Source organism: Paraperlucidibaca wandonensis (assembly GCF_042677145.1).
Taxonomy (GTDB): Bacteria; Pseudomonadota; Gammaproteobacteria; order Pseudomonadales; family Moraxellaceae; genus Perlucidibaca; species Perlucidibaca wandonensis.
Genome location: NZ_JBHTIT010000001.1, coordinates 115,343 through 346,028, shown reverse-complemented (window position 1 = coordinate 346,028; position 230,686 = coordinate 115,343). Strand labels below are relative to the sequence as shown.

Here is a 230,686-nt window from a genome sequence, read left to right as displayed (position 1 = left end):
GAAGGCGCGGCCACACTGCAACAAGCCGCCCTAGCACCCACTGCGCTTTTGCTACTGTTTGTCTTAGCCACCTTCACCATCAACCTATTCATTGGTTCCGCCTCAGCAAAGTGGGCCCTAATGGCACCTGTCTTTGTGCCCATGCTGCTGCTCGCCGGCATCCCCGCCGAATCCACGCTCGCGGCTTACCGCGTGGGCGATAGCGTCGGCAATATCATCACGCCATTGATGCCCTACTTCGCCATGGTCGTCGCCTTCGCGCAGCGCTATCAGCCTGCCGCCGGCGTTGGCACCTTGGTCGCTCTCATGCTGCCCTACTCACTGATTTTACTCGTGCTGTGGGGTGGATTTCTCGGACTATGGCTCAGCCTCGGCTGGCCACTGGGTCCTGTTTCATAACCACAACTGTGGTGTCTGAGCTTCGCTTGGGCGCTGTTATGGCCTACGAGGTGTTTCGTGATTTGGAGTTTCCTGCTGTTTCTTACCGGCTTTGCGCTGGTCGGCGTTAGTGCCGCGCGCAAAAGTCGTGGTACTGCCGACGATTACTACTTAGCCAGTCGTGATATATCGCCGGCACTCGCCGGTCTCTCGGCAGTCGCCACCAATAACAGCGGTTATATGTTCATTGGTGTCATCGGCTACACCTACGCCACCGGCTTTGCCGCCATCTGGCTGATGATAGGCTGGATCAGCGGCGACTACGTGGCCTCACGCTATGTCCACGCCCGCCTGCGCCGCCTCACCGAAGCCACAGGCGCCGTCAGCTTTGCCGACATCCTCAGCCATTGGAACGGCCAGCGCGATGTCTTGCTACAGCGCCTGCTCGCACTCATCTCACTGGTATTTTTATTGGCCTATGCCAGTGCGCAACTCGTTGCCGGCAGTAAGGCACTGCATGTTCTGTTTGATTGGCCAATGGCCACTGGTGCTTTCCTCGGTGCCGGCCTTGTGCTGCTTTACTGCTTGGCCGGCGGAATTCGCGCCTCCATGTGGACTGACGCCGCACAATCATTCGTGATGATCGGTGCCATGAGCCTGATGCTGATTGTTGCCACGCTTAACCTTGGCGGCCTAGAGGCTGTCTGGCAACAACTCCACAGCATCCCCGGCTATATGAATGCCTACCCGAAAGACCTCGCACTACCAGGTTTAGCCGGCGGCGTACTGTTTGCCGTGAGCTGGTTTTTTGCCGGCCTCTCGGTGATCGGCCAGCCGCATGTCATGGTGCGCTTTATGGCGCTAAATAACGGCGCGCATATGAATCGCGCACGACTGTGGTACTACCTCTGGTTTATCGCCTTCTACGCGATGGCTACCGGCGTTGGCTTGCTCTCGCGACTGTATCTGCCCGATACGGCCAACTTCGATGCCGAATTAGCCCTACCCACTATGGCGCTGGAGTTGCTGCATCCGGTCTTGGTCGGCCTAGTATTAGCAGGCGTTTTCGCCGCCACGCTCTCCACCGCCGACTCACTTATTTTAAGCTGCTCGGCCGCACTCACGCATGACCTTGTACCGGGCTCAAACAAGTTATCGCGGCTGAAGTGGGGCACCGTGATCATCACCGCCTTGGCGCTAATCTGGGCGCTGAGCAACACCCAAAGCGTGTTTAATTTGGTCATCATGGCGTGGTCTGGCTTGGCCAGCGCCTTAGCACCGCTGCTGATTTGCCGCGTGATGGGCGCGCAGCCGCCGCGCTGGGCACGCTTCGCCGCCGTCATTGTTGGCTTAAGTGTCGCCATTGCCTGGCGCTATTTGGGCTGGCAATCGGCGTTATACGAAGGCATGGCGGGCATGACTGCTGGTGGTGCATTATTGGCCTTCTCGCTAATCGTCACACGTCACAAGCGAGTAACGCCTAGCGAGCAGTGACATTGCCCTAGGCATTTTTCCACTCATTTAGTGAGTAATAACCGCTTATGTCTTCAAAAGCCGCGCCCTCACCAGTACTACCAGCTTCTATGCGCTTCGTTGATTGCACCGCCGTCGGCGACCCCGAGATCATGATCATCCGCCATGGCGCACTACCAACACTCGCTGCCGGCGAAGTCCTGATTAATGTGCATGCAGCCGGCGTTAATCGGCCCGATATTTTGCAGCGCCGCGGACTCTACCCTATGCCCGCTGGCGTCAATCCGGTGCTTGGCTTGGAAGTCGCTGGCGAGATTGTCGCCATCGCTCCCGATGTCAGCGGCTGGCAGCTCGGCGATCGCGTTTGTGCGCTGACTAATGGCGGCGGCTATGCCGACTACTGCGCCGTGCCATCGGGCCAATGCTTGCCGGTGCCCACCGGCTTATCCATGCAGCAGGCAGCAGCCATTCCAGAGACATTTTTCACGGTCTGGGCCAACCTTGTACAGCTCGGCCACGCCCGCGCCGGTGAGCGCGTGCTGATCCATGGCGGCAGCAGCGGTATTGGCACTACGGCGCTGCTACTCGGGCGCGAGCTAGGGCTGCGCTGCTTTGCCACCGCTGGCAGCAAGGAAAAATGTCAGCTAATTGAAGACTTAGGCGGAGTTGCAGTGAACTATCGCGAGCACGATTTTGCTGAAGCCATTGTACAGCTCAGCGATGGCGAAGGCGTCGATGTCATCCTCGATATTGTTGGCGCCAACTACCTAGAACAAAACCTGCGTCTGCTTGCCAACGACGGCCGCTTAGTGATTATCGGCATGATGGGCGGCATCAGCGCCACGCTAAATTTAATGCCGATTATGCTCAAGCGCTTGCAGATTACTGGCTCGACCTTGCGCGCCCGCAGCAGTGCGCAGAAAGCGGCCATTGCCGAACAACTACACGCGCGAGTCTGGCCGGCATTAGCCGCAGGGCGCTGCTTACCGGTGATCGATCAAGTCTTTGCCCTAGAGCACGTAGCCGCCGCCCATCGTCATTTAGAATCAGGCGATGGCATGGGCAAAGTTGTTCTAAGCTTAGTTTGATCGCGGCGCGTTACTTAAACATGAGCAAAACTTAATATAGCCGCAAGCTTGGGTTCAGGCGCTGCTGGCTATTGTGTGGGCTGGCACTGCTTTAGTGCTGAAAAAGGCACATAGCTCATGCAAGAAAATATGTCCGATACCTTGGTCAAGGTTCCGCAAGTCACACTGCTGTTTTGGATAATCAAAATCGCAGCCACAACGCTTGGCGAAACAGCTGGCGATGCCGCCTCGATGTCGCTAAATCTTGGTTATCTGCTCAGCACCGTGCTCTTCACTGGCTTGTTTTTGCTTGCGCTTAGGGCACAAATCAAAGCCATCGCTTTTCGCCCAATGCTGTACTGGACGACGATTATTGCCACCACGATTGTTGGCACCACACTTGCCGACTTTGCCGATAGATCATTAGGCATTGGCTATGCTGGTGGCACCTTGCTACTGCTAAGCCTTTTATTCGGCACCTTATTCAGCTGGCATCGCAGCCTAGGCTCAATATCCATCCATTCACTAAGCACGCCACGCGCTGAGTACTTTTACTGGGTCACGATATTATTTTCGCAAACCCTGGGCACGGCATTGGGCGATTGGACGGCAGACTCAGCGGGGCTTGGCTATCGCGGCGCGGCAGTGATATTTGGTCTTATGTTGCTGGTGGTTTTGGCCGCGTATTTATGGACTCATATTTCGCGCACCGCCCTGTTTTGGGCAGCATTTATTTTGACTCGGCCCTTAGGCGCAGTGGTTGGCGACTTTTTGGATAAACCATTGGCCGCCGGTGGCTTGGATCTGAGCCGATTCACCGCCTCGGCAGTGCTTATGGCTTTTATCGTGATGTGCTTGCTGCTCTTTCGGCAAAGGCCGGCAGAGCGAGCAAGTCATTAAACCTAAGCCTAGCAACCGCTTAGGCTTAGGTAAAAAATCAACGAGCAATTAAGCGCTGCGCTTCACCTTAAACCACGCCGCATAGAGCGCTGGCACAAACAGTAGCGTAAGGCCGGTGGCGACGACCAAGCCGCCCATGATAGAGATCGACATCGGCCCCCAAAACACACTACCCGACAGCGGCACCATGGCTAAAATAGCCGCTGCCGCCGTCAACACCACCGGCCGCGAACGGCGCACCGTAGCATCAACAATAGCTTGCCAAGGCTCATGACCTTGCTTGATATCCTGCTCAATTTGGTCGACCAGAATCACCGAGTTGCGCATGATCATACCTGCCAATGCGATGACGCCAAGCAGCGCAACAAAGCCAAATGGCACATTGAATATCAGCAGCGCGGGCACCACACCAATCAGCCCTAATGGCGCGGTCATAAACACCATAAACATCAGTGAAAAGCTCTGCAGCTGGAACATTAAAAACGCCAGCATGGCGATTAGCATGATCGGAAATACTGCCGATAACGCCTTGTTCGCCTTCAAACTTTCCTCAATCGCACCACCTTGCTGAATTTCATAACCCGGTGGCAAGCGATCAATGATCGGCTGCAAGGTCGGCATGATTTGCTGCGTGGCATATGGCGCTTGCACACCATCGGCTAAGTCACTGCGCACGGTGAGCTGCAAATGGCGATTTCGCCGCCACAGTACTGGCTCCTCAAACACCGGCTCAAGGCTGGCCACTTGGCTCAATGGCACTACGCCACCAGTGCGCGAAAACAGCGACAAATCACCGATGCTATCAATACGCGAGCGCTCCTCTGGCGTGCCACGAACCACAATATCGATAAGCTCTTCGCCACGACGAATTTGGCTCACCGGCGCACCGGATAGCGCGGTTTGCACGAGATCGGCAATATCGGCACTACTGACACCCAAAAGGCGTGCTTTATCTTGATCAATACGCAGCTTCATCGAGCGGACTTGATCGTTCCAATCTAGCTGTGTGTCGCGCACTAACTTACTTTCGCGCACGGCATCACGCACATCATAAGCAATCCGGCGCACTTCCATGGGGTCAGGCCCAACGATGCGAAATTGCACAGGGAAGCCCACTGGCGGACCAAACTCTAGACGCAGCACACGGCCGCGCAAATTTGGGAATACTTGGTCTTTATCAAACAAGGTCATTAAGCGAGTACGCACTGCTTCGCGCGCCTCCAAGCCATCGGTTTGAATAACAAACTGGGCATAGCCTGGGTTGGGTAGTTCTGGCGCCAGAGAGATATAGAAGCGCGGTGAGCCTTGACCAACATAGGCAGTGAAATACTCGATGTCTTTGTCTTTCGCCAAGATTTTTTCCAAACGCTCAACTTCATGCTGCGTGGCCTTAATTGAGGAGCCCTCTTTTAGGCGAAGCTCTACCAAAAGCTCTGGACGCGATGCGGTTGGGAAAAATTGCTGCTGTACTAGTTTCATGCCAAAAATAGACAACACAAAGAGGCTGGCTGTGGCGATCAGTACCACTTTCCGATGCTGCACACAGTAATCAACCCAGCGCCTTAGGTGCTTATAAACCGGTTTGTCATAGGGGTCGTGATGGGCTTTTTCGGCTAAATCTTTGGGCAGCATTAGTACGCCCAAATACGGCGTAAAAATCACTGCGACAAACCATGAAACGATCAGCGCTATGCCGACAATCCAGAAAATACCACCAGCGTATTCGCCCGATGTCGAGCGCGCAAAACCTACTGGCATAAAGCCTGCAATGGTCACCAAGGTACCGGTGAGCATGGGAAATGCTGTCGACGTATAAGCAAACGTGGCCGCGCGAACACGGTCCCAGCCCTGCTCCATTTTCACCACCATCATTTCCACTGCGATGATGGCGTCATCGACCAATAGACCGAGCGCAATAATTAGTGCGCCTAAGGTGATGCGATCTAAATGCCAACCAAAGGCATACATGATGACGGCGACAATGCCCAGAACTAGTGGCACCGAGGCGGCCACGACAATGCCAGTGCGCCAGCCGAGGAATAGAAACGACACTGCTAGCACGATGACCAGTGCTTCTAAAAAGGCCTTCTCAAATTCCCATACCGATTGCTCAGCGACTTGTGATTGGTCGGCGTACTGCTCGATCTCGATGCCCACGGGCAGATCGGCGCGAACTTTCTCCATCTCGGCAGCTAAGTCGCGGCCCAAGGTGAGGATATTGCCATCGGCCACCATGGTGACACCGATCGCTAAAACGGGATGGCCATTGTGGCGAATACGAAAATCTGAAGGATCCTCATAGCCGCTGTAGACCTTGGCAATATCGCCTAAGCGCAGCAAGTTACCACCGGCCTCAACACTGACGCCGGCCACATCGGCAGCTGAGTGCAAGCTGCCATCGATGCGAGCAAAAACACGGTCACTTTTGGTGTCGATAGAGCCTGCGGGGCGCACTTGGTTTTGCTGTGCAATGGCGGCAAAAACGGCCTGCGGCGCTAGCCCAAGTGAGGCTAAACGGCGCGTGGAAAGCTCAACATAGACTTTTTCATCTTGCTTGCCGAGGATATTAACTTTGTTGGTATTTGGCACCGTTTGCAGGCGGCGTTTGACCAGCTCAGCGAACTCCTGCAGCTCGGCCTGAGTAATGCCATCGCCGCGTAGTGCATACAGTGATGTGTAGACATCGGTGTATTCGTCGTTATAAAACGGCCCACGTACGCCGGCAGGAAACTCAGCGCTTATATCGCCAATTTTTTTGCGCGCCTGATACCACAGCTCTTTCAGCTCATCGCCTGAGTGTCGGCCATTGATGCTCAAGGTCATGCCGCCATAGCCTTGGCGCGAAAAGCTATGCACGAAGTTCAAATGAGGCAGCTCTTGCACGGCACGTTCCATGCGATTGAGCACTTCGTTTTGCAATTCTTCAGCACTGGCACCGGGCCAGGCAACCACGGCTGTCATCGCCGGTACGTTGAAGTTTGGATCTTCCAAACGACCTAGCTTAGTAAATGAAAAAATGCCCGCCAGCAGCGAGGAGATCATTAAAAATAAGACGATGGTGCGATGATTTACCGCCCATTCGGAAAGGTTGAAACCTTTCATGGACGCGCCCCAGCGGCTGCTGGCTGATTCAAGCCGGCGCCACTGCGCTCAACAGCACGAACCTGCATCTTGGCATCGAGCTTTTGCACGCCCGCAATGACCACTTTCGCACCATTCGGCACGCCTTTCACCGACACGGTGTCGTTGTTAAAACTCAACACATGCACCGCCTGCTTTTGCAAAGTCGGCGCTTTATCGCTAACTAGCCAAACTGAGACTTTATCGCGCGCTTTCACTAAAGCCGTCGCGGGCAAGATAACCGCCGTAGATGGCGCCTCAGCAGACTTCATCACGACCTGTGCGGTCATGCCCAAATGCAATGCTGCAAGCTGCTCTGGCGTGGCATTGTGTAACGAGAAACGCGCACGATAAGTGCGTAATGGTTGCGAGGCAGCTGGCGAAATTTCACGTAAACGCAGAGTGATACGCGGCGCATCCGAGCCCCAAATATCGGCCTCAGCTTCTTGCTTGGAGACAGTGGCCATCAAGCCTTCAGGGATGTCAGCGGCAATTTCCATTTCGCCCGGTTTAGCTATTGAGACCACCGGCGCGCCCTCGCCAATAACCTGCCCTGCCTCGGCACGAACGGCCGTCACCACGCCATCGTATGGAGCGACTAGACTGGAATAACGCAGGCGATTTCGCGATAAATCGGCTTGGCGTTGAGCTTGCTGATACTGCGCTTTAGCTGCTTCAGCGCGGGCAGTTTGACGCTCACTCTCTGCCACGCTAATAGCACCGGCCTTGACCAAGGTCACCATGCGTTTGGCATCGGCATTGGCTTGGTCATACTGTGTTTTAGCCACAAGTACCTGATCTTGCGCAGCAGCAGATGCGAGCTGATAGTCACTGCCATCGAGCTGCATCAGCACTTGGCCCTTGCGCACTGTTTGCCCAAGCTCAACTGAGCGTTTAGCAATACGTCCCGCGACTTGAAAGCCGAGATCGCTGGCATAACGCGCACTCACTACACCTGGCACACTACGTTCAGTGCTCATGGCATTGCCACTAGCCCCAACTGTCATCACCAATACTGGCCGTAGCTCAGCATCGACCTCTGCATCACTTGACGAGCAAGCACTCAACGTAAGCAGCGCGGATGCAAAAAAAATGGCGCTAGCGACATAGCATTGGCTAGAGGAATAACGTAGAAAACGTGCGTTCATGATGACAAGCTCAACAAAAGTGGCGGATGTTCTTTTAGTATTTATGCTGCAAACAGGACAGACTTTGACCATTAACTAGACCATGCCGTATAGTAATAAAACCTATTAAATAGACTGTCAAGTAAACTCATGAGCAAAGATCAGCCAGCGATTGCTAAGCGCGGTCGCCCACGCGACCCAAAACGCTTGCAAAAAATCTTCGAGGCTGCCTCACAGCAGTTCCTCGAGCATGGTTATGATCGCGTCAGTATGGATGCGGTGGCGAGCGCTGCCGGCGTCTCGAAAATGACGCTGTATAACAACTTTGCTAGTAAAGATGCGCTGTTTGAGGCCTGCGTGGCCTATCGCACTACAGGTATATTTGCCGGCTTTAGCGATGACATGCTCGATCCGAAGCGTCCAACCGAAGCACTTACCCTCATTGCCCAGCAGTTCATCTCACTCATGCGCGCCGATGATGTCATCCGCATCCACCGTGTCATGTTTGGTCTAGCGACAACGCATCCCGATATTTGCGCGCGCTTCTACAGCGCCGGCCCCGAACATGTGAACCTGTATGTACAGGACTATTTGAAGGCCGCCGTGGCTGCCGGAAGTTTGGCCATTAGCCATATATCGCAAGCAGCCGATCAGTTTTTAGCGCTGAATTTGGGCCGCTCGCACCTAAAGGCCACCATGGGCTTAGGCAAGCCTAGCGCCGAGGCCGATGCGCTATTAGTTCACGAAAATGTAGCGATGTTTATCGCGCGCTATGGCAAGCAAAATCTTTCGTAGGTGTTGGCTAAACAGCTACCCTTTTTGACTCACGATATTCGCTTGGCGAGCAGCTCAGCCAACGACGAAAAGCACGCACGAACCCACCCGAGTCCATAAAGCCCAAATGCGCTGCCAACTCATCCATTTTCATCGATGAGTTCTCCAGCAGCTGCATGGCAATCTGCTTACGCTCTTCATCAACAATATCTCGAAAGCTTGCGCCCTCTTGCTCTAGCTTGCGCCTTAGTGTTCGTGGCGACATGGCGAGCGCTACCGCCATGTCATCCAGCGAGCTACTCAAACCTAAGTCACCTAATAATTTTTGTCGCACTCGCCCCGACACGCCAGAAACGCTTATTCGCTGCATACGCAAACGGCATTGCTCTTCTAGCAATAGCACTAAGCCGGCATCGTAATTAGCAAATGGCAAATCTGCCTCTGCTCGACTCACCGTAATGCTATTTTTCTGTGCAAAAAAAACAGGCTTGATGCCACAGAGCTTCTCGATGAGCGTGGCATCAATGCTGGGCTGCCCAGCAAATTGCAGCTTTTTTATGCCAAAGCCCGATAGCGACAGTTCTTTAATTAAGTTGATGGCGGTAGCCATGTCGCGCTCTAGCAAAAACTGCCGAAGGTGTGGCGATATAACACTCGGATCAAGGCTGACACCACATTCATCGTCGTCATCGATCAAGGCGATTTTGCAATAGACCGTGCTTAACGGCAGATATCGCATGCCGATTAGCACCGCATCGCGCAAGGTTTTGCTCGTGCGCAAGGCAAAGCCCCAAGCCCCAAAAGTAGCCAAGCTATATTGCAAACCAAGCTCAAAACCCATGGCAAGACCATCGGGCATAGCTAGCATCATATTTTCAATAAGCCGCATTTCTTGCGCGCGGCTAACCATGCCTTCAGCGCTAGATAGCGCCTCTTCGGATATACCGGTGCCGAGTAAACAGCTAGCCCTATCCATGCCCCGATGCAGGGCAAAGTTGATCATGACCTGGCTCACAGCAGCGGGGTGCAGCTGTTCTTCATGCGTGGACATAGATGGTGGAGCCCTTTTTCCGTTACTGAATGTGGCCGCAGATTCACTACAGATGGCCACACCGGCCGTAGTGATGCTTGCTATGAAGCCCTATGGTTCTAAGTTAGCACTAAGAGGAATACTAACGATGGAAATTGACCGCGCCGTATTGAACAAGCAAGCCATTGCCAGCGCCAAGCACTATATGGGCAAAATGGCCTGGCCGACAATCGCGCTCACCGTCAGTGTCGTGACTGCTTTTATTTTATGTTTGGCATTATTTGCTAGCGGCGCGCTTTCGCCATGGCTGGCGTTTATCGCCTGTGCGGCACTGACATATATGTCATATACCCCGCTGCATGAGGCGGCTCACGGCAATATCCATGGTCAAAACGATAAGTACAAATGGGTTAATGATCTCTGCGGCTACTTAGTCGCGCCCATCATTGCCATTCCTTATGCCTCTCACCGTATTGAGCACTTTACTCATCACCGCTATACCAACCAAGCCGACAAAGACCCCGACTTCATTGTCAGCGGCATGGGTAAGGGCGCCGTGTCTTTCATCACCACGATTTTTAAGTTTCTGTGGACGCAAAATAGCTTTTTCGTCAAACACGGCTGGGCTGCTGCATCGCTAAAAGAGCGGAGCATTTACTGCCTAGAAGTCGCTGCATCATTAGGCTGGCGAATTGCTTTTCTCACCTTTGTCGATCAGCCAGGCACCTTCGCTGTAATACTTTTAGGCTATATTTCTGGTGGAATTTTTACTGCGTATTGGTTCGCCTATCGGCCACATTTTCCCTACGACCAAACACAGCGTTATCGCACCACGAGCAGCTTAATCATGCCGGCATGGATGAAGCCTGTTGAGTGGTTTTGGTTTGGGCAAAACCTACACTCCATCCATCACCTTTTCCCACGCGTGCCGTTTTACCAATATCACGCCTTGCATCGTGATATTGAGCCGATATTGCGGGCTCACGACACACCAATTATTGGCATTTTTAGCCGCTTACCGGTGTCGCCAAGCACGCCGCAATAAGCTGCTTGGCAACAGGCACATGGCTTAGCCGTATTTTTGCTCATGGCGCAGCAATACTTTCTCTACTTTCGCCAAGGCAGTTTGAATTCTCGAAGGGATGGATCGCCCTTGCAGAGCGTCGGGTAGTAGTACGGCCGAATGCGCGGCGCACAGCTGCTCGGCATCCTGCCATTGCGCCGCCAGTTGCACAGCCCACGCCCTAAACTCCTGCGCCGCTAAAGGCCGCTTTTGCAAAGCACTTGCCAAGGTCAAATGGAAAGTCACTTCAGGCTTTTTAAGCTTTCCTAACAAGCCCGGCAGCTGCAAATACATTAGCGTGTCATCGGCATGAATAATGCGCGATGGCTTGTGATAGGCCAACACAGATGAAAAGTGAATGTGCTCATTGTGCGAAATAAAGTCGACACCAGCGGGCACGGAAAACTCAAACTCATCGGCAAATAAGCCTGCAAATGCGTCGGAATCAGTCAGTTCAGGCTGCCATGGCAACTCAGGAAATTTTTCTAAATGACGCTGAGTGCCATAGAGCTTTGCCTTTGGATATTGTTGGTGAGCATTGCGCACGTGAACGGTATGAAAAGGATGCAGGTTGATGATGGCCTCAATATCTTGGCCGTCACGGGTCAACGCATCGACTGTAGATTTCAGCTCACCTTGCAAAGTGTAAGCATCGAGCAAGATGAACTTGCCAGTCTTTTGCTTAACCAAGGATGCATGGGTGCCGATATTTAAAATGCCCGCGACTTTAAATACGCCACGAATACTCCAAAAGTGCTCTGACAGCGCGATGATTTCTTCTTTCATGGTTTAAATGCTCGTGAAAAATAGAGGGCAATTAAAGCACTTTATTCTTTAGGCTTGATAGCGATCGAATGCGGTGTCACCGACCAAGTGCGTATTGGCGTATGGCCTTCGCGCTCCCAATCTGGCGGCATAATTAAATGCTTCACGCGCTGCGCCACTGGTCCCGGCGCCATGACATCACGCATCATGTCGACAGCTTCGTGCAGGTTAAGCACCACGGGGTTATACGAATTGATTTGCTGCGTAATACCGAACTCAGCCTTCGCTACCTCGGGCTCAAAAGTGCCAAATAAGCGATCGAAAATAATCAGTGTGCCGCCGTAGTTTTTATCGATGTACTCAGGGTTGCGGCCATGGTGAACGCGGTGATGCGATGGCGTATTGAAGATGGCCTCAAACCATGCCGGCAACTTGCCAATAGTCTCGGTGTGAATGAAGTATTGGTAGGCCAAGTTCACCGCCAAGCAGAACATGACAACGACTGGTGGCACACCTAACAGGCAGAGCGGAATGTAGAAAATCCAAATGCCGACAAAGGCATTAAGCAGGCTTTGGCGCATGGCCGTGGTGAAGTTCATCACCTGCCCGCTGTGATGCGGCACATGTGCAGTCCAGAACCAACGCACGCGATGCGAACTGCGGTGATAGATATAAAAGCACAGTTCCACGGCGACATAGATTGGCACAACAGTCCAAGCATTCACTGGAATATCCATCAAGCGATAACCATAGGCCCAGGAAAACACAGCGGCGGTAAACAACACCCACACAAGGGCTTCAAACAGCTGATACGACGCCCCTAAAGACAGGTTGGCGAAGATCTCTTTGAGCTTAAAGCTAGCAGTGTTTTTACGGCGCTTTTGCACGGCAAACTCAATAACAAAGGCCAGTAGAAACAATGGCGTCATGCCAATCAAAAACACTTGCTTCCAATCAATGTTGTCGCCAAAAAACGTTTGCAGCCAAGGCATAAAAAATGATGTTACGGCGTCCATGGTCTTTCCTCTTTTTAGTTTTTCTACACGACACATGGTAGAGATGAGCTGACCAGCGCTCTTGACCAATATCACCAATTTTATGCATTATCTGCCAGATGAAAAACTCATCGTCAGCGGCATCAATAGACCCTAGCGCCTTAGATTTGCTCAGCAGCTTTCTTGATCAGGAAGACCTGCAAGCGGTTGATCTGCGCACACAGTTACGCGAATTACGTACTAGTTCGCGAGTGGCTATTGAGACCTGGTGGCAGCTGCTGGAGGCGATACATGCACTCTGCCCTCGCGATGATTTAGGCTTGAAAATTGGCCAATGTCTGCAGCCACATCACGCCGGCGTGCTCGGGTACTTGGGCATTTACAGCACCACGCTAGGCCAAGCTCTGATGCGCTTCCATCGGTTTCAGCCTCTACTACACAACCTCGTACCCACAGTATTTCGCGCCGAAGCTGGCGTTGTGATCGTAGGTTGGAGCATAGAACGGCGCTCCACACAGCTCTCGGATGATGTTTTTTTCTCTGGCTTAATGCGCTTTATTTCGCTGCTCACTGGCCGCAATGACATCAAACCTATCTTGATGAAATCGCCAAATAGCCCGCCAGCTCATCGCGCCTTATACGAGCGATTTTATGGCTGCCCGGTAGAGTTTCTCGCCAGCGTCAGTGAGCTGCATTTCCCCGCGCACTTCATGACATTGGCGGTGAACACACAGGATCCTTACCTTTCAGGCCTGCTAGAACGGCAAGCCGAAGCCATGCTGCAAGCATTACCTAAGCTCGACCCTCTGCTGTCTGATGTGCAGCAAGCGATATTGGGCATTATGCAAGATGGCGCGCCAACGATGGCGCAAGTCGCGATGCGCATTGGCCTCGCTGAGCGCAGCCTCTACCGTGCCTTGGAAACACGAGGTATGGGCTTTAAAACGCTGGTTAATTCACTACGCTTTGAGCTAGCAAAAGACTATTTATGCGATAGCGATTTGTCGCTGCCGGAAATTAGCCTGCTCTTGGGCTTTGCCGATCAAAGTGTGTTTACGCGAGCCTTTCGCCAGTGGAGCGGCACAACACCGCTGAAATGGCGAAAAGCTAACTAGGCAGGACAGCTTCAGCTGTTTCTCGCCGCACGAGCAGCATGCAGCTTCTTATAGCTTTCGATCAGGCGCAGATGCTTATCCAAACCCTCGAGCTGCATATTGGTAGGCGTCAAACCATAGAAGCGCGTCGTGCCTTCCACTGAGCCGACCACAGCCTCCATAACTTGCTCGCCAAACATGCGTTTGAAATTAAACAAGTAGTCGTCTAGCTCGTAAGTATCATCAAGAAGGACTTCGAGCACCGCTCTCACGGCCTGATAAAACAGCCCGCGCTCAACGGTGTTGTCATTGAACTGTAGAAAGGATTCGACCCGCTCTAGGGCTTGCTCATGCTCTTGTAAGGCTAGGTTTATCAGTAGTTTAAGCTCAAGCATGGTGAGCTGACCCCACACCGTATTTTCATCAAACTCAATGCCAATTAGGGTGATGATGTCGGTCTGCTCATCGACCTGGCTATCTTCCAAGCGCTCGCCCAAACTCGCTAATTGCTCATCGTTTAGCGTATGCAAATTGAGAATATCTTCGCGGAAATCTAAGGCCTTATTGGTGTTATCCCAAATCAAATCTTCGACTGGATACACCTCGGAATAACCCGGCACCAAAATGCGGCAAGCCGGCGCGCCCAAGTCATTGCGCACGGCAACGTAAACTTCTTTGCCCATAGCGCTAAGGATGCCAAACAGACGCGCGGCCTCCTCCTCGGTGGTGCCGGAGAAGTCCCATTCGCAGAAATCGTAATCGGCACTGCTACTAAAGAAGCGCCACGACACCACGCCAGTCGAGTCAACAAAGTGCTCAACTGAATTGTTCGGCTCAGTCACGGCCATGCTGTTAAACGTCGGCAGCGGCACATCGTTTAGGCCTTCAAAGCTGCGGCCCTGCAATAGCTCGGTGAGGCTGCGCTCCAGTGCTACTTCGAAACTAGGGTGAGCGCCAAAAGAAGCAAAGACACCGCCAGTTCTGGGGTTCATCAGCGTCACGCACATCACTGGAAATTCACCGCCCATCGAGGCATCTTTGACCAACACAGGGAAGCCCTGCGCCTCAAGCGCATCAATGCCTTGGAGAATATTCGGATACTTTTCTAGCACCTGCCGTGGTACATCTGGCAGCGTGATTTCGCTATTGATAATCTCTTTCTTGACCGCTCGCTCGAAGATTTCCGATAGGCACTGCACTTGCGCCTCGACCAGGGTGTTGCCCGCGCTCATGCCATTGCTGAGAAAAAGGTTTTCGATCAAATTGGACGGGAAATACACGACCTCCGCATCGGACTGACGCACAAATGGCAGCGCCACAATGCCGCGCTCGCGATTGCCCGAATTGGTGTCGATAAGATGAGAACCGCGAAGCTCATCATCGGGGTTATACAGCGCTAAGCAATGCGCATCGAGAATGCCCTCAGGCAACTTATCGCTGGGGCCTGGCTTAAACCACTTCTCATTCGGGTAATGCACAAATTCGCTATTGGCGATGTCTTCGCCAAAAAACTGGTCGTTGTAGAAGAAATTGCTATTGAGGCGCTCGATAAACTCGCCTAACGCTGAGCACAATGCACTCTCTTTGGTGGAGCCTTTGCCATTGGTGAAACACAAGGGTGAAGCCGCATCGCGCAGATGCAAAGACCACACATGCGGCACGATATTTCGCCATGAGGCGATCTCGATTTTCATGCCTAAGTCTTGCAAGATAGCCGTCATATTGGCGATGGTCTGCTCCAATGGCAGATCTTTACCTTCGATGAATGTTTGGCTACCGTCCGCCGGCAGCGTCATCAAAAGCGCCTGAGCATCTGCACCAAGGCTCTCTACCGCCTCAATCTCAAAAGTTGGCCCAGTCTGCACAACTTTCTTCACTGTGCAGCGATCTATCGAGCGTAAAATGCCCTCTCGATCTTTGTCAGAAATGCTTTCTGGTAGCTCAACCTGAATTTTGAAGATCTGCTTATAGCGGTTTTCAGGATCAACAATATTGTTCTGGGATAAACGAATATTTTCAGTGGGGATGTCGCGCGCCAAGCAATAGACCCGAACAAAATACGCCGCGCACAGTGCCGATGACGCTAGGAAATAATCGAATGGGCCGGGGGCCGAGCCATCGCCTTTGTAGCGAATGGGTTGGTCAGCAATGACCGAGAAATCGTCAAACTTAGCTTCAACTCTAAGATTGTCGAGAAAATTGACATTAATTTCCATTACAAAGGCACCTGCATTACGGGGTCTGGCGCGCGACGGCCACTAGTCGCGGCCATTATCCCGATTTTGCAGGCGCCCGTCCTGATTGCGGGCTCGCGTTATAAGCGAAAGAGCACCGATCCCCAGGTCATGCCGCCGCCGACGCCTTCGATGAGCACCAATTGGCCAGGCTTAATACGCTGATCGCGCACCGCAGCATCGAGCGCTAGCGGCACAGACGCCGCCGAGGTATTGCCATGATTCGCCACCGTGGTGATGACGCGCTCGCGTGGCAAGCCAAGTTTGTCGGTCGTGCTATTGATGATGCGCATATTGGCCTGATGCGGGACTAGCCAATCAAGATCATCCACGCCAAAGCCGTTGTGCTCTAAGGCCTCCATCGCGCACTCATGCAGCACACGCGTGGCTAGGCGAAACACCGCGGCACCATCCATTTGCAAATACGGGTTGTCGGCTATTTTGCCAGCTGACACACCACCATCGACTTGCAGGATATGCCCCATGCTGCCATCGGAATGCAGATGGCTAGACAAAATGCCCGGCGTTTCTGATGCCTTTAACACCACTGCACCCGCGCCATCGCCAAATAGCACGCAGGTGCGGCGATCGCTCCAGTCTAATAGCCGTGAAAAAATCTCAGCGCCCACAACTAATGCGCAGCGATGCTGCCCAGAGGCGATGAATTTATCAGCAACGGCTAGCGCATAAACAAAGCCGGTGCACACCGCCTGCACATCAAATGCAGCGCCCTGCTTCACGCCTAAACGCGCTTGTAGCAGACACGCCGTGCTAGGAAAGACTTTATCTGGCGTGGTGGTGGCAACAATGATGAGGTCAATGTCTTCAATTGAAACACCGGCGGAATCCATAGCGGCTCGAGCCGCATGTTCAGCAAGATCAGTGGTTTGCTCGCCTTCAGCGGCAATATGACGCGCCTCAATGCCCGTGCGCGAAACTATCCATTCATCACTAGTTTCAATGCGTGTTTGCAACTCACTATTGGTGACAATACGTTCAGGCAAGTAACTACCAGTTCCGACAATTTTGGAATAAACCATGGTCAATGCTCAGCAACAAAAAATCGTTGGCGGCAGTATACGTGACCAATCAGTCACATGCGCTATTTAGGTCGAAAGTCTATGCTAGACAGGCTAGAGAAATTGCAAAAATACCTGCTTCCAGAAACGCCGAGTTAAGTTGTCAGCATCGGGTAGAACAGCTCACCCTTACCCATCTTAATGACATTACCACCAATGCGGCAGCGCACTTCCCTGCCTGAGCGCTTGTCAAACTCAGCATGCAAAATGCTTTTGCGCGTCGTCATGCTGCCACGATCAATCGAAAATATATGGGTGCCCGGCGCAGTCGCAGTTTGCTCAGCGAGGTAGGCAATAAACTCGGGCATGATGCTACCAATCGGGGGCAAATCATCTCGAGGCTGATCCATATTCAGTAGGCGGCCATGAAATTGAGTTTGGCCTGTAATGCTACCAGGCGAAAATAAGAAGATTTGCGGGGTATAAACTTGGCCTGCTAATTCAGACCAGCGCTCAATATTAGGGCTGGCTGCAATAACATGCTCAGGGCGCGTGAATGGAACGACAAATACTGGTCGATCTACACTTACTACCATCGGCGAATATTTGCTAAATGAAATATGGCGCTCTTCAGTGTTGAGTAAAGCCGCAAGCTGTGCAATTTCAGGCGTATAGCGGTCAATGGTCGGCGCCAGAGTACGTGAGTACTGAATGGCGCCAGGGCCATTTTCTTGTTTATCAATAAAGCTTTCAACAACCTGCTTCTGCTGCGTAAAAGTCAGTGTGCTGTACTTGCCCTTGTCAATTACTAAGCCTTGCTCATAAGCGACGTATGATGCGGCAAGAATCGTGTGTGCACCAAATAAACAGCGGCCTTTGCTATTAAATACACTGACTGGCTCAGCCTCAGAACTAGCGTCAATAAACACCGTTTCGCTCTGTAAAAACTCACTCGCTAAGGCTTGCTTATGCTCATCAGAAAGCGCCTGACCATTGAGCGAAACTACAGGAACCTGCACCCCTTGAAACGGCGAGTCAGCAAATACATCAAGCAGGGAATAAGTAAGAGTCATGACCAACATCCTTTATTATTTTCTAAATTGACACGTTAACTTTCCGCCTCAGCAATAGTTTATACCTAACTATTGCTGCCCTCTAAAACGCCGCCTCTGCCATTAGCCAGATTTTTTGCGTATCTCTCGCGAGTGTATCGGCGCGATAATTTGCGTACTTTGCGGTCAGTGTGTAGCGCTTTAACAAAGTTTTACTGGCCTGCAAGTTCCACTCTTGTCCGTAATTTGCTGAGCCCGTATCGGCTGTGTAGTCATGCCATACCGCCTTCAAAGCCACACCAGAGACCTTGGTGCCAAGATCGATATACCGATCTTTCACACCCGTGGCTGGGGTGTTGAGAAACTTGTCGGTCCAACCTTGAAATGCATGCATTGTGGCAAGCGGTGTTTGTAGCGCAACACCAGCGCCGGCATCGGCACCGAGCAGTTCTTCGCCGACACCAACACGCACACCAGCGGCTCGTAAGCCCAGCACAAGGTGGTGATAATCGGCGCTAAAGGCTACTGGATTATTGTCATAGTCCTGCTGGCGCGCGGCCTCGACACGATAGTCTAGTGCTAAATCACTGTGCTTAAGCTCGCCAGTCAGCGCTACGCCAAGCGTACGCGAAGACAGGGCAGCGGCATCGGCAAAGCTCAGCCAATAGCCATAGGTCGATGCGGTCAGCTCAGGCCGTAGTGCCCAGGTCACCATCGCGACATAATGATCACTGTCTAGCTTGGCCGCTGGCTTACCTTTTTCTGGGCCAAAAATACGCTGGGTATTGTCGATGTAGCTGTAGTCGACCAGCACATTTTTAGAGGGCGTGAATTGGCCACGAATAGCATCAAAGGTTTGCTCATTTTGCCGCCAACCGACGCCACCCACAAAACGCTGGTTGCCCATATTGATGCGCTGGCGCCCCACTGTGACGCTATTGCCACTTTGCTCATAGCGCAAAAAGGCTTGGTTTAAATCAGCGCCATCAGGGTCTGCCACCACGGGAAATGCGGCGTTGCCATTGCGCGTGTCATTGAAGCGATCTGAGCCCAAAGCGGCAACATAGTCGAACTCTAGACCAGCACTCAGCTTATGCCACGCCGCGCTGGTGTAGCTCAAACACGTGCGCAACGTGGTGGCATTAGCATCTTGTGACTGCGCCTGATCATCGACTAGCTCATGACGCAGACGTAGATTTACAGTGGTCTTACCATTGGTAATAGCCTGTACAAAGGCATCGGAATCAGCAGCATAGGTCGGTGCAGCCAATACGCTAGCGCACGCTAAAATGGCATGACATGGGATGTTTTTCATAGCATTACCTCTGGGTTGGGAGACACAACAAACATCTGCTCGGCGAGCAGTTTTTTTAATTCAGGAATACAGGAGCCGCAGTTGGTGCCAGCACGCGTACAAGCGCCCAAAGCCTCAACACTACGATGGCCATCGGTAATTGCATCGAGCAAGCGCTGGCTTCTGACTTGATGGCAGCTACACACCAGCGCACTGGTATCGCTGCCAGTGCTAGGCACGCCGCGCGATAGTTCACGGGCACTGAGTTGGTTCTGGCTGAGGGCATCGAGCAGCCATACTTCATCGATGCGCGGGCGTTCGGGTTGCGCGAGAAACCAAAGCACCGGCTGCTCATTGTCATAGCCAATGATGTGGTGACGCAGGCCGAGCGCATCGTCGAGGCTGGCCCATTTTCTACTGGCAGGATGAGCTTCGGTGCCTTGCCATAACGCCATCAGCTCAGCGGATACAGGCAAGCGAGCGCCCATCAGCGTGTATATCTGCCAAACGCCAATGTCGTGTCGACACCAGTACTGATTTTCAGGCAGTTGCAATGCCACGCGGCTAATCAAAATGCCCTGCCATTGGCTGCGCAGCGGCGTAATCGCTACCGGTGATTGTTTAAAGGCTGGCTGACCCGAGACAGGATCACACAGCGGTGCAACCAAGCTGCCGACACGTGCTTGCGAGGCATTGCTCGCGCTCCAATGAATCGGCATGAATGCATGACCACGGGCTATGCCGGAGTCCGCCATGGCAGGCACGACACACTCGCCAAAACTGTTATGCACGCTGAGTAACTGCTCATGCTCAGCGCCAATTTGCGCGAGATCATCTGGGTGTAGAGCGATAAATGGTTCGGCAATATGGCTGAGCAGGCGCGCACTGCGACCGGTGCGCGTCATGGTGTGCCATTGGTCACGAATACGGCCGCTATTGAGCAGAAATGGCAAATTTGGCGAGCTAGTTTTTGCCGCTTGCGGGTGCGCATCAATAAACTGAGCTCGCCCCGATGCTGTAAAGAAATGGCCATCGCTAAATAAGCGCGCAGTGCCTTCGGGCTTTGCTATCGGCATAGGCCATTGCACGGGCATCAGGGCGTCGTAATCGGCATCTGAGCAGGTCGCCAACGCACCAATATTGAAGTCACGACTGCCGTTATTTTCAAAAGCCGACAGCGCCGCATGCTCACGAAAAATTGCCGCTGAATTGCTGTAGTCAAACGCCTGAGCATGGCCCAAATGCTTCGCCACCTGACTCAACGCCCACCAGTCAGGCTTGGCCTCGCCAGGCAAAGGCAAGAATGCACGCTGACGCGAAATACAACGCTCAGAATTAGTTACCGTGCCATCTTTTTCACCCCAGCCAGCGGCAGGCAAGCGAATATCAGCTAGCCGTAAGGTATCGGTGTCATCCACGCAATCCGATACCACGACGCAATCGCAGGCGATCAAGGCGTCACGCACGCGATTGGCATCTGGCAATGACACCAAGGGATTAGTCGCAATGATCCAGACAAAACGAATTTTGCCGGAGGCCATCGCCTCAAACATATCCACGGCTTTTAAACCCGGGCGCGGTGCGAGGTCGGCGGTCTGCCAAAAGCGTGACACCAGATCTCGGTGCTCAGGCTTTAAAATATCCATATGCGCGGCGAGCTGATTCGCCAAACCGCCAACCTCACGACCGCCCATGGCATTGGGCTGGCCGGTCATGGAAAACGCTCCTGCACCGCTTTTTCCAATCTGCCCAAGCGCTAAGTGGCACTGCAAAATGGCGCTGGCGTTATCGACTCCGGCAGCGGCTTGATTAATGCCTTGTGAAAACACCGTGACGGTTTTCGGCGTGGCACAGACCTGCGCATAAAACGCGTCTAAAGCGACCTCAGATAGACCTGTTGCTGTAGCAGTGACCGCCAGCGATGCGTTGCGCGCTGAACATGCGGCGGCCATCGCGGCGAACCCATCGGTATGAGCAGCAATAAACTCATGGTCAAGATGATCATTGGCAATGGCATAGGCGAGCAGGCCATCGAACAGATAACCATCACTGCCGGGAGTCAGCTGCAAATGACTATCGGCGCTGTCTGCCGTGGCCGTTCGGCGCGGATCAATCACGACAATTTGTAGGCTGGGGCGGGCTTTTTTTGCCGCGATAATGCGCTGATAGACGACCGGATGCGTCCACGCCATATTGGAGCCGACCAAGATGACTAAATCGGCCAGCTCCAAATCTTCATAACAACCAGGCACGCTATCGCTGCCGAAAATTTGCTTATGTGCCGCCACCGCAGTGGACATACAGAGGCGGCTATTGGTGTCGATATTAGCGCTGCCAATAAAGCCTTTCATGAGCTTATTGGCGACGTAATAATCTTCTGTGAGGAGCTGGCCGGAGACATAAAACGCGACCGCATCGGGGCCATAACGCTTTATGGTGTCTTGCATACGGCGAGCAATCTGCTGCGCTGCATGATCCCAGCTGGCACGCAGGCCATCTACTTGCGGATAAAGCAGGCGGCGCTCAAGCCCTACAGTGTCACCTAGCGCACTACCCTTTACACAGAGTCGGCCATTATTGGCGGGATGCGACTCATCGCCGCGCACTGAAACGCCGGCTTCAGAAGTCGTCGCGGTGACACCGCAGCCAACGCCGCAGTAAGGGCAAGTGGTCTTGATATCGGCCATCAGGCGGCACTGCCCGTGAGCATTAGCGCCACTGGATCGGCTACTGGCAGGCCTTGCTCGATGACATCAAAGAAGGCCCCGCCATCATCGACATCGCCAAAAAGTACGGCGGCGATAAGCTGATGGTGTCGAAACCATAGCCGCCGATAATGGCCGCGCTGAGTATCTCGCCACGCAATGCTTTTGCAGTCGGCAAGATCGTGCAGCTCACCAGCCGAAAATAAATCGATACCAGTAACCTTCAGGCGCGTTGGCGAGGCGATACGGCGATAACCGAGGTTACACACGCCGATTAAGGTATCGGCCAAAATTTTCGCTTGCTGATAAATCGGCGCCACCAAGCCAAAGGATTCGCCATCGATCTCGCAGCACTCACCCAAGGCAAAAACATTTTCTGCCGAACTACGCAGCCAAGCATCAACGCAAATAGCACGCGCACAGCGCAGGCCGGCACTAATCGCTAGGCTCATCTCGGGCGTGATGCCCAAAGACATAATCGCCAGCTCACAGGGCAGAATCTGCTCCTGCCCTGCACTCAGCCTCAAACGTAAGCCAGCTAGCTCGCCATCGCCGACAAAAGCCTCGCTGCGCGCGCCAAAATGCAAGGCTATGCCACGCGCATTCAAAGCTTGCGCCAGCAACGCGCCTGCCTCGGCATCGAGCTGGCGATTCATCAGCCACTCGCCGTTATGCACCACGCTCACCTCAAGGCCGCGCTGACGCAATCCCCACGCAGCCTCCAGACCAAGCAAGCCGCCGCCAATAACGACTGCGCGCTGCCCTGCCACCGCCGTCGCAGCAATCGCTTCGGCATCGGCCAAGCTGCGAAAGACATTCACGCCAGCAAGGTCATGGCCTGGAATGCTCAGGCGTGTGGCGCGCGAGCCAGTGGCAAACACCAGCTGCTGCCAAGCTAATACCCGACCTGATGCCAAGCAAACTTCACGCTTCGCGATAGCCACACTCACCACTGGATCGGCAAGATAGAGGGCAATATCGTGTGCGGCGTACCATTCGGCATCATGGGTAATGAGCTGCTCTAAGCTTTTTTCACCAGCTAGCCAAGGCGATAGCGCAATGCGGTTGTAACCGTGCGCATCTTCCTCACCGACAACGGCAATATCTGAACCTGACATGCCGCGCGCCAGCAGCTCATCGAGCAGGCGCGTAGCAGCCATGCCATTACCAATGATGAGTAGCCGGCGCGCAGTCATGATTAGCGCTCGCCTTCGCTGACGAAAACTCGGCCATCACGCACGTTCACGCGCCACACGGGCACGGTTACGCTCATGTCTTCCAAGCAAATGCCGGTGCGTAAACAGAAGTGTTGTTTGTACACCGGCGAAGCCACCACTAGCTTGCCGCCAATGTCGCCAATGATGCCGCGCGCTAGCACATTAGCGCCGCTAAATGGATCGCAGTTACCGAGGGCAAAGTAGCCTTCATCGGTGCTGAAAATGGCGAGCTGTCGACCGAGCACACGCGCCGGCATACCCGTGCCTGTGATGATTTCATCGCTGCCGCAGATTTCGTGCCAATCATCAAAGATGGCGTGGGTTGGCGTTGCCAAGCTCATGACTGTGTCTCCAAAACAGGGATTCTCGCTGCCATCGCATCAGTGGCTTTTTCGCTAAGGCGCGCTGGGCGCTTTTGACCACGCTCACGCACATAGACCAAGGCTTCGTCAGCGCTGTCATCATTTAGGAATGGACGGAAGCGACCCATGGCCACTGGATCTTCAATGGTGCGTTTCCACTCGCAGGCATAGGTGTCGACCACGGCTTGCATATGTGACTCCAGCTCATCAGCCAGACCTAAGGAGTCGTCGATGACCACGGCTTGCAGATAGCTCAGGCCGCCTTCGAGGTTGTCGCGCCAGACCGAGGTACGTTGCAGACGGTCGGCGGTGCGGATGTAGAACATCAAGAAGCGATCGATATAGCGCACCAAGGTGGCGTCATCGAGATCGCTGGCAAACAACTCCGCATGACGAGGACGCATGCCACCATTGCCGCAAAGGTATAAGTTCCAGCCTTTTTCAGTGGCAATGACACCAACGTCTTTGCTTTGCGCTTCGGCGCACTCACGTGTGCAGCCCGACACCGCCATTTTCAATTTGTGCGGTGAACGCAGGCCGCGATAGCGCTCTTCGAGGAAGATCGCCATGGCCACTGAATCCTGCACGCCATAGCGACACCAAGTAGAGCCGACACAGGATTTCACCGTGCGCAGCGACTTACCGTAGGCATGGCCAGATTCGAATCCCTCGTCAACGAGGTCACGCCAAATCAGCGGCAGCTGCTCCACGCGAGCACCAAATAAATCGATGCGTTGGCCGCCAGTAATCTTGGTGTAGAGGTCGTATTTTTTCGCCACCTCACCGATAACAATGAGTTTCTCTGGCGTAATTTCACCACCGGGGATGCGCGGCACCACCGAGTAGCTGCCGTCTTTTTGCAAGTTGGCGAGGAAGTTATCGTTGGTGTCTTGCAAGCCCACATGCGGCTTGTCGAGCACAAAGTCATTCCAGCACGAGGCGAAAATCGAGGCCGCCGCTGGCTTGCAAATCTCACAGCCATGACCACGGCCGTGATCTTTAATCAGGGCATCAAACTGGCGAATGCCATTGATGCGTACCAGGTGATAAAGCTCCTGGCGGCTATAGGCAAAATGCTCGCAAAGATGGTTGTTAACGGCCACGCCTTGGCGTTTCAGTTCGGCATCCAAAACTTGTTTGACCAGTGCTGTGCAGCCACCGCAGGTCGCCGAGGCGCGCGTCTCTGACTTGAGACCCGCCATGGTGCAGCAGCCTTGGCTAATAGCAGAGCAGAGGTCACCTTTACTGACGTTATTGCAGGAGCAGATTTGTGCACTATCCGGCAAGGCATCAACGCCGAGCGCCGGCTTACCATCGCCTGCCGGCAAAATCATCGACAGTGGCGAGCTAGGCAAGGCCATGTCATTGAGATGATATTGCAGCAGTGTGCCGTAATCGCTGGTGTCGCCAACCAATACGGCCCCCAAAAGGCGGTCACCTGCGGCATTCAATACCAGCTTTTTATAGGTGCCAGCGACGCTATCGTCGATTTGACAGATACGCGCGCCGACGGTGCGCGCTTGCGCATCGCCAATAGAGCCAACTTCAACGCCAAGCAATTTAAGCTTGGTGCTCATGTCTGCACCTTGAAACTTGGCCTTCTCATCCTTGGCCAAATGCGCTGCGAGTTGACGCGCCATGTCATAGCCAGGAGCAACTAAGCCGTAAATGCGGCCTGACCAAAGTGCCACTTCACCAATGGCAAAAATCGCAGGATCAGATGTCGCGCAATAATCATCAATAATGACTCCACCACGCTCACCAACCAGTATCCCAGCGTCACGTGCGAGCTGATCGCGAGGACGAATGCCGGCCGAAAATAGCACCAAGTCGGTTTCTAGCTCGCCATCAGCAAACACCAAGCGGTGGCGCTGCGAATCTCCTGCTTCAATGCGCTGAGTCGCTTTACCGGTATGCACACTGACATCTAGAGCGGCAATTTTTTCACGCAGCAATGTGCCACCTTGAACATCGAGCTGAACCGCCATCAGCTGTGGGGCAAACTCCACCACATGCGTCTCTAAGCCTAAATCCTTAAGCGCTTTGGCGGCTTCTAGGCCAAGCAAGCCACCGCCGATGACAACACCGCTACGACTGCTTTTAGCGGTTGCTGCAATAGCATCGAGATCGTCGATGGTGCGATAGACATGGCAGCCTTCCCGATCATTACCTTCGATCGGTGGCACAAAAGGATATGAGCCAGTTGCCAGCACCAGCGTGTCATAAGGCACTTCGCTACCGGCAGAGCCAACCACAACACAACGCTCGCGATCGATACGCTGCACCGACTCGCCGAGCATGAGACGAATGCCGTGCTCAGCGAAGAAGCCTGGAGTCACTAAACTTAAGTCTTCTGCGCTGGCGCCAGAGAAATAACTGCTGAGCTGGACACGGTCATAGGCCACTCGCGCTTCTTCCGAAAACACCGTGATCTCTAGCGCTAGCTCACGCGCCATGATCTCTTCTAAGAAGCGCTGTCCAACCATGCCATTACCAATGACGACTAAACGTGTGGGTTTCATGTCTTAATCTCCTGCCACAACGTGTGATTGTTTTTCATATAAAAATTGCAGCACGCTATGACGCAAATGCGTGTAGTGCGGGTCGTCAGCAAGTGCCAAACGATGACGTGGGCGCGGCAAGTCGATCTCTAAGATTTCGCCAACAGTGGCCGACGGGCCATTGGTCATCATGACGATACGGTCGGAGAGCAAAACCGCCTCATCGACATCGTGAGTAATCATGATCACGGTGTTGTTTAGGTCGCGCTGAATCTCCATCAAGGTGTCTTGCAAATGTGCACGCGTCAGGGCATCCAAGGCACCGAAAGGCTCGTCCATGAGCAATACACGAGGCTGCATAGCCAAGGCTCGGGCAATGCCGACACGCTGCTTCATGCCACCGGAAATCTCCGAGGGGCGTTTATGCAAAGCGTGACTCATGTGCACCAAGTTCAGGTTATGCGCTATCCACTCATTCATTTCAGCGCGCGTTTTTTGCCCACGAAACACTGTACGCACCGCTAATTCGACGTTTTCCCAAACCGTCAGCCATGGCAGCAAGGAGTGATTTTGAAAGACAATGGCGCGCTCTGGACCTGGCTCGCAAACCTCTTTGCCATCCAAAATAATGCCGCCACTAGTCGCTTGCAGCAGGCCGCCAACAAGATTGAGCACGGTTGATTTGCCGCAGCCGGAGTGGCCAATGAGCGAGACAAACTCACCTTCAGCAATTTTTAAATTGACCTCTTTCAAGGCGTTATAGCTACCGCTGGCCGTGTTAAACGACATGCCCACATTGGAAATTTCTAATAATGTCTTCATGTCATTCTCCGGACTGCCAATCGACTTTTCGTTGCAGCAACAGCATCACTCGATCAAGCGCAAAACCAATCAGACCAATAACAATGACCGCGGTCATGATGCGACTGAGCGACTGCGAACTACCATTTTGAAACTCATCCCAAACGAACTTACCGAGACCGGGGTTCTGCGCCAGCATTTCGGCAGCAATCAACACCATCCATGCAATGCCCAAGGACACGCGCAGACCGGCGAACATCATAGGAACTGCTGATGGCAGGACGATTTTGATGACATGAGTGAACCAGTTCAGGCGCAAAACACGACTGACGTTATTGAGGTCACTGCTCACCGCCTGTACACCAACAGCTGTGTTAAGCAGCGTCGGCCATATGCAGCAGAGCGTGACGGTGATCATCGACACCACAAACGAGCGCGACATCATGGAGTCTGCGCTGGTGTAGACCGAAGCCACCACCAGAGTCACCAAAGGCAACCAAGCCAATGGCGACACCGGTCGAAACAGCTGCACGATAGGGTTTATGGCCTGATGCGCAAAATGACTCAGGCCCATCACGATGCCGAGCGGAATCGCCAACACAGAAGCCACCACGAAACCTGCCAGCACGGTCACCAAGCTGGTGATGATCTGATCAAAGAACGTCGGCGCGCCGGTGTACTGGCGACGCACTGGCTGCCAATCAGGCTCAACAGCCAAACGTTCGGCAATGCGAAGCTCTTGGCGCTCAGAAAACGCATCACCCTTTGCGCGCTGAGCACGATGCTCCGCTACTAGGTTTTGCGCCTGCTCCACAACCTGCATAGGGCCTGGAAACTTACCCAACATGGTATCGATACGGCTCGATGCCACTTGCCAGATCATGAGGAACACCAGCAGCCCTAATAACGGAGCTATGGCTTGGCGCAAACAAGAGCGCGTGACGTTCATTAATGAATTCATATGAGCAATCTCTTACACAACTTAAGGAACTTGCTTGCCTTTCAGGCCAATGCGGAAGCTATCGATATAGGCATTTGGCTTGCGGCCATCGAAACGAATGCCGTCGATAAACGTCGTTGCGCTGACTGGACGAAACCCACTTTCAGTGGCGAAGTCTGGAAAATCACTGGCCTTCAACTTGCCTTCGCTAATCAGCTCCTGAGCCGCTTCACGGTAGATGTCAGGGCGAAACACGCGCTTGGCCATTTCCAGATACCAGCCATCAGGCTTGGCCTCAGGGATTTGCCCCCAGCGACGCATTTGCGTGAGATACCAGACCGCATCGGAATAGAACGGGTAGGTAGCGTGGTAACGGAAGAACACATTGAAGTCTGGCAGTGAGCGTTGATCACCTTTCTCGAACTCAAACTTGCCGGTCATGCTGTTAGCAATGATGGGATAGTCGGCGCCGACATAGATGGACTTACTAATAAGCTTGGCTGCTGCCGGACGATTGGCGTTGTTGTTTGCATCTAGCCATTGGCCTGCGCGAATCAGCGCTTTCACGAGGCGAATATGCGTGTTCGGATGCGCCTCGGCCCATTGCCGGCTAACCCCGAAAACCTTCTCCGCGACATTGTTACGAATGGCCTGATCAGCGATCACCGGCACGCCAATGCCACGAAAGACTGCCTGCTGATTCCACGGCTCACCGACGCAATAACCATTGATGGTGCCAGCCTCTAGTGTCGAAGGCATTTGTGGCGGCGGAGTCACAGAAATCTGCACGTCTGCCTTCAAATTACCGGCGGTATTGCCGCGCTGCGGCGCGTAGAATCCGGGGTTAATGCCACCAGCGGCCAACCAATAACGTAGTTCATAGTTGTGGGTCGACACTGGGAACACCATGCCAAACTTCAGTGGCTTGCCTTGCTTTAAGGCTTGATCCACCACCGGCTTCAACGTGCTAGCAGAGATCGGATGAACTGGCTTGCCGCCCTTCATCGGCACCTGCTTCTTCATTTTCGCCCACAAGTCATTAGACATAGTGCAGGCGTTGCCGTTGAGGTCCATGGTGAATGCCGTGATGATCTCGGCCTTCGTGCCATAGCCCAAGGTGGCTCCCAACGGTTGCCCTGCCAACATATGGGCACCATCGAGCTCACCGGAAATCACACGATCTAGCAGCACTTTCCAGTTCGCCTGCGCTTCTAACGAGACAAACAAGCCTTCATCTTCGAAATAGCCACGATCATAAGCAACCGCTAACGGCGCCATATCAGTCAGCTTAATAAAGCCCAGCTTAAGTTCATCTTTTTCCGGAAAGCCTACTTTGGCCTGTGCCATAACCGGCAGTGCGGCGGCTAAGCCGGCCACTACAAGCCAAGATTTCAGTCTGCGATATGCCATCGATGCATCTCCTTGGACAAAAAAAACGCCCACTGCCTGACCCCAGACATCTAGGGTTTTGCAGTGAGCGCCATTGCTCAACGTAAATTGTGTGCTGTGAAGACCGTCATTGGTCTTGCATATAAGAGTTATTGCAACCGCCGTGCCAACCAAGCTAAAACGCTACTTTCAATCACTTAGGCACATTTTGTAGGACAATATGTGGATATTTACGCGTAGCGCTGCACCACGAATGCACTAGCTATGGGTCTAATGCACCATCATGGGCTGAGCACGCTGGGGTAGCAGGCAGCATCAATAAAAGCATCGGGCAGAATGGCTAGGCGGTCACGCACACCAGCCATAGAGGCCGACTGATCATGTTCGCCTTCAACCTTTGCGTCGGCACATGGAGCATCGGTTAAGTCGTGCAAAAACTCTCGATAACAGTCTGGCCGCCAGCAACTAGCAATAAGTTCAGATGGCAAACGCTCAGGCAGTTGCTGCCAACAATGCATTTGTAGCAATAACCAACGCGCCTGCGACTGCCATGGAAAGTTGGCGTCGGCTCCACCAAATTGATGAAAGTGGCTCGCGGCCACCGGCTGCTGCGCCAAGCCTATCGGCAGCCGCCCCTGGAACGGCAAAGCTAAACAGTCTTGCGGCACAGCCATTGTGTACTGCTCTGCAAGTATGCCTAAGGCCGCCTCAGGCTCTCGCGCAACTCGCTCGCCGGCGCGAAATAATGCACGCACTAGCGCAGCATGCTGCTGCGGATGCTGCTCCGCCCAGCGCACACTGACGCCGAGCACCTTTTCTGGCGCGTTTTGCCAAATCTGATGTCCAGTGAGCAAGACCTGGCCAGCACCACTCATCAGCGCCCAGCTATTCCACGGCTCGCCCGAGCAAAAACCATCGATGTGACCCAAGCGCAAATGGTCAGCCATCTGCGACGGCGGCAACACCACCATCTTGATGTCTTGATCAGGATCAATACCCGCCGAGGCCAGCCAATAGCGCAGCAAATAGGCGTGGCTAGAAAAAGGGAAAACCACAGCCCAGACCAGTTGCTTTTGATGGCGCTGGCGCCGCTGGCGTATGCAGTCGGCTAGCGCATGGGCGCACGCTAGCGGCGAGTCAGCGACAGCAACATCGCTGAGTTCACTAAACAGCGCCTTTGATACCGTGATGGCATTGCCGTTGCGGCCAAGGCCGTAGGCAGTCATTAAAGGCACTTGCAGACCCGCCAGCCCCAGCGTTGTCGATAACACCATGGGGGCTAATAAAGGTGCTGCATCAATTTGTCCGACCGTTAAGCGGTCGCGCAAAGTTGCCCAGGAGGTTTCGCACTGTAGCGCCACCTGCACACCTTCATCGGCAAAATAGCCCCACGCTTCGGCTGCCAGTAGCGGCAGACTGTCGGTCAACGGCATATATCCGATACGCACCACTGCAGACTTAGACACCCTATTTCCCCTCTAATAGCTGCAATACCGCCAGCACATTGGTCGCTACTTCACCGAGTCGCTGACCACGATCCATGGCCAATTTGCGCAGTGCTTTGTAGGCCTCTTCCTCGCTTAAACCACGGCTTTTCATCAGCATAAGTTTGGCTTGATCAATGCGTTTGCGATCGGCTAATTGATGGCGCGTGGCCTCTAACTCCGAGCGCAACGCGTGATACTCACGAAAGCGCGCAATAGCGACATCCACAATTGGGCGCACGCGATCGGCCTTCACACCACCAGCGACATAAGCACTCACGCCAGCCTGCACCGCTCGCTCAATGGTGCTGCTGTCACCATCGGCAGTAAACATAACCACCGGACGCGGCGCATCGCGATGCAAGCTCGCCATGGCGTCTAAGGTGTCGCGGTCGGGCGAATCGATATCAATGATAATGACGTCGGGCTCATGGGCACGCACAGCGGCAATCAGGCCAGCGGCACTAATCAATTTGGCGACCACGTGAAAGCCCTGATCGCTGAGCGCTTGCTCGAGCAAGGCCATGCGCGGCGCTTGGTCATCAACCAACATGACACTGAGCGCAGGAGAAGGTGGGGTCACGGCGGTAAATACTCAAAAATCGATAATTAGTTGCTGCAAGGCATATGCCAAAAATTGAGTTGGGCACGGTCATTGCATAAATTCAGCATGAATACTGACTTGACCCTACTGCCACCTTGCTCCGTTCTGCTGCTTTGCGGCGGACGCGGCTTGCGCATGGGTGGGCGTGATAAAGGCCTACTGCCTTGGCATGGCCGCCCTTTAATAGCGTGGCTAGCCGACATGGCACATGAAGTCAGCAATGACGTGCTGATTTCATGTAATCGCCACGAGGATGAGTACGCCCGTTATAGCCGGCACTGTCTAAGCGATGACAATGATGATTTCTCTGGACCACTAGCAGGCATTCGCACCGGCCTAGCGCACTGCCGGCATACGCAGTTACTGGTATTGCCTTGTGATGCACCAAAAGTGACCACTGAAATCTTAAATGCGCTACGAGTGCACAGTTCAGCACACCAAAATCAAGCAGTCATGCTGCAACAAGCACAGCAATGGCAACCACTCTTTAGCCTCTGGCCTAGCCACTTAGGCCCTGCCTTAGATCAGGCATGGCTGGCTGGTGAGCGAAGCCCGTTGCGGTTTCTGCTGGCACAACAGGCACAAGCCTTGCAGTACCCCGTAGGCGATAGCCGCTTGGTCAATATTAATAATCCGGAGCAACTTCATGCCATCTGTCCCTAAGTTCACCCACCTCGATGCACAAGGCCATGCGCAGATGGTGGATGTTAGCGACAAGGCTGTGACTGTGCGTGAAGCTCGGGCGGAGGCCATTGTGCGCATGCTGCCAAGTACGCTTGAGCGGCTCATTGCCGGCGATATGCCTAAAGGCGATGTCTTTGCCGTCGCACGCATAGCTGGTATCTGCGCAGCAAAACGCACACACGATCTCATTCCGCTCTGCCACGCCCTCGCGCTCAGCGCCGTTGAAGTCGAACTAGCAGCCTGCGCAAATGATGCTGTGCGCATCCGCACCCGCTGCAAACTTAACGGCCGCACCGGCGTGGAAATGGAGGCGTTGACCGCTGCTAGCGTGGCTGCACTCACGCTCTATGACATGTGCAAGGCAGTAGATCGCGGCATGTGCATTGAGCACATTCGCTTAATAGAAAAGTCTGGTGGTGCCAGTGGTCACTTTTTGGCAGATGACACAGACGTAGCGGCCACTTTGAGACCGACAACATGATCATCGAGCTCTGTTTATTTGCTCGCTATCGAGAAGCTCTGGGCATTGAGCGAGAACGCATCGAAGTCGATGTGACAAGCATTGCCGATCTCCGCGATGCGCTGCTGGGTCGCGGCGATAACTGGGCTGTATTGGCCGACCCAAAGCTCTGCTGCGCGCGTAATCAAACATTGTGTAGCCTTAAAAGCGCTATCGCCGATGGCGATGAAATCGCATTTTTCCCGCAGATGACGGGGGGCTAAACATGGCCACATCAATCACAACAGATGTCATCCGGCCAGGTCACCGACTCGACGCCTTCGAGCCCAGCCATAGCGCTGGTGCAGTCGTCAGCTTTACCGGCCTGGTGCGCGATGCCAGCCATGGCCAAGCCGTCAGCTCACTGTATTTAGAGCACTACCCCGGCATGACCGAGCGCATGCTCGACGAGCTAGAGATCAGCGCCTGTGCGCAATGGCCTCTGCACGCCGTCGACATCGTGCATCGCGTCGGTGACTTGGCTTGCGGTGAAGTTATCGTCTTTGTTGCCGTCGCCAGCGCGCATCGGCAAGCCGCCTTTGAAGCGGCAAGCTACCTCATGGATCAACTGAAAAGCCAAGTGCCGCTATGGAAGCGCGAAACCCAGCTGGACAGCGCGCAGCGCGTTTGGCTAATCCCCACGTAACGGCCTAACCCCTTAATTGTATTGGAAAACATCATGTCATCGCCTATTGCCGCACACAGCACAGAAGCAAGCAGCGCGCCCGAGTCGCTACAAATCGCTGTGCTCACCATCAGCGATACACGCACACATGCCACCGATAGTTCAGGGCAAACGCTCGTGGACTTGCTCGAAGCCGATGGCCATCACCTCGCCGCGCGCGCCATCGTGCACGATGATATCTGGCAAATTCGCGAGCGCCTCTGCACCTGGATTAACGATCCCAGCATCCAAGTCGTGTTGATGACCGGTGGCACAGGCTTCACGCCGCGCGACATCACACCGCAAGCGGTGGCGCCTCTGCTAGAGCGCGTCGTGGATGGGTTTGGTGAACGCTTTCGCCAAGTCTCACTTGCCGATATAGGCAATAGCACCATGCAGTCGCGCGCCCTAGCTGGCATCAGTAATGGCACCTTGATTTGCTGCTTGCCGGGCTCGACCAATGCCTGCCGCACGGCATGGCAGGAGTTGCTCAGTGGGCAGCTTGATAGCCGCACGCGCCCCTGTAATTTCGTCCCGCATTTGCGAGATACCCGCACCGCCGCTTGCGAGTCACGAGGATGACTACTTCTGCCTGCGACAGCCCCGGACTGCTCACCGTCGATGCCGTCATTGCGCAATTATTAGCCCAAGCGATCGCGCCCACTGCCCGTATCCGATTGCCGCTGAGTGCAGCATCTGGCCGAGTTTTAGCTGAAGATATTGTCGCTCCACACGATGTACCAGCGTGGGCCAATAGCGCCATGGATGGCTACGCCGTGGCCGCTGCCGACCTGCAAACCCCAATGACATCACTAGCTATCGATGGCCGCCTAGCCGCTGGCGATGGCAGTGGATCTGCACTAACACCTAGCCATGCGCGCCGAATATTCACCGGCGCGCCACTACCCGCTGGTGCCGACACCGTAGTAGCGCAAGAGCATTGCCTACGCGAAGGCGACCGCATCAGCATCCCCATCACCACACTCGCCGCCAATGTCCGTGCCCAAGGCGAAGAGCTCGCTCGCGGCAGTCTCGTACTCAGCGCCGGCAAGCGTTTAAGCGCCAATGAAATCGCTCTGCTCGCCAGCCTAGGCCAAGCCAAAGTCAGCGTCTTTCAGCCCTTGCGCATAGGCCTTTTATCCACTGGCAATGAGCTGCGCGAAGCAGGATCAGCACTGGCTGCCGGACAAATAGCCAATGCCAACGGCCCTGGCTTGGCCGCGCTTTTTCGCGGCTGGGGCTTCGATGTTATCAATAGCGGCATCGTGCCCGACCAACCCGCCGCACTACGCTCCGCCTTCCGTGCTTTAAGCAGCCAATGCGACGTGTTAATCAGCTCCGGCGGCGTCTCGGTTGGCGAGGAAGACCATCTGAAAGCGGTGGTCAGCGAACTTGGTGAACTCGCACTATGGCGCGTCGCCATTCAGCCCGGCAAACCGCTGGCCTTTGGTCGCGTCGGTCAGCGCCCGTGGCTTGGGCTGCCGGGCAACCCCACATCGGCATTGATCACGGCGATGATTATTGCCAAGCCGTATCTGCGTCGACTTCAGGGCCAGCAGCATGTGCAAGAAGCCGCCTACACACTGAGTGCCGAGTTTTCATGGCCGAAGGCAAAACCGCGGCGGCAATATCTTCGCGCTTCGCTCACCAACAGTGGCGGCGTGACGCTACATGCACAGCAAGGTTCAGCCATGCTCAGCCCCGCCTGCGCCAGCGATGGCCTGGCGATGATTGAAGCTGGACGCAGCTTAGTCGCTGGCGAGCCGGTGCCATTTTTACCTTATGCCAGCCTGCTGTCATGACTAGCGCTGCGCACGGCCTCACTAGCAGCGGCGCCGCTCCGCGTACCGGCCTTATCGATGGCCTTGGCCGGCAAATCAACTACCTGCGCCTGTCTGTCACCGATCGTTGTGATCTTCGCTGCCGCTATTGCATGGCCGATGACATGCAGTTTTTGCCGCGCGAACAGACGCTCACGCGCGCTGAAATCCATCGCCTCGCCAGTCTGTTTGTCGCCGAGGGCGTGCGCAAAATTCGCCTCACCGGTGGCGAGCCTCTGACTCGCCCCGACATCATTGCCATTTGCGAAGACCTAGCCGCACTACCCGGCCTCGACGAGCTAGTACTCAGCACCAATGGCCGCCAGCTCGCCAACCATGCCATCGCACTCAAACAAGCTGGCGTCAGTCGCCTCAATATCAGTCTAGATAGCCTAGAAGCCGAGCGCTTCCGCTACATCACACGCCATGGCGTACTCGCCGATGTGATTGCTGGCATAGACGCCGCTGTCGCACAGGGCTTTAAACGCATACGCCTTAACAGCGTGATTTTGCGCGGCAGCAATGACGATGAAATTCTCAATTTAGTCGCCTTTGCATTAGCACGTGAGATAGATATTTGTTTCATCGAAGAAATGCCCTTGGGCGATGTTGGGCGCAATCGCGCTGCATCCTTTATCAGCAGCGCCGACATTGCCGAGCGCCTAGCCGAGCACTACGCGTTAACGCCGCTTATCAACACCGATGCTCACGCTGGGCCTGCGCGCTATATGCAAGCGCAAGGCTATCCGAACAGCCGCATTGGTTTTATTTCGCCACACTCCAACACCTTTTGCGCTAGCTGTAATCGCCTACGCCTTACCGCCGAGGGCAGGCTTTTGCTGTGCTTAGGACAAGAAGAGTCTTTGTCCTTGCGCGATCTCATTCGCCAATATCCCGCTGATGATCATGAAGTACGGCGCGCGCTGCACAATGCGCTGACTCATAAGCCCGCTAGCCATGATTTTCAGCACGATGGCGAGCAATTGGTGCGCTTTATGAGCGCGAGTGGTGGCTAAGGTGAACTCTCGTCTCGCCTTCCTTTGCGTCAGTCTATTGCTCTGGGCACAGCCCGCACTCACGCGAGCCGAAACCATTACTGTGGCTGTGGCGGCAAACTTTGCGCCAACCTTGCGCCTGCTCGCCGAACGCTTTCAACACGAGCAAGCGCATCAAATACGCGTAGTAACAGGCTCCTCAGGACTGCTCGCCGCGCAAATTCTTCATGGCGCGCCTTACGATTTATTTTATTCCGCCGATACGAGTAAGCCGCAAGCACTCATCGAGGCCGGCCTTGCGCCAGTGCAAAATCGCTACACCTATGCCATTGGCCGCTTGGTGCTGTGGTCGTCGCAAGCAAAACTCATCGATGCTCAAGGCCGGGTTCTACACACAGACTTTCAGCGCTTAGCTCTGGCCAATCCAAAGCTCGCACCTTATGGACTAGCGGCGCTCGACGTACTCACTGCACTCAAGCTCAGCGATGCCATGCGCACGCGCTGGGTCATGGGCGAAAACATCGCGCAGACCTATCAGTTTGTCGCCACCGGCAATGCCGACCTAGGCTTCATTGCGCTCGCGCAATGGCAGGCTGAGCCAAACACGGGCAGCCATTGGCTGGTGCCCAGCACCTTGCACCGAGCCATCAGGCAAGATGCGCTACTGCTGCACGACACGCCCGCCAATCGTGCTTTTTGGCAATTCATGCGCAGCGCAGCGGCACAAGAGCAGATTCGCCGTGCTGGCTACGATACCCCCGAGATCAGGCCATGAGCTTCTCTGCCGATGACCTCGTCGCCCTGTGGCTCACAGTGAAACTCGCCACCACCGTCACCGTTGTACTGCTAGTTATTTGTACGCCATTAGCATGGTGGTTAGCGACTACGGCCTCGCGCTGGCGTGGGCCCATCAGTGCCATAGTCGCACTGCCTTTGGTGCTACCACCGACCGTTCTGGGCTTTTACTTTTTACTGGGCATGGGCCCGAACGGTGCCATTGGCCAACTCACGCACGCGCTGGGCTTGGGCTATTTGCCGTTTCATTTTTCCGGCCTCGTGCTGGCCTCGGTGTGCTACTCGCTGCCTTTTGTCGTGCAGCCCATCCAAAATGCCATGGAGGCGATACCCAAAAGCCAACTTGAAGCCGCAGCCACCTTAGGCGCCGGCCCGATCGATCGTTTTTTTAGCGTGATATTGCCGCTGGCCAAACCCGGATTCATCAGCGCCGCCCTGCTTGGCTTTGCTCATACCGTGGGCGAATTTGGCGTGGTGTTAATGATAGGCGGCAACATTCCCGATGAGACGCGCGTGGTCTCGGTGGCACTTTATGATCATGTTGAAGCGATGAATTATGGCCAAGCCCATGGACTGGCAGCGGTACTACTAACGTTCTCGTTCATCACCTTGCTCGTGCTCTATAGCCGATCTCCGCGCGCGCTTATGCTAGTGAGATCGCGGCCATGAATACGCCACCCCAAAAGAGCATGCACGGCCTCAGCGTAGGCACCATAAGCTCGTCTAGCGTAGAAAATAGCAACAACGACATTAGCGATACACTCGCGCTGGAAATCGACCTTAGCCATGGCCCACAAGCCTTTCATTTACAGATAAGCACCCACTTTTCACTGACTGGTGTCACCGCAATTTATGGCCCATCAGGTGCTGGGAAAACGACGCTTTTGCGCTGTATTGCCGGCTTGCAGGCCATGACCTGCGGCAGCATTCGTTTTCGCCAAACGCTCTGGCAAGATGCATCAATGCAGGTCCCGACGCATCAGCGCGGCCTAGCCTATGTCTGCCAAAGCGCAGACCTATTTGCGCACCTAAACGTGCAGGGCAATCTCAACTATGCTCAACGCCGTGCGCAAAAACGCACTTTGCGCGTCTCCGCCGAAGAAGTCATTGAGCTATTAGCCCTAGCCCCCTTGCTACAGCACCGCATAGAGAAGCTCTCTGGTGGCGAGCGCCAACGCGTCGCCCTCGCACGCGCCCTGCTAAGCCAGCCGTCATTACTGCTTTTAGATGAGCCTCTGGCCAGTGTCGACCAACACCAGCGCGCAACTGTACTACCCTATATTCAGCGCCTCTGCGCCGCACAACTACTGCCCATCATCTATGTTAGCCACGATCTCGATGAGGTCGCCGCATTGGCGCATGACATTATTCATTTGGTCGATGGCAAGGTTTTACAACAAGGCCCTGCACCTGAGCTATTGGTTAGCTTGCGCGAAATCTATGATGCAGCGCGTACAGAAATGGCCATATTGAAAGCAGAAAACCAGCACCTTAAAGCCCGCTGTGAAGCGTTAGAAAAAGCGCTGGCACGTTAACTTTCAGACTCAGCAAGAGATGATGCGGGGATGAAATAGATGTCGTTTATATGTACTCATCGACGAATTATCACGAGCAGTGAGTTAATTTGATAACACCTATATTACATACTAGATACTATCAAGCCACTTGATCGGCTTTTTATTATCGCGCTAATTGGACACTCAACTGAGTGTGAGCGAAGCTCTAACTACTTAAGCGCTTATTTAGACCATGGTTTGCCTGCGCTTCTACTCAATATCACAATAATTAAGCTAGTAGTCGAGGCAATAGCCCTATGGCAGATGAGCGCTTCCTTTATGAGAACATCAGTCAGCGGTTACGCAACCAAATACTGGGTGGCAGCTACCATGTAGGAGAAAAGCTCCCGTCCATGCGTCGACTCAGTCAAGTTTTCGGAGTCAGCATCAACACCATCATGCTGTGCTTTCGTCAGCTTGAGTCCGATGAGCTTATCGACATTCGTCCGCGTTCAGGCGTGTTTGTCACAAATCATAGCTTGCCTAAAATCTGTCCAAGTAACGTAGCTCACTTCCCGCTACTACCGGTAGAGGTATCTTTAAGTGAAGATATTTTTCACTATATGGAGCCTCATATTGAGGAGCATCTAGTCCGCTTAGGCATCGCCTTACCTGCTCGCGAAATCATGCCAATCGAACATGTATTACGTACTATGCGTGGAGTAACTCGCCGGCAGCCTCTAGACGCTTGGGATTACATGCACCCGCATGGCTACACTAAGTTCACCAGTCAGTTAGCTAAGCGCAGCCTGAATTATCCAGTACCAATTGCTCAAGAAGATTTGATAGTCACCAATGGCTGCATGGAGGCTATTGAACTAGCACTCAGAACAGTTACTCAACGTGGTGACACCGTCGCAGTAGAAACTCCAAGCTACTATGGCACCCTCCTAGCACTGGAAGTTATGCAGCGCAAAGCGCTTGAAATCCCTACTGATTATCGTAATGGAATATGCCTCGATGCCTTAGAGCAAGTATTCAAACGTCAGCAAGTAAGTGCCTGTCTAGTCTCATGTAATGCACAAAATCCGCTAGGATTTACCATGTCAGAAGATCGCAAGCAGAAGCTAGTGAAACTAGCCACTCGCTACAACATACCGCTGATTGAAAACGATATATGGGGCGATACTGTTTATGCTGGAGACTGCCTACCAGCCAAGGCATACGATGAGGCTGGGATGGTTATTTACTGCAACTCATTCTCTAAATCATTAATGCCAGGCATCAGACTCGGCTGGGTTGCTCCCGGACGCTTTCACCATCGCTTGCGAGAACTCAAACAGATCAGCAGCATTACCACGGCATCAACTCCACAGCTACTGATGGCGAGGCTCATGGAAAGTGGCTTCTATGCGCAGCATGTACAGCAGTTGCGACAAAAGCTTGCTGTGCAAACACAAGAGACTGTCGCTACCGTACTTAAGGCTTTCCCAGAAGGAACTCGTATTGAGCCTCCTACCGGCGGCTGCGTACTCTGGGTCGGCCTGCCTGACCAAATAGACTCCAGATTGCTATTTGACCAAGCTCTGGCAAAAGGTATTCATATCTTTCCCGGCTCAGTATTTTCCGCAGGCCCGAGACACTTCGACTACCTACGCTTAAACGCAGGCGCACCACTGGATGACAAACTGCGATCGGCTATTACCCAACTGGGCGACATGGCGAAACGCATCTAGTGCTCCACTCCATCTGTATCACTGCTTTAAACGAATCTGTACCTGTTATATCCCCTTCCCATCCTCGTAGCATGACCAAGCTCAATAACTACAACAACAAGGTCATACGAGGAATACACTATGTCCAGCTTACCGCGGTACGCAGCACCCTTCGCAATTAGCTTGCTCTCTCTCGCACTATTTGGCTGTCTAGGTGGTAATGACAATAAGTCAAATGCGCTACCTGATATCAAACTCAAATCATTATCCAGCGCCCCTGAACAAGTCAGTGGTGGTGACGTATTACTCTCATTCGAGGGAGATATGGCGCTTATTAATAATGAAAAGGATCAACTAGAAATTTTGCTGAATGATGAGAAGGTTGAGGCATCACGCTCAACTCTCCGCAACGGGCGCTATGAAGTTCTAATTACAGGCCTTAAGGAAGGTGAGAACAAACTGCAGCTACGCCATGCCAAACATGGAAAACTGCAAGAGATGCTATTAACTAACCACCCAATTACTGGACCTATATTCTCTGGGCCACAGCAGTACCCCTTTGTCTGCACCGTCACCGAACTAGGCAAGCAGCCCTTAGTTGATACCGACGCTAGCATGGGCTTTCCTGTAAAGGATGCTAGTGGCAATCAGATAGGTCTGAGTAAAGACTGCTCAATTGAGACGTATGTTGAGTTCTATTACCGTACAACCGGCAACCAATATAAGCTTTTACCCGCCAACCGCGTAAGACCAGCAGATATGGCCACCACAACGCTGACCGACGGCCGAGTTGTCGACTTTATCGTTCGGCGCGAAGTCGGCACTATTAACCGCTTCATTTACAGCTTCGCCACATTAGCTAGCCTAGACGATACCGCTGATACGGCCTCCACCGAATATTGGAATGGCCGTGCACTATTCCAATTCCTAGGTGGTGTTGCCATTGGGCATACCCAAGGACGCATGGACAATCGCACGAATCAATCCATGGTGCCGGAAGTACTTGGCAAAGGTTACGCCGTTATGTTTTCCACCGGCACGGTCACCGACTCGCATTACAACCTACAGGTCGGTGGCGAAACTGCATTAATGGTCAAAGAGCACTTCATCAAACGCTTCGGCACACCTGAATATACTGTTGCTATCGGCGGCTCTGGTGGCGGCATTCAGCAATATGTTTACTCTCAAAATCACCCAGGCCTTCTGGACGGCGGCGTGCCACAGTACTCCTATCCCGACATGGTGACTCAAACTATTCATATTGGCGATTGTGAGTTGCTAGAGCATTACATGGACGCCACTGACAAAGACAACTCCAAGTGGATCATGACAAAAAACCGTAGCTGGCTAGTTGGTTTGAACGCTACGGATGCTTACCCAGATCCTCTAGCACCCTATAAACCTATGCTTGGCTACAGCACGGCACCAGGCATGACCGAGTGTGTACCTGCTTGGCGCGGCTTAACACCGCTAGTGATGAATCCACACTTCGGTGGAGTACGTAATCAGGAGCAAATGCAAGGTGGCGCCATGGATAATGTGGACTGGACCCACTATGACGATTTACGCAATATTTATGGCACCGATGAGGATGGCAACCCTAGAACACTATTCGACAACGTTGGTGTTCAATACGGTTTACAAGCGCTTAATGATCATAAAATCACCCCTGCAGAATTCCTCAAACTCAACTCACAAATTGGCGGCTGGAAGCGGCCTAAAGATATGGCTCAAGAAGGCTTCCCGTTCCTAGGCAGTGAAGCAGATGTTATGAGTGGCAAAGTCGCATTCGACCCATGGAGCAAAAACAATATGCTTTTAAGTGCCGATGGAATTGCGCCTGCTCCACGCACAAAGGGAGACTTGAAAGCAATGAATGCTGCCTACAGCTCCGGCATGGTATTTGATGGTGAGCTCAACATACCCGTGATCGATTGGCGGCACTATCTCGAAGATGTTCTGGATATGCACAATAGCCACCAATCCTTTTCTGGGCGTCAGCGGATTCGCAACAAAATGGGACACTCCGATAACCAGCTGATCTGGTTTACAGATGCTCGCCCTCATAGCTATAGACCCAATGACACTCGCCCACGCCCAAATAAAGACTTTGATCAAACTTGGCAGGCCCTAGAAGTACTCCATGACTGGATAACCAATATCCGTAAAAACCCTAAAAAGAGCATTGCTGAAAACAAACCAGCGACTGCTGTAGACAGCTGTTTTACAACCGAAGGCGACAAAATTGCTTCCGGTGACGACGTTTGGGATGGCATTCTGAACGACAAAGCAGCCGGAGCTTGCGCTCAAGAGTTTCCCACTCATACAACCTCAAGAATGGTCGCAGGTGGACCTATCGAAGGCGGTGTATTCAAGTGCGCACTGAAACCTGTTGCTAAGGCGCTCACTGATGGAACTTATGGAACTTGGGCTCCTAACTTAGAGCAAACTCAAAAGCTAGAGGCTATTTTCCCAGAAGGCGTATGTGACTACAGTAAAGCAGATCAAGGTAGACCCAAAGGCTAATTTATTAAGCCTGCAATAGGCAATTGAAATGGTACAAAAATAAAACGCTCAAAATGAGCGTTTTATTTTGCCAGCGATTTGTGCACCAGCAGTCAGCTGCAAGCTCCTATTGTGGCTATATTGATCTGTATTTATACGGGCTTCAGGGCATCAAATTAGCATTAGTGTGCACTACAACTCATCTGTTTCATCACCTGGGCTTGGTAACCTTGCCAAGAAATGTCCCCACAAAAAAGCCGCGCCCGAGGTATTCAAGGCGCGGCTTTTAGATGATGAACAACCAACCAATTAGGGCAATGGCAAACCTTTAAGCGTACGCTCAAGAAGCTGCGTTGCTGACGATGCAGCATCCGTCACACCGCCCGTGATTACAGCCAATAAGTCGGTTAGATCTTTCAGCGAGACCAAACCACCTGTAGCCGCCTGGAGATCGCTCAGTCCATCGGTTACTTCCACTGGCAGAATTTCAGTAAGCAATAGTGGTATCTCGCTATCACTACAGTTATTTTCGTTTTGAATCTCATTTTCGTTTTCTGCATCAACTTGAGCTAGGCCAGTCTGAATCCATTGATTAATCAATGCTGAGCCTTCGCCATGCACTACCGAGCGTGCGATTGGAGGCATCCGCACACCTGCTTCTGCGGAGCCAACGCGGTGAGCCATAATCGATGTGCCCGGACTACCCATCACAATATCGAACTTATGACCGCCTGAGCCACGACCAGCAGCAACAGGCTTCTTACAGATGCCATAGCGCACGTTCACTGGACGGAAGCTATCCAAAAACAGACCAGAGTTCGAGGCGTTACCGCTACCGTTATGGCAGTACGCACAGTTCACTTCTAAGTACGCACGAACACGTTCATGAAGGTCACGTCCTGAATCTGCTACCGGCTTAGTAGGCCCACTGCTTGGAATGTTATAGATCGCCATCGCTTTGTCGCGCTTTGACACATCGGCATTAAAGCCTGTCAACCAACCTTTGCTCACCATCAGCGCCAGTTGATTCTGGCCAGTGAAGTCTGGGTTCACCCCACGATCCATATTCCGAGCTTTAGGACCAATAGGTGCTGCGCCTACACGGTCATCGCCACCATGGCAGCCGATACAGTTTAGGGCTGCAGGGATCGCATACGCTGGAGCTTTGCCCGTGTAGCGAGCACGCGTACCATTCTTCTTAACATTAGGATTAGGGTCAAAATAATCCCACTCTGAAGGAACGGTATCGCCAGCCAACTTCAACACAGCCTTTGTTGGCTTACCATCCGTACCTTGCACCCACGCGTATGGCAGGCCTACCCAAGTATCGCCAACTGAGGTTGAGCGGAGAATCAACAGACGTGTTTCAACAATATGCTCCTTAACGAGTGCACCAAGCGCATCCTCAGTACGGAATGTGAAAGTTTTCGAAATAACCGTGCCCGGGGGGAAGTCTAGAGACTCGTTAAAGCTTTTAGACGACTTATAGTCCGCATATTTCGCTGGCTGAGTACCACCCGAACCATTAGGTGGCAAGAAAATCACACGGTACTTGCTCGCATAGTCGGAGAATAGCGTGCTGTTAAGCTCATAGGGGAATGCCGCGCCATGACCACCAGATAATGGGTCATTCGCTGTTTTGAATAGTCCATATTGCGATAACTCTGGGCAGTCAAACTTAGCGAGCGCAGTCCAGTTAATCTCACCTGGCTTAACTGCTTCACAGGCCGCCTTAACTTCAGCAGCTGTAGGGGCCTTGTCTTCTGCAACTGGCACATATGGCAGATTTAAAACCGGCTCTGGGTAAGGCGTAGCACTATGGCTACAGTCATGTGGAGACGCATCATTGGATCCAGGAGTGACCAACTGCTGCAATGTTTCTGGGCCTAAATCAGAGCGGTCCAAGCCAGCATTCAAGAATGGTTTAACTAACGGGCTGCGGCCACTCAACTTATGCGTGTTGTTTTGAATACACAAGCGGTTAGGCTCTTTTGCCTTCTCTTCAAATTTCCACGCATTGTATTTGCACTTAGGCTCTTGGTCAGCGCGATCGTAGTTTGGACGGCCACGCTCATCAATTCGCGACTCATAACGCCCTACTTCATTAGCGTTTGGCTTATTCAATGCAATGCCTTGGAAATCCTTCGGATAGTCAGTGCAATCATTGGCCGAATCCACGCCACCATCCCACACAATGTCAGCACCAAAACCAAAGTTTTTCACTCGAAGCAGCAGAGGCAACGCAGAGGCCACACCACGATCAGCCATCGGAATTTGTGGGTTACCGCCATTACCATGGAACGTGTTGTTATGAATCCATGCGCCTTCTGGATAAAAGTCATAACGCAGGTCAGGGTAGTTACGATCCACCAGACCAAAGTTAATCATTGCGATGCCCAAACTTTCGTTGTTATAGATCTCGTTGTCGTGCACTTGCAATTGATCAGAAGCCAAGATCAACATGCCGGTACCGCGTGGCACTAAGCCGACAATGTTGCCGACAGGCGCAAAGTTAGGGGTGTTATTTTCATACGACTTATTGAAACGAACGATGTTCTTTTCACCGTACTGCCTTAAGTCGGGCAAGTCGAAAACCAAGAAACCACCGGTATTCTTGGTGGCAATATTGTGCTCAAACACCGCACGATATGTGTTTTCGAACTCAAAGCCGGCAACGTTGTAGGTAGCTAGGCAGTTGCGCACCAATACATCACTTGATTGGCCAACATAAATGCCCGCATCGGATGCACCATGTGACTCGCAGTCTTCCATAAGCACCTGACGAGTCTCAACGGGATAGAGTCCATAGGCGCCCACATCTGACCGTGGCGTATAGCCAGCATCGGTTTCATCACGACCTGCAGCATCGTGCCAGCGCACACGCACATCTTTCACATGGACTTGGCTTGAGCGGAAAATACGAATGCCGTTACCTGGTGTGTCTTCAATTGTGAAGCCTTGCAGAACAACACCATCGGCGTTACTAGCGTTGATCCCTTCTCCGCTATCACTTTTGGCAAAGTTGAGGAAGGTTTTATCCTTGCCCGCGCCTTTCAGAGTCACTCCTTTCTTGCTGTTAATCAGCAAGCCAGTAGACATCTCGAAGTCGCCTGCACAGAAAGATACAACAGTGCCTGGAGAGGCTGTCGAAAGTTGCGTTAGTACTTGTTCGCGGGCACCTGCACCGGGAGCAATACAGGCGGCTTGGACATTTGGCTGTGTTGGATCAGGATTATCTGGGTCTGTGGGCGATCCAGAAGTTAAACTTGATGAGTCACTGCATGCGGTAAGAAAAATCACAGTGGACGCTAGCAGCACCCGCACCAATTTTTGATTTAGTAGAAGCATAAAAACCTCGTTTTCATTTAGGTTGCTAACCATTAGTACGCTAGCGTTTTTGACTTTGCGTTAGCCGATTCAATCTCGACTTTCCAACTTATCGCAGCAAGTTGATAACTAACATCGCCGCGGGAACCACTATTGTGGCACCCATAACAAGGACACTTTAGCAGCTTGTTGTGGGGGCCGCAACAAGCTATTATCACATTCATGAAAACATTAGAAAGTAAGCGACTCTCCCCAGAACTACGGAAAGCTGCGATCCTGCGCGCCGCAAAAAATCTTTTATTTCGAGATGGCCTAGAAGGATTCTCGCTAGAAGGTGTAGCGCGCGAAGCCAAAGTGGCCGCTAGCCTGCCTCGACACTACTTTGGTAGCCATGCAGATCTGCTGTTAGCGGCAACCTCTGATACGTTGCTTGAAGCACAAATGGCACTCACAAATCCCGACCTCAGTATTTCGTTACCAGAGCGACTAAATAAATTCTTAGATGTTGTGACCATGTATCCATTGGCATTTGCTATTTATATGCGAGCGAATGAAATACACCCAAGCCTGGGCGCAGCCGCCCGTAAAGCCAGAGAAAAAATTGCTGAAATAAGTTTATTGCGCTCGTGGGACACCATGACAGTGCAAGAGCAACTTCATGCGCGTGGCTGGATAGGATATGTAGAAGGAGTTATTGGTGATTGGCTTGAGCGAGGCATGACAGATCGTGATGTGCTGCTAAAAACCATGATCGAGGCAGCAAAAGGCTTAAAAATTAAAGGGCTTACTCTAGTTTTTTAGTTAAACCGTAGGGTACTGACAGGTTAACTTGTCAGTACCCAATCAAAAGCCCGCATAAAGCGGGCTTTTTACGAACAACATCGACTAAAGCGATGTGCTTAGCGAGGCCATTAAGCGCTGCGCTAGCTGCGCACCAATTTGCTTAACATACTCAGGGTCAGCAGCAGCAGCCGTTGGCCGTTCATAGCCATTAGGGCCCGCCACAAAACGACCTTTGGCCGGCTCAATATCATTAGCATTGATCATCGCCAGCACTTGCGCAGACTTCACTGACGTTGCTTGCGCTTTGAAGTTATAACCTGTTGGCGAGTTGGCATTACGCTGAATCAATAACTCCACGAGCACATCAGCGTACTGCGTTAAACCATCCATCTCAATATGCTTTACAGCAGCAATCGCTTTGGCGTTTTCAGGGCGCTGCGCCGCCGCCAGCCTGAGCATCACGCGGCGATCTACTAGGCGCACTTTCTTCGCGAGAAATGTGCTGTAGAAGCCATCCTCAAATGCCCAGACTAAGCTTTTGGGCTGATGCGTTTCATTGGCTGAGTTCTTGCTGCGAAAGTGCACAGCTGTCTCCGCCTGCATGACATCGCCCTTACGATTAACAACAGCTGTCTCAACGCGTACCGGCGTTTTCCATTCCTCAACGTCATCGCTCAGCGAACGATTAAAGAAAATCGCCATGCGTGGTTTGCCTGCACGCACATAAGCACGACCAAATTCTGCTGCTTGGCTTTTCATTGCTTGTTCTTGCGCCTGTAGCAGTGCGCCTGGCTCCACCATCATTGGCGCCGCATCGTGCGGCGCTTCTGCCGCATACACGGCTACAGGTAGCAGACATCCTGCTACAAGCGTCAAAAGCTTACTCATTTATTGCGCCTCTTTTAGTTCAATATAAAAGAAACCGGCTTTATTAGATAAAGACATTTCGCGATAGGTGCCGCTGCCACGCGCTGGCAGCGTAATACGTTGCCAAGCAGAGAAGTCTTCAATTGGCGAGCGATTTTCGTCATAGAAACGCGTACGACCTTGCAAGGTTTGCGTGTGGTCGGTCATGTTCTCGATGGTCGTGTGCACAGACAATGTGCCTGTTGCTGTGCGCGATGCGCCCGTTGCGCCAATACTGATCTTGCCATAATCATATTGAGTACCCAGGATAGTTTTGCGCTGCTCAAGCATCTTGCGATCAATGACATTGACACTATTCATGGCGAGCTCAGTGATACTAGTGCCCACTTTGTTTGATACTGGCTTTGGTGGAGTAACACAGGCCGTAACACTGAGTGCAACTGCCGTAACTAAACTGATTTTTGTGAATCGATTCATAATATTCTCACTATAGTGTTATTTGTGCCGCGGCATTGTTCCAGAGGGTCTTGAGCGCACCCACACCAACCCGCCGTTATCCGGCATGGTGACGGTTTGCGTCAACTCGGGTAGTACAGTGCCGGCTTTATCGAAGAGTTTCACGGTTGCTGTTTGTCCTGGGCTGGACTTCAAGCTCATTACATGAACCGCATCAGGTAGAGAGGACCAATAACGCACATCAGCCTTGGCGTTCACTTTACTAGCCACAAACATTTGCATGGCGCCAATAGCACCTAAGGTGCCAGCAACCGCACCTAAGCTGCCGCTAATAGGCTGCAATATCTGTAAAGTGCTAGCAGTATCAGCTAAAACCCCGCCAACACCCGCATTAGTACTTCTAAAGCTGGCCTTGCCTTTGACAATACGATCGACCGCGCGACCACCACGAGATGTGGCTTGCCAAAAGACATCCTCCATGGGATACACCTGCGTCTCTTTGCCGCCAAGCACAACGGCAACGCGCTCTTCGTCGAATTTACGGCCACGGCGATACACCAACTCGTAATGGCCAATGCCATCACCTAACTTGCGTGGTGATGTACCTGTTTCAACAACTAATAAGGTGTTATGACCTTTACCGAAAGTCGGAGCGCCTTTACGCAGCACAGCTAATTCTTTTAGAGCGCGGTCTTGCATTACATCATTGCCTTCGCGGAAAGAAGCCCACGCGCTTAAATAAGCCATTAGAGCGAAGTCGAATCGATTTTGATCCTCCTCAGCAAAGGCATCTTGCAGCATGCCGCCCTCAAAGCTAGCACGCGCATTACCCCAGTCTTGCTCCTGCAGATACAGCAAGCCACGGTAGTAATACGCCATGACTCGCTCGTAAGGCTCACCCTTAAAGTCTTTCCTGCCCTCTTCGTACCACAGACTACGAGCTTGCTCTGCACCCTCTTTATTGCTGTAGAAGGACTCAATTTGATTAAGCGCGAAATCAAAAGCACGTGTAGCGGTTTCGTAGTCTTTTAGCTCATACGCACGCGCACCCAGCTCCATCTGATTGAGGACGGCATTGCGCTCACCCTCACTCTCTAGGCGCTCGTAAACCGGCGCTAAGCGTGCTTGCGTATCTACAGCCACGGCAGTGTTAGTTGTTAATGCGAGTATCGCCGCCGCTAAGCCATGCTTAACGATAGAGGACATCGTCTTGCGCGCTCTTTTTGAATTCGTAGATGCCGCTCCAGACAATAGTGCCAAGCTCAAGATCAATCATTTCAAACGTCATTTGCGTGTAACGCGATGCCATGCCGGATGTTTTTGATATTGAGTCCATCGAGGTAATACGCCCAGCTAAGCGGTAGTCGGCGCCTGCGGTGGCTTTCGTTTTACGAATCGTGCCGCCATCAACGACACCTGAGCGTTTGAGCTCACGCTCCCTCTCAATCATCGCAACATTTTGGCGCCCTACGAAAATCATACGGCCATTGGCGGCACGGTTTAAGTTAATGCGTAAGCGATCGGTAATGCTATTGACGTTGATGCGCGTGGTGCTTTCGTTAACAAAATAAGCAGAGTCGACGATCACTCGTGGTGGAGTTGATTGGCCAGCTAGAGTGACATTAGAAAGCATGTCTCTAAGCATCATATCGGTGGCAGCAACAACATCCTGAGACTCAATACCAACGCCGGATACACCAGGAGCCACAGCCTGAGAGTCAACATAATTGGAGCTACTGCCCCTCGAGTTATTAACTGTCGACACACAACCAGCCAAGCTGATCGATGCGATAGTAATGGCTACGACAAAGCGACATTTCATACACAAGACTCCAGTTATTAAGCTAAGGATTTTATCGACGAAACACCTTAAATCAACCCAATAGGTCAAAAATTAGACAAACAATCCAAATATTCTTTAATAAAATATAATTGTTCACTACCATTGCCGAAACTTTAAGAATAGAGAAAGCCACTTATGAATAAAGCAATTTTGCTTCCCTTAATGCTGGTCGGCACACTTACTATTACAGGCTGCGCCACCACGCAGCCTGTTTCACCGCAGGAAGCAGCCGTAAAGCTGCAAGCTCGCCAATTTGTAGTGCAAGAAGATAATGCTGGGGCCTACTTGAGCCCTTACACAAGTGATGGCGTTACTGCGGAATGGGTTGAAAAATCAATTAACGCTAAGCTCGGCTCATCTTTAGGTGGCGCTGCAGGCGCTTATGCAGGTCAAAAACTCTTAGAGCAAGTGCCATTCGTTGGCGGCATTTTAGGGCAACGCATGGGTAATGAAGCTGGTCGCCGCATTGCCATTCAGTCCGTTGGAGGCGAAACCTATATTCGCGAAACGTCCGACTTGTCTTTTAATGACTACAATGAAATGGCTGGTTGGCTGCTAGTTAATCATGCCAAACACCCACAGTTTCAAGCCGTGATGGATGCGACATATCAAATCTACCCTGAGCTGCAAACTGCTTATGCCAATGTAGTATCTGGCCGCTATTAATTTTAGCGCAATAGTCCAGCGTCATTAATCTGTGGCGCTGGGCTGATGGTACAGACAAGTTAACTTTCAGATTCAGCAAGATTATACTCATTCGTCCTATGCAACCGCCGCTCTCCAAGTTGTAAACGCAGCTGTCCTGCTACATCGATAATGACTTGCTGTGGTCAGACGTCTTTCAAGATTAGATAAGTTGGAAATTGCTGCATGGTTTGTTAGAAAAAGTTGAGCCTGGCCCGGCGACTTAAACCGTGGCATATCCCGCTCTCTGAACCGCGTAGACTCGTACGGTTGCTCAGCTCTATTATTCGCATACTTGCCTGTATTGTGATGAACAGTCGGCATTAGCTCACGCTTAGCCACCCTATAACTTGCCAATTTATCAGTGACTATCGTTCGCGGCACGCCACAAGTAGTTCTACTTTCCGTTTATCTTGATAAATACCTCATCAAGATAAAACGTATCGCCGAATCCACCGTGCTTTTGTTTGAGCTTACGAGCATAAGTAACGCCAAACTTGATGCACCACAATCGGATCGATTCATAACTGACAGAGATGCCCTTCTCTGCCAGTAAATCTTCAATATCACGAAAGCTCAAATTGCAGCGGTAGTAGATCCAAACTGCGTAGCTGATGATGCTGGGGTGAAAGCGATGTCGTTTGTAAGTATTCATCGACAAATTATCTCAACCGGCAAGTTAACTTGTCAGTACCTGACAAACCATTTCAATCAGAGACTCAACTCATAAGTACCAAAAAATAAGCTATGGCTTTGTATAAGTCATGCTATGGCGCGTCTGTTTTTTCTGATTTTTCGTCTGACTACAAATTCCATCATTTTGGGCTTTCAGTGATCCTGTAAATTGAAACATATAGCTCCCACTTGCTTTTGATGTTGCCCAGGTATTACTACTACTGTCATTAAGACCAAACAATCCGCAATCTTCGTTACCACTTTGATATTCGTTACAGGCCTTTACCAACACTCTGTCAGCACAATGGTTTGTATAGCGAACAAGCAACTTACCTTCGTTATGATTGCTCCATTTTGCCTCTGCCTTAAGGCACGAATTCATTGGCTCCCAACAACCATGCTTGTCCGCAGCCAAGGTAATGAAGGGAAAAAATGAAACCATCAGAAGCAGAAGTTTTAGAGGCAGTCTAAACATGTCTATATCCTTAAAAGCTTTACCAGCTTAATTACAGCTAATCCGCTTTAACTCTAACATGCTTTACTAGCATCAAACTTGCGCACCTTTTTCAACCTATGTACCTTGAGAATCCTCTGAATAAAAAAAACTGGTGATCTTTAATGAAAAAGCAGCTTCATATCGGTGTAGTACCAATTGTACTTTTAGTCATGTTCTCGTTTTCCGCGCCTTCTTTTGCAGGAAGCTGCGAGCGATACGAAAGGAAATATGAACAAGCTAAGCGCAACGTTATCGAAAAGAATAAGTGGTACAAAGGAGCTAAGTGGCAATATCAACAGCAAGGCACTTCTGAATGGAAGAGGCGCATGAATCAACGCTGGGAAGAGCTTGACGAGGCTAAAGAAAGAATGTGGTCCTATGAGGATCTTATAGATGACAATTGTTGATCTATATTCCTCAGGCACAGTCAAATTAACTGGGGCTCTGGCAAGTTAACTTCTAGACTTAGCAATAATTGACCCGATCATCGCTACGCAACCACCGATCTCCACGTCACGAACGCAGCTGTCCTGCTACATAGATAATGGCTTGCTGAGGTTAGATGCCTGCCAAGATTGAATAAGTTAGAAACCGCTGCATGGTTCGTTAAAAATAGCTGAGCCTGGCTTGATGACTTGAACCTCCTCATGCCTCGTTCCCTGAACCGCGTAGACTCGTGCGATTGCTCAGCTCTGTTGTTCGCATACTTGGCTGTATTGTGATGAGCAGTCGGCATTAGCTCACGCTTAGCCACCCTATAACTTGCCAATTTATCAATGACTATCGTTCGTGGTGGGCCACAAGTAGTGCTGCTTGCCGTTTATCTTGATGAACACCTCATTGAGATAAAACGTATCGCCAAATCCACCATGTCTTTGCTTAAGCTTGCGAGCGTATGCAGGTCCGAACTTGATACACCACAATCGGATCGATTCATAACTGACAGAGATGCCCTTCTCTGCCAGCAAGTCTTCGATATCACGGAAGCTCAGGTTGAAACGGTAGTAGACCCATACCGCGTAGCTAATGATGCTGGGATGAAAACGGTGTCGTTTGTAGGTACTCATGACCAAACTATCCCAACCAACGAGTTAACTTGTCAGTACCCTACTATTTGCCTACTAGAACCCCAGAAAGCAAAAAGCCCCAGCGTGAGCTGAGGCTAAGTGCTTGTTAAATATGGCTCCCCGAACTGGACTCGAACCAGTGACCCAAGATTAACAGATCCTTTCCCACGTCTGCATTTGGCTGCATTAGCCTGTATTTATGCGGGTTTCAGAGCATCAAGTTAGCACCAGTACGCACCAAAAACCATCTGTTTTGTCACATGAGTTTGGCAACTTTGCCAAGAAATGACCCAATGATGCAAAGCGTATAAAGACCAGTAGAGGACGCATTATCTCAATCTGCGAGTTAACTTGTCAGTATCGGATTAAGCGTTCTGGTGATCGGCTGGTAGATTTATCTAAGGGGCAGTATCAGGCTTAGTCGATGCAATGTCTGGACGCAGTTCGGTCGTGTTCACAAACGATCCCAGCCCTGAAATGGCGAAGCCTGTGACAGCAGTTGATCCAAATAACTCATGCAAAACGGTATCTTTCTTAACCGTGACCGAGCCCATTCCGACCATCACTTTAGTAGTGACGAAGACGCCGTTGTGGGTATGCACGGTGCCTTTGCTGCCGGCATGCCATAGGTCATTTATGAGTGGTGGGATTTCTGGACTTTCAGGCGTTAACGTTGCCGTAAACTCATAAGGAGAAAGCTTGTATGGAATCTTGGCAGTCCCGAACTTAGTTATACTGGGAAGGCCTGGTAAAAGCTGATTTTCACTAATATTAAGCTCAATCCCGCTGACTACTTCGCCAAAAAATCCGGCATTGCGTTTTAGTCGGGCTAACTCTGCATTGGTATCAAGTTGCCATAACAAATAGATAGCTTGATTACCGATAACTGGTGGAACAGCGCTGCCATCAGGCGGCGTAATAAACACAGCAGCTTCGCCGATGGCGAAGGGGCCAGAATCTACACCATTAATACTGCCCCCTTCGCACTCAGCCATCTCAACAAAAGCGAGCGGCGGCTGTACGAGCGTAAATTCTTTAGGTACAAATTTGCGCGCATTTTCTTCTAAGACTGGCGCAATAACCATAAAGTTCCGGCAGTTGTCGCCGGTATTCTCAAACGCAGTTTCGCCATCACTTTCAAAGGCAGCGGGGAGCAACGCTTGTTCAGAGGCAGAGGTGATCGGCGTCTTTTCCTTCTCCTCAGAACTACAAGCAGCGAGCGTTAACAATATCGGCAGTAGGGCTGTACGTGTGAACGGCTTCATTCTTAAAATCCGGTTATTTTATAATTTTTAGTCATTGCTGATTAACATCCTACGATGTGGATCCGCGACAATTCACGCCAATTACGCTGTCAAAAACAGCGGTTACTGCGGCGTGCTTTCGGGGCGTGTACTGATGTCGAGAAAGCTATAATCGCCACTAACACCGTCAGCATCGACTAAACCGACACAGCCTTGGCGTAAGTCTTCGCAGATCCAACGGGCCCCGTTTTTCAAGCGCAAATCTAAGCGTGAACGCGTACTGGAGCTAAACATATTGCCTTTACCGGCTGGATCAAGCGTTGCATCTGTCGCATCTTGGCGCCAGCGCGAGGTCAGCAACCGTGATTCAGCACTCGGATCACTCTTTAAGAATTTATCAAACCACGCCGTGGTGTACCAAGCAGCTAGGTCGATACCGCGATGCGTCGCTGAAAAGGCGCTCAGAGGTAAATAGGAATACTCAAAGTGAGTGCCACCACGAATCACGATCATGCCAGTCTCCACTCCTGCCTTTGACAACTCAAAAGAGGCTTGTGATTTAGCGTTGGGCTGAGGGATAGGGCCACCAGCATAGTCATTACTGATACCCAAAGCTGGTACATGCAGCACCGGGGTCGGTGCTTGAAAACCAGCCTGACATGGGCTGGGCGCGCCTAATGGGTTACATAAGTTATCCCATGCGACGATGGCTTTAACACGGGCATCTTGTTGGCCAACATAACTGACGCCAGCAGCTCCATAACTATGACCCGCCAATCCAATGCGTTGCGTATCCACCAATTGCCAGTAAGGGTTAAAAGCGGTATTTAAGCCTGCTTTTGCCCGCCGTGACTGCTTCTCACAATGACTGTTACCGGAGCGTGCCAGCACAGGGCAAAATGGCTTCTCTGGAGTAGACAGCATGAAGTCGAGCGCATCGACTGTGCCGTCATAGAACGTATTTCCACTAAATTGCGGAGGCACGCCCTCACCCGCATCAGCACCCTCACCAAAAGTATCTGAACGACCTTGGTTTTGCGGATCGGTAGTAAGTACGACATATCCGGCTTTAGCCAGCGTTTGAGCCGCCCACCAATACATTTGCTCAGTGGCTTGAATCGATCCACCGGTAATAACAATCAATGGCCGCTTGGCTGGACCTTGCTTAGTGGCCCAGACATGGCCGCTAATAATGGCACCTGTTCGATTGGCGAACAGCACTGGCTCAACAATGCCGTAACCTGATTTTTGCCAGTCATATAAGCGCACATCACCGGCACAAGGCAGGCCATTACTCCAGCATAAATCGGTGAGAAATTGCCGCTCAGGATCACCTCCCAAAATGGCAAGGCTTTCGAGCAGCTGCCCCATGCTTTCTTGATACAGGCGCAACTGATAGTCCGGCGTAAGGTATTCATCCTGTCGCTGCAATTGGCGCATGCCATTAGAAAGTTCAACGGCAGGGTCGAAAGCCTGGGCCTTTTCAGGCTCTGGCATGACGAATATTGTTTTTGCCGCTGAGACCGAGGAATTATTGGACGGCTCACTCGAGCCACCGCAACCCGATAGCAATACGGCAGCAGTGAATAACAGCGAAAAACTTAATTTATTTATCATATGGATACCTGATCAAGATGAAACGGTAGTAGACCCAAACCGCATAACTGAAGATGCTGGGGTGAAAGCGATGTCGTTTGTAGGTGCCCATCGACAAATTAACTCAACTGGCGAGCTAAGCTTTCAGTCCCGTTTTCAAGCCGAATAATGCCCACTTCACTGGTATTAACTCTTAGTGTTAGTTGCGTTAAATAATTTAAGATCAATACATTCCGCCATCGCCATATAGCCGGCAGGATTGGGATGAAGATTGTCCCCGCCGTTGTACTCAGCAGCGAGATATCTAGGATTTTGGGGGTCTGCCAGACAGGAATCAAAGTCCACTAAACCGTCGCTGAGTGTCTGTTGACGTAGCCAAGCATTGACAGCATCACGTGACTGCCGTGCTTGGGATGTCCCGTGCATCACGCCCGACTTGATGGGCAAATCCCCAATAACAGGTAAGCCATCTACGACTGCGCCCTCGGCAGGAGGGATAGTGCCGAGAATAATCTTCAAGCCTGCCGCGTGCGCTCGATCAATGATTCTACGAAAACCCTCTATGACGTCATCTGGAGTTGGCGGCGGCCCAATTTTTGGGTTGCCGAAATCATTTGTGCCAATCATCACGAGGACATGACTGGCGCCGGCTACAGCAAGTACATCGTAGTCAAATCGTTTAAGCAGACTTTGACCAAACTGTGGCAGCCAGCCTTCACTAAGCAATTCGTTACCCCCTATACCTGCATTGGCAACGGTGAAGGGCATACCTGCTGCGTTGATCCTTCGTTGCAAATGATTAGGGTAGCGTTGGTCAGTGGATGTCATTCGTGATGGAGAGCCTGTCAGCAGGTGTGTTGTTGACTCTGAACCATCAGTAATGGAGTCGCCCACGGTGACAATTGTGCTTACCTGATTTGGTGCCAGTACTTCTAACGCCTCAATGGCTATGAAGTTACTGGTATAACTGTCTGGAACAGCCAGAAACGAAGCTCCGCTTGATTCTGAGCTGTGATCGCCAGGAGTGCTTAAATACAAAATTTCATTGGCAGTCAGATGGCGAGTGACTTGCGGGGTGAGTGTTGGCGCATAAAAACTAATGCCTACGCGTTCAAAGCTGCGAACTGGATAAGCAATGACGTCAGTAACTACCGTCTCACCAGCAGGGATGGTGATGCGTGACTGACCTGAAACTGTCAATCGGCACTCAGTACTTGGCTGTAGATCGGCTTGACCCGCAGTGACTTCGCGCGCGATATGAATATTCTCAAATGTGACGGGTAAACTCGAGTAGCGGTTTGATAGACGTAAGCGGATGAACTCGCCCTGACGATGGGGTGCGAAGAACTGACGAACGGTCAATGCGGTAATGGGATGTGTAATCAGTGCATCGGTGGGGGCTGTACGCCAGCTGGTCACCATGTGTTGATTGATAGGTATTTCACTGAGCGGCGAGCAGCGTGTGATTTGTTCGATCGAAGCATTATTTTTGGCAAAGGCGATAGCGTTCTCAGTGGACTCGCTGCCACAGCCCAGCATTAAAAGACACATGCTGAGGCACAGTATTTTGCAGGCTGAGTTGCCATATCTCACAGGTTTTAAACAGCGCTTGGAAAATATAGGCACAGCACCCTCCGACTAATTGCTCAGCGCGTGGACTGCTCAGCGCATGATTTATTGTTATTTATGGTGCTGACAACTTAGCTTCCAAACTAAACATTAATTGGCTTTCTCACCTCTACGCGACCATCAATCTCCACGTTGCGAACGCAACTGTCTTGCTGCGGCGATAATGGCTTGCTGAGGTTAGATGTCTTCCAAGATTGAATAATTTTAAGACTTCTACATAGCCCGATAGGAGGTACTGACGGGTTAACTTGTCAGCACCTCCATGAAGGTCGCGTCGCTGGTTTAAAGCGCTACCGGCGACACGCGAAACACGAAAGCACTTTGACTCTTAGTAGCCGCCATTTGAGCACCACCGGACGGCAGGGTGATCACAAGCTGCGAACCGTTCTGCTTATATTGCAGAGGCGTGCCATCCGAACCCAGCAACACAATTTTTGAGCTTGCCGTCAGAGGTACTGACGCATTAACTGTAAGAGTTTGTGCTGACGGCCACTCTGTCGCGATGATATAGAGCGCGCCATCCTTACCGACAGTGAAGTAGTTGCTGCCGCCGTCACTGGACTGCGTCCACTGAGTGCTGCCGTAGATCGACTTGCCGTTAATTCCTAGCCAAGCACCTATGGCCTGTAAACGCGTGGTCATTGAGTCAGGTATTGAGCCGTCAGCTTTCGGACCGATATCCAGCAACAAGTTGCCGCCTTGAGCGACCGTCGACACTAATGTGTGAATTAATTCTGAAGCGCTCAGATAGTGGTTTGACTTTTCTTCCTCCATATTAAAGCCGAAGGACTCGCCTATGCCGCGTGTCGCCTCAAACGGCGGAATGGGAGAGCCGGCGCCAAACTCAACTGTATTGAAGTCTAAATGAGTCTTACTTTTTTCGCCGCAGCGATCGTTCACAACTACCCCCTCGGGATGAGTGGTTTTGGCGTTGTTATAGAAGTTGGCTATCGACTGATTGGACTTGAAATAACTTTCCCTGCCGCCGATATCGCACCAGATAATGGAGGGTTTATAGTCATTAATCAGTTCTTCAAACTGTGGCCTGACAATGTCAGAGGCATAATCGCGCACGGTGCCCTGCCCAGTATATGGCACTGGCAGCTGCGTATAAGCATTGCGTGGGCCATATATGCTGAGCGGCCCGAAGATTGTCCCAAATGTTGCCAGAGCCGAATCTACCGATAGATCAGTCGGCAAATACGCATCGAGAGGTTTTGGCGCCGGATTGTACCATTCGGGAATCGAGAAATAGAGCCCCGGTTTTACACGATCATCGGCACGATGTGCTGCGGCAAACAACTCGCCGACTAGGTCACGCTTTGGACCCATGTCCATCGCATTTCGCTGTGTCGTGCGAGTCGGCCACAGTGCAAAGCCATCGTGATGCTTAGTAGTCAGCACGAAGTACTTCGCACCAGCTTGCTCGAATAATTTTATCCAAGCATCCGGATCAAAACTATCAGCCTTCCACTGCGGAATGAAATCGTCATAGACGAAGCCTGCGCCTTGGTTTTGTAAATGCTTAGACCAAGTCAAACAGATAGGTGCTTGTTGAACAAACCAGTACCACTCGGCATAAGGCGAACAGCCCGGAGGAGCTGCGATACCTGGCGGAATTCCTGGATAGCCCGTCGGTGCATACGCCGGCACTGAGTACAGGCCCCAGTGAATAAAGATGCCGAATTTTGCATCCGCCCACCATTGTGGCAGCTGGTGCTGATCGAGCGATTCTTTGGTTGCCTCGTAGTGTATAGCCGTTGAAGGCACGCCTTCACTACCACCAGACACGGATTCACTATCGCTGCTTACGCCTGAGTTGTCGCAGCCAGACAACATCGCTGTTGCCAATAATAGTGGCGTAAAATAGTTTTTGCTCATCGTTTGTTATTCTTTTTGAAATTAATATCGACAGATTACCTAATTAGGTCGCTCCTGCATTGACCCTGAGCGACAGCCGGATTGACTTTAGGCGCCAGCAGTTACCGCACCTCGCTGTGAGCGTAGCTACCGTTGTGTTTAGGCAATGGTTTACTGAGATATAAACGAAGTAATTTGTATGTGCTTATCAACACACTTTCTCAACCGGCGAGTTAACTGTTCAGTTACCTCAAAAAAAGACGCTCAAATCGAGCGTCTTTTGTTACCTATGACTTGCGCTCCATTAAGCGCTGACTAGTCTGCTTCTTTCTTGCTTAGTCGATACTCACCCGGAGTAACTTCAAACCACCGTTTGAAGGCACGCTGGAAACTACTTTGCTCAGAAAAACCCAACATCAGCGCAACATCAGCCAAACTCAGGTCATAATTCAAGATATAGTGCCCACAGAGCTCTCTGCGGACACCATCGACCAGAGTCTTGTAAGTCATAGACTCGATTTCTAGTTGTCGCTGTAAGCTCCGTACAGAAATACTTAAGTGCCTGGCCATCGTCTCAATACTCGGCAATCCATGAGGCAGCGCATCACGAACAAAGCGGGTTACATGCGGCAAGAGCAAATCAGAGTCGTTTGAAAAGCTTCCCTGCAGCTCTTTCAAGCGCTGCTTAGCTAGCGTTTCCAGTGCTTCGCGCACACTACTGTCACTTCCCATCAAGGCATGTTCCAGATAGTGACGAGGGAAGTGAATGCGCATTTCGTTGCCGGAAACATATTTCAGCTCACATGCAAAGAAAGCTAACTGCTCATGCATGTCTTTCGGCGGCTCGCAGGGGAACTCAATAAGCTCAGGCCTCATGGGCTTGCCAGCAACCAGTGATATCAGACTTATCCAACCCGCCAAACAGAACTCACTATAATGGCGCTGAAAAGGTTGTGCACCCTCTACACGTCGAAAGTGCAGGCAAACCTTATCTAGGTCGATGACGTATTCTGAGAAAGCGCCGTTACCCTGAAGGGTCTGGTAACGCGTATGTAGGCTCATGATCTGGCTGGCCTTAGTACAGGTCATGATCAAGTGCCCGATAATGCCGATATTGCTCAGCCCCATACACTGACCGGCATGCATACCGATGTTTGGGTCATGACACAGTTGCTCAGCACCTAAATATAGCTCATCGATAACCGAATCAGGCAACCTGAGATCGCTGCAATTTAAGTCGCTCTCCTCTAGCCCCAGTAGATTTAGTAGTGGCTCAATGGGCTTGCCCTGCAAGCGCACAAACTGCAGCAACGGCGAGATATAGCCTAATGAGACGAAGAGCTGTTCTTCTGTGTGTTTTGTTTCAAGCATAGGCCTCAGCTTCGTTGTCATTTTAGTATTGAGCAAAGAGATACTAACAAATTAACTTACTGATACGGACCTGTGTCTCTAGGGTACTGACAAGTTAACTTTTAGGCTTAGCAAAATTGGCCCTACCGCCTTTACGTAACTACCGATCTCCAAGTTGAAACGATAGCTGACCCATACCGCATGGCTGATGATACCGGGATGAAAACGATGTCGTTTTTGTAGGTACTCATGGGCAAATTATCCCAACCAATGAGTTAACTTGTAAGTCCTCTACCGCACCATCGCAACTAGCCCACTAAAAAGCAGCATATTGCCCTCAACTAATGTCTCTCTAGACTGGCTATAGTCTGAGTGCAGCCAGTCTTTCGCCGTCTCACTTACCGCACCAATAAGTCCCATGAAGGCTGTTCTAACAACAGCCTCTGAAACCGGTAAAGTGGGAATCATAACTTGCGACAGAGTGAACAATAGATTCGAAAAACGTCGAAGTGTTTGATTATAAATGGCGTCAATGCCAGGGCTAATACCTAAGATTTCAATCCAAATCACACGCGACAACAACGGGTCCTCGGCGACTTGGTAAAAGGCATCTAAACCTATCTTAATGCGCTGCTCCATAGTCTCGCCGGAAGTTGTTGCCAGCGCGACAAGTATTGTGTGCTCTAAGTGGTCGATCATTTCTTGATAGACCGCGACCAACAATGCCTCAGTAGAAGGAAATGACTCATAGAAGTAGCGATCAGTCAGTCCAGCCTCGGCACATAACAGGCGTACGGTGACCTTTCGATAGCCCATCGTGCCAAATAGTTGTCGGCCTGCATCCATAAACTGCTGACGGCGGCGTGCAATACGCTCCTCTGGTGGCATGCCCGCATAGCTGCGTTTGGTTTTATGGCGCGGATGCTGTGTGGATGATTCTTGCATTCGTGATTGACCTCTTTGAACTACATCAAAGCAATGATCCGACAAAGTGACATCATTTGTCATCAAATACTAGTTGACGACATCTGTAGTCAGATATAAATTGACGACACTAAACATCAGATTAGTCAAAATTTACTGGAGCTAGATCATGCAACACGACATTCTCATTATCGGCAGCGGTTTCGGTGGCCAGTGTGCTGCTATTAATCTGCTCAAGCGCGGCATCACCAACTTCCAGCTGCTCGAGCGTCGTGATTTCATGGGTGGCACATGGTGCCAAAACAGCTACCCCGGCGCGGCCGTAGATGTGCAATCACCGCTCTACTCGATCTCCTTCGAGCCCTACAAATGGTCGCAGATGTTCGTCGAGCAGGCTGAGCTGGAGGAGTACACCAATTTTGTCATCGATAAGTACAAGCTGCGCGAGCGGACCCTCACCAGCTGCAATGTTGAGCAGGTGCGCTGGGATGAGAACGATTGCCGCTGGGTGCTAAGCACCAGCCAAGGCGAACTACGCGCCCGCATCGTCATCAATGCTTCTGGCCCGTTGAGCACCCCAGTAATACCGAACTTTCCGGGGCGCGACAGCTTCCAGGGCGAAACGTTTCATACCAACAGCTGGAACCACGGCGTCAGCCTAAAGGGCAAGCGCGTCGCCATCATCGGAAGCGGTGCTTCGGCAGCACAGGCTATTCCAGCCATTGCCCCGGAGTGCGGTCATCTGCACGTATTCCAGCGCACGCCGCACTGGGTCATGCCACGTCCGGATCGCAAATTCTCAAGCTGGCAGCGCTCACTGCTAGGCGTCAAATTACTGCACAAGGCCCTACGCTCGCTGATCTATTGGGAGCTCGAAACACGAGTAATCGGCTTCAAGTATTCATCATGGGCGCTGCAGCAGTTCGCTCAAAAATCCGCGCTCAAGCACATCGAAAAACAGATTGCCGATCCTGCCCTACGTGCGGCAGTCACCCCTGACTACACCATTGGCTGCAAGCGCATCATCTTGTCGAACACACTGTACCCAGCGCTGTGCCGAGATAATGTCAGTCTGCATACCAAAGGCTCAGGCATCGCCGAGATCACGCCAACGGGTATTCGTACCGCGGATGGTCAGGACATCGAACTCGACGTGATCATCTATTCGACCGGTTACGACGCGACCGATGGCGTCATCAGCTATCCAGTACTAGGTAAGGATGGTCGTGCTCTTAAAGATTTCTGGGCCGAGTATCCGCGCGCCTACTTGGGTACCACCATACCCGGCTTCCCGAATTTCTTTGTGGTCACCGGACCAAATACCGGGATTGGCCACACCTCAGCCATATTCGTCATTGAGGCGCAGATGAACTACATCATGAAGAGCTTGGACGCTATGAAGCAACGCGCCAAGGAAGTGATGGAAGTCACTTCAGCCGCCGAATCAGACTACACCGACATGATCCACAGCGAGATGAAACAAACCGTATGGAAGTCCGGCGGCTGCAATAGCTGGTACCAATCTAAGAGTGGCCATGTGGTCGCCATGTTTCCCGGCTTCAGCTTTACCTATCGGCAAATGGCCAAACGTTTCAAAGCAAAACACCATCTGTTTTCGTGAGAGCTTGCCCCATGAATCTAAACAATAAAGTCGTTGTTATCACTGGAGCTGGCTCTGGCATGGGCCGCGCCTATGCCAAGGTTTACGCTGAAGCTGGTGCCCGTCTCGCCCTGAATGATTTCGACGCTGCCAGTTTGGCTGAGACCGTGGATTTACATGGTAGCTCTGACACCGTCAGCGAGGCTTTTGATGTTGGCGATCGCAGCGCCATGTTCGGCTTCGCCGACCGTGTGCTACAGAGTTTCGGCAACGTAGATATCGTTATCAACAATGCCGGAATCTTGGGCGGTTTTAAGCCGATTTGGGAGCTCACCGAAGAGGATATGGCGCGTACCCTGCGAATCAACCTTGGTGGCGTGGTTAACGGCACCCAAGCCTTCATAACGCACATGCTCAAGGCCCAGTCGGGACAAATCGTCAACGTATCGAGCATCTTTGGCCTAGTCGGCGCGCCTAACCATGGCGACTACTCGGCCAGCAAGTTCGCCGTGCGTGGCTATACCGAGGCCTTGATGGCAGAACTACAAGAAACAGGTGTCACCGCACACCTCGTGCACCCAGGCGGTATCGCCACCAATATAGGCATGATCGATGGCCAGGAACTGGAGTTCAGCAAACGCTACCTGAGTACCAGCGCAGATGACATCGCTTACCACGTGCGCGACCGCCTGCAAAAAGGCAGTGCCCGCATTGTTTATGGCAAAGACGCGCTGAAGACTTGGGCTGGTGCCAACTTGGTGCCGCTAAAGTGGCTGTCACGACTGGTATGGCAGGACATCAAGCCAGCCCTCGACCCCGCCCCCTATCGTGCTGTGAGTAAACGCCCATGAAGAAGATCCTGACCTTGGCAGCACTCACTGCCCTTATCGGCGGCGCAAGCATAGCCACCTGGCCTGCAGCTGGCGGCCTTATCTACCGTGCCTCGATGGCCCTTGAGTCGACACTCTACGGCCTGCACACGGCCGATGCAGACGGTGGCGACATCCGTCTTGAAACGTATCAAGGTGGCCCGGAAAGCGCCGAGGCCGTAGTCATGATCCATGGTTACAGCGCGGACAAAGATGTCTGGCTACGTTTTGCCCGTCACTTTACGTCAGACTATCGCGTCATCATTGTCGATCTCGCCGGCCATGGTGAAACGCCCTATGACCCAGCCCTGCGCTACGACGCCAGCAGTCAAGGTGCTCGCGTAATGGCCATGATGGACAGCCTCGGTATTCGTCGGGCGCACTTGATCGGCAATTCCATGGGCGGCTTCATTGTCGCTCGATTAGCGCATGATCATCCCGAACGCGTACGCAGCGCCACGCTTATAGATGCCGCCGGTGTCACTCCGCCCGAGCCCAGCGTTATGGGTCGGATGATGGCCCAGGGTGACAATCCCTTTCTGTTCAATGATCGCGAGGGCTTCCAGCGCTTCTACCCAATGACCATGGCCAAGGCGCCATGGGTTCCAGGCATCACCCTTGACTGGATCGCCACTCAGTACATCGCCAAGCGGGCTCAGCTTGCGCATATCTTCGCAGACTTTCACGCTACCGGTCTGCTTGATGGCCAGCTCACTGAAATCCGCGTACCAACGCTCGTCATGTGGGGTGCGCAGGATCAACTGGTGTCGCCGACTGCGGCTAGCATCTGGTGTCCGGGCATTCCCAACTGCCAGCGCGTGACCTATGACGACCTAGGCCATATGCCAATGATTGAAGACCCGACTCGCAGCGCAGCTGACGTGCGCCGCTTCTTAGCCAATCTACCGGCCGGCACCCCTTAACGCACAGAGTATTACGAGCATGAAAACATTCAGCAATAAAGTCGCTATTGTCACTGGCGCCGGTGGTAACGGCATCGGCCATCACTTAGTCATGGCGCTGGCCAACGCCGGCGCGCGCATCGCCTTCTGCGATATCGCCCGTTTAGAAACGACCAGCAGCGCACTCGACGCACTCGGTACTGATTACTTCGCCGCCACCGTTGACATGGGTGAAAAGCAGGCCATCAATGGCTTTATCGACGAGGTACTAGCTCGCTTTGGTGCCATCGATCTGCTCATCAACAACGCGGGCATTGCATTAGGCGACTTAACCTTCGGTGAGGCTAGCGAAGCCGATTTTGAGAAAATCACACGCATCAATTACTGGGGCGTCATTCATACCACGCAGCGCTGCTATCAGCACATGCTGACGCGGCCAGAAGCCGCTATCGTCAATCTGTCCAGTTCACAAGGCATCCTCGCATTGCCCTACCTTGTACCCTACTGCACCACCAAATTCGCAGTGCGTGGGTTTACGGACAGCCTTCGAGCTGAGCATCGTATTCGCGGCATCCGTAACCTCACTGTACATACCGTACATCCGGGCGCAGTCGCCACCAACATCACGATCAATGCCGACTATCACAACAGCAGCACAGAGCACTTTCATGCTCAACTCCAGCGTGGTACTCCAACGACCAAAGCTGCTCAGATCATTCTGCGCGGAATCAAGCGTAACCAGGGGCGTATTTTCATTAGCGATGGCCGCGCCCAAGACATTCTTGCTCGCCTCATGCCCAACGCGTACATAGGTGTTGTGCAATTAATTATGCGCTTACGCGGCGTCCCAACACGCTAACCCGGAGCCTTATAAATGAAATTTTACGAAACCATCAGCTACCCTGTCTCAGCTGAGCACGTGCTCTCGAAGTTTACTACTGCCGAGTTCCTGCAGGCCAAATATGAAGGCCAAGGCGCAACGAATATTCGCTTACTGGATCAGTCGCGCGAAGACGACACCACACGCTACACGTTCACTCGCGATGTGCCGGTTCAAGTCAAAGTGCCTGCGTTTGCGCGCTCAATGGTGCCAAACACGATCACGCTTATCCAAACTGACGCCTGGAACACTGTTACGCGCAGCGGTCGTCTCGATATTGAATTTAAAGGTATGCCAGTGAAACTGAGCTGCGACATGCAGCTCGAGGATGAGCTCAGTGGCACACACCATACGTTAGATTTTGATATACACGTTAACGTGCCATTAATAGGCGGAAAATTAGAGAAGCTGCTTGCTGAAGACCTGCAATTGAAGTTTCAACATGACACGAAAATATCATTAGCGTTGGTCACAGCAGCTTGAAAGGATTAAGCCCAGCGTTGTAATGGTACTGGCAAGCTCCCTCACTCAGTGAGTTAACTTGTCAGTACAAAATAGACAATTAAAAAAAATATTATTTATGAAAAAAATCATACATTTAGCAATATTAACCCAAGCGCTTTTACTTACCGCATGTGGCAACGATGGTAGCGATAGTGCGGTCCCACAAATTGTCGCAGCTACACAATCACCCTGCGGTAGTATTGATGAGCGTCCTTGGTGCGATACAAGCTTAACTCCTGATGCCCGCACATCACTCCTACTAAACCGCATGACGATAAGCCAAAAAATTAAACTGCTTAGTGGTGGGGACATAGCGGCAGTGGCAACTGCTGACCCATACACTGGTGTGGTTTTTGGAATTCCAGAGCTGGGCATACCTGACTTAAGAATGGCTGACGGTCCAGTGGGCGCAAGAGGAAGCACGACGACATCAATGCCAACACCTATTTCATTGGGCGCGACCTTCAATCCAATGATTGCCTATGCCGTTGGCCAAACAATTGCTAATGAAGTTAAAAACAAAGGCAATGATCTGCTGCATGGCCCAGTCGCAGATTTGGCTCGAAATCCACTTGCTGGCCGAGGGTTCGAGACAACAGGCGAAGACCCTTATCTCACCTCTAGACTTACCGTTGAGTGGATTCGTGGTGCCCAATCAGAAGGCGTCATGACAAATGTTAAACACTTCATTGCAAATCACCAGGAGGGGCAAGTTGGCTTACCGCCACTAATGGCGTTGGTCGGTGGCAGGCACTTAGTAAATGCCGTTATTGATGAGCGCACCTTGCGCGAAATATACCTTCCACCCTTCGAGGCTGCCGTAAAAGAGGCTGATGCCGCATCGATAATGTGCGCCTATAACTATTTAAATGGCGATCCAACCTGCTCCAGCAAACCATTACTACAAGATATTTTACGACAGGAATGGGGCTTCAAAGGCTTCATCGTTTCTGACTATATTTTATCAGTCAAAGACACGAATAAAACGCTCACTCATGGAGCTGAGATAGAAATGCCAATTGGATTTTTCTTATCTGCTCCATTGGTACAAACAGCGCTACTAGCCGGAGAAGTTACTGAGACTGACCTCGACAATCGCGTCGGAGCAACACTGAGAACATTATTCAAATACGGCTTTTTTGATCGTCAGCGTTACATCAAGAATGATAATGCAATAAACCAAGCTAAGCATGCCCAGGTTGCCCGCGACGCTGCGGAGCAAGGTATTGTTCTTTTGCGCAACAATAATGACGTACTTCCATTGAAAGAAAGTAGTCGCACGATTCTCGTCATCGGATCTTATGCAATTGAGCGCCCAAGTGGCGGTGGCTCGTCCTCAACAATTCCGTTTCAGTTTCAAACCCCGCTTGACGCTATCAAGGCTCGTGTAGGCACATCATCCAATGTTATTTATGACGATGGTTCGGACTCAGCTAAAGCGGCTACTCTTGCAGCAACAGCCGATGTTGTACTAGTTTTTGCGACTGATCGGGCCAGCGAAGGTACGGATAAGCTCTGCCTCCGCTTAGACTGCTCACTGGCGGACCTTCCCGACCCTATTTTGCTAAATGCATTCGGTTCGAATGCCAGCAATGCTCTCAATTTACTTCTAGACCCAATCCTTCAAGCTCCAGGCATCCGAGATATTCTTGGGCAGATAAGTGCCCCTATTGTAGCTGGCTCATCACCCATCCCTGGCTCCTCCAAAAATCAGGATGCGCTTATTGCCAGCGTAGCTAAAGCCCAACCCAACACCGTAGTGATTTTGCAGACTTCAGCTGCTGTGCTAACACCTTGGCGCGAACAAGTAGCTGCAATTCTTGAGGCATGGTACCCGGGCCAAGAGGGAGGCCAAGCCATTACACGTGTTTTATTTGGAGATACCGACCCTGGTGGGCGACTCCCAGTCAGCTTTCCTGACTCAGAGATGGATACTCCTGTTGCTGGGAAACTTGATCGTTACCCAGGCCTACTCAATCAGGCATATCACACAGAGGGAGTATTTATCGGATATCGTTGGTTCGATGCCGAGAGCATTAATCCGGCCTATCCCTTTGGCTTTGGTTTGTCTTACAGCAGCTTCAATCTATCAAACATGGCAGTACATCAGCGTGCGGATGGAAATTATGAAATCACTGGCCAAGTCACAAATATAGGAAGTCGAGACGGATGGGCAGTTCCTCAGCTCTATGTCAGTCTACCCGCCCCCGATGCTGCTACAAAGCAACCTCCAGTGGTGCTAAAGGGCTTTTCAAAGCACTGGCTCCAATCGGGTCAAACTGCAGCGCTAAACTATATTGTGACGCCAAAAGATCTAAGCTACTGGAGCTTGAGTGAAAAGACTTGGAAAATGGCACCGGGCTGTTACATATTCAGCCTAGGGGAGTCCTCGCGCAATCTTAAACTAAGGAAAGGCCGGACGGTTACTGGTTCGAGTTGTGAAGCAAATTAACTTCTTAGCTCAGCAATAGTTGACCACTACACATGGCACATGGGGTACTGACAAGTTAACTTTCAGACTTAGCAAAAGTTGCCCCTTACGCCCCTAAGCAACCACTGCTCTCCACGTTGCGAACGCAGCTGTCCTGCTACGGCGATAATGACTTGCCGTGGTTAGGTGTCTTCCAAGATTGAATAAGTTAGATACTGCGGCATGGTTCGTTAGAAATAGTTGCGCCTGGTTCGGTGACTTAAACCGCTTCATTCCTCGCTCTCGAAATCGCGTCAACTCGTGCGATTGCTCAGCCTTGTTGTTCGCGTACTTCGCAGTATTGTGATGAACCGTCGGCATTAGCTCGCGTTGAGCAACTTTGTAGCTTGCCAACTTATCAGTGACTATTGTTCGTGGCTCACCGCCATGATTGCGCAACAAGCGCTTAAAGAATTGCTTTGCTGCCGCACCATTGCGCCTACTCTGAACAAAGACATCGACCACTTCTCCATCCTGATCAACGGCTCGCCACAAGTAGTGTTGTTTTCCGTTTATCTTGATAAATACCTCATCAAGATAAAACGTATCACCGAATCCACCGTGCTTATGTTTGAGCTTGCGAGCATAGGCAGGCCCGAATTTGATACACCACAATCGGATCGCCTCATAACTGACAGAGATGCCCTTCTCTGCCAGTAAATCTTCGATGTCACGAAAGCTCATGTTGAATCGATAATAGATCCAGACTGCATAGCTAATGATGCTGGGATGAAAACGATGTCGCTTGTAGGTACTCATGACCAAACTATCCCAACCAGCGAGATAACTTGTCAGTACCATGTAGTGGCGTTGACTGAGTTTGCCTACTATACGCTTACTAGAACCCCAGAAAGCAAAAAGCCCCAGCGTGAGCTGAGGCTAAGTGCTTGTTAAATATGGCTCCCCGAACTGGACTCGAACCAGTGACCCAAGGATTAACAGTCCTTTGCTCTACCAACTGAGCTATCGGGGATCGTCGTAACGAGCGCGAATGATAGTGATGCCGCGAAGACTGGTCAAGCCATCGCGGGCTTATTTGCCGATAAAGTAGGCAGTCAGTTCATCACTCGTCAAACTTACTGCATTCTGACGCTTTTGGTTGATGGGCGCAGCGCGCGCGCTTCATCAAACTCAGCATCACGGGGTCATAAACGCCCTGCTTCATTAAGTAAACTCGCGCCTCGGCCAACATTTGGTCGTAGCGGGCGCGTTCGTTGGCTGGCAGCTCCACCCAACGTGAGGCAGGAATGTCTTTTTCAGCATCGGTTAGCAGCTCAAAAAGTTTATCAAGGTACTGCAGGCCAAATTTACGCAACTCGGTTAGGCGGGCATCTAAGTCTGGAATGCGCGGCAACACCAAATCTCTGCGCACCAAAATCGCGGCAGTGGCTTGCAGCAAGGGATAGTGAATCACACCTCCCTTTTCGCCCATGCCTTTCGCTAGTTCCATCGGCTGATAGGCCAGTGCTGGTGCGGCAATGATGTCGGCCTGACCATTATTGAACTTCCCGGCGTAGGTGGTGAAGTCGGCGAGCACTGGCTGAGCGCCAAGGCCAGACACCATCTTCGCCATATTGGGCTCCCAGTCGAGCACCACAATGCGTTTGCCGGCGGCTTTGCTGAGCGAATTGATGCTGCGGTCATTAACATAAATATAGACAGCGCCAATGGGCACAACTGCAGCTACTTGGTAACGACCATTAATCGCTAATGAAGCCACGACAGGTTTAGAAAGCTGCGTCAGCAGCGTTTTCATCTCAGCATAATTACGCAGGTTGCCTGGCGCATCGATGCTGCCTAAGACATTGTTGAACTGCTTCGCGCGCAAAGTAGAAATAGCCACAACATCGCAACGGCCAGCTTTGAAATCCTCCGATGCCACGCGCTCATCGGTGTATGGGCGTATGTCGGCATATAGATTGAAAGCCTCGGCATAGACAGCGAGCTCACGGGCAATGGCCACGACTTTGCCGCCAGTGCCAAATGGATCAAATAGGCAGAAGCTGAGCTTGATTGGTTTCGGTAGCGGTGTTGGCAAGCCGAGCAAGCTTTTTGCCGGCAGCTTGGCTTTCACATCGCTAGCCTCTATGGCATGAGCAACTGGCAGCCAGGCCATCAACCCTAATAGCGCCAATGCGGGCGCAATTCGCTTCAAGGAATTATTCATCAAACAGGCTACATTCTTCATTTGCTGGCTCGTGTTTGCAGCGCACTTTGCGCAGGAGGTGCATCATGCTGGTGTCGTAAACACCATCGGCGGTCATTTTAATGCGAGCCTCACGCAACATCCGTGAATAGCGTGCTTTCTCATCGGCAGACAAGTTAATCCAGAGCTCTTCCGGCAAGTCAGCGTCAGCTTTTTTCAAGCGCTCAATAAAGGTGTCTATGAAGCGCAGGCCATAGTCGCGCAACTGCAACATACGCTCGTCGAGGTCGGGGATTTTGGGTAGCACCAAGTCGCGACGCATGAGAATGGTGCCAGTCGCTTGCAGCAACGGAAAACGGATGATGCCGCCCTCTTTGCCGATGCCGCGATACAGCTCTAGCGGATAAAACGCCATGGCCGGCGCAGCGATAATATCGACCTGACCATTGTTGAACTTGCCAGCAAACGTAGTGATATCCGAAGGTACTGGTTGTGCGCCAATGGCCGAGATCATTTTTGCCTGTGATGGGTCCCAGTCGAGCACAGCCACGCGCTTGCCAGCGGCTTTTTCGATGGAGTTAATACGTTTGTCGCGCGTCATCACGTAAAGCGCACCGATGGGCAGCACGCCAATTACTTGATAGCGACCAGTAACCGACATCGGCATAAAGTCGGGATGCGCTAGTGCTCGGATTAGCGTCTTCATTTGCGCATAGCTGCGGACATTACCAGGTGAGTCGATGCTGCCGACGATGCGATTGTATTGGCGCGCCCGCAGCGTGCTCATGCCAACGACATCGCAGCGCCCAGCTTTAAAGTCATCGCTGGCAACGCGCTCATCTTGATAGGTTTGAATATTGAGCTTAAGACCGAAAGCCAAGGCATCGACCGCCAAATCTTTTCCAGTTTGCGCCAATGGCCCGTTGGCGCCACTGGGATCAAATAAACATACCTTCAGCTCCACTGCGGGCTTTAAGGGTGCGAGCTTTGCTGGGGCGGCGCTGACGTTCCACGCCACGCTACTGAGAGCGATGCCTGGTGCGAGTATTAGCGCCGCTCGAAGAAATCGATGCATTGTGTTGCCTCATTTTTTATTATTAATTTTGACTATTACGCCAAACGCATCAGCACTTTAATCTGACGGCGGTACCGCTGCATCTATACCGCTATATTTCGCCAAAACCGCCGCAGCAAGCGCGCGGTAACACGTGGCGCCTCTACCATTGGCAAATGCCCAATACCTGCCAAGCGTCGCTGCCGCGCATGTGGAATAAGCTGCTGAAAGGTGTCGGCACAAGATACATGCAGTACCGCATCATCAACGCCCCATAAAATAAAAGCCGGCCCAGTAATATCGATAAACGTAGGCAAGGCTGAGTCAGGCACATTTGCCATCAGTTGGCGAAATAAGTGCTCATTAACATGACGTCGAGAGATCAAGTCCCAAGCGGCAGCAGGTGCGATAGCTGCGGCAAGAAGATGATTAGACATGACCGTAGCTAGCAGGCGGTAAGCACCCAACATATTATGAGCGATCAGGCCATTTCGACCTTCCGATAAGCCTTGCTCAAATGGCGTGTGCTCACTACCGGCAACACCTGCGGCATTCATCAGTACAACCGAACGCACTAAATGTGGATAGCGTGCACTGAGCAAGCCGGCAATGCCTCCGCCCATTGAGCTACCAACCACATGCGCTGGCGCTAATTTACGACTTGCTAGCCAGTCGGCCAATCGCCGAACTTGATCATCCATGCCATAGGATTTATCAGCACAAAACTCGCTCTCGCCCCAACCTGGCAAATCCACTACGAATAGATGAAAGCGCTTAGAAATAAACGGCAGCAGAGGCAGCCAATTTTCTTTGCTAGCGCCAAAACCATGCACTAGCACCACAGGCTCCGCACCGCGGCGCCCACCCTCGACCCAGACCATGCGCTGGCCTTCGACTTTGGCATGACGTCTAAGCAGGCCTGTAACTGGCGCGTGCAAACGATTCAGCCAAGGCATAACGCTGCGTGACCGCCAAGCTCTTACTTTTGCAGCATTTGGCGGCGCCGCTAAAGCTAAGTATTGCGGGCCAATTTGTTCAATGAACTCTAGCTCAAGAGCGGTAGCTGGCTTACTCATCTTTTAATGCACACTCCGCTGCCTGACCTTGGCCACAACGCACGCGCTTGAGTAGCTTCATCATGCGCGGGTCATAGTCACCTTCCTGGGTCATTTGAATGCGAGCCTGACGCATCAACTCGACATATTTTGTCTTTTCATTTGCCGGTAAATCCAGCCAATACTTCTCTGGAATACCCTTTTCCTCACGCTCAACATAGTCGAAGGCTTTATCGATTTGTGTATAGACAAACTCACGCAATTTTTGCCCAACATTTGGAGGAAAACGATCGTGGCGAATAATTATTGCAGCGCTCAACATGACGAGTGGGAAGCGATAGATCGCACCTTTTTCACCAAGGCCGCGATAAATCTCTAAGGGCATGTATGCCACTGCTGGCGCAGCGATAATATCGACCTGACCGTTATTAAATTTGCCAACAAAGTTGATGATGTCCGATGCCACAGGTTGAGCACCCATGCGCTGCACCATTTTCGCTTGCGACTTATCCCACTCCATCACTGCTACACGCTTACCTGCAGCCTTTTCAATGGAGTTGATAGCGCGATCACGCACCATGACATAGGCAGCACCCAAGGGAATCACGCCTACGACTTCAAACTGACCTTCGCGCATTAGCGGTGCCAAGCTCGGCGATGTTAGCGTTGCCAAAGCTTTACGCATTGCGGCATCGTTTGGAATAGCGCCAACAGCATCGAGGCTGCCGACAAATTTATTGAATTGCTTTGCGCGCAAAGTAGTCACGGCAGCCGCATCGCACTGCCCTGCCTTCAAGTCTTCGGCAGCCACACGCTCATCGGTATAGGCTTTGATATCAGCATTAATGCCCCACTTTTTCGCTTCCAGCATATAGTCTTTGGCGTAACTAACAGCTGGGCCATTGGCGCCCACAGGGTCAAAAATACAGATAGTAACCACGCGATCTTTCATCGCTTTCAGTGCTAACGCCTGCTCGTCGGTGGGCGGTGGTAGCGCATAAGCTGAAGTCGCGACAGCGAGAGCTAATGCAGCAGTTATTTTTCTTATCATTGTCATAATCTCAGGACTATTGCACGGGGTGTAAATCGAAAAAATGATGCTCTAGGTGATCTAAAAACACCGAGACATGCTCAGGTGGAATCATCTCGCCGAGCGTGCGAAGTTGGCGAAATGCCAACCCTTTTATCATATAAATGGCACCGTCTAGACCTTTATTCACCACCAAGTTGAAGCGCATCAGGTGCTTTGGCTCATAGACAAAGTCGACCAAGACAGCGTCGATGATGTCTATCAGAACCTCAATGCCGGCGGCGACATCCGTGGACTCACCCGAGCGAAGAGCATTGATAGTTTTACGGCCGCGCGCCGCCAACTCTGGTGCTAGGCCGACCGCCAAATAGGCTTGCTCGGGGCGGCTGGCGCTCAAGTGCCGCATCATCTCTAGATAATTTTTTACCACCACGGCCATGCGCTCATTAGAGAGAAAACGCGTGAGCCATTGCAGGTAGTGCAAAACTTTTTCTTGAATATCATCAATGATATTCAGCGCCGTCTTATAGTTTTTATGCGTTGGATACGCCGCGTATAAATCGCGCAATAGCTGCGAGAGGAATTGATCCACCAGCGCATTAATGGCTAAGGCCATGGTTTCCGCGGCAGGCTTGGCTTGTGACTCACGTACGCCTGCACTCAGCGCGGCATCAATGCGTCGCGTGCGTTCGGGGATTTCTGCCGACAATGGCAAACAAACATAAGGCAAGCTCAATTCAGCCATTGTAGATTCCTATTTGAAGATTTTTCCGGGCTAAGCGACCGAGGCAGACATCAAGGTAGCAAGCAGCAAGCCCGTATTATCCTGAGCTTCTGATTTTGTCTCGCTACTTAATGAGACACTGCAGACTGTGACTTGAGTTCGCACTTAACAACAGGGTATGTTCAGACAACTTTTTGTCATTAGCAGACGTCTTATGCTTGCCACACCGCCGCACAACGCTATCGCTGTCGTCGGCCAGTACCTAGTATTTTTGATCGATTTTATGGCGCCGCGTGACCTCAGCGCCGAGGTACTGCTCGCACACACCGGGCTTAATGAGGCGAGTCTGCGCGAGCATCCTGAACAGCCGATAGCGCTCTCTACGCTACTCGAGCTCATGCGCAATTTACATACACTAGACCCGTCGCCGACTCTGTCGCTGGAGTTTGGCCTGAGCATGCAGCTGAGCAATCACGGCTTTTTAGGTTATGCCTTACAGGCCAGCCCAACTTTGGGCGACGCACTACGGCTCGCGCATGACTTTGCGGAGGTGCGCTCACAAATTATTTCGTTTAATTTCCATGAAAGCGGTAGCAGTGCCAGCATTCGCATCGATGATAATGGCGCGATGGGTGACTGCTATCGGTATATTGTCGAGGTCATGATGGCCTGCTTTTTTAGCATTGGCACCAAGCTCTTAGGCCGATTGCAGCTCGACCAGGTTCAGCTCAACTTGGCCATAGAGGAGCAGTCACAGCACCGTATTCTCAAACAGATGTTTGCCGCAAATCTGCACTTTCAATGCTCAACGACCAAGGTCACCTTCCCCTCAAGCTGGCTCTCTGCACGCTTGCCGCAGTCAGACCCACAACTGGCCGCCTTGGCCGCCTCCCGCTGCCGCGATGAACTGCAACAGGCACAACGATATGCCGACCAAAGCACGCTGCCACAAACTGATTTCATAGCTAAAGTATTGAATTTACTTGAGCGCGAGATGGCATCGAGTAATGCCCAAGAAGTTATTGCCGCGGCACTGCACATCACGCCGCGCACGCTGCACCGCCGCCTCGCGCAACACGGCCTGCAATTTAAAGCACTGCTCGATGAGCTTCGCCATAAAGCTGCGCTAGAACAATTGCGTCTTCAGCGCGACTCGCTTGCTAATATTGCTTTGGCACTGGGTTATAGCGATCAGGCCAATTTTGTGCGTGCCTTTAAGCGCTGGACAGGGCAAACGCCGAGTCAATTTTTGCGCGGCATAAGCTAGCGAGCTACGACACGATAATGACGAAAACTCACCCCGCAAGTACTAGCGCAGCAACTTGCGCACTGGCGCTTCAAGGCTTGTCATCCCAGCCTCTTGGCCAATGATAATAGCCTCCTCGGCGCTGGCGCCATGCAGCCAGTTTGCCCGTAGCGCCAGCAATGCACCGACACGATTGCCACTAGCGCAATGCACCAGCACTTTTTCATCGGCATGCTCGGCTAAGGCTCTGTCTAGCGCCAACACATTGGCTTCAGTTAAATCCGCAGCGCTCGCCACCGGAATCGATACATAACTCAGGCCGGCCTTTTCCACCGCCGCACGCTCATCGAGCACGGTCTGCTCACCATCGGGCAATAAGCTGATAACCACCTGCACGCCGTCGGCCTTGAGCGCATCGATCTGTGCCTGCGAATGCACATAACCCGACACCGCCAATGTCTCACTAACAGCGTGATAACCCGCCGGCAATGAACTGGCTACGGCAATGGCTGAGGCCATGCCAAAACTCACCATCCAACCCACGGTGTGTAACGCTTTGCGATAACTCATAGCGGCTCCGGTATGTGCTTACAGGCCAGTCGATAAAAGCTGGCGTTATAAATGGCGTTAACTTTTATCCACGCATTGCAGTCCGGCTCGTTGACACGCGACCTCGCTCTATTAGCGTCTACCATAGCGGCGCGTTAACCTTGCGCCAACGCGTAAGCTTTACCAACTAGCATTAAATATCAAAATAGGAAGGTAATAATGGACGCTGAATTTTGGCATGAGCGCTGGCGTAAACAGGAAATCGGCTTTCACCGCGAGCAAGTGCATCCACAGCTCGCCGCGCATTTTCATCAGCTCAACGACACTGCCCGCCAGCGCGTGTTTGTGCCACTTTGCGGAAAATCGGTGGATATGATTTGGCTATGCCAACAAGGTGCAGAAGTCGTTGGCAGTGAGTTGTCTGCGCTGGCCATTGAAGCATTTGCGCAAGAAAATGCGTTGGAGTTGTCGCCGACTAAAGCCGAAAAGCACACGCTCTACGCACAACCCGGCTTGAGCTTATGGCAAGGTGATTTTTTTACCCTCACACCAGAGCAAATTCAGTGCACTGGCTTTTATGACCGCGCCGCATTGGTGGCCTTGCCGCCCAGCATGCGCGAGGCCTATGTGGCGCAGTTGGAGCGCGTCTTAGCGCCCAATGCCAGTGGCCTAATCATCACCTTTGAATACGATAGCGCGGAGATGTCGGGGCCGCCGTTCCCTATTTCTGCTGATGAGATTCAGAGCTTGTTCGCTGCGAACTGGCATATCGAGCGCTTATCTTTTCAAGATATTTTGGCTGAGCACCCCGGCATGCAGGCGCGTGGCCTCACGTCATTGCAAGAGTCGGTGTGGCGGTTAACTCGACGCTAGGTGCCAAGCGAACAATGCCTCAGCTTGGCGGCACTAGGCGGTGATGACTGGCATCACAATACGGTGGTGTCCGCGTTTGCTTGCAAGTGCAGAGCCAATAGTGCTGCGCGCGCTTCGGGCTAAAGAGCAATGGCCCCTCGCCCGATCCATGACTGCCATCACACCACACGCCATTGGCCGATAGCCCGCAGCGACACCATGCGTAACGCTGGCTTGGCGACAGCGCTATGACATCTGGCCAAATGCAGGCCACGAGTGGGCCTTTGGCGATGACTAGCTCAGCTTTGGTGAGCTGCACGACTGCCGATTTTAAGCGCGCCTCAAGTGCTTGCTGGCGACTATTGCGCCAACGCTGCCATGGCCAAAGCATGAGCTAGCGCAACTGCTCAGCTAAAAAGGCCAAAGTGCGATCCAGTGCCGCTCGTGTCGGCTCGCCAACCTCATCGATTAAATGTGTGGTGAGCACGCTGTGGGCTGGTGTGCCGGCATTAGGGTTGGCATGGCAGGCATCGATTTCGCGGCACTCAAACGCTGGCCCAAATTCATCACGTAGACGCTCAAAACGCTCGCCTCTACAAAGAAAATCTTGCTTGAAGCGTAAGCCCAAAATGCGCGCGCCGTGGTTGTTAATTTTGTCATGTGCAGCAGCAATCTCATCCCGCGATGCATGCAAACCACTGCGCTGCGCTTTAGTCGCACCCACGGGCAAAGATGGTTGCGACAACACCGGCGCAATCACCGGCGCATCGAGCATCATGGCCAAGCCAAAGTTGCCGGTTAGGCACATGCCAACCACGCCGACACCAGGACCGCCACACTGCTCATGGGCATGACGCGCTAAAGCACGCAACCAGTCCACAACAGGGCTAGATTTATTCGCCGAGAGCACACGAAATTCGCGGCTGATACAAATTTTCGCTAGAGACTCAGCGGCATAAGGATAGGTCAGCGGCTTCATCGGTTCGCCAAACAGTTGCGGCATAAACACGCTAAAACCTGCGTCGGCGACACGCTCAGCGAAAGTCGCTACTTGCGGCGTAATGCCCGGGATTTCACTTAACACCACCACTGCAGGGCCTGTACCGCGACAAAAAACCTCACGCGATACGCCGTGAAAATGTAGGCGCTCGGTGCGGAAGCCATCGATATGTGTGCTCATGATCAGCCGCCGATTAAGGCGCTAACGCCGCCATCGACTGGTAAAATCTGGCCCGTAATATGACGCCCAGCGGCACTGGCAAACAGCAGCGTGGCGCCCTTCAAATCATCATCGCCACCAACGCGCTGTAGCGGCGTGGTTTTCGCGATGCTATCGACGCCAACCGTGTCCATTAGCACTTGCGACATCTTGCTCGGGAAAAATCCAGGCGCGATGGCGTTCACCGTGATGCCGTAATGACCCCACTCGCAGGCCAGTGCGCGCGTGAAGTTAACCACAGCTCCTTTGCTAGTGTTATAGGCAATGGTTTGCATCCATGCCGGATTACCACCGAGACCAGCAATTGATGCCAAGTTAATAATACGGCCGCGTTTGCGAGGAATCATCGAGGCATTGGCCACAGCCTGCGCGAGTAAAAAGTAGCCACGCACATTGAGGTTCATGACTTTATCCCACGCCTCCAATGGATGCGTTTCCGCTGGCGCACCCCAGCTCGCGCCGGCGTTATTGACCAAAATATCAACGCCACCCATCAAGCGCTGAGCCTCAGCAGCTAGGTGGGCAATATGCTCAGGGTTACTCGCGTCGGCGGCGACCGTATGCACACTAATACCCAGCGCGGTCAGATGCGCTTTAGCATTGGCAAGCTCATCGGCCTTACGTGCCGTAATCAGCACAGTCGCACCCGCCTCACCCAAGGCTTCAGCCATTTGTAAGCCAAGGCCACGCGAGCCGCCAGTAACTAAAGCCGTTTGGCCGCTCAAAGAAAACAATTCGGCTGGTTTCACTGCACACCTCGCATGGGTTTTAGGTTTGGGCTATCTTACGCACAACTGGGAAGCGCGCGCCATGCCCGCAGGAATCGCTATGAGTTGGTTGACTAAACTATTTGCTCCACCGCTAGCACTTGCCGCTGTAACGGCATTTTTTATGGCCGCGCAAACACCTCATCCAGCGAAAGAAGTAACTGCTACTGCAGATGCAGCGCCTGAGATCATTGTCCAAAAACCAACAAAAGCAGCTAAACCTGCAACGCCGCCAGCCAAAGGTTTAATCAGCGATTGGCGTCCCGATGTTGATCAGGCGATAGATCAGCTCGAGACTTGGCTGAGTGAAGAGCATCCTCAGCAAGAGCTGAATTACAGCATGGCAAACTTGGCTGCATTGTATGACACCAAGCTATATCTAGTATTTATCGACTACTTGGCCAGCCTTGACCCATCACTTGGCCAACAGGCGCTGCAAGAGCAGCAAGCGTGGCTACAACTGCGCACAGAACGCACCGCGACCGCGCGCTTAACCAATGGCGAAGGCTCATTAGCCAGCTACAACGCCAGCGAAACCTATATCTCCATCACCCATGGGCGCATTGATACGCTAACTGCGCAGATGCAAAAGCCGGCGCAGTAAATGACGTGGTCAGTCTATGTTTTGCAGTGTGCGGGCGATCGCTTGTACACCGGCATTAGCACCGATGTGGTGAGAAGATTTAAACAGCATATGCAAAAGTCTGGCGCGAAGTTTACGCAAGCGTACCCACCTATAGCCATATTAGGCGAGCTTGAATGTGCCTCACGTAGTGATGCGTTGAAGTTGGAATATCAGATTAAGCAGCTCACGCCTGAGGCTAAGCGTGCTTTAGCGCTTAGCTGGCCGCCAACTCATCAGGCAGAGTCTGAAGCAAATAACCCACACATGCATGGATAGCCTGCTCCATGATTGCTTCGCTGATTTCACCGTCTCGATAATAGCCAAACTTCATGATTGCAAAGGCAATTTCGACCAACATGGTGGCGCTATCGGGCTCTTCGGGAATATTGATCGCAGGCTCTAGTGTTTTGAAAATTGCTCGCATTTCCGAGCCAATACTTTCAATAGTCACCTCTTGCGCAAGATACGATTCGCGGCTCGTTGGGCCGCCTAAAATTAAAATGCCTGCCACTGGGTTTTGATTGTAATACACGGATGTTGCACGAATTAAAATAGGCGCCGCTTCTCGCCAGTGCATACCAGCAAAACTAGGTGCTGCACTCTGCACAAGCTCCAAAACTTGGCATAAATGCTGCTCAGCGATAGCATTGAAAAGCTGATATTTATTGGCAAAAAACTGATACAGGCTCGCGCGAGGAACACCAGAAGCCTCTGCAACATCGGGAATAGAGACCTCTTCCGGTCCACGCTCTATCAGCAGTACTTCTGCAGCAGCAATGGCTCTTGCCACGCGCTCTTGCGTGCGCAACTGCGCAGGTCGACGGTGCCGCAGGGCGCTAACTTCCATGCTTTTCTCCAGCAAAAATCAGTGACGGTCTAGCGCAGGAGCACCAGCGCCGGTACGTACAAATGCTAACAAACCGCCGGCCATGGCCAAGTTTTTCATCAACAAAATTTGATTCGCCTGCTCACCATTGCCGTGAAAAAGCAGGCCTGAAATGACACAAAATCCTGCCAAACCGGCAGCGGTCAGTCGTGTTTGCCAGCCAAATAGCAGTGCTAAACCACCACCCAGCTCTAAGGCAATAACCGCTGGCAAAAAGCTCGGATTAACACCCATAGCTGCCATATATGCTTCAGTGCCAGAAAATCCTTCAATCTTGCTATAGCCAGCACTAATGAAAATAAAGGCCATTAGCGCTCTAGCCATAACAGCTAAAACGCTATTGAACATGGGCTTTTCAGTTAAGTACGCTACACGATCGGCGATAGTGTGTGACCACGAAAACATAGCTAACTCCAAATGTGACGCAGGCGCTAAGTCTAGCGCTTAAAGCCAATACTGTGCGCGGAGATGATATTAACTAAAAATCGCGGCGCCAAACGCACAGAGAACGCGAGAATTTTGGTTAATAGTCGATGTACTGAGACACCACGCTTAGCTTTCAAGGAGGCATAGGCATAATCTGCCAAGCTCTCAAGCGACGACAGCATAGGCCAACGAAAGGCGGCCGAACCAACTGCATTGGCTGCGGTAGCAAAACCAGTATCGGTTGGGCCTGGGCAGAGCGTAGTCACCTGCACATTATGACCTTTCAGCTCATAATTAAGCGCATCTGAAAAACTTAAAACATAAGCCTTTGAAGCGTAGTACACGGCAGCGCCAGGGCCAGGCATAAAGCCAGCAACAGAAGCGACGTTAAGAATTTGGCCGCCGCCCTGCGCCACCATGCGACGCCCCATGGCGTGTGCCAAGGAGGTCAATGCCGCGACATTGAGCTGCACCATTTGGTTTATGCGCTTTATATCAGCATCAATAAAAGTGCCAAACTCACCAAAACCGGCGTTGTTAATCAGCATGTCGACACGCTGATCACCGAGCTTTTGCATCAGCTCATCTGCTGCACCTTCATAGCCAAGATCTTGGCCAATCACGCCGGCTTTGATGCCATGGCGATCACTCAGTTCGGTAGCAATGGCCTGCAGTTTATCGACGCTACGAGCAACCAAAATTAAATCTGTGCCATCAGCTGCCAAACGACGCGCTAGTTCTAAGCCGATGCCATTGGACGCGCCGGTAATTAATGCTGTTGCCATTTTCACTCTCCCTGAATGGATATAACGCAATACCTTGAAGTTACCTTAGTTTTGTTTCACTCATGACGACTAACCGCTAAAGCAACGAGAATAGCGACTAAACGCATCAGCACTACGCAACTGGTACAATTGTACCTATAAAATCACGCGCCATGATTACCGCTTATCGGGTTTTTAGAGCCTCTGACGCCCATTTATCTTGACGAAGCCTCGTTCACGCCGAAGAAATTCAAAACAACACTGGCTTTAATGCATAAAGCTGCGTATCATTTGCGCCGCCGCAGTAGCGGTTGCTCGTACCTGCCTCTTTTCGTGCTGTTTCGGGGTCACTTCCCTGGCTCGCAGCCGTCCCGGTCTGGTTGGTAACGACATATAGCCAGCCTCCGCCGATTCTCGCCGGACCGCTGCCGTCCACATAATACCGCGGGCTACCCGCGAGGATAAATTGAAGTGTCCCTAACTTTTGCTGCTTTAAAGCTGCATGATGCGCTATTGGCCGCGCTGAATGAAGCCGGTTATACCGAACCCACTCCTGTGCAAGCACAGGCTATTCCCATCGCCCTAGAAGGCAAAGATCTGATGGCCTCTGCCCAAACCGGCACAGGCAAGACTGCGGCATTTATTCTGCCCGCTCTGCATCGCATCACTAAAACTCCAGGCGGCCCAGGTAAAGGCCCACGTATTTTGGTGTTAACACCAACACGTGAATTGGCTCGCCAAGTCGAAAGCGCTGCCCGTGTATACGGTGCTCGTCTGCGTATTCGTACTGCCAGCATCTTGGGCGGCATGAACTACCAACAACAAGCGCGCCAATTACAGCGCCCTGTTGATGTCATGGTTGCTACACCAGGTCGCCTACTTGATCTGATGAATCGCGGCACCATCACGCTTGATCGCGTTGAAGTCTTAGTGTTAGACGAAGCCGATCGCATGCTCGACTTAGGCTTTATCGATGATGTCGAACTGATCGCTGAACAAGCGCCAGCTGAACGTCAAACCTTGCTGTTTTCCGCAACACTGGAAAATCGCATTGCCACGCTAGCCGCTCGCGTTATGCGCGACCCAGAACGTCTACAAATCAGCTCGCAAACTGCTAAGCACGAAAACATCGAGCAATCGCTGTATTTCTGCGATGACATGGCGCACAAAAAAGCCATTCTGTTGAAGCTGCTAGCCGACCCATCCGTAAACCAATCAGTCGTGTTTACGGCGACTCGTCGCGATGCGGAAGAGCTTTCGATTGAACTCGCCAACTTTGGCATTCAGTCTGCTGCTCTGCATGGCGACATGAAACAGCCTGCACGTAACCGCACGCTGCGCGCGCTTAAAGATGGCGGCGTACGCTGCTTGGTCGCCACCGATGTCGCCGCTCGCGGTATCGACGTTGTTGGCATCACCCACGTGTTCAACTTTGACCTACCCATGGTCTTAGAAGATTATGTGCACCGTATCGGCCGTACTGGCCGCGCCGGTCGCTCAGGTACAGCCATTAGCTTGGTTAACCGTCGTGACCGCGGCAAGCTTCAGCGTTTGGCCGCCTACACAGGCAACGCCATTCCTGAAATGACTATTCCTGGCATGGAACCACGTCCAGCTCCGAAATATCGTGACAACGGTGGCAGTGGCGCTGGTCGTCCAGCCGGTCGCGGCGCACCTCGTCGTGATGGCGGCGGTGGCGGTCGTGATTTTAATCGTGGCTCTAGCAATGACCGTCCTGCTTATAGCAACGATCGTCCAGCTCGCAGCGGTGAAGGTTTCGCGCCTCGCTCTAACGACCGTCCACGTGGCGATCGTCCGGCCTATAGCAACGACCGTCCTGCTCGTAGCAATGACCGTCCTAGCTTCAGCAATGATCGCCCAGCCTATGGCCAAGGCCGTCCTGCTTATAGCAATGACCGTCCTGCTCGTAGCGGTGAAGGTTTTGCGCCTCGCGCTAACGACCGTCCACGTGGCGATCGTCCGGCCTACAACAATGACCGTCCTGCTTACAGCAACGATCGTCCAGCTCGCAGCGGCGAAGGTTTTGCGCCACGTGCTGACCGTCCAGCCTATAGCAATGATCGTCCGCGCACTGACCGTGGTGGTTACCGCGACCGTGCTGCTGCTCCAGCAGGTGGCGCTCCGCGCCGCGAAGGTGGTGATGCCGAGTCAATCGGCAACCGCGCCGGTGTAGCCACGCACGAACGCTCAGCATTTGATCGCAAAGCACTGCGTACTGACCGTCCGGCATTCAGCCGCGGTGGTGAGCGTCGTCCAGCCGGTGGTGATTTCCGCGCCCGCTCGGCCTCAGATGCACCACGCCGCAGCTACAACGACAGCCCAGCCGATGGCGCTAACGCAAGCCGCCCGCAACCTCAAGTTCGTGTAATCCGTTCTCGAGATAGTCGAGTAGGCGCTGCATCGACGGCAGGGTTCGACGACAAGCAGTAAGACCGAACTCTAACGAGTCTACATAGCTCGTTAGAGTGATGTTTAGTGCCACCTGATCGACCGGTATAGATACTGGATACTGGCCGGTCAGGCGCGCACCATTCCAATACAGTGGCTGTTTCGGCCCCGGCACATTGGAAATAATCACGTTAAACGCGCGCAGGCCAGAGGCCAGCCCGGTGGCTAAATTGATGCCCGCCGGCGCCATCATCAGCGCGGTATAGTTCAGAATCTCTGCTGGACTCATCTGTTTATAACGATTCTTCGACTCTTTCACTGATGCCATCACGCGCTCTAAACGCAGCGTCGGATCGGCAACTTCTGTACCTAAATTCGCTAGAATCATCGCGATTTGGTTACCCTCAGTACTATCATCACGACGCAAAGACACCGGCACCATAGCAACCAAAGGCTTATTGGGTAAGGCTTGCTGGCTGATCAAATAATTGCGCAGCGCACTGCCGCAGACCGCCAACACCACATCATTGAGCGTGCAACCAAAAGTGCTGGCCACGGCCTTGAAGCGTGCCATAGGCCAACTTTGTGCGGCGAAACGACGGCTGCCAGTAATTTTGCTATTGATGATGCTCGGTGGTGCTTGGAAAAATGACACGAAATTGGGATCGCGCGTGGACTTGCGTGAGACTTTCGCTATTTCACCTAATACTGCCGGCATTGTGGCTAGCTGCTTGCTCATGGTCGCTGTAAAGCGTGCCATACCTGTGGCCATTTCCACTGGGTTGCGTAATAAACCAGGCGCTTTTTTGCGTGGTTCCATGGCCCAAATAGGTGGCAAATCACGCATATCGCAATCTTCGCTTAAGGCTCGTGAGCCCATACGCATGGCGGCGATGCCGTCGAATAAAGAGTGATGCACCTTGGTGTAAAGTGCGAAACGTCGACCTTGGACGCCCTCAATTAAGTGCACTTCCCAAAGTGGCCGCTCACGGTCCATCAAGTTGCTATGTGCAGCTGACACATATGACAACAGTTCACGAATGCGCCCAGGTTTGGGTAGCGCGCGATGACGAAAATGATGTTCTAGGTCGAACTGTTTATCGGTTTCCCAGAAGTACTGACCAAATCGCGTCACTAAGCGCTTATTAAACGGCGATGCTGGCTCGGTAAAGCTGCGCAAATGCTCGACTAAGTCCCGAATGTAGCGCGGACCAGCATCTTCTGGAAAATCAAACAGTTGCAATCCAGCAACATGCATAGGTTGCTGGCGTTTTTCCATCCACAAAAATAACTGATCTGCTGGTGATAAAGCTTTCATGTGCGCCATCCATCAAAAAATTAAAACTAATTAAGTAATTCACCTAGGCCGGAAGTAATGAGCTGGCCCGCGCTACCTAAGAGCTGCCATGAAATAGCAGGTAAGACTCCAATCGCGCTGGCCGGCAACTCAACATAATACGGACCGTTGGCGCTGACTAGTGGCATATCAGCTATGAGTGGTCGCTGCAGAGCAAGCTCATGCTGGCCATCGGCAGCGCTCATACGCAGCTGCATAGCTGTTGCCTCCATGCTAGAAGGCGCGGTGTATACAGCTCGCACTGCCCACTGCCCATCGAAACCGGTTATTTTTAGCCAACGCTTGCTAGCGGTTTCGCGTGCACCCACTTGGCGACTTGATGCGCCAGCCGAACGATAAACTGCACCAGCGCGATAGCCCAAGTCAGACGGCCACTCTTTTTGGCAGTACGACATTAAATCGCCAAACTGAAGTGCTCCTGCAGAGTTACGCTGGCTAGCGCTAAAGTAGAAGTCACGGGCACTATCGTAGCCAGCACCATTGCTGCCAATACGGCCATCACCATAACTTTTGCCATCCCTGCTGCCACTAGTACCGCAGGCGGCGTGATTAAGGTTTAGTAAATGGCCATATTCATGCGCGACAGTAACGGCTCTAAAGTTCAGCCAATGTAATGCTGCATAAGGAGAGCTAATGCTTGGATCATCGCTGGCACTAACCGACTGCGCCATCATACTTTTGCCACCCACATAGGCAACACCGACAATTTCACCGGAGCCACCTAAGCTGCTACTGGAAAATCTTACATTGTCAGGAAATACGCCCAGACATTTTGGCGATGAACGAGCGCTGGTTTGAGGACCATTCAGCCGATCACATTCGGCATCAACCTCATCAAGTGCACGACCTAACTGCGTGGAGTTAAATTCACCTGGCGTGCCTGAAAAGATTAAAAAGCCATTATTGTCTGTGAATGCCTCTGGCGAGATCTCATTTTCCGTAATCACTCGCACGGAAGAAATGCCCGCCGTACGCTCGATAATCGATTTAATCGCACTCGGCGTGGCATAACCCACTTGTTCTTTATATCTCAGCGGGATGATGCGAATTGTTTCATCTACACCAATAGCTACATCTGGCCTCATCACGCGAATGGTTCGAGCAGCCTCAGCGCTACTTCGGCCTTGGTTGTCATCTACAGCAACAGTGATTGTCAGGCCGGACTGCACGAGCGATGCCGGTAAATCTACGATAAAGGCTTTATCTAAGCGCGTGTTATCGACTTGACTTGGCAGCTCGTTAGGGCCGTTAAGCAGGAAAGTTTGGCAGGTACGAGTGCTAGGGCTATATACGTGAGCAGTGCGGCTAGTTGGCGCCAGCGTGCCCGCATTGGCTAATATATCGACTCGTAGTCTCAGCGGTTTATTACTAACCAATAATGCATTGCTGTTCGTTGCATCTTGCTCAACTACCTGCAAATAGCGCACGGAGTCGATGCGCAAATTATCATTGCGCGCCTCAGCAATAGTTTGACTAACTCGACACTCACCTGAACGAATTTGCGTTGGATTTGACGGGGATTGATTCGTAGATGAGGGGTTGCCGGGAGAGGACGATATTAACTCGGTATCAGCTACTCTATCGCTACTGCCACCACCGCCGCATGCTGCTAACGATAGGAGGCAAAGGCAAATTAGGCTGAGTTGATGGCTGCGCATGAGGTATCTCGCTTGAATTATTATTCTTCAAACAGGATACCTCATAAGCTAATTTATCGTTTAACTATTGCTCACAACACGTCTGCTGACCAGCTCGCTAACTGCACATTGCTAGACTCTAGGCTCAATGCCGACACATCTCGATCGCCTAAGTTGATGAAGAATGGGCCATAGTTTCCAGTTTCATGATGCTCAGAGACTACTGCTGAGCTTAGTGCCAACGCCTCCTGACCTTTTTCACTACTGACACGCAAGGTCAGCGTGCTAGGCACTAAGGTGTTAGGAGCAAAGCTGCTACGACGCACTTTCCAACCCGATGCCCCTAAGGAGATTTTTAACCATTGGCTGGGTTCATTGATGCTACGAGCGGCAATATTTGCACTGCCCGCACGATAAGCCATGGCCGCCAAATAGCCACGATCCGACATCCACTCCTTACCGCAATATGACATTACATCAGCGAACTCAGTCGTGCCGATACTGGAAAAATATGAGCCACGAACAGCGTCATAACCGGCGCCGCCCGCTAAGCCGCCATCATCATATAGACGTGGATCTAAGCCTGTTGCTCCGCCACATGCGGCATGATCAAGATCCATTACATGGCCAAATTCATGTGCCAATGTCATGGCATTAAAATTGATCCAATGACTAGACTGATAAGGACTGCTCACTGAGAAATTGTCTACTGCCGTGACAGATCTAGCCAACATTGTCGTACCACCAACATAGGCAAGGCCAACCACTTGGCCAGCACCGCTGTCAGCAGAAAAAATCAAATTACTAGGAAGTACACCAATGCATTTTGGCGCTGTCCGCGCACTCCATTGACTGCCATTTAACTCCGCACAACGATCATCAAGCGTGTCGAGTAAGTTTTGCATTTGACCAATAGTGCCATACAGCAAGCTACCAACGAGATTGAGGACGCTTGACAGCAAGCCACCTACATCTAAGACAGGCGCATACACAACATTGACTTGGCTTACTGGATACATACGCTCAATTAAACTGGCGATATCTTCCGCACTACTAACTCCACCGGTTATTCCGGACAGTCGTATAGGGATGATGCGGATGGTCTCCGTAATAGCAGGGGCAACTCGGGGCTGCAAAACACGATACGTTGCGTCTGCCTCACTTTCGCTACGCCCAACATTGTCATCAAGCCAAAGCGACACGCTCATGCCTGGCTGTACTAACTCTGCGGGAATGTCGGCCGTAAAAGCCGTTGTTAGACTATGCTCATTAACACTACTGGGCACTCGACTTGGCGCGTTCACTGGTATCGATACACAGCCTGATGTGGCTGCGTTATAAACTTTCACACTACGTATCACTGGTGCCAATGGCGAGTTGTTGGCTAGCACATCAATGCGCATTTTTACCGCTTTAGCGCCCGCTAAACGGCTCTCAACATCACTGCTATCTTGCTGAACTGACTGCAACCAACTGACTCTGCTGATCCGAAGATTATCGTTACGTGCGGCACCAATTTTTTGCGTGAAACTGCAGTCGGCCGACACTTGGCGCTGACCGGAACTTGTGGGTGCAACGACAACAGGCGTTGTTGGACTCGAGTCAGAGGTAGTTGTGCTCGCACCGCCACCGCCACCGCCACCGCCACCGCCACCGCAAGCAGCTAATGCAGCAGATAACGCTAGGACAGTAAACATACCTTTATTTGACTTATTCATAGTCTGGCTCGCACCTTAATCAGTGATAACACTGTAGGCTGCGATAACTAACTAGACAGTCGACTACTTGTTAAAACTGTAGCGTTTCCAATACTTATTGTTACCTCTGTGTAATTTACAAATTCAGCAGTAAGCGCTGCTGCAGCCCAGAGAAGCGCTGCGCTTTCGCTGCTACCGCCAAACGCCAAACCTGCGCATTAGGGATACATAACTCCACTGCATTACGTGCACGCGTTAACGCGGTATAAATAAGTTCGCGACTCAGCACTGGACTAAATGTTGTGGGCAGCACCACGGCGACTTTAGTAAATTCAGAGCCCTGTGACTTGTGCACTGTCATGGCAAAAACGGTCTCTGAGCTAGGCAAGCGCGACGGCAGCAACCAGCGTATTTTTTGCTCACTGCCATCCCAAAAGGCCACGCGTAATTCGCCGGTTTCAGGCGACTGTAGGCAAATTCCGATATCGCCGTTCATCAGGCGTAGGCCGTAGTCATTACGCGTAATCATCACGGGGCGACCGACATACCATGGGCTGGGCTTGTCGAACGGCGTAATTTTTTCAGCTTTGCGCAGATAGCGCTCACAGGCTTGATTGACCGCGATTACGCCATGGCTGCCTTCTCTGAGCGCGCACAGTAGGCGAAAGCTATCGAACTTTTTCAGGATAATCTCAGCCGACTCACCGGTCTGCACGCTGGACCAATAATCGTCGTAGCCGGCGAATAAGGTGTTGAGCGTATCGATGCGACGAACCTCTGGCGCGTAGTCATCGTTATTTGGTGCAATGGTTGCAGCGCCAGTACGTACGGCGTGAGCTAGCTTGCCAATGCCGCGCTGGGCATCGAATCGAAAGCTTTGCTTGAGCTGCGCGACATGCGCTGGAGATGGTTCTGCGGTCGTGCTGTTTGTAGCTGTGACATCGCAGACATTGGCATGATCAGCAGCGCAGCATAGGTCGGCCAATACAGCGCCTGCTTCAACGGAAGCCAGCTGATCTTTATCGCCGAGCAGGATGATGCGCGCCTGCGCTGGCAGGGCCTCCATCAGCGCCGCCATTAAGCTCAGGTCTAGCATCGAGGCTTCGTCGACCACTAAGACATCTAGCGCGAGCGGGTTAGTGGCGTGATGGCGATAGCGCTGGCCATTGTCTTGCGACATGACGCCGAGCAGCCTATGCAAGGTGCTGACCTCGGTGGGAATGTGCTTGATGACCGATTCGCTAAGCGGCAACTGCGCAACTTGACTGGCAATGGATTCGCTCAAGCGCGCCGCTGCCTTGCCAGTGGGCGCGGCCAACGCAATGCGCAGCGGCGGCTCGCTAGCTCGCTCAGCAAGGCTCTGCAAAATAGCCAACACGCGCACCACCGTCGTGGTTTTGCCGGTGCCCGGGCCGCCAGTAATCACGCTTAGTGCACGCTGTGCGGCTAGGCGGCAGGCAGCGCGTTGATCTTGGCTACTGGCATCGGCGGTAAACAGGCTATCGATGAGTTGCTCAAGCGCCACTTGGTCGGTCGATATTTGTGTGGCGAGGCGCTCATTGAGCCGTGCAGCGACATCGCATTCTTCGCGCCACGCACGCTGCCAATACAGCGCGCCAGCATCGAGCACTAGCGGTTGAGGGCTTTTGACAGCCCGTGCCACGGCGTTGGACAGGCTTAATAGCCGTTGTAGGGCATCGCTCGAATAGGCAGACAGGCAATGCTTCGCTTGCGCGGCGACAGGCGCATCAAGGCCGTAGCGTGCTGGATTATTTTGCAAATCGGCTAATTCAAGGCGGACATGGCCTTGGCCACTTTGCCGCGTTAACAAGGCGGTGAGCCAAACCAAGACTTCAGGAGCATTGGATGTGTGGCGGACTAGCCATTGCGCCATGGCGACATCGAGCTCGCTGAGCCAATGTTCGTCGACACAAGCCTGCCATTGCTCGGAGGTGATGGCGTTTGGGTTTTCTGCTTGAGATGAGTTTGGCTCGCTCTCAATTTCTGGGGGCTCTGAGCTTGCAGCGCTGAAGTCTAAAGTCTGCTGAGTCATGGCGCTGTTCCTTGTGCCTGCTGCGCGGCCGTTTTTGGTTTTGCGGCGGCCTGCGTAGCGTGGTCGGCAGCTGTTCCAGTGCCGGCAAAAAGCCTATCTAAAGCCTCAATTAGCGCAAAATCTGGACGCTCAATATGCACGCCGCGACCTTCGCCATCCCATCCTCGCAAATACAAATACACTGCGCCGCCCAAATGTTGCTCAGGATCGTAGTTGGCTAAGCGCGCACGTAAATGCCGATGCAGCGCCAGCAAATACAAGCTGTATTGCATGTCGTAGCGATGCTTGGCGATATCGGCGGCAATACGCTCGGGCAGGTAACTATCGGGCTCATCGCCAAGATAGTTCGACTTATAGTCGGCGACAAAATAGCGGCCCTCATGAACAAAAACCAAGTCGATAAAGCCTTTGAACAAGCCATGAATCTGATTGCTTTCGGCGCGTGGGCGCGGCCGTGCCGACAAGGTGTGGGCACACACGAGCGCATCTAGACGATCGGTAGAAACGTTGTGGCTGGTGAACCAAAACTCCATCTCCACGACAAACGCTTCGAGCTGCGCTAGGCCGATATTTACTAATGGCGCCGCGGCGGCTTGCGAGCGTGCATCGAGCACGGCAAGCGATGTGCGCATGGGCACTTGTAGCCAACGCCGCAATTCTTGCTGCCAATGCACTTCGGCGTGTTGCCAGCCATGCGCCTGGCATTGCCGCTGCAAAAAGCCATCGAGTTCGAGGAGGTTGGTCTCTGTGCTGGCAAAGTGCTGCTCTGCGGCTAGCTCTAGCAGACTGTGCCAGAAGGTGCCGACGTCGGGGCCGCGCGGCATCTTGTCAGTTTTAGGTGGCGTGTCTGTATTAGGAGCAATTTTAGCGGCTATATTTTCGCCGGACACTGCTGTATCAACAGGCGACAACTCAGCGAGTGGCTGCTCATTATTTTGATCGCTCTTTTGTGAATGCTCACCTGTTTGACTCTCTTCTTGCGGCGGCGAGTCTAAGTAATTCGCTTCTGCCGGGGTCTGCGCGGCCTCTTGAAAACGCAGACGGCTATAGCTCGAAATTTGCCAAAATGGTTGGCGCAGAGCGGCAAAATCGCGCGCCGGCAATAAGCTGATCGATTCTTTCGGCGGCTGCCAAATAGACTCTGTGGCACCCTCGCCGCTCAGGCTAATACCATCGAGCGCTGCTAAATCGCAAATACCTTGCGCCAAGACATCGGGCGCTAAGGCTTCATTGCCTGCGAACAACCACTGCCATGCCGTGTTGTTGGCAACGCCATTGGCATGACCATGTTTGATTGGCGCCAACGCCATCCAGAGCAAGTGCTTAGGCCGTGTCACCGCGACATAAAATAAACGCAACTCCTCTTCGAGCTGCTCATGCGCGGCCATCTCTTGGCTGGCGTCATTAGGCGCGAAATCAAAGATAAGCTCACGACCGCTGTGGTAACGCGTAGCAGCAGCTTTCGGCGGAAAGCTCGGCATCGCCGTGAACGGCAAGCACACCAGCGGATATTCCAAGCCTTTCGATTGATGCACCGTGCTAATGCGCACGCGACGCTCATCGCTCTCCAGTCGCACCAAGGCTTCGTCGCCAGCGGAACCACCTTGTGCACTGCGATGCTCAGCCAAATAGCGGATCACCGCCTGCTCGCCGTGCAAGGCATCGGCGGCCTGCTGCAAGAGCTCGGTGAGATGCAAAATATTGGTTAGCGCGCGCTCACCATTAACGCAGTCTGGATGCAGTAATCGCGCCGGCACCTGATATTCAAATAGCCAATGCCGCAGCGCCGCCAACACGCCATGACTGCGCCATAAGGCCGCAATGCGATGCACACGATCGATATCCTGCTCCCACAAGGCTTCGTCGTTGCGGCGCGCCAATAGCTCAGCCCAACTCAGGCCCAGCGGAGCAGTAGCCAATGCCAAACGCAGACGGCGCTCATCGCTAGGGTTCGCCAACGCCTCAAGCCAGTTCTGCACGACACCGGCCTCATCGCTATCAAAAACACTATCGCGATCAGAGCCATAAACGCATGGCACGCCAACTGCTGCTAAAGCTTGGCGCATGGCTTTGGCTTCCATGCCTTTGCGCACCAACACGGCAATATCGCCTGGGCTTAGCGCACGCTCGCCAGCGTTGGTGACAATGGCCATCAGCCCAGCATCACTGGCGCTCAACCATTGCGCGATACGCTCTGCCGCCGCCTTTGCCAAGACCTCGCGCGCTTCGCCTGAGCTATAAGCTTCCTTCTCTGGCGTAAGGTAATCGAGCTGCACACCATCGATATCTTGCCAAGCATCTGACGTACTCGCCCGCACCTTTAAGCGCGCCTGTTGCTGATGGGCAATGGCCTCTATATATGCAAGCTCACTGCTACCGCTTTGCGCGAATGCCCCGCCCTCGCGAGCCGAGGCCAGCGCATACAGCGTGTTTACGCCAGCAATGACATTGGCATCGGTGCGGTAGTTGGTGGTGAGTGTGTGGATGGGCAAGCTGGCTTGCGCACGTGCATCGAAATAGGTGGGCAGATCGGCGCCACGGAAACTGTAAATGGCTTGTTTGGGATCGCCGATTAGAATGAGTGCAAGCTCTTCTGATGAGGTGCTTGGTTCTGCTTCCGCAGCTGCAGCCTGTGCAGCCTGTGCAGCCTGTGCAGCCTGTGCAGCCTGTGCAGCCTTAAAAGCATCGCCATAAATGCGCTGAAAAATACCAAATTGCACAGGGTCGGTATCTTGAAACTCATCGATCAATGCCACGGGAAAACGCTGGCGCAATGTCGCCACTAAAGCCGCGCCATGCGGTAGCGCAAGCGCATCATGCAGGCGCGTGAGTACGTCGTTAAAGCTGAGTTCGGCTTGCTGGCGCATGCGCTGGTCGAGCTGCTGGCTGACCTCATCGCGCATGGCCGCGAGTAAATTTATTTTTAACGAATCGTGGATTTTTTCATGCGCTGCCTGATCGCTTAAAAAAGCCTTGAGCTGATCAATTAGCGGGTGTGTTGGCGTGACTTTTCCTTTAGCAGTTTTTTCTTCTAGCTTGTTACGACCATCACAATCCGCCACCGGGATGAAGTAGTCACAGGCCTTAGCTTTTCGATCAAGCTCGCCCTGCCCTCGCCAATTGCGCATCTCATCAGCAAGCTTCGCAATGGACTTCTCCTTAAACGTACCGCCGCTAATGTCTTTGTTCGCCCAAGCATCCTGCAGCAATGCAATCACATTAGCGCCATCAGCCTGCCATGCCTGCCACAGTGCTTGTGCCGCCTGAGCGCGCTGCTCAAGCATCGGCAAATAGCGATCACGCAGCTGCTGCCACGACTCGCCACTAGCCATCACGCTGCCAAAACGTAGCTGCGCTTGTGGAGTTTCAAGCAAGCTTCTGAGCTGCTGATCAAGCGCATCAGGCGTCGACCACGAGCGGCTGATACAAGCCAGCAATAGCGGCGGCTGACCATAAAACCACTGCCGCCACACATCGCGCACAACCTGCACGCGCAAGCTATCCATGTCGGTGCGCAGGCGCTGCTGAAACAGACTGCCGCTATCGAAAGCGTGCTGCTGTAAAACGCGCAAACACCAGGCGTGGATGGTGCCAATCTCGGCCTCATCCAGCGTTTGTTCGGCATCTCGCAAGCGCTGTGCGACAATGGCGTGGTCGCAATCATCATAGTCGGCGATGAGATTTTGCAGCGCCGGATCATGGCTATGACCCAGACTAAACGCCAATGCCGCCTCGCTTAAACGCGCACGAATACGATCGCGCAACTCGCCAGCGGCGGCATCGGTAAACGTTAAAACCAACAGTTCAGCGGGGCTATAACTGCGGCCACGGCGATCGCCTTTACTCGGGTCATGGCCCAATACCAAGCGCAAATACAGCATGGCGATGGTGAAAGTTTTGCCAGTGCCGGCGCTAGCTTCAATCAGCTGCATGCCGCGTAATGGCAGTGCTAAAGAATCTAGCGTTTGGTATTGCGCCGCCACCGGTGAGTTTGATGTGCTCATAGTGATGACTCCACCCATTCGCGGCGCTCAGGCTCGATGTGATAGATCATCGCTGACACCAGGCTGTCGCGATAAAGCGCAAGCTCATTGGATGCCGATAGCGCGGCGTAATCTGGCCACAACATGGCCATGGGCGGCTTGGTGATTGGCGCAAAATTACTGTCGCCAAACTCGCTGCCTTGATAAGCCTCGCGCGCGGCCAGTTCACACGCCAGCGTTTGGTCTTTATCTTTATTTCTCGCTGTTGGCTTTGTCAGATACGCCGTCGCCACGCCAACATCAAATGCCAGCGCATGATCCTGACCATCACGCCATGCCTGCACGATTTCGCGCCAATAAATCTGCGCGTCGGCCAGCTCCACCGGCGCCCAATGAATCACACCCAATGGGCATAGCACTGATACCGCAACCGGATGCCCAGATAGCGTGAGCAATAGTTGCTGCAGCCATATTGGCCAGAGCTTTTCCCAGCGCTTTACGCCACCGCTGTCATTCAATAATTTGCTTGCCGAAGGCACCCACAATATCTGTTGGCCAGCACTATTTTCGCGTACGCCATGCATATCGGCATAGATCTCAAATTCACTGCCATCAGCTAAGTGCTGCGTATAAGCCGCCGCTATCGGTGCCAACGCGCGCTGGCTTAGCCAGTCCCCACTTAGCAGTTCAATATCTTCTGCCGTCGCATTTAACTGCGCTTGCGCCGGCTCAGAAAAACCTGCCAATGGCCATTCGCCACGCCCGACCCGCTCGGCAACGGCAGTCGCCAAGGCCTGCTCAGGCTGATCCTGCTGCACCGATCGCAACAAAGCTTCGACCGATTGATGCCGCACTAAATGATCGACCTCAAAAGGCTCATGGTCGGGACTGATGACGTCATCTTCGGCAAACACCACGCCTAAGCGTTGGCGGTAAAAATAGCGCGCCGGTGAGCGGTAAAAATACATCAACTCGCTCAATGGCAAACGCGCGCCAAGCTCATCGGCAGCGATGGCAATGGGCTGCTGTTCGCTAGGCGCTAAATAGTCGTTGGCGGCACGCCACATCGCGGCAAAGCTCGCTGCCTGCTGACCTTGAAAGTAGCGCGGGCTAAATGGCTGCAAAGCATGCTCGGTGGTAATAGCCGACAGCGATGCATCGCTAAATTGCCAGCCACGATAGAGGTAATCACGCAGTTGCGCGACTAAAAGTGATGAGGGTTTATCGGCATTTGAGCGTGCATTACGACCGACCCAGCTAATCAAAACATGGCTGCGTGCCGACAATATGGCCTCGAGAAATAGATAGCGATCATCGGCACTGCGGGAGCGATCGCCAGGCCGTGACAGCTTCGGCGCATGCAGTAAATCGAAATCATTCGGCGCATGGCGGCGTGGAAACTCATTGTCATTTAAGCCAAGTAAACAGACCACGCGAAATGGGATCGCGCGCATCGGCATCAAGGTGGCGACATGGACATTGCCGGTGAGGAAGCGTTGGCTCATGCTGGCCTCATCGAGGCGAGCCAACCAAGCTTCGCGCACGACGGCTAGCGGTAGCGCCAAAGGCAGCTCAAAGCCATCGACCGAGCTGATTTGCATCTCCTGCTGCCATGCCTCTAGCGCATTTTGCACACGTTGCATCAGCAGCTTTTCACCATCGTCTTGGCAGTCAAAAAAATCGGCCAATAACTGCTGGCAAAGTACGACCCAGTTGCTGCCGTGACGTGCTACCAAGAGCGCTTCAGACCATGAGCTGAGCTGGGTGAGCAATCGCGCCATCGGGCCTAAACGCTGAGCTTCAGTGGCACCACGACGGCCACTAGGCATGAGTGAATCGAAGGCTTGTGGCTGACCGGTCTGCTCGCCACTGGCAAAGCCTAGGAGCAAGCGATCGAGGGCAAACTGCCACGTATTTTGCGCTAAGTTTGCCGGTACGCCCCAGGTTTCGCGATGACGGCTATCGAGGCCCCAACGAGCGCCAGCGCGATCAAAATCATCACGCAATTCAGCAATGTCATTGGCCTTTAAAGCAAAGCGGCGACGCACCGCAGGCACATCGAGCAAGTCCCAAATTTCAGTCGCCGTGCAACGCGATTCCGGCAAGCGCATCAACCACGCTAAAGCGGTGAGCATGGGTTCGGTACTACTGCTTGGGCGATCGAGCAAGGCGTAAGGCAAGTTTGGCGATTGCCGCTCAGATGACGGTGCAGTAGTTGAGCTCGCCGACGTGCTAAACGTGGCCTCAATCAGCGCCGCATAATCGCGAATATCGGGCACCATCACGGCAATGTCTTGTGGCCGTAATGGCACAGGGTCATGGCGATGCGTGTCGAGCAAATCTAACAAGTAGTCTTTCAACGCCTCGACTTCGCGCAGGCGGCTATGCGCAGTTTGAAAGCACAGTGATGCGTCATTCGGCACTAATGCTAAGCGCTGCTCCGGTGCCTCAGGCAGCGGTGTTAAATTCAACACCTGCTGTTGAATTTGCGTGAGCAACGTGTCCGCCGGCGTCTCATCAAAAATATCGATGCGCTGGCCAATCGCTGCCACTAGAGGTCGGTAGTTTTCGGGCTGATCAAACTGCTCAAGCAGGCCAACATAGTCGCGGCCCTGTTGCCCCCACGCCAGTAGCAAGGGGTTGGCGTGCTGCGCGACTTCATGCGTTGCTAGCTCAAGCGGCAAGCTGGCTTTGCGCGCATGACGCCCGCGTGTCGACGGTTTAAGCAAGTCGGCCCAATAATACTGGCAAGGATTGAGCACGGTGAGCACCACTTGGCAATGCCGCGCTAAAGCCGCGAGGGCATCCAAGTAGTGCGTTGGCAGCGTTGAGAAACCCCACACAATAATGCGCTCGGGCAGACCGACTGGGCGCGCATCGCCGGCGAGCGCCTGAATAAATCGCTCATGCACGGCGGCGCGATGGCCATCATCAGCCAAGCTCATTTCATCATTGAGTAAGCGCCAGAGTTCGGCTTGCCAGCGCTGATGCTCGGCGAGTTCACGGGCATCGTGTGGCGACTCGGCGCGTAGACGAAGTTGATCGTGGCCAGCACGCCAATCCATCAGCCAGTCGCCGCGATAGACTTGATACTGATCGTATAAATCGGCCAATTGGCAGGCGAGCTGCCAGCGCTTTTGGCCATCACTATCATCGTGCAAATAGCGTTTTAGCGGCTCGAAATATTCGCGCTCAACGAGCTCAGGCAGCAGGCGCAACAGCCGCCAACGCAGCGATGATTTATCGAATGGCGAATGTTTGGGCACAGCATCAGCACCTAGCACCACACGATACATTTGCCAGAAAAATCGCGCGGCAAAGTCGGCTTGCACACCAGCACAAATACCTAGGCCTGGCACATCAGCATCGGGCTCGGCGGCCATCGCCGCCTTCAGCCATTGCGCCATGCCATTGCTTTGCACCAGCACGCGCTCTTGCGCCATCGGGCCAATAGGATAGGCACGAACCCAAGCCAACACGACATCGCGCAGGTTTTCGAGGCGATGACTGTGCAGCACCATAAAACCGGGCGCGATAGCTGAACTCATGGATCACTTCCTATGTGACGAGCGGCTGCTATAAGGCAGCTTCAAGCAGAACTATTTTGCGCTAGAAATTGACGCCGGTTTAACTAAGGTGGCACCACCCTCTTGAGCAATCATGGTTGCTGGCGCGTCGACATCGACAGTTGCCAAGCAGCTAAATTGCTTATCGCCTTTGTCGCAAAGGCAGCTGCTATTTGTCACTGGCGCATCGGCGCGAGCAGACGCTAACGCAGTGGCCTGATCACAAGCTGCTTTGCGGGTTGGCGCCCAATCACCAGAGGCTACGTATTGTGCGGCCAAAGCGGGAGCGGCAAACGCCGACAGGGCCAGAGCGAAAAGTACTGCTTTCATTTTATTCTCCTCATCACGCCTTAAAAAGCGCACTAAACGGTGCTTATACGATGCTAGCTGCACACGCTAAACGTTGCGCCAAGACTTCGCAAATAAATGCGATGCTATTGTGCAAACTATGATCATCTTCTACTTCTGCCAAGTCAGCGCCCCATGCTTGAGCCGCACGCTGCGAATGACTCAGTGGCACTACCGTATCGGCGCGGCCATGAATAAGTTGAATCAGCTCGCCGGGCAATGCTTGCTCGGGTCTATCCAAGGGATAACCAGGCAAATCAAATGCTGGGCAGAGCAATAGCATGCCATTCACACTAGCGGGCTTTTGGCTCACAGACTGAGCTTGATTCGTAGGCTTAGTGTAAATTTCTTTAGCCAAGCGTGCAGCGACCCATGCCGCAACATATCCACCCAAGCTCGAGCCCACCAAATATACACGATTGGCCTGCCACGGCCATTGCGCCAAAACCGCTTCGCCACGCTGCACTGGATCGCGGCTAAAGCGGCCATCTGGCGCCATCGTTTGCCAGCCCATAGCCTCTGCCGTGGCGCGCATTTTCTGGATTTTTAAGCCGTCAGGGCCAGACTCTAAACCATGCAAAAATATGACGGTACCTGCACTACTCATCAAGAAATCTCCACTAAATGCTTTTACCGCGGCTCTCGCGTTTGTTCTCGTGATTGCTCTCGATAGAGACGCGGCGACACCCCAGTCCAACGCCGAAAGGCACGGCCAAAATTTGATGGATCACCATAACCTAGCGCCTGCGCAATCGCATCCACCGTGCTATCGCTATGCAGCAATAATTCCACTGCACGGCCACGGCGCATTTGCTCCATCATCAGCTGATAGCTAGTGCCAAGATCACTCAAACGCCGGCGCAAAGTGCGCGCTGACATCGCTTGCGCTGCCGCCGCTTGATCTAAGCTAGGATTGCTCGGCAAATGCTCACGCAGCCACATTTTCACGCTCGGCAGCAAACCGCCATGATCACGTAAGCGATGCAACTCTTGCTCACATTGCGCGGTAGCCATGGCCAGTAATTGCGGATCGGCCTGCGCTAGCGGCATCTGCAAGCCTTTGCGCGGAAAACGAATTTGGTTAAAGGCATTGTCATAGCTGATGCGCGAGCCCTGCACTTCGCGCCACTGTGAATGATGCTTAGCCGCTGACACACTCAACCTCAACTCACCCATAAAGGTGCGGCCAGTAACTTGCTCACCACACACCAGCATTAACGTCATCAAGGCTTCGATGAAAAATGGCTGCAATTCGCCCAGAGGCACAGCTTCGTCGAGCTGCACCACGGCATCATCGCCCTCGCGAAATAAGCGCAGGGAAAACAAGCTGGTGCGCGTTCGAAAATAGCGTATCGATAAATCAATAGCGCCACCAATGGTGCGCGACGACAGCACGGCATAGCCCAAAAAACCATGGTTGCGCAGATTCAGTAAGCGTCCCAGATCGATCGCCAGCATAGGGCTTGGCGCCAGTGATTGAGCATTGCGCATAAGCTGCAAACACTGAGACCACGGCAGATGCTGATCGGCATTCAAACTTTCTAACTGAATCGGCGTGCCCGCCAGTACAGCATCGCTAGACAAGCCCAAGGCTTGCAACGCCACCAGCAGCTGCATCAGGTATTGCCCAGAAAGCGTGGCCTCTGCGGTATGGCGCGCTATCGTCATCAATGGCCTCAAATGACCGATTAAAGGCTTACCTTACCCTTCTTCCTAAAAGTGCAGCAAGGCATTGTTGCTGAACGGGCATCTTTCAGGCCTTTGAATTTTAACGCTGCGAGGAATACCGCCATGATTAGCAAAACGCCGATTCCCATTCGTGTCCGCCGCATGGATTACGCCATTCCGGAAATGCCGCGCTATTGGTACCGAAATAATCCGTGGATCACGCATTATATGAATGCGCTGTCGACTACATTCCCCGATGGCGAGCGCTTTTTTATCGACTCTGTACGTAATTTCCAAGGTCAGATTAAAGACCCTCAACTGCAAAAAGATATCCGCGCTTTTATTGGCCAAGAGGCAAATCATGGCAAAGAACATGAGGCCTTTAATCAAGCCTTGATCGATCAGCACCAACTGCCATTAGCGAAGAAAATTGAGTTTGTGAAAAACGCGCTGAAGTTCGCCAAGAAGCGCTATAGCGATCGCGAGCGACTCGCCATGACAGTGGGCTTTGAGCATTTCACCGCTATCTTAGCCAACCTCATGCTCGAGCAAGCCGACGTCATTGAGAATATCGATGGCATGGTGGGCGATATGTTTATGTGGCATGCCGTCGAGGAAACCGAGCATAAGTCGGTGGCCTATGATGTGCTCCAAGCGGTTGATGGCGACTATTGGCTGAGGATTCGTGGCATGGCGCAAGCCACGTTCTTTTTCATGCTAGTCACACTGCGCATGCAACACAGCTTACTGAAGCACGACGGCAAACTCAGCGACTGGCGTAGTGCCTTAGGTTTTGCCAAATTCATGCTGTTTAAACCGGGCATGCTAACGCGCATTATTCCCGAGTATTTAGACTTTTACCGACCCAGCTTTCATCCATGGCAACACGATAATCGTCACTTGATTGAGCAGCGTATTGGGCAATTAAAAGCTAATGAAGTGCTAGCTCAGGTGGCCTAAGGCAGCACCATATTCACTGCGATCACCACGGCCAACACCATCGCTACCGCAAAGATAACGCCAGCAATGATAAAGCTACTGGCGTTATTGCTATTGAAGTCACGCTGACGATTGGCGTCAGTTTGCACGCCAAACCATGCGCGAAACACACTGACTAAAGCCTGTAATGGGCTAACTCGCGTTGGTTGCTGCTGATCGCTCATGCTGCCTCTCCAGATTAACGTGCACTCTTCACTCTATCGACTGCTCGCCACAAATACCATGCCGCTGCACTGCGATGTGGCCGCCAAGCCTCAGCCTCCAGTAAGAGCGCCTTCGGTGTCGGCTGGCGTTCCAATCCTTTCAGTAATCGCCAGCCCTCACGCACGCCAAAATCAGCCACTGGCATCACATCGGGTCGGCGTAGTGTGTGCATCAAAAACATTTGCACTGTCCATGGGCCGATACCCGGCAAGGCCGTAAGTAATTCGGTGAGCGCCTCATCACTAAGCGTTCTTGCCTGCGCTAAGGTCGGCACTTCGCCACTTACGGCCCCATATGCCAAAGCAATAATTGCTTTCGTTTTCGCCGCCGACAGCCCGCAACCTCTTAGTACATCGGGCTCAGTGGCCAGCACTAGCTCGGGTGATGGGTAAGCTGGGCCGTCGGCTTGGTCTTCATAAAGCCGCAAAAAGCGCCCGAAAATAGCTTCCGCGGCTTTGCCATGCACTTGCTGGCCCGCCACGGCACGCGCCAACGCCTGCCAAGGCTCACGCTCATCACTAGCCTTAGTTGTTGCAGGCTTAGCTGACAGCGGACACGGCCCCATATCATCGACGAGGTCGCGCCAATCGCTATCGACTTCGCGCAAAAACTTACATGCTGTCGTTAATGTGGGCATAGGCCATCCGAAAAGTTAGGTTAATCCGACGAGTACCAAGCAATGGGTGATAACCAGTCTTTAGTGGCAATACGCCATGAAAGTTAAGGCGTGATTCCCCACCCCAAACCACTACATCGCCGTGAGAAAGCAGTAAACGATGAGGTGTATCTTGGCGTGCCTTTCCACCAAATTGGAAGCTTATTGGCAGGCCAAGCGATATCGAAACTATGGGTGCCTGGAAGTCGGCCTCATCGCGATCTTGATGCAAACCCATTCCGGCGCCAACAACGTAATCATTAATCACGCAGGAGTCGGGCTGAAAATTCGAATAACCCGCCTCTGCCGCAAAGCGCTGTGCAAGCTGAAAAAATAGCTCTGGCATCGCTGGCCATGGTAGGCCTGTCTCAGGGTTGAAGGCTTCGTAGCGATATCCCTTGTGGTCACTGACCCAGCCCCAGCTACCAATAGCAGTTAGCGCTGAGGCCATATAAAAACCACGCTTTGTCATTGAGTGCCGCGTTGGAGTAAGTGCTAATAGACGCTGCGTTTCCTGCCAAAGCTCAGCTGCATTTGCTAACGCCGCTCTTGGCAAATAGATCGCGCCGGGGGCAAATACTTGCGCTAAGCCACTTCCTATAGAAGCAGAGTCATCAATTAAATCTAAAAAGCTCAACTGCGCGGGCGCAACATCACGAACCACATCGTCGGCTTTCGATAACTGCCCAACCTTCACGCCCAATAAGCGAATGCGCTGATCCAAAGCCACGCGCTTTAAGCATTGCCGTGCCCAATGCTTGATCGTTTCTGCATCATCGCAGCTGTCCGTAATCGTTTGATCTCGAGTCACTGAACGAAAATCTGCATAACGAATCTTGATACTGATACAGCGCCCGACTCGGCCTTTGCGCTGCAAGTCAGCGGCGACACGCTGGCAGAGTTCTGCCAATGCTTGGCTTAACTCCGCACGATCTTCTCTCACGGATAAGTCACGAGAGAATGTGGTTTCGCGGCTCATCGATAACGGCTCACTGCGCGTTTGTACTGGCCGCTCGTCATGACCTTGCGCCACGTCAAAAAGCCATCGCCCACTGCGTTCACCAAAGGCTAACTGCAGTGTCTCCACCGGCGCTTGCCGTAATTGCTCAATTCGCTCATAGCCCATCGCGGCGAGCTTGGCAGCCATTTTTGGGCCAATGCCGTTGATACGCTTACAGGGCAATGCCCCAATACGCTCAGCTACCTCTTCAGCTCTCAACAGGCAAATGCCATTGGGCTTATTAAACTCACTGGCCATTTTAGCGATGAGCTTATTCGGCGCCACACCGATGGAGCAGGTCAAACCGGTAGCGTCAAAGATCGACTGTTTTAACTCAGCGGCGATGGCCTCACCCGCATCTCCGGCCACCAATGCCTGCTCGCTGATATCGACAAAGACCTCATCAATGCCGCGATCCTCCATGATCGGTGCCAATTCGCGAACGGCGGCCTTAAAGCGGTTGGAATAGTCTTTCACCACGGCAAAATCGACCGGCAATAAAATCGCCTGCGGGCATAGGCTAGCGGCGCGCTGCAGGCCCATGGCCGAGCCCACACCAAACTGGCGAGCCTCATAGGTGGCAGTGGTAATAACACCTCGACCGCGATAGTCACGCAGGCGCGCAAAGGCGTCGAGCGGGATGGTCTCAGGGCCGGCTAAGTGCGCATGGGTACTTATACTTTCAGCGTCAACTTGGCTACCAAAAACACTAGCCTTAGAGCCGCCAATAACCACAGGTAAGCCCTTCAGCTGCGGATAGCGCAGCAACGTCACGGAGGCAAAAAAAGCATCCATGTCGATATGCGCTATACGCCGCAGAATGGGGGTTTGAAGGCTCAGAGTGCTGACTCAAACGAAAAATGGGAATGACTATGCTACGGCATAAGCATTCCCATCGCATCACGCAAAAATGACGCTATTTTACTTTCCAACCACCTCATACACGCTGGTGGTACCACTGACCTCATGGCCGGTAATAAGCAAAGGCTTACCCGTTGGAGACAAGGCACTTGGAACAAATGCCAAGCCTTCAGCACCTAAGTCACCAGACGCTGCAGCTGGCTTCGCTACCGAAAAATCACGCGTATTTAAGTAGTCCTGAAATACAGGATTTCTTGGATCGCTAATGTCGAAAGCCATGACACCACCCACACGCTCAAGACCTAAAAAGGCAAAGGTTTTAATACCAATCTGCCCGAGCACTATGCCTTCTGGCTCTGGACCTTTGTTATCGCTACGGTCATTAAGCGCAACCTTGTCATGCCCACTATTAAAGAAGCTCTTACACAGTGTGTCGCGCAAAACACCCGCTTTGCATAAGTCGCCGCCGGTGTACTGCTCAATGAAATCGCCTGAGTCCCAGACCAAAGCACCGGTATTGCCAGAAAATACGCTCATGCTGCGAGCGCCAAACGAATACACATTGTCATACATCAGGCGCGCATCGGCTTTTGCTGTATTCGCATCAGCTAGTTCGCCCAGCTGGGTATAAAGCTTTGGCGAGCCATCACTATTGCGCTGGTAGCCCTGCGTCCACGTCACATTAAGGCGGCCCAACACATCATTCGCAAGGCAGTTTCCCGCAGAGGTCAAGCTAGCGCCACAATAACTAAATGTTGCGGGATTAAGAATTGCACCACCCGCTAGGCTGGCGAGGTCGATGGATGGGCCTTTGAAGCCCTTGCTGGCAAACAAATCGCCGACACGCATCTCCTCAACAAAGTCGCCCCACTCACGCGCATCGCCCTCATTTGCCGTGACGACGTAATCAACACCATTGAACTGATGCACTGCAATGGCATCGGGCTGATACATGCCCAACACACCTGGATGCAGCGCAATGCTAACGCCCGTGTCTTTATCATTGGCGGCAAAGCCATTGCCCATCACGCCATGATCTTTATAGCCGAATGGCAAAACCTTGCTGACGCGAGCTGTGGCGAGATCTATCACTGCCATGGCGTTGTTTTCTTGCAGGCTAACATAAGCGGTTTTACTGTCTGGGCTCACCGCAATGTATTCAGGCTCAAGGTCTTGCGCCACGGTGGCGTTACGACCAAAGATACGCACACCTTGCTGGCGCAGTAGCTGAACTTGATCATTAAAGGCACGGAAGCTAGCCGTACGTAAGCTCAACTTTGATGGCAGGCTGACATCAATAACCGAGACACTGCCTTCAGGATCTGTCGCATAGTCATCTGCTGGCTCACCTTCGTTGGCCACCAGTAATTGCGAGCCATTAGGCGTGAAAACCAGCATGTCTGGCTGCGCCCCTACCTCGATAAAATCCAATAACGCTAAGTCACTAGCGCGATATAGTGCGACGAAACCAGGGTCTGTTTTCGGGTTTGATTCAATTGCTATGGCCACTAGGCCATTTTTTGACGCTACGCTGTTCACTACAGCATTCGCTGGAATGCCGTTAATGTCGCTAACACGCAAAGTTGACAATAGCTTAGGACTGGCGGGTACGCTTAAGTCCAACACATCCAACGCACCTTTTTCAGAATTGACCACAAAGCCACGCTTACTAACGATATCAACTGCTGGGATCTCGGCAGCACTTTCGCCAAAAACTCCGCTCTCATAACGCCCTAAAAAATTCATCTGAATGCGACTGGGAGTTTGCTCTGCGACAGCATCCACAGGCTCATTAGTAGAGCCTCCACCGCAAGCACTAAGCAAAATGGCAGCTGCAATTGAGGTAGGTGCAAGGAGATTTCTAAGCATGGTGCTGTCACCTTTAATTAAGATGACAGCACCATGCCGTACAAAAATGACAACTGAATGAATCAGTCATCAATTAACGATGTAGATCACCATCGCGCTCAGGCTGATACAGCACTTCTTCAATACGCACCTTCAATACGCCAGCACCAGGCTTTGGCCACTCAATTTCATCTCCTTGCGACAGGCCTAATAGCGCGCTGCCAACCGGTGCAAAAATTGAGATCGTATGGCCACTGCTATCGGCGTTTTTTGGATACACCAAGGTCAAAGTGAACTCCTCATTTGAGCCATCGACCTTAAATCGCACGGTTGAGTTCATTGTCACCACGGTGGGTGGCATATCTTCAGGGTCAACAATATCAGCGCGACCTAGCTCAGACTCCAGCGCATTACGACCAGGAAAGCTCTTGGCATCAGGCGAAGCCAATAAGGTATCTAAGCGATCGGCATCGAGTGAAGACACAATCAAACTTGGTTTAGTAGTCACAGCACACACTCCTGTATGAACACATAACAATCAAAAAAAAAGGCCTGCATCTGCAGGCCTTTTTTAACTGCGGATTTCGTTTATTGAGTAACTGGAATTTTACCAATTTTGGCTTGCCAGATTTTCGGTGCCGTCTCATGCACTGAATTACCGTGCACGTCCACCGCGACACTCACCGGCATATCTTCGACTACAAATTCGTAAATCGCCTCCATGCCAAGATCCTCAAAAGCCACTACTCGCGAATGACGAATAGCTTTAGATACTAAATACGCTGCACCACCGACGGCCATCAAATACGCTGCCTTATGCTTTTTAATGGCAGCGATACCAGAAGCACCGCGCTCTGCCTTACCGATCATGCCGTAGAGGCCAGTTTCAGCCAGCACAGTGTCGGTAAATTTGTCCATACGGGTGGAAGTTGTTGGGCCGGCTGGTCCAACAACTTCGTCACGCACAGGATCAACAGGACCAACGTAGTAAATAAACTTACCTTTCAAATCGATAGGTAATTTCTCACCCTTGGCAAACATTTCCACCATGCGCTTATGCGCTGCATCTCGACCAGTGTACATGGTGCCAGTGAGCAATAAAGTATCGCCGGGCTGCCACTCAGCAATTTCTGCTGGCGTCACGGTATCAAGATTCACGCGCTTAGATTTTGACGCATCAAAGGTAAGCTTAGGCCAGTCTTCCAACTTCGGCACAGGCATCTCAGCAGCGCCGCTACCATCGAGGACAAAATGCACATGGCGTGTGGCCGCGCAGTTTGGAATCATCGCCACCGGCAGTGAAGCTGCATGCGTTGGATAGTCCAAGATTTTCACATCAAGCACCGTGGTCAAGCCGCCCAAGCCTTGCGCACCAATACCTAGCGCATTGACCTTTTCAAACAGCTCTAAGCGCAGCTCTTCAACGCGATTTTGCGGGCCACGCGCAATCAGCTCATGAATATCAATCGGGTCCATCAACGACTCTTTCGCCAACAGTGCAGCCTTCTCGGCTGTGCCACCAATGCCGATGCCGAGCATGCCTGGTGGGCACCAGCCAGCGCCCATCGTAGGCACCGTTTTTAGCACCCAATCAACAATCGAATCCGATGGATTGAGCATGACCATTTTCGATTTATTTTCTGATCCACCGCCTTTAGCTGCCACGGTGATATCGAGCTTGTCGCCAGGCACGATGCTGTAATGAATCACTGCAGGCGTGTTGTCTTTTGTGTTTTGACGCTTGCCTGCTGGGTCGCGCAAAATCGAGGCGCGCAAGATGTTATCCGGGTTTAAATAGGCACGACGAACGCCTTCATTGATGGCGTCATCGAGGCTTAAGCCACCGAGATCCCAGCGCACTTCCATGCCAACTTTAACAAAAATGGTAACGATACCGGTGTCTTGGCAAATAGGCCGATGGCCCTCGGCGCACAGACGCGAGTTAATCAAAATTTGCGCCATCGCGTCTTTTGCCGCTTGGCTCTCTTCACGCTCATACGCCGCGTTCACCGCCTGAATAAAATCCAGCGGGTGGTAATACGAGATGAATTGCAGAGCATCGGCGACGCTTTGAATCAGGTCGTCGTGTTTGATCACGGTCATGCGCAAACTCCAATCGAGTATGAGGGCAGTAAAAAGGCTAAGGCGCACTTAACCTGTAAAAATGTGTGGCTATGATACCTCAACCGCAAGCAGCTGGCCGAGAGGCTGCACTAGCGATTCGTCCATTGTTTTTTCCACTGGGGCAATGATCGCTTGCACGCCCGCCAGCCATGGCTCCGATGGATAACTGGCGAAGTCAGCGGCTAATGGCATTTGCCATGGTAGCTGCTTCAGTAAGTCTAAAAGGTTGATGTCGGACAAATCGCGTGCCAACACCAAATCGCCCTCACGCGTAGTTCGTGCCAATTTATGCTGATCTAACAGCTTAGCAAAACTAGACCAGTCGGCCTGATGCTGTCTGCCAACCACTCGCATCACTTCAACTTCTTTCACGCCTTCGCCATTACGATGACGGCCGTGCAATAAGGCCAAGACACTAAGCATGGTCAACACAGGATGGCGCTGGCCCTCACTGAAGGTTTCTTGCAGCGCCACACCGCGCGACAACTCCACGCCATAAAGGATGATCATCCACGAGATATAAATCCACAATAGGAAGACCGGGAGAGCCGCGAATGCGCCATACACCAACTGGTATGAGCTGAAGCTGGTGATAAATAAACCAAAGCCTTTTTTCGCCAACTCAAACAATACCGCTGCGGCAAAACCGCTAATAATGCCGGCACGCCACGGTACTCGGCAGTTCGGCACCGTGGTGTAGAGCAGTGTGAATCCGAGCGTGGTGAAAAATACCGGAATCAGGCCAATGCCCGGCAGAACCGTGCCAACCACGCCAGCCGTGTCGCTAAACACTTTCAGCGACATTAAGTACGACGACAGTAAAAAGCCGGCACCCAATAGAAATGGCCCAAGACTCAACACTGCCCAGTAGCGCAAAAATGCCACTAAGCCATTGCGCGCTGATTGCACCTGCCAAATTTCATTAAAAGCCTTCTCAATAGTCACTAACATCATCACCGCAGTGACAAACAACATGATGATGCCGACGATGGTGAGCTGGCCTGCCTGCTGCGAAAAACTCGTGAGCTGATCGCGCACGACGGCACCTGAGGTTGGTGCCAAATTATCGAAAATAAAGCCTTGAATATCGCCGCTGACATGCTGCAAAGACGGAATGGCGGCGAGCGCGGTGAACACCACGGTCATCATTGGCACCACGGCAAACAATGTGGTGAAGGTCAACGCCGCCGCGTGACGACGACAGTCATCCTGCAGAAAGTGCTCAAATGTTGAGCGTAAAATAGACGCCATTTGCTTTAGTCGCTGTGTCATTAGTCTTGTTATGTCCTATCTCGGGCGGCATCGGCTAGTATTCCCTGACCCGCTCTTGCTGTCGAGGCACGCATGTCCAATCCCTATATCTTAGTTTTGTATTACAGCCGGCATGGTGCCACTCGTGAACTGGCCAAACTCATTGCGCGTGGTGTTGAAAGTGCCGGCATAGAAGCTCGTCTCCGCACCGTGCCCAGCGTGTCAACCGACTGCGAAGCAGTAGCACCAGACATTCCAGAAAGCGGCGACTTATATGCCGATCTCGATGACTTGGCGGGATGCGCCGGACTCATTGTTGGCAGCCCAACCCGCTTTGGCAATATGGCCTCCGCGATGAAATATTTCTTTGATGGCACCACAGCGCTCTGGCTCAATGGCGCGCTCATCGATAAGCCGGCGGCCGTGTTTACCTCCACCGGCTCACTGCATGGCGGCCAAGAAAGCACACTGCTATCGATGATGTTACCGCTGATGCATCACGGTATGGTTATAGTTGGCCTACCCTATGCAGAACCAGCGCTACTGGCGACCGAAAGCGGCGGCACGCCCTATGGCGCCTCGCATTGGGCGGGTGGCGATAGCAAGCGCGCCATCACTACACATGAAGCTAGCTTGGCTCAGGCCCTAGGCAAACGCGTGGCGCGCTGGGCTCATGCCGGCCTGGCCTTGCGCTAGATAGCTGTGCATTTTGCACATAAGTAGCGCCGTATAACCCCACACCTAATTTCGCAATACTGACTTGGACACGATTATGGCTAAACCCAACCCCGACCTACTGCTCAGCGCCAGCGAACGCGCCGCCATGGCCGATGTCGCCACGCGCCGCTTGAATTGGTGTCGTGGACTTTATGTCTTGCTACTGATTTGGATACCACTAAGCGGTGCCCTCAATGCACCAAGCAATGTCTCGGCCTTAACTGTAGCGCTGGTCTACACCGCCATCACTATCCCACTGCTATTTTTCATTGGCACCATGCGCAGTGGCGATGCTCGAAAAATGGTTTGGCTAGGCTTTGTGCTGCTGTTTTACGCCATCTTTGCTTCAGTCGATACGTTTCGCCCAGGCCTTGATGGTCAAATGGCAATGGCCAAACTGGCTATCGAAATGAGTTTATTTGCTATGAGCCTGCGCTATGTGAAAGCTAAGCGCGCCAGCCAAGGTGGTGAGTTTTAAGCGGCGTTCATGCACTCGCGTATCAGTGGGATGGTCAGTGGCCTTTTTTGCTGCAGCGTAAATTTATCGAGCTGCTCAATAAGCGCCCAAAACTGACCTAGGCGGCGCGGGCCGCGACTGAGCAAATAAGCAACGGTGTCGTCGCCCAAGTTCCACGAGCGGCGCGCACCGGCAACTGCTAGTAACTCACTGCGCACCTCATCACTACAGGCCGGCAAAGCGTAAACGCTGGATGCTGCCATGCGCGAACGCAAATCGGCCAGCCCTAAAGGTAGGTCAGCCGGCGGTTGCGCACCGGTGACTAGCAAGCGCCCGCCAACGGCTTTCATACGATTGTAAAAATGAAATACCGCCTCCTGCCACTCAGGCCATTGCCGCAAGGCATCGATGTCATCGAGCACGACCAAGGGGCATTGCTCCAGACCATCGAGCATTTCCACCGGCATAAACACTACTTGCTTGAGCGGCAGCATCACTGCGTGCGACGCGTTAGATTGGCTGGCCATTAGCGCCGACAGTAGCAGTGAGCGCCCTGAGCCGGGCTCGCCCCAGATATAGACTTGCGACAGCTGACCTTGCATCAGCTGCGTCAATGCCGACAGCACTGAGGCAAAAGCCTGCGGTGGAATATCCGCCAAACTTAAATCGTGACGAGCCTGCAGTGGCAACAATAGCTGCTCCTGCGGCATGAATAAATCATCAGTCACGCGGCTGCTCTTCCAAGGTGCGCGTGCCCTGCCAGTACAGCTCACTGTTCATGTATTTGGTGTGCGCATGCCGCATCAGTACGACAATAATGGCGGCAATTGGCAGCGCTAATAACATGCCGACAAAGCCAAATAGTTGGCCGCCAGCCATGATGGCGAAAATTACGCCTACGGGTGGCAGGCCGATTCTGTCGCCAACCAACCAAGGTTGTAAGACCCAGCTCTCAATCAACTGACCAACACCGAAGACCAACCAAACCATCAGTACCGGCTCCCACTCATAGCCAAACTGAAACAGAGCCACGATGGTGGCAGTGACAATACCAACGCCAAAACCAACATAGGGAATGATGCTCGCTAGGCCAGCAACGAGGCCAATCACCATGGCTAATTTAATGCCCGCAAGCTGCAGGCCAACGCCATAGATTAGGCCCAGAGCTACCATCACCATCAGCTGCCCGCGTAAGAATGCGGCGAGCACGGTGTCGCACTCCTGCACGACATTCACCAGCCATGGTTCGTAGCGACGCGGCAATAGGTTGCGCGATTTATTAACAATCGCTGACCAGTCTAAGAGCAGATAAAACGTCACTACTGGAATCAGTGCGACCAAACCAATAAATGCGGCGACATGCAGGCCGGAGCTGGCAATTTGCGAGATAACATCGGTCGTGGTGCCATCGCTAGATTGCCAAAGTTTGGCCATCCAGGTGGAAATCAGGTCCATATCTAAGCGGTTGATATTGATATTGAGCTTATCTTCCAACCACGGAATGCCGTGGCGATTCATCCAGCGCAAGACCGAAGGAATGCGTGATTGCAGATAAGTCAGCTGCACCCAGAGCTTGGGTAAGAGCAGCACCATGGCTAAAGTGCCGGCCAAACATAGTGATAAAAAAGCTGCCGATACGGCAGTGACGCGACGCCAGCCAAAACGCATCAGGCGCTCAACAATGGGGTTGCCTAAGTAGGCAAATAAAGCCCCCACTAAAAATGGCATGAGGATAGGCTGCAAGGCATAAATCAGCCCCGCCAAGGCCAAAACACCCGCTACTACCATCCAGCGCACACGATTTTCCATGCCACACCCCAGCTGTGCTGAGCACCAATTTGCCAGCGCCAATTATCGACGGCATAGGCTAACACTAAATGCCTGCTGCCAATCACTGCTCGCTGCTCAGTCGGCGATGACTAGCCCTCGCCTTGCTGATAGAATGCGCGCCTATTAAATCCTTACCGTCGAGCCTTGCCATGACCGATTCCAAGCCTTCCCTCAGCTACAAAGACGCTGGCGTTGATATTGAAGCGGGTGATCTTTTAGTTGAGCGCATTAAAGGCGTGGCAAAACGCAGCCGCCGCCCCGAGGTATTGGGCGGCCTTGGCGGCTTTGGCGCACTCTGCGAAATTCCTGCCGGCTACAAACAGCCGATCTTGGTCTCTGGCACCGATGGTGTTGGCACCAAGCTGCGCTTAGCTTTGCAGCTCAATCGTCATGAACATATCGGCATCGACTTAGTCGCTATGTGCGTGAATGACCTCGTGGTTTGCGGTGCAGAGTCACTATTTTTCTTAGATTATTACGCCACTGGCCATCTCAATATCGACACAGCTGCCACTGTTGTTACTGGCATTGGCGAAGGCTGTATCCAAGCTGGCTGCGCTTTAGTCGGCGGCGAAACTGCTGAAATGCCCGGCATGTATGAAGGTGACGATTATGACCTCGCCGGCTTTGCCGTTGGTGTGGTAGAAAAAGCCGATATCATCGATGGTAAAAAAGTCGGTGCTGGCGATGTGCTGATCGGCGTTGCCTCTAGCGGCGCGCACTCCAATGGTTATTCCTTGCTGCGGAAAATCTTGGAAGTCTCTAAGGCCGACTTAAATAGCGAGCTTGATGGTCGCAGCCTCGCCGATGTGGTGATGACACCAACACGTATCTATGTGAAATCAATGCTGGCACTGGTAAAAGCCCTGCCCGTACATGCCATGGCGCACATCACTGGCGGCGGTTTGCCTGGCAACCTGCCACGCGTGCTGCCTAAAGGCTGCGATGCCATTGTTGATGAGTCGTCGTGGAACTGGCCGCCATTATTCCAATGGCTGCAAGCCGAAGGCAATGTTGAGCGCTTCGAGATGTATCGCACCTTTAACTGCGGTGTTGGCATGGTTGTGGTTGTTCCCGCCGAGCACGCCGATGCGGCGATTGCGCAACTTGAAAGCACTGGCGAGAAAGCGTGGAAAATGGGCAAAATCGCCACCTCTACGCACAGCGAATCTACTGTGGTGTTTGCCTAAACTGTGAGCTATCGCGTCGTTGTTTTAGTCTCGGGAAGTGGCTCCAACTTGCAAGCATTGCTTGATGTTTGTGGCCAAGGAGCCAATGCCTCAGCGACGCCTATCGACGCTAAAATTGTCGGCGTACTGAGCAATCGTGAAGAAGCTTTGGCGCTGCCACGCGCCACTCGTGCCGGTGTCGCAACCGCTGTGGTCAAGCATCGTGACTATGCTGAGCGGATAGATTTCGATGCGGAAATGATCAAGCATATCGATGCATGGGCACCAGACATGGTCATATTGGCCGGCTTTATGCGCATACTCACGCCCGACTTTGTCAGTCATTACAGTGGCCGTCTGATCAATATTCACCCGTCATTGCTACCGAAATACAAAGGCTTGCACACGCACCAACGCGCGCTCGACGCTGGTGATACAAAGCATGGCTGCTCGGTGCATTTCGTTACGCCCGAGCTCGACGGTGGCCCGGTCATCGCTCAACATCGTGTCAGCGTGCATCAGCACGACAACGTTGATTCACTGGCACAACGCGTGCATCAAGCCGAACACCAGCTCTATCCGCGTGTACTAGGCTGGCTCGCGAGTGGTCGCTTACGTTGGCAAGATGGCCAAATAGCACTCGATAACAAACCGCTATTAGAGCCACTACAAGCGCACAAATAGTCGCCGACACCCCTTCATTAGCTAAGAGCAATTTATGCGTACAAATCCACGTCTTAGACTGGCAATAAATGTCATCGTTGGCATTTTATTAGGTATTGTCATTAGCCAAATGCTGAGTGGTTGCAGCGATGAGTTGCCGCTCGCTCCAGCTCCGAGCGCAGGTATTGCCGGCGAAGCTAGCGCTGAGGTCGAGAGCATTAACGGCAGTAAAACTGCAGCACGTATTAGCCCAACGCAAGCCAATGTAGTTACTACTATCTCGCCTGCTGCCGTTGCTACTACTTCGTCGGCCACTAGTCCTACTGCCGTTGCCCCTGCGGCTGTTTCTGTTACTGCGCCTGTTGTCTCCAACACCATGCCATTGCCGCAAACAAAGGAGCGCTACCACTTAAGCTGGGATGGCAAGCTTGAAGGAGATGCGACGCGCAGCCTAAGTTGCAAGGCGACACAATGCCGTTACGAAACCCACGCCAGCGTTGTCGGCTTGGCATCATTCAGTGAGATTAGTGACTTCCAGTGGGCGCATGGCCAAGTCGAATTTCAGCGCTACGAGCGCACATTACAGCTGCTTTTTAAGCAGGTCGCACGCATTGAAAAACAAGCCGACGGCAGCATTCGCTCAGAACGACGCGGCAAGGTCTATCAATACGCGGGTAAGGCCGGCTTGGTGGATATTCTCAATATTGAAGTCCAGCTGCGCGCCGATCGCCTAGCTAATCGGGCGCCGAAAGCGAGCTATCCACTCGCCGACAGCAAAGGCATTAGCGCCATTAGCCTACATCGAGAAGCCGATGAAACCCTGACTGTCGCCGGCAAAGCTCGTCACAGCGAAGTTTATGTACGCCAAGATGGCAAGCGCAAAACCACACTATGGCTAGATCCGGCGCAGGCATTTTTACCACTGCAAATCATCCATCAAGATGGTGCCGAGACCTATCGCATGATTTGGCTTGGCGACGCGGCTAAATAGCCAACCACGATACCTGTTGCTAAAACATCGCCGCGCTGGCCTGTGCACAGGTCATGTCGCGGCGCGCTGCAACACCTAGCCATGCGCCAATTTTTGGCAGCTCATAATTGAAAAAATAGTCGCAGGCAGCACGTTTACCAGCTCGAAAGTCTGCCGGTAAGTGCTCACTGCGCTCTGCGGACATCGCCAACTCCAGCCACATCCACGCCAATACACCATGACCAAAACCTTGCATATAGGCGGTGGCATTGGCGAGCGCCTCCTCGGGCTTAGCCGTCGACCATGCGGCTTGCGCTGCTGCAGCAATTTCTTGCCACGCACTTTGCAAAGCTTCTGCATGCTCACTTAATGTGCTTTTCGACTTATCCTGATTTGCATCCTGAGCAAACGCCTGCTGTGCTGTGGCATGTACTCGAGCCATCAGTAGCTTCAATGCAGCACCTTGATTCATAAGAACTTTACGACCCAATAAATCTAAGCCCTGAATACCATGCGTGCCTTCATGAATCATGTTCAAACGGTTATCGCGCCAATATTGCTCCACCGGAAAATCTCGTGTGTAGCCATAGCCGCCAAACACTTGAATTGCCAAGCTATTAGCCTCCTGAGCCCACTCACTAGGCCAGCTTTTCGCAATCGGCGTGAGCAGCTCTAAGAGTTGACGAGCTTCATGTGCTTGCGCCTCAGTCCCTGTGCTTTCCTCATCTACTAAACGCGCGCAATACAAACCCAACGCCAACCCGCCTTCGGCGATGGCTTTCTGCGCCATCAGCATGCGCTTCACATCGGTGTGCTCAATGATCGGCACTTGTGGGCTGCTCGGATCTTTACCAGCAGGGCTGGCATGACGACCTTGTGGTCGCTGCTTGGCGTAGTCTAGAGAGGCCTCAAAGCCAGCATAAGCAAGCATGGTCGCGCCTAAGCCCACCGCAATGCGCGCTTCATTCATCAGCGTAAACATGCAGCTTAAGCCTTTGCCCTCGCCTCCAATCAGGTAGCCAACAGCGCCGGACTGGCCATCGACGAGGTATTTACCCTCGCCGAAATTCAGCAGCGTATTCACCGTGCCGCGATAGCCGCACTTGTGATTTAAACCCGCCAGCGCAACGTCGTTGCGAATATCGCTAATTTCACCCTCAGCGCTGACTAATTTGCGTGGCACGATAAACAAAGAAATGCCGCGCACGCCGGATACTAGCTGGCCAGTCGCATCGGGAATTTTTGCCAACACCAAATGCACGATGTTATCGCCCATCTCATGCTCGCCACCGGAGATCCACATCTTATTACCGCTCAAGCGATAGCGTGGGCCCAGCGGGTCATTGGCCCAATCGCCACAACCAGTGTCGGGTACAGCTTTAGTACGGATATCGGACAAACTTGAGCCAGCTTGCGGCTCACTCAAACACATGGTGCCGAAGCTCGTGCCAGCAAAGCCTGGCTTAGCAAACACGTCAATTTGAGTGGGTGTGCCATGCGCAAAAATGGTGTTGGCATTGCCGCGAGTGAGCATGGGATAGGCCGCTAGCGCGACACTGGCCTTGTAGAAAAAACTCATCGAGGCCATTTCAACGACTGTCGGCAGCTGCATGCCGCCAACCGCTTCGGGTTTGCTAGCAGCCATCAGGCCGGCCTCACTAAAGCAGTTCAGTGCGGCCTCTGTCTGTTTTGGTAGCAGCACACGCTCGCCATCAAACTCAGGCTCTTCGATATCCACGAGACGATTAATTGGTGCGAATTGCTCAGTGGCTACTTGCTCACTTAAGTCGAGTACGGCAGCAAAGGTATCGGCACTGTGATCAGCATGAAAAGGTCGCTGGCATAGCGCTGGCGCATCAAGCCAATCGTTTAAGAGAAAATCTAACGTGGCGCGATGAGTCATGGCGTTGTGCTCTAGTAAGTGAGTGCTCTTTAAGGAAAGGCGCCTTATGAGGCGCTCTTTTAAATACTATCTTGCATATTTAAGTGCGCGGCAAAGTCACTCCGCGCTGACCTTGGTATTTACCGCCACGATCTTTATACGACGTGCCACAAATCTCATCGGACTCGAAAAATAGCATCTGTGCCACGCCTTCATTGGCATAGATTTTTGCCGGCAGGTTAGTGGTGTTGGAAAACTCCAAAGTCACATGACCTTCCCATTCTGGCTCTAGCGGTGTCACGTTCACGATGATGCCGCAACGGGCATAGGTCGACTTACCCAAACACACCACTAAAGTGCTGCGCGGGATGCGGAAATACTCAACGGTGCGCGCCAAGGCAAAGCTATTCGGCGGAATGATGCAGACATCGGAAACGACATCGACAAAGTTTTTTTCGTCGAAGTTTTTCGGATCCACAATAGTCGAGTTGATATTGGTGAAAATCTTGAATTCATTGGCGCAACGAACATCGTAGCCGTAGCTTGAAGTGCCGTAAGAAATAATGCGCTGCTCACCTTGATGACGAACTTGACCAGGCTCGAAAGGCTCAATCATGCCTTGTTGCTCGGCCATACGGCGGATCCAATGATCTGATTTGATGCTCATGCCTAACTCACTACTTCGATGATGGGTTTAAAGGAATTCGAGTGTCGGCCACACGTTGACCAAGGGCCAAGCGCGCGGAGACGCGACGCGCTAGCTCAGTGTATTGCTGCGCTAAACTGCCGTCTGGATCAGCCGCAACGGTTGGGCAACCGGCATCAGTCTGCTCACGAATACGTTTATCTAAGGGCAGCTGCGCGAGCAGCGCAACGTCGTATTGCTCGGCCATTTGCACACCACCGCCAGAGCCGAAAATTGCCTCGGTATGGCCGCAGTTAGTGCAAATATGTTGTGACATATTCTCAACAATGCCGAGCACATTGATATCGACTTTACGGAACATTTCGATGCCTTTTTTCGCATCTAATGTCGCGATATCTTGCGGCGTTGTCACTACTACTGCGCCAGCGACTGGCACTCGTTGCGCGAGTGTTAGCTGGATATCGCCCGTGCCCGGCGGCATATCGACAATCAAATAATCTAAGCTCGACCAACGTGTTTGTGAGACTAGCTGAATCAATGCGCCAGTAGCTTTCGGGCCACGCCAAACCACGGGGCTATCGCCTTGCAATAAGAAGCCGATGGACATGACATCTACGCCATGGGCGTGATGCGGGACAAACCAAGCATCATCGACGGTATCGGGATATTTACCGATGCCAATGCCGAGCATGGTGGGCAAGCTAGGGCCGTAAATATCGGCATCGAGCAGGCCGACCTTTGCACCTTCGCGTGCCAAAGCTAAGGCCAAATTCACCGCAGTGGTGGACTTACCAACGCCGCCTTTGCCAGAAGCCACGGCAATCACATTACGCGCCAAAGTCAGTGGCGCAACCTCGCCCTGTGGCTTGATACGTGGAATCTCGTGTGACCAACGAATATGAACATCACGCGCGCCGGCAACGTGCAACGCGGCTTCCAGCGGCGCCGCAAAAGCACCAGCAGGATCACGATGTGGGTACGGCAAAACGATGTGTACAAATACACGACCATCGTCGGTGACTTGCGTATCTGAAGCGCGCGCCAATAAAGCGTAGCTCGCGGCGCCCCCTAAATAGGGATCGCTGTGAGCAGCAAGTACGGCATCAACTGCCGCTAGGATAATGGGCATGGGTATTGCCCCTCAATGGCAAAAAACAAGGGGCTTATGCTAGCTCACCAAGCTACTCCTTGCACGGCCAATCACCGCCGCCGCTGCGCGCTCGCCCGAACGCACCGCCCCTTCCATATAGCCAGTCCAGTACCCCGGCAACTCAGTGCCGGCCCAAATAATGGAATGATGTGGCGCCGATAACGCATCGCGATAGCGCATCAATGCACCAGGGGCTAAATAGCCAGTCGGCGCGCCGCCACTCCACGGCTCATCAACCCAATTTTGCGAAATGAGCTCGCGCGGCGTACGTGCCTGCTCACCGAAAGCACGGACTAATGTTGAGAGCACTTGTTCGCGTTGCTCGGCCTCGCTGAGCTGCGAAAACACATCTAAATGCTCACCGCCAATAAACGCTAAAATACCTGCGCCGTGCGGCGTCGAGACATCAAATAACAAATTAATCGGGCCGTCAGCCAAGATGGTATTGCCCGACAAGCCCGCCTGCTGCCAAAACGCTCGCTCATAACGCACCACCACTTTCATTAAGCGCCCCATGCGATACACCTCGCAAAGCTGGCGTTGCTCAAGTGGCAATGGCGGCTCGATAGCAAAATTTAGGCGCTGCGGCGGCGGCACTGCGACGATGACATCGGCTGCACGCCATACGCCCTGCTTTGTCGTTATTTCGGCATAGGCCCCGTGCATATCAATTTTTTCTACTGCGGCATCAAAATACACACGCTCGCCAAGTGCGGCGGCCAGCGCATTCGACACCGACTGACTGCCTTCGGCAAAACGACAGTCTTGCGCGCCATCGATGCTCGCTGTTAAGCGCTCAAAGTTACCCGGCGTATACTCGTCGCCAGCGCAGGCGATGTAATGCAGCACGAATAAAAACGACAGCTCCTGCGCATTCGCTCCCCATAAGGTTTCAAATGATGCCTCGGCGATGGCGCGAATCGTTGGCGATAAAAACAGCTGCTTATCGAGCCAATCGCCCAAGCTCATAGCATCCCACTTAGCCGCTTTTGCAGCCTGCCAAGGTGCGCCAACAGGCACCGTAGCGGCGAGCCGATTGAGCTGCCAGCTAATGCGCAACAATGCGGGAATCAAGCGCCAATCATGCGGCGCACCGCTACTAGTGATCAGCCCAAAGACCTTATCGCCATGAATTTTGTGCGAGCCACCGGAGCAATACACCTGCTTCAAGGTGCGACTGGTGGGCAATAACTGCAGATTAAATTCTTTTGCCAAAGCCAGCATGCGTAACTGCGTTGGCCCGACCCATGCTCCACCACGATCTATCGGCATACCCTCATGCCATTCGCTCCAACTGCGGCCACCGACACGCTCACGGGCCTCCAGCACGGCCACTGTTAAACCAGTACCGACTAATTGCCGAGCCGCCGTTAGTCCTGCTAAACCGGCACCTACAATCACCACATCGACTTGATTCATCTGCTGCTGACTCCGTGTTGGCGCTCACACAGTGCTATCATGCGCGACCTATTTATTTTGTGAATTAGTGTGCCATGACTCGTCGCTTACTGGTAACCAGTGCCCTGCCTTATGCCAACGGCCCTATCCATTTAGGCCATTTGGTGGAATACATTCAGACCGATATTTGGGTGCGTTTCCAGCGCTCGCGCGGTCACGACTGCCGCTATGTCTGCGCCGATGATGCCCATGGTACGGCCATCATGCTGAAAGCCGAGCAAAATGGCCTGTCTCCTGAAGCACAGATCGCCAACGTCAAAGCTGATCATGAGCGCGACTTTGCTGGCTTTAATATCGAGTTCGATAATTACCACTCCACGCACTCGCCCGAAAACGAAGCATTTTCTCGCACCATCTACACCAATCTCCGCGATGGCGTCGCCGGCAGCTCAGCCCCGCTGCAACAAGGCCAACACATTGCCAGTCGCTCGATCAGCCAGCTCTTTGATCCTGAGAAAAAGCTATTTTTAGCCGACCGCTTCATTAAAGGCGACTGCCCAAAATGTGGCGCGCTAGACCAGTACGGCGATGCCTGCGAAGTCTGCAGCGCGACTTACTCGCCAACTGAGCTAATAAACCCACGCTCAACAATTTCTGGCGCCACGCCGATTGAAAAAGAATCACTGCACTACTTTTTCGAGCTCCCGCATTTCGAAGCCATGTTGCGTGAGTGGACACGCAGCGGCAGCTTGCAAAATGAAGTCGCCAACAAGCTCGCCGAATGGTTCGAGTCCGGCCTTGCCGACTGGGATATTTCGCGCGATGCACCCTACTTCGGCTTTGAAATCCCCGATGCGCCAGGCAAGTATTTCTATGTTTGGCTCGATGCGCCGATTGGCTATATGGCCAGCTTCAAGAACCTATGCGCGCGCACGCCAGAGCTAAATTTCGATGATTATTGGCGCGAAGGCAGTGACACCGAGCTCTACCATTTCATTGGCAAAGACATCGTGTATTTCCACGCGTTGTTTTGGCCAGCGATGCTCGAAGGCGCCGGTTTCCGCAAGCCTACAGGCGTTTTCGCACATGGCTTTTTGACCGTTAATGGTCAAAAAATGTCGAAGTCACGCGGCACCTTTATTCAAGCGCAAACCTATTTGCAGCACTTAAATCCTGAATATTTGCGCTACTACTTCGCTGCCAAGCTTTCTGGCCGCGTCGAAGACATCGACTTAAATCTCGAAGACTTCACGCAACGCGTGAACTCAGACTTGGTCGGCAAAGTGGTCAATATCGCCAGCCGTTGCGCGGGCTTTATCGCCAAGCGCTTCGACAATCAACTCAGTGCCGAGTGCGCCGAGCCTGAACTTTTAGCGGAAGCGATTGCCGCTGGCGATAGCATTACCGCACACTTCGAAGCTCGCGAATTTGGCCGTGCTGTGCGCGAGATCATGGCGCTAGCCGATCGTGCCAACCAATACATCGATGAGAAAAAGCCGTGGGCATTGGCGAAAATTGAAGGCAAAGAAGCGGAGGTGCACGCGGTGTGCTCGGTAGGCATCAACCTATTCCGCCAGCTAATTACTTACTTAGCGCCGATTTTGCCGGCAATGTCTGCCCAAAGCGCGGCCTTCTTAAATGTTGCTGACTTAGGTTGGGAGCGCCGTCGCGAACTACTCCTGGGCCATCGCATTGGCGAATTTAGCCCCTTGATGACGCGCGTTGATCCCATCAACGTTGCTGCCTTGGTCAGCGCTTCGCAAGACTCATTATCAGCAGCCGATGCCGCCTCTGCGACGGCAGGCCAATCCGCCGCGAACTCGGCGGCCACGGCTGCCGCAGATAAAAAATCAGTGGCCAAAGCCACAAGTAGTGCTGCCGATGCTGGTCATATCAGCATCGATGACTTTGCCAAAATTGATCTACGCGTGGCGAAAATCATTAGCGCTGAGCACGTAGATGGTGCCGATAAGTTGCTGCGCATCCAAGTCGATGTCGGTGGCGAGACGCGGCAAGTGTTTGCCGGCATTAAAGCTGCGTATCCCGAGCCTAGCGTGTTGGTTGGGCGTCATGCCGTTTTGGTGGCCAATCTTGCCCCACGCAAAATGAAATTCGGCATGAGCGAAGGCATGTTGCTTGCGGCAGGCCCAGGTGGCGCGGATATTTATCTGCTCTCGCCTGACGATGGCGCAAGCGCTGGCATGCAGATTAAATAAGCCTCGAAGATGAAAAGAGGGGCTGCTGGCATTTAGTCAGCAGCCCCTTTTTTGCATTACTAGTCGCCTGCGCAGGCCAATGAACTGCCGCCTTATGGCCGGTTGCGCCCCAGCGCATCATGGCTAGACACCCACTGGTCTGAGACGATAGCTGAAGACAGCGATAGCTCGCCGCACAGCACCGTTGCGGCGATGATCTCGGCCAACTTATTGACTTTGCCAGCGCCATAACAGCCCATCACTTCCAAGCATTCGCGCTGCGTTGGCAGACCGGTGCCGCCGCCATAAGTGGCGACAATCAAAGCCGGAATGGTAACGGAAAAATAATAGTCGCCATTGGGCTTTAATTCGGCGTGAACGAAACCCGCCGATGACTCCGCCACATTGGCAACATCCTGCCCACAAGCCATGAATACTGCGGTGATGCCGTTGGCAAAGTGCGCACCGTTATTGACTGAGCCCGCCATCATCGCACCCATATTTGATAGCTGGCGCTGCTTAAACAGCGCCTCGCCACTGGTGTGCATAACCTCTTTTAATAGCTTCGCCGGCAGCGTGATTTCTGCCACCACACGTTTACCGCGCGTGTGCAGACTATTCACCACCGAATGCTTTTTGTCGGTATCGAAATTCGCCGCCAAGGAAAAATGCGCAAGGCCAGAAAGTTGCTGCGCCAGCATCCATTGGCAGGCCGCGTGCGTGGCCTTACTCACCATGTTTTGCCCAGCGGCATCGCCAGTGGTGAAGTTAAAGCGCAGCCAACGCATTTTACCTTGGGCAAATTGCTGAATATCACGCAGCTTGCCCGAGCGCGTGGTGGCTTCGGCAGCGGCTTTAATCTCGGCAAAATGCGCGGTGACCCATAGGCCAAAATCACGGGCATAACGCGCATCATCGAAGACAAAAATTGGCGCGCGCTGCATGGCATCATCGATGACGGTAGTGCGCACACCGCCAGCCTCGCGGGTTAGGCGCATGCCACGACTATAACTCGCCAGCAGCGTGCCTTCGGTGGTCGCCATTGGCACATAAAACTCGCCTTGCGCGTGTTCGCCATCGAGCAATATTGGGCCAGCGAAGCCCATTGGCACTTGCACAATGCCGGAGAAGCCTTCGATATTTCCCGGCAAAAGTGCAGGATCGATAGAGAATTGGCCAGTGTGTGTAAGCGCGGCGCCTGTGTTTTCTGTCACGGTATCGCGACGCGCCTGCGCCATGGCGTGGCTGTAATCGTTGGTTTTATCGCGCGGCAGTTTTGGCAGCACCACTGTCGTGGTAACGCTTGTAGAGTGGCGATCGGTCATTTTCGAACTCTTCTTATTAGTATTTACGCGAAAATAATATTGCTCAGCGCCAGCGCATCATCGGCAACGGGTTCAAAGGGTGCTTTAGCGCATGCACTCCGCCCTTGTGTATCAAGAGCTGGTGAAATCCAGCATTGGGGAAGCGCTTAGCGATTTGCCGCCAGCGCGCTTTTTCAATCGTGCCTCGCATCAGGCCAAAGCTAACATCGCACCAATCGGCTTGACGCACAGCCTCGCTTAGCGAGTCATCATTAATGCGGGTGAACTGATGATGTCGGGCAATGATCGAGAGCACCTGCTGTTTGCGTAGCTCTGGCCACACCATATCGGCCATTGCCAGCTCAGCTCGCCGCGCCGAAGGCTCAAGATAATCAAAATTCACATCTGACCAAATGCCGAGATCGTGAAAGCCTAGCGCAAAACCTATGGTTTCAAGATGCTCATCACTGGCTAAATTCCCTGCCTCAAGCACAGCATAGGCGCCATTGAGTACACGGTAGCAATGATTTTTATAGGCCTGAAAGTCACTCCCTATGGCTTCTCGCCACTTATCAAGGACACCTTCAAGCGCATCACAGCGGGTAATTAATTGCATAGGGTCTATCCACTATTTATTATTGTTACAGTTGACAATGTCACATAGAGTGATAGTTTGGTTGCATGTGACCAATGAGTCGTCACGATACTAGAGGATAAACACCATGACGCATATCACCACGCCGGACGTCATCCAAATCACGCCTACTCGCATGGATTTTCAGTTCAACAATGTGCCACGTCACTGGGTCTTTGACGATGCATTTTCAACGCATTTCTTAGGCACGCTTTCGACTCTATTTCCAGTCGGCGAGCGTTTCTTTGTCGACTCTGTGCGCCAATTGCGCGAGCACGCGCCAGACAAGGCCGCGCAAAAAGATATCTCCGGCTTTATTGGTCAGGAAGCTATGCATTCGCTGGAGCATGTGTCACTCAATAATATGCTCGAGGCCAAAGGCTTGCCGGCCCTGCGTGCCGAGAAGTTCACCTTAGGTCTGCTCAACTTGGGCCGCCGCATGTTAAGCAAACGCCAGCAACTCGCCATCACCGTAGCACTTGAGCACTTCACCGCCATCATCGCCAACCGTCTGCTCAGCGACACCACCATCATGAATGGCCTAGCTGAAGAGATGCGTCCGGTGTGGATGTGGCATGCCATTGAAGAAACCGAGCACAAGGCCGTGGCCTTTGATTTATACAAAAGCGTGCCGGGCAATAGCTACGCCGAGCGCATTGTCTTTCAGGTTTTCGCGACCGTAATTTTGGCCGCTGTCGTTAGCGCTTTTCAGTTGCAGTTTTTGTATCGCGATAAGTCGTTATTTAGTCCCAAAACGTGGGCTTTTGGCCTAAATAAGCTGTTTGGCTTTAATGGTGTTATTTCAGGCTTGATCCCTGAGTATCTGGACTACTTCAAGCGCGACTTCCACCCTTGGGAGCACGAAAATAGTGCTTTGGTGGCCTACTGGCGCGACAAGCTCAACGCCATTGCTACGCCAGTACCAATGAATGGCCGGGCAAGGACTCAGGCGGCATAACAATGGCACCTTGTTATGCCAACCGTGCACCATTGGGCAGCTCCATATCGACGGTTGATAGCACCACAGAACCATCAGGGCGGTGCAACCCAGTGACTAAACACTCAGACATAATGGGGCCAATTTGTTTTGGCGGGAAATTGACTACTGCCAGCACCTGCTTACCGAGAAGCTCTTCTTTCGTATATAGAGCAGTGATCTGTGCACTAGACTTTTTAATACCAAGCTCTTGCCCGAAATCCACCTTTAGTTTGTAAGCAGGCCGACGAGCCTCTGGAAAGTCTTCGACATCGACAATGGTTCCAACGCGGATATCGACTTTCTGGAAGTCGCCCCAATCAATATATTCCATATCTTACCTTGAGTATTTTCGTCCAGCGCCTTAGTTAAGCCGTGCCGCGAAACGGTATCGGCTTAAATGAATTGTTAGGTCACTGAGCCATAACGCCTTACCGTCGATACCCACTTCTCGATTTTATCGAGTTTGGCGTATCGCACAGGGCCAAATGAGTGAATTTTTACTGGCTTGATACCACAAAACTCCAATATTGTTCGCTTCATTTGATTATGCCCAGGCATTCGATACGCCATCCGGTAGTACCACGGCGGAGTGTCCATGGTAGTGAATAGATGGGCACTCCTGCCTTCAAGCAAACGATCCCAGAATTGTGAGCTTTCTCGATACTTAAAAGCCTTTCCAGGCAGTAGCACTCTATCTAATGCCCCCTTGAGCAGAGCAGGCATTGCGCCCCACCAGATGGGATAGAAGAAAGCGATATGGTCTGCCCAAACGATACTTTCCCAGAAATGAGCCAAGCCTGGCTCATGTTCTTGGCGTTGCTTATAGCCATGTTTAAGCACAGGATTAAACTCGATTTCACCAAGCTTAATATACCGAACCTCTTTCCCAGCAGATCTTGCGGAGCTTACATATTCTTCAGCGAAGAGCCCCGATAAACTGTTTGTGTCTGGATGGCCAAGTACCACTAATATTTTTTTATTTGTCTTTCTCATAATATATTTCTGCGGCCTAACGCCTTGCTAAGCAGTTTTCTGTAACTCGAATTTAGTAAAATATTAGGATTTAATTTTATGACTTGATGATATAAAAACCCACGCGAAAAATAGCATAAAAAATAGATCATTTAGGCCATAGATACTATAAAAAATCCCGGCAAAAATATCTGTGGAATAAACTGCTTCTAGACTATTTCCTAGAAGCCAATTGATCCAGACAACAACATAAATTAATTTCTCTAAAGCAAAAGCGCCAGCGACCCATTTTATATTTGATATTACGGTTGCAGCTGAGAGATAGGCAATACCCCACATGACGATCATAAGAAGCCCAAAATTAGACATTACAATAGGGTCAGCGTCATTTATGGCAACATTAGTAAATCCACGTGAAAATATAAGCACACTAAAATTCATGATCGCAGCTAAAATAAATCCATTTTTTATTAATTTTTGATTCATATTTACCTCTGATAGCTTTATTGCCTAACCTAGTTTATATCGCAGCACTGCAGTGTAATAACTTTTATTTGCTGCATATGACAAAGGAGCGCGGGAAAAATCCAAGGACATCAAAGCCTTGAACACAGCTCTCCTTGCCATCAAATACCGCGCATCCTGCGCCGCAAAGCATGCCATGCCTTATTTCGGGCGCCAAGTTCACTGCATAACCTATTTAGCTAGCGAAACTCGGCACTCGCGACTTGCCCTAGCTTCGCATCATATTCGTGATTAGCGCCTGTGTGATTACTGGCCATACGCCGGGCGGCAAATCGTGACCCATGCCCTTCACCAACAGCCATTGCGAGCGCGGAACAGCCCGCGCCACCGCACGACCGCACGCTGGGCGCACCAGCGGGTCAGCATCGCCGTGAATAACCACGGTGGGCTTGGTGATGCGTTTGGCATAGGACCGCAAGCTACCCGTGCCTAAGATGGCATTGTATTGGCGCAAGACACCAGCCGGATAGAAACTACGCGCGTGCGACGCTCGCGCCATCTCCAGCAGTTCGGCATCGCTAAACGGATAGTTGGGACTATGAATCGCACGCATAAACTTTGCCGAATGAGCAATGTATTGCTCAGATGTCGCGCCTTTGCCCGGCCCACTGGTGAGCAGCTTTAGCGCAGATGGCTTGGGTGGTGGCAATAAAGCTTGGTTGGTGCTGGAGAAAATTATCCCCACCGAGCGCACACGGTCTGGATATTTCGCCGCAAAAATTTGCGTAATCATGCCACCCATGGAGGCACCAACAATATGCGCACGGCGAATTTGCAGGAAGTCGAGTAGGCCTAATACATCATCGGCCATATCCATTAAGGTATAGGGCACAGGGCTCGACAGGCCCAATTGTGCGCGCACCATGCGTTTCCAAACCGGACCTTTCACTTTCAAATCACTGAGCTTGCTGGATAAGCCAATGTCGCGATTATCAAAACGGATAACACGATGGCCTTCGGCCACCAAGCCTTCGCAAAAGCCTAAAGGCCATAGTGTGAGCTGCGCACTCAAGCCCATCACTAAAATAATGGGTGGGTGCAAAACATCACCCATGTCTTCATAAGCCAACTCAAGGCCATTGGCCTCTGCAACGCCGCGGCGAATATTCATGCCTTACTTACTCACTTTCACAATAGGGTAGACCCAGCCACCGAGAGATTTTTCTAAGGCCATGGCACACGCCAAACCAAGATGATCATTGCCTTCTTTGGCAATGATTTGCACGCCTGTTGGTAGACCAGCGCTATTAAGACCGGTGGGAACTGATGTGCCGGGCAGCGACAAGGCATTAAACACGGCGCAGTTGACGAAATTAAACGGCGGCAGCATCGCATGATAATGCTTGGGCGCAACCGTCGGATATGGCGGCGTAATCAATACGCCATCATCGCCTAAAGCATCTTCCAGCTGGCGCTTCAGCACTAAGGCCTGAGCACGCAATTTAGCCGTGCGCTTCGGTGTCCATTCTGGCAAACGCTCAAATAGCGCGAGGGCAATCAGCGGGAAGGTGTGGTCGGAGCGACCGATGGCGAAACGACCAAACTCGGCTAGTGCGGCGCGTGGTGAGCGCGTACCAAAGAGATGATCGGCAAAGGTCAGATCGCTGCCAGCGGTGGCGAGCATAGCCGACCACAGGTCTAGCGCCTTCGCCATCAAGGGCAAATGAATCGCTTCGACGCGAGCTCCCTGCGCCATCAAGGCCTCAATGGCACGGTCGCGTGCGCCCAGTTGGTCGGCATCCGGCGAAATGGCCAATTCACGAGCAAACTGCAGCACTCGCAACTTACTAATATCGACATCACTCACGGGCTGTAAATGCACAGCACGGTCGCCAGCGAGTACCCGCACCAGCGGCTCTAAATCTTCTGCGCGACGGCACAAGGGCCCGCTCGATAAATGCCGATCAATACCGCCAGATGGCCCAGGAAACTGGCCTTCATTATCGATCAAACCCGGCGAGCACTTATGGCCAAACACGCCGTTGAAAAATGCCGGCATCCGAATCGAGCCGCCAACGTCGCCGCCCAAACCAAAAGGTGAGGCGCCACTGCCAACGATTGCGCCCTCACCGCCCGATGAACCGCCGACTGTATGTGCTGGGTTGTAGGGGTTATTGGTGCGGCCATAGACCTTATTGAAAGTTTCCATCCACATGCAGAGCTCGGAAGTGTTAGTTACCCCGAGCGGGATGGCGCCAGCGGCGCGTAAATTCGCTACGATAGGCGCATCATCTGCGACCTTGCGGCCAATGCGGCTGACCAAGCCGGCGGTATTTGGCATGCCGGCGAAGTGAAAGTTCTCTTTGATTGTGCATGGCACGCCAAGAAACGGTGGCAGTGACGCTAATTTGTGCGCCTTTTTTGCTTTGGCCACAGCTTCATCGGCTTTTGCAGCCTCAACACGGGCATCGGCAACACGCTCGCACACCACGGCATTGAGCGTGGGATTAACTTGCCGCAAACGGGCAATATGCGCCTCAACTACAGCCACCGAAGTGGTTTTACCGCTACGTATATGTGCAGCCAACTCGGAAGCCGAGAGTAATAGCAGATCAGACATAACTAATTGCCAGATATGGACGTGTTGCGACTTTGCCCCAGCCGCCTGCTCGATGCAATAATCACTCACGTTTTTGAGTATCACTTATGGCCAACGCAACACTGATTCCACTGATCGATGCCCTGCTGCCGCAAACCCAGTGCGGGCAATGCGGCCATCCCGGTTGCGCACCTTATGCGCAGGCCATCGCCGATGGCGAGGCAATTAATCATTGCGTGCCCGGCGGCCAAAGCACCATTGATGCCCTGGCACGCTTACTCGACAAGCCCAGCCTGCCACTAGATCCAGCCTATGGCGTAACGCCAGAGCATCGTCTAGTCGCCTTTATTCGCGAAGATGAATGCATCGGCTGCACCAAATGCATCCAAGCCTGCCCCGTCGATGCCATTGTTGGCGCGGCGAAACAAATGCACACCATATTAGTCGATGAATGCACCGGCTGTGATCTCTGCGTTGCTCCCTGCCCCGTCGATTGCATCGATATGGTCGAAGGCCCAGACATTCCTATGACCTGGCATAAAGCTTCCGACGAACCACTCAATGCCGATGAGCAGGCAGCGAAAGATCGCGCCGATAAAGCCCGCGAACGCTTCGAAACCCTCAAAGCTCGCCAAGCCAAATTGGCTGAGGCTAAAGCTGCGCGCCGCCCAACCGCCGTCGTGGCGCAAACGTCTGGCTCCGGTGCTCCCGATACTAGCGCGCTGATGATTGCCGCCGCACTCGCTCGCAGCCAGCTGAAAAAAACTGAAAAACAACTCGCCGCGCTGAATGCTCGTGGCGAAGATGCCAGCCATCTGCAAGCACGCCTGCCCGAGTTGAGCGAGGCTGTGAGTACTGCCGAAGCGGCTTTGGCAAAAGCGAAGGCGCCCGGCAGTAAGCGTGTGCGCACCACAGGAGCGCTGTAATGAATGCCGCCAAGCGCGAGGCTATTTTTTCGCGCCTACAAGCTGAGAATCCCGAGCCGCGCACTGAGCTGCACTATCGCAACCCGTTTGAATTGCTTATCGCGGTCTTACTGTCGGCGCAATCAACCGATGTTGGTGTCAACAAGGCCACCGTGAAATTATTTGCCCAAGGCCCAACGCCTGCCGCTATGTTGGCGATGGGCGTCGATGGTGTAAAAGCCTGCATCCGCACTTTAGGCCTGTTTAATAGCAAAGCTGAAAATGTCATTAAGACCTGCCGAATCTTGGTTGAGCAACACAATAGCGAGATTCCGCGCCAACGCGAGGCTCTAGAAGCATTGCCCGGTGTTGGCCGTAAAACCGCTAATGTCGTGCTGAATACAGCATTTGGCGAACCGACGATCGCCGTCGACACACACATCTTTCGAGTCTCGAATCGCACACGTTTAGCGCCGGGAAAAGATGTTGTCGCGGTCGAAGAAAAGCTGATGAAAGTCGTGCCAAAAGCGTATCGTGTCGATGCTCATCATTGGCTGATTTTGCACGGCCGTTACACCTGCATTGCGCGCAAACCTCGCTGCGGCAGCTGTTTGATTGAAGACCTCTGCGAATACAAGGAGAAGGTGCTTGACTAAGCCCTCAGCAACACCGGTTAGTGCTACCAAAACAACTAGCAAACGCAGCCGCTGGCTTCTGGGCGGCTTGGCACTGCTTATTGTGGTTTGGCTGGGCATTGTCACCGCCATCGAATTTTTAGCGCCAAACTGGGTGGAGAACACGCTAGCAAAAGAAATCAGCCAGCGCCTAGGCATCGCCATTCGCATTGAACGAGTCGACACCGATGCTTTCGAAGGCAAGCTTCATATTTTTGGCGTTGCGGTTGACGACAAAGAAGGACAACCAATAATTGGTTTTCGTGAGCTACATTTGGACTATTCATGGCTGAGCTTATTGAGCCCAGTATGGGTGCTGGAGTCGGCGACTCTGGTGCAACCAACTATTCATTTACGACTACCCGCTGAAGGCCCGCTAACACTTATGCAGCTCGTGCCAAGCAGCGATGGTCCAGCGGTGGAAACACCGCGCTGGCAGCTCAAGAGTTTGGCCATTAGCGAGGGCGAATTATCTTATCGCGATGAGCGCGTAAAACCTGCACGCGAATTCGCGCTGAGTAATTGGGGCTTAAACCTCGATGACATTGGCACAGAAAGCGCCAATGGCTTAGCCGAGCTGCATGGCGACCTACCTGCCGGTGCGAGCATCGACTGGATCGGCGATGTTGGCTTGCAACCATTAAGGTCAAAAGGCCGTTTGCAAATCAACAAGCTATCACTGCCGGATACACTCGGCTGGTTACCGGAAAAGCTGCCATTGGCGGTCAATAATGGGCGCATTTCATTAGACCTTAACTACGATGCCAAATTACAGCCCGACGTTTCTGTCGCCATTAATAACAGCTCAGCCACTCTAGAAGATCTGTCATTAGCACTGCTAAAAGCATCACAAAAAGATGAGCTCGCAAGCATAAAAACGTTAAGCGCTAAAGGCGTGGTATTTGCCTATCCTAGCGGTGAATGGGCAAGCGATAAATTAACCTTAGTGGGTGCAAACGTTTCAGTCGAGCGCGATGCCAATGGTGAGTTTAGCGTCATAAAAGCACTCGCCGGACCACCACGAAAAGCCGTTACTAAGGCTGAGCCTAGTGCGCCTATCGACTGGGCCGGCAGCTTAAAACAAGCTGAAATCAGCGATGTCATGGTGACTTATCGCGACCTCAGCACACGCCCAAACACTGCGCTAACACTTGGGCCACTCTCATTATCAGCAACGCCAAAAGCCGACAGCGCACAAGATAGCGTCGCCATCACGCTCAATACCGCGATCAATACCAGCGCTAAGCTAAGCCTGCGCGGCGAGTTGGGCATGCCATCGGCACGAGCCAATCAAGCGCCAGCAACACCGTATTTTTCCGGCAGACTAAGCCTCGATGACTTAGCCCTGAAGCCTTTCGAAGGCTTTATTAGCGAAGTGCTGGCCATCCGCCTGCCATCGGGCGAGCTCAGTACCGATGGCCAGCTGCAATGGCAAACACCAAGTGCGCCTAGCTGGGCATGGTCTGGCGATACCTCCGTGAAAAACCTGCGTGTTTTAGAGGCTCGCGGCCAGCCATTACTGTCGCTAAACACACTGCAAGTCACTGGATTAAAAGCGCAAGGTACGCCGCTGCAAGTGGGCATTAATCGCCTCTTGATCGACAGTCCAAAATTACGCGTGAGTCGCCAAAGCGATGGCTCGCTCAACGTAGCGAATTTGACTAAGACAAGCTCTTCAAATAGCTCGGCGAATAGCGAAAGCAACGCCAGATCTGATGTCTTTATAAACACTCTCGCCGTGCGCGGCGGCACCGTAGCATTTGCCGACAATAGCTTGGCTCCAAGCGTGGCGACGGCGCTATCGCAGCTCTCTGGCAGCATCAGCAAAATCGATCTCACAGGCCGTCAAAATGCACAGATCAAGTTACGTGGTTACCTGCCCAACGCCGCACCCATTGCCATAGAAGGTGCAGTAAATATTGTGCAGCCAACCAAAGCCTTCGATATGACTCTGCGCGCTGAACGCCTAGCGCTAGCGCCCTACAGCGCTTACGCCAGTCGTTATGCGGGCTACGCACTAGCAGACGGCCTGCTCTGGGCAGACTTGAAATACAGCATCGATAAAGGCTCGCTCAGCGCTAAAAACACCCTGCGCATAAATGACTTTACCTGGGGCGAGGCCAGCGGCTCGAAAGAAGCCACGGGACTGCCAGTGCGACTTGGCACCGCATTACTAAAAGATGTGAAAGGTGAAATTCATTTAGATGTGCCATTAAGCGGGAACTTAAGCGACCCAGAGTTCCGTGTATGGCCCATCGTTTGGCAGACATTGGGCAATCTCATCACGCGCGCAGCAGCAGCACCGTTTAAGTTACTCGGCGGTTTAGCCGGTGGCGGCGATGACCTTAACCAAGTCAGCTTTACTGCTAATAGCGCCGCCCTGTCAGAGTCGGCAAAGGCACAAGTCACGACCTTAGCGGCATCGTTAAAAGATAAGCCTGAATTGCAGATGAGCCTTGCAGGCCATAGTGATGCGACAAAAGATATGATGCCCGGCTTAAGCCCAGAGGCTGCCAGCAAGCACGCCTACGACCTTGCCAAAGCGCGAGCCGTTGCCGTGCAGCAAGCGTTAATCGCCGCTGGAGTGCCAGCGCAGCAATTAGTGCTTGAGCAGCCAAAGGCAACAACAGATGCATCACTCGCGGTGAGCCTAACGATCAGCCTGCCCTAAAGGGTCAGGCTGATGCTCACAGATTAGAAAGGCTTACTGCCACTCCACCAGCACTTCGCGGCGGCGCGCTACTTGCGTGACTGCCGCGGCATAGCGGGCTTCGATCTCGTTGCGTCGGACTTTTAAAGTGGGGGTTAATAAGCCGCTTTCACTGCTCCAGCGCTCGCTGACTAGCAACATTTTAGCGATCTTTTCATGGTCCTCTAAGGGTGCATTTGCGCGCTCCATATCGGCTAATAAACCTGCCTCAACTTCCTCGCGCGGCTTAGTTAATGCGGTCAAGCTCAGATTCACCACCATCACCGGCTGAGTGAGCTGGGCACCAACTAAACAACATTGATCGATGTCGTTATTGCTGCCCATGAATGCAGCCTCTATTGGGCCCGGCGCGACGTATTTGCCCTTGGCCGTTTTAAAAATCTCTTTTACGCGGCCAGTGATATAGAGAAAGCCATCATGATCGAAGCGGCCTTTATCACCTGTTTTCAACCAGCCGTCGCTAGTAAAGGCGGCTTTGGTTTGCTTAGCATCATTGAAGTAGCCAAGCATTACGCCAGGATGGCGCACTTGAATTTCGCCCTCTTCCGATAGGCGCAAATTGGCATCCGAAAATGGCTTGCCGACACTGCCTAAGCGCTGTGCACCGGGGCGATTCATGCTGCAATACAGCGCTTCGCTTTGGCCATAGCACTCGTAAACATCGAGGCCTAAGACATCGCGGAAAAATAGTAATGTGGCTTGTGGCACCGGCGCTGCACCACAAAATAATGCACGGCTATGTTGCAGACCTAAGCGCGTCACCATGCGCTTTCGCAGCAACGGCCCGAGCCAACGCCGCTTCACTAAAGCACGCAATTGGCGCTCAGGAATACGCGCGGTAAAACTTGCTTGCAGGCGTGATAGCACTAATGGCACGGCGACAAAGCGTGTCGGCTTAGTCTCCATCAGTTGCTCGCTCATTTTCTCTACGCGCTCGAGGAAATACACCTCGGCACCCCAATAGAGGCTGGCCATTTCGACCGCCACGCGCTCCAAAATATGCGCAAGCGGTAAGTACGAAAATAAGCGCTCGCCCGGTTTAGAAGGGATTACTTCGCGAAACACTGCTGAGGTAAAGGCTAAGTTGCCATAACTCAGCATCACACCTTTCGAATTACCCGTAGTGCCTGAGGTATAGACCAGGGTCGCCAGAGTATCGGCGCTAGGCTTTTCATAGCGACGTAACGGCAGATGTGAGCGCGCAAAGCCTGCCCAAGTGTGCTCAGACACAGGCGATGCATCGTAAGGCATGGCAATGGTGACGATATCTTTGGGTAGACCTTGCTGCAACATATCAGCGGCTACAGCGGATGGCATGGGGCCAATAAAAATCGCCTTGGCCTCGCAATGCTTCAAAATCCATCCTGTGGTTTTCGATGCTTGTCGAGCGTAAATTCCAACTGGCACTAGGCCGGCCATTTGGATGGCGAGGTCGGCTAAAAACCAATGCGCGCAGTTCATGCCAGCAATAGCGATTCGCGAGCCCGCAGGCCAGTCCTGAGCCTTCAGCGCTGATGCCATGCGGCCAACTTCATCGGCGGCCTCACGCCACGTCATGGTGCGAATAGCGCCGGCTTCATGCTGAATCATCCAAGTAACATCGGGCGCTTGCTCTGCCCAGTACAACAGTTGATCTACCGGATACGAAGTACTGCTCGCTACTGTCATTTCACATTTCCCGAAAGCAAAAGCCGCAAAATCATTGGCCATAAAATCATAGCGTTGGGTCTTCAGCGCGATGGCGTGATTGCATGCGTCTTACCGTACGCGCAGCAGCGCTAGGCTTCTCTTGCTTATTCTCAACGCCGGCAATATCGCTGCGGCTATCGAGCCATTGCGCGCAAGGCTCCCAAACCTCATGCGCCGCTTTCGAGCCCAAAATCACGCCCATATGGCCACCAGGCGCGACACGAAATTCGCTAGACTCACTACCAACTAGCTCAGCGGATTTGCTCGCGACATCGATCGGCACAATGTGATCGGTGCTGCCGGCATAAGCTAAATAGTCTGCCTTGATGGTGCTGAGATCGGCGTCAATATCGCCCAAAGACATGATGCCATCGGCAAATTGATTGTCGATGAGGGCATGCACAAACATGTCTTGCAGCACGCCAACGGGATACACCAGCATGTGATCAAGATAGTCGGCTGTGGTGCTATGGCTTTCGACAAACTCACGATCGGCCAAGCGCTTGGCTAAGTTCCAATAGGTGGTGACGCTGCCTATTGGATCGGTGAGTTTGAAGCCCAAAGTAGTGACCCAGCCCGGCATTTGCATGCTTATCGGATTCAAGTCCTGCACGCGCAGTGGCGTGTAGCGACGAACCAATTCAGCAGGCTTTTGGATGATGCGGCCAAGCATTGCCGGAATACCACTACTGCGAAAATCAATCGGGCTAGCAATAGTGATGAGGTTGCGAATTTTTGTATCGCCGGAACCGCCGGCATACATCAGCGACAGCAAGCCGCCCATGCACCAGCCCATCAATGAGACCTCTTCAACACCGGAATGCTTACGCACTTCCGCGATGGCCTCGGAAAACATATCGATGGAATAGTCTTTTAAGCGCAAGGTGGCGTGGCGACGCTCTGGAATGCCCCAGTCAATCATATAAACATGGTAGCCACGCGCTGCGAAAAATCGCGCCAGACTGCGATGTGGCATGAGGTCGAAACTTTCCGTGGTAACGCCGAGCGGTGGCACCAACACGAGCGGCACGGCATGGCGTTTGCGCTGGACCGGCATCGTTTCGCCATTGGACAATGGGATTCTGTCTTCGTAGGGTGGCGGATAATAGCGCAGCGACATCGGGTCGCCGGAAAGCAGTGTTTCGTAGGGTGTTAGGCCCGATTGCACGAGACTGCCGCGCAAAAATGCCCAATCTAGCGCATTGCCTGTGGCCACTTCTGCACGAGCGCGAAACGCACTTATTTGTTTACTAATTGATCTTAATCGACTTGCCATCATGAGCTCCTGCCTATGCCTGACCGCCAACGAAATCGCGGGGGCTGACCTGTGAAATCAGTGTACCCCGCTTTAACGATTTTCGTGTTGCCAGTTGTCGGCCGCCCTATTATTTGAGCAGTGTGCGACCGTTGTTGGCGGCGATGCGCAAGCGCAGCGCGTTCAGCTTAATGAAGCCTTCAGCATCTTTCTGATCGTAAGCGCCGCCATCATCTTCAAAGGTCGAGATGCGCGTATCGAACAAGGATTGCGCCGACTGGCGACCGACAACAATCACGTTACCTTTGTAGAGTTTCAAGCGCACATCACCATTAACGCAGGCTTGCGAATTATCAATCAAGCCTTGCAGTAACTGGCGCTCAGGGCTCCACCAGTAACCGTTGTAAATCAGCGTGGCGTAACGCGGCATCAGCTCATCCTTCATGTGAGCGACTTCGCGATCTAGCGTAATCGATTCAATGGCACGGTGGCCCTTCAGCAAAATCGTGCCGCCTGGAGTTTCGTAGCAGCCGCGCGACTTCATGCCGACATAGCGGTTTTCCACCAAATCCAAACGACCAATGCCGTTGGCACCACCAATTTTGTTCAAATAAGTCAGCACAGTCGCTGGGCTCATGCGCTCGCCATCGATGGCAACAACGTCGCCGCCTTCGTAGGTGAGATCAATGTATGTAGCCGTGTTAGGTGCATTTTCTGGCGAGACTGACCAACGCCACATTGACTCTTCGCACTCAGTCCATGGATCTTCGAGCACGCCGCCTTCATAGGAAATGTGCAGCAGGTTGGCATCCATGGAATACGGTGATTTTTTACCAGCAGAAGCAAAATCGATGGGGATATCACGGGTTTTGGCGTAGGCCATCAGCGTTTCACGCGAGGTCAAATCCCATTCACGCCACGGGGCAATGACTTTGATGCCGGGCTTCAAGGCATAGGCGCCGAGCTCGAAACGGACTTGGTCATTACCTTTGCCGGTTGCGCCGTGCGAAATGGCATCGGCGCCTTCGCGGTTAGCAATTTCAACTAGGCGCTTAGCAATTAATGGGCGCGCAATCGATGTGCCGAGCAAATATTCGCCTTCATAGACGGTGTTGGCACGGAACATTGGGAAGACGAAATCGCGGACAAACTCTTCACGCAAATCTTCGATGTAAATGTCTTTAATGCCCATGGCGTGGGCTTTTGCGCGCGCTGGCTCAACTTCTTCGCCTTGGCCAAGATCAGCGGTGAAAGTGACGATTTCACAGCCATAGGTGTCTTGCAACCAACGCACAATAACGGAGGTATCTAGGCCGCCAGAATAGGCGAGTACGACTTTTTTGATGTCGGTCATGGGTTCAAAACTCACAGGCATGCGAATGGAAAAATCAGACGCGCATTGTACGCGTTAGCAGGCCGTGCTGACCACCACCCGATGCCTTCCCTCATGCTTGGCGGCGTAAAGCGCCTCATCTGCAAGGTCGATAAGTTTAGCGGGAGCGATATGCACATCCGGCACCATCGAGGCAACGCCAGCGCTAATCGTCACATGCTTGGCAACCTTGGAGCCGCGATGCGCAATTGCCTTGGCATCGATGCCGGCAATCAACTCGCGCGCCACTTCCATCGCACCATCGCAGGTGGTGTTTGGCAGCAGCAGAACAAACTCCTCACCGCCGTAGCGCGCGGCTAAATCGCCGGGGCGAGTCGCTACCGATTTCAGCACATCGGCAACTGCTATCAAGGCACGATCACCCTCTAAGTGGCCGTGTTTATCGTTAAACGCTTTGAAATGATCTACGTCAGAAAATACTAATGCCAAGGGTTTGCCATCGCGGCGCGCACGCTCCCACTCCATCAGAAAGCGATCGTTAAAGTGGCGGCGATTTGCCAAACCAGTGAGGCCATCTTCGCGTGCTAATTGCACCAGTCGCTCAGATAATTTATTGAGTTGGCGCTTTTCTAGGTCGAGTAGTCGCGACTGTAAAAATAACCGGCGCTCTCGCACTTCTACCACGTAGTTATTACCGACACCGACTAAGTTGGTGAGGAAGAAAAACTGCATGAACATGCCCCAGTCGAAGCGCTGCATGCCCAATACATTGACCGCTAATACAACAGCGCCCATGCCCGTAAAGCCTATAAATGCAGATTGATGTAGGCGTAAGTTGGCCACGCCATAGACGATCATGAGCAGGTAGATAACGAGATAGGTACTGCGTTGACGAAGTACTTCATCACGAAAATAAGCCGGAAATATGGTCATGAAAAGCAGCATGAGCAGACAACACGCCACCGTATAGCTAAAAAAATGTCGATCCATCGAGGGCGATTTGGCGAGTGCGGTGAAAATCACTAATACCGAAATAATGCACAAGCCCATCAGGACAGCTAAGCGCAAGTCCTCAACCGCACCAATCCACACGCCACCCACGGTGTATTGAAAATAAATAATTAACACAGCGCTCAGCGCCAACAAAAACAGCATCCAATAGTTTTCGCGCACGGTCTCCAAAGCCCGGGTATTCATGTTTTGCCGGAACTCTTTTTCAAACGACGCAGGAAAGCGCAAACGCATGAAAGACTGGCCAAGCAAGTCGCGTACGGTGTCGTATTCAGCCTCCCAGGCGGGGGGTTTTTCTGCACTCATCTCATGCTCCGTCTTTGCCGATGCCTCAGCATCCGTTAGCCTATGCGTCTTTGCTGCCGTTGACGAGCCTTCTCATGCCCCAAAATACACTCACTATCACCCGTCCCGACGACTGGCATGTGCATTTACGCGATGGCGATGCTCTCGTTGACACCGTGCCCGCCATGTCACGTTATTTTGGCCGAGCCATTGTCATGCCGAATTTGCTGCCGCCGGCAGTGACGCCCGAACAAGCCGGCGCTTATCGCGAGCGCATTTTAGCTGCCCGCCCAACTGGCAGCCGCTTTGAGCCACTAATGGTGCTCTACCTCACCGAAGGCACTACGGTTGATGATATTCGCCGCGCCAAGGCTAGTGGCTTTGTTCATGCTGTGAAGCTCTACCCTGCCGGTGCGACCACTAACTCGCAGTCGGGCGTTACCGATTTAAGCAAAGTCGATGCGGTGCTCAATGAGATGGCCGACTGCGGCATGCCCCTGCTAATTCACGGCGAAGTCACTCATAGCGAGATCGATATTTTTGCCCGCGAAAAAGTATTTATCGATACCGTGCTCACGCCGCTAGTGGCCAAACATCCAACGCTGCGCATTGTACTCGAGCACATCACCACCGCCGACGCCGTCGAATTTGTCCGCAATGCGCCAGAGCATATCGGCGCCACCATCACTGCACATCACTTATTATTTAACCGCAATCACATGCTCGCCGGCGGCATTCGCCCGCACTATTACTGCTTACCGATACTCAAACACAGCCGCCACCAAGCTGCGCTTATTCAGGCTGCAACCAGTGGCAATCCGAAATTCTTTTTAGGCACCGATAGCGCGCCACACGCCATCGGTGCGAAAGAATCGGCCTGCGGCTGCGCCGGTGCCTACACCGCTCACGCCGCCATCGAGCTTTATGCTGAGGTTTTTGAGGCAGCTAATGCCTTAGAGATGCTCGAAGGTTTCGCCAGTCATTTTGGTGCCGATTTCTACGACCTGCCACGCCATAGCGACACCATCACGCTAGTGCGTAAGCCATGGTCAGTGCCTGCGAGCTACCCCTTTGGTGGCCAGCAAGTAGTGCCTGTGCGAGCGAATGAGCAACTGGATTGGCAGGTACAGGCATGATCGCCGCCAAGGATAGATTCCGTGGTTTCTTGCCTATCGTGGTCGATGTTGAAACCGCTGGCTTCGATGCCGGCACGCACGCCTTATTGGAAGTCGCGGCCGTCATCGTGTTGCCCGATGAGCATGGCAACTGGCAACCCGTTGCGCGCCATCATGCGCATTTAAAACCTGAGCCTGGCCTCGAGCTAGACCCTGCTGCGCTCAAGTTCAATGGCATTAACCCGCATCACCCGCTGCGCTTAGCGGTGACTGAGGCCGATGGTTTGCGCGATATTTTCGCGGCGGTGAAAGCTGCGCAAAAAGATGCCGGCTGCAAACGCTGCATTTTAGTTGGTCACAATGCCGGATTTGATCTCGCTCACATCAACGCGGCTAGCGAGCGCCACAACCTAAAAAATCAGAATCCGTTCCATCCGTTTTCGGTGTTCGACACGGTCTCATTGGCAGGCTTAGCTTATGGCCAGACCGTGCTCGCACGCGCCTGCGTCGCTGCCGGCATCGACTTTGATCAGAATGAAGCGCACTCCGCACTCTACGATGCGCAAGTCACTGCCGAGTTATTTTGCGGCATCGTCAATCGCTGGCAATCGGCATTTGCTTTACCGGAAATGTCCGAGGCTTGAGCCTTTAAAGCAGATGAGGTCATCTCGCCTCATCTGCTAATGCTTAGCGCGCATTAGCCGGCGATGGCAGCAGACGCGACAAAAATGTCGCGCCAAACCACATGCCAATAATGCTCGCCAACAAGCCCGCCAACTGCGGTGGCCAAATGCCTTCAGCCGCCCATAATTCAAAGCTCAACCACACCACAACACCAAACGCCATTGAGGTGAGCGCGCCGGCACGATTGGCTTTAGACCAATAAATACCCGCCGTGAGCGGAACAAACACAGCCACCAAAGTGACTTTGTATGCGTTCTCAACCATTTCAAAAATAGTCGCGTCTGACTGCATGGCATACCAGCCAATAAAAGTGCCAAAGCCTAAAACCACTGCGCGCAACATGAACAAAAACTGCTTATCGGTTTGTGCTGGCAACAAAGGTTTCAGTAAGTTTTCAGTAAATACCGTCGATGGTGCAAGTAAAGTTCCTGAGGCTGTAGACATAATCGCCGACAGCAATGCGCCAAAAAACAACACCTGCATAAGCAGCGGTAAGTCACTCTGAATGAACGTCGGCAATACCTGTTGCGGATCCTCGCCCATCACGCGTTCGACCATGGCTGGGTCAATCACAACGGCGGCATAGGTCAAAAACAACGGCACCATGCAAAATAGTAAATAACCAACACCACCCAAAATTGAGCCGGCAACCGCGATATTTTCATTTTTTGCCGTATTCATGCGCTGAAACACGTCTTGCTGCGGAATAGAGCCCAGCGCTAACGTCACGAAAGCACCAATCCACGCGAGCATGGAGGCCGCTGACATTTCCGGCCAAAAATCCTCGAACTTACCGGCAGCTTGCGCATGATCGACGACAACCATCACGCCTCCGGCATTGCCAGCCACCACATAAGTAATAACTAACAGCGCGACAATAATGATGATCATTTGTACAAAGCTCGTCACTGCCACCGACCACATGCCACCAAACATGGTGTAAAAAATCACAATAGCCGAGCCAATCAAAATACCTTCGTCATGACTAATGCTACCGCCACTTAAGCTGCTAAAAATCACGCCAAGTGCAATCATCTGCGCTGATACCCAGCCCAAGTAAGACAACATAATGGCAACCGACGTAATGACCTCAGCCTCGCGACCATAGCGATCGCGGAAAAAGTCACCAATGGTTAGTAGGTTGCGGCGATACAGCGCACGCGCAAAAAACATACCGGCAAAAATCAAACAAAATGCGGCACCAAAGGGGTCGGCAACAATGCCACCCAACCCTTCATCGAGAAAGGTAGATGGCGCGCCGAGAATCGATTCAGAACCAAACCAAGTAGCAAACATGGTGGCGGTGACCACACTGAGTGGCAAGCTACGGCCTGCTGAAATAAAATCGCGCGAGTTTTTTACCCGCAAAGTGGCCAATAAGCCGATGGCGATGGACACCACTAAGTAGGCAATTACAAAGGTATTTAACATGCTGTTTGGTCTCCAACAGCGCATCCATGGCACCGACGATAGGTGCTTAGGGAGTGGGCAGTCACGCGTCTACTGACGCCATTTTTTGCGCATGCTAACAGCAGAAACCAAGATCAGTAAGTAGTTGCTGCGCGGATGAGGCTTTTGCCACGCCAAAGATGCGATGAGCGGCGATTTCGCGGCGCGTGGCATAGTGTTTGCGCAAGTCATCAAAAGCGCTAGCTTGGCCGGGGTGAGCCGCAACAGCAGCGCGTAAACGCTGGTCATCGCCTTCGCAATCAACCACCTGCGCCATTATGGCGGCATAAGGCGCAACCAGATGCTCGGCGCTAGCGGCAGACCATTGCAGCACTGGCGGCGCTTGCGCAGGGATAATATCCGCCAGCTCACCAACCTGCTCATAGCCGAGTAAGGCCGCAGCTTTGGCGGTAATCTGCCAAGTGCCACGCCACTTCCCCTCTAAGCTATGGCCGGCGATATGCGGGCTAACTTGCTGGCAAGCTTCAATAACCTCTAGAGCCGGCACAGGCTCATTAGGCAGTACATCGAGTAAGGCGATGCCTTTTTGCAGATACGCCGCCAATGCATCGGCTTCAATGACATCGCCACGGCCTGCGTTAATCAGCCAAGCCCCCGGTTTTAATAATGCCAATCGCTCAGCTTTAAACAGATGGTGAGTCGGCGCTGAGCCAGCGCGCGTGAGCGGTGTGTGCAGGCATACGATATCGACTGTTGGTAGTAATGAAGCTAAGTTTTGCCAGTCCGACACAGCTAAGTCAGCTTTATCACTCCGGCTTAATAGTGGATCGCAGCCCACGACCTGAAGCCCAAGTGCCGACAACAATGCCGCAACACGGCGACCCACTTGCCCCATGCCAACCACGCCAACGCGCTTGCCGCGCAGCTCAGCCAAGGTCATCTCTGGCTCACGCGCCGCCTGCCTTAGCACCGTTGCTAAAACCCATTCAGCCACCGCCTGCGCATTGCAGCCAGGCGCTGTAGACCATGCCACGCCTGCCGCCTTAAGCGCATCAAGGTCTAAATGGTCTTGGCCAATGGTCGCGCTGCCGACAAAGCGCAATGCATTGGCCTCAGCCAACAGCTCGGCATCGACACGAGTAATCGAGCGCACAAGCAAGAGCTGGACATCTCTCAAGGCAGATGCCTGCATGCTGCGCCCTGCCATGCGAGCGATAGCAAACTCAAGTGCGCGGCCTTGAGCATCACGCCATTGCGACAAACACGCCTCAACTCCGGGCATCATGTCATCTGCTAATACTGTGACTTTTGCTTGCATGGCCATACTCATTGACAGAAAACTGCTCGAGTATGCCATTGCCTATCGGCACAGCGCCGATGCATTCGCTACACTAGGCAAAATTTTTCGAGACTTGCTTACATGTCGCATCCGCTCATCGCCGACATCCTCAATTTTCTCCAGAAAATGCCGCGCTTTACACCGCTCGATGAACTGCGCCTGCATATTGACGATGCTGCCGTGGGATGGGTAAAGCCTGCCATCGCCGATGCTCTTGTGGCGATAGCCGGCGCACATGCCATGCGCAAAACCGAATCGCTACATTTGCGCGCCGCTAGCGATGGCGTCGGCCGTAGCATCGTCGTGCAAGGCTGGGCGCATGCGCTGCATGAGCAAGGCTTGCTGCAGAACTGGCGCGATGAGCCAATGACACTGATGCATCAAGGCCACAGCTTTCTCACCACCGAGCGCGCGGCATTTCGCAGCTTAGGCATGGCCACACAGTCGGTGCATTTAAATGGCTGGCTGACCAGCCCAGATGGTATGCAAATTTGGGTTGCCGAACGCAGCCATCACAAGTTTGTTGACCCCGGCAAGCTCGACAACTTGGTTGGTGGCGGCTTGGCTTCTGGTGAATCTTTAGCTGTTGGCTTGGCGCGCGAGGCATGGGAAGAAGCAGGCTTACTGTTTCGCCACATCCCATCGCCAGTCACTCAGCTGCATATTTGCCGGCGTATCGGCGAGGGCCTGCAAGACGAATGCATTCATGTCTTCGATGCCTATTTACCTGCTCACTTCATCGCTCTAAACCAAGATGGTGAAGTCGCCCATGCCGGCCTAATGCCAGTTGAAGATGCACTTATGCTCGTGCTTGGCGGACGCTACACGTGGGATGCCGCACTGGTATTTATCTACGGCTTGCTACGCCAACGCTATTTTGGCCGCGATGGTAATGCCATCATTCACCAAACTTTAATTGAACTTGGCCACTTAAAACCCAAGCATCTCGCCCGCGGCCTTTCGCAATGAGCGCGCCCGATGCTCAGGTGCCTAGCGCACCGCTAACCACGCGCGCGGAATTAAAAGCACTCAGCCTACTCACTGCACCAATTTTAGTCAGTCAGCTCGCTCAAGCCGCCTACGGTTTTATCGACACGCTAATGGCCAGCCAAGTTTCGCCCATGGATCTCGCCGCCGTCGCTGTCGGCTCCGGCATTTGGCTGCCTTTGTTTCTATTAACCACAGGCATCTTGCTCGCCACCACGCCTTTGGTTGCCGAAGCTCACGGCGGCAATCAGCGCCAACGCATTGCCGGCATTACGCATCAGGCGCTTTGGTTGGCGCTGGGCGTCGGCGTCATCGGCTTCTTTGCAATGCGCCATGCCTACCCAATATTTGAATGGCTAGGCGTACCGCAAGAACTGCGCGAGCTGACTCAGCAATACTTGCTTGGCGTATCGTGGGGCATGCCCGCAGTGGGCTTATTTTTTGCCTTACGCTGCTACTGCGAAGCACAAGGCCAACCGACTCCGGTAATGGTCATTAGCGTGAGTGGACTCACGCTCAATGTCGCCTTCAATATGCTGTTTATTCACGGCAGCGAGGCGGTGAGCTGGCTATCGTGGATGCCCGTGCACATCCCGGCCATGGGCGGCCCCGGCTGTGGTTGGGCGACATCAATCGTACTGTGGCTGATGTCAGGCATCATGCTCAGCTATTTGCTGCTTAGCCGCCGCTTCAAGCATTCACGCTTGATGCAGGCTTGGGAGCCGCCAAGATGGTCGGAAATTAAAATCATTGCGGCGCTAGGCCTGCCGATTGGTTTGGCGATTTTCTTTGAGGTCAGCTCATTTGCATTAGTTGCGGTGCTAGTCAGCCCGCAAGGTGCACTCGCTGTGGCCGGCCACCAAGTCGCGCTATCGGTGACCTCATTATTATTTATGGTGCCGCTGAGTGTGGCAATTGCGCTGACTATTCGTGTAGGCCAGTTTTATGGCGCGCGCGACTTTGCCGCGATATTGCATGTTCGACGCATTGGTCTTATCGCCACAACCTGTATTGCTGCCTGTATGGCATTGATTTTACTCTTTGGCCGCAACGCCATTACCGCTGTTTATACCGACGATATGGCGGTGCGCGAATTAGCCACGCAGCTCATGTTATTTGCTGTTGCCTATCAAATTTTTGATGCGCTACAAGTGGCCGCGGCTGGCTGCTTACGCGGCCTACAAGATACGCAAAGCCCGATGCGACTGACGCTCTTTGCCTATTGGGTTATCGCAATTCCAGTGGGGTATTTGGCCGGCAGCACAGACTTTTTTGGCGGCCACTCGTGGGGCCCACACGGCTATTGGTTCGGCTTGGTGCTGGGCCTAACTGTGGCGAGTATTTTGCTCACATGGCAGCTCGGCAGCACGCTAAAAATCATCAAGGCACGATGGCAAATCGCTTAACGCGCGGCATAGGCTTTTTAAGAGCTTAGCCTTTGCGTAGCTCGTAGCGGTATTGGCCGGGCTCAGGCTCGTCTGCCTGCAACAGCTCATGACCAAGAAATTGGCAGAACTTCGGAATATCTCGCGTAGTCGATGGGTCGGTAGCGAGCACTAACAAGTGCTCGCCCGACTGCATTTCACGCACGCGTTTGTGCAGCATCATCACCGGCTCAGGGCAGCGTAGGCCGCGCGCATCCAGTGTGCTTAGTGCATCGCTCACTGGTTTTTCATTCTCATGCATCAAGACAACCTCATGTTCATCTGCCAGCTATTTAGCCTCAACAAACTCATCTGGCTCACGCGTAAAACGCCATGCCGGATACAACATAAATACGCCAACCGCAGCGGCAATCAAGAAATGATCAGCATAACCAACGGTCTCGGCAAGTAAGCCTGCGGGCAAATAAAACGAGCCACCAAATAGCGCAAGCAAACTTACCTGTAGCGTGAAATCAACGCCGGCATGAGCTTGGCGCGCTCGATCCATTACTGCCGATAGCAACGCTGCCATCGCCATGCCGCCGGCGAAATGTTCAAGCGCATTGACCGCGACAGCAGTACTAGTAGCGCTCAAGCCGGCAACGCCATAACCCATCGCAGGAATAGCGTAACAAGCAATAGCGACGCATTGAAAAACACCAAACCACACCAAGCCTTGGCGGCGACCGATTGTTTGCAGCCAATAACCACCGAGCATAGCGCCAGCTATCGTGGTCACGGCGCTGATCATACTGACCTGCAAACCGATCTGCGACAGTGTCATGCCCATATCGACCATCATCGGCTTCACCATTGCTGATGATAGCGAGTCAGCCACCTTATAAGTCACTAAAACCCAAATCCAACCCGCCAACTCAGGGCGCTTAAAGAAACTGACCCACGCGCTCGTGTACGACTCACCAGCAACCGGCAAGGCTTCGGCAGAAATGGCCGGCTCACGATAAAAAATGGCAGGCAATAACAGCAACAAAGACATGATGGTGAGGCCAATAAATGCTTGTGCCCAACCTAAAGTATCGAGCACTAACAACAGCAAACCGCCGCCAATAATAATGCCAACACGATAGGCCGAAACTTGGATGCCATTGCCCAAGCCACGCTCTTCGCTGGATAAAATACGTACCGCCAAACCGTCAGTGGCGATGTCTTGCGTGGCAGCAAATAAGTTCACCAGAAACAGCAGGCCAAACAGCCAATACACGCCAGATGCTTCGCGTAAGTTTTCTGGGTTAAACCAACACAGACTGGCCATGACCATAGCCAAACCTGCGTTCATCGGCAAAATCCAACTGCGGCGATGCCCTATGCTGGGCCAATAATAGCGATCCACCAAGGGCGACCAAAACACTTTTAACGCCCAAGGAATTGCCAATAAACCACTCAGGCTAATAAGTGATAAAGGTGCGTCATAGCTGCGTAAAATGGCTGGTAATGCTTGCGAGTACACGCCAAACGGCACGCCTTGTGCGAGATATAAGGCCAACAATAACCCTAGGCGCTTCGACAACGATGACATGATGTTTCTCTACGTTATATCAGCATGCTTTAGGAAAACACGATGGTTTTAGTGCCATGCACCAGCACACGGTCTTCCAAATGCCAACGCACAGCACGCGCCAGTACTTGACGCTCAACGTCTTGTCCCATTTCACGCAGAGAACCGACTTCATCACGATGTGACACACGCTCTACATCTTGCTCAATGATAGGGCCTTGATCTAAGTCGGCAGTGACGTAATGCGCGGTGGCACCGATCAGTTTCACGCCCTTGTCATAGGCCTGCTGATAGGGATTTGCGCCGACAAATGCTGGCAGAAATGAGTGATGAATATTGATGATGCGATGTGGCCAGCGCGCAGTAAAATCGGCGCTGAGAATTTGCATATAACGCGCCAGCACGATGAGGTCGACACCGACCAACTTTTCCTCCAGCGTCGCCTCGGCCAAAGCCTTAGTTTCCGCCGTCACCGGCACTAAGTGGAATGGCACCCCAAAGCCCTCCACCGCCTCGCGTAAATCACTGTGATTGCTGATCACCGCGACAATGTCACAAGGCAAACTACCGCGCGACCAACGCCACAATAGCTCCATCATGGCGTGATCATGCTTAGACACCAAGATCGCCACGCGCTTGCGATCAGCTGCGTAAGTCAGCTGCCAATTCATCTGAAAACGAATGGCCACTTCCTGCTCAAACGCCGCCTCTAAAGCTTCACGGCTAATATCCATTGCTACTGTTTGCAGCTCTAGGCGCATAAAGTATGTGCCGCCAATTGGCGCCGTGGCGTGCTGATCAAGGTCGGTGATATTGGCGCCATGAGAAAATAGAAAGCTCGATACCGCACTCACGATGCCGGGTGCATCGGGGCAGTTAATCAGTAAGCGAGCGGTGGTGTCGGTCATTCGGCTAATCCTAATAAGTGTCGGCGGCAGCTCGCTGGCGTCTGCCCAGTCCATTTTTTAAAGGCTCGATGAAAGGCGCTAGCTTCGGAAAAGCCCATCATCAGCGCGACCTCATCAATACTCAATGCAGGTTTGGCTAAATAAAACCGAGCCGCCTCTTCGCGCAATTGATCTTTAATTTGTTGATAGCTCGTGCCTTCCTCTTTCAGATGGCGACGCAGTGTTTGTGGTGTTAATGATAGCTGTTGGCTGAGTGCCGTTAAATCGGGGAACTGATGACCATAGTCATTACTCAGGCGATTTCTGACTTGCTCAGCTAGGCCCATTGGCCGTGAACGGCCAGCAATAATCAGCGCCAGTGAATCTTTCAAAAAGCGTGACAACGATAGCGGTGTTTGTGCCAAGGGCAAACTCAACCAGCTCGCAGGAAAGCGAATCATATTGCGGTCGGCACCATAGATTACTGGGCAGCGAAACATGGCGGCGAAATCAGTGGCACTTGGCGGCGCATCAAAACTAAATTCGATGACTAATGGACTCAAGCGCTGCCCGACCAGCCAACTCCAAAAGCGTACCGAGACGAAGACCATGAGCTCGAAAATCGTATCGCCGATAGCATCATGCTGACGCATGGTCAGTGTTAGCTGACCTTCATTGGAAGTGACGGTTAAGTCGGCAGCGGTAGGCGTTTCAAACAAGCCATAAAAAGCACTTGAGCGGCGTATGGCCTGCTCCAAGTTAGCGCAGTTAATCACTGCATGCGCCATCATCGAAAAAGTGCCTGGCTTAGAGCGTGCATCGGCAGCGAGACCAATAAATTCGTCACCGGTACGCCGCATCACTTCTTGCATCAGGCGGATAAGCTCGGTGCTGCTAATGCGCGCATCTGGCTCTTCCACGCGTGCCGGATCGAGGCCACTGTGCGCAAACAAAGCCGACATGCTCAAGCCCTGACGCGCTGCGCCCGAGAGCAAGCGCTCGACGTATTGAAGGCTAACGGTGTGGGCCTGGGAAACGGACATGAAAGCTCGCTAAAAATAGTACACGCGATAGTCTTAAGCTAAGCGCTGATTATCTCTCAAGACTAGCACAGCCACAGCTCGCGCATGTAGCTCAGGGGAGCTAAGCAGCCTACACTCCAGCCACTGCCACCGACTTAGGACCAGCCATGACTGCACTGCCAATATTTGACCTTGACCTACGATTAGCCAGTGACACGATCGTGCTCGGTGACTTTCCGCTAAGTCGCTGCCTGCTAATGAATGACGCGCATTATCCATGGTTAATTTTGGTGCCACGCCGCAATAATCTCACCGAAGTTTATCAGCTCAGTAGCGAAGATCAGGCACAGCTTTTACGTGAGTCATCTTGGCTAAGTCAGGCACTAAAACGCGCATTCAATGCTGACAAAATGAATGTGGCCAATCTCGGCAATGTCGTCTCGCAACTGCACTGGCATATTGTTGCGCGCCACAGCACAGATGCCGCTTGGCCCGGCCCGATCTGGGGCAAAAACCCAGTTCAACATTACAGTGTGCAAGCCTTAAAAGAGCGCTTGGAACAGCTCCACGCCCTACTAGCTCAAGCCGACTCCAGCCTAGCGTTCACACCCGCCTAACATGAGCTGGCTGCCCGATAGCATTAGCTTATTTACCGCTTATGGACTGATCGCGACCTCATTACTAACCTCACTAATCACCGCAGGCTTAGGCATTGGTGGCGGCTTATTATTGCTTGGCGTGATGGCAGTGCTCGTGCCTTCTGCCGCACTCATCCCGCTCCATGGCGTGGTGCAGCTGGGCTCAAATATTGGCCGAACGGCATTGCTCTGGCGCTTTATTCAATGGCAAACCGTGCTGCCTTTTACAGTTGGTGCTGTACTCGGCAGCGCTCTCGGTGGCAGCGTAGTGCGCGAGCTGCCGGAGTCTTGGCTATATGCCAGTCTGAGCGGATTTATTTTGTATGCCGTTTGGGGCAAATGGCCAACGCTATCGGCCAGCACTCAGCGCGCAGGCCTTTGGCTTGGCGGGCTAACACTGAGCTTTCTGAGCATGTTCATTGGCGCTACGGGACCTTTGGTTACCGCCCTGCTGAAAACTCAACAAATGCCGCGGCAACCACATATGGCGACATTCTCAGCGAGTATGAGCTTGCAGCATGGTGTGAAAATCGCCGCCTTTGGTTTTTTGGGCTTTCAGTTTCTACCCTGGCTAGGCTTACTCGCCGCCATGATAGCCAGTGGATTCATTGGCACTTGGCTAGGCCAACGCTGGCTCTCTGGCCGTGCCGATGTCAGCTTTCATCGCGGCTTAAACTGGTTGCTTAGCGCATTGGCGTTGCAGCTACTTTGGCGCGCAATTAGCACGGAGTTTTAGGGCTCATAAAAAAATGGCCCCGGCGCTTTGACGCCGAGGCCATCACAAACTCACCAATAAACTTAGTGAATATTTGCACCTTTCAGCAAGCCATTCATTGCGCCATTGGCACCGAATAGCTTCTCGCGCCACTCAGTCACGAGCGCATTAGTATCGTGATCGTTCGGGTGGAAGCTAGGACGGAAAAAGTCCAAATACTTCGGCAATAAGCGAGTCATACGACCGCGGCGACCAAACAGCGCGCGCATACCTGCTACGTTATCGCGCACATTGAGCAGCTTGCCATCGGCATGCATGAGACGGGCCGTCGAATACGCCATTACTGCACCTAAGATCGCGGTGGTCAGCGCCATAGTGGCCGTACGCACAATATAGCCACCGCCAGTTTGCTGATAAACATCCCAAGCCACGGCTTTATGCTCAGTTTCTTCAAGCGCATGCCACATCCATAATGGGCGAATATCTTCCGCCACTGAACCATGATGATCAGCCTCAGCCAAGAGCTGCTCGCCCATTAAAGCGGTGAAATGCTCCAAGCAAATCGTTGCGGCCAAGTTCAAGCGTGGATGAATCTTGCCGACATTATCGAGCAGTATTTTAAGTTGGCTTTCAAGCTCAGCGGCAGGCAACTGTTTAGCGTTAATAAAATCATTAAGCACTTGGTGTCCCTGTGTGTGCAGAGCCTCTTGGCCAATAAAGCCAGAGATCGCTGCTTTCAGGTCATCATCAGTGATTTGGTCACGATAATGGCGCACGGCTTCCACGAAAAACTGTTCTCCTTCAGGAAGCAGTACAGAGAATGCCGACCAGAAATAGGTCAGGAATGGGCTATCGGCATACCAGTAGCCGGCGTCAGAATTATCAAAATTCATCATTACACGACGTGGTGGAATGCCAACGCGCGCACCAGCTGGTTGGCGATTTGCCGAAGCTTTGGTGGAAATAGCGGTTTGGGCAGCAGTCATGGTGAAACCTCAGTAAGTCGTTGTTGACGAGCTAACTGTGCCCTTGTCCCTGCGCTAGTGGCAGGTTATTTTGGGACATCTTCTTGTCATTATGTGCCATTACGCAATGTCATCATTTTCTGAGTCCCATCCCGGCCTACCTGCTGCCTATGTTTTGCTCCTACTCGACGTAGTCAAGCGCTGGCATGTCGATGAAAAGGAGCTGTTGGCGCCCTCTGGCCTAGATCGTGAGCAGCTCACCGCGCCCACACTGCGCCTGCCGCTCGACACCGTGAACACCATCTACACGCGTGCCCTTGAGCTCACTGAAGAGCCCGGCCTACCGTTTTATATCGGCATGCAAATGAAGCTCTCTAGCCACGGCTTTATTGGTTTTGCCGCGATGACTGCCGATACCGTGGCGCAAGCCATTGAGCTCGCTGAGCGCTTTATAAGTCTACGCTTGATGGGTTTTGCCCTACGCTTGGAAATCCACGGTGACGAGGCCTGCCTATACCTCAGCTGCGATCTAAACCTGCAACCTTTGCGCGATACCGCTGTAGCGGCGCTAATGGTAGGTCTAGGACAAATGGCGCAAGTGCTCACCGGCGAGACGCTTTACGGCGTCGCCGATATAGACATCCCTGAAAACAAGCGCTTTGCCGAATTCAGCCACATCTTGCCGGCAAAAATACATTTTGCGCAGCCCGAAAATGTCATTCGCTTTGCCAAGGCCTATTTAGATTTGCCGCTAGTCATGGCCGATACCAGCTCCAGCCAATTAGCCATTGAGCAATGCGAGCGCGAGCTGGTCGCAATTGGTCACACCAATCGTTTTGTCCGGCAAGTGCGCGATTTAATTCATGATGAACACGATGGTTTTCGCAGTGTTGAGGCTGTGGCGACTATTTTGTGCATGTCGGAGCGCACGTTAAAGCGCCAGCTCGCCCAAGACGGCACTAGCTTTAGCGATATTTTGGAGGATTTGCGCCGTCAGCGTGCGGTCTTGCTACTGCGCCAAGATGTGCAGAGCATCGAACGTATCGCTGAGCTGCTAGGCTACTCAGATGTAGCAAATTTCACCCGCGCCTTTAAGCGCTGGACAGGCACGACGCCGAGCCAGTATCGACGCAACGCCTAAGAGCAACAAACTTAACCACAAGCACTGAGGAAAACTCAAACGTATGAAATATAAAAACAAAAAATCACTTCGCATCTACCTAAAAGTTTTTCTTTCGCTCATCAGTAGCCTCTACCTCACTGGCTGCCTGTCGATGGTACAAAGGATGTCGGCACCTGAACCCGATGCTGCCCTCAGTCAAGCATACGCAGCATCAATGCTAGATAAATTTGAAGCCGACCTCACAAAAAGCATGGCCGATAAGACTCCAGAAGTGTTCAATGACTGGAGTTACTCCAAATCCATCGATATCGACAAGATGAGTAATAGTACTTGTATCTCGTTGAACGAGAATTGGATTAATAACAGTGTAAATTTCACTGATGACAACAGCGCACTTATTCAAGAAATTGACCGCCGCTACGGTATTCACTACTCAGGCAAGTCGCAAGATGGCTTTATGTATTTTCGCTTTGACCATGTCGCGCGCCGCACCTATCAGCAATACTTTTTAGTTGGTGACGGTAGCCAAGTTCTGCGAGTTTACCTCACGACCAAGAGACCATGGGGAAGCCAGCAGTGTAAGTCACTCATCCCGTTGAGCTCTGGGCCTGTCATCAGTTATGAACGCAGGATATCGCTGAATTCTTTCAATGGCACGCCACCGAGCATCGAAAAACTGCACGAAGAACTAAACCCAAAGATTGAAAAACCCTTCAAGCACGCCATCAAATATATAGATAGAGCCGTTAAACGAGCCCAGGAACGTTTGGAAGAAAGCATTGCGAAACATAATAATGGCGTCCAGCGACGCAATGCTTATATAGCAAAGAAAAACGCTGAAAGTGCCGCGCGCTCCAATGCTCACTATCGTGAAACCATATCTAGAATAAATAATGACCTTGCTAAATATGGCAATAATACGAACTACATCGAACAGCAAAATAGGATCAATCGCCAGAAGCGTGGTGGCGTGATAAGCCAACCTAGCAGCTATACGCCGCGCCCCCTCACTAAGTCAGAGTGGAGCTGGCAACAACGCCGACGCGATAGCGAAGTGCAAGATATAAACCACAGTAGTATTTATACCAAGGCTGTTGATCGCAGCGTCGCCAAAGCGCAGAGCAAGCAAGCGCCTAAGCAACAGGCCAAGGAAACAAAGACTGCGGGTGTCAGCTACAACATCCTAAGCCTCGAGGCGCATGGCACCACATCAATGTACTTCGGCTACGATCAAGCACTGAACCTTGCAGAAACAAACGCCTATAACGAAGCAGCGCAGAGTTGTGCTGGCCACAAAGGCCGCCTCGAAAAAGACAGCGGCACTATGGCTAAGAAAAACTGCGCAGCAAACGCCAATGGCGAATATAAGTGCAAGGTCACTATGCTCTTTAGCTGCAAAACCAAATAGCTAGCGAGCACCACTCTCTAACGAGAATAGTCAGCGCCTAGTCGGTCAAGTTTGCGCAGTAGCGCAGGCCATACAAACGCACCGCCTAGGCCGCTGGTTTGCACGCGCATCGACTCAGCAACACCCGCCACAATCTGCGGATTAACCTCTGTCAGCGGCCCACCGGCCTGAGCTGATAGCTGAATCTGGCAAGTACTTTCAAACACATACATGCTCAAAAAGGCATCAGCAATAGTTGGCCCAACGGTCAGTAAGCCATGGTTACGTAGCATTAGAAAGTTTGCCGAACCAAGGTCTGCCTGCAAGCGCGGCTTCTCATCGGGGCGAAATGCCACGCCTTCATATTCGTGATACGCCAAGCCCGCCAAGACAAATGTCGATTGCTGTGAAATCGGCAATACTCCACCCTGCTGGGCGCTCACCGCGACACCCGCACGCGTGTGCGTATGCAGCACGCAGCCGGCATCTTCGCGGGCCTCATGCACGGCCGAATGAATAATAAAGCCAGCAGGATTCACCGGAAATGGCGAATCGATGACTTTATTGCACTCAGCATCGACCTTAACCAATGACGACGCCGTAATCTCGTCAAACATCAGTCCATAAGGATTAATGAGGAAGTGATGCTCAGGCCCCGGCACACGTGCCGTGATGTGCGTGAACACCAAATCGCTCCAGCCGTAATGCGCCACTAAGCGATAGCAAGCTGCTAAATCGCAGCGCAACTGCCACTCTTCAGCGCTGACACGTGTCTTTAGGCTAGGCATATCCATGCTGATTACTCGCTAGCCGCGCGATGCAATGCGCAGACTTTATTGCCACTGGGATCGCGCAAATAGGCCAAATACAACTTACCTAATGGACCTTCGCGATAGCCGGGAGGATCTTCAAGCGTTGTACCGCCGTTCGCGAGGCCAGCCGCGTGCCAGGCATCGGCTGTAGCTGGATCTTTAGCAGCAAAGCCAATCGTGCTGCCATTGCCGCAGCTTGCAGGTTCACCATTGATGGGAGGTGTGAGGGCAAAAATGCCGGTATCGGTGAAGTAGAAACAGCGGCCCTTAGGATCCATGACGCCGGGCTTATGGCCCATGGCACCGAGCACAGCATCGTAGAATACTTTTGAAGCTTGAATATCGTTGGCACCGATCATGATATGGCTAAACACGTGACACTCCTTAGATCTACAAAATGACGAAAGAATGTAATAGCCGCTTCAGGCGGCACATGCAATAGCGCAAAAAAAGGCCGCATCCCTGCGGCCTAAATACTGCTAAATCACTCGGTCATCTTTAAGCTTTAGTAAAGCCACCAAATAATCCGCTAAGCAGGCCGCCTAGAATTTGATTCAGCAAAGGACCTAACACTGGGATTTGACCAATCACATCACCAATTACGGGGATGCTTGGTGCAGCTGCTGTACTAGTGCCTCCAGTCGAATCAGTTGAAGTGCCACTGCCAGCCGGAGTCGAACCAGCTGGCGCTTGCGAGCCAGCAGGTGTCATTTGCGGTGCTGCAACTGGTGCTACTTTCGCTAACTCTTCACCAAAGAATGGCACCATGGCTACGATTACTTTCGTAAACAACTGGCCATTGGCAAGTGCTAATAAGCCTTGAGCAATCTCTTCAGGTGTTTGGCCATTTTCGCTGCCGCCAAGAATGCCGTTCAGCAATGCGATCAATGGGTTTAACGCCTCATCTTTAGTGTTAACCAGCTGATCAACCAAGCTGGTTAACGCACCTAAAGCACCAGACTCTTTGTCTGTCAGTTGATCAACTACACCAGTCAATGGCGCCAAGACGCCTAATTTAGGGTTTAGCAGGAAGTTCAACAGGTCATTGACTGGGCTTAAAATTGTGCCACCTAATAAACCGCCTGTTAGATTGGTCACTGCGGAAATCAGACCTTGTGTGCCAGGATTGCTAGGCTCACTTAATGCCAATATCGATTCCAAGCCACTCGCTACTTGCTCAGGAGTCAGACCTTGATTCAAGCCGACAAGCACAGTATTTAGCGTCAGCACTAGCGGCGATAACTTACCTAAGTCATCAGCTGCCGTCAGATGGCTGACAAATAATGCCAGTTCGCATTGTTGGCTAGTGCCTTTTTCTTTCAGCACTTTGATAGGTGCCAGCAAATCTGCCTGCGACTGTTTGCTTGGATCTAAAATTGCTTTGATCAGCTGCGGTACTGTCGTTGCAAATGGTTCGGCTAACAAAACACTTTTCGCGCCTGTGGCATCGCTAAGCAATACGTCGGCGCAAACCACCGAGTTGGCCACTGGTGGTTTAGTTTGAGGAGTGCCGTCCTCATTAAATTGACCGCTATCAGAGCCGCAAGCGGCAAGTGCTGCGGCAAATCCAGCTACCATCGAAAATCGAGCAATTGGTTTAAGTAAGTGCATAACAACCCCCTCTGTTTGGAATGGCGCCACTTTACGAGGAGGTTTACATCTATACAGTCGACATCATGTAAGGTAAAAACCGTACTACTACAAGATATTACAAAGTGAAATCCTAGCGACCAGCAATAAGCGGTTGATTTTCACGCGACGAACTGAAATAAATTACCAATACTCAGCGCTTACTTACATTAAGTATCGATTAGATACATGAATTAACAATTAAGCAGAAACAATTAGTCGTATAGCTTACAAAAAAACACTTAAGTCAAGTTTAGCCAACGCGATACACTGCGCTTCGTTGTGAAATGGATGTCGGCGTGTAACGCCACTGTAATAAATACAGTTGATCAGAGCGCCAAGGTTAATACTATGAAAGATGATAGCGCACCGCATAAATGCACGCCTGATGCCAACTTGTTGCGTGAAATTGAGTTACTTAATCAGCAAATAGCCTTACTGCGCTCAGAAATCAATGTGCTAAAGGCAGCTGCCGAGTTTTTCTATAATGAACATTTAAAACAAAGCAACGGCTGAGGCTGTGTTGCCTTATTGCTCTTTAACCCTAGCACTTAACCCATTTAGCACGACGGACAAGTATCCGCCGACTCCTCACTAACACACTTTACACAAGCCAAGACACGCCCAAGTGCCTGTTCTCGACCATTCACGGTAATAACCCAAGGACGACTCTGCCAAGGAGGATCATGGCGAACATGCTGATTATGACCGCACTTGAGCTGAGCAACCCAATGCTGCTCATCATCGAGATGAAATCCGACTATTTCGCGCTCAACGACTTTCATTTGTTAGCTGCTAGCAACAAAGCTGACGTATAGACGCTTCGTAATTATTGGCACTCACACTCTCTTGGCAGAAAAGCTAAGCCTCTGCTTTAATCACATATGTTTTAGCAATCATGTCATGCAGGCTGCGCTTACGTTTGGTCCAGCCCGCCATCATATAGCCGATGCAAAAAGTAAGTGCAGACAGATATTGCGCAAAAAAGCGACCTGAGGCTCTGGCAAAACTAATTCGATGGCCATCTAGATCGACAACTTTTAGGCGCAGAGCGCGCTTCCCCAGTGTGGCCTGCCAGCTTGATGAATGGAAAAGTGAGTAATAAAGCCACCACATGCATATAGTTACTATCGACTCGATAAAGTTAAGTACATCTAAGTCGATGTCCGTAACAAAAAAAATGCTCGCCCTAAGCAATGTCGACACTAATAGGATCGGCATTAGCATGGCGAAGAAATCAATAATAACCGCTGCAAATCGACGCCAAAATCCGCCAAACTGAGTATCGTCAGTTATTAAACCTTTTTTGATGGAGTCATTCCCCATAATACTTACATCAGATTGCATTATTAATACCATTGAATTAATTCAAAATTGGCCATGTCGCCGATTAAACTCTTCATCACTCATTATTAATAATAAAACAAACTCAATAAAAGCAATGATTGACGGAATAACTGTCCAAAAGAAGATCAAATACAAAATGCCGAGGCCAACTTGGCCAAGATAAAACTTATGGACGCCGAAGCCGCCTAAGAAAAACGCCAGCAAAGCCGCTGCGATTCGACTCTTACCATTGGGCGCTAAAGCACCAAGGTTAACCGTGACCGAGGGATGCATTTGGCGTACGCCACATTTAGGGCATATTTCTGCTTTTGCGTTAATGATGGCAGCACATTCGCTACAGTATTTTTCGTCAGAACTCTTTAGCGAATTCTCGCTCATGCTGTCTTCCTGCCTATCACTAAGCTATTAAGAAGGCGAAAGCATGCCATGCAGTGCAGTTACGAACAAGAACTGCACTGCATGGCGCTTAGCAACTAGTTAGGCTTTCTGTAACATGCGCAAAATGCTGGAGAAATCCAAACCACCATTGCCGCCAGCGCTGTGCAGGGCATAGAGCTGACGCGCTAATCCGCCCAGAGGAATGGGCGTCTGCGCACCAAGAGCTGCCTCTTCGGCGAGGCCTAAGTCTTTCAGCATCAAATCAGTGCCAAAACCACCACTGTAATCGCGACTCGCGGGCACACCTTCCATCACGCCAGGCATGGGGTTGTACTTTTGCAATGACCAGTTGTCGCCCGAGCTTTGCTTCATGATGTCGGAGAGCACACTGGCATCGAGACCTAAACTCACACCTAAGTTCAGCGCCTCAGCACTGCCGATCATATGGATGGCAAGCAGCATGTTATTGCAGACTTTCGCGACCTGACCAGCACCATTGCCGCCAGCGTGAAAAATGTTTTTGCCCATGGCTTCGAGCAAGGGCTTGGCAGCTGCGACGGCTGCATCTTCACCGCCAACCATAAAAGTTAATGTGGCATTAGTAGCGCCGGCAGTACCGCCAGAAACAGGCGCGTCGATGAGGCTAATGCCTTTTTCGGCGGCCGCTTTCGCGACTTTCCGCGCAGTTTCGGGGGCGATGGTGCTGCAGTCGATAACACGCACCGAAGCCGCCAGCGTGGCTAACAAACCGCCCTCGCCCAAGTACAAACCTTCAACGTGACGACTAGCCGGCAGCATTGAAATCACTACATCGGCATCGCTCACGGCACCTGCGGCGCTATCGCTTACGCTCACGCCTTCTGCGGCCACGCGAGCGCGGGCATCGGCGGATAAATCTGTGGCAGTAACCTTAAAGCCGGCCTTGTGCAGGTTGACTGCCATGGGGCCGCCCATATTGCCGAGGCCGATAAATGCGATGCTGATGGTCATTTTTTATTCTCTCTTTATTGAGCAAGTTTAGGTGCCGCAACGATCAAACTCAGGCGCGCTAGCGTATCGACTCAGGCGCATCGGCCTCGAGCATTCGGCGCGCAATAATCACGCGCATGATCTCGTTCGTACCTTCCAGTATCTGATGCACACGAGCATCGCGAAGCAGACGTTCAAGCGGGTAATCACGCAGATAACCGTAGCCGCCATGTAGCTGTAGCGCCTCATTGCACACGTTAAAACCGGCGTCAGTGGCGAAGCGTTTGGCCATTGCGCAATAGGTGCTAGCGTCACGATGGCCAGCGTCGAGTTTGCTTGCCGCTAAGCGAATCATTTGCCGAGCCGCAACCAACTCCGTGGCCATATCGGCGAGGCGAAATTGCAGCGCCTGAAACTCGGCCAGTGCTTTGCCGAACTGCTTACGCTCACCAAGATAGGCTTGTGCGGCATTGAGCGCACCCTGCGCCGCACCCACCGAGCAGGTGGCGATATTGATACGTCCGCCATCCAAACCTTTCATGGCAATACGAAAGCCTTCGCCCTCTTCGCCTAAACGATTAGCAACTGGTACACGCACGTCATCGAAGAAAATGGCGCGCGTGGGCTGACTATTCCAGCCCATTTTTTCTTCTTTTTTGCCATAGCGAATGCCGGGTAAATTTGCCGGCACAGCAATCGCCGAAATGCCTTTAGCGCCGGCTGCGCCCGTACGCACCATAACCACCAACATGTCGGTACTACCCGCGCCAGAGATGAACATCTTGCTGCCGTTTAGCACGTAGTCATCGCCATCACGGCGTGCCGAGGTTTTTAAATTGGCGGCATCAGAACCCGCATCTGGCTCGGTTAGGCAGTATGACGCGAGCTGCTCACCCGAAGTCAGGCGCTCGCCCCACTCAGCTTGCAGCGCTGGCTTACCCCAGGTGCAGAGCATCCATGTCGCCATATTATGAATGGTGAAAAATGCCGCCGTAGATGGGTCTGCTGCCGCCAACTCCTCAAATACCAAGGCTGAATCTAGGCGTGAAAGCCCTAAACCGCCTTGCGCTTCTGGCGAATACAGACCGCAAAAGCCTAGTTGCCCGCCTTTGCGAAACGCATCGACAGGAAAAATAGACTCGGCATCCCATTGCGCCGCGAAGGGCGCAAGGTCTTGCCGAGCAAAATCACGCGCTAGCTGCGCAAAAGCCAGCTGTTCATCGCTCAGTTCAAAGTTCACGCCAGCACCCTTAACGCATGCTAATGGTGGTGTTGACAGTGCTCACCGCATCTTCGTCAAACCAACGCGAAGTGATGGTTTTGGTTTGCGTATAGAACATCACGACCTGTTTGCCATAAGGACCTAAATCACCGAGCTTCGAACCACGTGAACCTGTGAACGAGAACAACGGAACCGGCACAGGAATCGGCACATTGATTCCAACTTGGCCGACATCAATCTCTTCTTGGAAATGCCGTGCGGCACCGCCAGAGCGAGTAAAAATACCCGTGCCATTACCGTTGGGATTGGCATTCACTAGCGCAATCGCCTCATCCAGCGTGTCGACTTCAACCACACACAGCACTGGGCCAAAAATCTCTTCGTCATAAATGCGCATGCCCGGCTTCACGCCAGCAAACAGTGTGGGCGCGACAAAGTTGCCTTGCTCATAGCCTTTCACTACTGGATTACGGCCATCGAGCACTAAGCGCGCACCTTCGGCGATGCCAGCCTCAATCAGGCTTTCAATGCGTGCTTTAGCGGCACAGGAAATCACCGGGCCAATCTCAGTACCGGCAATATGTCCGGCATTTACACTCAAGGTTTTCGCACGCTCAGCAATTTCATCCACCCAGTGCTTCGCTTCGCCCACTAGCACCACCACCGATGACGCCATGCAACGCTGACCGGCGGCACCGAAACCAGCGCCAGCGAGCGCATTCAAAGTTTGCTCTTTCGGTGCATCGGGTAGCACCACCACGTGGTTTTTCGCACCCATCATGCACTGAGCGCGTTTACCGGTAGCCGTTGCGCGATGATAAACATGGGTGCCAACGCGTGTTGAACCAACGAAGGAAATTGCTTTGATATCAGGGTGATCGCATAGGCCATTAACAATATCGACAGCGCCGTGCACCACGTTCAACACACCAGCAGGAATGCCCGCTTCGACCGCCAGCTCAACCAAACGCATGGTGCTCATGGGGTCTTGCTCAGATGGCTTGAGTACGAAAGTGTTGCCACAAGCGATTGCCATCGGAAACATCCACAGTGGAATCATGGCGGGGAAGTTAAATGGTGTGATACCAGCGCAAACGCCAATAGGCTGCTGCAATGTATAAGTATCGACGCCATTGGCGACGTTATTGGCGATCTCACCCATTTGCAGCGAGCCAATATTGGCAGCGTGCTCGACCACTTCTAAACCACGGAAAATATCGCCTTCGGCATCTGGCAGAGTTTTGCCCTGCTCAGCCGTCAGTAACGCAGCAACTTCGCTCATATTTTCGCGTATCAGCTGCTGATACTTTAAGAAGATGCGTGCACGGGCACCAATTGGGGTTTTGCGCCAGGTTTTGAATGCTGCTTTGCCAGCAGCCACAGCAGCAGCTAGCTCATCAGCGGTGGCAAGAGGTACGCGAGCCAGCACTTCCTGAGTAGCAGGGTTAACTACATCGCGCCACTCGGTGGTTTTCGACTCGATAAACTCACCATTGATGAGCAATTTGACGGTAGGAATAGTGCTGGTCATAGCGATCTGCCTTAAATAATTCTGGAATTACTGTTGCAACAGCATATACAGGTTAAAATGCAATATGAACTCAGAATAAGTCCTAATCGATATGCAAAAATCTGCCAACAAAAATTTAAACTGGGATGACCTAAGATTTTTCCTCGAAGTCGCCCGAGCCGGTACCGCCAGCGCTGCTTCTCGCCGACTAAGCGTGGACTACACCACGGTAGCGCGGCGCATTCGCTCATTAGAAGAAAGTCTCGGCGCACTACTATTTGATAAATCACGCAGTAATGGCTTCACGCTCACCGTCGATGGTCAGCATTTAGTGCGCCATGCCGACACCATGGAAGCGGCTATGGAGGCAGCTATGGCCGAAGTCTCTGGAACTGGCAGCGCACTCTCAGGCCATGTTCGTATTGGTTGCACCGAGGCCTTTGGCACTTACTTTGTTGCTCCGCACATGGTCGAATTCCAAGACCGCTACCCCAATATTTCTATCGATATTTTACCGGTGCCGCACTTCGTCAATCTTTCGCGCCGCGAGGCCGATATAGCCATCACGCTAGAGCGCCCAGCGCGCGGGCCTTACATCTCTAGCAAGTTATGCGACTACCGGCTCAAGCTCTACGCCACACCCGAATACCTCGCGCAGCACCCGACCATCACTTGCATCGAAGACTTAACTCAACATCGTTTCATTAACTACGTTAATGAGCTCGCCTTCAGCGCCCAACTTTTATATCTCGATGAACTCGTGCCCGGGGCCCAGAGCACACTGCGCAGCACCAGCGCGTTGGCGCAATACCATGCTGTTTTGCAAGGCCGAGCCTTGGCTATTTTGCCCTGCTTTATTGCTGACACTGATCCGCGCTTAGTACCGGTCTTGAATGAAGAGCTCAGCATCACACGACAATTTTGGCTGTCATATAGCGAAGATTTGCGCCGACTAAAGCGTGTAACCGAAGTCGCGCAGCATTTAGTTCTAGCAGCACAGGCCAATAACTCACTACTTATGGGCTCTAGCTAAAAGCTCCACGGCACAGCTAGATAAATTCGGCAGCCATTCATCTACCGACGAAAATCGTTACATTGGGGCAACAATTAACCGACAAAAGTAGCCTTTAAAACTTTACATGAGTTAAGTTTCAGTGCGCCTAGAAGGGCACTTAACCCAGTCGACAAGGATGCCGCTCAGACCATCGCTGAGACCTTTATCATGAAAAAGAAAAATTTAGTGGTTGCCCTCGCTCTGACAGCAAGTGCCTCATGGGCTGCGTTTAGTTTGTCATCGCTACCTATTCCTCTACCGTCACAGCTCACGAACCCGCTCGATAGCGCTCTAGGCTCATTGCAAAATGTTTTCGCTCAATCACCGTTCGGCGCATTCGCGAACGCTGCACCAACACCGAATAATCCCAGCCTGCCCGGTGCCGATGCATTCGCTAACCTTGGTGACAATAACCCGCTCGCAGGCCCATCACTACTAGACCCAACACAAGCTGCTGCCGCCCTAACTGCGCTCACCATGGGCCGCGACTTACCCGCACCCTTGTCACTAGAGCTGTCCAAGTTTCTTGGCAACTTTGGCAACCTGAGTCCATCAGGCGAGCAAACACCAGAAATGGCCGCGATGGCACAAGACTTAATCAGCTTCTTAGTCGGCTCGCTGACCAGCGCTGGCGCAGCACCGAGCTTGCCAAACGGCCTACCTAATGGAATTCCTGGCTTAGATGCACTGCCTGGACTCGATAGCTTACCCGGTGCAAGCAACCTGCCCATCCCTCTTGCTAGCGGCAGTCAACCATCGCTCAACGACCTATTTAATGCCTATGGCCTTGGCACCACAGTGGCTTATTTAGTTGCGACTTATGCTGTACCCGACCTTGGTCCATGGATTTTGCCGCACAATGTGCGCAGCCTGACTAACTATGTAAAAACCACCAACAACACAGCGACTGAAGGCACCGTCATCGTCCCTTTCGTGACTAGTGGTGTATCGAAAGGCCAGTCATTTACTATCACAAATACCACCAATGTAGATGCTGTGATTGCGACTGCGCTAGACCAACATACAGTCAATGACACTATCGTCATTCAAGCGCCGCTATCGATCGAAGTGAAACTGACCGGCGTCTGTAATGCGGTGCTTTTTGGTCGCTGCCGCGATCTAAAAATCACAACTACCACTGAAAACGTGCAAGACAAAGTGTTGGCCACCAACGCTAGCTACACTTTTGCCTATCCACTCAATGCCGGACAGTTCCCTACACGCGCCACGGCGATGGATATTTTCCAAGTCGCTTATGATGCCCTCGGCACCCTCAATGACCAAAAACCACGAGAAGCCACTGCAGCAAGCCCCTTGGCTAGCATTCCAGGTTTATCAGGCCTGACCAGCAAACTACCATTGCCATTACCACTAGATGTGGGCTTAGCTGACTTGTCGACGCAGGCGCCAAAAGTTAACTCCTACGGCGTGCAAGTGACCCGTGGTGGTGCGGTTGACTCCGCTGCGAGTCAACTATTAGCACCTGTGCTTAATGTGCTGCCGATTGGCCCGCTGAATATCCGTCGTGTTGAACCTGTCATTGGCAACAACAGCAATCCGCTGCCATTGCCACTCCCATTCCAAACTAATGGTTCACTAAACGGCCAAGACTTCACTAACTTACTGCAACTAGACTCGCGTCTGGGCATGACCGCAGGCTATGCAGTTAATACCGTGAAAACTGGCAAAATCAACATCATGGCCGTTCGTTGGCATAACCTCGGCACAGAAACGTTGGGCCGCGCTATCGATAATGTGGGCTCGCAATTGCAAACGGCCCAGCTATCAAGTCTAACCTCGCAAATCCCCGGACTTGACCGCGTACCTGGCTTAGATCAACTACCAAGCGCTCCAAGCTTGCCGGCAGGCATTCCGAGTGCCGCAACGGCACTAAAGTCAGCACCAGCCACTTTCTATTACGACGTGCCAGTTGGCGAGTACTTGCTCGGTGCTGAGCGTGTTAATGGTAATAGCCTAATCGCACTCGACTACCCGATTGCTGGCACACCACCTAGCCTAAGCCTGCCACCAAAACTGCCAAGCGCAGCCGATTTACAAACTTTGGCAAGCAATATCCAAGCGTTACTTTCTGGCAATGGCGCCGGCTTACCCACCGGCTTGCCAGACTTAGGACTGCCTACTGGCGTACCCGCCCTGCCATAAGCCGCTATGAACCGTTGAGCATATTGACGATGCCCAGCGTGAGGTAATTTAGCGAGAGTCGCCATAGAGGGGCTCTCGCTTTTTTTGTATCACTTTTTCACCTCAATCGTAGTCTGCATGAGTGACGCTCAGACCGACACTTGTTATGGTCTAGGCCATCTTTTGCAATGAGCACAGCCTTATGAAAACTCGCGCCGCTGTCGCCTGGAAAGCAGGCCAACCGCTGACTATCGAAACCGTGGATTTGGCTGGGCCGAAAGCTGGTGAAGTGCTAGTCGAAATCAAAGCCACAGGTATCTGCCATACCGACTACTACACGCTCAGTGGTGCTGATCCCGAAGGTATTTTCCCCTCCATCTTGGGTCACGAAGGCGCAGGTATCGTGGTTGATGTTGGCCCTGGCGTGAAGTCATTGCGCAAAGGTGACCACGTAATTCCTCTGTACACACCCGAATGCCGAGAATGCAAATTCTGCCTGTCGCAAAAAACCAATCTCTGCCAAGCCATTCGCAGTACACAAGGCCGTGGCTTAATGCCTGATGCCACCTCGCGTTTCTCGCTCAATGGCCAAGATTTATTCCACTACATGGGCACGTCGACGTTCTCTAACTACATCGTGGTGCCGGAAATTGCGCTGGCAAAAATCCGCGAAGACGCGCCGTTCGACAAAGTTTGCTACATCGGCTGTGGCGTCACTACCGGCATAGGCGCTGTATTGTTTACCGCTAAAGTGGAAGCTGGCGCCAATGTCGTGGTGTTCGGCTTAGGCGGTATCGGCCTCAATGTCATTCAAGGCGCGAAGATGGTCGGGGCCGGCAAAATCATTGGTGTCGACTTAAATCCTGAGCGCGAAAAGATGGCCCGCGAGTTCGGCATGACGCATTTCATCAACCCGAAAGAAATTGAAAACGTCGTCGATACCATTGTGCAAATGACCGATGGCGGCGCTGACTACAGCTTCGAATGCATCGGCAATACCAAGGTCATGCGTGATGCCCTCGAATGCACGCACAAAGGCTGGGGCCGCAGCATCATCATCGGCGTGGCGGAAGCTGGTGCGGAAATCAGCACGCGGCCATTCCAGCTAGTGACTGGGCGCAAATGGGAAGGCTCGGCTTTCGGTGGCGCGCGTGGGCGCACCGATGTGCCGAAAATCGTCGACTGGTATATGGAAGGCAAAATCAATATCGACTCGCTGATCACCCATAAGCTCAAACTCGAAGACATCAACGAAGGTTTTGAGCTGATGAAGCGTGGCGAATCGATTCGTTCGGTGGTGATTTTCTAGAACAGATTACGTAAGCGGCCATACGATCAATAAAGGGGAAAGTCATGTTTGCATTCAGAGCCTTTGTCGCGGGTTATTTCGCCACGCTGCTGTTTCATCAGGGCTTATTCAGCCTGTTTTTTAGCCTCGGCATGGTGCCAGTGCCAGCGTTTAATCTCACACCAAGCCAGCCTTTAGGTGTGCCTGCGGTCATCTCGCTGGCATTTTGGGGCGGCTTATGGGGCGTACCCGTGGCCTACTGGATTCGCCAAAACCATGGCGCAATCTATTGGCTCAAAGCGATGCTGATCGGCGCCATTGGCCCAACCGCAGTCGCGATGCTAATTGTGTTTCCGCTCAAAGACCTGCCAGTGGAGATGAAAACTGTCATCGGTGGCTTATTACTTAACGGTGCCTGGGGCTTGGGCGTGGCACTTTTTATGCGCTGGCCATCGGCCGCTAAACCCTCGGCGCTTAGCAAATGAGCATGATTACTCGCAGCAAACACGCTTGTTTCGGCGGCATACAGGGCTTTTACACTCATGACTCCAGCAGCATCGGCCTGCCGATGCGCTTTTCCGTGTATCAGCCACCACAAGCAGCCAATGGTCCGGTGCCGGTGGTATTTTTTCTCGCCGGCCTGACCTGCACAGAAGAGACTTTCATGGTCAAAGCTGGCGCTCAGCGCGTTGCCGCAGAGCTGGGCTTGATGCTGGTGACTTGCGATACCAGTCCGCGTGATATTGAGCTGCCCGGTGATCGTGAAAATTGGGATTTTGGTGTCGGCGCAGGCTTCTATCTCGACGCCACCACTCAGCCATGGGCTACGCATTACCGTATGGGTAGTTATGTACTGGAGTTGCGTGACTTTATCCTAGCTAACTTCTCCGCGAGCGCCGATCGTGTCGGCATCATGGGTCATTCTATGGGCGGCCACGGCGCGCTCACCATCGGCTTGAAACACCCTGAACGGTTCCAGTCGGTCTCCGCCTTTGCGCCAATAGCCGCGCCCAGCGAATGCCCATGGGGTGAGAAAGCCTTTAGCCGCTATCTGGGTGATGACCGCAGCAGCTGGCGCGCATTCGATGCCACGGCCTTAGTCGAGGATGGTCAACGCACCTCTGCCCTACTCGTTGATCAAGGTTTGGAGGATCAATTCCTACCCAATCAACTAAGTCCCGATCGCTTTGAGTCAGCCTGTCGCGGCGCCGGCCAAGCGCTAACACTGCGTAGGCAGAGCGGTTATGATCATGGGTACTACTTTATTAGCAGCTTTATTGCTGACCACTTACATCATCACGCGCAATTACTGCGCTAAGTTTAGGACGCCTTATGTCGATTCGATTCTCTATCAAACCCATTGCCTATGCGGTTGCTCTCATCACCACTGGTGGACTACTTGGCGCCTGCGGTGGCGGCTCATCTGATGGCCCGCGCATTGAGGTGAGCTCGGCGACAGCGTACTTGCTTACCAGTAATAACCGAATTATTGGCGTCGATTTAGAGGACACGGAGTTTGCCCGCTCAGTTGTTGGTATCTTAACCAACACTATTGTAGATGACCCAGCTGATGATAATGATGGCTACAGCGTCAATGCTTTGGATATCGATGAACAAGTTCTCGCCATCGACTATCGCAACGCTGAAGGCACGCTCTATGCTCTAACGCGCCTAGGCTCCGAAGGTCGCATTGTAACTATTACGCCAACCACAGGCGTAATAACACGTGTCAGCACACTCACCGCAGACTCTGCTGACACAACAGACGCCTTTAGCTCGCTCAATGCAAACGTCAGCTACACCATAGACTTCAACCCAACCGTTGATCGTTTACGTATCATCGGCAGTGACGACAGCAACTATCGTGTCGATGTACTGACTGGCCAGACTTTCACAGACGGTCCGGTTAGCATTTCTAGCGCCACTATTGCTGGCGTCGCTTACACCGATAACTTTTCTGCTGGCGCCGGTCGCACAACGACACTATTTGGCATCGATACATCAACCGACGCCCTATATAGCTTCTCTTCAGCAAATGCCGGTACGCTCGCCACACCAAGCAAAACCCTAGATATTGGTGATGTAACAGCAGTTAATGGCTTCGATATTGACCCTTCCAGCAATGCACTTACCGCCGTCTTATCGGTCGCTGGCAGCCCTGCAGTTTATTCTTTAGACGCGACAGGGGCATCGAATGTAGCCAGCCGCCGTACCAGTCTACCTAAGCTGCCAACAGGCGAAACCTATGCAAGCCTCTCACTGATTACGGCAGCTAACCCTACCGTTGTAGTATTAGATAATGCCAATAAGCTCAGTGTGCTACGCGCTAATGACCCAGCCGTAATATTCACTCCGGGAACAGTGACACTAGGGGGTATGGAAACCTTAATCGGCATCGACTTCCGCCAATCCAGTCGAACACTCAATGGTTTAGGTAGTTTAGGTAATCATTACGCGTTAACAGTACCCGTGAACGGTAGCACCTCGCCGACTGCCACTAAACTCAATACGTCAGCCACATCATTAACCGCCAACGTTGGCTATACCACCGACTTCAACCCCACTAGCGGAAATGGCGTTAATCGTCTTCGGTTAATTGGCGACAATGACAGCAATGCGGTTGTTGAAATTGAAACAGGCATAAGCACACCTAACACTGCTATTTCAGGCTCACCGGACCCTACCGTGGTGGCTGCGGCTTACTCAAATAACTACCGCAATGCCACGTCAACGCAACTTTTTGTTGTCGATAGCGCCAATAGCGCCATTGCTACTCAAACGGTTAGCGACCCCACTGCACCAGACACTACACCCGTAGTCGGCCAGCTCGTCAATTCACAGCCTTTAGGTATAACGCTTGCAGGGCCAGTCGGGTTTGATATCAGTGGCCGCAACAATGAAAACGTATTGCTCTTGGCACGAAGCGCTGCAGGCCCACATACGCTATATCGTGTGAACCTCGGTCTCAGTACCCCTTTACTCTCTTTAGGCACAGTAGGTGGCACCAGTGGCTCAAGCAACCTCATTGATATGGCCATTACCTTCTAACTAATGTGATCCATAAAAAAACGGGCCATCTGGCCCGTTTTTTTATGCACGCTAAATAATCAAGCCAGCGCTGGCTCAAGACATCAGCTTAAGCCGCACCACCACTCGCGGCAGCCATTTTCACATGTAATGGCTCTTTGCTTTGCGGCTGCACAAACAAGGTTTGTGTTGGGTACGCAAACTCAATGCCTTCCTCTTCAAAACGCTTGAAGATCGCCAAGTTGATGCTTTGTTGAACATCAAGCCCCAAGGCATAGTCAGGCTCAGTCATCCAATACACCACCTCAAAGTCTAGCGATGAAGCGCCAAAGCCACGGAAATGCGCACGATTGAAGCGTGCATTCGGCACGGCATCGATCATCTCCTGCACCATCGATGGGATTTTCTCAAGTTGAGCGGATGGTGTTTGATAGGTCACGCCAAAGGCAAACAGCATTCGACGTTCTTCCATACGCCTAAAGTTGCGAATGCGTGTTTGTAACAAGTCACTATTGGAGCAAATAATTTGCTCACCCGTCACACTGCGCAGGCGCGTAGTTTTCAAACCAACGTGCTCAACCGTACCGAAGTAGGTATCGACTAAAATAGTGTCGCCAATCACGAACGGCTTATCGATAACAATAGATAAGCTGGCAAATAAATCACCCAAGATGTTTTGAGCCGCCAAAGCAATCGCTATGCCGCCAACACCTAGGCCGGCAACTAGCGCCGTCACATCTACGCCCAAATTACCGAGCATGAGCATGAGCACAATGGCCCATAAAACCATCCTGCCCATAAAGTAAATTGCGCTTAGGCTTGTAGCTGCTGCGCCTTCGCTATTTTTCTTGCGGTAAGCCTCAACCCAAAAGCTCATTGCGCCACTTAGCCAGAGGCCAAATTGCATGAAGCCAGCCACTGTGGCAATTGCCATTAGCGTCTTATCAATCTGATCGGATAGCTCTAAATAGCGAGTACCAATCATTAGCGTGACACCAAAAATTAGAATTTGTTTAGTGCGCGAGGCTATCGACACCAAGGCATCATCGAAATTGCTGGTGGTGCGCGCGGCGAGTTTTGCCCCACGAGTCACAATGACCCACTTAATCAAGCCCATCACCACATTGATGCTGACAGCCAACGCTAAGGCGTAAGCCCAAGCCTCTAGCGAGTTCCCCAACCATTTTTGCGATAAATCAAACATATAAATCTCATAGCAATAAAAGTAGTCATTATACGGACGCCTGAGGATGCCTCAAGTTGACGTAATGCCAGATGCTAACGCTTTGGCCAGTTTTCACCCATTTAGTGTACTTTTAGGCTTTCCAATCAGGCCGTGCCTATGTATCATCGCCCACCTTGACGGAGAGTTGACCGAGAGGCCGAAGGTGCTCCCCTGCTAAGGGAGTAGGGGTCATAAGCCCCTCAAGGGTTCGAATCCCTTACTCTCCGCCATTTTCACCGTCTTTGTGCGAACGTTGTTTTTTCAACCAAAACACACTTGACGATGAATAGGCCGATACGCATAATGCGCGGCCTCTGCAATGCGCCCATAGCTCAGCTGGATAGAGCACCAGGCTACGAACTTGGGGGTCGGGAGTTCGAATCTCTCTGGGCGCACCATATATACAAAAGCCGTTAAGTATTAACTACTTAGCGGCTTTTTTATTTCTCAATGTTAGAATTGCAACTCTATCATTCGGCACAAATTTCTGACAAAACCAGACTAATGTGTCTCGAACTTAGCTTATTTGCTTCTCTCTGCTTGCCGCTCACCGCGCTCGTTGCTTGGCCACTAGCCTGGCAAAAGCTTTACGCTGCTCAAACGTCAATATCGTATTCAATTTTAGGCGAAAGCTAACCTGATGCTCATGACGAATTTCATGAATTTGTTTTTTCTGTAAGTTAGTTAATCTCAGCTCGCGAAGAGCTCGCCTCTCTCCGTACGTACCCTTCTTTTGATGCTCATGCTTATGCTCGGCTTTATTGCCACTGGAATTCCACCACGCGGCTTGTGCTGTCGCTGGCATAGCCATCGATAAAGCTGAAGCAGTAATCAATGCAGTCAATGTTTTCTTCATCATCGTTAAATCCTCGCTGTGAAATGCTCAGATCATCTAAGTGTTGATCCGCGACTACAGTGTGTCTATAACATGCGTTAACTTGAGTTAAGCGCACTGTAAAGCCAGGTAAAGATGGTGCATACACAGTGAATGAGCCGTATTTCCCACGTTTTTATCCCAAGATTGTAACTAGCTTTTAACGATGCCCTACCAACCGAGCTAGGTTGCGACATGTCTAATATTTAACCTTTCGGTTAGCTTTGATTCATCATCACAAAGCGATACTAGTGAATCGAAGTCTTGCTAGTGAACACCCTCATGTCTAATCAAGCATCAAGTAACTTACTGGCTAAAACCACTCATGGCTTAGTCGCAATCGCAATTATCCACCAGTTACTGTCATCAGAATGGATGGCTAAACCGTGGCGACTTACCGAGGCGACTGACCTAGCAAAGACTCTGCTAACTACGCACACATGGTCTGGATTATTGATAGCAGGCTTACTCGTATTCATGCTCGCTGGACTACTTCAGCGCTACCGCTTAAATGGTATTGGTGCTTTTTTCCCATGGACACAGAGTTTTCGACGACAAGCACTCACCCAGAGCCTCTTAGAGTCCATAACAGTGCTTCGCCAAAGGCATATGCCTAGTGCTGATCAAACACATGCACTCGCCAAAGCAGTGCAAGGCTTAGGGTTGCTTACTGTTGCTTTTATGGCGACAACAGGAATAGCTATTTGGTTAAGCGGCGATAACATCGAGATTACGCATCAAATAGGCAGCATTCATGAGCTAGGAGCTGTACCGCTTCAGCTATATCTTGGTGGTCATGTTGTCATGGCTTTACTACATCGCTGCTTTGGCCAAAAGTAGCGCCGCCACCAAGCCTTTTGAAGGCGCCCTCACTAGATAGACCATATATAAAAAAGCCGGATAACTTTAAAGGTTATCCGGCTTTGTATTGCTCTACTTATTACTTTTTGTCATCACGATGCTCGCGACGATCATCTCGCTTTTCTTGACGCTCGGCTTCATGCTTAGCTGCAATGGCACGCTGATCTGGTGTCAGGATTGCGTCCATTTTTTTGTGAAAAGTATCGCGCTGTTCGCGGTGAATCTCACGCACTTGCTCCTTTTGCTTATCTGTAAGCTTCAACTCACGCATACCACGCATTTCATCACGCGGGCCTTTTTTGTCGCCTTTCTCATGCTTACAGCCTTGCTCAGCCTTTTCAGAGCCAGAACTAAACCATCCAGCTTGTGCTGTAGCCGGTATGGCCATTGATAATGCCGACGCAGCAACTAGGGCGGTTAATGTTTTCTTCAACATGGTTAAATCCTCTTGGTTGGCAGATCAGCCGTTGATCCGTGACTGCAGTGTGCCCATGGCATGCGTTAACTTGCGTTAAGCGCACTGTAAAGCTAGGTAAAGATGGCACGTACAAAGTGTGCAAGCCGTATCATGTCAACACGATCACTAGCTGAGTGTAGCTATGCAACCTATTTTACTGGTCGATGATGATCGCGAGCTCACCGAGCTTCTCGCCACTTACCTAAGTGCGGAAGGCATTGCTAGTGAAGCCGCGCATGATGGCCAAACTGGTGCCGCACTGGCGCTGAGTGGGCGCTTCCAAATGGTCATTCTCGACGTCATGATGCCAGGCCAAAACGGCATCGAAACCTTGCGACAGATACGTCAGAGCAGCCACATTCCCGTGCTCATGCTCACCGCTAAAGGCGATGACATCGATCGCATTATTGGCTTAGAGCTTGGTGCCGATGACTATGTGCCCAAGCCCTGCTCGCCACGCGAGATTCTTGCACGCATTCGAGCTATTTTGCGGCGCACAGAAGCCATGAGCGCCGATCCAAGCAAGCTCGCCTCTAGACCCGACGCACCCCTCAGCTATAGCGGCATTATGCTCTGGCCAAGCCAACGCCGCGTGCAGTGGCATAGCGAAGAGCTCGAGCTCACCAGTACAGAGTTCAGCCTTCTAGAGGCTCTGATGGCTCAAGCAGGAAGTATTGTCAGCAAGGCTCAGCTCTCTGAGCTAGCACTTGGGCGCAAGCTCATGCGTTTTGATCGCAGCATTGATGTGCACATCAGTAGCATTCGACAAAAGCTCGTGGCGCTCGGTGAGCAGCAAACATTAATTTTGACTGTGCGTGGCCAAGGCTACCAACTGCGAGTGAGTTAATGGGACGACTATTTTGGAAGTTACTTTTCGGGTTTTGGCTAGCTTTAATAAGTGCCAGCCTAATCGTTGGCGTAATTGTTAATAACGAACGTGATCGAGCGCGAGCAGAAGCTACGCAAGCCATTTTAGCGGCAAACCCAGAACTGTTTATTGATGGTGCGACAAACCCTGAGCAACATAGACAACTTCGTAAATTGCGCCGTGAGCTACGTATGCAGGCCGGCCTTGAGCCACCGCCTCGACCTGGACCTGGACGCCAACCCTACTGGCTCTGGCTCACCGGCCTACTTGCCAGCCTTGCCTTTAGCGCTGCTATTGCTTGGTATTTGGCCAAGCCAATACGGCATTTGCACCATGCCTTAAATCAAGTCGCGCGTGGTGATCTAGACACTCGAGTGGCATTTGCCATGAATGGTCGCCGCGATGAGCTAGCCGATCTAGGCGTTGCTTTTGACCAAATGGCTCAGCAATTACAGCAACATATTGAGGCGCAAAAACGCCTGCTACACGATGTCTCACACGAGCTACGCTCTCCTCTCGCACGCCTGCAAATAGCCATTGGCATAGCGCATCAAACACCTAGCGCTATTCAAGACAGTCTCGCGCGCATTGAGACCGAATCGGAGCGGCTTGATGCGCTGATTGGCGAATTGCTCACACTTTCGCGACTCGAAAGCACGCAGGCGACACTAAATCTGCGCAGCATAGATATCAGCGAGCTAGTGGCAAGTATTGTTGATGACGCCAGCTATGAGCTCGCCGAGTCGACAAAATCCATCGACTTCTCGCCTTCCGCGCCGGTCATGACAACTATCGATGAGACTGTGCTAGGCCGCGCCATAGAGAATATCGTGCGTAATGCCATCAAGTTCACCGCCGAAGGCAGCAGGGTCCATGTCACGCTACATCAGCAGCTTGACCATATTCGCTTACAGGTGGTCGATGCTGGACCTGGCATGGCAAACGCCGATTTGGCGCATATGTTTGAGCCGTTTTATCGTAGCGAGACCAGCACGCTCAAAGAGCATGCGCGTAATGGCTATGGCCTAGGTTTAGCGATCGCTCAACAAGCCACCAAAATGCATGGTGGCACGCTAACGGCCGAAAACATTCAGCCCCATGGCTTGTCTATGACGTTAACGCTGCCACAACTTAAAGGCGCCGCCTAAGTAGGCAAAAGCACACCAAAAAAATGTATATACATTGACTATCATAATGATAGCCACTATGGTGGTTGTGCGTGAATACACAACGACACCTGAGCGGGAACTAACGCGATGACCGATAAGCCGTCGAAGAAGAAGAACGCTCAACTCATCATCCGTATTAATGAGGATGAGCGGGCGCAATTTATTGCCCTGTGCGAGCAACACGACACGAGTGCCGCTCGTGAGATACGTCGTTTTATTCGCGGCTACTTAGATCAACACCAGACGAATGATCGTCAACGTTGATTCAATGCGCTAAAGCGCTCATCACTTGGAGAAATACCTCATGGCGAACGTGAAAAAAACCCTGAAAAAAGCAGTTAAAGCCACACAAGCAAAAATTGCTAAGCAAGAGAAGAAACTGAAGAAACTGGCGAAGAAGCTGAAAAAAGCCTAAGCCTGCTTGCTAACAAAAAAGCCCCGACTATCGGGGCTTTTTTGTGCAAGACATGACAGTAACTTTAGCGCTTAAAACGAATACACCGCCGTTACGCGAGCATTGGTTGGCGAACCAGGGCTAATGTTATTGTCGTTATGCGCGTTTAAGGTGTAGTCCGTGTTGAACAGGTTTTCAACATTGAGTTGTAGGCGCAGGTCTTTGGTGGCTTGCATATACAGTGCTGCGTCGACACGGGCATAGCCGGGAAGCACTACGGCATTACCACTGCTAGCAAACATTTCACTACGGCTCACTACGCCGAGAGCAGCGCCATAGGTGTCATTCAAATCGACACGATTCCATAAGGAAAAGGTATGGCGTGGTGTCATCGCAGTATCTTTGCCACCGTCATCAACCTCACTATCGGCATAGGCATAGCCACCAACAACTTGCCATTTTTGCGTGATGCGACCGTTAAAGCCTAGCTCAACGCCTTTGACTAGCTGACCATCGATAAGGCGGTAGATTCCTGTGTTTATACCAACTTCTTCAGCAACATTCTTTCGCTCTAGGCGATAAGCAGCTGCCGTCAGCGATAAGTCAGGACGAACATCCCACTTCACACCGACTTCTTTGTTTAAAGACTCTTCTGGGTCGAGGTTAGTTTGCTTTGGATCTAAAGAAGTCAGCTGATCACCTGCACGAGGCTGAAAGGTTTGGCTATAGCTGGCATATAACGACAGATCTTTGCGAGGCTTATAAATTAATGCGGCGCGTGGCGATAGCTCAGTATCGGTGGCAACGGCATTATTAGCTGCACTCAGGTTATCGGTGTAATCAGTCTTAAAGCGGTCACGTCGAACGCCAACGATGACATCCCATTGCTCATTTAATGCAATTTGGTCTTGAGCATAAATAGAGAGCGTGTCGGTGACTGTGTTGCGGTCGCGTGAACGAGCGCCGGAGAAGTCAGCAAAGGCCAAAGGTGACGTCGCCGAGACTTGAATCTCTTTTTGGCCGGCATTATTTGGAAATGTTGCATCAATGCGGAAGTCATCCGAATCCTGACGCGCCAGCTCAACACCCGTCACCAGCTCATGCTTAATGCTACCTGTGACAAAGTTAAACTGCGCATCGGTTTGGTTAAACAAGTTCGTGCGCTGCGTGTCGTTGTGATAGCCCTTAATTTTAACCATGCCTGCTGCTTGTGCATCTACAGCATCGGCAGCATAAACATTCTGATAGTACTTGTCGTAATCAGCAAAGCGCGTCTTGTTGGTTAGCAGCACGCCATTAGCAAAGCGGTGCTCTACCGAAGCATTCAACGCCTTCACGGTAGTCTCCGTTGGGCTTTGCGCGGCATTACCAAAAAATGTGGATTCGTCAGTTTTAAATGGCTTTCCGTTTTGCGAAGGAATACCACGGTCAGCAACACGCAAATCATTAAAGTATTCAGCACCGAGGACAATCTTTGTCGCGTCTGTGGCCTGAATAGTCAGTGTCGGACTGATGCCATTGCGGCGTAATTCGACGCCATCACGGAAGCTGTCGGATTGTTCGCTAACCACGTTAACGCGACCAGCAACGCGCTCACTCAAACCACCGCCGATGTCTAAAGCACCGCGCATATGGCCATAGCTTCCGCCAGAAACGGTTAGCTCGCGCACGGGCGACCAGCTCGCTTCTTTTTGCACACGGTTAATCACACCACCGTTGCCGCCACGGCCAAACGCTAAGCCATTAGCACCACGCAGCACTTCTACACGATCAATATTGTAGAGGTCACGATAGTACTGGACGTCATCGCGCAGGCCATCGACATAAAAATCGCCAGTTGAGACATTGCCGCGAATAACTACTTGGTCGCGGTTGCCCTCGCCCTGAGTAAAGCTCACACCAGGAGTGTATTTCACCGCATCGGCTAGGCTTTGTGCCGACTGATCATCGAGCTGAGCGCGGCTAATCACGCTAATGGACTGCGGCGTGTCTTTCAGCGCTGTGTTGGTTTTCATTGCTGAGCGGCTACCAACACCTTGATAACCATCAGTGGCCAGCTCTGCAGCCGCCGTAACCGATACTGTCGGTAATGTTTTTGGGGCTTCAGCAGCGCTCACCAAGGCGGGGGATACACACAACACAAGGCTTACTGCCTGCGCCAACGGGGACTTCACAAACATGCACACTCTCCTTAAGACTGAGTCAATTATTATACTAAATCTGAACGATAACAATTCCTATTTACTGAAAACACTCAGTTATATGTCTGAAACACGATAATCCGTTATCCTATGCGCCCGCTTTGCTCCGATGGTTTTTGCCTCGGCCTGTGTTTTTAGGATGCTTTCTCGCATGACCCAGACTCTCAAGCAGCAATGGCTGTCTAATCCGCGTGCTGATTTTCTTGCCGGCTTAGTCGTCGCCCTCGCCCTAATTCCTGAGGCAATCGCTTTCTCACTGATAGCCGGCGTGGATCCAAAAGTCGGTTTGTATGCAGCATTTTGCATCGCGGTAACCATCTCATTTGTCGGCGGCCGCCCCGGCATGATCAGTGCCGCCACTGGTGCCATGGCACTGCTTATGGTGGTGTTAGTGAAAACCCACGGCCTGCAGTATTTGCTTGCCGCCACGCTGCTCTGCGGAGTTTTACAGATCATTGCGGGCTATTTACGCCTTGGCAGCCTCATGCGCTTTGTCTCGCGCTCAGTGGTTACCGGCTTTGTTAACGCACTCGCCATCCTGATTTTTATGGCGCAGTTGCCAGAGCTTACCGATGTGCGCTGGCCGGTCTACGCCATGACAGCTGCCGGCCTAGGCATCATCTATCTATTTCCTTATATCCCGAAAATCGGCCGCGTCATTCCCTCACCGCTAGTCTGCATTCTGTCGCTAACCGCTGTTGCGCTAGCATTTGGTGTCGATATTCGTACCGTCGGCGATATGGGTGATCTGCCCGATACACTGCCCATTTTCCTCTGGCCAGAAGTACCGCTGAACTTCGAAACACTGATGATCATCTTCCCCTACTCCGCCGCTTTAGCCGTGGTTGGCTTACTGGAGTCGATGATGACCGCAACTATCGTTGACGATATGACCGACACACCCAGCGACAAAAATCGTGAGTGCAAAGGCCAAGGCATAGCAAACATCACCTCCGGCATGTTTGGTGGCATGGCCGGCTGCGCGATGATTGGGCAGTCTGTCATCAATATAAAATCGGGTGGTCGCACGCGCTTATCGACCTTCACCGCCGGCGCTGTATTGCTATTGATGGTGGTATTTTTGAGCGACTGGGTGTCGCGTATCCCGATGGCCGCCTTGGTCGCGGTGATGATTATGGTGTCGATCGGAACCTTTAACTGGGGCTCCATTCTGAGCATGAAAAAGAACCCGCTATCGACCAATATCGTCATGGTCACGACTGTTGCTGTCGTGGTGGCTACGCATAACCTTGCTTATGGCGTATTGGCCGGCGTGCTCTTGGCCTCGCTATTCTTTGCTCATAAAATCTCACAATTCCTCACCATCGACTCTGCCCTCAGCGAAGATAAGCAAACACGCACCTATCGCATTGTTGGCCAGGTTTTCTTCCCTTCAGCCAATCGCTTCATCGATGCCTTCGACTTAAAAGAAGACATTCGCCATGTGGTGATCGATCTCACCCGCGCGCACTTCTGGGATGTCACCTCGGTGGCGGCACTCGATAAAGTGGTGATGAAATTGCGCCGTGAAGGTGCGACCGTTGTGGTCTTAGGCCTGAATGAAGCCAGTGCGACCATCGTTGACCGCTTCGCGATACACGATAAGCCCGATGCTGCGGATAAAATCCTCGAGCACTAAGGCTCTGTAGAGCCTGCGAGACACTAAACTCATGCCTCGCAGGCTAGTCTTCTTTTCGATACGGCAAATGCTGCTCAGCATCGAGCGCATAGGCTCGAACACTCACCGCCTCATCGCGCACAAAGCTTGCCACCGCCTCGCGAAGGCCAGGGTGTTTGAGTTGATGCCATGAGTGCGTAATCACCGGTCTAAACCCGCGCAATAGCTTGTGCTCGCCCTGAGCGCCGGCGTCGAAGTGCGATAAGCCTTCGCGCATCGCTAACTGCATGCCCTGATAAAAACAGGCGTCGAAATGCAGCGAATCAATTGGCTCCAGCGCGCCCCAATAACGGCCAAACAAGCTGTCGCGGCCAACTAAGTAAAACGCCATTGCTACCGGCTTATCACCACGCTTAGCAATCAAAACACGAATAGCTTGCGGCAAACGTTCTGCTAGTAGACTGAAAAATGCCCGCGTCAAATACTGCTGCTGGCCACGCTCGTGATAGGTATTGCTATAACAAGCGTAGACAAAATCCCACTGCGCCTCGCTCAGCTCATGGCCCTGCAGGCAGTCATAACTAATGCCTGCTCGGCTGACAGCGTTTATTTCATGGCGAAACTTCTTTCGCTTCGATGATCGCAATGCATCTAGATAGTCTTGCAGGTCACGCCAGCCAGGATTTTGCCAATGAAACTGCACGCCTTCGCGGGCCAGTAAATTCGGCGACTCATCAAGCAAAAGCGTCTGCTCAGTTGATGTGAAGTTGATGTGCCAGCTCGATAAAGCCTCACTCTCCACACGCTGCTGAATAGCAGAGATCAGCGCTTGCTGATGCACGAGTGAGCCGCCAAAACGCGCGCCCGTCACTGGGGAAAATGGAATGCCGGTGAGTAGCTTGGGGTAATACGCGATGCCGGCACGATGGCAGGCATCGGCCCAACCCGAATCAAACACATATTCGCCACGCGAATGACTTTTTATATAGCTCGGCGCAGCAGCCAGCGGCACACCGTCATCGCCAATGAGTAGCTGATGCGCCGGCTGCCAACCAACAGCGGCTGAGACCGAGCCGCTATCTTCTAGGCTGCTAAGAAAACCATGCTTCAGAAATGGCTGAGAGCCATCAAATAAAGCATCCCAATCACTGGCGGTAACCTCGCGCAAGCTCGCCAGTGTGCGTAGTTGCCCTTCTGAAACCTTCTCCGATGCTTTATCCGACACGTCTTCAGGAGTTGCCAGTGAACAAGATCATCGCGATCAAACCAACGCTGCTCATGACGATGGTGTATGGCAGCGCCATGATCACCATGCGACCATAGGACAGACGCACCAAAGGCGCAATCGCCGAAGTCAGCAAGAACAAAAACGCGGCCTGACCGTTGGGCGTAGCCACACTGGGAATATTAGTGCCAGCATTGATGGCAATCGCCAAGTGCTCAAAATGGGCTTGCGTAATGCTGCCCTGATCTAGCGCCGATTTCACTTCGCCGATATACACCGTGGCAACAAAGACGTTATCGCTAATTGCCGACAATAATCCATTCGCTAAGAAGAACATCGCTGGCTGAATATCTTTCGGCATCGACAACACAGCATTGATGATTGGTGTGAATAAATGCTGATCGTGAATAACGCCAACGATGACAAAGAACACCACCAGCAATGACGTAAATGGCAGCGCTTCAGCGAATGCTTTACCGATTTGATGCTCGTCTGTTACGCCATTAAATGCTGTGATTAGAATAATGATCAGCAGGCCAATCAAACCTACTTCTGCGACATGAAAAGCTAAGCCTAAGACCAAAATCACAGCGGCAATGGCTTGGATGATAAGCGCCGCCTGCTGCTGCCTGCCACGGCGTGACTGCTCGCGCTTGGCAAAGTCTGAGAGCACATCACGCACAGCATCAGGCAGTGTTTCGCCATAGCCAAACCAGCGAGTTTTCTCCAGCACTACACAAGTTAATAGACCGGCAACCAATACCGGCATAGTCACTGGCGCCATAACTAGGAAGAAGGTAATAAAGTCCCAGCCCACAACCTTGGCAATCAATAAGTTTTGCGGCTCGCCAACCATGGTGCAAACACCGCCCAGCGCAGTACCCACTGCCGCATGCATCAGCAAGCTGCGCAGAAAGCCGCGAAAACGCTTGAGGTCACTCCGGTGTAGCTCCACTTCAGCGTCGTCACTGGAGTCGTGGAGCTCATGCTCTTGTTGCGATGTTTTGCCAGAAGCCACGCGGTGATAGACGCCATAAAAACCGACCGCCACGCTGATAATCACAGCGGTCACGGTGAGTGCATCCAAAAATGCCGACAGCAAAGCTGCGACCAAACTAAACATCAGCGACAAAAGCACCTTCGAGCGCACTTCAACCAAGAGCTTAGTAAACATCACAAGCAATAAGTCGCGCATGAAGTAAATGCCCGCCACCATGAACATCAGCAGCAAGATGACCGGCAGGTTATGCGACACCTCTGCATACACGGTGTCGGAGGTCGTCATCCCAATCAGCACCGACTCAATAGCCAGTAGCCCACCAGGCTGCAATGGATAACATTTCAGCGCCATCGCTAGCGTAAAAATAAACTCAGCGACAATTATCCAACCCGTTATATAGGTGCCAAGCGCCCACATGAGTACCGGGTTAATCGCTAAAAAAGTGAGAATGGTCCATTTATACCAAAGTGGCGAGTGACCTAAAAAGTTACGCATTAAGGCGTGAGTAAATGGCTTGGACATGATGGTTCTCTTATTGTTTGAGCGCTAACGATTACGCAAGCTTTCGCGCCACCGCAAAGTGACCCTAAGCGAGGGCTCCGTTGGCGGCATGGAAAACTAGCACGACTTGGGTGCTAACGGCAGGGCAAAAAACCTATCCACAAGAACTGTGCTCAAAATACTTGCTATGCACACCTGTAATGGCACACTTTAGCAACTGCCTTTTCAGAGCCCAACTATGATTTCTTTTCTACCACGCCCGCTTCATGGCCTTATTATGGCCATTCTATTGCTCACCAATACTGTGTTCTGGGTGTCGCAGCTCTATATTTTGGTGATACTGAAGCTCATTCTGCCCATCAAATCCGTGCGTCTGGTGATATCGGATGTCATGTCTTTACTCGCACAAACATGGGCCGCCTGTAATAGCCAGATCGCCAACCACCTCATGCGCATCGACTGGGACATTCGCCTACCCGCCAATCTCAATCGCCGCGGCCAGTATCTGGCCTGCGCCAACCATCAATCCTGGAATGACATTTTTGTCTTGATGCGCGCCTTTGGCTATAAAGCCCCATTCTTTAAGTTTTTTTTAAAGCAGGAGCTGATATGGGTACCACTCTTGGGCCTAGCTTGGTGGGGCTTGGACTATCCATTTATGAAGCGCCACACGCGCGATCAGCTCGCTAAAAATCCAGCCCTTAAAGGTAAGGACATGGAAACTACGCGACGAGCTTGCGAGAAGTTCAAAGACTTACCCGTGATGGTGTTGAATTTTTTAGAAGGCACGCGCTTCACCGAGAAAAAGCATGCCGCCCAGAACTCACCATACCAACACTTATTGAAACCTAAGTCAGGTGGCTTTGCCTTTGCTACATCGGCTTTTGGCGAACGCCTTAACGCCCTACTAGACATCACGATTGTTTATCCTGATGGCTCTGTGGGTTTTTGGGAGTTTCTCTGCGGTGATGTGCGACGCGTAATCGTTGATGTTCGTGAAATCACTATCCCTAGCGAATTTTACGACGGTGACTACGAGTCTGATGCCCAGTTTCGTGGTCGCTATCATCGTTGGATAGCATCACTCTGGGCAGAGAAAGACGCGAGGATCAGCGCGCTTTTAGAAAGTTCCACACGCTAAACACTCGCTTTTTGCCTTATTGCTCGTCGGCGACAGAGTCGTCGATGGGCTTCTCTTGCTGAATACGTTGATAGATCTCTTCGCGATGCACAGCGACATCCTTCGGTGCATTTACGCCAATACGGACTTGGTTGCCCTTAACGCCGAGCACGGTCACGGTGACCTCGTCACCGACCATGAGGGTCTCACCCACTCGTCTTGTTAAAATTAACATGTTCACCACTCCAAAGTTTTGGCCTAGCGCACAGGCATAGGCCATGAATATTTGGCTGCGAGGGGTAACGCCTCAATTGTAATATCTTGGGGACACTCCCTCGCCCAGTGACACAACTCGCAAAGCCATTTACAGACGCGTAGCTTAAGGCGCTGGCGCGTCTAAATCAAAGGCCGAATGCAAAGAGCGTACGGCCAGTTCCAAATATTTTTCGTCAATTACCACGGCAATTTTAATTTCCGAGGTCGAAATCATTTGGATATTGATATTTTCTTTCGCTAGCACTGAAAACATTTTGCTAGCCACGCCAGCGTGCGAGCGCATGCCAACACCCACTAATGACACTTTAGCGATATTGCCATTTGCCACGATCTCACGTGCTGAAACGTCTTTCGCGACTTTTTCGAGCACAGCCATGGCTTTTTTCAAGTCGCCATGCGCCACGGTAAAGGTGAAATCGGTGCTGCCATCAGCTGATACGTTCTGCAAAATCATGTCGATTTCGATATTTGCATCGCCAATTGGGCTCAAAATGCGTGAAGCAATCCCTGGGGTATCGGGCACACCGCGCACGGTAAGTTTGGCTTCATCGCGGTTAAAGGCAATCCCGGAAATGACGGGCTTTTCCATATCGTCCTCTGCATGATCAACTGTAATTAAAGTTCCTTCGCCTTCGCCAAAGCTCGACAAAACGCGCAAGGGAACATTGTATTTGCCGGCAAACTCAACGGCACGGATTTGTAACACTTTCGAGCCCTGCGAGGCCATCTCCAACATTTCCTCAAAGGTCACGGTGGTGAGGCGGCGCGCTTGTGGCACCACGCGAGGGTCGGTGGTGTAAACACCATCAACATCGGTATAAATCTGACATTCATCGGCGCCTAAAGCAGCCGCTAATGCCACACCAGTTGTGTCTGAACCGCCACGCCCTAAGGTGGTGATATTGCCATCGGCATCAACACCTTGGAAACCGGCGACAACAACAACACGACCGGCATCAAGATCAGCGCGGATGCGCGCGTCGTCAATCGCTTCAATGCGCGCTTTGGTATGGGCGCTATCAGTTCGGATTGCCACTTGCGTGCCAGTATATGATCTAGCGTCGATACCACGCTTGATCAGCGCCATCGCCAATAAAGCGATAGTGACTTGCTCGCCAGTGGAGAGCATGACATCCATTTCGCGCGGTGTTGGCTCGTCGGTAATGGCTTTCGCTAAAGCGATCAGGCGATTAGTTTCGCCACTCATTGCCGACAATACGACTACTACCTGATGGCCTTGGTCATGCCAACGCTTCACACGATCGGCAACTGCCTCAATGCGCTCAGGGTTGGCTACCGATGTACCACCATACTTTTGTACCATTATTCCCATAGTATTTCTCTCATCGTCTCAACTGACCGCTTATGCAAACGGCCAGGTATTGCTAAATTAAGTGCTCGCTTAGGCCTTAATGCTAGAGCTCAATTGTGCCTCTACAAACGCTGCTAATGAGCTTAAAGCACTGTCTAGATGCTCGGGTTGTGTGCCACCGGCCATTGCCATATCGGGGCGCCCACCACCCTTGCCGCCAACTTGCTGCGCGACATAGCTGACCACATCGCCGGCTTTAATTCGCGCGGTTAATGGCTTGCTCACCATGGCTACTAAGCTAACTTTGTCATCGACAACGCTGGCCAGCAATACTACGGCATCACCTAGCTGATTACGCAGGCGTTCGGCATTTTCACGTAAAGCCTTAGCATCAACGCCATCGAGTCGAGCGGCCAATAAAGGCACACCGGCTATCGTTGTCGCTTGCTTGGCTAAATCGGCACCAGCAGCTGCAGCCATTTTTGACTTTAATTGATCAATGCCTTTTTCCAATTCACGCTGACGATCAAGTAGCTGCTGCACTTTTGCTGTAACTGAGTCGCGATTGGCTTTAACTAAGCTTGAAAGCTCCGACAGCGTTTGCTCGCCTTGATTTAGCCATGCTAAAGCACCTAAGCCAGTACGCGCTTCAATCCGACGTACACCGGCCGCCACACCCGACTCACTGGTAATGCGTAAAACGCCGATATCGCCAGTACGCTTAACGTGCGTGCCACCACAAAGCTCAACCGAAAAATTGGCCTCACCCATGCTCAATACACGCACGACATCGCCATATTTTTCGCCAAATAAGGCCATTGCGCCGCGAGTGCGCGCGGTATCGATATCGGTCAACTCGGTTTGCACCGCGGTATTACCTAAGACTTGACCATTAACCCTAGACTCCAACGCACGCAGCTGCTCTGGACTTACGGCCTCGGAGTGCGAGAAATCAAAGCGTAAATAGTCAGCGGTTACCAAAGAACCCTTTTGCTGCACATGATCGCCGAGTAGCTCGCGAAGAGCGGCATGCAGCAAATGTGTAGCTGAGTGGTTACGTGCGGTTGAGCGCCGGATATCGCTGTTTACTTCTGCTTCGGCTGGCTGGCCTTCTTTCAATACACCTTCGCTAACAATGGCTTGATGCACATGATGTGAACCACTTTTTTGTGTATCGCTGATGTCTACACGTAAGCCATGGGCCTGAAGTGTTCCGGAATCACCGATTTGACCGCCAGACTCTGCGTAAAATGGCGTTTTATCTAGAATGATAGCTACTTTATCGCCGACGTTAGCTTCATTTATGCGCTGGCCATCGCGATATATGGCTCGAACAAGCACTGTGCTTGCAGCGTGTTCATAGCCAATAAATTGCGTGGCGCCATCGAGCGTAATGACAGCGTTATAGTCGACATCGAAGCGTGAGCTAGCGCGGGCGCGCTCGCGCTGGGCCTGCATTTCTTGCTCAAAGCCATCCATGTCGAGGCTTAGGTCGCGCTCGCGAGCGATGTCTGCTGTTAAGTCGACCGGAAAGCCGTAGGTATCATAGAGGCGAAACACTGTGGCACCTGGGATTTCCGTGCCTACTAAGTCAGCCAAATCAGCATCTAAAATGCGTAAGCCCTGCGTTAATGTGCGGGCAAATTGCTCTTCTTCTGCTAGCAACACACGGGCTATTTCGTCTTGTTGCGCTTTCAACTGAGGGTAAGCAGCACCCATCTCCCCCACTAAAGCAGACACAATGCGTGAGAAAAACGGGCCTTCGGCGCCTAATTTATTGCCATGGCGGCAGGCGCGACGAATGATGCGGCGCAAGACATAGCCGCGACCTTCGTTTGATGGCAACACACCATCGGCCACTAAAAATGCGCATGAGCGAATATGGTCCGCAACCACTTTTAATGATGATTGATTAGTGTTTTCGCAGCCAATCGCGTTGGCCGAAGCACTTAATAGTGATTGAAACAGGTCAATCTCGTAGTTTGCATGCACATGCTGCATAACCGCTGAAATACGCTCCAAGCCCATGCCGGTGTCGACGCTGGGCGCCGGCAAAGGATGCATGACACCATCGGCGGTGCGGTTAAATTGCATAAAGACGTTATTCCAGATCTCAATGAAACGATCGCCATCTTCATCGGGCGAGCCTGGTGGGCCACCTGGAATATCAGCGCCGTGATCATAGAAAATCTCACTGCAGGGGCCGCATGGACCCGTGTCACCCATGGCCCAGAAGTTATCTGAGGCATAAGGCGCGCCCTTGTTATCACCAATGCGAATGATGCGCTCAGCTGGAACGCCAATCTCATTCTGCCAAATAGCATAGGCTTCATCGTCGCTGGCGTAGACCGTAACGGTGAGCTTATCTTTTGAAATATTCAGCCAGTCAGCAGAGGTGAGAAATTCCCATGCGTAGTGGATGGCGTCGCGCTTGAAATAGTCACCGAAGCTGAAGTTACCGAGCATTTCGAAAAATGTGTGGTGGCGCGCGGTGTAGCCGACATTTTCTAAATCATTATGTTTGCCGCCAGCTCGCACGCACTTTTGCGAGGAAACTGCACGTGTATAGCTGCGCTTATCAATGCCTAAAAAGCACTCTTTAAACTGGTTCATACCGGCATTGGTAAATAGCAAAGTCGGGTCATCTGCTGGCACCAAAGAGCTTGATGCCACACGGGTATGCCCTTTTTGCTCAAAAAATCGCAAGAATGCTTCGCGAATATCAGCGCTTTTCATCTACCGCTCCGAACCAGTCAATGACAACAATACCTATCTCTACTTACGAAAATAGGCAAATACGTTATCGCAAATAACCCGCAATTATAGCGCGAGTTCGCAACTGTTCGCAGCTAATCCGACGTTTGAGGCCTACTTAGAGCTAAATTAATTTGATTTGAGAGACTTCATAGCTTCAATTGCCTGCGTCAAACTGAAGCCACGATATTGCAGAAAACGTACGCGTTTGGCTTGAGCCTTGAGGTCGTCGATTGGTGTATCGCCAAAACGACGCTGCAGCAGTGTGGCTGCCTCTTTTACCCAATCGAGATTCTCTGTTTGCTCATCCAAGGCTGGATGCTCAGCAGCCAAGCCCTTTTGCTGCAAACGCTGAGCAATGGCTCGACGACCACGGCCGCGCTGCAACTGACCGCGCACGATGCCCTCTGCACAACGGTCATCATCTTGTAAGCCGTAATCTACAAGTTTAGCCAGCGATTGCTCAGCCAACTCACTCGTTACGCCTAGCTGCGACAGCTTTGCTTTGAGCTCATGCTGCGTGTGCTCGCGGCGTGTTTGCCAAGCAAGTAGGCGACTCCAGACTTGCTCAGCGCTAAGCGGCTCATCAATTGCTGACTTGCCACCGCGCCGAAATCCGAAGCCTGCCACCACTAATCGCCTTAAAGGTCGGCTAGCTCTAGCGCATCCGGCTCATCTACATCATCGGGCAATGCCCCAACTGGACCAATGAGCTGATCACGAATCTGATCTTCAATCTCTTTGGTGATTTTGGGATTTTCATTTAAGAAATTGCAGGCATTGCTTTTGCCTTGACCAATTTTATTGCCCTGATAGGCATACCAAGCGCCAGCTTTATCGATCAGCCCGAGCTTCACGCCTAGGTCAACAATTTCGCCTTGGCGGTTAATACCCTGGCCATAGAGAATCTGGAATTCAGCCTGCTTAAAGGGTGGTGCCACTTTGTTTTTGACCACCTTCACACGAGTTTCAGAACCAACAATCTCTTCACCTTCTTTCACTGCGCCAATACGGCGAATATCCAAGCGTACCGAAGCATAGAACTTCAACGCATTGCCGCCGGTAGTGGTTTCTGGGCTGCCAAACATAACGCCAATTTTCATACGAATTTGGTTAATGAAGATAACTAAACAGTTAGAGCGCTTGATGTTGCCGGTGATTTTACGCAGCGCCTGCGACATCAAACGAGCTTGCAGACCGACGTGTGTATCGCCCATTTCACCTTCAATTTCAGCGCGAGGTGTTAATGCAGCCACTGAGTCAATGACGATGATGTCGACTGAGTTAGAGCGCACCAACATATCGGCAATTTCCAATGCCTGCTCACCGGTATCTGGTTGTGATACCAGTAAATTCTCAATATCTACACCTAACTTGCCAGCGTATTGCGGGTCGAGAGCATGCTCGGCATCGATAAATGCAGCGGTACCACCAGCACGCTGACAGGCCGCAATGACTTGCAATGTGAGCGTAGTTTTACCCGATGACTCTGGGCCATAAATTTCAACAATACGGCCTTTCGGTAAACCACCAATGCCTAGGGCAATATCTAAGCCCAGCGAACCGGTAGAAATGGCAGGGATGGCACCACTCGCCGGTTGATCGCCCAAGCGCATCACTGAACCTTTGCCAAATTGCTTTTCAATCTGAGCTAGTGCTGCACCCAACGCTTTTTGTTTATTGTCATTCATAAGGCTCAACCCTCGCACTTAACGCGCATTGAAAAATGTGTGAAGCAGCGACCATACGTCACTGCTGTCCTTTCGTACAGTATTATGGCACAGGGGCATGCCCTGCGCTAGCCAACAGCAATGTATTTAATTGACTCAATGCCCGATAGACGGTTTGACAGCGCACCACTGCACGCGAAGCTGGCCAGTAACTATGCTCAGCCACTGTGCCCTGCGGCCCTGCCCAAGCCATCCAAACCAAACCAACTGGCTTTTCGGGCAGGCCACCACTAGGGCCTGCGACGCCGCTAACCGCGACCGCCCACGATGCGCCAGATGCCTGTCGAGCGCCTTCAGCCATTGCACGAACGACCGCCTCACTAACAGCGCCATGCTGAGCAATAAGCTCTGCTGGCACGCCGACGAGCTGAGTCTTCGCGGCATTGCTGTATGTCACCCAGCCCATATCGAACCACGCCGAGCTGCCTGCAACCTCAGTAATGGCCTGCGCAATACCGCCGCCAGTACAAGATTCGACGGTGCTCACACGCAAGCCATGCGTCAGTAATGTTGCACCTAGCACATGAGCAGCAGCAATGATGAGTGTGTTATCTCCTTCATCGATAGCGGCATAAGGGCTGATCAAATAAGACATTTAAGCTCCAAAACAGTATGCTCGAAGACATGCTTTTTCTGCTGTCTCTGCCTCAGTGTAGACGTCATTTTGCACTGTCGCGATGTCCAACCGAGGTTTTTTATATGCTTAATTTCAGCTACCGCAACCCCGTTAAAGTTCTTTTTGGCGCTGGCATGATTGCCCAAATGAGCAAGGAAGTGCCCGCCAATGCTCGCGTGCTAGTGACTTACGGCGGCGGTAGCGTGAAAACTACCGGCACGCTAGATGAAGTCAAAGCAGCGCTGGGCGATCGCCATATTATCGAGTTCGGCGGAATCGAACCCAATCCCAGTTTTGAGACCTTAATGCAGGCCGTTGAGCTTGGCCGCAGCGAACAAGCAGACTATATCGTCGCTGTCGGCGGCGGCTCGGTCATGGATGGCAGCAAATTCATCGCCGCCGCCATTCATCACGATGGCGAAACCATGGACATCTTAACCAGTCGTGGCCGCTCGGTTAAGCAAGCGCTCCCACTTGGTGTGGTCGTCACACTAGCTGCCACTGGCTCCGAGACCAATAACGGCGCGGTGGTCACCATTCGCGCCACGCATAGCAAAATGGCCTTTAGCAGCCCGCTACTGTTTCCACAATTCGCTGTCATGGATCCAAGCAAAACCCTAACGCTGCCGAAGCGCCAAGTTGGCAACGGCGTAGTCGATGCTTTCGTTCATGTTGTTGAGCAATATCTGACTTATCCCGTCGATGGCAAAATTCAAGACCGTTTCGCCGAGGGCATTTTACTTACGCTCATCGAGGATGGCCCACGTGCATTTAGCGAGCCCGACAATGTCGATGTACGCGCCAACCTGATGTGGGCCGCCAGCCAAGCCTTGAACGGTCTAATTGGTGCTGGTGTGCCGCAGGACTGGTCGACGCATATGATCGGCCACGAACTCACCGCACTGCACGGCCTCGATCACGCGCAAACTCTGGCGGTAGTGCTGCCGGCCATGCTCGACATCCAGCGCGAAGCCAAGCAAGACAAATTGGTGCAGTACGCCGAACGCATTTGGGGCATCAACTTTGGTACGCCAAATGAGCGCATCAGTGCCGCCATTGAGCGCACCCGAGAGTTTTTCGAACGCCTAGGCGTGGGCACCACACTTAGTGCTTATGGCCTTGGCGAGCAGCACATCGACACCATTATTGAGCAGCTAAAAGCGCACGGCATGGTCAAGCTCGGTGAGCGTCAAACCATCACGCCTGAGGTTAGCCGCAAGGTCTTAGAGGCCGCGCTGTAATGGCCAGTTTTAATTTCGAAACCAGCCCTCGCATTGTTTGCGAGCAAGGCAGTGCAGCACGAATTGGTGAGCTAGCGAAGGGCTTAGGCGCCAGCCATGTGTTTATCGTCACCGATGCGTTTTTGCACAATAGCGGACTAACAAAGTCGCTACTCGCAGGCCTAGGGGCTCAAAAGTTAAAGCACACTTTATATACCGATGTGTTGGCCGACCCACCCGAGGCTAGCGTGCAAGCAGCGGTAGCTCAAGCTATCGCCAGTGGGGCCGATGCAGTGATTGGCTTTGGCGGTGGCAGTGCCATGGATACGGCGAAATTAGTGGCGCTGTTAGTGCGCACACCGCAAGACATCCCAAGCATTTATGGCGTCGATATCGCACGTGGCCCGCGTCTGCCATTAATTCAAGTACCGACCACCGCTGGCACAGGCTCAGAAGTCACGCCAATTAGCATTTTGACCACGCCTAATGATGAGAAAAAAGGCGTTGTTTCAAGCGCTCTCTACCCCGATATTGCTGTGCTCGACAGCACGCTAACGCTAGGCCTGCCGCCAGCCATCACCGCAGCAACCGGCATTGACGCCATGGTGCACGCGATCGAGGCCTACACCAGTCGTCACAAGAAAAACCCCCTATCGGATGCGCTCGCGCTGCAGGCCTTAAAAGCCCTGCACGACAATATCCGTACCGTGCTCGCTGAGCCGAAAAATGCCGATGCGCGTGAAGCCATGCTCATGGGTTCGCTTTTCGCCGGCATGGCCTTCGCCAACGCGCCGGTAGCTGCCGTGCATGCACTGGCCTATCCACTCGGCGGGCGCTATCACTTGCCGCACGGCCTAACCAACGCACTAGTGCTCAGCCCCGTGCTGCGCTTTAACCAACCTGCTGCCGCCATGCTGTATGCAGAGCTAGAGCGCGCGCTAAATATTCAAGCCAGCAGCGACGACCAAGTAGCCTCACTAGCCTTTATTGAGCGCATGACTGCATTAGTCGCCGAGATGCCATTTGCCCAAACGCTTAGCGGCAATGGCGTGCACGAGGCCGACCTGCCGCTATTGGCGCAAGATGCCATGGCTGTACAGCGCTTGCTCATCAATAACCCGCGCGAGGTCACATTAGCTGACGCCCTCGCGATTTATCAGTCGGTGTATTAAGCCCTAATGAAAGACCTAAAACTCAACAACCGCGACACGTTCAAGCATTTTCTGAGCATGCCCACACGATGGATGGACAACGATATTTACGGCCATGTGAACAACGTTAATTACTACAGCTTTTTCGACACCGCGGTGAATCGCTACCTGATTGATGCTGGCGTGCTCGACATACATCACGGCAGCGAAATCGCTTTTGTGGTGGAAACTCACTGCAACTATTTAGCGCCCATTGCCTTTCCCGACACCATCACCGCCGGTGTGCGAGTCGCACATTTGGGCACACGCAGTGTGCGCTATGAGATCGGCCTATTTCGTAATGACGACGACACGCCAGCCGCTGTTGGCCACTTTGTCCATGTTTATGTTGATCGCGCCAGCAGCCAATCGGTTGCCATTCCACAGGCCACGCGTGCCGCACTCATACCATTGCTGATAGGCCACTGAGCTGGCAAACCTCGTGCAAGCGCTATTTTACGGAGAGCATCATGACATTTAGTAATTCACTGCTGCGCCAACTCGCTTTTATCAATGGCAAATGGCAGGCGGCCAACTCAGGTGCGACCTATGCCATCAACAACCCAGCCACTGGCGAACACATTGCCGATGTGCCCGATATGGGCGCTACGGAAACACAATTAGCTATCGAGGCCGCCGAGCGCGCATTACCAGCATGGCGAGCACTGGCAGCGAAAACGCGCAGCCAAATTCTCAAGCGTTGGTTCGACCTCATTATGGCCAACCAAGAAGATCTCGCGCAGTTGATGACCGCCGAGCAAGGCAAGCCTTTGGCTGAGTCACGTGGTGAAGTCGCCTATGGTGCTTCGTTTATTGAGTGGTTTGCCGAAGAGGGCAAACGCGCCTATGGCGATGTCATTCCTGGCCCTACACCTGATCGCCGATTAATCGCACTGAAGCAGCCGATCGGCGTTACTGTCGCGATTACGCCGTGGAACTTTCCCATCGCCATGATCACACGCAAGGTCGCACCGGCGCTTGCAGTCGGCTGCACTTCAGTGGTCAAACCCGCCGGAGTTACTCCACTTTGTGCGCTGGCTTTAGCTGAGCTCGGCAAGCAAGCCGGCCTGCCTGATGGCGTGTTAAATATCATCACTTCAGCTCACGCATCTGTCGTTGGCGAAGTGCTCACGCAAAGCCCCATCGTGCGCAAATTGTCCTTCACTGGCTCGACGCCGGTGGGTAAAAAACTCATGGCCGCCTGCGCCGACACGGTTAAACGCGTGTCGCTAGAGCTTGGCGGTAATGCCCCGTTTATCGTGCTCGAAGACGCTGACTTAGATGCAGCCGTTGTCGGGGCGCTAGCCTCTAAATATCGTAACGCCGGGCAAACCTGTGTCTGCGCCAACCGCTTTTTGGTGCATGAAAAAATCTACGATGCCTTTGCCGAGAAACTACAAGCGGCCGTGGCAAAGCTTGTAGTTGGTAATGGCGCCGACGAGGGCACAACCATCGGCCCGCTAATCAATGCCGCCGCCGTCGATAAAGTCGAACGCCTGGTCAATGAAAGCATCGCCGCTGGCGCGCATGTCGCCATGGGCGGCGCACGCCATGCACTCGGTGGCAGCTTCTATCAACCCACCGTGCTGCTAAACGTCAGCAACGACATGCCCATCGCGCAGCAAGAAAGCTTTGGCCCAGTTGCGCCGCTCATTCGCATCCGCGACGCCGACCACGCCGTAGCCCTAGCCAACGACACTAGCGCGGGGTTGGCCGCTTACCTTTATGGCCGCAATTTGCAGCAACTATGGTCGGTGGCCGAGCGTTTGGAGTACGGCATGGTAGGTATCAATGAAGGCATTATTTCCAACGAAATGGCGCCATTCGGGGGGGTAAAAGAGTCCGGCCTTGGCCGTGAAGGCTCGAAATATGGCATCGACGAATACTTAGAAACACAGTATTTATGTTTAGGCGGTATGAGCGATCGCTGATGGTCAATATCAAACGTGTTTACGAAGAGCCTAGCCCTGAGGATGGCCGTCGTATTTTTGTTGATCGCCTCTGGCCGCGCGGTGTGCGCAAGCAAGACCTACCTTTCGATGACTGGTGCAAAGACGCCGCGCCCAGCACCGCACTGCGCACTTGGTATGGCCATCGCACAGAGCGCTTCGAGGAGTTTAGTCAGCGCTATGTGCAAGAGCTTAACGCTGAACCATCGCATTGGATGAATTTACTCGGCATGGCGCAAGATGGCCCAATAACTCTGCTATTTGCTGCGCGCGACCCCGACACCAGCCATGCGCGCGTGCTTGCTGACTTCCTCGAGGATGCGCTGGATAAGCAGCAGGATCCAAGTTCATCGGTGTGCTATGCCGCGCAATTTCCGCACTAATTAGCACGTAGTTTAGCGCGACCTATAAATCATCCCATCTTTCCATCAGGGCGAGGCGCCAGCAAAATACCGCTATAACGCAGCAAAAATAGGCCGAAAGCCAAGCTCCATAATGCCGCTGCCAACCACCATCCCAGCGGCAGCGCAATCCAATTCAGTGCCGCCGCTAAGCGTACCAACACAGCAGCTGTCACCAAGATATAAATCCATACGCCGCCACTCGGCAACTTAAGCGGACGACCGGTATGCCCCATGCACACTCGCGTCATCACGCCTAAAATCATCGTTCCCATCGCGCCGGCACCAAGCGTATGCAGCCACACATTCGCTGGCAACCAGCCCAGTGCCGTGCAAGCAAACAACAAGTAACCGATAGCAACCCAGAGTTGGCCAAGCTGTAGCACCCAAAGCAATGGCTCCTGCCTCACCCAATACAATCGCCATTGCCACAACCTAGCTAACGTCACCACGCCAGCGCCTAGCGCCATCACGGCACCAAGCGGTGATAGTTGGGCAAACATGGCCTGCGTCAATACCAGCGACACGGCCATGATCAAGCCAATGCGATCTAAGCGCTCATGACTAGCGATCTGCGGCGCTTGTGGAACATTTTGGCGCAACCAATTATTGGTAAATGCTGGCGTAATACGACCGCCCACCACCAAAATTAATGCGCCCGCCAATAAGATTTGTGCGTGAAAAAAACGTACTTGATCGGTGATATGAAAGCCAAGATCCAAGAGCCAAAAAAGGCAGATGCCACAGACTAAAATCAGCTGGCGCTTTTGCTTGGCGCGCCACACTTTAAGGCCAAAAAAGCAGGCCACCATCGGCATAAATGCCAAATCAACGATGGCTGCCACTACTTCAAAACCTTGGCCAAAGCCCATTGCTAGGCGACCGGCAAGCCAGACCAACCAGAGCATGAGCAAATGACTACGAGCCGGTGGCGGCGTACCCGTCCAATTACAGACTGCGGTGAGCAAGAAGCCGGCAATGGCTGGATATAAAAACGCCGCCAGCATTTCGTGCTGATGCCAGAGCAGCGGTGGCAATGCCAAGTGCGCGCTCACCCCGCTGGTGAGCAGATACACCCAGAGCGGAATCAGCACGGCGGCCATAATCGCCGAGCTTAAAAAGAAGATGCGAAATGGATGCGCAAGCACGGTAAAACGATCATTCATCAGCGACATCGCATAACTCTCCAAAAATAAACAGGTAAATAATATGCTTCTTTGGAGAAGAATGCAGCTATGGTGGCACTCGGAGTCGCCATGCCCGTGAAGAGCATTGTATTGACTTGCTAGGCCAGCTATTTCGGACCTAAAGTCGGCTCCACCGAGCCGATGAATACCTCGGTAACCTCCTCGCTCGAAAGCGACTTACTCAGCAACCTATCGGCGACTATTTGCACCCTATAGTACGCCTCTCAGACAATGGAATAAGGCATGCCAAACCACAGCCTAAATGCTCTGACTCAGCGAAGCGCCCCGCTGCTGAAAATTTTAGGCTGTGAGTATCCGATCATGCTCGCCGGTATGGGCGGTGTCGCGCGCCATAAGCTTGCCGCTGCCGTTAGCAATGCCGGAGGTTTTGGGGTGCTCGGCATGGTGCGCGAGCCAGCCGCATTAATCCGCAGTGAGATCTTGGCATTGCGCGAACTCAGCCAAGCGCCATTTGCCGTGAACTTAATTCCGGCCTGCACCAACGCAGCGCTATTGAAAGAACAAGTCGACACCTGCTTGGATCTAGATGTGTCTACGTTTGTGCTGTTTTGGGAAGTCGACACGGCCTTGATTCGCTACTTAAAAAGCCTCGGCAAAACCGTGATTCATCAAGTGGGCTATCAGTGCGATGCCGATGCCGCGCAAGCTGCCGGCGCTGATGTATTGATCGTGCAAGGCCAAGAAGCCGGCGGTCATGTTCGTGGCCAAACCTCAACACTCTCTTTATTGCCGCAAATTATTCAGCACTGTGATGTGCCGGTGGTAGCCTCTGGCGGCATCGCAAGCGGTCAAGCTGTGGCGGCGGCAATGATGCTTGGCGCTCAAGGCGTGAGCTTAGGCACAGCCTTCCTAGCTACTCACGAGGCCAATGCTCACCTGCATCATAAGCAGCGCGTGTTGGCGGCCGAAGCCGATAAAACCATATACACCACGCTTTTTGCGCGCAACTGGCATGAGGCCGCGCCCGTGCGCGTACTGGCCAATGCCGCCACTCGTGGCGAATACGACAGTGCCGATCGCGACCTGATAATTGGCCATCAAGATGGTCAGCCGGTGTATATCTTTTCCACCGACTCGCCACTCGTTGGCGCCACCGGTAAGCTCGACGACATGGCGCTGTATTGCGGCCAATCGTGCAGCCAAATCTCTACGCTGTGCAGCGCCGCCGAGCGCTTTCAACAAATCGCTGAAGACGCGGCCCAACGCTTGAATCAACTGCCATAGCATTAGTGCCTGATGGCTGGGTTTGCTATCCTCCCAGCCCTCACTCATCGGCCACGCACCTTTAGCTTGTGGCCAGCAAACACTAGGCTTGTTTCATCTATGAGCAGCGATAACGCCCAACACACGCCAATGATGCAACAATATTTGCGCATCAAAGCCGAACACCTCAATGAGCTGGTGTTCTATCGCATGGGCGATTTTTACGAGCTGTTTTTCGATGACGCCAAAAAAGCCGCACGCCTGCTCGACATCACGCTAACGGCGCGAGGCAAATCGGCTGGCGCACCTATCGCGATGGCCGGCATTCCGTACCATGCCGCGGAAAACTATATCGCCCGCCTCATTCGCCACGGCGAATCAGTGGTGGTTTGCGAGCAAGTCGGCGAAGCCGGCGCACAAAAAGGCCCAATGGAGCGCCAAGTCGCGCGCGTGGTCACGCCTGGCACCGTGAGCGATGACGCTTTTTTAGATGAGCGCCGCGATACGCTACTCGCCGCGTTAGTCTGCCTAAATGAACGCTGGGGCTTGGCGTATTTAGACATGTCTAGCGGCCGCTTTAATGTGCAAGAGCTCAGCGACATTGACCACGTGCTCGGCGAGCTCGCACGCATCCAAGCAGCTGAAGTGCTCTACCCCGAAGATGTTTCTTGGCGCGCCCAGCTCGAAGGCCAGCGCGGTCTACGTGGACGCTTACCGTGGCATTTCGATCGTGACAGCGGCCATCGTCAGCTCTGCCAACAATTCGGGGTGCATGACCTACAGGGCTTTGGCTGCGAAGCGATGCCCAGTGCCATTGCCGCCGCTGGCGCTTTGCTAGTCTATGCCCGCGAAACCCAGCGCAATGCTCTGCCGCATTTACGTGGTATCCAAGTCGATAATGCCAAAAACACACTGCAACTCGATGCCGCAACACGGCGTAATCTCGAAATTACCCATACCCTCGCAGGCGATACACGTAGCACTTTGGCCGGCATTCTCGACCAAACTCGCTCGGCTATGGGCAGCCGCTTATTGCGACGCTGGCTGCATCAGCCTATTCGTGTACGTGAAATTCTGCTCTGGCGCCAACAAGCCATCGATGAACTCATCGCTGACCATGCCTGGGATGAACTCAGCCAGCCACTAGCTGATATGGGCGATGGCGAGCGCGTACTTTCGCGCGTGGCATTGCGCAGCGCCCGCCCGCGCGACCTGGCACGTCTGCGTGATTTACTCGCACTCATCCCAGATTTTGCGCAATGGCTTAGCATCCGCCAATCCACACGCCTACAAGCGCTAGCCGGCAACATCGCACCACAACCCGCGCTGGCAGATCTCTTACAACGCGCCGTGGTTGAAGCGCCTCCAGCAGTTTTACGCGATGGCGGCGTCATTGCCGATGGCTTCGATGCTGACCTCGATGAGCTCCGTGGCTTAAGCACAAACGCCGGCGATTACCTGCTCGCGCTAGAAGCAAAAGAGCGTGAAGCCTCTGGCATTGCCGCACTAAAAATTGGCTATAACCGCGTCAGTGGCTATTACTTCGAGCTCTCGCGGCTACACGCAGAGCAAGCGCCAGCACATTTCATTCGCCGCCAAACGCTGAAAAATGTTGAGCGCTACATCACGCCCGAACTCAAAGCCTTCGAAGATAAAGCGCTGTCGGCCTCGGCCCGAGCCTTGGCACGCGAAAAACAGCTGTTTGAAGACTTGCTCGATGCCATCATCTTTGAACTCACACCGCTGCAAGCACTCTGCGAATCGCTAGCCGAGTTAGATGCGCTAGTCTGTCTCGCCGAGCGCGCTGATACGCTGAATTGGGCCAAACCAACACTGCTCGACGAACCCGGCATTACCATCGAGGCCGGCCGCCACCCTGTGGTCGAGCGCTTACTCAGCGAGCCTTTCACCGCCAATGATCTTCGCCTCGACAACGAGCAGCGTATGTTGGTGGTCACTGGCCCGAATATGGGCGGTAAATCCACCTATATGCGGCAAACCGCGCTCATTGTGCTGCTCGCGCATATCGGCAGCCATGTGCCCGCCAGCGCTGCCAGCATTGGCCCAGTCGATCGCATCTTCACGCGTATTGGCTCATCAGATGACCTCGCCTCTGGCCGATCCACTTTCATGGTCGAGATGACCGAAGCCGCCACTATTTTGCATAATGCGACACCACACAGCCTAGTCATCATGGATGAAATCGGCCGTGGCACTAGCACCTTCGACGGCCTCTCACTGGCGTGGGCGGCGGCAGAATACCTCGCTATGCAATGCCGCTCCTTAAGCTTGTTTGCCACGCACTATTTTGAACTCACGGCACTTCCTGATTTGCTCGAAGGTGTCGCCAACGTGCATCTAGCCGCTGCCGAACATGATGGCCATGTGGTGTTTTTACACTCAGTAAAACCTGGTCCCGCCAGCCAAAGCTACGGCCTGCAAGTCGCACAGCTCGCGGGTGTGCCAGCAGAAGTTATTAGCCGAGCGCGTGAACGCTTAGCTCTGCTCGAATCGCAAAGCGTGAGCCTGCGCTATAGCGAACCGCTTACCGCCCTCGCCACGCCAACTGCCTCACCGGCAGATACACCACCAACTGCCGTAGCTGCCGACACACCTCAGCGCAACACATCACGCAAACTCAGCCTGCGCAACGACAACCCGCAAGCAGACCTATTCGCCACCCGCCAACCTAGCGATGTGGAGCTGTCGTTACGCCAGATCGATCCAGATAGCCTGAGCCCACGTGAAGCGCTTGAGCTGATTTATGCGCTGAAAAAACAACTGTAGTCATCATCACTATCAGTGCTGCTGATAGAATTACTCAGCATGAGTCAATTGCCACACTGATGCTGCGACAGTAAACTAGCCGCCATTAGTCATTAGTCACCGGGATTGCTTAACCATGACATTCGTCGTTACCGAAAACTGCATCAAGTGCAAATATCAAGACTGCGTGGAAGTGTGCCCAGTAGACTGCTTCTATGAAGGCCCAAATTTTTTAGTGATTCACCCAGATGAGTGCATCGATTGCGCACTTTGCGAGCCAGAATGCCCAGCCAACGCCATTTTCTCTGAAGATGAGCTACCAGAAAACCAAAAGGCATTTATCAAAATCAACGCCGATCTGGCGCAGATTTGGCCAAATATCACCGAGATTGGTGAGCGTCCAGCAGACGGTAAAGAGTGGGATGGCAAGCCGAACAAGCTGCCTTTGCTAGAACGCTAAAGCCTAGCGCTGTGGTCTACTCTTATAGCGTCAGATAAACAGTGAAGTTTAAATACAAAAAAGGAGCTAAATAGCTCCTTTTTTGTGGCCGACTCATTCCCTCGCTCGACCACATCCTTGTCCCCTACCCTGGGAGTTCACATCATGCGTACTTCCTACACACCATCCTTGTGCTCGCATAATCCTTTAAGCGGCGTCCTGATAAGGCTAATGGTAGTAGGTTTACAGGGCCGCACAATATGCTGAGCGATCCAACCTATGATGGGTTTGATTTTACCCTTTTATATTCAAATAGATAAAAAAAGACCCAACAATAGTTTGAAAGTAATTACCGCAATATGGCGTAAAATACAGGGTTTCTTGTAAGGTATTTCTTACATAAAAAAAGGGCCCACATCATGTGAGCCCTGAAAAACAATCATCGTTGTTGCACACCGTCGTCTTCATCCTGTGAGATTAAACGTGTGGTTCGCGTTGCGGTTGACGTAATAATCTGGCAAATGTCAGACAAAAACGATATGAGGTTTGTGGCATTTTGTTGCGTTACGTTAATGCGCTCTGCTTCCCAGTTGGAGAGACTGGCCAGCGCATAATAAATCTGGCGCCACCTAGCTGGTGACTCTGGTCTACATAAATCGTACCTTCAAACCAATGCACGATGCGACTGACAATAGACAGGCCTAAGCCATAACCGCCGGTACTGCGCGTACGGCTATCATCGAGGCGAGTAAACGGCTCAAAAATACGCTCACGATGCGCCTCTGGAATGCCCGGACCGTCATCCTCAACCCACAATACGACATAGTCACCATCACGGCGCAGTGTTGCGCGCACATCATGGTTGGCATAGCGCAGGGCATTACCTACTAGATTTTGGATGACACGATGGGCGTAACGCTCAACGCTTTGAATCACCAAGTCATCATCTACAATCACCGTCAACTTGGCAGGCTTTCTCAGCGCATCAGTCTCACGCTGAATACGCCCCATCAAAGCAGTCATATCCAGCGGCTCAAAGCTCAGCTGCGGGCGGCTCTGCTGTAGCGTGGCGTAAGTCAAAATCTCATCAATCAATTGGTTTAGCTGATTGATATCTTCATCGAGTAGTTCGAGCTGCTGAAAGCGATCCTCCTCATCGGGAGAGCCCGCCATCATTTCCATACCAAACCGTAGGCGCGCTAAAGGCGTGCGCAACTCATGCGATACCGCTTGGGTTAATTCGCGCTGCGAGTCTAGCAAACGCTTTATATGCGCCGTCATCTGGTTGAGCGTCTCAGCTAAACGACCAATCTCATCGCTACCACTGACATCAGCCCGCGCGGTTAAGTCACCCTCTCGCAGACGTTGCACAGTCGCGCCCAACGAGACAACCTTGATCTCGAAGTTATGAATAACCCAATACGCACCCAAGGTAATAAAGAACAGCGCAATCACACAGGCAATAACCAGATGCTGAAATGGTAAAGGGTCAAATAATTCGAAGGGGCCAAGCATTAGCACTTGGCCGGAGCGATTTTGGCTAGGCGCATAGACCGTCATGGCCGAGCGCGTGGCACTGGATGAAAGCTCGCCAAAACTCACGACAATCTCATCTTGCTCAAGACGAATACGCTGATCGCGGTCTAGCCTGACCTTACTCAATGGAATCATCGCCATCGGAAAGCCAACAAATGGCGATAGCGTCTTCAGGCGAATTTCTTCTTGGCCGGGATAGTTGGCGAGATCTTCTAAATAAAAGTTTGCCGCCGCCCTAGCCTGCTGCTCACCAATACCTGCTATGCGCGTGGTTAAGTACGACAGCTTTCCTGGCAACGGCACACGAATATAAATATCGCTGGCATCACCCATCGTACGAACCACGGTGTAGCCCTGAGCTAAACGCTCTTCTTCATGGCCAGTGGGCGAGATGGGTAAGGCACTAATCAGCTGCAAGGGCGCATCAATAAGTAACGAAGCATCTTGCAACCATAAAGCGCGTTGCTCGGCCTTTTGTCGCGCTACAGCAATTGCCGTGATGTGAAACACCGCTGTCGACATACGCTCGGTATATTCTTGCGCACGCTGATTATTCATCCAGTGCATCGTGATATAGGTGAGGAAGCTAACTGCCACCACCGTCAACAAGATGCCGCCGTAAATCCCGACAAAGATGCTCTTAGTGCGAAAGGCTCGCAGCATTAGGCGTTGCCACCATCCTTCACAAAGAGATAACCCTTGCTGCGCACAGTTTTAATAATGCGCGGGCTATCGGGGTCATCGCCAATTTTTGGACGAATACGCGAGATACGGACGTCGATTGAACGATCTTGGCCGTCATACTCAATGCCGCGTAATTTCGAGAAGATATCTTCGCGCGACAATGTTTTGCCAGCACTAGAAGCTAGCAGCCAGAGCAGGTCATATTCGGCGCTAGTGAAGTCAACTAATTCGCCAGCCAATGTTACCGAACGTGCACCATTGTCGATGATCAGCTCACCAAAGCTAATGCGCTGCGCTGTCGATTCAGTGCTCTCACCACGGCGTAGTTGCGCACGAATACGCGCCAGCAATACACGAGGCTGCACAGGCTTAGGCACGTAATCATCCGCGCCCATTTCCAAGCCCAAGACTTGATCCATATCGTCAGTACGTGCCGTTAGCATAATGATCGGCTTATTAAACTGGCCGCGCACTTCGCGACAAACAGTCAGGCCATCGGCGCCAGGCAACATAACATCGAGCACAACGAGGTCGGGCTGCTCATCAATGATGCGGCGAATAGCACGCTGGCCATCACCTTCAATACTCACTTCCAAGCCATTACGGATCAAGTATTCCTGAGTCAGCTCTGCTAAGCGCTGGTCGTCTTCTACAATCAAAATCTTCGGCGGCGCTTCGTGAGATGCCATGCCATGCTCCCTATTCTTCTTATGTGTTAACTAAAACACGCGTGTTACTGCCACTGCGCGACAAAGCAAGTGGCTCATGTTGCAGTTTATACGGTTTTGTAAACATTCATATACTGCAACGCAACGAACACTGCGGCTAGTGATAGAACAATTTATCGAGTTGCGAAACAGCTCAAAACACAATATCTAGTGTTTTGAGCTAAGTCACTAATATTTCGACCAAAGTTAAGTTATCCCAAGGGATACCCGCAAGCTATGCACAACTTATCCACAGATTTGACGCTCAGAGAACTCAGCCAAACACACTATCTAGTGTGTCACCTGCATACATAAACACTATATATAGCGATATTTTCTTAAAAAACGCTGGACATGATATGCCCATACGCGGTTTTATACACACCAGCTGCAAGAGGCTGCACACTCGCCAACTTGCACATCAGCCACCTAAATGCTGAACTCAACAACCACAATATCTAGTGTTCGACAGTCGCCACCACTGTCTTTATTCAGGCCACACACTGTGTCCTGTTGCCGAGGAATCTATGCAAGCAGACATTTTCGCCGAAGCCACCACGCAAACGCCAACCACTCCGACAACGCCCACTGCCGGCACTGCGCCAGGCCAGCTGCGTGTTATTAAACGCAATGGCACTGTGGTCAGCTATGACGACAACAAAATCGCGCTAGCCATCAGCAAGGCCTTTTTAGCCATTGAAGGTTCGGCAGCAGCCAACTCCAGCCGTATTCATGAAACCGTGGCTCAGCTCACCACATTGGTGTCGGCCACGTTTAAGCGCCGCATGCCCAGCGGCGGCATGGTTCATATCGAAGAAATCCAAGACCAAGTTGAACTGTCTTTGATGCGCTCCGGTGAGCAAAAAATTGCTCGAGCCTATGTGCTCTACCGCGATGAGCGCGCCCGCGCCCGCGATATCGAAACACCTGCGTCGACACGTCATCACCCGACACTGCACGTGCTAAAGGCCGATGGCAGCCGTCATCTGCTCGATCTTGGTCGCCTCGAAGCCTTAGTGGTCAACGCCTGCGAAGGCCTGAGCGGTGTCGAATCGAAAGCCATTGTTGAAGACACTCTGCGCAACCTCTACGACGGTGCCGCAGAAACTGACATCAACAACGTTTTAGTCATGTGCGCCCGCGTGATGATCGAGCAAGAGCCCAACTACACCTACGTTACCGCCCGTCTACTGCTCGATCATCTGCGCAGCGAAGGCTTGTCGTTTATGGGCATTGCTGAGCTGGCATCACAAGGCGAGATGACTCAGTACTACCCGCACGCACTGCCGATCTACATCAATCGCGGCATTGAGTTAGAACTGCTCGACCCTAAACTGGCCGACTACGACATGGCGCGCTTAGGCGCAGCCCTGAAGCCAGATCGTGACTTCCAGTTCACTTATCTTGGCCTGCAAACGCTATACGACCGCTATTTCTTACATAGCAATGACGTCCGTTTCGAGCTGCCGCAAATTTTCTTTATGCGCGTCGCCATGGGCCTAGCCATGCAAGAGCCGGGTGATCGTGAAGCCCGCGTCATCGAGTTTTATGACTTGATGTCCAGCTTCGACTACATGGCATCAACACCAACTCTATTCAACGCCGGCACCCTGCGTCCGCAGCTTTCCAGCTGCTACCTGACCACGATTCCCGATGACCTGCACGGCATCTATGGCGCCATCCAAGATAACGCCATGCTGTCGAAATGGGCCGGTGGTCTAGGCAACGACTGGACGCCCGTGCGCGCACTCGGCGCCTACATCAAAGGCACCAATGGCAAGTCACAAGGCGTCGTGCCATTCCTGAAAGTCGCCAACGACACCGCTGTGGCAGTGAACCAAGGCGGCAAACGCAAAGGTGCGGTCTGTGCTTATTTAGAAACCTGGCACTTAGACATCGAAGAGTTTGTCGAGCTGCGTAAAAATACCGGCGATGATCGTCGTCGTACACACGACATGAATACCGCCAACTGGGTGCCCGACCTGTTCATGAAGCGCGTCTTCGATGGCGGCCAATGGACTCTGTTCTCGCCATCTGATGTGCCCGATCTGCATGATCTGTACGGCAAGCCCTTCGAACAGCGCTACACCGAATATGAGCGCATGTGCGACAACGGCCAAATGCGCCTGTACAAACGCATTCAAGCGCAAGATTTATGGCGCAAAATGCTCTCGATGCTGTTTGAAACAGGCCATCCTTGGATCACTTTCAAAGATGTCTGCAATCTGCGCTCGCCGCAGCAACACGTCGGTGTCGTGCACTCGTCAAACCTGTGCACCGAGATCACGCTAAACACTAGCAAAGATGAAATCGCGGTCTGTAACCTAGGCTCGGTAAACTTGGTAAACCACGTATCCGAAACCGGTCTAGACCAAGACAAGCTGCGCCGCACTGTGCGTACTGCTGTGCGTATGCTCGATAATGTCATCGACATCAACTACTACGCCGTTGAAGCTGCACGCACCTCAAACATGCGCCATCGCCCCGTCGGCATGGGCATCATGGGCTTCCAAGATGCGCTGTATAAGCAGAAACTGGCCTATGCTAGCGATGACGCCGTAACTTTTGCCGACCGTTCAATGGAAGCCATCAGCTACTACGCCATCGAAGCTTCTTGCGAGCTAGCCGGCGAACGTGGCCGCTACTCGACATTCGAAGGCTCACTATGGAGCCGTGGTGTATTGCCTATCGACTCGCTATGGGCACTCGCTGAGCATCGCGGCGCACAATATGTTGAAGTCGATTTCAGCCAAACGCTGGACTGGGCAACATTGCGCGATCAAGTAAAAACCGTCGGTATGCGCAACTCCAACGTCATGGCGATTGCGCCAACGGCAACGATTTCGAATATTTGCGGCGTCTCGCAATCGATCGAGCCGACCTACCAAAACCTTTATGTGAAATCGAACCTGTCGGGCGAGTTCACCGTAGTTAACCCCTACTTGGTGCATGAGCTGAAAGCACGTGGCCTATGGGATACAGTGATGGTCAACGACCTGAAGTATTACGAAGGTTCGGTGCAGAAGCTCGAGCGCGTGCCTGCCGACATGAAAGCGATTTATGCCACCGCGTTTGAGATCGAACCGCGCTGGTTAGTCGATGCCGGTTCGCGCCGCCAGAAATGGATTGACCAAGCGCAATCACTGAACTTGTACTTGGCTGAAGCATCGGGCAAAAAACTCGACATCACCTACCGTATGGCGTGGTATCGCGGCCTAAAAACCACGTATTACCTCCGTGCCATTGGCGCCACAGCGACAGAGAAATCGACGGTTTCCGACGGCGCGCTGAACGCGGTAAAAGCACAAATTGAAGACATGGTCGTCGCAGCACCAGTACCACTGGCCTGCTCGATCGACAATCCAGACTGCGAAGCCTGTCAATAAGGCGTAGGCTCTAGGAGATAGAATATGATTAGTTGGGATGATTTTAATGCGGACGAGAAGCCCAATGCGCCAGCACCGATTCCGTCGAAAAGAACTGAGACGCCAGCTGCGAACCCAGCAAGTGCGCCGACAGAGGCAGTGGTTTCTGCTGCGCCATCTGCAGCCGGATCTACCCCTCGTGGACTTGAGGCACCTGCTGCCATCATCACAGAGGCCATCACTCGCGTCAGCAATGACGCCCGAGACGCCGTAGAGGGCTCTGCTCACGAGCGCGCTGCGGCGGCCTTGGCTGCACTCGACCCCGCTCCCGGCCTAGAAGACCTGGAAATGGGTGCCGAGCGCATTCGCGTCGATGACAAACGCATGATCAACTGCCGTGCTGACCTTAACCAGCTCGTACCATTCAAATACGAATGGGCATGGCAAAAATATCTCGATGGCTGCGCCAACCACTGGATGCCACAAGAAGTGAACATGTCGAAAGACGTGTCCATGTGGAAATCTGGCGATGGCCAACTAACCGATGACGAGCGCCTAATCGTCATGCGCTCATTGGGCTTTTTCTCCACCGCCGACTCACTGGTGGCGAATAACTTGGTGCTGGCACTCTATCGCCACATCACCAACCCAGAATGCCGCCAATACTTGCTACGCCAAGCTTTTGAAGAGGCCATCCACACCCATGCTTACCAGTACTGCATTCAGTCGCTGGGCATCGATGAGGGCGAGGTCTTCAATATGTATCGCGAAGTACCGAGTGTGGCGCGTAAAGCGGCATGGGGCTTGAAGTACACGCAAAATCTCAGTGACCCAAGCTTCAAAACTGGCACTATTGAGAATGATCAACGCTTATTGCGCAATCTGATTGCGTTCTACTGCGTGCTCGAAGGCACCTTCTTCTACTGTGGCTTTACCCAGATTCTCTCCATGGGTCGCCGCAATAAAATGACCGGTGTCGCTGAGCAGTTCCAATACATCCTGCGCGATGAATCCATGCACGTGAACTTCGGCATCGATGTCATCAACCAAATCAAAAACGAAAACCCACAGTTGTGGACCAAGGCTTTCCAACAGGAAGCCACGCAAATGATCTTGGAAGGCACTCAGCTCGAAGTCGAATATGCCCGCGACACCATGCCGCGTGGCGTGCTCGGCATGAACGCTGCGATGATGGAAGAGTATCTGCAATACATTGCCAACCGTCGCTTAATGCAGTTAGGGTTAGCTGAACAGTTCCCGGGCGTTAAAAACCCTTTCCCGTGGATGTCCGAAATCATGGACTTGCGCAAGGAAAAGAACTTCTTTGAAACCCGTGTCACCGAGTATCAAACCGGTGGCGCACTAGCCTGGTAGGTCCTATGAAACGGCTGATTATTCTAGCGTTAACGATCATTGTGGTGTTTTCTGGCTGGCGCTGGTGGCAAGCCAGTCAGCCAGCGGCAAACGATGCTGAAGTAAACGCTGAATCAGCGCTCACGACTGGCAAGCAAGAGCCATTGGCCATGCCGGAAAATGCCACTTCTGCTGAGGCCTTAGTGCTAACGCAGGAGTCGGTAGACGCCCTAAAGGCCGAAAATGATGAGCTGGAGTCGCGCATTGCTGACCTAGAGCAGCAGAGCAAAGATGCGCAACAGCTGATTGAGTTAAAAGCCGCTCGTCTGCAAGAGCTAGCAGAAAAGCCCGACGCTCAGTAAATTATGGCGTATTGAGCCATCTGCTTGCTTGATTAAGGCCCTGCCGATGACACCTACCCTGCGCCATCTGACCCAGCACTTGCTCTGGGTCAGCTTAATGCTAGCGCCAATGAGTCACGCCACGACGAGTGCTGCCGTGGAGCTGAACATTGCGCAATGCCAGCTGATTGGCACAGGCCCGGGGCCCGACAAGGTCATCTCGCAGGCTTTAGATACGCCGCGACTCTTAATTTCTAGTCACGATCGTCGACATTTTGCACGCACTGGCGAGATCTACGCTTATACGCCAAGCACGAATGCCATGGTGGTCTTGCCACGCGTCGGCGAGCCCGAAAAATTTCGATTTCGCCCTCAAGGCATGGCGCTTCGACACGTTGACAGTCGTTGGTGGCTGTATGTCATCAGCCACGATCGTGACTTAATCAGCGATCAGCACAGCATCGCAGTCTATGAAGTGCTTGACGATCAGCTACGCTTTCACGAGCTGCTCACCTCTCCGCTACTGAGTGCGCCCAACGATATCGCCATCGCGCCCGATGGCACACTTTATGTCACCAACGAGCGCGCCAATGGTGCCAGCATCGTCGAGTGGCTATTTTTACAGCGCAAAGCTACCGTGGTGATGTATCGCCCGGGCGAAGGCTGGCGCGTCGCCGCTGGTCAATTTGCCATCGCCAATGGCGTGGCTATTCGCGGCGATAATCTTTGGGTCACGCAAACATTGGGCGAGGGTTTAGTGCGCTTCAAGCGTGGCAAAGATGGCCAGCTTAGCGAGCGCACCAGCGTGACAGCACTATCGTTACTCGACGGCCTCAGCGTTGCGAGCAATGGCGACCTGCTCAGCAGTGCCTACCCATCACTCATAGGTCTTGGCTTGCATTGGCAGCGCCCTGCGTCGCAATCGCCAACCAAAATTTATGCTATCAATCCCACCACAGGTGCCAGTCGCGTTATTTTTACAGATAGCGGCGAACGAATTAGCGCCATTAGCAGCGTACAATCCTTCGATGGCCGGCTCTATGCAGGCCAGCTATTTGACCCTTACTTGCTCAGCTGCCCATTGCCTGCGAGCCTACAATAATCCGCTTGCGCACCCCGATTTATGACCGAGCCTACCCCTACGCTAGACCCCATTATTGATGACGATCACCAGCGCCGCTTTGCTGGCGTTGCGCGAGTCTATGGCGACGTTGCACTTGAGCGCTTCCAAAGTAGCCATGCCGTAGTAGTCGGCCTTGGCGGCGTTGGCTCCTGGGCATTAGAAGCACTTGCTCGCAATGGCATCGGCCAGCTCACGCTAGTTGATCTTGATGTGTTGGTTGCATCCAATGTGAATCGCCAGCTTCCAGCCATGACATCAACCTTTGGCCGTGGCAAAGCCGAAGTTTTGGCTGAGCGCGTACGAGATATTAATCCGCGCTGCCAAGTGCGAGTGGTTGATGATTTTCTGACGCGGGAAAATGCGCTGGATATTCTCACGCCACAGCCCGACATCATTTTAGATTGCTGCGATGATGCAAAAGCCAAACTCACACTAGCGCTACATGCACGCCGTCATCGCAATGTATTGGTGGTTTGCGGTGCCGCTGGCGGCAAAATGGATCCTACGCGTTTGCATATGGCCGACCTAGCGCTCACTGAGCAAGATCCACTGCTCGCGCGTTTACGCAAACGCCTGCGCAAGCATCATGGCTACCCTCTCGAGGCTGGCAAAGTATTTGGCATTAGCTGTATTTATTCAGATGAGCCGATAAGCACGCCGCCAGATATGTGCGGCAGCGCATCGCTAAATTGTAGCGGCTATGGCTCTTTGGTAACGGTGACCGCGAGCATGGGTTTGCTCGCGGTGAGTACCGCCCTTGCGCAGCTGCTGCGGCGCAAGGTGCGGACTTAACACTTATTGCTTAACGTTTACTGGGGTACGCAGTCGGCCATTGCTCCGGCGCTTTCAGCCACCGATGCAGCAGTTGCCGCTGCTTCAGCCGACATGCCTGGCACTAGGCCCGACTTCAACATGCCGCCGGCCATTTTGCCGAACATGCCACCTAAGCCACCGGTTTTTGATGTAGCTGACGCCTGACAAGGGCCAGCTGCTACTTGTTGTGCTTGAATTTGCTGTTGTGCTTGAGCCAAAGCCTGCGCCTGGGCTGCTTGATACTGTTTGCGTTGCGCAGGTGTCATGGCGTTGACCTGTGCTTGCGCGAGCGCTTGCAGCTGCTCTGGCGTCACACCTTGTAGCTGAGCATAGGCCTGCACCTGTGCTGGAGTCATGCCCTGCTTAATCAACTGCTGCTGCTGAAGTGCCGTCAATGCCGCTGCTTGGCCTTGAGCATTAGCAGCGGCTTGCGCATAGGCAGCTACTAGCGCTTTTTGCTGAGCTGGTGTCAGCGTCTGACCATTGGCCTGAGCTTGGTTTGCTAGGGCTTGGGCAAGACCTTGCTGGATGGTTGCTGGGTTAGCGGCCACAGTGCCATAGGCGTTTAAGTTGGCTGCAGCGGCAGCAATAGCAGCGGCTGCTTGCTCATTACCAGCGTTATTGCCAGCGCTTTGATTGGCGATATTCGCAGCGGCGCTGAGCAAATCACCCCAGCCAGCCATTGCCATTGGTGCGTAGCAGCTAGCCGCTACAGTAGCGGCTATGAGTAGTTTTTTCATGGAGGCTCAGCCTTTATATTTAATTCAAGGCAAATATAATTTTAGCGCTAGTGAGCCGACAATCCCCCGTTTAGGGGGTATGAAAAATACTGAATATTTTTGTAACTCCAGTTGTCTAGGCAAATCGAGAGCAAAAAAAACCACGGCATGGGCCGTGGTTTTTTTCAACATCCCGCGGGGACTAACTCAAATGAATTAGTGACCGCCGCCGGTAACGCCTTTAACCATTTCTTCCAAGACTTTTTTGGCATCGCCAAACACCATCATGGTTTTGTCTAGATAGAACAGGTCGTTATCAAGGCCAGCATAGCCTGTTGCCATCGAACGCTTAATCACCATCACGGTGCGCGCACGGCTAGCTTCCAAAATTGGCATGCCGTAGATCGGTGATGCTGGATCATCTTTCGCTGCGGGGTTAACCACATCGTTAGCGCCAATGACCAGAACTACGTCGGTAGAGGCGAAATCGCTATTGATTTCGTCCATCTCGCACACGTCTTCGTATGGCACATCGGCTTCTGCCAACAACACGTTCATGTGGCCAGGCATACGGCCTGCAACCGGGTGAATGGCATAGCGCACTTTCACGCCCTGCTCTTTCAGTACCGTTGCTAGCTCTTTCACGGCGTTTTGCGCACGCGCTTGAGCCAAGCCATAACCAGGCACAATGACCACAGAATCAGCATTAGCCATCATGAATGCCGCATCTTCAGCCGAACCAGACTTGTGTGTCTTCTCTGTGCCATCGCCGCTAGCAGCAGCAACTGCTGTAGTACCGAAGCCGCCGAAGAGCACGTTCAGTAGCGAACGGTTCATGGCATTACACATGACGTAGGAGAGAATGGCACCTGACGAACCCACTAGCGAACCAGCGATGATCAACATCGGGTTGTTCAATGTGAAACCGATACCGGCAGCAGCCCAACCCGAAAACGAGTTCAGCAGCGACACCACCACAGGCATATCGCCGCCGCCGATGGGGGCAATCCAGATAAGGCCAAATGCCAATGCCAACGCTGTCATGGCGTAGAAGGCGTTGAGGTCTTCAGTACGGAAATAGACCATACCAAAGCCGACCATACCCAAGAACAAGATGGCTTGCAGTGGTTTCACCCAAACGCCGCTAACCGATTTCGCCCACTTTTTCGCGGCCAATTTGCCATAAGCAAAGACCGAGGCCGTGAAGGTGATAGCACCAACAAAGCAGCCAACAAAGAGTTCAAAACGGTGCAATGCGTCGTGATGAACACCTTCGTGCAATACCGCTGCAATAGCGATACAGACAGCCGAGAGACCCACCAAGGAGTGCATCATCGCCACAGTTTCAGGCATTTGCGTCATCGGCACAGTGCGCGCACGCGCCAAGCCAACCACAGCACCAGCAATCATCGCGCCGATGATCATGCCGAGCACGGGGTTAGGCGCAACAAAGAACGTGGTCAGAATGGCCAGCGTCATGCCGATCATGCCGTAACGGTTACCCATGATGGCTGTTTTTGGACCCGACAAACCGCGCAGGGTCAGGATGAACAGAACAGAGCCGACCAAATAGAACCAGTCGGCGTATTGTGCAAAATCACTCATTTGAGTCGCTCCTTACTTCTTCTTTTTCTTGAACATATCAAGCATGCGTTCGGTAACAGCAAAGCCGCCGAAGATGTTGATACTGGCCAAGAAAACAGCGAAAGCGCCCAAAAGGCTGGTAGGGGTAATGGTTTGCAGCGCAGCAGGGTCTGTGCCCGTAGCCACGGTTTGCAGCATGGCACCGACAATAATAATGCCGGACAATGCGTTGGTTACCGCCATTAATGGTGTGTGCAGCGCAGGTGTTACGCCCCAAACCACGTAGTAGCCGACATAAATAGCCAGCACGAAAATGGTAAAGGTAGTGACAAATGGCACGCTGGTAGCGTGCTCTGCCAACTGACTTACCTGAGACATATCAATCATTTGGAAAGCTCCCGATCAATTCGGTTTTTGGTAGTTGACCGTGCCGGCATCAACAATCAGCGTGGGCTTAACCATGTCATCTTCACGGTTCAAGACGATCTCGCTGGTTTCTTTGTTGTGCATTGGCGCTAAGAAATTCAGCATGTTGCGGGCATATAAAGCAGAAGCTTCAGTTGCCACTAATGCCGGAATGTTGCCAATACCAACAATGCGCACGCCGTTTTCAGTCACCACGATTTGATCGAGCTGCGAACCTTCGACGTTACCGCCTGAGCTCACGGCCATATCGATAATGATCGAACCTGGCTTCATCTTCGCAACAGTCTCGGCTTTCACCAATGTCGGCGCTTTACGACCAGGAATCTGTGCTGTGGTAATCACCACGTTGGCATTCGACACCGCTTTATCGACCACAGCCGCTTGATCACGGATGTATTCTGGCGATGGCTGCCAAGCGTAACCGCCCGTGCTCAAGGCTTTGGCGGCCTCTTCTTCGCTCATTGGCACGTCTAACCAACGACCACCGAGCGATTCAACTTGCTCGCGTGCAGCAGGACGCAAATCTGACGCTTCCACCACAGCACCTAAGCGCTTAGCGGTCGCGATGGCTTGTAGGCCAGCCACGCCAACACCCAAGATCACGGCGCGTGCAGGCTTAATAGTGCCAGCAGCGGTCATCATCATGGGAAATAGGCCTGCGTATTCGTTCGCAGCCATGAGCACGGCTTTGTAGCCGGCCACGTTAGCTTGCGACGACAGAATATCGGAGCTTTGCGCGCGCGTGATGCGCGGAATCAATTCCATCGCAACGCAGGTCAGACCTTTAGCGGCATAAGCATCGAAATGAGTGTTTTGATGAGGTGCAAAAGCAGCCAGTACAGTTGCACCTTGCTTCATCAAGGCCACTTCATCAGCGGTTGGTGCAGCAACTTTCAGCACAATATCTGATGCACTTAATGTATCAGCAGCACTAGCAGCGATGCTGGCACCAGCGGCTTCATAGGCGCTGTCGATACAGCTAGCGGCAACACCAGCACCAGCTTGCACAACAACTTTGCAGCCCATAGCCACAAACTTCTTTACGGTCTCTGGAGTTGCAGCGACACGCGTCTCGCCAGCCAGAGTTTCCGCGGGGATACCAATCTGCATGGTTCGTCCTCATCTTGCGTTTAAGCCGCCCATCATACGTGAATAGAGGAGCGACTCGGTAAAAGCGGCAGATTACCGCAGGAAGTAACCGGCGGATTGTAAGCTATCTGCTACGACTTTTGTCGAGGCTATGCAGAGAAAATGCCAGAAATTCGTTTACACAAAATTACCAAAAACCTGATGTAATGCTCAACAAGTTTACACTTGCGTGGTAAATTCACTCACACACAACAATAACACTTGAGTGAACCTGTCATGCCTATTTCACGCCTAGCCGCAGCGGCCCTACTAGCCTCTACATGCAGCGCTGCACTCGCTGATGTTCCTGAGCAAACCAACGGCGTATACAACTTTTATATAGGCGCCATGTTCAATGCCACCGATGATAGCCGTCAAAATGTTGACCACGGCTATGGTGTAACGGGTGCGTTAGATATTCCCATTATGAGCTGGGGTGAGCGTTGGGCGTTTGAGATTGCCGCCAATGCCAGCACGCTAAAAACCAATAAAACCCAAGATACCAACTACTTTCGCCAAGCATTAACCGGCTCGCTGATGTATTCATTTGGCGATCGCGATGAATTCACACCTTATGTCCTCGCTGGCGCGGGCTATGTGCACAACGACACTAACTTTCTCGATGAAGATGGCCTAACCGCTCATGTCGGTCTCGGCCTAACCAAACTCATCGGTAAAACAGTTCGTGGCCGTATAGAGGTTCAAGGCGTGTATGACGACTTTAATAGCAAAGATATTTTCGATACCACTCTAAGTGCTGGTGTCGAAGTGCCATTAGGCAAAGTCGAGCGCGTAGAGGTGATTCGCGAAATAGAAGTGATTCGTGAAGTGCCAGCACCTGCCGTAGCTCCTATCATTAAAGAGGTTGCTCCAACTGACACCGACAATGATGGCATCGCCGATGATCGCGACCAATGCCCAGACACACTGGCCGGCGTCCGCACAGACAACACCGGCTGTGCCATTGCCCAAGCAGCAACACTCAACAACATCGAGTTTGACACGAATAAAGCCACACTAACTGCCGCCTCAAAAGCGAGCATTAGCGAAGCCGCTAAATTCTTTGAAAAACAAGCCAACCTACGCGCCATCATCGCCGGCCATACCGATGATGTTGGCAGCGACAACAGCAACCAACGCCTATCACTCGCGCGTGCCGCTGCCGTGCGTAGCGCACTGATTGCTGAAGGCTTAGATGGCAAACGTTTTCAAGCGATAGGCCTGGGTGAAACCATGCCTTTGGTAACAAATAACAGCGCTGAAAATCGCGCCAAAAATCGACGTGTTGAGTTCTTACTCAGCATTTCAGAAGCAAACTAAGATTTTAATTAAAGGACTAACATCATGATATTGCTCAAAAGCAAACAATACATGCTGATCGGCCTCACCGCAGTGGCGCTCACGCTTACTGCTTGTGGCGGCGACTCGGCGAAAAACGGCACAGCAACCCCTGCACAATCAGTCCTACCCGACTCAGATAACGACACCAAGCCCGACGTGGCTGATAACTGCCCTAACAAGTACAACCCAACTCAGTCGGATATCGATAACGATGGCATAGGCGATGCATGCGATGAAGATAAAGACAATGATGGCATTCCAAATGGCACAGATAACTGCCCAATAGTTGCAAATGCCTCACAAGTTGATACCGATGGCGATGGCATCGGCGATAAATGTGAAGGCGACAAAGATGGCGATGGCATCCCAGACGATAATGACAACTGCCCTAACGATCCGCGAGTCGATGGCTGTGTTGATGGTGATGATGACGGCATTCCTGACTGGATGGACAACTGCCCAACTAAGGCGAATACCAACCAAATTGATACCGACAATGACGGCTTCGGAGACGCTTGCGACAATGACCGCGACGGCGATGGCGTCAAAAATGGCGTAGACAACTGCCCATTAGTCCCTAACCCATCACAGCAAGACTCAAACAGCGATGGCGTTGGTGATGCTTGCGATGGCGATATTGATGGTGACGGTGTTAATAATGGCGTCGACAACTGCCCAACAGTGTCAAATCGCAACCAAGCAGACTTTAATAACGATGGGACAGGCGATGTTTGCTCTGATACAGATGGCGATGGCCCCTCAGATGCCGTTGATAATTGCCCAACTGTACCCAATACCAACCAAAAAGACCTCGATGATGATGGTGTGGGCGATGCCTGCGATACCGATGTAGATGGCGATGGCATTCCAGATATCGCAGATAACTGCCCATTGGTTGCAAATGCTTCGCAGCTCGATACCGATAGCAATGGCGAAGGCGATGCTTGTGATGACGATAAAGACGGTGACGGCGTTCTAAATGGCGCAGATAACTGCCCAGATATAGCCAACCTTAATCAGCGCAACACATATGGTGGCCCCCTAGGTGATGCTTGCGATAACCAGGATGGTGATGACTTTTTTGATAGGGAAGATAAATGCCCAAACACCTCTAGCGCTACCAACGACGATAGTGATGGCGATGGCATAGGCGATGCTTGTGATGACGACAATGATGGTGATGGCGTTAATGACGATGCTGACAACTGCCCATTCGATAGCAACTCAAATCAAGCGGACATTGATGGCGATAAGATTGGCGATGCCTGTGACAATGATCAAGATGGTGACGGCGTTCGAGACGACACACAAGGCGCCTTAGCTGATAACTGCCCAGCTGTGCCTAACCCCAGCCAAGCCGATCTTGATGGCGACGGCAAAGGTGACGCATGTGACTCGGATGCCGATGGCGATGGCATTCCAGATTCTAGTCTGGAGGATAAATGTATCTGGCGTACAACTGATGAAAATGGCCAGCCAGATTTCACCTGTCCCACTTTTGCCGATCTGAAAACCCAATATAGCTGTTCGGCTGGCGCGCCTGTCGGCAGCACAGTGGCTCCGGTGAAAGAAGGCGGCCTGTGCGCACTGAATACACTACTGCTTGGTGGCCAAGCTGTTGAAATTTGTGGAGTCACCTCGCCAGACTCTGCTGCTGATGGCAACCTAGACACCTTCACCAAAGTAAATAACGCCGTGGCCTTGGCTGACAGCCTATTCACCAGTGGCGCCTTAACCGGCAATGTCGGTGTTGAAGTGACTCTCCCAGCACAAATGCCAGCCGGTCGATTGGCATCATTTGTTATCCAAGTGCCGCGTAGCCTAGTTGAGCTTAGCCTTGCTAAGTCCATCACAGTTACAACCGATGGCGGAGACATTTTTGGTGGTGTTGAAACCAGTGGTGGCTTTGCCTTAGAGCTACTGAGCTTCGGCTTTGATGGCAATACGGATGCTTTAAGCCCTGACAGCCTGACGAGCACACCAGCAAAATATCTCATCGGCGGTTTTGCTACTAAACCTTTCCAAAAGCTGCGCGTCACTATTGGCGGAGGCCTATCGGTTGACCTAGGTACATCGATGAATGTGTACGATGTCTGCACACAGCTGGCCCTAGGCCCAATCGACCCTAGCAACCCACCAAGCAATGGCTCATTACCAATTCCTGGTATCGGTGGTGGCGACGGTGAAAGCACAACACCAACCGGCACACCGCTAGACACTATCCTTGGCCCATTGGCTGATGCTGCAGGTGGCTTTGGTGGTGGCGACGGTGAAAGCACAACGCCAACCGGCACACCGCTAGACGCTATCCTTGGCCCATTGGCTGATGCTGCAGGTGGCTTTGGTGGTGGCGATGGCGAAAGCACAACGCCAACCGGCACACCGCTAGACGTTATCCTTGGCCCATTGGCTGATGCAGTTGGTGGCGCTGGTGGTGGCGATGCCACAGGCCCAACTGGCACGCCGCTAGACATTATCCTTGGACCATTGGCTGATGCCGTAGGTGGATTTGGTGGTGGCGATGGTGAAAGCACAACGCCAACTGGAACGCCGTTAGACATTATCCTTGGACCATTGGCTGATGCCGTAGGTGGATTTGGTGGTGGCGATGGTGAAAGCACAACGCCAACCGGCACACCGCTAGACGTTATCCTTGGCCCATTGGCTGATGCCGCAAGTGGATTTGGCGACGTCAATCCATTCGGCTAAACACCGCACACATAAAAAAGCCACCTAACGGTGGCTTTTTTATTGCTTAGTCATTACTTAGCGGTAGTCAGTCGATACAAGCCAAATAAATTAGCCACAATAAATCCAACCTTACCAATCACAACAAGCACCTGTAGCGTTTCAAGCTTCGTTAATACAACAGCTATCGCAAAATATATAGCTAGTATTAATACAATTGCTGCTTGTAACTTCGCCTGCGCCCTTAATAAAGCAGAAGAACTAAATAGACATATAGCAAACAAGCCAATTGCAATCACAGCGGCAATCGGCACATAAAGCGATGCAATCAGCGCTAAATATCCTGCAGCCGGAATAAAACGACTTGTTTGGTCATGTTGCATGCTATTAAACCTCAGGCCGCATATGCGGAAACAAAATCACATCGCGAATGCTGGCTGAATCAGTAAACAACATCACCAAGCGGTCAACACCGATACCCTCACCTGCCGTTGGCGGCATACCGTACTCAAGCGCACGAATGAAGTCGGCATCGTAGTGCATGGCCTCATCATCGCCCGCTTCTTTCTCACGCACCTGCTGCATGAAGCGCTCAGCCTGATCTTCAGCGTCATTAAGCTCAGAGAAACCATTGGCGATTTCACGCCCACCAATGAAGAACTCAAAACGATCGGTAATGAACTCGTTATCATTATTACGGCGGGCCAAGGGTGAAACTTCGGCCGGATACTCAGTGATAAAGGTGGGCTGGCGCAGCTGCGTCTCCACGGTCTCTTCGAAAATCAGCGTATGCAATTTGCCAACACCCCAAATCGACTTCACATCCATTTTCAGCTGTGAGCGCACGATTTCCGCCGCTTGGTCATAATCCCAAAGCTGTTCACGGGTTAAATGCGGGTTGTATTTCAGAATGGAGTCGACCATCGATAAACGATCAAACTTGCCGCCGAAATCAAAGACTTCACCCTGATATGGCACATCGGTGCTACCCAAAATATCGGTAGCGAGGGTGCGCAGCATATCTTCGGTGAGGTCCATGAGATCATTGTAATCGGCATAGGCCTGATAGAACTCTATCATGGTGAATTCTGGGTTGTGGCGCGTCGACACACCTTCATTGCGGAAGTTGCGATTGATTTCAAACACGCGCTCGAAACCGCCAACGACTAGGCGCTTCAAATACAGCTCAGGCGCGATACGCAGAAACAACGGCATGTCGAGCGCGTTGTGGTGCGTGTTAAACGGTTTCGCGGCGGCACCACCGGGGATGACATGCATCATCGGTGTTTCCACTTCCATAAAGTCGCGAGCAGCCATGAAGCGGCGAATGCCATCGACTACTTGCGAGCGAATGCGGAAAGTCCGACGCGTTTCTTCACTAACAATCAAATCGACATAGCGCTGGCGATACTTAGTCTCGACATCAGCCATGCCATGAAACTTATCAGGCAATGGACGCAGACCTTTGGTCAATAAGCGCAGCTCCGTTACATGCAGCGAAAGCTCACCGGTTCGGGTTTTAAATAGGTAGCCGGTAGCACCAAAAATATCGCCTAAATCTGACTGTTTAAAGCCAGCGTAAACATCTTCACCAATGCTATCGCGCTGAACATAAATCTGAAGGCGCCCACCCATATCTTGCAATGTGGCGAAGCTAGCTTTGCCCATCACGCGCTTCAGCATCATGCGGCCAGCAATTGAAAAAACTGGTTTCTCAGCTTCCAAGGTTTCCGTTGTGGCCTCGTCGAAGCGCGTGTGCAGGTCACTGCTGATAGCATCGCGGCGGAAGTCATTTGGAAATACCGGGCCAGCCTCGCGCAGTACAGCAAGCTTCTGCTTACGCTCAGCCATGAGTTTGTTGATATCTACTGGTGGCGTATTTTCTACTGGTTTATCTGTCATGGTGGCGTCCGCTTACAGGCCCATTTTTAATGAGGCTTGGATGAATTCGTCGATATCGCCATCAAGTACGGCGTTCGGGTTAGAACTTTCAATATTGCTGCGCAAATCTTTCACGCGAGACTGATCGAGCACATAGGAGCGAATCTGATGGCCCCAGCCAATGTCGGCCTTGGTGTCTTCTAGCGCTTGTTTGGCTTGATTGCGTTTCATCACTTCCAGCTCATAGAGTCTGGCGCGTAACATTTTCCATGCGCGATCGCGGTTGGCGTGTTGCGAGCGTTCGTTTTGACAAGCCACCACGGTGCCCGTAGGTTCGTGGGTTAAACGCACAGCAGAGTCAGTTTTGTTGATGTGCTGACCGCCAGCGCCACTAGCGCGGTAGGTGTCGGTACGCACATCGGATGGATTGATATCAATTTCGATGTCGTCATCAATTTCTGGCGAGATAAACACCGCCGAAAATGAGGTGTGACGACGGTTGCCAGAATCGAATGGCGATTTCCGCACTAAGCGATGCACGCCAGTCTCAGTTCGCAGCCAACCAAAGGCATAGTCGCCTTCGACGCGAATGGTGCAAGACTTAATGCCAGCAACTTCACCATCGGAAACTTCCATCACTTCTGTTTTAAAGCCGTGACGGTCAGACCAACGCAAAAACATGCGCATGAGCATGCTCGCCCAATCTTGCGCTTCAGTGCCGCCAGAGCCGGACTGAATGTCGATAAAGCAGTTATTGGGGTCCATCTCGCCAGAAAACATACGACGAAACTCTAGATCGCTGACCAGCTTATCTAGGCCATCTAGCTCGCTGGCAACATCGACTAGCGTGTCTTCGTCATCTTCTTCAACGGCTAAGCTGAGCAGCTCTTTGGTGTCGACAAGGCCACTAGTTAGCTGATCAATGGTCAGTACCACGCCTTCGAGCATGCTGCGTTCTTTACCAATGGCTTGGGCTTTTTCGGGCTCATCCCAGAGTTTGGGATCTTCAAGCTCGCGGGTGACCTCCTCTAAGCGCTCTTGCTTGAGGTCGTAGTCAAAGATACCCCCGGAGCGACTCAGTGCGCTCGGTGAGGTCTTTAATGCGGAGGACGTAGGGATTAATTTCCATGATGCTAAAAATGCCGTCGTGTAAAGCGCGGTATTGTAGCGAAAAATGCGCGCGCGTGCTGCCTGCGCATTAGCTCAGCGTAAAGCCACTTTGCAAAGCTAGCTTACAACGCCAGCATCGCCTCGATGCGCAACTGCAGCGTCTCCATGCCGCGAAAACGATTGATATCTAAGCGATAAGCAACACGAATTCGCTCGCACTTGAGATTAGGCCAAAGTGCCCTATCCACGCCAAAAGCAATGCCATCGATGACGCGATTGCTCTCTGGATGGCAGAGGCTGAATTTGATGTGTTTATCTTTAAGTAAGCGCTGACCAAGACACAAAAACTCACCTTCAAATAAGGGCTCAGGAAAGGCCTGACCCCAAGGGCCGGCATCGCGAATCAAATACGCCGTTTGCTCATTCAGCTCAGAGGCACTGAGCTCGCCATCGGTGAGCAAAACTGCGTCATAAGCTTCAGGCGGAACCCATTCGCGCAAGGTTTCTTCGAAGGCTAGGCGAAATGCCGCCAGCTGCGTGCTGGGTAAGCTCATGCCGGCCGCCATGGCGTGACCACCAAAGCGCGTGATAAGGCCGGGATTTTTCGTCGCCATGGCATCGAGCACATCGCGAATATGCACGCCAGGAATGGAGCGCGCCGAGCCTTTTAGCTCGCTGGGCATCTCGCCGTACGCTGGTGCTTGTGCCGGCGCAAAGGCGACTGTTGGCCGATGAAAGCGCTCTTTAATACGCCCTGCCAACAAACCAATTACGCCTTGATGCCAATGCCGGTCGTAAAGCACTAAACCGGGCGGCAAATTTTCTTCGCTGATGGTCAGCTCGCGCATCGCCGCCATGGCTTCATTTTGCATGCCGGCTTCGATCTCGCGACGCTCTAAATTCAGCGCATCAAGGTCTTCTGCCATGCGTTTGGCTTCAGCAGGATCATCGCAAAGTAAGCACTCAATGCCTTCGCGCATATCGTCTAGGCGGCCTGCTGCATTGAGGCGTGGCGCCACAACAAAGCCCAGATCACTGGCTACTAAACTGGCGATATCACGCTCAGCCACACGCAGTAAAGCGGTAATGCCAGGGCAGCAACGCCCAGCTCGAATACGCGCCAAGCCTTGTTGCACGAGGCGGCGATTATTGGCATCGAGCGCGACCACATCAGCCACCGTACCTAAAGCCACAAGGTCTAGATAATTAGCCATATTAGGCTCAGCAATGCCTTGAGCGGCGAACCAGCCATCGTCGCGTAAGCGCGTGCGCAGGCTTGAGAGCACGTAAAACACCACACCAACGCCGGCTAAAGCTTTGCTGGGAAAGTCGCAATCGGCTTGGTTCGGGTTGACGATGGCATCGGCCGGCGGCAGCGTTGCGCCGGGCAAATGATGATCGGTGATGAGTACGCGCACGCCCGCCGCCTGTGCCGCCGCCACGCCTTCATGACTGGCAATACCGTTATCGACGGTGATGATGAGCTGCGGCTGCTTCTCGCTCAGCGCCAGCGCGACGATGCCGGGCGTGAGGCCATAGCCATAGGTAAAACGATTGGGAACTAAGTAGTCGACATGCTGCGCACCCATGGCACGCAAGGCACGTAAGGATAGCGCTGTGCTGGTCGCGCCATCGGCGTCGAAATCGCCGACCACGAGGATGCGCCATTGCTCATGCAGAGCTTGAGCCAATAATTCTATTGCCGCAGTTAAGCCATGAAGGCTGCTGGCTGGCTGCAAAGCAGCCAACGTCATCGCTAGCTCAGACTCAGTACGCACGCCACGGGCAGCGTAGAGCCTGGCTAATAAAGGCGGCACAGAGGGCAGATCGGCATGACTTAAAGCACGCCGCTGCCAGCGCAGAGGCGTGCTCATAACGGGATTAACTGAAGCTGAGTGCTCGGCAGCTTAAACACCCATCGATTGCAGAATGCTATCGCGGACTTGATCCAAGGTAGCATCGATGGTTTTCAGCACCGAGCTTTGGCACTGGCCAATGGCCGTGTCAGGATCTTTCAAGCCATTGCCAGTCAGTGTGCAGACGATGACCGAACCTTCAGCAATCTTGCCGGACTTGATGTCGCGAATAGCGCCACCCAAGGAGGCCGCAGATGCTGGCTCACAGAAAATACCTTCGCTCATCGCCAACAGGCGCTGAGTATCGAGAATTTCTTGGTCGCTGAGTTCATCAAACCAACCGCCCGACTCACTCATCACTTTCAGTGCTTGATCGTAGCTTTGCGGGTTACCGATGCGAATCGCAGTGGCCACGGTTTCTGGATTTTTCACTGGGCCGCCACGCACAAATGGCGCAGAGCCGGAGGCTTGATAGCCAAGCATTTTTGGACGATTGCTGATCACAGGCTCGCAAGCAAAAGTGCATTTGCCATTACAGAAACTACATGACTGAGTCACAGTTTCGCCAACTGGCGTGGAGTATTCGCAATAGCCGATCCAATGCGCCGTGATGTTACCGGCGTTACCGACTGGTAGACAGTGGTAGTCAGGTGCGCGGCCAAGCTCTTCGACAATTTCGAAAGCCGCAGTTTTTTGACCTTGCAGACGATAGGGGTTAACCGAGTTAACGATAGTCACTGGCGCATGCGCCGCGACTTGCTTAACCAGCTCCATGCCATCGTCGAAGTTGCCGCGAATTTGCAGGGTGATGGCGCCATACATCATGGCCTGTGCCAGCTTACCCATGGCAATTTTGCCTTCTGGAATAAGCACAAAGGCTTTGATGCCAGCGCGCGCCGCATAGGCAGCGGCAGCAGCTGAGGTATTACCGGTTGAGGCGCAAATAATCGCTTTCGAGCCCTCTTCCACAGCCTTAGTCACAGCCATGGTCATGCCGCGATCTTTAAACGAGCCGGTCGGGTTCAGACCTTCGTATTTCACATAAATTTCGACATTTTTGCCAATCAACGCTGGGATATTTTTCAGGCGAATTAACGGCGTATTGCCCTCACCCAAAGAAATGATGCGCGTGTCGGCAGTCACCGGTAAGTGGCTACGGTAGCGATTAATTAAGCCGGTATAGCGGTTGCCTGCGTTCATGCCAAAGACTCCATACGAATACGTGTGACTGACCCAATGATGTGATCAAGTGCTTCAAGCTCTACCATGGCGCGGTTCATTTCGCGCTCAACAACAGGCTTGGTCAAAATAATAACGGGCACCGAGCCGCCTTCCTGCATGGGTTTCTGCAAAATGGCTTCGATATTGATGTCGTGATTGCTCAAAATGCGCGTGACATCGGCCAACACCCCGGCACGATCATAAGCCTGCAGACGTAAATAGTAGGAAGTCACTACCGACTCCATCGGCAAGATCGGTGTATTGGTGATCGCGTGAGGCATAAAGGCCAAATGCGGCACATTGGGCGCTGACTCTGACGTCAACAACCGCACTAAATCAACAATATCAGCGACTACGGCCGAAGCTGTTGGGCCTGCACCAGCGCCAGCACCGTAATACATGGTGGTGCCAACGGCATCGGACTGCACCAGGATGGCATTTTTCACGCCATTCACATGGGCGATCAGGCGGTCATTCGGGATCAGTGTTGGGTGCACGCGCAGTTCCACGCCTTCGCGTGTGTAACGCGCCATGCCCAGCTGCTTGATGCGAAAGCCCAGCTCTTCAGCATAGATGACATCATCACGAGTGAGCTGCGACAAGCCTTCGGTATAGACTTTAGAAAACTGCAACGGGATACCAAAAGCTAGTGAGGCCATGATAGTGAGCTTATGCGCCGCATCAATGCCTTCAACATCGAACGTCGGATCGGCCTCGGCATAGCCCAGCGCTTTTGCTTCATCGAGTGCATCGGTAAAGGAACGACCTTTATCGCGCATTTCGGTCAAAATATAGTTGCCTGTACCGTTGATGATGCCGGCCAGCCATTCGATATTGTTAGCCGCCAAACCTTCACGCAACACCTTGATAATAGGCACGCCGCCTGCGACCGATGCCTCAAAGCCAACATGCACACCCTTGGCTTCAGCAGCAGTAAAAATCTCATTGCCATGCTCAGCCAGCAGCCATTTGTTCGCGGTAACCACATGCTTACCATTGGCGATGGCGCGCAGCACGAGTTCTCGAGCAACGGTAATACCACCGATAACTTCAACGACAATATCAACTGCAGGATCATCGACCACGGCAAAAATATCCATGCTCACGGTGATGCCAGCCAAGTCGAGGTTGGGATGCTCACGGCGCACACCTATATGCGACACCACGATGTCGCGGCCTGTGCGGCGTGAGAGCTCTGCTGCATTGGCGCGGAGCAAATGCAGAGCACCACCGCCCACAGTACCTAGGCCAACAATACCGATATTGACGGGCTTATTTACGGTCGAATTAGTCGCGTTCAAGTCAGGGCCACCAGCTAATAATATAAGAGCCAAAATAAGCATTAAGACGCTTATCAGACCCAGAAATAAGGGCGCATAGTATAGCGCCCTAGATGAATTTGTCGAACTTAAGGGTTAGTTCAGGCCAAGGATTGTTGCCGCACGATCAGCCGTTATATAGCCACCGATTTGCTCACCTTTTTCATTAAAAATCGCCGGAGTACCCGTTACACCCATTTGACGACCTAGGGCAAATTGCTCACTGATAGGTGCTTTGCAATCTGCTTTTCCGGCAGGCACTGGGCGACCCTGCTTAGCTAGAGTTAGTGCTTGTGCACGATTGGCATTGCACCAAATTTCAGTCATATGAGCGCCAGTGCCCGCGTTTGGACCTACGCGCGGTAAGTCACGAGGATAGGCCAAATAGCGCACCTCAATGCCCTTAGCATTCATCGCTGGCACTTCGGCATGTAACTTACGGCAATAGCCGCAATCGGTATCCGTAAAGACAGTAATCACCGCCTTTGCCTTGCCTTTGGCAGGAAAAATTATCTCATCGCGCTTATCAATGCCTTTAAGCAAAACAAGACGCTGCTTAGACTTAGCCTGATCAGTGATATTGACGACTTCCTTGCCCTTAACTTGCAGCATATCGCCTTGAATTAAATACTGACCATCAGCGCTGGCATAAATCGTGCCGCCATCGAGCTCAACAGCGTAAACACCAGCAATAGGCGAGGCTGTGACTGAAACAATGTTGGCTTTCGGCACGGCCTGCGTTAGACGTTGACGAATCTGCGACTCTTCATTGCTACCGGCTTGCACCCACAGCGCGGTCGCGGCAATCGATGTGGCGATTACGGCGGCAATGCCCCATTTCTTTGTTCGCTTTTGCATGCAGCTGGCCTCTCAGAGAATACATAAGTGCTTAACCATCGAGTCGGCGATGGCGTTGACGAATAGTCGCTAAGCATACGAGAAACAAAGCTCGGCGTCAGCCTCGTGGATGATGCTCAGCGTGCAGTTGCTGCAGACGCTCGCGGGCAACGTGGGTGTAAATCTGCGTGGTGGATAAGTCGCTGTGGCCGAGCAAGAGCTGAATCACGCGCAAATCGGCACCATGGTTGAGCAAATGTGTGGCGAAAGCATGGCGCAAAGTGTGTGGCGAAACATTACTCGTGATGTTGGCCATGAGTGCGTAACGCTTAATCAAATGCCAAAAGTTCTCGCGTGTCATGCCGCCGCCACGCGCCGTGACAAAAAGCGCCGGCACCGAGATATCACGCACCAACTCGCCTCTGGCCTCGCCGATATAGCGCTGTATCCAGATCACCGCATCTTCGCCCATTGGCACCAAACGCTCTTTTTCGCCCTTACCTTTCACGCGCAAATAGCCTGCGGACAAATTCAGCGCCGCCAGCGGCAAACCAACCAGCTCACTCACTCGCAAGCCACAGGCATATAAGAGCTCAAGCATGGCTTTATCGCGCAGGCCAATTAAGGTCTCAGTATCAGGCGCAGCGAGCAGCGCATCGACATCGGCCTCGGACAAATCTTTCGGCAATGAAAGGCCGATGCGCGGTGTATCGAGCCCAATAGTCGGATCGCTGTCGACACTGCCACGTACCAATAAGCCACGCCAGCAATGGCGCAAAGACGACTGCAAACGTGCAATCGAGCGCGGCGACTTTTGCATAACTTGCGGGCTAGCCAGATACGCCGCGAGGTCATCGGTAGTTAATGCTGTTAGTGCCTTTGGTGCAGCCCAGTTCGCCAGTGCGGCGGCATCGCTGACATAGGCTCGACGCGTATGCTGACTTAAGCCTTCGGCCGCGAGCTGATGGCGAAAGGCCGTGAGCGCAGCATCTGAGGCTGGAGGCATGTGAGCGTCTTCAACAATCATGGGCGTAGTTTCAATGAGCTTAACGCTCAGTTTAAAGCCATTGGACGTGATGAGCGAATGCGGCAAACAGTCAAATTTCAGGCATTAAAAAAGGGCTCGTAATGAGCCCTTTTTTGCACAGCAACGCGAAGAATTACTTCTTACGCGGAGCCAGCTTCTCTTTGATACGTGCGGATTTGCCCGAACGATCGCGGAGGTAGTACAGCTTGGCGCGGCGAACAGCACCACGACGCTTAACTTCGATGCCAGCAACAATCGGCGAATGGGTTTGGAAAACACGTTCCACACCGATACCGTTGGAGATTTTACGCACCGTGAAAGCAGAGTTCAGGCCACGATTTTTGATAGCAATAACCACGCCTTCATAGGCCTGGAGACGCTCACGCTCGCCTTCTTTCACTTTCACCTGAACGACAACAGTGTCGCCAGGAGCAAACTTAGGAATATCTTGTTTCAGTTGGACGCTTTCAACGGCCTGTACTAAAGGATGCTTACCGCTCATCTTAATTCTCCACATTCAATCACAGAGGCTTTCACGCATATGATTGATCATTGTGATGCCTTGACCGGCTGCTCGTGTCAGCTCGGTGGGCATCGCCTTGGGTCCAGAGGCTAAGGCGCATACGACCCCCTCAACACTGCTAGCGAGATCTATTCGATGCCATCTAGCAGCTGTCGTTCTAATTTGCTCAGCGTGCGCCCGACAAGTAAGTCTGGGCGGCGTTCGCGTGTGCGCTTGAGGCTTTGCTGCAAGCGCCAACGCTTTATCGCGGCATGATCACCGCTGAGCAATACCGCTGGCACTGTGTCGCCGTCATACACCTCAGGTCGGGTGTAATGCGGGCAATCAAGCAGGCCATCGGTAAATGAATCTTCAATGGCTGAAGCCTCGGTGTTTAGCACGCCGGGCAATAAGCGCGCTAAGGCATCAACCAATACCATCGCCGGTAATTCACCACCGGATAACACGTAGTCGCCTATCGACCATTCGGCATCGACATCGCGCTCAATTAAGCGTTCATCGACACCCTCATAACGGCCGCAGAGCAAAATCAAACCCTGCTGGCCATGTGCGGCGCTAAGCTGCTGCACATCGGCTTGCGATAAACGCTGGCCCTGCGGTGATAAATAAATCACCGGCGCCACCACACCTCGTGCGGCAGCAGCTTCACGCGCGGCATTAATAGCTCGGCGTAAAGGCTCAATCTGCATGACCATGCCAGGGCCGCCACCAAAGGGGCGCTCATCGACACGGCGGTAATTATCTTCGGTAAAGTCGCGCGGGTTCCAAAACGCCAGCGTGAGCTTACCGTTGGCCACGGCGCGGGCAGTTACACCGCACTCGCTAATGGCTCGAAACATTTCCGGAAACAACGACACTACGCCTACCCACATGGCGATCTCCCATGTTGGTCATAAACGCTTAAAACGTTGGATCCCAATCGACGCGAATACGGCGCTGATTTCGATCGACAAAACGCACAACACGACCTGGCAACCACGGCAACAAACGCTCTTGATCATCCATGCTGCCTTCACAAGCACGCACAATGATGACGTCGTTGGCACCAGTTTCCATCATCGCGTGGACGCGGCCGAGCACGTCATCTTGCTCAGTCACCACTAACATATCGATGAGTTCAGACCAGTAATACTCGTCTTCGTCTAATACCGGCAAGGCGCTTTTCGGCACCCAAATCGCTGCACCAACTAAAGTGTCAGCAGCGTTGCGGTCGGGGCAGATATCCAGCTGCGCCACCAAGCCTTTGGCTTGCGGACGACTCGCCAGTATCTCTACCGGACTCAACACGCCACCACGGTCCAAATACCACGGGCCGTAGTTAAAAATATTGGCAATGGGATGCGTGCGGGACATAACCCACACCCATCCCTTGATGCCATAAGCAGTGTGTACGTGGCCGACCTGAATCAGGGACTCACGATCGGGCACGATAGACATGTCTTATGCGCTCTTCTGAGCTACCTTGATCAGATGTGCAACGCGGTCAGATGCTTGAGCGCCGTTGCTGATCCAATAAGCTACACGCTCTAAGTCCAAGCGCACGCGCTCAGCTTGACCACGTGCAACTGGGTTGAAGAAACCCAGGCGTTCTAAGTAACGGCCATCGCGGGCATTGCGGCTGTCGGCAACAACGATGGAGTAGAAAGGACGTTTTTTAGCGCCACCGCGGGCTAGACGAATAGTGACCATTGCTTAATTCCTGTACTGGGTTTCCGTGGTAAGTCGTTCTGCTCATGGCGCCACGGAAATCGGCCATGCACAGATGGGCGCGAATTCTACGAGAAAACGCGGCACTTGGCCAGTCCAACGTGCTGGAGAATCTGCTAGGCTGCGCGCCATCGTTTGAGGTGCTCATTTATGCGCTACGAAGCCCCATCGCAGTCGGTTTGGCGTGGCCTTGCTCTGCTCACGCTGTCGGCATTTTTATTTGCCACCATGGGCGTGTTTATTCGTCAAGCATCGCATACCGTCAACAACGAAACCATTGTGTTTTTCCGCAATTTTACTGCGTCAATCATGCTGCTGCCGCTGGTTGCCATACATGGCACTGGCCTGCTCAAAACCCAGGTATTTCACAAACATTTATGGCGCGGCGTAGTGGGTTTAGCGGCGATGTATGGCTTCTTTTATGCCATCGCCAAACTGCCATTAGCCAGCGCCATGGTTTTCACCTACTCATCTCCGGTGTTTATTCCACTCATTGCTTGGCTATTTCTTAAAGAAAAAATCACGGTCCGCATGATGATCGCTGCCGTGCTCGGCTTCGGTGGCGTGTTATTGATTTGCCGCCCCGACATGGCCGGCATGGGCTTTATCTCGCTGGTCGGCATCAGCGCCAGCTTGCTCGCCGCCATGGCCTTCGTCACCGTGCGCTCACTTTCTGGCACCGAGCCAGTGATACGCATCGTGCTTTATTTCAGCTTAATTTCAGTGACGATATCGGCTGTGCCAATGC

The 230,686-nt window shown here is 52.5% G+C and carries 203 protein-coding genes, 3 tRNA genes and 5 pseudogenes (2 of these 211 cut by a window edge); 84 read left to right on the top strand and 127 right to left on the bottom strand.

The window, feature by feature from the left end; all coding sequences use genetic code 11:
• From ACFQ0F_RS01565 to ACFQ0F_RS01550, 4 genes are all read left to right on the top strand, one after another.
• Positions 1 to 399: the 3' end of an AbgT family transporter gene (locus ACFQ0F_RS01565; protein WP_379068356.1), read on the top strand. It extends 1,197 nt beyond the left edge of the window; only the last 399 of its 1,596 coding nucleotides appear in the window; the start codon falls outside the window, past its left edge; its stop codon occupies positions 397 to 399.
• Between the two features lie 57 nt (positions 400 to 456).
• Positions 457 to 1,872, top strand: a complete 1,416-nt coding sequence (locus ACFQ0F_RS01560; RefSeq protein WP_379068353.1) for a sodium/proline symporter — start codon at positions 457 to 459, stop codon at positions 1,870 to 1,872.
• A gap of 89 nt (positions 1,873 to 1,961) precedes the next feature.
• Positions 1,962 to 2,939 (top strand): NAD(P)H-quinone oxidoreductase, encoded by a 978-nt coding sequence (locus tag ACFQ0F_RS01555; protein ID WP_379068350.1) that lies wholly within the window; start codon positions 1,962 to 1,964, stop codon positions 2,937 to 2,939.
• A gap of 117 nt (positions 2,940 to 3,056) precedes the next feature.
• On the top strand, positions 3,057 to 3,818 hold the full coding sequence (locus tag ACFQ0F_RS01550) for a COG4705 family protein (RefSeq protein WP_379068347.1): 762 nt from the start codon (positions 3,057 to 3,059) through the stop codon (positions 3,816 to 3,818).
• Between the two features lie 48 nt (positions 3,819 to 3,866).
• On the opposite strand, the gene ACFQ0F_RS01545 is transcribed toward ACFQ0F_RS01550, so the two are convergent.
• The gene (locus ACFQ0F_RS01545) at positions 3,867 to 6,920 is read right to left on the bottom strand and encodes an efflux RND transporter permease subunit (protein WP_379068344.1); all 3,054 of its coding nucleotides are present in this window, start codon (positions 6,918 to 6,920) and stop codon (positions 3,867 to 3,869) included.
• On the bottom strand, positions 6,917 to 8,086 hold the full coding sequence (locus ACFQ0F_RS01540; protein ID WP_379068341.1) for an efflux RND transporter periplasmic adaptor subunit: 1,170 nt from the start codon (positions 8,084 to 8,086) through the stop codon (positions 6,917 to 6,919). The genes ACFQ0F_RS01545 and ACFQ0F_RS01540 overlap by 4 nt, the downstream gene beginning before the upstream one ends.
• Positions 8,087 to 8,215: 129 nt before the next feature.
• On the opposite strand from ACFQ0F_RS01540, the gene ACFQ0F_RS01535 reads away from it, so the two are divergent.
• Complete coding sequence (locus tag ACFQ0F_RS01535; RefSeq protein WP_340676333.1) at positions 8,216 to 8,860, top strand: TetR/AcrR family transcriptional regulator; 645 nt, start codon at positions 8,216 to 8,218, stop codon at positions 8,858 to 8,860.
• A gap of 7 nt (positions 8,861 to 8,867) precedes the next feature.
• On the opposite strand, the gene ACFQ0F_RS01530 is transcribed toward ACFQ0F_RS01535, so the two are convergent.
• Positions 8,868 to 9,890 carry an AraC family transcriptional regulator gene (locus tag ACFQ0F_RS01530; protein ID WP_379068337.1) on the bottom strand — a complete coding sequence of 341 codons (1,023 nt, stop codon included), beginning with the start codon at positions 9,888 to 9,890 and terminating at the stop codon, positions 8,868 to 8,870.
• A 127-nt stretch (positions 9,891 to 10,017) separates the two neighbouring features.
• Between ACFQ0F_RS01530 and ACFQ0F_RS01525 the strand changes: the two genes are divergently transcribed.
• Positions 10,018 to 10,914, top strand: a complete 897-nt coding sequence (locus ACFQ0F_RS01525; protein ID WP_379068334.1) for a fatty acid desaturase family protein — start codon at positions 10,018 to 10,020, stop codon at positions 10,912 to 10,914.
• 24 nt (positions 10,915 to 10,938) lie between these two features.
• On the opposite strand, the gene ACFQ0F_RS01520 is transcribed toward ACFQ0F_RS01525, so the two are convergent.
• Positions 10,939 to 11,718, bottom strand: a complete 780-nt coding sequence (locus tag ACFQ0F_RS01520) for a hypothetical protein (protein ID WP_379068331.1) — start codon at positions 11,716 to 11,718, stop codon at positions 10,939 to 10,941.
• 41 nt (positions 11,719 to 11,759) lie between these two features.
• Complete coding sequence (locus ACFQ0F_RS01515) at positions 11,760 to 12,713, bottom strand: sterol desaturase family protein (RefSeq protein WP_340676329.1); 954 nt, start codon at positions 12,711 to 12,713, stop codon at positions 11,760 to 11,762.
• Positions 12,714 to 12,811: 98 nt separating this feature from the next.
• Between ACFQ0F_RS01515 and ACFQ0F_RS01510 the strand changes: the two genes are divergently transcribed.
• Positions 12,812 to 13,807, top strand: a complete 996-nt coding sequence (locus tag ACFQ0F_RS01510) for an AraC family transcriptional regulator (RefSeq protein ID WP_379068328.1) — start codon at positions 12,812 to 12,814, stop codon at positions 13,805 to 13,807.
• 11 nt (positions 13,808 to 13,818) lie between these two features.
• On the opposite strand, the gene ACFQ0F_RS01505 is transcribed toward ACFQ0F_RS01510, so the two are convergent.
• The 13 genes from ACFQ0F_RS01505 to ACFQ0F_RS01445 all read right to left on the bottom strand — a co-directional run bounded on the left by ACFQ0F_RS01505 (position 13,819) and on the right by ACFQ0F_RS01445 (position 31,367).
• A complete protein-coding gene (locus tag ACFQ0F_RS01505; RefSeq protein ID WP_379068325.1) occupies positions 13,819 to 16,002 on the bottom strand; it encodes an OsmC domain/YcaO domain-containing protein in 2,184 nt (727 codons plus the stop codon).
• Between the two features lie 98 nt (positions 16,003 to 16,100).
• Positions 16,101 to 17,060: a beta-ketoacyl-ACP synthase III gene (locus tag ACFQ0F_RS01500; protein ID WP_340676326.1), complete on the bottom strand. Its 960-nt coding sequence runs from the start codon at positions 17,058 to 17,060 to the stop codon at positions 16,101 to 16,103.
• A gap of 134 nt (positions 17,061 to 17,194) precedes the next feature.
• Positions 17,195 to 18,112: a PhzF family phenazine biosynthesis protein gene (locus ACFQ0F_RS01495; RefSeq protein WP_379068322.1), complete on the bottom strand. Its 918-nt coding sequence runs from the start codon at positions 18,110 to 18,112 to the stop codon at positions 17,195 to 17,197.
• An 82-nt stretch (positions 18,113 to 18,194) separates the two neighbouring features.
• Positions 18,195 to 19,406: an alginate export family protein gene (locus tag ACFQ0F_RS01490; protein ID WP_379068319.1), complete on the bottom strand. Its 1,212-nt coding sequence runs from the start codon at positions 19,404 to 19,406 to the stop codon at positions 18,195 to 18,197.
• Positions 19,403 to 22,072, bottom strand: a complete 2,670-nt coding sequence (locus ACFQ0F_RS01485; RefSeq protein WP_379068316.1) for a nitrate reductase — start codon at positions 22,070 to 22,072, stop codon at positions 19,403 to 19,405. The genes ACFQ0F_RS01490 and ACFQ0F_RS01485 overlap by 4 nt, the downstream gene beginning before the upstream one ends.
• Complete coding sequence (locus tag ACFQ0F_RS01480; protein WP_379068313.1) at positions 22,072 to 23,286, bottom strand: NAD(P)/FAD-dependent oxidoreductase; 1,215 nt, start codon at positions 23,284 to 23,286, stop codon at positions 22,072 to 22,074. Before ACFQ0F_RS01480 ends, ACFQ0F_RS01485 begins: the two co-directional genes overlap by 1 nt.
• 2 nt (positions 23,287 to 23,288) lie before the next feature.
• Positions 23,289 to 23,648, bottom strand: a complete 360-nt coding sequence (gene nirD / locus ACFQ0F_RS01475; protein WP_340676321.1) for a nitrite reductase small subunit NirD — start codon at positions 23,646 to 23,648, stop codon at positions 23,289 to 23,291.
• The gene (gene nirB / locus ACFQ0F_RS01470) at positions 23,645 to 26,191 is read right to left on the bottom strand and encodes a nitrite reductase large subunit NirB (RefSeq protein ID WP_379068309.1); all 2,547 of its coding nucleotides are present in this window, start codon (positions 26,189 to 26,191) and stop codon (positions 23,645 to 23,647) included. The genes nirD and nirB overlap by 4 nt, the downstream gene beginning before the upstream one ends.
• Before the next feature lie 3 nt (positions 26,192 to 26,194).
• Positions 26,195 to 26,992 carry an ABC transporter ATP-binding protein gene (locus tag ACFQ0F_RS01465; RefSeq protein ID WP_340676319.1) on the bottom strand — a complete coding sequence of 266 codons (798 nt, stop codon included), beginning with the start codon at positions 26,990 to 26,992 and terminating at the stop codon, positions 26,195 to 26,197.
• A 1-nt stretch (position 26,993) separates the two neighbouring features.
• Positions 26,994 to 27,932, bottom strand: a complete 939-nt coding sequence (locus ACFQ0F_RS01460; RefSeq protein WP_379068305.1) for an ABC transporter permease — start codon at positions 27,930 to 27,932, stop codon at positions 26,994 to 26,996.
• A gap of 21 nt (positions 27,933 to 27,953) precedes the next feature.
• On the bottom strand, positions 27,954 to 29,321 hold the full coding sequence (locus ACFQ0F_RS01455; RefSeq protein WP_379068302.1) for a CmpA/NrtA family ABC transporter substrate-binding protein: 1,368 nt from the start codon (positions 29,319 to 29,321) through the stop codon (positions 27,954 to 27,956).
• 260 nt (positions 29,322 to 29,581) lie between these two features.
• Positions 29,582 to 30,766: a CmpA/NrtA family ABC transporter substrate-binding protein gene (locus ACFQ0F_RS01450; protein WP_379068299.1), complete on the bottom strand. Its 1,185-nt coding sequence runs from the start codon at positions 30,764 to 30,766 to the stop codon at positions 29,582 to 29,584.
• A 1-nt stretch (position 30,767) separates the two neighbouring features.
• Complete coding sequence (locus ACFQ0F_RS01445; RefSeq protein WP_379068296.1) at positions 30,768 to 31,367, bottom strand: ANTAR domain-containing response regulator; 600 nt, start codon at positions 31,365 to 31,367, stop codon at positions 30,768 to 30,770.
• Between the two features lie 87 nt (positions 31,368 to 31,454).
• On the opposite strand from ACFQ0F_RS01445, the gene mobA reads away from it, so the two are divergent.
• The 12 genes from mobA to ACFQ0F_RS01385 all read left to right on the top strand — a co-directional run bounded on the left by mobA (position 31,455) and on the right by ACFQ0F_RS01385 (position 42,582).
• A complete protein-coding gene (mobA, locus tag ACFQ0F_RS01440) occupies positions 31,455 to 32,051 on the top strand; it encodes a molybdenum cofactor guanylyltransferase MobA (RefSeq protein ID WP_340676314.1) in 597 nt (198 codons plus the stop codon).
• The gene (gene moaC, locus ACFQ0F_RS01435; RefSeq protein ID WP_379068293.1) at positions 32,035 to 32,553 is read left to right on the top strand and encodes a cyclic pyranopterin monophosphate synthase MoaC; all 519 of its coding nucleotides are present in this window, start codon (positions 32,035 to 32,037) and stop codon (positions 32,551 to 32,553) included. The genes mobA and moaC overlap by 17 nt, the downstream gene beginning before the upstream one ends.
• Positions 32,550 to 32,795, top strand: coding sequence for a MoaD/ThiS family protein (locus ACFQ0F_RS01430; protein ID WP_379068290.1), 246 nt, complete (start codon positions 32,550 to 32,552; stop codon positions 32,793 to 32,795). The genes moaC and ACFQ0F_RS01430 overlap by 4 nt, the downstream gene beginning before the upstream one ends.
• Before the next feature lie 2 nt (positions 32,796 to 32,797).
• The gene (locus tag ACFQ0F_RS01425; protein ID WP_340676311.1) at positions 32,798 to 33,217 is read left to right on the top strand and encodes a molybdenum cofactor biosynthesis protein MoaE; all 420 of its coding nucleotides are present in this window, start codon (positions 32,798 to 32,800) and stop codon (positions 33,215 to 33,217) included.
• 33 nt (positions 33,218 to 33,250) lie between these two features.
• On the top strand, positions 33,251 to 33,817 hold the full coding sequence (gene moaB, locus ACFQ0F_RS01420) for a molybdenum cofactor biosynthesis protein B (RefSeq protein WP_340676310.1): 567 nt from the start codon (positions 33,251 to 33,253) through the stop codon (positions 33,815 to 33,817).
• Positions 33,814 to 35,037, top strand: a complete 1,224-nt coding sequence (locus tag ACFQ0F_RS01415; protein WP_379068286.1) for a molybdopterin molybdotransferase MoeA — start codon at positions 33,814 to 33,816, stop codon at positions 35,035 to 35,037. The genes moaB and ACFQ0F_RS01415 overlap by 4 nt, the downstream gene beginning before the upstream one ends.
• Positions 35,034 to 36,071 (top strand): GTP 3',8-cyclase MoaA, encoded by a 1,038-nt coding sequence (moaA, locus tag ACFQ0F_RS01410; protein ID WP_379068283.1) that lies wholly within the window; start codon positions 35,034 to 35,036, stop codon positions 36,069 to 36,071. The genes ACFQ0F_RS01415 and moaA overlap by 4 nt, the downstream gene beginning before the upstream one ends.
• Position 36,072: 1 nt before the next feature.
• A complete protein-coding gene (gene modA, locus ACFQ0F_RS01405) occupies positions 36,073 to 36,825 on the top strand; it encodes a molybdate ABC transporter substrate-binding protein (RefSeq protein ID WP_379068280.1) in 753 nt (250 codons plus the stop codon).
• Positions 36,822 to 37,514 (top strand): molybdate ABC transporter permease subunit, encoded by a 693-nt coding sequence (gene modB / locus ACFQ0F_RS01400; RefSeq protein WP_379068277.1) that lies wholly within the window; start codon positions 36,822 to 36,824, stop codon positions 37,512 to 37,514. The genes modA and modB overlap by 4 nt, the downstream gene beginning before the upstream one ends.
• Positions 37,511 to 38,380, top strand: coding sequence for an ATP-binding cassette domain-containing protein (locus ACFQ0F_RS01395; protein ID WP_379068274.1), 870 nt, complete (start codon positions 37,511 to 37,513; stop codon positions 38,378 to 38,380). The genes modB and ACFQ0F_RS01395 overlap by 4 nt, the downstream gene beginning before the upstream one ends.
• Before the next feature lie 278 nt (positions 38,381 to 38,658).
• Positions 38,659 to 40,077: an aminotransferase-like domain-containing protein gene (locus tag ACFQ0F_RS01390; protein ID WP_379068271.1), complete on the top strand. Its 1,419-nt coding sequence runs from the start codon at positions 38,659 to 38,661 to the stop codon at positions 40,075 to 40,077.
• Positions 40,078 to 40,197: 120 nt separating this feature from the next.
• The gene (locus ACFQ0F_RS01385; protein WP_379068268.1) at positions 40,198 to 42,582 is read left to right on the top strand and encodes a DUF6351 family protein; all 2,385 of its coding nucleotides are present in this window, start codon (positions 40,198 to 40,200) and stop codon (positions 42,580 to 42,582) included.
• A gap of 288 nt (positions 42,583 to 42,870) precedes the next feature.
• Here the strand turns inward: ACFQ0F_RS01385 and ACFQ0F_RS01380 are convergent, their stop codons facing one another.
• Positions 42,871 to 45,909, bottom strand: coding sequence for a parallel beta-helix domain-containing protein (locus tag ACFQ0F_RS01380; protein ID WP_379068265.1), 3,039 nt, complete (start codon positions 45,907 to 45,909; stop codon positions 42,871 to 42,873).
• A gap of 201 nt (positions 45,910 to 46,110) precedes the next feature.
• On the opposite strand from ACFQ0F_RS01380, the gene ACFQ0F_RS01375 reads away from it, so the two are divergent.
• Positions 46,111 to 46,689, top strand: a complete 579-nt coding sequence (locus ACFQ0F_RS01375; RefSeq protein ID WP_340676301.1) for a TetR/AcrR family transcriptional regulator — start codon at positions 46,111 to 46,113, stop codon at positions 46,687 to 46,689.
• Positions 46,690 to 46,773: 84 nt separating this feature from the next.
• On the opposite strand, the gene ACFQ0F_RS01370 is transcribed toward ACFQ0F_RS01375, so the two are convergent.
• From ACFQ0F_RS01370 to ACFQ0F_RS01355, 4 genes are all read right to left on the bottom strand, one after another.
• Positions 46,774 to 47,559 carry a hypothetical protein gene (locus ACFQ0F_RS01370; protein WP_379068262.1) on the bottom strand — a complete coding sequence of 262 codons (786 nt, stop codon included), beginning with the start codon at positions 47,557 to 47,559 and terminating at the stop codon, positions 46,774 to 46,776.
• Positions 47,560 to 47,898 (bottom strand): DUF1425 domain-containing protein, encoded by a 339-nt coding sequence (locus ACFQ0F_RS01365; protein WP_379068259.1) that lies wholly within the window; start codon positions 47,896 to 47,898, stop codon positions 47,560 to 47,562.
• A 135-nt stretch (positions 47,899 to 48,033) separates the two neighbouring features.
• Positions 48,034 to 49,200, bottom strand: coding sequence for a hypothetical protein (locus tag ACFQ0F_RS01360; protein WP_379068256.1), 1,167 nt, complete (start codon positions 49,198 to 49,200; stop codon positions 48,034 to 48,036).
• A complete protein-coding gene (locus ACFQ0F_RS01355; protein ID WP_379068253.1) occupies positions 49,184 to 49,816 on the bottom strand; it encodes a CsgG/HfaB family protein in 633 nt (210 codons plus the stop codon). The genes ACFQ0F_RS01360 and ACFQ0F_RS01355 overlap by 17 nt, the downstream gene beginning before the upstream one ends.
• 156 nt (positions 49,817 to 49,972) lie before the next feature.
• Between ACFQ0F_RS01355 and ACFQ0F_RS01350 the strand changes: the two genes are divergently transcribed.
• Positions 49,973 to 50,503: a hypothetical protein gene (locus ACFQ0F_RS01350; RefSeq protein ID WP_379068250.1), complete on the top strand. Its 531-nt coding sequence runs from the start codon at positions 49,973 to 49,975 to the stop codon at positions 50,501 to 50,503.
• A 96-nt stretch (positions 50,504 to 50,599) separates the two neighbouring features.
• On the opposite strand, the pseudogene ACFQ0F_RS01345 reads toward ACFQ0F_RS01350, so the two are convergent.
• Together ACFQ0F_RS01345 and ACFQ0F_RS01340 are read right to left on the bottom strand one after the other, a co-directional pair.
• A pseudogene (locus ACFQ0F_RS01345) lies at positions 50,600 to 51,176 on the bottom strand (IS6 family transposase).
• 90 nt (positions 51,177 to 51,266) lie between these two features.
• Positions 51,267 to 51,671 (bottom strand): hypothetical protein, encoded by a 405-nt coding sequence (locus ACFQ0F_RS01340; RefSeq protein ID WP_379068247.1) that lies wholly within the window; start codon positions 51,669 to 51,671, stop codon positions 51,267 to 51,269.
• Between the two features lie 143 nt (positions 51,672 to 51,814).
• Here ACFQ0F_RS01340 and ACFQ0F_RS01335 point away from each other — a divergent pair, with 143 nt between their 5' ends.
• Positions 51,815 to 52,099: a hypothetical protein gene (locus tag ACFQ0F_RS01335; protein ID WP_379068244.1), complete on the top strand. Its 285-nt coding sequence runs from the start codon at positions 51,815 to 51,817 to the stop codon at positions 52,097 to 52,099.
• Positions 52,100 to 52,182: 83 nt separating this feature from the next.
• Here ACFQ0F_RS01335 and ACFQ0F_RS01330 read toward each other — a convergent pair.
• The 3 genes and pseudogenes from ACFQ0F_RS01330 to ACFQ0F_RS01320 all read right to left on the bottom strand — a co-directional run bounded on the left by ACFQ0F_RS01330 (position 52,183) and on the right by ACFQ0F_RS01320 (position 55,500).
• Positions 52,183 to 52,759: pseudogene (locus ACFQ0F_RS01330) on the bottom strand (IS6 family transposase).
• 398 nt (positions 52,760 to 53,157) lie between these two features.
• A complete protein-coding gene (locus tag ACFQ0F_RS01325; RefSeq protein ID WP_379068241.1) occupies positions 53,158 to 54,024 on the bottom strand; it encodes a hypothetical protein in 867 nt (288 codons plus the stop codon).
• A 102-nt stretch (positions 54,025 to 54,126) separates the two neighbouring features.
• Positions 54,127 to 55,500, bottom strand: coding sequence for an alpha/beta hydrolase family protein (locus ACFQ0F_RS01320; protein ID WP_379068238.1), 1,374 nt, complete (start codon positions 55,498 to 55,500; stop codon positions 54,127 to 54,129).
• Between ACFQ0F_RS01320 and ACFQ0F_RS01315 the strand changes: the two genes are divergently transcribed.
• Positions 55,499 to 55,768 carry a hypothetical protein gene (locus ACFQ0F_RS01315; RefSeq protein WP_379068235.1) on the top strand — a complete coding sequence of 90 codons (270 nt, stop codon included), beginning with the start codon at positions 55,499 to 55,501 and terminating at the stop codon, positions 55,766 to 55,768. The genes ACFQ0F_RS01320 and ACFQ0F_RS01315 overlap by 2 nt on opposite strands.
• Before the next feature lie 17 nt (positions 55,769 to 55,785).
• Here ACFQ0F_RS01315 and ACFQ0F_RS01310 read toward each other — a convergent pair whose 3' ends face one another.
• The 4 genes from ACFQ0F_RS01310 to ACFQ0F_RS01295 form a co-directional block, all read right to left on the bottom strand.
• Complete coding sequence (locus ACFQ0F_RS01310) at positions 55,786 to 57,150, bottom strand: GDSL-type esterase/lipase family protein (RefSeq protein ID WP_379068232.1); 1,365 nt, start codon at positions 57,148 to 57,150, stop codon at positions 55,786 to 55,788.
• 360 nt (positions 57,151 to 57,510) lie between these two features.
• Positions 57,511 to 59,109 (bottom strand): alpha-L-fucosidase, encoded by a 1,599-nt coding sequence (locus ACFQ0F_RS01305; protein WP_379068229.1) that lies wholly within the window; start codon positions 59,107 to 59,109, stop codon positions 57,511 to 57,513.
• 294 nt (positions 59,110 to 59,403) lie between these two features.
• On the bottom strand, positions 59,404 to 60,459 hold the full coding sequence (locus tag ACFQ0F_RS01300; RefSeq protein ID WP_379068226.1) for a helix-turn-helix transcriptional regulator: 1,056 nt from the start codon (positions 60,457 to 60,459) through the stop codon (positions 59,404 to 59,406).
• 270 nt (positions 60,460 to 60,729) lie between these two features.
• A complete protein-coding gene (locus ACFQ0F_RS01295; protein ID WP_379068223.1) occupies positions 60,730 to 61,383 on the bottom strand; it encodes a TetR/AcrR family transcriptional regulator in 654 nt (217 codons plus the stop codon).
• Between the two features lie 148 nt (positions 61,384 to 61,531).
• On the opposite strand from ACFQ0F_RS01295, the gene ACFQ0F_RS01290 reads away from it, so the two are divergent.
• The 6 genes from ACFQ0F_RS01290 to ACFQ0F_RS01265 all read left to right on the top strand — a co-directional run bounded on the left by ACFQ0F_RS01290 (position 61,532) and on the right by ACFQ0F_RS01265 (position 68,569).
• Positions 61,532 to 62,983, top strand: a complete 1,452-nt coding sequence (locus tag ACFQ0F_RS01290; RefSeq protein WP_379068220.1) for a flavin-containing monooxygenase — start codon at positions 61,532 to 61,534, stop codon at positions 62,981 to 62,983.
• An 11-nt stretch (positions 62,984 to 62,994) separates the two neighbouring features.
• Positions 62,995 to 63,813: an SDR family NAD(P)-dependent oxidoreductase gene (locus tag ACFQ0F_RS01285; protein WP_379068217.1), complete on the top strand. Its 819-nt coding sequence runs from the start codon at positions 62,995 to 62,997 to the stop codon at positions 63,811 to 63,813.
• Positions 63,810 to 64,754: an alpha/beta fold hydrolase gene (locus tag ACFQ0F_RS01280; RefSeq protein WP_379068214.1), complete on the top strand. Its 945-nt coding sequence runs from the start codon at positions 63,810 to 63,812 to the stop codon at positions 64,752 to 64,754. Before ACFQ0F_RS01285 ends, ACFQ0F_RS01280 begins: the two co-directional genes overlap by 4 nt.
• 19 nt (positions 64,755 to 64,773) lie before the next feature.
• Positions 64,774 to 65,592 (top strand): SDR family NAD(P)-dependent oxidoreductase, encoded by an 819-nt coding sequence (locus tag ACFQ0F_RS01275; protein ID WP_379068211.1) that lies wholly within the window; start codon positions 64,774 to 64,776, stop codon positions 65,590 to 65,592.
• A gap of 15 nt (positions 65,593 to 65,607) precedes the next feature.
• On the top strand, positions 65,608 to 66,096 hold the full coding sequence (locus ACFQ0F_RS01270) for a DUF2505 domain-containing protein (RefSeq protein ID WP_379068208.1): 489 nt from the start codon (positions 65,608 to 65,610) through the stop codon (positions 66,094 to 66,096).
• A gap of 97 nt (positions 66,097 to 66,193) precedes the next feature.
• Positions 66,194 to 68,569, top strand: a complete 2,376-nt coding sequence (locus tag ACFQ0F_RS01265) for a beta-glucosidase (protein WP_379068205.1) — start codon at positions 66,194 to 66,196, stop codon at positions 68,567 to 68,569.
• Between the two features lie 93 nt (positions 68,570 to 68,662).
• Here the strand turns inward: ACFQ0F_RS01265 and ACFQ0F_RS01260 are convergent, their stop codons facing one another.
• The 7 genes from ACFQ0F_RS01260 to ACFQ0F_RS01230 form a co-directional block, all read right to left on the bottom strand.
• Positions 68,663 to 69,346, bottom strand: a complete 684-nt coding sequence (locus ACFQ0F_RS01260; protein WP_379068202.1) for an IS6 family transposase — start codon at positions 69,344 to 69,346, stop codon at positions 68,663 to 68,665.
• 138 nt (positions 69,347 to 69,484) lie between these two features.
• Positions 69,485 to 69,560 (bottom strand) — tRNA-Asn (locus ACFQ0F_RS01255).
• A 90-nt stretch (positions 69,561 to 69,650) separates the two neighbouring features.
• Complete coding sequence (locus tag ACFQ0F_RS01250) at positions 69,651 to 70,775, bottom strand: putative solute-binding protein (protein WP_379068199.1); 1,125 nt, start codon at positions 70,773 to 70,775, stop codon at positions 69,651 to 69,653.
• Entirely contained in the window at positions 70,747 to 71,808 is a 1,062-nt protein-coding gene (locus ACFQ0F_RS01245) for a putative solute-binding protein (protein WP_379068196.1), read from the bottom strand. Before ACFQ0F_RS01245 ends, ACFQ0F_RS01250 begins: the two co-directional genes overlap by 29 nt.
• Positions 71,809 to 71,891: 83 nt before the next feature.
• Positions 71,892 to 72,863: an alpha/beta fold hydrolase gene (locus tag ACFQ0F_RS01240; RefSeq protein WP_379068193.1), complete on the bottom strand. Its 972-nt coding sequence runs from the start codon at positions 72,861 to 72,863 to the stop codon at positions 71,892 to 71,894.
• Complete coding sequence (locus ACFQ0F_RS01235; protein WP_379068190.1) at positions 72,856 to 73,893, bottom strand: putative solute-binding protein; 1,038 nt, start codon at positions 73,891 to 73,893, stop codon at positions 72,856 to 72,858. Before ACFQ0F_RS01235 ends, ACFQ0F_RS01240 begins: the two co-directional genes overlap by 8 nt.
• 16 nt (positions 73,894 to 73,909) lie before the next feature.
• Positions 73,910 to 74,617 carry a hypothetical protein gene (locus ACFQ0F_RS01230; RefSeq protein WP_379068187.1) on the bottom strand — a complete coding sequence of 236 codons (708 nt, stop codon included), beginning with the start codon at positions 74,615 to 74,617 and terminating at the stop codon, positions 73,910 to 73,912.
• Positions 74,618 to 74,810: 193 nt separating this feature from the next.
• On the opposite strand from ACFQ0F_RS01230, the gene ACFQ0F_RS01225 reads away from it, so the two are divergent.
• Positions 74,811 to 75,863: a helix-turn-helix transcriptional regulator gene (locus ACFQ0F_RS01225; protein ID WP_379068184.1), complete on the top strand. Its 1,053-nt coding sequence runs from the start codon at positions 74,811 to 74,813 to the stop codon at positions 75,861 to 75,863.
• Positions 75,864 to 75,905: 42 nt separating this feature from the next.
• On the opposite strand, the gene ACFQ0F_RS01220 is transcribed toward ACFQ0F_RS01225, so the two are convergent.
• A complete protein-coding gene (locus ACFQ0F_RS01220) occupies positions 75,906 to 76,412 on the bottom strand; it encodes a beta-lactamase hydrolase domain-containing protein (RefSeq protein WP_379068181.1) in 507 nt (168 codons plus the stop codon).
• A gap of 198 nt (positions 76,413 to 76,610) precedes the next feature.
• Between ACFQ0F_RS01220 and ACFQ0F_RS01215 the strand changes: the two genes are divergently transcribed.
• Positions 76,611 to 77,264, top strand: coding sequence for a thiopurine S-methyltransferase (locus ACFQ0F_RS01215; RefSeq protein ID WP_379068178.1), 654 nt, complete (start codon positions 76,611 to 76,613; stop codon positions 77,262 to 77,264).
• Between the two features lie 19 nt (positions 77,265 to 77,283).
• On the opposite strand, the gene ACFQ0F_RS01210 is transcribed toward ACFQ0F_RS01215, so the two are convergent.
• From ACFQ0F_RS01210 to ACFQ0F_RS01200, 3 genes are read right to left on the bottom strand one after another with little or no spacing between them, the layout of a single operon-like run.
• Positions 77,284 to 77,634 (bottom strand): CDGSH iron-sulfur domain-containing protein, encoded by a 351-nt coding sequence (locus ACFQ0F_RS01210; RefSeq protein WP_379068175.1) that lies wholly within the window; start codon positions 77,632 to 77,634, stop codon positions 77,284 to 77,286.
• Positions 77,635 to 77,637: 3 nt separating this feature from the next.
• The gene (locus ACFQ0F_RS01205) at positions 77,638 to 78,423 is read right to left on the bottom strand and encodes a dienelactone hydrolase family protein (protein ID WP_340676285.1); all 786 of its coding nucleotides are present in this window, start codon (positions 78,421 to 78,423) and stop codon (positions 77,638 to 77,640) included.
• 2 nt (positions 78,424 to 78,425) lie between these two features.
• A complete protein-coding gene (locus tag ACFQ0F_RS01200) occupies positions 78,426 to 79,211 on the bottom strand; it encodes an SDR family oxidoreductase (protein WP_379068171.1) in 786 nt (261 codons plus the stop codon).
• A 79-nt stretch (positions 79,212 to 79,290) separates the two neighbouring features.
• Here ACFQ0F_RS01200 and ACFQ0F_RS01195 point away from each other — a divergent pair, with 79 nt between their 5' ends.
• Together ACFQ0F_RS01195 and ACFQ0F_RS01190 are read left to right on the top strand one after the other, a co-directional pair.
• Complete coding sequence (locus ACFQ0F_RS01195) at positions 79,291 to 79,833, top strand: lysozyme inhibitor LprI family protein (RefSeq protein ID WP_340676283.1); 543 nt, start codon at positions 79,291 to 79,293, stop codon at positions 79,831 to 79,833.
• Positions 79,834 to 80,130 (top strand): GIY-YIG nuclease family protein, encoded by a 297-nt coding sequence (locus ACFQ0F_RS01190; protein WP_379068166.1) that lies wholly within the window; start codon positions 79,834 to 79,836, stop codon positions 80,128 to 80,130. It begins immediately after the preceding gene.
• On the opposite strand, the gene ACFQ0F_RS01185 is transcribed toward ACFQ0F_RS01190, so the two are convergent.
• The 3 genes from ACFQ0F_RS01185 to ACFQ0F_RS01175 all read right to left on the bottom strand — a co-directional run bounded on the left by ACFQ0F_RS01185 (position 80,069) and on the right by ACFQ0F_RS01175 (position 81,951).
• On the bottom strand, positions 80,069 to 80,701 hold the full coding sequence (locus tag ACFQ0F_RS01185; protein ID WP_340676282.1) for a TetR/AcrR family transcriptional regulator: 633 nt from the start codon (positions 80,699 to 80,701) through the stop codon (positions 80,069 to 80,071). The genes ACFQ0F_RS01190 and ACFQ0F_RS01185 overlap by 62 nt on opposite strands.
• Positions 80,702 to 80,719: 18 nt before the next feature.
• The gene (locus ACFQ0F_RS01180; protein ID WP_379072058.1) at positions 80,720 to 81,088 is read right to left on the bottom strand and encodes a DoxX family protein; all 369 of its coding nucleotides are present in this window, start codon (positions 81,086 to 81,088) and stop codon (positions 80,720 to 80,722) included.
• Between the two features lie 89 nt (positions 81,089 to 81,177).
• Complete coding sequence (locus tag ACFQ0F_RS01175) at positions 81,178 to 81,951, bottom strand: SDR family NAD(P)-dependent oxidoreductase (RefSeq protein WP_340676280.1); 774 nt, start codon at positions 81,949 to 81,951, stop codon at positions 81,178 to 81,180.
• 450 nt (positions 81,952 to 82,401) lie between these two features.
• Between ACFQ0F_RS01175 and ACFQ0F_RS01170 the strand changes: the two genes are divergently transcribed.
• Positions 82,402 to 84,381, top strand: a complete 1,980-nt coding sequence (locus tag ACFQ0F_RS01170; protein WP_379068161.1) for a DEAD/DEAH box helicase — start codon at positions 82,402 to 82,404, stop codon at positions 84,379 to 84,381.
• Here the strand turns inward: ACFQ0F_RS01170 and ACFQ0F_RS01165 are convergent.
• From ACFQ0F_RS01165 to ACFQ0F_RS01125, 9 genes are all read right to left on the bottom strand, one after another.
• Complete coding sequence (locus tag ACFQ0F_RS01165) at positions 84,284 to 85,657, bottom strand: WS/DGAT/MGAT family O-acyltransferase (protein WP_340676278.1); 1,374 nt, start codon at positions 85,655 to 85,657, stop codon at positions 84,284 to 84,286. The two genes, ACFQ0F_RS01170 and ACFQ0F_RS01165, sit on opposite strands and share 98 nt — an antisense overlap.
• A 26-nt stretch (positions 85,658 to 85,683) precedes the next feature.
• A complete protein-coding gene (locus ACFQ0F_RS01160; protein ID WP_379068157.1) occupies positions 85,684 to 87,354 on the bottom strand; it encodes a hypothetical protein in 1,671 nt (556 codons plus the stop codon).
• A gap of 71 nt (positions 87,355 to 87,425) precedes the next feature.
• Positions 87,426 to 89,051 carry a hypothetical protein gene (locus ACFQ0F_RS01155; protein ID WP_379068154.1) on the bottom strand — a complete coding sequence of 542 codons (1,626 nt, stop codon included), beginning with the start codon at positions 89,049 to 89,051 and terminating at the stop codon, positions 87,426 to 87,428.
• 115 nt (positions 89,052 to 89,166) lie between these two features.
• On the bottom strand, positions 89,167 to 91,083 hold the full coding sequence (recD, locus tag ACFQ0F_RS01150; RefSeq protein WP_379068151.1) for an exodeoxyribonuclease V subunit alpha: 1,917 nt from the start codon (positions 91,081 to 91,083) through the stop codon (positions 89,167 to 89,169).
• Entirely contained in the window at positions 91,080 to 95,087 is a 4,008-nt protein-coding gene (gene recB, locus ACFQ0F_RS01145; RefSeq protein ID WP_379068148.1) for an exodeoxyribonuclease V subunit beta, read from the bottom strand. Before recB ends, recD begins: the two co-directional genes overlap by 4 nt.
• The gene (gene recC / locus ACFQ0F_RS01140; protein ID WP_379068145.1) at positions 95,084 to 98,614 is read right to left on the bottom strand and encodes an exodeoxyribonuclease V subunit gamma; all 3,531 of its coding nucleotides are present in this window, start codon (positions 98,612 to 98,614) and stop codon (positions 95,084 to 95,086) included. The genes recB and recC overlap by 4 nt, the downstream gene beginning before the upstream one ends.
• A 51-nt stretch (positions 98,615 to 98,665) precedes the next feature.
• Complete coding sequence (locus ACFQ0F_RS01135) at positions 98,666 to 98,962, bottom strand: hypothetical protein (RefSeq protein WP_340676272.1); 297 nt, start codon at positions 98,960 to 98,962, stop codon at positions 98,666 to 98,668.
• 43 nt (positions 98,963 to 99,005) lie between these two features.
• Entirely contained in the window at positions 99,006 to 99,587 is a 582-nt protein-coding gene (locus tag ACFQ0F_RS01130) for an alpha/beta hydrolase (protein ID WP_379068141.1), read from the bottom strand.
• 23 nt (positions 99,588 to 99,610) lie between these two features.
• The gene (locus ACFQ0F_RS01125) at positions 99,611 to 100,648 is read right to left on the bottom strand and encodes an AraC family transcriptional regulator (protein WP_340676270.1); all 1,038 of its coding nucleotides are present in this window, start codon (positions 100,646 to 100,648) and stop codon (positions 99,611 to 99,613) included.
• Positions 100,649 to 100,771: 123 nt separating this feature from the next.
• On the opposite strand from ACFQ0F_RS01125, the gene ACFQ0F_RS01120 reads away from it, so the two are divergent.
• Entirely contained in the window at positions 100,772 to 101,608 is an 837-nt protein-coding gene (locus ACFQ0F_RS01120) for a metal-dependent hydrolase (RefSeq protein WP_379068137.1), read from the top strand.
• Here the strand turns inward: ACFQ0F_RS01120 and ACFQ0F_RS01115 are convergent.
• From ACFQ0F_RS01115 to ACFQ0F_RS01085, 8 genes and pseudogenes are all read right to left on the bottom strand, one after another.
• Complete coding sequence (locus ACFQ0F_RS01115) at positions 101,605 to 101,811, bottom strand: DUF2970 domain-containing protein (RefSeq protein WP_340676268.1); 207 nt, start codon at positions 101,809 to 101,811, stop codon at positions 101,605 to 101,607. The two genes, ACFQ0F_RS01120 and ACFQ0F_RS01115, sit on opposite strands and share 4 nt — an antisense overlap.
• 14 nt (positions 101,812 to 101,825) lie before the next feature.
• A complete protein-coding gene (locus ACFQ0F_RS01110) occupies positions 101,826 to 102,488 on the bottom strand; it encodes a DNA-3-methyladenine glycosylase family protein (RefSeq protein ID WP_379068134.1) in 663 nt (220 codons plus the stop codon).
• A pseudogene (gene alkB / locus ACFQ0F_RS11715) lies at positions 102,463 to 103,080 on the bottom strand (DNA oxidative demethylase AlkB); the annotation flags it as partial. The pseudogene alkB and the gene ACFQ0F_RS01110, both read right to left, overlap by 26 nt.
• Positions 103,081 to 103,182: 102 nt before the next feature.
• Positions 103,183 to 104,325 (bottom strand): annotated as a pseudogene (dinB, locus tag ACFQ0F_RS11710) (DNA polymerase IV); the annotation flags it as partial.
• Between the two features lie 102 nt (positions 104,326 to 104,427).
• On the bottom strand, positions 104,428 to 106,236 hold the full coding sequence (locus ACFQ0F_RS01100) for a choice-of-anchor I family protein (protein WP_379068128.1): 1,809 nt from the start codon (positions 106,234 to 106,236) through the stop codon (positions 104,428 to 104,430).
• 73 nt (positions 106,237 to 106,309) lie between these two features.
• Positions 106,310 to 106,723: a nucleoside diphosphate kinase regulator gene (gene rnk, locus ACFQ0F_RS01095; RefSeq protein WP_379068125.1), complete on the bottom strand. Its 414-nt coding sequence runs from the start codon at positions 106,721 to 106,723 to the stop codon at positions 106,310 to 106,312.
• Positions 106,724 to 106,803: 80 nt separating this feature from the next.
• Positions 106,804 to 108,318, bottom strand: coding sequence for a fumarate hydratase (locus tag ACFQ0F_RS01090; protein WP_379068122.1), 1,515 nt, complete (start codon positions 108,316 to 108,318; stop codon positions 106,804 to 106,806).
• A 69-nt stretch (positions 108,319 to 108,387) separates the two neighbouring features.
• Entirely contained in the window at positions 108,388 to 109,611 is a 1,224-nt protein-coding gene (locus tag ACFQ0F_RS01085) for a YihY family inner membrane protein (RefSeq protein WP_340676262.1), read from the bottom strand.
• A 72-nt stretch (positions 109,612 to 109,683) separates the two neighbouring features.
• Here ACFQ0F_RS01085 and wrbA point away from each other — a divergent pair, with 72 nt between their 5' ends.
• Entirely contained in the window at positions 109,684 to 110,286 is a 603-nt protein-coding gene (gene wrbA / locus ACFQ0F_RS01080; RefSeq protein ID WP_340676261.1) for an NAD(P)H:quinone oxidoreductase, read from the top strand.
• A gap of 76 nt (positions 110,287 to 110,362) precedes the next feature.
• Positions 110,363 to 110,785: a DUF2069 domain-containing protein gene (locus ACFQ0F_RS01075; protein ID WP_379068117.1), complete on the top strand. Its 423-nt coding sequence runs from the start codon at positions 110,363 to 110,365 to the stop codon at positions 110,783 to 110,785.
• Here ACFQ0F_RS01075 and hda read toward each other — a convergent pair.
• Both hda and ACFQ0F_RS01065 read right to left on the bottom strand, forming a co-directional pair.
• A complete protein-coding gene (hda, locus tag ACFQ0F_RS01070; RefSeq protein WP_340676259.1) occupies positions 110,782 to 111,492 on the bottom strand; it encodes a DnaA regulatory inactivator Hda in 711 nt (236 codons plus the stop codon). The two genes, ACFQ0F_RS01075 and hda, sit on opposite strands and share 4 nt — an antisense overlap.
• Positions 111,485 to 112,573 carry an AI-2E family transporter gene (locus ACFQ0F_RS01065; protein ID WP_379068113.1) on the bottom strand — a complete coding sequence of 363 codons (1,089 nt, stop codon included), beginning with the start codon at positions 112,571 to 112,573 and terminating at the stop codon, positions 111,485 to 111,487. Before ACFQ0F_RS01065 ends, hda begins: the two co-directional genes overlap by 8 nt.
• Before the next feature lie 170 nt (positions 112,574 to 112,743).
• Between ACFQ0F_RS01065 and purM the strand changes: the two genes are divergently transcribed.
• From purM to ACFQ0F_RS01050, 3 genes are read left to right on the top strand one after another with little or no spacing between them, the layout of a single operon-like run.
• Entirely contained in the window at positions 112,744 to 113,784 is a 1,041-nt protein-coding gene (purM, locus tag ACFQ0F_RS01060; RefSeq protein WP_379068110.1) for a phosphoribosylformylglycinamidine cyclo-ligase, read from the top strand.
• 3 nt (positions 113,785 to 113,787) lie between these two features.
• Complete coding sequence (gene purN / locus ACFQ0F_RS01055; protein WP_379068107.1) at positions 113,788 to 114,447, top strand: phosphoribosylglycinamide formyltransferase; 660 nt, start codon at positions 113,788 to 113,790, stop codon at positions 114,445 to 114,447.
• A 34-nt stretch (positions 114,448 to 114,481) separates the two neighbouring features.
• Positions 114,482 to 115,417: a DUF3108 domain-containing protein gene (locus ACFQ0F_RS01050; RefSeq protein ID WP_379068104.1), complete on the top strand. Its 936-nt coding sequence runs from the start codon at positions 114,482 to 114,484 to the stop codon at positions 115,415 to 115,417.
• A 19-nt stretch (positions 115,418 to 115,436) separates the two neighbouring features.
• Here ACFQ0F_RS01050 and ACFQ0F_RS01045 read toward each other — a convergent pair whose 3' ends face one another.
• The 4 genes and pseudogenes from ACFQ0F_RS01045 to ACFQ0F_RS01030 all read right to left on the bottom strand — a co-directional run bounded on the left by ACFQ0F_RS01045 (position 115,437) and on the right by ACFQ0F_RS01030 (position 120,493).
• A complete protein-coding gene (locus ACFQ0F_RS01045; protein ID WP_379068101.1) occupies positions 115,437 to 117,299 on the bottom strand; it encodes an acyl-CoA dehydrogenase in 1,863 nt (620 codons plus the stop codon).
• 79 nt (positions 117,300 to 117,378) lie between these two features.
• Entirely contained in the window at positions 117,379 to 117,945 is a 567-nt protein-coding gene (gene dcd, locus ACFQ0F_RS01040) for a dCTP deaminase (protein ID WP_379068098.1), read from the bottom strand.
• 10 nt (positions 117,946 to 117,955) lie between these two features.
• A pseudogene (apbC, locus tag ACFQ0F_RS01035) lies at positions 117,956 to 118,930 on the bottom strand (iron-sulfur cluster carrier protein ApbC); the annotation flags it as partial.
• Between the two features lie 162 nt (positions 118,931 to 119,092).
• Positions 119,093 to 120,493 carry a flavin monoamine oxidase family protein gene (locus ACFQ0F_RS01030; protein WP_379068095.1) on the bottom strand — a complete coding sequence of 467 codons (1,401 nt, stop codon included), beginning with the start codon at positions 120,491 to 120,493 and terminating at the stop codon, positions 119,093 to 119,095.
• A 74-nt stretch (positions 120,494 to 120,567) separates the two neighbouring features.
• Between ACFQ0F_RS01030 and metG the strand changes: the two genes are divergently transcribed.
• Entirely contained in the window at positions 120,568 to 122,688 is a 2,121-nt protein-coding gene (gene metG, locus ACFQ0F_RS01025) for a methionine--tRNA ligase (RefSeq protein WP_379068092.1), read from the top strand.
• Between the two features lie 92 nt (positions 122,689 to 122,780).
• On the opposite strand, the gene ACFQ0F_RS01020 is transcribed toward metG, so the two are convergent.
• Positions 122,781 to 123,992 carry a hydroxymethylglutaryl-CoA reductase gene (locus ACFQ0F_RS01020; RefSeq protein ID WP_379068089.1) on the bottom strand — a complete coding sequence of 404 codons (1,212 nt, stop codon included), beginning with the start codon at positions 123,990 to 123,992 and terminating at the stop codon, positions 122,781 to 122,783.
• A gap of 43 nt (positions 123,993 to 124,035) precedes the next feature.
• Complete coding sequence (locus ACFQ0F_RS01015) at positions 124,036 to 124,587, bottom strand: hypothetical protein (RefSeq protein WP_379068085.1); 552 nt, start codon at positions 124,585 to 124,587, stop codon at positions 124,036 to 124,038.
• A 106-nt stretch (positions 124,588 to 124,693) separates the two neighbouring features.
• Here ACFQ0F_RS01015 and ACFQ0F_RS01010 point away from each other — a divergent pair, with 106 nt between their 5' ends.
• Complete coding sequence (locus ACFQ0F_RS01010) at positions 124,694 to 125,563, top strand: metal-dependent hydrolase (protein WP_379068082.1); 870 nt, start codon at positions 124,694 to 124,696, stop codon at positions 125,561 to 125,563.
• A 13-nt stretch (positions 125,564 to 125,576) separates the two neighbouring features.
• Here the strand turns inward: ACFQ0F_RS01010 and ACFQ0F_RS01005 are convergent, their stop codons facing one another.
• The 5 genes from ACFQ0F_RS01005 to ACFQ0F_RS00985 all read right to left on the bottom strand — a co-directional run bounded on the left by ACFQ0F_RS01005 (position 125,577) and on the right by ACFQ0F_RS00985 (position 129,641).
• Positions 125,577 to 125,915: a tRNA-binding protein gene (locus ACFQ0F_RS01005; protein ID WP_340676247.1), complete on the bottom strand. Its 339-nt coding sequence runs from the start codon at positions 125,913 to 125,915 to the stop codon at positions 125,577 to 125,579.
• A gap of 74 nt (positions 125,916 to 125,989) precedes the next feature.
• Entirely contained in the window at positions 125,990 to 126,577 is a 588-nt protein-coding gene (locus ACFQ0F_RS01000) for an NAD(P)H-dependent oxidoreductase (RefSeq protein ID WP_379068078.1), read from the bottom strand.
• A gap of 63 nt (positions 126,578 to 126,640) precedes the next feature.
• Positions 126,641 to 127,042: a hypothetical protein gene (locus tag ACFQ0F_RS00995; RefSeq protein ID WP_379068075.1), complete on the bottom strand. Its 402-nt coding sequence runs from the start codon at positions 127,040 to 127,042 to the stop codon at positions 126,641 to 126,643.
• Between the two features lie 247 nt (positions 127,043 to 127,289).
• Positions 127,290 to 128,192, bottom strand: a complete 903-nt coding sequence (locus tag ACFQ0F_RS00990) for an alpha/beta fold hydrolase (protein ID WP_379068072.1) — start codon at positions 128,190 to 128,192, stop codon at positions 127,290 to 127,292.
• Positions 128,193 to 128,195: 3 nt separating this feature from the next.
• Positions 128,196 to 129,641, bottom strand: a complete 1,446-nt coding sequence (locus ACFQ0F_RS00985) for an amidase (protein WP_340676243.1) — start codon at positions 129,639 to 129,641, stop codon at positions 128,196 to 128,198.
• 86 nt (positions 129,642 to 129,727) lie between these two features.
• Here ACFQ0F_RS00985 and rsxB point away from each other — a divergent pair, with 86 nt between their 5' ends.
• Genes rsxB through ACFQ0F_RS00970 form a run of 3 tightly spaced genes read left to right on the top strand, consistent with a single transcriptional unit; the run spans position 129,728 to position 133,870 of the window.
• Positions 129,728 to 130,546 (top strand): electron transport complex subunit RsxB, encoded by an 819-nt coding sequence (gene rsxB, locus ACFQ0F_RS00980; protein ID WP_379068069.1) that lies wholly within the window; start codon positions 129,728 to 129,730, stop codon positions 130,544 to 130,546.
• Complete coding sequence (nth, locus tag ACFQ0F_RS00975; protein ID WP_340676241.1) at positions 130,546 to 131,181, top strand: endonuclease III; 636 nt, start codon at positions 130,546 to 130,548, stop codon at positions 131,179 to 131,181. The genes rsxB and nth overlap by 1 nt, the downstream gene beginning before the upstream one ends.
• Positions 131,174 to 133,870, top strand: coding sequence for a DUF748 domain-containing protein (locus ACFQ0F_RS00970; protein WP_379068066.1), 2,697 nt, complete (start codon positions 131,174 to 131,176; stop codon positions 133,868 to 133,870). Before nth ends, ACFQ0F_RS00970 begins: the two co-directional genes overlap by 8 nt.
• A 33-nt stretch (positions 133,871 to 133,903) precedes the next feature.
• Here ACFQ0F_RS00970 and ACFQ0F_RS00965 read toward each other — a convergent pair whose 3' ends face one another.
• The 4 genes from ACFQ0F_RS00965 to ACFQ0F_RS00950 all read right to left on the bottom strand — a co-directional run bounded on the left by ACFQ0F_RS00965 (position 133,904) and on the right by ACFQ0F_RS00950 (position 139,503).
• On the bottom strand, positions 133,904 to 135,577 hold the full coding sequence (locus ACFQ0F_RS00965) for an AMP-binding protein (protein ID WP_379068063.1): 1,674 nt from the start codon (positions 135,575 to 135,577) through the stop codon (positions 133,904 to 133,906).
• Positions 135,578 to 135,623: 46 nt separating this feature from the next.
• Positions 135,624 to 136,874, bottom strand: a complete 1,251-nt coding sequence (locus ACFQ0F_RS00960) for an alpha/beta fold hydrolase (protein WP_340676238.1) — start codon at positions 136,872 to 136,874, stop codon at positions 135,624 to 135,626.
• Positions 136,875 to 136,983: 109 nt separating this feature from the next.
• The gene (locus ACFQ0F_RS00955; RefSeq protein ID WP_340676237.1) at positions 136,984 to 138,207 is read right to left on the bottom strand and encodes an argininosuccinate synthase; all 1,224 of its coding nucleotides are present in this window, start codon (positions 138,205 to 138,207) and stop codon (positions 136,984 to 136,986) included.
• A gap of 54 nt (positions 138,208 to 138,261) precedes the next feature.
• The gene (locus tag ACFQ0F_RS00950) at positions 138,262 to 139,503 is read right to left on the bottom strand and encodes a GGDEF domain-containing protein (RefSeq protein WP_379068058.1); all 1,242 of its coding nucleotides are present in this window, start codon (positions 139,501 to 139,503) and stop codon (positions 138,262 to 138,264) included.
• Between the two features lie 74 nt (positions 139,504 to 139,577).
• Here ACFQ0F_RS00950 and pyrC point away from each other — a divergent pair, with 74 nt between their 5' ends.
• Together pyrC and rnt are read left to right on the top strand one after the other, a co-directional pair.
• Positions 139,578 to 140,618 carry a dihydroorotase gene (pyrC, locus tag ACFQ0F_RS00945; protein ID WP_340676235.1) on the top strand — a complete coding sequence of 347 codons (1,041 nt, stop codon included), beginning with the start codon at positions 139,578 to 139,580 and terminating at the stop codon, positions 140,616 to 140,618.
• Entirely contained in the window at positions 140,615 to 141,241 is a 627-nt protein-coding gene (gene rnt, locus ACFQ0F_RS00940) for a ribonuclease T (protein WP_340676234.1), read from the top strand. Before pyrC ends, rnt begins: the two co-directional genes overlap by 4 nt.
• Positions 141,242 to 141,284: 43 nt before the next feature.
• Here rnt and ACFQ0F_RS00935 read toward each other — a convergent pair whose 3' ends face one another.
• The gene (locus ACFQ0F_RS00935; RefSeq protein ID WP_379068054.1) at positions 141,285 to 142,712 is read right to left on the bottom strand and encodes a sodium:solute symporter family protein; all 1,428 of its coding nucleotides are present in this window, start codon (positions 142,710 to 142,712) and stop codon (positions 141,285 to 141,287) included.
• Between the two features lie 94 nt (positions 142,713 to 142,806).
• Entirely contained in the window at positions 142,807 to 144,009 is a 1,203-nt protein-coding gene (locus tag ACFQ0F_RS00930; protein ID WP_379068051.1) for a 4-phosphoerythronate dehydrogenase, read from the bottom strand.
• Between the two features lie 102 nt (positions 144,010 to 144,111).
• Between ACFQ0F_RS00930 and ACFQ0F_RS00925 the strand changes: the two genes are divergently transcribed.
• Both ACFQ0F_RS00925 and ACFQ0F_RS00920 read left to right on the top strand, forming a co-directional pair.
• On the top strand, positions 144,112 to 144,999 hold the full coding sequence (locus ACFQ0F_RS00925; protein ID WP_379068048.1) for an NUDIX hydrolase: 888 nt from the start codon (positions 144,112 to 144,114) through the stop codon (positions 144,997 to 144,999).
• Positions 144,996 to 146,423 (top strand): MATE family efflux transporter, encoded by a 1,428-nt coding sequence (locus ACFQ0F_RS00920; protein ID WP_340676230.1) that lies wholly within the window; start codon positions 144,996 to 144,998, stop codon positions 146,421 to 146,423. Before ACFQ0F_RS00925 ends, ACFQ0F_RS00920 begins: the two co-directional genes overlap by 4 nt.
• 25 nt (positions 146,424 to 146,448) lie before the next feature.
• Here ACFQ0F_RS00920 and tusA read toward each other — a convergent pair whose 3' ends face one another.
• Genes tusA through ACFQ0F_RS00900 form a run of 4 tightly spaced genes read right to left on the bottom strand, consistent with a single transcriptional unit; the run spans position 146,449 to position 149,887 of the window.
• Positions 146,449 to 146,703, bottom strand: coding sequence for a sulfurtransferase TusA (tusA, locus tag ACFQ0F_RS00915; RefSeq protein ID WP_340676229.1), 255 nt, complete (start codon positions 146,701 to 146,703; stop codon positions 146,449 to 146,451).
• Between the two features lie 27 nt (positions 146,704 to 146,730).
• Positions 146,731 to 147,978: an MFS transporter gene (locus ACFQ0F_RS00910; RefSeq protein ID WP_340676228.1), complete on the bottom strand. Its 1,248-nt coding sequence runs from the start codon at positions 147,976 to 147,978 to the stop codon at positions 146,731 to 146,733.
• A gap of 29 nt (positions 147,979 to 148,007) precedes the next feature.
• On the bottom strand, positions 148,008 to 148,874 hold the full coding sequence (gene purU / locus ACFQ0F_RS00905) for a formyltetrahydrofolate deformylase (RefSeq protein WP_379072055.1): 867 nt from the start codon (positions 148,872 to 148,874) through the stop codon (positions 148,008 to 148,010).
• Positions 148,862 to 149,887, bottom strand: coding sequence for an AraC family transcriptional regulator (locus ACFQ0F_RS00900; protein ID WP_340676226.1), 1,026 nt, complete (start codon positions 149,885 to 149,887; stop codon positions 148,862 to 148,864). Before ACFQ0F_RS00900 ends, purU begins: the two co-directional genes overlap by 13 nt.
• Positions 149,888 to 150,048: 161 nt before the next feature.
• On the opposite strand from ACFQ0F_RS00900, the gene ACFQ0F_RS00895 reads away from it, so the two are divergent.
• Both ACFQ0F_RS00895 and ACFQ0F_RS00890 read left to right on the top strand, forming a co-directional pair.
• Positions 150,049 to 150,483, top strand: a complete 435-nt coding sequence (locus ACFQ0F_RS00895) for an HIT domain-containing protein (protein ID WP_340676362.1) — start codon at positions 150,049 to 150,051, stop codon at positions 150,481 to 150,483.
• 1 nt (position 150,484) lies between these two features.
• The gene (locus ACFQ0F_RS00890) at positions 150,485 to 151,240 is read left to right on the top strand and encodes a TSUP family transporter (RefSeq protein ID WP_379068043.1); all 756 of its coding nucleotides are present in this window, start codon (positions 150,485 to 150,487) and stop codon (positions 151,238 to 151,240) included.
• 62 nt (positions 151,241 to 151,302) lie between these two features.
• Here ACFQ0F_RS00890 and ACFQ0F_RS00885 read toward each other — a convergent pair whose 3' ends face one another.
• Complete coding sequence (locus tag ACFQ0F_RS00885; RefSeq protein WP_340676224.1) at positions 151,303 to 152,205, bottom strand: metal-dependent hydrolase; 903 nt, start codon at positions 152,203 to 152,205, stop codon at positions 151,303 to 151,305.
• Positions 152,206 to 152,311: 106 nt separating this feature from the next.
• On the opposite strand from ACFQ0F_RS00885, the gene ACFQ0F_RS00880 reads away from it, so the two are divergent.
• On the top strand, positions 152,312 to 153,325 hold the full coding sequence (locus tag ACFQ0F_RS00880; protein ID WP_379068039.1) for a helix-turn-helix domain-containing protein: 1,014 nt from the start codon (positions 152,312 to 152,314) through the stop codon (positions 153,323 to 153,325).
• A gap of 43 nt (positions 153,326 to 153,368) precedes the next feature.
• Entirely contained in the window at positions 153,369 to 154,715 is a 1,347-nt protein-coding gene (locus ACFQ0F_RS00875; RefSeq protein WP_379068036.1) for a hypothetical protein, read from the top strand.
• 17 nt (positions 154,716 to 154,732) lie between these two features.
• On the opposite strand, the gene ACFQ0F_RS00870 is transcribed toward ACFQ0F_RS00875, so the two are convergent.
• The 3 genes from ACFQ0F_RS00870 to ACFQ0F_RS00860 all read right to left on the bottom strand — a co-directional run bounded on the left by ACFQ0F_RS00870 (position 154,733) and on the right by ACFQ0F_RS00860 (position 157,117).
• Positions 154,733 to 155,488: a class II aldolase/adducin family protein gene (locus ACFQ0F_RS00870; RefSeq protein ID WP_379068033.1), complete on the bottom strand. Its 756-nt coding sequence runs from the start codon at positions 155,486 to 155,488 to the stop codon at positions 154,733 to 154,735.
• Positions 155,489 to 155,493: 5 nt separating this feature from the next.
• Positions 155,494 to 155,880 (bottom strand): VOC family protein, encoded by a 387-nt coding sequence (locus ACFQ0F_RS00865; RefSeq protein ID WP_379068030.1) that lies wholly within the window; start codon positions 155,878 to 155,880, stop codon positions 155,494 to 155,496.
• Positions 155,881 to 156,004: 124 nt separating this feature from the next.
• Positions 156,005 to 157,117, bottom strand: coding sequence for a hypothetical protein (locus ACFQ0F_RS00860; RefSeq protein ID WP_379068027.1), 1,113 nt, complete (start codon positions 157,115 to 157,117; stop codon positions 156,005 to 156,007).
• Between the two features lie 369 nt (positions 157,118 to 157,486).
• On the opposite strand from ACFQ0F_RS00860, the gene ACFQ0F_RS00855 reads away from it, so the two are divergent.
• Complete coding sequence (locus ACFQ0F_RS00855; protein ID WP_379068024.1) at positions 157,487 to 157,651, top strand: hypothetical protein; 165 nt, start codon at positions 157,487 to 157,489, stop codon at positions 157,649 to 157,651.
• A gap of 44 nt (positions 157,652 to 157,695) precedes the next feature.
• On the opposite strand, the gene ACFQ0F_RS00850 is transcribed toward ACFQ0F_RS00855, so the two are convergent.
• The 6 genes from ACFQ0F_RS00850 to ACFQ0F_RS00825 all read right to left on the bottom strand — a co-directional run bounded on the left by ACFQ0F_RS00850 (position 157,696) and on the right by ACFQ0F_RS00825 (position 162,582).
• Positions 157,696 to 157,920 carry a DUF3565 domain-containing protein gene (locus ACFQ0F_RS00850; protein WP_379068021.1) on the bottom strand — a complete coding sequence of 75 codons (225 nt, stop codon included), beginning with the start codon at positions 157,918 to 157,920 and terminating at the stop codon, positions 157,696 to 157,698.
• A 76-nt stretch (positions 157,921 to 157,996) separates the two neighbouring features.
• Positions 157,997 to 158,494 carry an RDD family protein gene (locus ACFQ0F_RS00845; protein WP_379068018.1) on the bottom strand — a complete coding sequence of 166 codons (498 nt, stop codon included), beginning with the start codon at positions 158,492 to 158,494 and terminating at the stop codon, positions 157,997 to 157,999.
• Positions 158,495 to 158,503: 9 nt separating this feature from the next.
• Complete coding sequence (locus ACFQ0F_RS00840; RefSeq protein ID WP_379068015.1) at positions 158,504 to 158,860, bottom strand: TM2 domain-containing protein; 357 nt, start codon at positions 158,858 to 158,860, stop codon at positions 158,504 to 158,506.
• A 99-nt stretch (positions 158,861 to 158,959) separates the two neighbouring features.
• Entirely contained in the window at positions 158,960 to 159,844 is an 885-nt protein-coding gene (gene mmsB, locus ACFQ0F_RS00835; RefSeq protein ID WP_340676361.1) for a 3-hydroxyisobutyrate dehydrogenase, read from the bottom strand.
• 64 nt (positions 159,845 to 159,908) lie between these two features.
• Positions 159,909 to 161,069, bottom strand: a complete 1,161-nt coding sequence (locus ACFQ0F_RS00830) for an acyl-CoA dehydrogenase family protein (RefSeq protein ID WP_379068012.1) — start codon at positions 161,067 to 161,069, stop codon at positions 159,909 to 159,911.
• A gap of 10 nt (positions 161,070 to 161,079) precedes the next feature.
• Positions 161,080 to 162,582: a CoA-acylating methylmalonate-semialdehyde dehydrogenase gene (locus ACFQ0F_RS00825; RefSeq protein WP_340676214.1), complete on the bottom strand. Its 1,503-nt coding sequence runs from the start codon at positions 162,580 to 162,582 to the stop codon at positions 161,080 to 161,082.
• Between the two features lie 91 nt (positions 162,583 to 162,673).
• Here ACFQ0F_RS00825 and ACFQ0F_RS00820 point away from each other — a divergent pair, with 91 nt between their 5' ends.
• From ACFQ0F_RS00820 to ACFQ0F_RS00795, 6 genes are all read left to right on the top strand, one after another.
• Complete coding sequence (locus tag ACFQ0F_RS00820) at positions 162,674 to 163,594, top strand: LysR family transcriptional regulator (RefSeq protein WP_379068008.1); 921 nt, start codon at positions 162,674 to 162,676, stop codon at positions 163,592 to 163,594.
• A gap of 189 nt (positions 163,595 to 163,783) precedes the next feature.
• The gene (locus ACFQ0F_RS00815; protein WP_379068005.1) at positions 163,784 to 165,778 is read left to right on the top strand and encodes a hypothetical protein; all 1,995 of its coding nucleotides are present in this window, start codon (positions 163,784 to 163,786) and stop codon (positions 165,776 to 165,778) included.
• A gap of 181 nt (positions 165,779 to 165,959) precedes the next feature.
• On the top strand, positions 165,960 to 167,066 hold the full coding sequence (locus ACFQ0F_RS00810) for an S-(hydroxymethyl)glutathione dehydrogenase/class III alcohol dehydrogenase (RefSeq protein WP_379068002.1): 1,107 nt from the start codon (positions 165,960 to 165,962) through the stop codon (positions 167,064 to 167,066).
• A 44-nt stretch (positions 167,067 to 167,110) separates the two neighbouring features.
• Positions 167,111 to 167,530 carry a hypothetical protein gene (locus ACFQ0F_RS00805; protein ID WP_379067999.1) on the top strand — a complete coding sequence of 140 codons (420 nt, stop codon included), beginning with the start codon at positions 167,111 to 167,113 and terminating at the stop codon, positions 167,528 to 167,530.
• A complete protein-coding gene (fghA, locus tag ACFQ0F_RS00800; RefSeq protein WP_379067997.1) occupies positions 167,527 to 168,363 on the top strand; it encodes an S-formylglutathione hydrolase in 837 nt (278 codons plus the stop codon). The genes ACFQ0F_RS00805 and fghA overlap by 4 nt, the downstream gene beginning before the upstream one ends.
• Positions 168,364 to 168,377: 14 nt before the next feature.
• On the top strand, positions 168,378 to 170,093 hold the full coding sequence (locus tag ACFQ0F_RS00795; RefSeq protein ID WP_379067994.1) for a DUF4394 domain-containing protein: 1,716 nt from the start codon (positions 168,378 to 168,380) through the stop codon (positions 170,091 to 170,093).
• A gap of 88 nt (positions 170,094 to 170,181) precedes the next feature.
• On the opposite strand, the gene ACFQ0F_RS00790 is transcribed toward ACFQ0F_RS00795, so the two are convergent.
• Positions 170,182 to 171,276 (bottom strand): mechanosensitive ion channel family protein, encoded by a 1,095-nt coding sequence (locus ACFQ0F_RS00790; RefSeq protein ID WP_379067991.1) that lies wholly within the window; start codon positions 171,274 to 171,276, stop codon positions 170,182 to 170,184.
• A 160-nt stretch (positions 171,277 to 171,436) separates the two neighbouring features.
• Between ACFQ0F_RS00790 and ACFQ0F_RS00785 the strand changes: the two genes are divergently transcribed.
• Both ACFQ0F_RS00785 and ACFQ0F_RS00780 read left to right on the top strand, forming a co-directional pair.
• Positions 171,437 to 171,527, top strand: a tRNA-Ser gene (locus ACFQ0F_RS00785).
• A 91-nt stretch (positions 171,528 to 171,618) separates the two neighbouring features.
• Positions 171,619 to 171,695: transfer RNA gene (locus ACFQ0F_RS00780), tRNA-Arg, on the top strand.
• Positions 171,696 to 171,844: 149 nt separating this feature from the next.
• Here the strand turns inward: ACFQ0F_RS00780 and ACFQ0F_RS00775 are convergent.
• Complete coding sequence (locus tag ACFQ0F_RS00775; protein ID WP_340676195.1) at positions 171,845 to 172,156, bottom strand: hypothetical protein; 312 nt, start codon at positions 172,154 to 172,156, stop codon at positions 171,845 to 171,847.
• 297 nt (positions 172,157 to 172,453) lie between these two features.
• On the opposite strand from ACFQ0F_RS00775, the gene ACFQ0F_RS00770 reads away from it, so the two are divergent.
• Complete coding sequence (locus ACFQ0F_RS00770; protein ID WP_379067987.1) at positions 172,454 to 173,011, top strand: cytochrome b/b6 domain-containing protein; 558 nt, start codon at positions 172,454 to 172,456, stop codon at positions 173,009 to 173,011.
• 100 nt (positions 173,012 to 173,111) lie between these two features.
• Here ACFQ0F_RS00770 and ACFQ0F_RS00765 read toward each other — a convergent pair whose 3' ends face one another.
• On the bottom strand, positions 173,112 to 173,468 hold the full coding sequence (locus ACFQ0F_RS00765) for a hypothetical protein (protein WP_340676193.1): 357 nt from the start codon (positions 173,466 to 173,468) through the stop codon (positions 173,112 to 173,114).
• A gap of 163 nt (positions 173,469 to 173,631) precedes the next feature.
• Between ACFQ0F_RS00765 and ACFQ0F_RS00760 the strand changes: the two genes are divergently transcribed.
• The 3 genes from ACFQ0F_RS00760 to ACFQ0F_RS00750 all read left to right on the top strand — a co-directional run bounded on the left by ACFQ0F_RS00760 (position 173,632) and on the right by ACFQ0F_RS00750 (position 175,790).
• Entirely contained in the window at positions 173,632 to 174,336 is a 705-nt protein-coding gene (locus tag ACFQ0F_RS00760; RefSeq protein WP_379067984.1) for a response regulator transcription factor, read from the top strand.
• Complete coding sequence (locus ACFQ0F_RS00755; protein ID WP_379067981.1) at positions 174,336 to 175,505, top strand: sensor histidine kinase; 1,170 nt, start codon at positions 174,336 to 174,338, stop codon at positions 175,503 to 175,505. The genes ACFQ0F_RS00760 and ACFQ0F_RS00755 overlap by 1 nt, the downstream gene beginning before the upstream one ends.
• Positions 175,506 to 175,613: 108 nt before the next feature.
• Positions 175,614 to 175,790, top strand: a complete 177-nt coding sequence (locus ACFQ0F_RS00750) for a hypothetical protein (RefSeq protein ID WP_340676190.1) — start codon at positions 175,614 to 175,616, stop codon at positions 175,788 to 175,790.
• A 222-nt stretch (positions 175,791 to 176,012) separates the two neighbouring features.
• Here the strand turns inward: ACFQ0F_RS00750 and ACFQ0F_RS00745 are convergent, their stop codons facing one another.
• Positions 176,013 to 178,100: a TonB-dependent receptor gene (locus ACFQ0F_RS00745; protein ID WP_379067977.1), complete on the bottom strand. Its 2,088-nt coding sequence runs from the start codon at positions 178,098 to 178,100 to the stop codon at positions 176,013 to 176,015.
• 172 nt (positions 178,101 to 178,272) lie between these two features.
• Between ACFQ0F_RS00745 and ACFQ0F_RS00740 the strand changes: the two genes are divergently transcribed.
• Entirely contained in the window at positions 178,273 to 179,760 is a 1,488-nt protein-coding gene (locus ACFQ0F_RS00740; RefSeq protein WP_340676188.1) for a SulP family inorganic anion transporter, read from the top strand.
• Positions 179,761 to 179,803: 43 nt separating this feature from the next.
• Here ACFQ0F_RS00740 and ACFQ0F_RS00735 read toward each other — a convergent pair whose 3' ends face one another.
• Both ACFQ0F_RS00735 and nhaB read right to left on the bottom strand, forming a co-directional pair.
• The gene (locus ACFQ0F_RS00735; RefSeq protein ID WP_379067973.1) at positions 179,804 to 180,964 is read right to left on the bottom strand and encodes a GNAT family N-acetyltransferase; all 1,161 of its coding nucleotides are present in this window, start codon (positions 180,962 to 180,964) and stop codon (positions 179,804 to 179,806) included.
• Between the two features lie 4 nt (positions 180,965 to 180,968).
• On the bottom strand, positions 180,969 to 182,486 hold the full coding sequence (gene nhaB / locus ACFQ0F_RS00730; RefSeq protein WP_340676186.1) for a sodium/proton antiporter NhaB: 1,518 nt from the start codon (positions 182,484 to 182,486) through the stop codon (positions 180,969 to 180,971).
• Between the two features lie 217 nt (positions 182,487 to 182,703).
• Between nhaB and ACFQ0F_RS00725 the strand changes: the two genes are divergently transcribed.
• A complete protein-coding gene (locus ACFQ0F_RS00725) occupies positions 182,704 to 183,606 on the top strand; it encodes an acyltransferase (RefSeq protein ID WP_340676185.1) in 903 nt (300 codons plus the stop codon).
• Between the two features lie 16 nt (positions 183,607 to 183,622).
• Here the strand turns inward: ACFQ0F_RS00725 and csrA are convergent, their stop codons facing one another.
• The 6 genes from csrA to ACFQ0F_RS00695 form a co-directional block, all read right to left on the bottom strand.
• Complete coding sequence (gene csrA / locus ACFQ0F_RS00720; protein ID WP_340676184.1) at positions 183,623 to 183,820, bottom strand: carbon storage regulator CsrA; 198 nt, start codon at positions 183,818 to 183,820, stop codon at positions 183,623 to 183,625.
• Positions 183,821 to 183,964: 144 nt separating this feature from the next.
• Positions 183,965 to 185,194, bottom strand: coding sequence for an aspartate kinase (locus tag ACFQ0F_RS00715; RefSeq protein WP_340676183.1), 1,230 nt, complete (start codon positions 185,192 to 185,194; stop codon positions 183,965 to 183,967).
• A 69-nt stretch (positions 185,195 to 185,263) separates the two neighbouring features.
• Positions 185,264 to 187,909 (bottom strand): alanine--tRNA ligase, encoded by a 2,646-nt coding sequence (alaS, locus tag ACFQ0F_RS00710; RefSeq protein WP_379067968.1) that lies wholly within the window; start codon positions 187,907 to 187,909, stop codon positions 185,264 to 185,266.
• A gap of 147 nt (positions 187,910 to 188,056) precedes the next feature.
• Positions 188,057 to 188,557, bottom strand: coding sequence for a regulatory protein RecX (locus tag ACFQ0F_RS00705; protein WP_379067965.1), 501 nt, complete (start codon positions 188,555 to 188,557; stop codon positions 188,057 to 188,059).
• 11 nt (positions 188,558 to 188,568) lie between these two features.
• Positions 188,569 to 189,618, bottom strand: coding sequence for a recombinase RecA (gene recA, locus ACFQ0F_RS00700; RefSeq protein WP_340676180.1), 1,050 nt, complete (start codon positions 189,616 to 189,618; stop codon positions 188,569 to 188,571).
• An 82-nt stretch (positions 189,619 to 189,700) separates the two neighbouring features.
• Entirely contained in the window at positions 189,701 to 190,252 is a 552-nt protein-coding gene (locus tag ACFQ0F_RS00695) for a CinA family protein (RefSeq protein ID WP_379067961.1), read from the bottom strand.
• A gap of 104 nt (positions 190,253 to 190,356) precedes the next feature.
• Between ACFQ0F_RS00695 and ACFQ0F_RS00690 the strand changes: the two genes are divergently transcribed.
• The 5 genes from ACFQ0F_RS00690 to ACFQ0F_RS00670 are packed head-to-tail and all read left to right on the top strand — an operon-like array spanning position 190,357 to position 195,015.
• Complete coding sequence (locus ACFQ0F_RS00690) at positions 190,357 to 191,514, top strand: iron-containing alcohol dehydrogenase (RefSeq protein ID WP_379067958.1); 1,158 nt, start codon at positions 190,357 to 190,359, stop codon at positions 191,512 to 191,514.
• A complete protein-coding gene (locus ACFQ0F_RS00685) occupies positions 191,514 to 192,665 on the top strand; it encodes an iron-containing alcohol dehydrogenase (protein WP_379067955.1) in 1,152 nt (383 codons plus the stop codon). The genes ACFQ0F_RS00690 and ACFQ0F_RS00685 overlap by 1 nt, the downstream gene beginning before the upstream one ends.
• Positions 192,666 to 192,671: 6 nt before the next feature.
• Entirely contained in the window at positions 192,672 to 193,112 is a 441-nt protein-coding gene (locus tag ACFQ0F_RS00680) for an acyl-CoA thioesterase (protein WP_379067952.1), read from the top strand.
• Positions 193,113 to 193,153: 41 nt separating this feature from the next.
• Positions 193,154 to 194,614 carry an NAD-dependent succinate-semialdehyde dehydrogenase gene (locus ACFQ0F_RS00675; RefSeq protein ID WP_379067949.1) on the top strand — a complete coding sequence of 487 codons (1,461 nt, stop codon included), beginning with the start codon at positions 193,154 to 193,156 and terminating at the stop codon, positions 194,612 to 194,614.
• Entirely contained in the window at positions 194,614 to 195,015 is a 402-nt protein-coding gene (locus ACFQ0F_RS00670) for a DUF488 domain-containing protein (protein ID WP_379067946.1), read from the top strand. The genes ACFQ0F_RS00675 and ACFQ0F_RS00670 overlap by 1 nt, the downstream gene beginning before the upstream one ends.
• Positions 195,016 to 195,044: 29 nt before the next feature.
• Here the strand turns inward: ACFQ0F_RS00670 and ACFQ0F_RS00665 are convergent, their stop codons facing one another.
• Complete coding sequence (locus ACFQ0F_RS00665) at positions 195,045 to 196,208, bottom strand: NnrS family protein (protein WP_379067943.1); 1,164 nt, start codon at positions 196,206 to 196,208, stop codon at positions 195,045 to 195,047.
• A gap of 255 nt (positions 196,209 to 196,463) precedes the next feature.
• Between ACFQ0F_RS00665 and ACFQ0F_RS00660 the strand changes: the two genes are divergently transcribed.
• The 3 genes from ACFQ0F_RS00660 (at position 196,464) to fdxA (ending at position 200,670) form a co-directional block, all read left to right on the top strand.
• On the top strand, positions 196,464 to 197,465 hold the full coding sequence (locus ACFQ0F_RS00660) for an NAD(P)H-dependent flavin oxidoreductase (RefSeq protein WP_379067940.1): 1,002 nt from the start codon (positions 196,464 to 196,466) through the stop codon (positions 197,463 to 197,465).
• A gap of 99 nt (positions 197,466 to 197,564) precedes the next feature.
• Positions 197,565 to 200,231, top strand: coding sequence for a DNA mismatch repair protein MutS (gene mutS / locus ACFQ0F_RS00655; protein WP_379067937.1), 2,667 nt, complete (start codon positions 197,565 to 197,567; stop codon positions 200,229 to 200,231).
• Between the two features lie 115 nt (positions 200,232 to 200,346).
• Complete coding sequence (gene fdxA, locus ACFQ0F_RS00650; protein WP_340676159.1) at positions 200,347 to 200,670, top strand: ferredoxin FdxA; 324 nt, start codon at positions 200,347 to 200,349, stop codon at positions 200,668 to 200,670.
• A 543-nt stretch (positions 200,671 to 201,213) separates the two neighbouring features.
• Here fdxA and ACFQ0F_RS00645 read toward each other — a convergent pair.
• Together ACFQ0F_RS00645 and ACFQ0F_RS00640 are read right to left on the bottom strand one after the other, a co-directional pair.
• The gene (locus ACFQ0F_RS00645; protein WP_379067933.1) at positions 201,214 to 202,848 is read right to left on the bottom strand and encodes an ATP-binding protein; all 1,635 of its coding nucleotides are present in this window, start codon (positions 202,846 to 202,848) and stop codon (positions 201,214 to 201,216) included.
• Positions 202,848 to 203,558, bottom strand: a complete 711-nt coding sequence (locus ACFQ0F_RS00640; protein ID WP_340676157.1) for a response regulator — start codon at positions 203,556 to 203,558, stop codon at positions 202,848 to 202,850. Before ACFQ0F_RS00640 ends, ACFQ0F_RS00645 begins: the two co-directional genes overlap by 1 nt.
• Before the next feature lie 545 nt (positions 203,559 to 204,103).
• Between ACFQ0F_RS00640 and ACFQ0F_RS00635 the strand changes: the two genes are divergently transcribed.
• Genes ACFQ0F_RS00635 through ACFQ0F_RS00615 form a run of 5 tightly spaced genes read left to right on the top strand, consistent with a single transcriptional unit; the run spans position 204,104 to position 210,550 of the window.
• Positions 204,104 to 206,962 carry a ribonucleoside-diphosphate reductase subunit alpha gene (locus ACFQ0F_RS00635; RefSeq protein WP_379067930.1) on the top strand — a complete coding sequence of 953 codons (2,859 nt, stop codon included), beginning with the start codon at positions 204,104 to 204,106 and terminating at the stop codon, positions 206,960 to 206,962.
• A 24-nt stretch (positions 206,963 to 206,986) separates the two neighbouring features.
• Positions 206,987 to 208,315 (top strand): ribonucleotide-diphosphate reductase subunit beta, encoded by a 1,329-nt coding sequence (locus tag ACFQ0F_RS00630; protein ID WP_340676155.1) that lies wholly within the window; start codon positions 206,987 to 206,989, stop codon positions 208,313 to 208,315.
• Positions 208,316 to 208,320: 5 nt separating this feature from the next.
• Entirely contained in the window at positions 208,321 to 208,656 is a 336-nt protein-coding gene (locus ACFQ0F_RS00625; protein WP_340676154.1) for a type IV pilus assembly protein FimV, read from the top strand.
• A 46-nt stretch (positions 208,657 to 208,702) separates the two neighbouring features.
• Positions 208,703 to 209,737 carry an SMP-30/gluconolactonase/LRE family protein gene (locus ACFQ0F_RS00620; RefSeq protein WP_340676153.1) on the top strand — a complete coding sequence of 345 codons (1,035 nt, stop codon included), beginning with the start codon at positions 208,703 to 208,705 and terminating at the stop codon, positions 209,735 to 209,737.
• 21 nt (positions 209,738 to 209,758) lie between these two features.
• Positions 209,759 to 210,550, top strand: a complete 792-nt coding sequence (locus ACFQ0F_RS00615; protein ID WP_340676152.1) for a tRNA threonylcarbamoyladenosine dehydratase — start codon at positions 209,759 to 209,761, stop codon at positions 210,548 to 210,550.
• Positions 210,551 to 210,567: 17 nt separating this feature from the next.
• On the opposite strand, the gene ACFQ0F_RS00610 is transcribed toward ACFQ0F_RS00615, so the two are convergent.
• The 4 genes from ACFQ0F_RS00610 to ACFQ0F_RS00595 form a co-directional block, all read right to left on the bottom strand.
• Complete coding sequence (locus ACFQ0F_RS00610; protein ID WP_379067925.1) at positions 210,568 to 211,311, bottom strand: hypothetical protein; 744 nt, start codon at positions 211,309 to 211,311, stop codon at positions 210,568 to 210,570.
• A 195-nt stretch (positions 211,312 to 211,506) separates the two neighbouring features.
• Entirely contained in the window at positions 211,507 to 212,895 is a 1,389-nt protein-coding gene (locus ACFQ0F_RS00605; RefSeq protein ID WP_340676150.1) for an NAD(P)(+) transhydrogenase (Re/Si-specific) subunit beta, read from the bottom strand.
• A gap of 12 nt (positions 212,896 to 212,907) precedes the next feature.
• A complete protein-coding gene (locus ACFQ0F_RS00600) occupies positions 212,908 to 213,252 on the bottom strand; it encodes a proton-translocating transhydrogenase family protein (RefSeq protein ID WP_340676360.1) in 345 nt (114 codons plus the stop codon).
• Positions 213,253 to 213,276: 24 nt separating this feature from the next.
• Entirely contained in the window at positions 213,277 to 214,410 is a 1,134-nt protein-coding gene (locus ACFQ0F_RS00595; RefSeq protein ID WP_340676149.1) for a Re/Si-specific NAD(P)(+) transhydrogenase subunit alpha, read from the bottom strand.
• A 255-nt stretch (positions 214,411 to 214,665) separates the two neighbouring features.
• Here ACFQ0F_RS00595 and ACFQ0F_RS00590 point away from each other — a divergent pair, with 255 nt between their 5' ends.
• Together ACFQ0F_RS00590 and ACFQ0F_RS00585 are read left to right on the top strand one after the other, a co-directional pair.
• A complete protein-coding gene (locus ACFQ0F_RS00590) occupies positions 214,666 to 215,748 on the top strand; it encodes an OmpA family protein (protein WP_379067921.1) in 1,083 nt (360 codons plus the stop codon).
• A 24-nt stretch (positions 215,749 to 215,772) separates the two neighbouring features.
• The gene (locus ACFQ0F_RS00585; RefSeq protein ID WP_379067918.1) at positions 215,773 to 218,478 is read left to right on the top strand and encodes a thrombospondin type 3 repeat-containing protein; all 2,706 of its coding nucleotides are present in this window, start codon (positions 215,773 to 215,775) and stop codon (positions 218,476 to 218,478) included.
• Positions 218,479 to 218,531: 53 nt separating this feature from the next.
• On the opposite strand, the gene ACFQ0F_RS00580 is transcribed toward ACFQ0F_RS00585, so the two are convergent.
• The 12 genes from ACFQ0F_RS00580 to rpsP all read right to left on the bottom strand — a co-directional run bounded on the left by ACFQ0F_RS00580 (position 218,532) and on the right by rpsP (position 229,920).
• A complete protein-coding gene (locus tag ACFQ0F_RS00580; RefSeq protein ID WP_379067915.1) occupies positions 218,532 to 218,840 on the bottom strand; it encodes a hypothetical protein in 309 nt (102 codons plus the stop codon).
• Positions 218,841 to 218,844: 4 nt separating this feature from the next.
• Complete coding sequence (gene lysS, locus ACFQ0F_RS00575) at positions 218,845 to 220,359, bottom strand: lysine--tRNA ligase (protein ID WP_379067912.1); 1,515 nt, start codon at positions 220,357 to 220,359, stop codon at positions 218,845 to 218,847.
• Between the two features lie 12 nt (positions 220,360 to 220,371).
• Positions 220,372 to 221,467 (bottom strand): peptide chain release factor 2 gene (gene prfB, locus ACFQ0F_RS00570; RefSeq protein WP_379067909.1). Its coding sequence is split into 2 segments (ribosomal slippage): positions 220,372 to 221,394 and positions 221,396 to 221,467, totalling 1,095 coding nucleotides; the frame shifts between segments, so codons are not numbered across the junction.
• A gap of 103 nt (positions 221,468 to 221,570) precedes the next feature.
• Positions 221,571 to 223,322 carry a single-stranded-DNA-specific exonuclease RecJ gene (recJ, locus tag ACFQ0F_RS00565; protein ID WP_379067906.1) on the bottom strand — a complete coding sequence of 584 codons (1,752 nt, stop codon included), beginning with the start codon at positions 223,320 to 223,322 and terminating at the stop codon, positions 221,571 to 221,573.
• Positions 223,323 to 223,355: 33 nt separating this feature from the next.
• The gene (gene thrC, locus ACFQ0F_RS00560) at positions 223,356 to 224,504 is read right to left on the bottom strand and encodes a threonine synthase (protein ID WP_340675353.1); all 1,149 of its coding nucleotides are present in this window, start codon (positions 224,502 to 224,504) and stop codon (positions 223,356 to 223,358) included.
• The gene (locus ACFQ0F_RS00555) at positions 224,501 to 225,826 is read right to left on the bottom strand and encodes a homoserine dehydrogenase (RefSeq protein ID WP_340675352.1); all 1,326 of its coding nucleotides are present in this window, start codon (positions 225,824 to 225,826) and stop codon (positions 224,501 to 224,503) included. The genes thrC and ACFQ0F_RS00555 overlap by 4 nt, the downstream gene beginning before the upstream one ends.
• A gap of 114 nt (positions 225,827 to 225,940) precedes the next feature.
• Complete coding sequence (locus ACFQ0F_RS00550; protein WP_340675351.1) at positions 225,941 to 226,702, bottom strand: DsbC family protein; 762 nt, start codon at positions 226,700 to 226,702, stop codon at positions 225,941 to 225,943.
• Between the two features lie 97 nt (positions 226,703 to 226,799).
• Positions 226,800 to 227,708, bottom strand: coding sequence for a site-specific tyrosine recombinase XerD (xerD, locus tag ACFQ0F_RS00545; protein WP_340675350.1), 909 nt, complete (start codon positions 227,706 to 227,708; stop codon positions 226,800 to 226,802).
• A 133-nt stretch (positions 227,709 to 227,841) separates the two neighbouring features.
• Positions 227,842 to 228,210, bottom strand: coding sequence for a 50S ribosomal protein L19 (gene rplS, locus ACFQ0F_RS00540; protein WP_379067901.1), 369 nt, complete (start codon positions 228,208 to 228,210; stop codon positions 227,842 to 227,844).
• A 149-nt stretch (positions 228,211 to 228,359) separates the two neighbouring features.
• Entirely contained in the window at positions 228,360 to 229,103 is a 744-nt protein-coding gene (gene trmD, locus ACFQ0F_RS00535) for a tRNA (guanosine(37)-N1)-methyltransferase TrmD (RefSeq protein WP_340675348.1), read from the bottom strand.
• 28 nt (positions 229,104 to 229,131) lie between these two features.
• On the bottom strand, positions 229,132 to 229,668 hold the full coding sequence (gene rimM / locus ACFQ0F_RS00530; RefSeq protein WP_340675347.1) for a ribosome maturation factor RimM: 537 nt from the start codon (positions 229,666 to 229,668) through the stop codon (positions 229,132 to 229,134).
• 3 nt (positions 229,669 to 229,671) lie between these two features.
• Positions 229,672 to 229,920 (bottom strand): 30S ribosomal protein S16, encoded by a 249-nt coding sequence (rpsP, locus tag ACFQ0F_RS00525; protein ID WP_340675346.1) that lies wholly within the window; start codon positions 229,918 to 229,920, stop codon positions 229,672 to 229,674.
• 168 nt (positions 229,921 to 230,088) lie between these two features.
• Between rpsP and ACFQ0F_RS00520 the strand changes: the two genes are divergently transcribed.
• Positions 230,089 to 230,686 carry the 5' portion of a DMT family transporter gene (locus tag ACFQ0F_RS00520; RefSeq protein ID WP_340675345.1) on the top strand. 308 nt of this gene lie beyond the right edge of the window, so 598 of the gene's 906 nt are visible here — the first part of the coding sequence; its start codon is at positions 230,089 to 230,091; the stop codon falls past the right edge of the window.

Bases quoted from the DNA above. Each gene is read 5' to 3' on its own strand.
- ACFQ0F_RS01350 (WP_379068250.1), top strand. From the start codon at position 49,973: ATGAATAAAGCAATTTTGCTTCCCTTAATGCTGGTCGGCACACTTACT.
- ACFQ0F_RS01250 (WP_379068199.1), bottom strand. From the start codon at position 70,775: ATGAAGAATGTAGCCTGTTTGATGAATAATTCCTTGAAGCGAATTGCG.
- recD (WP_379068151.1), bottom strand. From the start codon at position 91,083: ATGACTCAGCAGACTTTAGACTTCAGCGCTGCAAGCTCAGAGCCCCCA.
- ACFQ0F_RS00715 (WP_340676183.1), bottom strand. From the start codon at position 185,194: ATGGGAATAATGGTACAAAAGTATGGTGGTACATCGGTAGCCAACCCT.
- ACFQ0F_RS01005 (WP_340676247.1), bottom strand. From the start codon at position 125,915: ATGGAATATATTGATTGGGGCGACTTCCAGAAAGTCGATATCCGCGTT.
- ACFQ0F_RS00760 (WP_379067984.1), top strand. From the start codon at position 173,632: ATGCAACCTATTTTACTGGTCGATGATGATCGCGAGCTCACCGAGCTT.
- ACFQ0F_RS01215 (WP_379068178.1), top strand. From the start codon at position 76,611: ATGGACGCTGAATTTTGGCATGAGCGCTGGCGTAAACAGGAAATCGGC.
- ACFQ0F_RS01530 (WP_379068337.1), bottom strand. From the start codon at position 9,890: ATGTCCACGCATGAAGAACAGCTGCACCCCGCTGCTGTGAGCCAGGTC.
- tusA (WP_340676229.1), bottom strand. From the start codon at position 146,703: ATGCATGAGAATGAAAAACCAGTGAGCGATGCACTAAGCACACTGGAT.
- xerD (WP_340675350.1), bottom strand. From the start codon at position 227,708: ATGATTGTTGAAGACGCTCACATGCCTCCAGCCTCAGATGCTGCGCTC.
- ACFQ0F_RS01495 (WP_379068322.1), bottom strand. From the start codon at position 18,112: ATGACTCTTACTTATTCCCTGCTTGATGTATTTGCTGACTCGCCGTTT.
- ACFQ0F_RS01165 (WP_340676278.1), bottom strand. From the start codon at position 85,657: ATGAAAGCTTTATCACCAGCAGATCAGTTATTTTTGTGGATGGAAAAA.
- ACFQ0F_RS01505 (WP_379068325.1), bottom strand. From the start codon at position 16,002: ATGGAAATTAATGTCAATTTTCTCGACAATCTTAGAGTTGAAGCTAAG.
- ACFQ0F_RS01110 (WP_379068134.1), bottom strand. From the start codon at position 102,488: ATGCCCACATTAACGACAGCATGTAAGTTTTTGCGCGAAGTCGATAGC.
- ACFQ0F_RS01185 (WP_340676282.1), bottom strand. From the start codon at position 80,701: ATGGAAGTTAGCGCCCTGCGGCACCGTCGACCTGCGCAGTTGCGCACG.
- fdxA (WP_340676159.1), top strand. From the start codon at position 200,347: ATGACATTCGTCGTTACCGAAAACTGCATCAAGTGCAAATATCAAGAC.
- ACFQ0F_RS01525 (WP_379068334.1), top strand. From the start codon at position 10,018: ATGGAAATTGACCGCGCCGTATTGAACAAGCAAGCCATTGCCAGCGCC.
- ACFQ0F_RS00950 (WP_379068058.1), bottom strand. From the start codon at position 139,503: ATGAGTGCAGAAAAACCCCCCGCCTGGGAGGCTGAATACGACACCGTA.
- ACFQ0F_RS00840 (WP_379068015.1), bottom strand. From the start codon at position 158,860: ATGAGCGAGAATTCGCTAAAGAGTTCTGACGAAAAATACTGTAGCGAA.
- ACFQ0F_RS01260 (WP_379068202.1), bottom strand. From the start codon at position 69,346: ATGAGTACCTACAAGCGACATCGTTTTCATCCCAGCATCATTAGCTAT.
- ACFQ0F_RS01375 (WP_340676301.1), top strand. From the start codon at position 46,111: ATGAAAACATTAGAAAGTAAGCGACTCTCCCCAGAACTACGGAAAGCT.
- ACFQ0F_RS01455 (WP_379068302.1), bottom strand. From the start codon at position 29,321: ATGGCATATCGCAGACTGAAATCTTGGCTTGTAGTGGCCGGCTTAGCC.
- ACFQ0F_RS00930 (WP_379068051.1), bottom strand. From the start codon at position 144,009: ATGCAAGCAAAAGTCACAGTATTAGCAGATGACATGATGCCCGGAGTT.
- ACFQ0F_RS01030 (WP_379068095.1), bottom strand. From the start codon at position 120,493: ATGAATCAAGTCGATGTGGTGATTGTAGGTGCCGGTTTAGCAGGACTA.
- mutS (WP_379067937.1), top strand. From the start codon at position 197,565: ATGAGCAGCGATAACGCCCAACACACGCCAATGATGCAACAATATTTG.
- ACFQ0F_RS00750 (WP_340676190.1), top strand. From the start codon at position 175,614: ATGACCGATAAGCCGTCGAAGAAGAAGAACGCTCAACTCATCATCCGT.
- ACFQ0F_RS01365 (WP_379068259.1), bottom strand. From the start codon at position 47,898: ATGAATAGTGTCAATGTCATTGATCGCAAGATGCTTGAGCAGCGCAAA.
- ACFQ0F_RS00810 (WP_379068002.1), top strand. From the start codon at position 165,960: ATGAAAACTCGCGCCGCTGTCGCCTGGAAAGCAGGCCAACCGCTGACT.
- ACFQ0F_RS00725 (WP_340676185.1), top strand. From the start codon at position 182,704: ATGATTTCTTTTCTACCACGCCCGCTTCATGGCCTTATTATGGCCATT.
- ACFQ0F_RS00900 (WP_340676226.1), bottom strand. From the start codon at position 149,887: ATGTCCGTTTCCCAGGCCCACACCGTTAGCCTTCAATACGTCGAGCGC.
- ACFQ0F_RS01065 (WP_379068113.1), bottom strand. From the start codon at position 112,573: ATGGAAAATCGTGTGCGCTGGATGGTAGTAGCGGGTGTTTTGGCCTTG.
- ACFQ0F_RS01275 (WP_379068211.1), top strand. From the start codon at position 64,774: ATGAAAACATTCAGCAATAAAGTCGCTATTGTCACTGGCGCCGGTGGT.
- ACFQ0F_RS01190 (WP_379068166.1), top strand. From the start codon at position 79,834: ATGACGTGGTCAGTCTATGTTTTGCAGTGTGCGGGCGATCGCTTGTAC.
- ACFQ0F_RS01510 (WP_379068328.1), top strand. From the start codon at position 12,812: ATGAAAAACTCATCGTCAGCGGCATCAATAGACCCTAGCGCCTTAGAT.
- nirB (WP_379068309.1), bottom strand. From the start codon at position 26,191: ATGAAACCCACACGTTTAGTCGTCATTGGTAATGGCATGGTTGGACAG.
- ACFQ0F_RS01465 (WP_340676319.1), bottom strand. From the start codon at position 26,992: ATGAAGACATTATTAGAAATTTCCAATGTGGGCATGTCGTTTAACACG.
- ACFQ0F_RS01480 (WP_379068313.1), bottom strand. From the start codon at position 23,286: ATGACTGCGCGCCGGCTACTCATCATTGGTAATGGCATGGCTGCTACG.
- ACFQ0F_RS00855 (WP_379068024.1), top strand. From the start codon at position 157,487: ATGAAAGATGATAGCGCACCGCATAAATGCACGCCTGATGCCAACTTG.
- ACFQ0F_RS01290 (WP_379068220.1), top strand. From the start codon at position 61,532: ATGCAACACGACATTCTCATTATCGGCAGCGGTTTCGGTGGCCAGTGT.
- ACFQ0F_RS01210 (WP_379068175.1), bottom strand. From the start codon at position 77,634: ATGCTTTGGCCATGGCAGCGTTGGCGCAATAGTCGCCAGCAAGCACTT.
- ACFQ0F_RS01015 (WP_379068085.1), bottom strand. From the start codon at position 124,587: ATGCAATTAATTACCCGCTGTGATGCGCTTGAAGGTGTCCTTGATAAG.
- recA (WP_340676180.1), bottom strand. From the start codon at position 189,618: ATGAATGACAATAAACAAAAAGCGTTGGGTGCAGCACTAGCTCAGATT.
- ACFQ0F_RS01135 (WP_340676272.1), bottom strand. From the start codon at position 98,962: ATGAAAGCAGTACTTTTCGCTCTGGCCCTGTCGGCGTTTGCCGCTCCC.
- ACFQ0F_RS01010 (WP_379068082.1), top strand. From the start codon at position 124,694: ATGACGCATATCACCACGCCGGACGTCATCCAAATCACGCCTACTCGC.
- ACFQ0F_RS01545 (WP_379068344.1), bottom strand. From the start codon at position 6,920: ATGAAAGGTTTCAACCTTTCCGAATGGGCGGTAAATCATCGCACCATC.
- ACFQ0F_RS00990 (WP_379068072.1), bottom strand. From the start codon at position 128,192: ATGAATATTCGCCGCGGCGTTGCAGAGGCCAATGGCCTTGAGTTGGCT.
- ACFQ0F_RS01490 (WP_379068319.1), bottom strand. From the start codon at position 19,406: ATGAAAAACATCCCATGTCATGCCATTTTAGCGTGCGCTAGCGTATTG.
- ACFQ0F_RS01325 (WP_379068241.1), bottom strand. From the start codon at position 54,024: ATGAAGCCGTTCACACGTACAGCCCTACTGCCGATATTGTTAACGCTC.
- alaS (WP_379067968.1), bottom strand. From the start codon at position 187,909: ATGAAAAGCGCTGATATTCGCGAAGCATTCTTGCGATTTTTTGAGCAA.
- ACFQ0F_RS00625 (WP_340676154.1), top strand. From the start codon at position 208,321: ATGAAACGGCTGATTATTCTAGCGTTAACGATCATTGTGGTGTTTTCT.
- ACFQ0F_RS00665 (WP_379067943.1), bottom strand. From the start codon at position 196,208: ATGTCGCTGATGAATGATCGTTTTACCGTGCTTGCGCATCCATTTCGC.
- ACFQ0F_RS01390 (WP_379068271.1), top strand. From the start codon at position 38,659: ATGGCAGATGAGCGCTTCCTTTATGAGAACATCAGTCAGCGGTTACGC.
- rpsP (WP_340675346.1), bottom strand. From the start codon at position 229,920: ATGGTCACTATTCGTCTAGCCCGCGGTGGCGCTAAAAAACGTCCTTTC.
- ACFQ0F_RS00590 (WP_379067921.1), top strand. From the start codon at position 214,666: ATGCCTATTTCACGCCTAGCCGCAGCGGCCCTACTAGCCTCTACATGC.
- ACFQ0F_RS00620 (WP_340676153.1), top strand. From the start codon at position 208,703: ATGACACCTACCCTGCGCCATCTGACCCAGCACTTGCTCTGGGTCAGC.
- ACFQ0F_RS00745 (WP_379067977.1), bottom strand. From the start codon at position 178,100: ATGTTTGTGAAGTCCCCGTTGGCGCAGGCAGTAAGCCTTGTGTTGTGT.
- ACFQ0F_RS01285 (WP_379068217.1), top strand. From the start codon at position 62,995: ATGAATCTAAACAATAAAGTCGTTGTTATCACTGGAGCTGGCTCTGGC.
- purM (WP_379068110.1), top strand. From the start codon at position 112,744: ATGACCGATTCCAAGCCTTCCCTCAGCTACAAAGACGCTGGCGTTGAT.
- ACFQ0F_RS00550 (WP_340675351.1), bottom strand. From the start codon at position 226,702: ATGCAAAAGCGAACAAAGAAATGGGGCATTGCCGCCGTAATCGCCACA.
- ACFQ0F_RS01020 (WP_379068089.1), bottom strand. From the start codon at position 123,992: ATGACCGATCGCCACTCTACAAGCGTTACCACGACAGTGGTGCTGCCA.
- ACFQ0F_RS01240 (WP_379068193.1), bottom strand. From the start codon at position 72,863: ATGAGTAAGCCAGCTACCGCTCTTGAGCTAGAGTTCATTGAACAAATT.
- ACFQ0F_RS00615 (WP_340676152.1), top strand. From the start codon at position 209,759: ATGACCGAGCCTACCCCTACGCTAGACCCCATTATTGATGACGATCAC.
- ACFQ0F_RS01115 (WP_340676268.1), bottom strand. From the start codon at position 101,811: ATGAGCGATCAGCAGCAACCAACGCGAGTTAGCCCATTACAGGCTTTA.
- ACFQ0F_RS01225 (WP_379068184.1), top strand. From the start codon at position 74,811: ATGCTTGCCACACCGCCGCACAACGCTATCGCTGTCGTCGGCCAGTAC.
- ACFQ0F_RS01295 (WP_379068223.1), bottom strand. From the start codon at position 61,383: ATGCAAGAATCATCCACACAGCATCCGCGCCATAAAACCAAACGCAGC.
- ACFQ0F_RS01235 (WP_379068190.1), bottom strand. From the start codon at position 73,893: ATGATAAGAAAAATAACTGCTGCATTAGCTCTCGCTGTCGCGACTTCA.
- ACFQ0F_RS00985 (WP_340676243.1), bottom strand. From the start codon at position 129,641: ATGTCTGATCTGCTATTACTCTCGGCTTCCGAGTTGGCTGCACATATA.
- ACFQ0F_RS01315 (WP_379068235.1), top strand. From the start codon at position 55,499: ATGACGAATATTGTTTTTGCCGCTGAGACCGAGGAATTATTGGACGGC.
- ACFQ0F_RS01075 (WP_379068117.1), top strand. From the start codon at position 110,363: ATGGCTAAACCCAACCCCGACCTACTGCTCAGCGCCAGCGAACGCGCC.
- ACFQ0F_RS00690 (WP_379067958.1), top strand. From the start codon at position 190,357: ATGCTTAATTTCAGCTACCGCAACCCCGTTAAAGTTCTTTTTGGCGCT.
- ACFQ0F_RS00910 (WP_340676228.1), bottom strand. From the start codon at position 147,978: ATGTCATCGTTGTCGAAGCGCCTAGGGTTATTGTTGGCCTTATATCTC.
- ACFQ0F_RS00610 (WP_379067925.1), bottom strand. From the start codon at position 211,311: ATGAAAAAACTACTCATAGCCGCTACTGTAGCGGCTAGCTGCTACGCA.
- ACFQ0F_RS00845 (WP_379068018.1), bottom strand. From the start codon at position 158,494: ATGGTATTAATAATGCAATCTGATGTAAGTATTATGGGGAATGACTCC.
- ACFQ0F_RS01485 (WP_379068316.1), bottom strand. From the start codon at position 22,072: ATGGCCGATATCAAGACCACTTGCCCTTACTGCGGCGTTGGCTGCGGT.
- moaC (WP_379068293.1), top strand. From the start codon at position 32,035: ATGCCATCTGTCCCTAAGTTCACCCACCTCGATGCACAAGGCCATGCG.
- moaA (WP_379068283.1), top strand. From the start codon at position 35,034: ATGACTAGCGCTGCGCACGGCCTCACTAGCAGCGGCGCCGCTCCGCGT.
- lysS (WP_379067912.1), bottom strand. From the start codon at position 220,359: ATGACAGATAAACCAGTAGAAAATACGCCACCAGTAGATATCAACAAA.
- ACFQ0F_RS00640 (WP_340676157.1), bottom strand. From the start codon at position 203,558: ATGGCATCTCACGAAGCGCCGCCGAAGATTTTGATTGTAGAAGACGAC.
- rsxB (WP_379068069.1), top strand. From the start codon at position 129,728: ATGGCCAACGCAACACTGATTCCACTGATCGATGCCCTGCTGCCGCAA.
- ACFQ0F_RS00920 (WP_340676230.1), top strand. From the start codon at position 144,996: ATGAGCGCGCCCGATGCTCAGGTGCCTAGCGCACCGCTAACCACGCGC.
- ACFQ0F_RS01320 (WP_379068238.1), bottom strand. From the start codon at position 55,500: ATGCCAGAGCCTGAAAAGGCCCAGGCTTTCGACCCTGCCGTTGAACTT.
- ACFQ0F_RS00755 (WP_379067981.1), top strand. From the start codon at position 174,336: ATGGGACGACTATTTTGGAAGTTACTTTTCGGGTTTTGGCTAGCTTTA.
- ACFQ0F_RS01500 (WP_340676326.1), bottom strand. From the start codon at position 17,060: ATGGTTTATTCCAAAATTGTCGGAACTGGTAGTTACTTGCCTGAACGT.
- ACFQ0F_RS00815 (WP_379068005.1), top strand. From the start codon at position 163,784: ATGAAAAAGAAAAATTTAGTGGTTGCCCTCGCTCTGACAGCAAGTGCC.
- ACFQ0F_RS01385 (WP_379068268.1), top strand. From the start codon at position 40,198: ATGTCCAGCTTACCGCGGTACGCAGCACCCTTCGCAATTAGCTTGCTC.
- recC (WP_379068145.1), bottom strand. From the start codon at position 98,614: ATGAGTTCAGCTATCGCGCCCGGTTTTATGGTGCTGCACAGTCATCGC.
- ACFQ0F_RS00680 (WP_379067952.1), top strand. From the start codon at position 192,672: ATGAAAGACCTAAAACTCAACAACCGCGACACGTTCAAGCATTTTCTG.
- recJ (WP_379067906.1), bottom strand. From the start codon at position 223,322: ATGAGCACGCCTCTGCGCTGGCAGCGGCGTGCTTTAAGTCATGCCGAT.
- mobA (WP_340676314.1), top strand. From the start codon at position 31,455: ATGAATACTGACTTGACCCTACTGCCACCTTGCTCCGTTCTGCTGCTT.
- ACFQ0F_RS01430 (WP_379068290.1), top strand. From the start codon at position 32,550: ATGATCATCGAGCTCTGTTTATTTGCTCGCTATCGAGAAGCTCTGGGC.
- ACFQ0F_RS01395 (WP_379068274.1), top strand. From the start codon at position 37,511: ATGAATACGCCACCCCAAAAGAGCATGCACGGCCTCAGCGTAGGCACC.
- ACFQ0F_RS01130 (WP_379068141.1), bottom strand. From the start codon at position 99,587: ATGAGTAGTGCAGGTACCGTCATATTTTTGCATGGTTTAGAGTCTGGC.
- ACFQ0F_RS01050 (WP_379068104.1), top strand. From the start codon at position 114,482: ATGCGTACAAATCCACGTCTTAGACTGGCAATAAATGTCATCGTTGGC.
- ACFQ0F_RS00765 (WP_340676193.1), bottom strand. From the start codon at position 173,468: ATGTTGAAGAAAACATTAACCGCCCTAGTTGCTGCGTCGGCATTATCA.
- nth (WP_340676241.1), top strand. From the start codon at position 130,546: ATGAATGCCGCCAAGCGCGAGGCTATTTTTTCGCGCCTACAAGCTGAG.
- ACFQ0F_RS00670 (WP_379067946.1), top strand. From the start codon at position 194,614: ATGGTCAATATCAAACGTGTTTACGAAGAGCCTAGCCCTGAGGATGGC.
- moaB (WP_340676310.1), top strand. From the start codon at position 33,251: ATGTCATCGCCTATTGCCGCACACAGCACAGAAGCAAGCAGCGCGCCC.
- ACFQ0F_RS01555 (WP_379068350.1), top strand. From the start codon at position 1,962: ATGCGCTTCGTTGATTGCACCGCCGTCGGCGACCCCGAGATCATGATC.
- ACFQ0F_RS00820 (WP_379068008.1), top strand. From the start codon at position 162,674: ATGCAAAAATCTGCCAACAAAAATTTAAACTGGGATGACCTAAGATTT.
- rnt (WP_340676234.1), top strand. From the start codon at position 140,615: ATGATCGCCGCCAAGGATAGATTCCGTGGTTTCTTGCCTATCGTGGTC.
- ACFQ0F_RS00955 (WP_340676237.1), bottom strand. From the start codon at position 138,207: ATGACCGACATCAAAAAAGTCGTACTCGCCTATTCTGGCGGCCTAGAT.
- recB (WP_379068148.1), bottom strand. From the start codon at position 95,087: ATGAGCACATCAAACTCACCGGTGGCGGCGCAATACCAAACGCTAGAT.
- ACFQ0F_RS01045 (WP_379068101.1), bottom strand. From the start codon at position 117,299: ATGACTCATCGCGCCACGTTAGATTTTCTCTTAAACGATTGGCTTGAT.
- ACFQ0F_RS00880 (WP_379068039.1), top strand. From the start codon at position 152,312: ATGTCATCATTTTCTGAGTCCCATCCCGGCCTACCTGCTGCCTATGTT.
- ACFQ0F_RS01310 (WP_379068232.1), bottom strand. From the start codon at position 57,150: ATGTGTCTTTTAATGCTGGGCTGTGGCAGCGAGTCCACTGAGAACGCT.
- ACFQ0F_RS00585 (WP_379067918.1), top strand. From the start codon at position 215,773: ATGATATTGCTCAAAAGCAAACAATACATGCTGATCGGCCTCACCGCA.
- dcd (WP_379068098.1), bottom strand. From the start codon at position 117,945: ATGAGCATCAAATCAGATCATTGGATCCGCCGTATGGCCGAGCAACAA.
- thrC (WP_340675353.1), bottom strand. From the start codon at position 224,504: ATGAACGCAGGCAACCGCTATACCGGCTTAATTAATCGCTACCGTAGC.
- ACFQ0F_RS01380 (WP_379068265.1), bottom strand. From the start codon at position 45,909: ATGCTTCTACTAAATCAAAAATTGGTGCGGGTGCTGCTAGCGTCCACT.
- ACFQ0F_RS00600 (WP_340676360.1), bottom strand. From the start codon at position 213,252: ATGTCTCAGGTAAGTCAGTTGGCAGAGCACGCTACCAGCGTGCCATTT.
- modB (WP_379068277.1), top strand. From the start codon at position 36,822: ATGAGCTTCTCTGCCGATGACCTCGTCGCCCTGTGGCTCACAGTGAAA.
- ACFQ0F_RS01335 (WP_379068244.1), top strand. From the start codon at position 51,815: ATGAAAAAGCAGCTTCATATCGGTGTAGTACCAATTGTACTTTTAGTC.
- nirD (WP_340676321.1), bottom strand. From the start codon at position 23,648: ATGAGCTTGGCAACGCCAACCCACGCCATCTTTGATGATTGGCACGAA.
- ACFQ0F_RS00925 (WP_379068048.1), top strand. From the start codon at position 144,112: ATGTCGCATCCGCTCATCGCCGACATCCTCAATTTTCTCCAGAAAATG.
- ACFQ0F_RS00860 (WP_379068027.1), bottom strand. From the start codon at position 157,117: ATGCACTTACTTAAACCAATTGCTCGATTTTCGATGGTAGCTGGATTT.
- ACFQ0F_RS00890 (WP_379068043.1), top strand. From the start codon at position 150,485: ATGAGCTGGCTGCCCGATAGCATTAGCTTATTTACCGCTTATGGACTG.
- ACFQ0F_RS00790 (WP_379067991.1), bottom strand. From the start codon at position 171,276: ATGTTTGATTTATCGCAAAAATGGTTGGGGAACTCGCTAGAGGCTTGG.
- ACFQ0F_RS01300 (WP_379068226.1), bottom strand. From the start codon at position 60,459: ATGCTTGAAACAAAACACACAGAAGAACAGCTCTTCGTCTCATTAGGC.
- trmD (WP_340675348.1), bottom strand. From the start codon at position 229,103: ATGTGGGTAGGCGTAGTGTCGTTGTTTCCGGAAATGTTTCGAGCCATT.
- ACFQ0F_RS00875 (WP_379068036.1), top strand. From the start codon at position 153,369: ATGAAATATAAAAACAAAAAATCACTTCGCATCTACCTAAAAGTTTTT.
- ACFQ0F_RS01195 (WP_340676283.1), top strand. From the start codon at position 79,291: ATGAGTTGGTTGACTAAACTATTTGCTCCACCGCTAGCACTTGCCGCT.
- ACFQ0F_RS00960 (WP_340676238.1), bottom strand. From the start codon at position 136,874: ATGGCAAGTCGATTAAGATCAATTAGTAAACAAATAAGTGCGTTTCGC.
- ACFQ0F_RS00935 (WP_379068054.1), bottom strand. From the start codon at position 142,712: ATGTTAAATACCTTTGTAATTGCCTACTTAGTGGTGTCCATCGCCATC.
- ACFQ0F_RS01550 (WP_379068347.1), top strand. From the start codon at position 3,057: ATGCAAGAAAATATGTCCGATACCTTGGTCAAGGTTCCGCAAGTCACA.
- ACFQ0F_RS01245 (WP_379068196.1), bottom strand. From the start codon at position 71,808: ATGCATCGATTTCTTCGAGCGGCGCTAATACTCGCACCAGGCATCGCT.
- ACFQ0F_RS00660 (WP_379067940.1), top strand. From the start codon at position 196,464: ATGCCAAACCACAGCCTAAATGCTCTGACTCAGCGAAGCGCCCCGCTG.
- ACFQ0F_RS00645 (WP_379067933.1), bottom strand. From the start codon at position 202,848: ATGCTGCGAGCCTTTCGCACTAAGAGCATCTTTGTCGGGATTTACGGC.
- ACFQ0F_RS00825 (WP_340676214.1), bottom strand. From the start codon at position 162,582: ATGACCAGCACTATTCCTACCGTCAAATTGCTCATCAATGGTGAGTTT.
- ACFQ0F_RS01370 (WP_379068262.1), bottom strand. From the start codon at position 47,559: ATGAGTAAGCTTTTGACGCTTGTAGCAGGATGTCTGCTACCTGTAGCC.
- ACFQ0F_RS01535 (WP_340676333.1), top strand. From the start codon at position 8,216: ATGAGCAAAGATCAGCCAGCGATTGCTAAGCGCGGTCGCCCACGCGAC.
- ACFQ0F_RS01085 (WP_340676262.1), bottom strand. From the start codon at position 109,611: ATGACACAGCGACTAAAGCAAATGGCGTCTATTTTACGCTCAACATTT.
- ACFQ0F_RS00885 (WP_340676224.1), bottom strand. From the start codon at position 152,205: ATGACTGCTGCCCAAACCGCTATTTCCACCAAAGCTTCGGCAAATCGC.
- ACFQ0F_RS00850 (WP_379068021.1), bottom strand. From the start codon at position 157,920: ATGAAAGTCGTTGAGCGCGAAATAGTCGGATTTCATCTCGATGATGAG.
- ACFQ0F_RS00770 (WP_379067987.1), top strand. From the start codon at position 172,454: ATGTCTAATCAAGCATCAAGTAACTTACTGGCTAAAACCACTCATGGC.
- ACFQ0F_RS01175 (WP_340676280.1), bottom strand. From the start codon at position 81,951: ATGGCAACAGCATTAATTACCGGCGCGTCCAATGGCATCGGCTTAGAA.
- pyrC (WP_340676235.1), top strand. From the start codon at position 139,578: ATGCCCCAAAATACACTCACTATCACCCGTCCCGACGACTGGCATGTG.
- ACFQ0F_RS00775 (WP_340676195.1), bottom strand. From the start codon at position 172,156: ATGATGAAGAAAACATTGACTGCATTGATTACTGCTTCAGCTTTATCG.
- ACFQ0F_RS00695 (WP_379067961.1), bottom strand. From the start codon at position 190,252: ATGTCTTATTTGATCAGCCCTTATGCCGCTATCGATGAAGGAGATAAC.
- ACFQ0F_RS01155 (WP_379068154.1), bottom strand. From the start codon at position 89,051: ATGAATAAGTCAAATAAAGGTATGTTTACTGTCCTAGCGTTATCTGCT.
- ACFQ0F_RS01265 (WP_379068205.1), top strand. From the start codon at position 66,194: ATGAAAAAAATCATACATTTAGCAATATTAACCCAAGCGCTTTTACTT.
- ACFQ0F_RS01415 (WP_379068286.1), top strand. From the start codon at position 33,814: ATGACTACTTCTGCCTGCGACAGCCCCGGACTGCTCACCGTCGATGCC.
- ACFQ0F_RS01340 (WP_379068247.1), bottom strand. From the start codon at position 51,671: ATGTTTAGACTGCCTCTAAAACTTCTGCTTCTGATGGTTTCATTTTTT.
- ACFQ0F_RS00965 (WP_379068063.1), bottom strand. From the start codon at position 135,577: ATGACAGTAGCGAGCAGTACTTCGTATCCGGTAGATCAACTGTTGTAC.
- wrbA (WP_340676261.1), top strand. From the start codon at position 109,684: ATGTCCAATCCCTATATCTTAGTTTTGTATTACAGCCGGCATGGTGCC.
- fghA (WP_379067997.1), top strand. From the start codon at position 167,527: ATGAGCATGATTACTCGCAGCAAACACGCTTGTTTCGGCGGCATACAG.
- ACFQ0F_RS00675 (WP_379067949.1), top strand. From the start codon at position 193,154: ATGACATTTAGTAATTCACTGCTGCGCCAACTCGCTTTTATCAATGGC.
- ACFQ0F_RS01120 (WP_379068137.1), top strand. From the start codon at position 100,772: ATGATTAGCAAAACGCCGATTCCCATTCGTGTCCGCCGCATGGATTAC.
- ACFQ0F_RS01540 (WP_379068341.1), bottom strand. From the start codon at position 8,086: ATGAACGCACGTTTTCTACGTTATTCCTCTAGCCAATGCTATGTCGCT.
- ACFQ0F_RS01425 (WP_340676311.1), top strand. From the start codon at position 32,798: ATGGCCACATCAATCACAACAGATGTCATCCGGCCAGGTCACCGACTC.
- ACFQ0F_RS01270 (WP_379068208.1), top strand. From the start codon at position 65,608: ATGAAATTTTACGAAACCATCAGCTACCCTGTCTCAGCTGAGCACGTG.
- ACFQ0F_RS00805 (WP_379067999.1), top strand. From the start codon at position 167,111: ATGTTTGCATTCAGAGCCTTTGTCGCGGGTTATTTCGCCACGCTGCTG.
- nhaB (WP_340676186.1), bottom strand. From the start codon at position 182,486: ATGTCCAAGCCATTTACTCACGCCTTAATGCGTAACTTTTTAGGTCAC.
- ACFQ0F_RS00795 (WP_379067994.1), top strand. From the start codon at position 168,378: ATGTCGATTCGATTCTCTATCAAACCCATTGCCTATGCGGTTGCTCTC.
- ACFQ0F_RS01360 (WP_379068256.1), bottom strand. From the start codon at position 49,200: ATGTCCTCTATCGTTAAGCATGGCTTAGCGGCGGCGATACTCGCATTA.
- ACFQ0F_RS00995 (WP_379068075.1), bottom strand. From the start codon at position 127,042: ATGAATCAAAAATTAATAAAAAATGGATTTATTTTAGCTGCGATCATG.
- ACFQ0F_RS01160 (WP_379068157.1), bottom strand. From the start codon at position 87,354: ATGCGCAGCCATCAACTCAGCCTAATTTGCCTTTGCCTCCTATCGTTA.
- rplS (WP_379067901.1), bottom strand. From the start codon at position 228,210: ATGAGCGGTAAGCATCCTTTAGTACAGGCCGTTGAAAGCGTCCAACTG.
- ACFQ0F_RS00740 (WP_340676188.1), top strand. From the start codon at position 178,273: ATGACCCAGACTCTCAAGCAGCAATGGCTGTCTAATCCGCGTGCTGAT.
- ACFQ0F_RS01220 (WP_379068181.1), bottom strand. From the start codon at position 76,412: ATGAGTTATCGCAAAGCGTTACACACCGTGGGTTGGATGGTGAGTTTT.
- ACFQ0F_RS00595 (WP_340676149.1), bottom strand. From the start codon at position 214,410: ATGCAGATTGGTATCCCCGCGGAAACTCTGGCTGGCGAGACGCGTGTC.
- ACFQ0F_RS00580 (WP_379067915.1), bottom strand. From the start codon at position 218,840: ATGCAACATGACCAAACAAGTCGTTTTATTCCGGCTGCAGGATATTTA.
- ACFQ0F_RS01355 (WP_379068253.1), bottom strand. From the start codon at position 49,816: ATGAAATGTCGCTTTGTCGTAGCCATTACTATCGCATCGATCAGCTTG.
- ACFQ0F_RS00605 (WP_340676150.1), bottom strand. From the start codon at position 212,895: ATGAGTGATTTTGCACAATACGCCGACTGGTTCTATTTGGTCGGCTCT.
- ACFQ0F_RS00870 (WP_379068033.1), bottom strand. From the start codon at position 155,488: ATGGATATGCCTAGCCTAAAGACACGTGTCAGCGCTGAAGAGTGGCAG.
- ACFQ0F_RS01000 (WP_379068078.1), bottom strand. From the start codon at position 126,577: ATGAGAAAGACAAATAAAAAAATATTAGTGGTACTTGGCCATCCAGAC.
- ACFQ0F_RS01280 (WP_379068214.1), top strand. From the start codon at position 63,810: ATGAAGAAGATCCTGACCTTGGCAGCACTCACTGCCCTTATCGGCGGC.
- ACFQ0F_RS01205 (WP_340676285.1), bottom strand. From the start codon at position 78,423: ATGAGCACACATATCGATGGCTTCCGCACCGAGCGCCTACATTTTCAC.
- rimM (WP_340675347.1), bottom strand. From the start codon at position 229,668: ATGTCTATCGTGCCCGATCGTGAGTCCCTGATTCAGGTCGGCCACGTA.
- ACFQ0F_RS00635 (WP_379067930.1), top strand. From the start codon at position 204,104: ATGCAAGCAGACATTTTCGCCGAAGCCACCACGCAAACGCCAACCACT.
- ACFQ0F_RS00685 (WP_379067955.1), top strand. From the start codon at position 191,514: ATGGCCAGTTTTAATTTCGAAACCAGCCCTCGCATTGTTTGCGAGCAA.
- ACFQ0F_RS01305 (WP_379068229.1), bottom strand. From the start codon at position 59,109: ATGAGCAAAAACTATTTTACGCCACTATTATTGGCAACAGCGATGTTG.
- ACFQ0F_RS01230 (WP_379068187.1), bottom strand. From the start codon at position 74,617: ATGGCTGAATTGAGCTTGCCTTATGTTTGTTTGCCATTGTCGGCAGAA.
- csrA (WP_340676184.1), bottom strand. From the start codon at position 183,820: ATGTTAATTTTAACAAGACGAGTGGGTGAGACCCTCATGGTCGGTGAC.
- ACFQ0F_RS01515 (WP_340676329.1), bottom strand. From the start codon at position 12,713: ATGGACGCCGTAACATCATTTTTTATGCCTTGGCTGCAAACGTTTTTT.
- ACFQ0F_RS01180 (WP_379072058.1), bottom strand. From the start codon at position 81,088: ATGTTCAATAGCGTTTTAGCTGTTATGGCTAGAGCGCTAATGGCCTTT.
- ACFQ0F_RS00630 (WP_340676155.1), top strand. From the start codon at position 206,987: ATGATTAGTTGGGATGATTTTAATGCGGACGAGAAGCCCAATGCGCCA.
- ACFQ0F_RS01125 (WP_340676270.1), bottom strand. From the start codon at position 100,648: ATGACGATAGCGCGCCATACCGCAGAGGCCACGCTTTCTGGGCAATAC.
- ACFQ0F_RS01100 (WP_379068128.1), bottom strand. From the start codon at position 106,236: ATGCTTAGAAATCTCCTTGCACCTACCTCAATTGCAGCTGCCATTTTG.
- ACFQ0F_RS01520 (WP_379068331.1), bottom strand. From the start codon at position 11,718: ATGAAAGAAGAAATCATCGCGCTGTCAGAGCACTTTTGGAGTATTCGT.
- ACFQ0F_RS01090 (WP_379068122.1), bottom strand. From the start codon at position 108,318: ATGACCGTGATCAAACACGACGACCTGATTCAAAGCGTCGCCGATGCT.
- metG (WP_379068092.1), top strand. From the start codon at position 120,568: ATGACTCGTCGCTTACTGGTAACCAGTGCCCTGCCTTATGCCAACGGC.
- ACFQ0F_RS01460 (WP_379068305.1), bottom strand. From the start codon at position 27,932: ATGAATTCATTAATGAACGTCACGCGCTCTTGTTTGCGCCAAGCCATA.